This is a genomic window from Streptomyces sp. NPDC058198, from assembly GCF_042882605.1.
Taxonomy (GTDB): domain Bacteria; phylum Actinomycetota; class Actinomycetes; order Streptomycetales; family Streptomycetaceae; genus Streptomyces.
Genome location: NZ_JBHVVP010000001.1, coordinates 1,749,889 through 1,954,246, shown reverse-complemented (window position 1 = coordinate 1,954,246; position 204,358 = coordinate 1,749,889). Strand labels below are relative to the sequence as shown.

Annotated in this window: 162 protein-coding genes, 1 tRNA gene, 2 rRNA genes, 4 pseudogenes and 1 riboswitch (1 of these 170 cut by a window edge); of the genes and pseudogenes, 113 read left to right on the top strand and 56 right to left on the bottom strand. The window is 69.6% G+C overall.

The features are described from left to right. The 3 genes from ACFVWW_RS08535 to ACFVWW_RS08525 all read left to right on the top strand — a co-directional run. Positions 1-74: ribosomal RNA gene (locus ACFVWW_RS08535) — 23S ribosomal RNA — on the top strand; the annotation flags it as partial. An 81-nt stretch (positions 75-155) separates the two neighbouring features. After that, a 5S ribosomal RNA gene (gene rrf / locus ACFVWW_RS08530) occupies positions 156-272 on the top strand. A 164-nt stretch (positions 273-436) separates the two neighbouring features. Further along, positions 437-509, top strand: a tRNA-Thr gene (locus ACFVWW_RS08525). Between the two features lie 70 nt (positions 510-579). On the opposite strand, the gene ACFVWW_RS08520 is transcribed toward ACFVWW_RS08525, so the two are convergent. Next, positions 580-3,231, bottom strand: a complete 2,652-nt coding sequence (locus ACFVWW_RS08520; RefSeq protein ID WP_384179858.1) for a SpoIIE family protein phosphatase — start codon at positions 3,229-3,231, stop codon at positions 580-582. A gap of 281 nt (positions 3,232-3,512) precedes the next feature. Here ACFVWW_RS08520 and ACFVWW_RS08515 point away from each other — a divergent pair, with 281 nt between their 5' ends. From ACFVWW_RS08515 to ACFVWW_RS08470, 10 genes are all read left to right on the top strand, one after another. Further along, positions 3,513-9,026, top strand: coding sequence for a HAMP domain-containing protein (locus ACFVWW_RS08515; protein ID WP_386876691.1), 5,514 nt, complete (start codon positions 3,513-3,515; stop codon positions 9,024-9,026). Positions 9,027-9,303: 277 nt separating this feature from the next. Beyond that, entirely contained in the window at positions 9,304-9,972 is a 669-nt protein-coding gene (locus ACFVWW_RS08510; RefSeq protein WP_384179862.1) for a two-component system response regulator, read from the top strand. Between the two features lie 104 nt (positions 9,973-10,076). Beyond that, complete coding sequence (locus ACFVWW_RS08505; RefSeq protein WP_384337667.1) at positions 10,077-12,893, top strand: DNA translocase FtsK; 2,817 nt, start codon at positions 10,077-10,079, stop codon at positions 12,891-12,893. 417 nt (positions 12,894-13,310) lie between these two features. Continuing rightward, positions 13,311-14,078 (top strand): helix-turn-helix domain-containing protein, encoded by a 768-nt coding sequence (locus ACFVWW_RS08500; protein ID WP_384180193.1) that lies wholly within the window; start codon positions 13,311-13,313, stop codon positions 14,076-14,078. A 50-nt stretch (positions 14,079-14,128) separates the two neighbouring features. After that, positions 14,129-15,664 (top strand): 30S ribosomal protein S12 methylthiotransferase RimO, encoded by a 1,536-nt coding sequence (gene rimO, locus ACFVWW_RS08495; RefSeq protein WP_386876688.1) that lies wholly within the window; start codon positions 14,129-14,131, stop codon positions 15,662-15,664. Beyond that, positions 15,661-16,332 (top strand): CDP-diacylglycerol--glycerol-3-phosphate 3-phosphatidyltransferase, encoded by a 672-nt coding sequence (gene pgsA, locus ACFVWW_RS08490; protein WP_386876686.1) that lies wholly within the window; start codon positions 15,661-15,663, stop codon positions 16,330-16,332. Before rimO ends, pgsA begins: the two co-directional genes overlap by 4 nt. A gap of 38 nt (positions 16,333-16,370) precedes the next feature. Continuing rightward, complete coding sequence (locus tag ACFVWW_RS08485; RefSeq protein WP_386876803.1) at positions 16,371-16,901, top strand: CinA family protein; 531 nt, start codon at positions 16,371-16,373, stop codon at positions 16,899-16,901. A 109-nt stretch (positions 16,902-17,010) separates the two neighbouring features. Then, positions 17,011-17,394: a helix-turn-helix transcriptional regulator gene (locus ACFVWW_RS08480; RefSeq protein ID WP_363081294.1), complete on the top strand. Its 384-nt coding sequence runs from the start codon at positions 17,011-17,013 to the stop codon at positions 17,392-17,394. Between the two features lie 144 nt (positions 17,395-17,538). Further along, positions 17,539-18,009, top strand: coding sequence for a Dps family protein (locus ACFVWW_RS08475; protein WP_384179872.1), 471 nt, complete (start codon positions 17,539-17,541; stop codon positions 18,007-18,009). 245 nt (positions 18,010-18,254) lie between these two features. After that, positions 18,255-18,653 (top strand): hypothetical protein, encoded by a 399-nt coding sequence (locus ACFVWW_RS08470; RefSeq protein WP_384336895.1) that lies wholly within the window; start codon positions 18,255-18,257, stop codon positions 18,651-18,653. On the opposite strand, the gene ACFVWW_RS08465 is transcribed toward ACFVWW_RS08470, so the two are convergent. Continuing rightward, on the bottom strand, positions 18,606-23,225 hold the full coding sequence (locus ACFVWW_RS08465; protein WP_386876682.1) for an ATP-dependent helicase: 4,620 nt from the start codon (positions 23,223-23,225) through the stop codon (positions 18,606-18,608). The two genes, ACFVWW_RS08470 and ACFVWW_RS08465, sit on opposite strands and share 48 nt — an antisense overlap. 80 nt (positions 23,226-23,305) lie before the next feature. Between ACFVWW_RS08465 and ACFVWW_RS08460 the strand changes: the two genes are divergently transcribed. The 8 genes and pseudogenes from ACFVWW_RS08460 to ACFVWW_RS08425 all read left to right on the top strand — a co-directional run bounded on the left by ACFVWW_RS08460 (position 23,306) and on the right by ACFVWW_RS08425 (position 28,958). Then, the gene (locus ACFVWW_RS08460) at positions 23,306-24,136 is read left to right on the top strand and encodes an AraC family transcriptional regulator (protein WP_386876680.1); all 831 of its coding nucleotides are present in this window, start codon (positions 23,306-23,308) and stop codon (positions 24,134-24,136) included. 134 nt (positions 24,137-24,270) lie between these two features. Beyond that, entirely contained in the window at positions 24,271-25,011 is a 741-nt protein-coding gene (locus tag ACFVWW_RS08455) for an AzlC family ABC transporter permease (protein WP_384180197.1), read from the top strand. Next, positions 25,008-25,316 (top strand): AzlD domain-containing protein, encoded by a 309-nt coding sequence (locus tag ACFVWW_RS08450; protein WP_384336901.1) that lies wholly within the window; start codon positions 25,008-25,010, stop codon positions 25,314-25,316. Before ACFVWW_RS08455 ends, ACFVWW_RS08450 begins: the two co-directional genes overlap by 4 nt. Before the next feature lie 57 nt (positions 25,317-25,373). Then, positions 25,374-25,568: a DUF3046 domain-containing protein gene (locus ACFVWW_RS08445; RefSeq protein ID WP_384179880.1), complete on the top strand. Its 195-nt coding sequence runs from the start codon at positions 25,374-25,376 to the stop codon at positions 25,566-25,568. 182 nt (positions 25,569-25,750) lie between these two features. Next, positions 25,751-26,869 (top strand): AI-2E family transporter, encoded by a 1,119-nt coding sequence (locus ACFVWW_RS08440; protein WP_384180199.1) that lies wholly within the window; start codon positions 25,751-25,753, stop codon positions 26,867-26,869. A 222-nt stretch (positions 26,870-27,091) separates the two neighbouring features. Next, complete coding sequence (gene recA / locus ACFVWW_RS08435; RefSeq protein ID WP_384336903.1) at positions 27,092-28,219, top strand: recombinase RecA; 1,128 nt, start codon at positions 27,092-27,094, stop codon at positions 28,217-28,219. Continuing rightward, positions 28,150-28,809: pseudogene (gene recX, locus ACFVWW_RS08430) on the top strand (recombination regulator RecX); the annotation flags it as partial. The gene recA and the pseudogene recX, both read left to right, overlap by 70 nt. An 11-nt stretch (positions 28,810-28,820) precedes the next feature. Then, positions 28,821-28,958, top strand: a complete 138-nt coding sequence (locus tag ACFVWW_RS08425) for a hypothetical protein (RefSeq protein WP_386876678.1) — start codon at positions 28,821-28,823, stop codon at positions 28,956-28,958. A gap of 31 nt (positions 28,959-28,989) precedes the next feature. Here the strand turns inward: ACFVWW_RS08425 and ACFVWW_RS08420 are convergent, their stop codons facing one another. The 8 genes from ACFVWW_RS08420 to ACFVWW_RS08385 all read right to left on the bottom strand — a co-directional run bounded on the left by ACFVWW_RS08420 (position 28,990) and on the right by ACFVWW_RS08385 (position 35,329). Then, complete coding sequence (locus tag ACFVWW_RS08420) at positions 28,990-29,424, bottom strand: rhodanese-like domain-containing protein (RefSeq protein ID WP_386876676.1); 435 nt, start codon at positions 29,422-29,424, stop codon at positions 28,990-28,992. Continuing rightward, positions 29,415-29,987 carry a cysteine dioxygenase gene (locus ACFVWW_RS08415; RefSeq protein WP_384179886.1) on the bottom strand — a complete coding sequence of 191 codons (573 nt, stop codon included), beginning with the start codon at positions 29,985-29,987 and terminating at the stop codon, positions 29,415-29,417. The genes ACFVWW_RS08420 and ACFVWW_RS08415 overlap by 10 nt, the downstream gene beginning before the upstream one ends. A gap of 70 nt (positions 29,988-30,057) precedes the next feature. Further along, the gene (locus ACFVWW_RS08410; protein ID WP_310851512.1) at positions 30,058-30,129 is read right to left on the bottom strand and encodes a putative leader peptide; all 72 of its coding nucleotides are present in this window, start codon (positions 30,127-30,129) and stop codon (positions 30,058-30,060) included. A 47-nt stretch (positions 30,130-30,176) separates the two neighbouring features. Continuing rightward, on the bottom strand, positions 30,177-31,784 hold the full coding sequence (locus ACFVWW_RS08405; RefSeq protein WP_386876674.1) for an FAD-dependent monooxygenase: 1,608 nt from the start codon (positions 31,782-31,784) through the stop codon (positions 30,177-30,179). 161 nt (positions 31,785-31,945) lie between these two features. Further along, positions 31,946-32,833 (bottom strand): amino acid ABC transporter permease, encoded by an 888-nt coding sequence (locus ACFVWW_RS08400; protein ID WP_384336911.1) that lies wholly within the window; start codon positions 32,831-32,833, stop codon positions 31,946-31,948. Continuing rightward, complete coding sequence (locus ACFVWW_RS08395; protein ID WP_386876672.1) at positions 32,830-33,504, bottom strand: amino acid ABC transporter permease; 675 nt, start codon at positions 33,502-33,504, stop codon at positions 32,830-32,832. Before ACFVWW_RS08395 ends, ACFVWW_RS08400 begins: the two co-directional genes overlap by 4 nt. Positions 33,505-33,578: 74 nt before the next feature. Further along, on the bottom strand, positions 33,579-34,421 hold the full coding sequence (locus ACFVWW_RS08390; protein ID WP_384336915.1) for a glutamate ABC transporter substrate-binding protein: 843 nt from the start codon (positions 34,419-34,421) through the stop codon (positions 33,579-33,581). 122 nt (positions 34,422-34,543) lie between these two features. Next, complete coding sequence (locus ACFVWW_RS08385) at positions 34,544-35,329, bottom strand: amino acid ABC transporter ATP-binding protein (RefSeq protein WP_384179896.1); 786 nt, start codon at positions 35,327-35,329, stop codon at positions 34,544-34,546. Positions 35,330-35,579: 250 nt separating this feature from the next. On the opposite strand from ACFVWW_RS08385, the gene ACFVWW_RS08380 reads away from it, so the two are divergent. Further along, entirely contained in the window at positions 35,580-36,293 is a 714-nt protein-coding gene (locus ACFVWW_RS08380) for a response regulator transcription factor (protein WP_384179898.1), read from the top strand. A 6-nt stretch (positions 36,294-36,299) separates the two neighbouring features. Then, entirely contained in the window at positions 36,300-37,691 is a 1,392-nt protein-coding gene (locus ACFVWW_RS08375; protein WP_384179900.1) for a sensor histidine kinase, read from the top strand. 49 nt (positions 37,692-37,740) lie between these two features. Here the strand turns inward: ACFVWW_RS08375 and ACFVWW_RS08370 are convergent, their stop codons facing one another. Beyond that, positions 37,741-38,742 carry a TAXI family TRAP transporter solute-binding subunit gene (locus tag ACFVWW_RS08370; RefSeq protein ID WP_384179902.1) on the bottom strand — a complete coding sequence of 334 codons (1,002 nt, stop codon included), beginning with the start codon at positions 38,740-38,742 and terminating at the stop codon, positions 37,741-37,743. A 98-nt stretch (positions 38,743-38,840) separates the two neighbouring features. Here ACFVWW_RS08370 and miaB point away from each other — a divergent pair, with 98 nt between their 5' ends. Both miaB and ACFVWW_RS08360 read left to right on the top strand, forming a co-directional pair. Beyond that, positions 38,841-40,328, top strand: a complete 1,488-nt coding sequence (gene miaB / locus ACFVWW_RS08365) for a tRNA (N6-isopentenyl adenosine(37)-C2)-methylthiotransferase MiaB (RefSeq protein ID WP_384179904.1) — start codon at positions 38,841-38,843, stop codon at positions 40,326-40,328. A gap of 68 nt (positions 40,329-40,396) precedes the next feature. Further along, the gene (locus ACFVWW_RS08360; RefSeq protein WP_386876668.1) at positions 40,397-41,125 is read left to right on the top strand and encodes a class III extradiol dioxygenase subunit B-like domain-containing protein; all 729 of its coding nucleotides are present in this window, start codon (positions 40,397-40,399) and stop codon (positions 41,123-41,125) included. A 120-nt stretch (positions 41,126-41,245) separates the two neighbouring features. Here the strand turns inward: ACFVWW_RS08360 and ACFVWW_RS08355 are convergent, their stop codons facing one another. Together ACFVWW_RS08355 and ACFVWW_RS08350 are read right to left on the bottom strand one after the other, a co-directional pair. Then, positions 41,246-41,497 (bottom strand): antitoxin, encoded by a 252-nt coding sequence (locus ACFVWW_RS08355; RefSeq protein ID WP_386876666.1) that lies wholly within the window; start codon positions 41,495-41,497, stop codon positions 41,246-41,248. A gap of 30 nt (positions 41,498-41,527) precedes the next feature. After that, positions 41,528-41,767, bottom strand: a complete 240-nt coding sequence (locus ACFVWW_RS08350) for a hypothetical protein (RefSeq protein ID WP_386876665.1) — start codon at positions 41,765-41,767, stop codon at positions 41,528-41,530. Positions 41,768-41,949: 182 nt separating this feature from the next. Here ACFVWW_RS08350 and miaA point away from each other — a divergent pair, with 182 nt between their 5' ends. From miaA to hflX, 6 genes are all read left to right on the top strand, one after another. After that, positions 41,950-42,888 (top strand): tRNA (adenosine(37)-N6)-dimethylallyltransferase MiaA, encoded by a 939-nt coding sequence (miaA, locus tag ACFVWW_RS08345; protein WP_384179912.1) that lies wholly within the window; start codon positions 41,950-41,952, stop codon positions 42,886-42,888. Between the two features lie 125 nt (positions 42,889-43,013). Further along, entirely contained in the window at positions 43,014-43,451 is a 438-nt protein-coding gene (locus tag ACFVWW_RS08340; protein ID WP_384179914.1) for a hypothetical protein, read from the top strand. A gap of 63 nt (positions 43,452-43,514) precedes the next feature. After that, a complete protein-coding gene (dapF, locus tag ACFVWW_RS08335; protein ID WP_384336925.1) occupies positions 43,515-44,423 on the top strand; it encodes a diaminopimelate epimerase in 909 nt (302 codons plus the stop codon). Between the two features lie 138 nt (positions 44,424-44,561). Next, a complete protein-coding gene (locus ACFVWW_RS08330) occupies positions 44,562-46,637 on the top strand; it encodes a RelA/SpoT family protein (protein ID WP_384179918.1) in 2,076 nt (691 codons plus the stop codon). Between the two features lie 165 nt (positions 46,638-46,802). Beyond that, complete coding sequence (locus tag ACFVWW_RS08325; protein WP_386876662.1) at positions 46,803-48,341, top strand: M1 family metallopeptidase; 1,539 nt, start codon at positions 46,803-46,805, stop codon at positions 48,339-48,341. A gap of 114 nt (positions 48,342-48,455) precedes the next feature. Next, positions 48,456-49,946, top strand: a complete 1,491-nt coding sequence (hflX, locus tag ACFVWW_RS08320) for a GTPase HflX (RefSeq protein ID WP_384179922.1) — start codon at positions 48,456-48,458, stop codon at positions 49,944-49,946. Between the two features lie 126 nt (positions 49,947-50,072). On the opposite strand, the gene ACFVWW_RS08315 is transcribed toward hflX, so the two are convergent. Further along, complete coding sequence (locus tag ACFVWW_RS08315; protein WP_386876660.1) at positions 50,073-51,296, bottom strand: trypsin-like serine peptidase; 1,224 nt, start codon at positions 51,294-51,296, stop codon at positions 50,073-50,075. A gap of 282 nt (positions 51,297-51,578) precedes the next feature. Between ACFVWW_RS08315 and ACFVWW_RS08310 the strand changes: the two genes are divergently transcribed. The 5 genes from ACFVWW_RS08310 to ACFVWW_RS08290 are packed head-to-tail and all read left to right on the top strand — an operon-like array spanning position 51,579 to position 59,574. Next, entirely contained in the window at positions 51,579-52,943 is a 1,365-nt protein-coding gene (locus ACFVWW_RS08310) for a diaminobutyrate--2-oxoglutarate transaminase family protein (RefSeq protein WP_386876658.1), read from the top strand. Between the two features lie 29 nt (positions 52,944-52,972). After that, entirely contained in the window at positions 52,973-54,886 is a 1,914-nt protein-coding gene (locus tag ACFVWW_RS08305; protein WP_384179928.1) for an IucA/IucC family protein, read from the top strand. 42 nt (positions 54,887-54,928) lie between these two features. Then, complete coding sequence (locus ACFVWW_RS08300; RefSeq protein ID WP_386876656.1) at positions 54,929-55,666, top strand: GNAT family N-acetyltransferase; 738 nt, start codon at positions 54,929-54,931, stop codon at positions 55,664-55,666. 60 nt (positions 55,667-55,726) lie between these two features. Beyond that, the gene (locus ACFVWW_RS08295) at positions 55,727-57,565 is read left to right on the top strand and encodes an IucA/IucC family protein (RefSeq protein ID WP_386876654.1); all 1,839 of its coding nucleotides are present in this window, start codon (positions 55,727-55,729) and stop codon (positions 57,563-57,565) included. Between the two features lie 38 nt (positions 57,566-57,603). Continuing rightward, positions 57,604-59,574 carry an ATP-dependent DNA helicase gene (locus ACFVWW_RS08290; protein ID WP_384336937.1) on the top strand — a complete coding sequence of 657 codons (1,971 nt, stop codon included), beginning with the start codon at positions 57,604-57,606 and terminating at the stop codon, positions 59,572-59,574. 102 nt (positions 59,575-59,676) lie between these two features. Here the strand turns inward: ACFVWW_RS08290 and lexA are convergent, their stop codons facing one another. Beyond that, positions 59,677-60,462 carry a transcriptional repressor LexA gene (lexA, locus tag ACFVWW_RS08285; protein WP_384179936.1) on the bottom strand — a complete coding sequence of 262 codons (786 nt, stop codon included), beginning with the start codon at positions 60,460-60,462 and terminating at the stop codon, positions 59,677-59,679. A gap of 489 nt (positions 60,463-60,951) precedes the next feature. On the opposite strand from lexA, the gene nrdR reads away from it, so the two are divergent. Both nrdR and ACFVWW_RS08275 read left to right on the top strand, forming a co-directional pair. Next, entirely contained in the window at positions 60,952-61,464 is a 513-nt protein-coding gene (gene nrdR, locus ACFVWW_RS08280) for a transcriptional regulator NrdR (RefSeq protein WP_384179938.1), read from the top strand. A 173-nt stretch (positions 61,465-61,637) separates the two neighbouring features. Continuing rightward, positions 61,638-64,532: a vitamin B12-dependent ribonucleotide reductase gene (locus tag ACFVWW_RS08275; RefSeq protein WP_384179940.1), complete on the top strand. Its 2,895-nt coding sequence runs from the start codon at positions 61,638-61,640 to the stop codon at positions 64,530-64,532. An 82-nt stretch (positions 64,533-64,614) separates the two neighbouring features. Here ACFVWW_RS08275 and ACFVWW_RS08270 read toward each other — a convergent pair whose 3' ends face one another. After that, positions 64,615-65,139 carry a TerD family protein gene (locus ACFVWW_RS08270; protein WP_384179942.1) on the bottom strand — a complete coding sequence of 175 codons (525 nt, stop codon included), beginning with the start codon at positions 65,137-65,139 and terminating at the stop codon, positions 64,615-64,617. A 203-nt stretch (positions 65,140-65,342) separates the two neighbouring features. Between ACFVWW_RS08270 and ACFVWW_RS08265 the strand changes: the two genes are divergently transcribed. The 6 genes from ACFVWW_RS08265 to ACFVWW_RS08240 all read left to right on the top strand — a co-directional run bounded on the left by ACFVWW_RS08265 (position 65,343) and on the right by ACFVWW_RS08240 (position 71,561). Continuing rightward, complete coding sequence (locus tag ACFVWW_RS08265; RefSeq protein WP_384179944.1) at positions 65,343-65,948, top strand: YdbC family protein; 606 nt, start codon at positions 65,343-65,345, stop codon at positions 65,946-65,948. 112 nt (positions 65,949-66,060) lie between these two features. After that, the gene (locus tag ACFVWW_RS08260; protein WP_384179946.1) at positions 66,061-66,720 is read left to right on the top strand and encodes a histidine phosphatase family protein; all 660 of its coding nucleotides are present in this window, start codon (positions 66,061-66,063) and stop codon (positions 66,718-66,720) included. Between the two features lie 12 nt (positions 66,721-66,732). Beyond that, positions 66,733-67,644, top strand: a complete 912-nt coding sequence (locus ACFVWW_RS08255; RefSeq protein ID WP_386876650.1) for an ADP-ribosylglycohydrolase family protein — start codon at positions 66,733-66,735, stop codon at positions 67,642-67,644. 203 nt (positions 67,645-67,847) lie between these two features. Next, entirely contained in the window at positions 67,848-69,638 is a 1,791-nt protein-coding gene (locus ACFVWW_RS08250; RefSeq protein WP_386876649.1) for a DUF4153 domain-containing protein, read from the top strand. A gap of 466 nt (positions 69,639-70,104) precedes the next feature. After that, positions 70,105-70,815, top strand: a complete 711-nt coding sequence (locus tag ACFVWW_RS08245) for a ribonuclease HII (protein WP_384179952.1) — start codon at positions 70,105-70,107, stop codon at positions 70,813-70,815. Positions 70,816-70,922: 107 nt separating this feature from the next. Then, positions 70,923-71,561: a hypothetical protein gene (locus ACFVWW_RS08240; RefSeq protein WP_384336949.1), complete on the top strand. Its 639-nt coding sequence runs from the start codon at positions 70,923-70,925 to the stop codon at positions 71,559-71,561. 155 nt (positions 71,562-71,716) lie between these two features. Here ACFVWW_RS08240 and ACFVWW_RS08235 read toward each other — a convergent pair whose 3' ends face one another. Then, complete coding sequence (locus tag ACFVWW_RS08235) at positions 71,717-72,346, bottom strand: hypothetical protein (RefSeq protein WP_384179955.1); 630 nt, start codon at positions 72,344-72,346, stop codon at positions 71,717-71,719. Between the two features lie 217 nt (positions 72,347-72,563). Further along, positions 72,564-74,735 carry a RecQ family ATP-dependent DNA helicase gene (locus ACFVWW_RS08230; RefSeq protein WP_384336951.1) on the bottom strand — a complete coding sequence of 724 codons (2,172 nt, stop codon included), beginning with the start codon at positions 74,733-74,735 and terminating at the stop codon, positions 72,564-72,566. A gap of 110 nt (positions 74,736-74,845) precedes the next feature. On the opposite strand from ACFVWW_RS08230, the gene ACFVWW_RS08225 reads away from it, so the two are divergent. From ACFVWW_RS08225 to ACFVWW_RS08200, 6 genes are all read left to right on the top strand, one after another. Then, a complete protein-coding gene (locus ACFVWW_RS08225) occupies positions 74,846-76,117 on the top strand; it encodes a DUF4192 domain-containing protein (RefSeq protein WP_386876646.1) in 1,272 nt (423 codons plus the stop codon). Between the two features lie 81 nt (positions 76,118-76,198). Continuing rightward, entirely contained in the window at positions 76,199-76,963 is a 765-nt protein-coding gene (locus ACFVWW_RS08220) for an NUDIX domain-containing protein (RefSeq protein WP_384188406.1), read from the top strand. A 215-nt stretch (positions 76,964-77,178) separates the two neighbouring features. After that, positions 77,179-78,975, top strand: coding sequence for an ATP-binding cassette domain-containing protein (locus ACFVWW_RS08215; protein ID WP_386876644.1), 1,797 nt, complete (start codon positions 77,179-77,181; stop codon positions 78,973-78,975). A gap of 106 nt (positions 78,976-79,081) precedes the next feature. Next, positions 79,082-80,023: a FadR/GntR family transcriptional regulator gene (locus ACFVWW_RS08210; protein ID WP_384188402.1), complete on the top strand. Its 942-nt coding sequence runs from the start codon at positions 79,082-79,084 to the stop codon at positions 80,021-80,023. 343 nt (positions 80,024-80,366) lie between these two features. Then, entirely contained in the window at positions 80,367-81,917 is a 1,551-nt protein-coding gene (locus ACFVWW_RS08205; protein ID WP_384188401.1) for an RNA polymerase sigma factor, read from the top strand. Positions 81,918-82,055: 138 nt separating this feature from the next. After that, entirely contained in the window at positions 82,056-82,904 is an 849-nt protein-coding gene (locus ACFVWW_RS08200) for a S1 family peptidase (protein ID WP_389679347.1), read from the top strand. Between the two features lie 87 nt (positions 82,905-82,991). Here the strand turns inward: ACFVWW_RS08200 and ACFVWW_RS08195 are convergent, their stop codons facing one another. Further along, on the bottom strand, positions 82,992-83,222 hold the full coding sequence (locus tag ACFVWW_RS08195) for a hypothetical protein (RefSeq protein ID WP_040025353.1): 231 nt from the start codon (positions 83,220-83,222) through the stop codon (positions 82,992-82,994). A 455-nt stretch (positions 83,223-83,677) separates the two neighbouring features. Here ACFVWW_RS08195 and ACFVWW_RS08190 point away from each other — a divergent pair, with 455 nt between their 5' ends. The 3 genes from ACFVWW_RS08190 (at position 83,678) to ACFVWW_RS08180 (ending at position 88,113) form a co-directional block, all read left to right on the top strand. Next, on the top strand, positions 83,678-85,804 hold the full coding sequence (locus tag ACFVWW_RS08190) for a type IIA DNA topoisomerase subunit B (RefSeq protein ID WP_384188398.1): 2,127 nt from the start codon (positions 83,678-83,680) through the stop codon (positions 85,802-85,804). A 222-nt stretch (positions 85,805-86,026) separates the two neighbouring features. Further along, entirely contained in the window at positions 86,027-86,524 is a 498-nt protein-coding gene (locus tag ACFVWW_RS08185) for a DUF485 domain-containing protein (RefSeq protein ID WP_384188396.1), read from the top strand. Continuing rightward, complete coding sequence (locus tag ACFVWW_RS08180) at positions 86,521-88,113, top strand: cation acetate symporter (protein WP_384188395.1); 1,593 nt, start codon at positions 86,521-86,523, stop codon at positions 88,111-88,113. Before ACFVWW_RS08185 ends, ACFVWW_RS08180 begins: the two co-directional genes overlap by 4 nt. 21 nt (positions 88,114-88,134) lie before the next feature. Here the strand turns inward: ACFVWW_RS08180 and ACFVWW_RS08175 are convergent, their stop codons facing one another. Both ACFVWW_RS08175 and ACFVWW_RS08170 read right to left on the bottom strand, forming a co-directional pair. After that, positions 88,135-88,812, bottom strand: a complete 678-nt coding sequence (locus ACFVWW_RS08175; RefSeq protein ID WP_384188393.1) for a response regulator — start codon at positions 88,810-88,812, stop codon at positions 88,135-88,137. Continuing rightward, the gene (locus tag ACFVWW_RS08170; RefSeq protein WP_384329527.1) at positions 88,809-90,512 is read right to left on the bottom strand and encodes an ATP-binding protein; all 1,704 of its coding nucleotides are present in this window, start codon (positions 90,510-90,512) and stop codon (positions 88,809-88,811) included. The genes ACFVWW_RS08175 and ACFVWW_RS08170 overlap by 4 nt, the downstream gene beginning before the upstream one ends. 321 nt (positions 90,513-90,833) lie before the next feature. Between ACFVWW_RS08170 and ACFVWW_RS08165 the strand changes: the two genes are divergently transcribed. From ACFVWW_RS08165 to ACFVWW_RS08135, 7 genes and pseudogenes are all read left to right on the top strand, one after another. Next, on the top strand, positions 90,834-95,123 hold the full coding sequence (locus ACFVWW_RS08165) for a discoidin domain-containing protein (protein ID WP_386876637.1): 4,290 nt from the start codon (positions 90,834-90,836) through the stop codon (positions 95,121-95,123). Between the two features lie 117 nt (positions 95,124-95,240). Beyond that, on the top strand, positions 95,241-96,281 hold the full coding sequence (locus ACFVWW_RS08160; RefSeq protein WP_386876635.1) for a LacI family DNA-binding transcriptional regulator: 1,041 nt from the start codon (positions 95,241-95,243) through the stop codon (positions 96,279-96,281). Between the two features lie 535 nt (positions 96,282-96,816). Next, positions 96,817-98,166 (top strand): ABC transporter substrate-binding protein, encoded by a 1,350-nt coding sequence (locus tag ACFVWW_RS08155; protein ID WP_386876633.1) that lies wholly within the window; start codon positions 96,817-96,819, stop codon positions 98,164-98,166. Between the two features lie 7 nt (positions 98,167-98,173). Then, entirely contained in the window at positions 98,174-99,130 is a 957-nt protein-coding gene (locus tag ACFVWW_RS08150; RefSeq protein WP_384188383.1) for a carbohydrate ABC transporter permease, read from the top strand. A 15-nt stretch (positions 99,131-99,145) separates the two neighbouring features. Beyond that, complete coding sequence (locus ACFVWW_RS08145; protein WP_384188381.1) at positions 99,146-100,096, top strand: carbohydrate ABC transporter permease; 951 nt, start codon at positions 99,146-99,148, stop codon at positions 100,094-100,096. Between the two features lie 168 nt (positions 100,097-100,264). Further along, positions 100,265-101,881: a glycoside hydrolase family 13 protein gene (locus tag ACFVWW_RS08140; RefSeq protein ID WP_384188380.1), complete on the top strand. Its 1,617-nt coding sequence runs from the start codon at positions 100,265-100,267 to the stop codon at positions 101,879-101,881. A gap of 194 nt (positions 101,882-102,075) precedes the next feature. Continuing rightward, positions 102,076-103,797: pseudogene (locus ACFVWW_RS08135) on the top strand (glycosyl hydrolase family 28-related protein); the annotation flags it as partial. A 190-nt stretch (positions 103,798-103,987) separates the two neighbouring features. Here the strand turns inward: ACFVWW_RS08135 and ACFVWW_RS08130 are convergent. Continuing rightward, positions 103,988-106,438: a DNA topoisomerase (ATP-hydrolyzing) subunit A gene (locus tag ACFVWW_RS08130; protein ID WP_384188378.1), complete on the bottom strand. Its 2,451-nt coding sequence runs from the start codon at positions 106,436-106,438 to the stop codon at positions 103,988-103,990. 196 nt (positions 106,439-106,634) lie between these two features. Between ACFVWW_RS08130 and ACFVWW_RS08125 the strand changes: the two genes are divergently transcribed. The 4 genes from ACFVWW_RS08125 (at position 106,635) to ACFVWW_RS08110 (ending at position 111,416) form a co-directional block, all read left to right on the top strand. Beyond that, positions 106,635-107,984, top strand: coding sequence for a M16 family metallopeptidase (locus tag ACFVWW_RS08125; protein WP_384188437.1), 1,350 nt, complete (start codon positions 106,635-106,637; stop codon positions 107,982-107,984). Between the two features lie 17 nt (positions 107,985-108,001). Then, complete coding sequence (locus ACFVWW_RS08120; RefSeq protein WP_386876800.1) at positions 108,002-109,384, top strand: M16 family metallopeptidase; 1,383 nt, start codon at positions 108,002-108,004, stop codon at positions 109,382-109,384. Between the two features lie 183 nt (positions 109,385-109,567). Continuing rightward, a riboswitch (cyclic di-AMP (ydaO/yuaA leader) is annotated at positions 109,568-109,738 on the top strand. A 12-nt stretch (positions 109,739-109,750) separates the two neighbouring features. Next, entirely contained in the window at positions 109,751-110,524 is a 774-nt protein-coding gene (locus tag ACFVWW_RS08115; RefSeq protein ID WP_384188376.1) for a M23 family metallopeptidase, read from the top strand. Positions 110,525-110,726: 202 nt separating this feature from the next. Then, positions 110,727-111,416 (top strand): GntR family transcriptional regulator, encoded by a 690-nt coding sequence (locus ACFVWW_RS08110; RefSeq protein ID WP_384188374.1) that lies wholly within the window; start codon positions 110,727-110,729, stop codon positions 111,414-111,416. Positions 111,417-111,568: 152 nt separating this feature from the next. Here ACFVWW_RS08110 and ACFVWW_RS08105 read toward each other — a convergent pair whose 3' ends face one another. Next, a complete protein-coding gene (locus ACFVWW_RS08105; protein ID WP_384188372.1) occupies positions 111,569-111,850 on the bottom strand; it encodes an HPr family phosphocarrier protein in 282 nt (93 codons plus the stop codon). 187 nt (positions 111,851-112,037) lie between these two features. Between ACFVWW_RS08105 and ACFVWW_RS08100 the strand changes: the two genes are divergently transcribed. From ACFVWW_RS08100 to ACFVWW_RS08085, 4 genes are all read left to right on the top strand, one after another. Further along, positions 112,038-115,193 carry a GNAT family N-acetyltransferase gene (locus tag ACFVWW_RS08100; protein ID WP_386876629.1) on the top strand — a complete coding sequence of 1,052 codons (3,156 nt, stop codon included), beginning with the start codon at positions 112,038-112,040 and terminating at the stop codon, positions 115,191-115,193. A gap of 76 nt (positions 115,194-115,269) precedes the next feature. Beyond that, positions 115,270-115,866, top strand: coding sequence for a DUF5998 family protein (locus ACFVWW_RS08095; protein WP_384188369.1), 597 nt, complete (start codon positions 115,270-115,272; stop codon positions 115,864-115,866). After that, entirely contained in the window at positions 115,866-117,062 is a 1,197-nt protein-coding gene (locus ACFVWW_RS08090) for an alkaline phosphatase family protein (protein WP_384188368.1), read from the top strand. The genes ACFVWW_RS08095 and ACFVWW_RS08090 overlap by 1 nt, the downstream gene beginning before the upstream one ends. Positions 117,063-117,171: 109 nt before the next feature. Beyond that, the gene (locus ACFVWW_RS08085) at positions 117,172-117,843 is read left to right on the top strand and encodes a thymidine kinase (RefSeq protein ID WP_384188367.1); all 672 of its coding nucleotides are present in this window, start codon (positions 117,172-117,174) and stop codon (positions 117,841-117,843) included. On the opposite strand, the gene ACFVWW_RS08080 is transcribed toward ACFVWW_RS08085, so the two are convergent. Beyond that, the gene (locus tag ACFVWW_RS08080) at positions 117,815-118,591 is read right to left on the bottom strand and encodes a VOC family protein (RefSeq protein ID WP_384188365.1); all 777 of its coding nucleotides are present in this window, start codon (positions 118,589-118,591) and stop codon (positions 117,815-117,817) included. The two genes, ACFVWW_RS08085 and ACFVWW_RS08080, sit on opposite strands and share 29 nt — an antisense overlap. Positions 118,592-118,802: 211 nt before the next feature. Between ACFVWW_RS08080 and ACFVWW_RS08075 the strand changes: the two genes are divergently transcribed. Continuing rightward, positions 118,803-119,633: a sulfurtransferase gene (locus tag ACFVWW_RS08075; RefSeq protein WP_386876626.1), complete on the top strand. Its 831-nt coding sequence runs from the start codon at positions 118,803-118,805 to the stop codon at positions 119,631-119,633. An 84-nt stretch (positions 119,634-119,717) separates the two neighbouring features. Here ACFVWW_RS08075 and sepH read toward each other — a convergent pair whose 3' ends face one another. The 3 genes from sepH to ACFVWW_RS08060 all read right to left on the bottom strand — a co-directional run bounded on the left by sepH (position 119,718) and on the right by ACFVWW_RS08060 (position 124,764). Then, positions 119,718-120,755 carry a septation protein SepH gene (sepH, locus tag ACFVWW_RS08070; RefSeq protein ID WP_384188362.1) on the bottom strand — a complete coding sequence of 346 codons (1,038 nt, stop codon included), beginning with the start codon at positions 120,753-120,755 and terminating at the stop codon, positions 119,718-119,720. A 1,476-nt stretch (positions 120,756-122,231) separates the two neighbouring features. Then, the gene (locus tag ACFVWW_RS08065) at positions 122,232-123,557 is read right to left on the bottom strand and encodes a D-arabinono-1,4-lactone oxidase (RefSeq protein ID WP_386876624.1); all 1,326 of its coding nucleotides are present in this window, start codon (positions 123,555-123,557) and stop codon (positions 122,232-122,234) included. Next, positions 123,499-124,764 carry an MFS transporter gene (locus ACFVWW_RS08060; RefSeq protein WP_386876622.1) on the bottom strand — a complete coding sequence of 422 codons (1,266 nt, stop codon included), beginning with the start codon at positions 124,762-124,764 and terminating at the stop codon, positions 123,499-123,501. The genes ACFVWW_RS08065 and ACFVWW_RS08060 overlap by 59 nt, the downstream gene beginning before the upstream one ends. A gap of 134 nt (positions 124,765-124,898) precedes the next feature. Here ACFVWW_RS08060 and ACFVWW_RS08055 point away from each other — a divergent pair, with 134 nt between their 5' ends. Next, a complete protein-coding gene (locus ACFVWW_RS08055; RefSeq protein WP_386876620.1) occupies positions 124,899-126,026 on the top strand; it encodes a ferrochelatase in 1,128 nt (375 codons plus the stop codon). A gap of 12 nt (positions 126,027-126,038) precedes the next feature. Next, positions 126,039-126,863, top strand: coding sequence for an inositol monophosphatase family protein (locus ACFVWW_RS08050; RefSeq protein ID WP_384329548.1), 825 nt, complete (start codon positions 126,039-126,041; stop codon positions 126,861-126,863). A gap of 160 nt (positions 126,864-127,023) precedes the next feature. On the opposite strand, the gene ACFVWW_RS08045 is transcribed toward ACFVWW_RS08050, so the two are convergent. Then, on the bottom strand, positions 127,024-127,197 hold the full coding sequence (locus ACFVWW_RS08045) for a hypothetical protein (RefSeq protein ID WP_384188351.1): 174 nt from the start codon (positions 127,195-127,197) through the stop codon (positions 127,024-127,026). A 348-nt stretch (positions 127,198-127,545) separates the two neighbouring features. Between ACFVWW_RS08045 and ACFVWW_RS08040 the strand changes: the two genes are divergently transcribed. The 4 genes from ACFVWW_RS08040 to ACFVWW_RS08025 all read left to right on the top strand — a co-directional run bounded on the left by ACFVWW_RS08040 (position 127,546) and on the right by ACFVWW_RS08025 (position 131,067). Next, positions 127,546-128,199, top strand: a complete 654-nt coding sequence (locus tag ACFVWW_RS08040) for a response regulator transcription factor (protein WP_386876617.1) — start codon at positions 127,546-127,548, stop codon at positions 128,197-128,199. A gap of 5 nt (positions 128,200-128,204) precedes the next feature. Beyond that, on the top strand, positions 128,205-129,440 hold the full coding sequence (locus ACFVWW_RS08035) for a sensor histidine kinase (protein WP_386876615.1): 1,236 nt from the start codon (positions 128,205-128,207) through the stop codon (positions 129,438-129,440). Between the two features lie 403 nt (positions 129,441-129,843). After that, positions 129,844-130,140 carry a DUF4193 domain-containing protein gene (locus ACFVWW_RS08030; protein ID WP_030902691.1) on the top strand — a complete coding sequence of 99 codons (297 nt, stop codon included), beginning with the start codon at positions 129,844-129,846 and terminating at the stop codon, positions 130,138-130,140. A 12-nt stretch (positions 130,141-130,152) separates the two neighbouring features. Further along, positions 130,153-131,067: a hypothetical protein gene (locus tag ACFVWW_RS08025; RefSeq protein WP_386876613.1), complete on the top strand. Its 915-nt coding sequence runs from the start codon at positions 130,153-130,155 to the stop codon at positions 131,065-131,067. 82 nt (positions 131,068-131,149) lie between these two features. On the opposite strand, the gene ACFVWW_RS08020 is transcribed toward ACFVWW_RS08025, so the two are convergent. Continuing rightward, positions 131,150-131,608 (bottom strand): DUF3093 domain-containing protein, encoded by a 459-nt coding sequence (locus ACFVWW_RS08020; RefSeq protein WP_384329554.1) that lies wholly within the window; start codon positions 131,606-131,608, stop codon positions 131,150-131,152. 58 nt (positions 131,609-131,666) lie between these two features. Between ACFVWW_RS08020 and ACFVWW_RS08015 the strand changes: the two genes are divergently transcribed. The 11 genes from ACFVWW_RS08015 to ACFVWW_RS07965 all read left to right on the top strand — a co-directional run bounded on the left by ACFVWW_RS08015 (position 131,667) and on the right by ACFVWW_RS07965 (position 143,216). After that, positions 131,667-132,287 carry a PaaI family thioesterase gene (locus ACFVWW_RS08015; protein WP_386876611.1) on the top strand — a complete coding sequence of 207 codons (621 nt, stop codon included), beginning with the start codon at positions 131,667-131,669 and terminating at the stop codon, positions 132,285-132,287. Next, positions 132,284-132,799, top strand: coding sequence for a dUTP diphosphatase (gene dut / locus ACFVWW_RS08010; RefSeq protein WP_384188343.1), 516 nt, complete (start codon positions 132,284-132,286; stop codon positions 132,797-132,799). Before ACFVWW_RS08015 ends, dut begins: the two co-directional genes overlap by 4 nt. A gap of 1 nt (position 132,800) precedes the next feature. Continuing rightward, positions 132,801-133,589 (top strand): DUF3710 domain-containing protein, encoded by a 789-nt coding sequence (locus ACFVWW_RS08005; RefSeq protein ID WP_386876609.1) that lies wholly within the window; start codon positions 132,801-132,803, stop codon positions 133,587-133,589. 293 nt (positions 133,590-133,882) lie between these two features. After that, complete coding sequence (kdpF, locus tag ACFVWW_RS08000) at positions 133,883-133,972, top strand: K(+)-transporting ATPase subunit F (RefSeq protein ID WP_033264828.1); 90 nt, start codon at positions 133,883-133,885, stop codon at positions 133,970-133,972. Between the two features lie 3 nt (positions 133,973-133,975). Beyond that, a complete protein-coding gene (gene kdpA, locus ACFVWW_RS07995) occupies positions 133,976-135,640 on the top strand; it encodes a potassium-transporting ATPase subunit KdpA (protein WP_386876607.1) in 1,665 nt (554 codons plus the stop codon). A 26-nt stretch (positions 135,641-135,666) separates the two neighbouring features. Then, positions 135,667-137,766, top strand: a complete 2,100-nt coding sequence (gene kdpB, locus ACFVWW_RS07990) for a potassium-transporting ATPase subunit KdpB (protein WP_384329747.1) — start codon at positions 135,667-135,669, stop codon at positions 137,764-137,766. A gap of 14 nt (positions 137,767-137,780) precedes the next feature. Then, positions 137,781-138,443, top strand: coding sequence for a potassium-transporting ATPase subunit C (locus ACFVWW_RS07985; RefSeq protein WP_386876797.1), 663 nt, complete (start codon positions 137,781-137,783; stop codon positions 138,441-138,443). A 228-nt stretch (positions 138,444-138,671) separates the two neighbouring features. After that, entirely contained in the window at positions 138,672-141,215 is a 2,544-nt protein-coding gene (locus ACFVWW_RS07980) for an ATP-binding protein (protein ID WP_384183365.1), read from the top strand. A 26-nt stretch (positions 141,216-141,241) separates the two neighbouring features. Further along, positions 141,242-141,964 (top strand): response regulator, encoded by a 723-nt coding sequence (locus tag ACFVWW_RS07975; RefSeq protein WP_384183362.1) that lies wholly within the window; start codon positions 141,242-141,244, stop codon positions 141,962-141,964. Between the two features lie 34 nt (positions 141,965-141,998). Continuing rightward, entirely contained in the window at positions 141,999-142,385 is a 387-nt protein-coding gene (locus ACFVWW_RS07970) for an OB-fold nucleic acid binding domain-containing protein (protein WP_382883779.1), read from the top strand. Positions 142,386-142,388: 3 nt separating this feature from the next. Continuing rightward, a complete protein-coding gene (locus ACFVWW_RS07965) occupies positions 142,389-143,216 on the top strand; it encodes a DUF3159 domain-containing protein (protein WP_386876604.1) in 828 nt (275 codons plus the stop codon). A 101-nt stretch (positions 143,217-143,317) separates the two neighbouring features. Here ACFVWW_RS07965 and ACFVWW_RS07960 read toward each other — a convergent pair whose 3' ends face one another. Together ACFVWW_RS07960 and ACFVWW_RS07955 are read right to left on the bottom strand one after the other, a co-directional pair. Beyond that, complete coding sequence (locus ACFVWW_RS07960) at positions 143,318-143,995, bottom strand: potassium channel family protein (protein ID WP_384183357.1); 678 nt, start codon at positions 143,993-143,995, stop codon at positions 143,318-143,320. Then, the gene (locus ACFVWW_RS07955; protein ID WP_384183354.1) at positions 143,995-144,663 is read right to left on the bottom strand and encodes a potassium channel family protein; all 669 of its coding nucleotides are present in this window, start codon (positions 144,661-144,663) and stop codon (positions 143,995-143,997) included. Before ACFVWW_RS07955 ends, ACFVWW_RS07960 begins: the two co-directional genes overlap by 1 nt. Positions 144,664-144,887: 224 nt before the next feature. Between ACFVWW_RS07955 and ACFVWW_RS07950 the strand changes: the two genes are divergently transcribed. The 4 genes from ACFVWW_RS07950 (at position 144,888) to ACFVWW_RS07935 (ending at position 149,056) form a co-directional block, all read left to right on the top strand. Continuing rightward, positions 144,888-146,936 carry an APC family permease gene (locus ACFVWW_RS07950; RefSeq protein ID WP_384183351.1) on the top strand — a complete coding sequence of 683 codons (2,049 nt, stop codon included), beginning with the start codon at positions 144,888-144,890 and terminating at the stop codon, positions 146,934-146,936. A 118-nt stretch (positions 146,937-147,054) separates the two neighbouring features. After that, positions 147,055-148,383, top strand: coding sequence for a class I SAM-dependent RNA methyltransferase (locus tag ACFVWW_RS07945; protein ID WP_386876601.1), 1,329 nt, complete (start codon positions 147,055-147,057; stop codon positions 148,381-148,383). Between the two features lie 163 nt (positions 148,384-148,546). Further along, positions 148,547-148,711, top strand: coding sequence for a hypothetical protein (locus ACFVWW_RS07940; RefSeq protein ID WP_386876599.1), 165 nt, complete (start codon positions 148,547-148,549; stop codon positions 148,709-148,711). Positions 148,712-148,723: 12 nt separating this feature from the next. Next, a complete protein-coding gene (locus tag ACFVWW_RS07935) occupies positions 148,724-149,056 on the top strand; it encodes an ankyrin repeat domain-containing protein (protein ID WP_386876597.1) in 333 nt (110 codons plus the stop codon). 274 nt (positions 149,057-149,330) lie between these two features. On the opposite strand, the gene ACFVWW_RS07930 is transcribed toward ACFVWW_RS07935, so the two are convergent. Then, the gene (locus tag ACFVWW_RS07930; protein ID WP_386876595.1) at positions 149,331-150,200 is read right to left on the bottom strand and encodes an SDR family NAD(P)-dependent oxidoreductase; all 870 of its coding nucleotides are present in this window, start codon (positions 150,198-150,200) and stop codon (positions 149,331-149,333) included. A gap of 57 nt (positions 150,201-150,257) precedes the next feature. Here ACFVWW_RS07930 and ACFVWW_RS07925 point away from each other — a divergent pair, with 57 nt between their 5' ends. The 7 genes and pseudogenes from ACFVWW_RS07925 (at position 150,258) to ACFVWW_RS07895 (ending at position 158,712) form a co-directional block, all read left to right on the top strand. Continuing rightward, positions 150,258-150,713 carry a MarR family winged helix-turn-helix transcriptional regulator gene (locus ACFVWW_RS07925; protein ID WP_386876593.1) on the top strand — a complete coding sequence of 152 codons (456 nt, stop codon included), beginning with the start codon at positions 150,258-150,260 and terminating at the stop codon, positions 150,711-150,713. A gap of 198 nt (positions 150,714-150,911) precedes the next feature. Then, positions 150,912-151,421, top strand: a complete 510-nt coding sequence (locus ACFVWW_RS07920; RefSeq protein WP_386876591.1) for an SseB family protein — start codon at positions 150,912-150,914, stop codon at positions 151,419-151,421. Then, a complete protein-coding gene (locus tag ACFVWW_RS07915; RefSeq protein WP_384329568.1) occupies positions 151,418-152,065 on the top strand; it encodes a hypothetical protein in 648 nt (215 codons plus the stop codon). Before ACFVWW_RS07920 ends, ACFVWW_RS07915 begins: the two co-directional genes overlap by 4 nt. Continuing rightward, a pseudogene (locus tag ACFVWW_RS07910) lies at positions 152,065-155,332 on the top strand (putative T7SS-secreted protein). The gene ACFVWW_RS07915 and the pseudogene ACFVWW_RS07910 overlap by 1 nt, the downstream one beginning before the upstream one ends. 993 nt (positions 155,333-156,325) lie before the next feature. Further along, on the top strand, positions 156,326-156,808 hold the full coding sequence (locus ACFVWW_RS07905; RefSeq protein WP_386876589.1) for a hypothetical protein: 483 nt from the start codon (positions 156,326-156,328) through the stop codon (positions 156,806-156,808). A gap of 125 nt (positions 156,809-156,933) precedes the next feature. Then, positions 156,934-157,377, top strand: coding sequence for a barstar family protein (locus tag ACFVWW_RS07900; protein ID WP_386876587.1), 444 nt, complete (start codon positions 156,934-156,936; stop codon positions 157,375-157,377). A gap of 582 nt (positions 157,378-157,959) precedes the next feature. Beyond that, entirely contained in the window at positions 157,960-158,712 is a 753-nt protein-coding gene (locus tag ACFVWW_RS07895; protein ID WP_386876796.1) for a hypothetical protein, read from the top strand. Here ACFVWW_RS07895 and ACFVWW_RS07890 read toward each other — a convergent pair. Further along, positions 158,671-158,902 (bottom strand): annotated as a pseudogene (locus ACFVWW_RS07890) (hypothetical protein); the annotation flags it as partial. The gene ACFVWW_RS07895 and the pseudogene ACFVWW_RS07890 overlap by 42 nt on opposite strands. A gap of 372 nt (positions 158,903-159,274) precedes the next feature. On the opposite strand from ACFVWW_RS07890, the gene ACFVWW_RS07885 reads away from it, so the two are divergent. After that, complete coding sequence (locus tag ACFVWW_RS07885; protein WP_386876585.1) at positions 159,275-160,492, top strand: FAD-dependent monooxygenase; 1,218 nt, start codon at positions 159,275-159,277, stop codon at positions 160,490-160,492. A 91-nt stretch (positions 160,493-160,583) separates the two neighbouring features. On the opposite strand, the gene ACFVWW_RS07880 is transcribed toward ACFVWW_RS07885, so the two are convergent. The 6 genes from ACFVWW_RS07880 to ACFVWW_RS07855 all read right to left on the bottom strand — a co-directional run bounded on the left by ACFVWW_RS07880 (position 160,584) and on the right by ACFVWW_RS07855 (position 168,797). Beyond that, on the bottom strand, positions 160,584-161,312 hold the full coding sequence (locus ACFVWW_RS07880; protein WP_386876583.1) for an ABC transporter ATP-binding protein: 729 nt from the start codon (positions 161,310-161,312) through the stop codon (positions 160,584-160,586). Positions 161,313-161,322: 10 nt separating this feature from the next. Next, positions 161,323-162,234 (bottom strand): ABC transporter ATP-binding protein, encoded by a 912-nt coding sequence (locus tag ACFVWW_RS07875; protein ID WP_386876581.1) that lies wholly within the window; start codon positions 162,232-162,234, stop codon positions 161,323-161,325. Continuing rightward, complete coding sequence (locus tag ACFVWW_RS07870) at positions 162,231-164,405, bottom strand: branched-chain amino acid ABC transporter permease (protein ID WP_386876579.1); 2,175 nt, start codon at positions 164,403-164,405, stop codon at positions 162,231-162,233. Before ACFVWW_RS07870 ends, ACFVWW_RS07875 begins: the two co-directional genes overlap by 4 nt. Before the next feature lies 1 nt (position 164,406). Then, the gene (locus ACFVWW_RS07865) at positions 164,407-165,609 is read right to left on the bottom strand and encodes an ABC transporter substrate-binding protein (RefSeq protein ID WP_384329585.1); all 1,203 of its coding nucleotides are present in this window, start codon (positions 165,607-165,609) and stop codon (positions 164,407-164,409) included. Between the two features lie 207 nt (positions 165,610-165,816). Continuing rightward, a complete protein-coding gene (locus ACFVWW_RS07860; protein ID WP_384183313.1) occupies positions 165,817-166,221 on the bottom strand; it encodes a roadblock/LC7 domain-containing protein in 405 nt (134 codons plus the stop codon). Next, the gene (locus tag ACFVWW_RS07855) at positions 166,218-168,797 is read right to left on the bottom strand and encodes a nitrate- and nitrite sensing domain-containing protein (protein ID WP_386876576.1); all 2,580 of its coding nucleotides are present in this window, start codon (positions 168,795-168,797) and stop codon (positions 166,218-166,220) included. The genes ACFVWW_RS07860 and ACFVWW_RS07855 overlap by 4 nt, the downstream gene beginning before the upstream one ends. A gap of 1,033 nt (positions 168,798-169,830) precedes the next feature. On the opposite strand from ACFVWW_RS07855, the gene ACFVWW_RS07850 reads away from it, so the two are divergent. The 4 genes from ACFVWW_RS07850 (at position 169,831) to ACFVWW_RS07835 (ending at position 175,966) form a co-directional block, all read left to right on the top strand. After that, entirely contained in the window at positions 169,831-170,235 is a 405-nt protein-coding gene (locus ACFVWW_RS07850; RefSeq protein WP_386876794.1) for an SseB family protein, read from the top strand. After that, on the top strand, positions 170,225-170,872 hold the full coding sequence (locus ACFVWW_RS07845) for a hypothetical protein (RefSeq protein WP_386876575.1): 648 nt from the start codon (positions 170,225-170,227) through the stop codon (positions 170,870-170,872). Before ACFVWW_RS07850 ends, ACFVWW_RS07845 begins: the two co-directional genes overlap by 11 nt. Continuing rightward, positions 170,872-175,467, top strand: a complete 4,596-nt coding sequence (locus tag ACFVWW_RS07840; protein ID WP_386876573.1) for a putative T7SS-secreted protein — start codon at positions 170,872-170,874, stop codon at positions 175,465-175,467. The genes ACFVWW_RS07845 and ACFVWW_RS07840 overlap by 1 nt, the downstream gene beginning before the upstream one ends. 229 nt (positions 175,468-175,696) lie before the next feature. Then, complete coding sequence (locus tag ACFVWW_RS07835; protein WP_386876571.1) at positions 175,697-175,966, top strand: hypothetical protein; 270 nt, start codon at positions 175,697-175,699, stop codon at positions 175,964-175,966. Between the two features lie 76 nt (positions 175,967-176,042). Here ACFVWW_RS07835 and ACFVWW_RS07830 read toward each other — a convergent pair whose 3' ends face one another. The 12 genes from ACFVWW_RS07830 to ACFVWW_RS07775 all read right to left on the bottom strand — a co-directional run bounded on the left by ACFVWW_RS07830 (position 176,043) and on the right by ACFVWW_RS07775 (position 188,381). Next, positions 176,043-177,146, bottom strand: coding sequence for a hypothetical protein (locus ACFVWW_RS07830; RefSeq protein ID WP_386876569.1), 1,104 nt, complete (start codon positions 177,144-177,146; stop codon positions 176,043-176,045). A 200-nt stretch (positions 177,147-177,346) separates the two neighbouring features. After that, positions 177,347-177,904 (bottom strand): NADPH-dependent FMN reductase, encoded by a 558-nt coding sequence (gene ssuE / locus ACFVWW_RS07825; protein WP_386876567.1) that lies wholly within the window; start codon positions 177,902-177,904, stop codon positions 177,347-177,349. Positions 177,905-178,038: 134 nt separating this feature from the next. Next, entirely contained in the window at positions 178,039-178,806 is a 768-nt protein-coding gene (locus ACFVWW_RS07820; protein ID WP_386876565.1) for an alpha/beta hydrolase, read from the bottom strand. 1 nt (position 178,807) lies between these two features. Beyond that, the gene (locus tag ACFVWW_RS07815) at positions 178,808-179,836 is read right to left on the bottom strand and encodes an LLM class flavin-dependent oxidoreductase (RefSeq protein ID WP_386876563.1); all 1,029 of its coding nucleotides are present in this window, start codon (positions 179,834-179,836) and stop codon (positions 178,808-178,810) included. Between the two features lie 74 nt (positions 179,837-179,910). After that, the gene (locus ACFVWW_RS07810; protein WP_386876561.1) at positions 179,911-181,248 is read right to left on the bottom strand and encodes an LLM class flavin-dependent oxidoreductase; all 1,338 of its coding nucleotides are present in this window, start codon (positions 181,246-181,248) and stop codon (positions 179,911-179,913) included. Positions 181,249-181,270: 22 nt separating this feature from the next. After that, complete coding sequence (locus tag ACFVWW_RS07805; RefSeq protein ID WP_386876559.1) at positions 181,271-182,140, bottom strand: ABC transporter ATP-binding protein; 870 nt, start codon at positions 182,138-182,140, stop codon at positions 181,271-181,273. After that, a complete protein-coding gene (locus ACFVWW_RS07800) occupies positions 182,137-183,027 on the bottom strand; it encodes an ABC transporter ATP-binding protein (protein ID WP_386876557.1) in 891 nt (296 codons plus the stop codon). The genes ACFVWW_RS07805 and ACFVWW_RS07800 overlap by 4 nt, the downstream gene beginning before the upstream one ends. Then, the gene (locus tag ACFVWW_RS07795) at positions 183,024-183,914 is read right to left on the bottom strand and encodes an ABC transporter permease (RefSeq protein ID WP_386876555.1); all 891 of its coding nucleotides are present in this window, start codon (positions 183,912-183,914) and stop codon (positions 183,024-183,026) included. The genes ACFVWW_RS07800 and ACFVWW_RS07795 overlap by 4 nt, the downstream gene beginning before the upstream one ends. 2 nt (positions 183,915-183,916) lie before the next feature. Continuing rightward, on the bottom strand, positions 183,917-184,945 hold the full coding sequence (locus ACFVWW_RS07790; protein WP_386876553.1) for an ABC transporter permease: 1,029 nt from the start codon (positions 184,943-184,945) through the stop codon (positions 183,917-183,919). A gap of 31 nt (positions 184,946-184,976) precedes the next feature. Next, entirely contained in the window at positions 184,977-186,548 is a 1,572-nt protein-coding gene (locus tag ACFVWW_RS07785) for an ABC transporter substrate-binding protein (RefSeq protein WP_386876551.1), read from the bottom strand. Positions 186,549-187,029: 481 nt separating this feature from the next. After that, positions 187,030-187,950 (bottom strand): DsbA family protein, encoded by a 921-nt coding sequence (locus ACFVWW_RS07780; protein WP_386876549.1) that lies wholly within the window; start codon positions 187,948-187,950, stop codon positions 187,030-187,032. Continuing rightward, entirely contained in the window at positions 187,947-188,381 is a 435-nt protein-coding gene (locus ACFVWW_RS07775; protein WP_386876547.1) for an RrF2 family transcriptional regulator, read from the bottom strand. The genes ACFVWW_RS07780 and ACFVWW_RS07775 overlap by 4 nt, the downstream gene beginning before the upstream one ends. Before the next feature lie 139 nt (positions 188,382-188,520). On the opposite strand from ACFVWW_RS07775, the gene ACFVWW_RS07770 reads away from it, so the two are divergent. Continuing rightward, on the top strand, positions 188,521-189,027 hold the full coding sequence (locus ACFVWW_RS07770; RefSeq protein WP_386876545.1) for a cupin domain-containing protein: 507 nt from the start codon (positions 188,521-188,523) through the stop codon (positions 189,025-189,027). 206 nt (positions 189,028-189,233) lie between these two features. Here the strand turns inward: ACFVWW_RS07770 and ACFVWW_RS07765 are convergent, their stop codons facing one another. Continuing rightward, positions 189,234-190,934, bottom strand: a complete 1,701-nt coding sequence (locus ACFVWW_RS07765; RefSeq protein WP_386876543.1) for an SWIM zinc finger domain-containing protein — start codon at positions 190,932-190,934, stop codon at positions 189,234-189,236. After that, on the bottom strand, positions 190,924-191,820 hold the full coding sequence (locus ACFVWW_RS07760) for a helix-turn-helix domain-containing protein (RefSeq protein WP_384183296.1): 897 nt from the start codon (positions 191,818-191,820) through the stop codon (positions 190,924-190,926). The genes ACFVWW_RS07765 and ACFVWW_RS07760 overlap by 11 nt, the downstream gene beginning before the upstream one ends. A 266-nt stretch (positions 191,821-192,086) precedes the next feature. Between ACFVWW_RS07760 and ACFVWW_RS07755 the strand changes: the two genes are divergently transcribed. The 5 genes from ACFVWW_RS07755 to ACFVWW_RS07735 all read left to right on the top strand — a co-directional run bounded on the left by ACFVWW_RS07755 (position 192,087) and on the right by ACFVWW_RS07735 (position 196,907). After that, a complete protein-coding gene (locus tag ACFVWW_RS07755) occupies positions 192,087-192,491 on the top strand; it encodes a cupin domain-containing protein (protein ID WP_386876541.1) in 405 nt (134 codons plus the stop codon). Positions 192,492-192,542: 51 nt separating this feature from the next. Further along, positions 192,543-193,577: a zinc-dependent alcohol dehydrogenase family protein gene (locus ACFVWW_RS07750; RefSeq protein ID WP_384183292.1), complete on the top strand. Its 1,035-nt coding sequence runs from the start codon at positions 192,543-192,545 to the stop codon at positions 193,575-193,577. A gap of 139 nt (positions 193,578-193,716) precedes the next feature. Beyond that, a complete protein-coding gene (locus tag ACFVWW_RS07745; protein ID WP_384329615.1) occupies positions 193,717-194,532 on the top strand; it encodes a hypothetical protein in 816 nt (271 codons plus the stop codon). Positions 194,533-194,744: 212 nt separating this feature from the next. Further along, on the top strand, positions 194,745-195,671 hold the full coding sequence (locus ACFVWW_RS07740) for an SRPBCC family protein (protein WP_386876538.1): 927 nt from the start codon (positions 194,745-194,747) through the stop codon (positions 195,669-195,671). 60 nt (positions 195,672-195,731) lie between these two features. After that, positions 195,732-196,907 carry a zinc-dependent alcohol dehydrogenase gene (locus ACFVWW_RS07735; RefSeq protein WP_386876536.1) on the top strand — a complete coding sequence of 392 codons (1,176 nt, stop codon included), beginning with the start codon at positions 195,732-195,734 and terminating at the stop codon, positions 196,905-196,907. Positions 196,908-196,974: 67 nt separating this feature from the next. On the opposite strand, the gene ACFVWW_RS07730 is transcribed toward ACFVWW_RS07735, so the two are convergent. Further along, a complete protein-coding gene (locus ACFVWW_RS07730; RefSeq protein WP_386876534.1) occupies positions 196,975-197,178 on the bottom strand; it encodes a DUF397 domain-containing protein in 204 nt (67 codons plus the stop codon). After that, a complete protein-coding gene (locus tag ACFVWW_RS07725; RefSeq protein ID WP_386876532.1) occupies positions 197,175-198,038 on the bottom strand; it encodes a Scr1 family TA system antitoxin-like transcriptional regulator in 864 nt (287 codons plus the stop codon). The genes ACFVWW_RS07730 and ACFVWW_RS07725 overlap by 4 nt, the downstream gene beginning before the upstream one ends. A gap of 159 nt (positions 198,039-198,197) precedes the next feature. Between ACFVWW_RS07725 and ACFVWW_RS07720 the strand changes: the two genes are divergently transcribed. Further along, a complete protein-coding gene (locus ACFVWW_RS07720; RefSeq protein ID WP_386876530.1) occupies positions 198,198-198,650 on the top strand; it encodes an ATP-binding protein in 453 nt (150 codons plus the stop codon). Between the two features lie 4 nt (positions 198,651-198,654). On the opposite strand, the gene ACFVWW_RS07715 is transcribed toward ACFVWW_RS07720, so the two are convergent. After that, positions 198,655-200,043, bottom strand: a complete 1,389-nt coding sequence (locus ACFVWW_RS07715; RefSeq protein ID WP_386876792.1) for a protein kinase — start codon at positions 200,041-200,043, stop codon at positions 198,655-198,657. Positions 200,044-200,359: 316 nt separating this feature from the next. Between ACFVWW_RS07715 and kdpF (ACFVWW_RS07710) the strand changes: the two genes are divergently transcribed. The 4 genes in view from kdpF (ACFVWW_RS07710) to kdpC are tightly spaced (at most 28 nt apart) and all read left to right on the top strand, a layout consistent with a single transcriptional unit that may run on beyond the window. Continuing rightward, complete coding sequence (gene kdpF, locus ACFVWW_RS07710; RefSeq protein WP_386876528.1) at positions 200,360-200,449, top strand: K(+)-transporting ATPase subunit F; 90 nt, start codon at positions 200,360-200,362, stop codon at positions 200,447-200,449. Between the two features lie 28 nt (positions 200,450-200,477). Further along, a complete protein-coding gene (gene kdpA, locus ACFVWW_RS07705) occupies positions 200,478-202,142 on the top strand; it encodes a potassium-transporting ATPase subunit KdpA (protein ID WP_386876526.1) in 1,665 nt (554 codons plus the stop codon). Next, the gene (gene kdpB / locus ACFVWW_RS07700; protein WP_386876524.1) at positions 202,142-204,292 is read left to right on the top strand and encodes a potassium-transporting ATPase subunit KdpB; all 2,151 of its coding nucleotides are present in this window, start codon (positions 202,142-202,144) and stop codon (positions 204,290-204,292) included. The genes kdpA (ACFVWW_RS07705) and kdpB (ACFVWW_RS07700) overlap by 1 nt, the downstream gene beginning before the upstream one ends. 23 nt (positions 204,293-204,315) lie before the next feature. Further along, positions 204,316-204,358, top strand: the beginning of a protein-coding gene (gene kdpC, locus ACFVWW_RS07695; protein WP_386876522.1) for a potassium-transporting ATPase subunit KdpC. The gene runs 587 nt beyond the window's last position; only the first 43 of its 630 coding nucleotides appear in the window; the start codon lies at positions 204,316-204,318; its stop codon lies beyond the right edge, outside the window.

Sequence of the window (204,358 nt, the reverse complement as noted above, 5' to 3'; positions counted from 1 at the left end):
GGTTGATAGGCCAGATGTGGAAGACCGGTAACGGTTGAAGCTGACTGGTACTAATAGGCCGAGGGCTTGTCCTCAGTTGCTCGCGTCCACTGTGTTAGTTCTGAAGTAACGAACAGTCGTGTGGTTATCCGTCTGGTTCGACATCTTCATAGTGTTTCGGTGGTCATTGCGTGAGGGAAACGCCCGGTTACATTCCGAACCCGGAAGCTAAGCCTCACAGCGCCGATGGTACTGCAGGGGGGACCCTGTGGGAGAGTAGGACGCCGCCGAACAATCTTTGTGGGAATGCCCCGCACCGTATGGTGCGGGGCATTTCTGCGTTCACCACCCATTTGCGCAGACCTGTGTCATTGATCCGGCCTGACCGGCCGACACTTCGCGGCCGGCGGAGGGTGCTGAGCAGGTCGAGCATCGGGTATGCTTTCTCTTGTTGCTCGCCCCAATAGCTCAGTCGGTAGAGCGTCTCCATGGTAAGGAGAAGGTCTACGGTTCGATTCCGTATTGGGGCTCAAGGAACAACGAAAGGCCCCCGCCAGTTGGCGGGGGCCTTTCGCATTCCGCGTTCTGTCCTGACAGGGCCTAGCTGGCGTGGGGCTCCGGGACACGCATTGCCAGGATGGCCATGTCGTCCGAGGCAGGCTCGGCCGCGAAGCGTTCCACCGCGCGCAGTACGCGGGAGGCGACCGCGCCGGCCGTGAGGCCCGTACAGGTCGTCAGAACATCGGCCAGGCCGTCGTCCCCGAGCATGCGCGTGCCCTCCCGGCGTTCCGTGACGCCGTCGGTGACGCACAGGAGGACGTCTCCCGGGTCCAGGGTGATCGTCTGCTCGTACAGCTCCAGGTCCTCCATGACACCGAGCAGCGGCTGCGGTTCGGCCGCCGGCTCGACCGTGCCGTTCTGACGCAGACGCAGGGGGAGCGGATGGCCGGCGCAGACCACCTTGAGAATCGCGCTGCCGTCCTCCTGCGGCCACAACTCCCCGTAGAGCAGGGTGAGAAAGCGGCTGCGGGCGCCCTCGTCGAGGATGGCCGCGTTCAGCCGCTCGAGCACCGCGGGTCCGCCGAAGCCCTCGCGGGCCAGCAGCCGCAGGGCGTGCCGGGCCAGGCCGGTGACGGCCGCGGCTTCCGGGCCCGTACCACAGACGTCGCCGATGGCGAAGCCGTAGGCACCGTCCCGGATCGGGAAGAGATCGTAGAAGTCGCCCCCGACCTCGTTGCCTTCGCCCGCCGCGCGGTAGATGACCTCGACCTCGACCCCGGGCACCTGGGGGAGCCCCGGCGGCAGCAGGCTGCGCTGCAGGGCCTGGCTGATGGCCGTGCGCTCGGAGTAGAGGCGGGCGTTGTCGAGGGCCAGCGCCGCTCGGCGCGAGAGGTCTTCCGCGAGCTCCAGGATCTCCTGGCGGAAGTGGTCGTCGGAGGGCTTGCCGAGGGTCAGCATGCCGATGACCCGGTTACGGGCCACCAGCGGCAGCACCACGGTCTCGCCGCCGACAGCGGCCGCTGTGGCCAGTGTTGTGCCGACGCTCGACGCGGTCGGGGCCGAACCGCCTCCCAGCTGGCGCATGGACGTGCGCAGGGCTGCCTGGTGGGCGGCGTCCGCGGGGGCGGTCCAGATGCGGGCGCCTGGGGTGGGAACCGGGTCCGGCGGGTTGATCTTGGAGAGCAGGGCCTTGAGGCCGTCGATGCGCTCCTCGTCCTCGTGCAGCACGTAGGAGAGGTACGGGTCCGACGACTGGTCAGCGATCGTGTAGACCGCGCACCAGGTGGCCAGGGTGGGCACGGTCATCTGAGCCATCAGGGCCAGTGTCTGGTCACGGTCCAGGGTGCCCGCGAGCAGGTCCGAGGCCTCCACGAGGAACGAGAGCGAGCCGCGGCGCAGACGCTCCAGTTCGCCCAGGCGGGCCGACTCGACGGCCAGGGCGATGCGGTCGGCGGCGAACTGGAGGCGCAGCGCCTCCTCGTTGGAGAAGCGGCTCGCTCCTTCGGCGGCGACGCCCAGGGAGCCGGTGAGCCGGCCCTCGACCTTCAGCGGGACGGTCACGACCGAGCGCATCCCGGTGCCGTTCAGCAGCGGGACCGCTCCCGGGACGGCCGTGAGGTCGTCGTGGACGGCCGGCATCCGCGCGGAGCCGTAGCGTCCGGTGCCGGCCTCCACGGGAACCCTGGCGAAGCGCTGGCGGGCGGAGGGGAGCCCGGTGGAGGCCCGTACTTCCAGTTCCGTCTCGTCGTCCGTGGCCAGCAGGAGGAAGGCGGAGTCGCCGTCGAGCATGTCGCGGGCGCGCTCGACCGTGCGCTGGAGGAGTCCGTCGAGGTCCTCCGGGGCGGGGGAGCCGATGAAGATCTCGAAGGGGTCCGCGGTGCGGCTCTCGGCGCCCGCCTCGGTGGCGGGGGCGCGCAGCGGGGTCTGGATGACGGCGCGTTCGTAATCACGTACGAGGAGGCAGACCGTGGACGGCTCGCCCTGGGTGTCACGCACCCGGAGGTGTGAGGCGTAGACGGGGATGACCCGGCCGTCGGCGCCCCGCATGCCGTAACTGCCTTCCCAGCGCGAGAGTTGAAGTGCCTCGACGATGCCTGTGCCGATGCCGGGGGTCTGCGGCCAGGCGGCGAGGTCGGTGAGGGGCTTGCCGACGACCTGCTCGGGGGCGTACCCGAAGATGTGCTCCGCGTCTTCGTTCCAGCGGACGACGGCGCCGGTCCCGTCGATCTGGACGACGGCGACCCGTACCCGTTCGTCGGCGACGGGGAGCAGACTGGTGGGCAGGACGGGGCCTGCGGAGCGGGTGCCGACCGGCCGCTGGGGGAGGTCGAGCTGGAACCACACCTGCTTGTACGTGGGCGTGTACTCGACGCCCCAGCGGGATGCCAGCGCGGCGCAGAGCAGCAGTCCCCGGCCGTTCTCGCGGTCCGGGCTGCCGAACGACTGTCCGGTGCCCTGAATAGGCACCTCGCGTTCGGGGTAGCGGTCGGCGACTTCGACCCGGACACCGTCCTCCGTACGGAGGCAGAGCACATCGGCGGAGGTGCCTGCATGGATGACGGCGTTGGTGACGAGCTCGCTGGTGAGGACGACGGCGTCGTCGACGACATCGGAGTAGCCCCATCCCTGGAGCGTGTCACGGACGAAGGCGCGGGCCGTCGCGACGGACCGCCCGACAGGGTCGAAGCTGGCAGCCGCCCGCGCGGTGATCACAGAACTCCTCGTACGCGTTTCGACGCCCGGCTCCGCCATGATCGGCCCCGCCCCTCCAGGTGCCCGGTGGTAGTACCTTCGCCACACCGCCCCTGCCGGGCGGACCGGGGCGGTTGGACAGCCGAATGCCAGGTTACTTACCTTCGCTGTCCGAGCGGATGCCGGTCACCACAGTTTCCGTCCTCCGTGTTCGGGGACGCTATGCGAAGCAGCCGAACTGTTATGGCCTGGTTCGGCCATGGTGAAACACTGGGCAGGCTTTCCGAAACAGCCCGGACAGTTCGGTCAACCCCTGCGGGAGGGACACGGTGGAGTCTGGCATGGCGGCGCGTGGCGCGAACACACGCGTGAAAGGCGGACGATCCCGGAGCAATGGGACAGTCGAGGTGGACGCGGCGGAGCTGAGCAGACTGCTGACGGCCTTGGTGTCGATGCGGGACGGCAACTTCCGTAAGCGCCTGACCGTCTCCGGTGACGATGTGATGGCGGAGATCGCCGCCGTCTTCAACGAGGTCGCCGACCGCAATATCCATCTCACGGGTGAGCTGGCCCGCGTGCGGCGCATGGTCGGGCGCGAGGGAAAGCTCACAGAGCGCCTGGAGACCGGGGCCTGCGAGGGGTCCTGGGCTGCGGCGATCGACGCGTCGAACGCGCTGGTCGACGATCTGGCGCGGCCCGTGTCCGAGGTCGGGCGGGTGCTCTCCGCGGTCGCCGAGGGCGACCTGGAACAGCGGATGGACCTGCGCTCGCACTCCACCGACGGGGCGGAGCGGCCGCTGCGCGGCGAGTTCCTGAAGGTGGCCCGTACGGTCAACAATCTGGTCGACCAGCTCTCCGCGTTCACCGACGAGGTGACCCGGGTGGCGCTGGAGGTCGGTACCGAGGGCAAGCTCGGCGGCCAGGCCAAGGTGCGCGGTATGTCCGGATCGTGGAAAGATCTCACGGATTCCGTCAACACGATGGCGTACCGGCTCACCGCTCAGGTACGTGACATTGCTCTCGTTACGACGGCGGTCGCCAAGGGTGATCTGTCGCGCAAGGTCACGGTCCATGTGGCCGGCGAGATGCTCCAGCTGAAGAACACCGTCAACACGATGGTGGACCAGCTGTCGTCCTTCTCCTCCGAGGTCACACGCGTGGCACGGGAGGTCGGCACCGAAGGCGAGCTGGGCGGTCAGGCGACCGTCCCGGGTGTGGCCGGGGTGTGGAAGGACCTCACCGATTCGGTGAACACGATGGCCGGCAACCTGACCAACCAGGTGCGGGGCATCGCCGAGGTCACCACGGCCGTCGCCAACGGTGATCTGTCGCAGAAGGTCACGGTGAGCGCGCGCGGCGAGGTGGCCCAGCTCGCCGAGACGATCAACCAGATGACCGAGACGCTCCGCACGTTCGCGGACGAAGTGACACGTGTCGCGAGCGAGGTCGGAGCCGAGGGTCTGCTCGGTGGTCAGGCACAGGTGCCCGGCGCCGCCGGGACCTGGAAGGACCTGACGGACTCGGTCAACACCGTCTTCCGCAATCTGACCACGCAGGTGCGGGACATCGCGCAGGTGACGACGGCGGTCGCGAACGGCGATCTGTCCCAGAAGGTCACCGTCGATGTCGCGGGCGAGATGCTGGAGCTGAAGAACACCGTCAATACGATGGTGGATCAGCTGCAGTCGTTCGGTTCCGAGGTCACGCGCGTCGCGCGGGAGGTCGGCGTCGAGGGCAGGCTCGGTGGCCAGGCGGAAGTTCCCGGTGCGGCGGGGACCTGGAAGGACCTCACCGATTCGGTGAACACGGCGTTCCGTAACCTCACCGGCCAGGTGCGGGACATCGCGCAGGTGACGACGGCGGTCGCCAATGGTGATCTGTCCCAGAAGGTCACGGTCGATGTCGCGGGCGAGATGCTGGAGCTCAAGAACACCGTCAATACGATGGTGGCGCAGCTCTCCTCGTTCGCCGACCAGGTGACGCGCATGGCGCGGGACGTGGGTACGGAAGGGCGGCTCGGCGGCCAGGCGCGAGTGGACGGCGTCAGTGGTACGTGGAAGGAACTCACCGACTCCGTCAACTTCATGGCGGGGAATCTGACCGATCAGGTGAGGCAGATCGCGCAGGTGACCACGGCCGTGGCGCGGGGTGATCTGTCGCAGAAGATCGATGTGGACGCCCGGGGCGAGATCCTGGAGCTGAAGAACACCATCAACACCATGGTCGACCAGTTGTCGGCCTTCGCCGAGCAGGTGACCAGGGTCGCCCGCGAGGTGGGTACGGACGGCCGGCTGGGCGGTCAGGCGCAGGTGCCGGGCGTCGCGGGCGTCTGGCGCGACCTGACCGACTCCGTGAACGGCATGGCGGGGAACCTCACCGCGCAGGTCCGGAACATCGCGGGCGTTGCCACGGCGGTCGCGCGCGGCGACCTGTCGCAGAAGATCGACGTGGACGCGCGCGGCGAGATCCTGGAGCTGAAGAACACCCTCAACACGATGGTGGACCAGCTGTCCAACTTCGCCGAGCAGGTGACCCGGGTGGCCCGCGAGGTGGGTACCGAGGGCATCCTCGGCGGCCAGGCCGAGGTGCAGGGTGTCTCGGGTACGTGGAAGGACCTCACCCAGTCCGTCAACTTCATGGCGAACAATCTGACCTCGCAGGTCCGCAATATCGCCGAGGTCACCACGGCGGTCGCCAAGGGCGATCTGTCGAAGAAGATCACCGTCGATGCCCGGGGCGAGATCCTCGACCTGGTCACGACCGTCAACACGATGGTCGACCAGCTGTCGAACTTCGCGGACGAGGTGACGCGAGTCGCCCGTGAGGTGGGTACGGAAGGCATCCTCGGCGGTCAGGCCCGGGTCCGGGGTGTCACCGGCATCTGGAAGGACCTCAGCGACAACGTCAACACGATGGCCAACAACCTGACCAGCCAGGTGCGCAACATTTCGCGGGTCTCGTCGGCGGTGGCCAACGGCGATCTGACGAAGAAGGTGACGGTGGAGGCGCGCGGCGAGGTCGCGGAGCTCGCCGACACCGTCAACACGATGGTGACGACGCTGTCCTCGTTCGCGGACGAGGTGACGCGAGTCGCCCGCGAGGTGGGCACCGAGGGCGAACTGGGCGGCCAGGCCAGGGTTCCCGGCGTGTCCGGTACGTGGAAGGACCTCACCGAGTCGGTGAACTCGATGGCGTCCAACCTGACCGGGCAGGTGCGCCAGATCGCCACGGTCACCACCGCCATCGCCAAGGGCGATCTCACCAAGAAGATCGACATCGATGCGCGCGGTGAGATCCTGAAGCTGAAGAACACCATCAACACGATGGTCGACCAGCTCTCCTCCTTCGCCGATCAGGTGACCCGGGTGGCCCGCGAGGTGGGCACGGACGGGCAGCTGGGCGGCCAGGCCCGGGTGAGGGACGTCGACGGCACGTGGCGCGACCTCACCGAATCGGTGAACGAGATGGCCGGCAACCTGACCCGTCAGGTGCGGGCCATCGCCGCCGTCGCCACCGCGGTGACCCGCGGCGATCTGAACCTCAAGATCGATGTCGACGCGGCGGGCGAGATCCAGGTCCTGCAGGACAACATCAACACGATGATCGCCAACCTGCGGGACACCACCCTCGCCAACGAGGAGCAGGACTGGCTGAAGGGCAACCTCGCCCGGATCTCCGGGTTGATGCAGGGCCGCCGCGATCTCGATGACGTCGCCTCGCTGATCATGAGCGAGCTGACCCCGGTGGTCTCGGCGCAGCACGGCGCGTTCTTCCTGGCGATGCAGACCGGCGCGGTGCCCCAGGTCGGTACGGATGTCGGCAAGGACGCCTCGTACGAGCTGTGCATGCGCGGCAGCTACGGCTACTCGGCCGGCGCGATGCCGACGGCCTTCCGGCCCGGCGAGACCCTCATCGGCACGGCCGCCGAGGAGAAACGAACCATCCAGGTCAATGTGCCGCCGGGGTATCTCAAGATCTCGTCCGGGCTCGGGGAGGCGTCGCCGGCGCATGTGATCGTGCTGCCGGTGCTCTTCGAGGGGAAGGTCCTCGGGGTGATCGAGCTGGCGTCGTTCCAGCCGTTCACCCATATCCAGCGGGACTTCCTCAACCAGATCGCCGAGATGATCGCGACGAGCGTCAACACCATCAGCGTCAACTCCAAGACCGAGGTGCTGCTGAAGCAGTCGCAGGAGCTGACCGAGCAGCTGCGGGAGCGCTCCGCGGAGCTGGAGAACCGGCAGAAGGCCCTTCAGGAGTCCAACGAGGAGCTGGAGGAGAAGGCCGAGCTGCTGGCGCAGCAGAACCGCGACATCGAGGTGAAGAACACCGAGATCGAAGAGGCCAGGCAGGTCCTGGAGGAGCGGGCCGAGCAGCTCGCCGTCTCGATGCGCTACAAGTCGGAGTTCCTGGCGAACATGTCGCACGAGCTGCGTACGCCGCTCAACTCGCTGCTCATCCTTGCCAAGCTGCTCGCGGACAACGCGGAGTCGAATCTCTCCCCGAAGCAGGTGGAGTTCGCGGAGACGATCCATGGCGCGGGTTCCGATCTGCTCCAGCTGATCAACGACATCCTCGATCTGTCGAAGGTCGAGGCGGGCAAGATGGACGTCAGCCCGACCCGTATCGCGCTGGTCCAGCTGGTCGACTATGTGGAGGCGACGTTCCGGCCGCTCACCGCGGAGAAGGGGCTCGATTTCTCCGTACGGGTGTCGCCGGAGCTGCCCGCCACCCTGCACACCGACGAGCAGCGTCTGCTGCAGGTGCTGCGCAACCTCCTGTCCAACGCCGTGAAGTTCACCGACAGCGGAGCGGTGGAGCTGGTGATCCGGCCGGCGGGTACGGATGTGCCGCATGCCATCAGGGAGCAGCTGCTGGAGGCGGGTTCGCTGCGTGACGCCGACGGTGACCTGATCGCGTTCTCGGTCACCGACACCGGGATCGGTATCGCGGCGAGCAAGATGCGTGTGATCTTCGAGGCGTTCAAGCAGGCGGACGGCACGACCAGCCGGAAGTACGGCGGTACGGGTCTGGGCCTGTCCATCAGCCGGGAGATCGCGCGGCTGCTCGGCGGTGAGATCCACGCGGCGAGTGAGCCGGGGCGTGGCTCGACCTTCACGCTCTACCTGCCGCTCCATCCGAGCGAACTGCCTCCGCAGGGCTATCCGCAGCTGACGCCCGCCGGCATGAAGCCGCTGGGGCGTGTGACGAGCGGTGTCACCGCGGAGACCGCGGGGCAGCCGCGGCCGGAGGAGCCCGCGCCCGCGGAGCTGCCGGGTCCTGCCGCGCTGTTCCGGCGCCGCCGCAGGAGCGTCGCCGCCGCGGAGCAGGGCTCCGATACGTCAGGACAGGGCGGCCAGGCGACGCCGGCAGGGGCGCCGGGCGCTTCGGGCGGGTCTTCCGCGGGACGGGAGTCCTGGACCGTCGGTACGGGCGGTATGGGCCGTCAGGAGGCGCCCCAGGAGCGCCGTACCTTCACCTTCGCCGGTGAGAAGGTGCTGATCGTCGACGACGACATCCGTAATGTCTTCGCGCTCACCAGCGTGCTGGAGCAGCACGGTCTGTCGGTGCTGTACGCGGAGAACGGCCGGGAAGGCATCGAAGTCCTGGAGCAGCACGATGATGTGACGGTCGTTCTGATGGACATCATGATGCCGGAGATGGACGGATACGCGACGACGACGGCGATCCGCAGGATGCCGCAGTTCGCCGGGCTGCCGATCATCGCGCTCACCGCGAAGGCGATGAAGGGCGACAGGGAGAAGGCGATCGACTCCGGTGCTTCCGACTATGTGACGAAGCCGGTCGATCCTGACCATCTGTTGTCGGTGATGGAGGGGTGGATGCGCGACAAATGATCAGTGGCTGCGCGAATCAGCCCGATGTCGTGATCGACTGTGCCCGGCGGCGTGTGAGGCGGCGATATTCGGGGAACCTTCTGGTCTCCCGCAACGTTTCTCGTTCGTGCACAGTGACATCACGGTGACAGGGTGTGGCGACAGGCGGGGTGCGGCTACGATGACCGGCACAAGGACGGACGGCGTAACGGAGTCGTCCCCTGGGGCGGCGCCCGGTGCTTCGCCGGGCCTTGCGAGCAGGGGACGCCCCATGCCGGGGCGAGGAGGGCGGGTGGCCATGGTGCAGAAGGCCAAGATCCTCCTGGTCGATGACCGGCCGGAGAATCTGCTGGCGCTGGAGGCCATCCTCTCTGCGCTCGATCAGACGCTGGTGCGGGCATCGTCAGGGGAGGAAGCGCTCAAAGCGCTGCTGACGGACGACTTCGCCGTCATTCTGCTGGATGTCCAGATGCCAGGGATGGACGGTTTCGAGACCGCCGCGCACATCAAGCGGCGGGAGCGGACACGCGACATCCCGATCATTTTTCTCACGGCCATCAACCACGGCCCGCACCACACCTTCCGGGGTTACGCGGCGGGCGCGGTGGACTACATCTCGAAGCCGTTCGACCCGTGGGTGCTGCGCGCCAAGGTCTCGGTCTTCGTCGAGCTGTACATGAAGAACTGCCAGTTGAAGGAGCAGGCCGAGCTGCTCAGGCTCCAGCTGGCGGGGGCGGGCGAGGCCAAGGAGCCGACCGGTCTGCTGGCTGAACTGTCCGCGCGGCTCGCGGCAGTTGAGGAGCAGGCAGAAGCGCTCTCCAAGCAGCTGGACGACGATTCGGCGGATGCTTCCGCCGTGGCCACCGCCGCCCACCTGGAGCGCAAACTCACCGGTCTGCGGCGGGCGCTGGACGCGCTGGAGCCGGGCACGGGAAGCGGTTCGCCCACACTTCCCTCGCAGAACTGAGCAGCTGAAGCAGCGTCAGTTACCCGACACCCCACGGACGACACGATCGGGTGAAGCCGTGGGCACACGTGTCCGCGGCTGCTCACACCGGTAACCTCACCACCATGGCCTCACGTACGTCCGGCAAGGGTTCCCAGGGCACGGCGGGCACCGCAAAGCCGCGGCCCGGCCGTACGACCGGCGCCGCGAAAGCGGCGCCCGCCAAAAAGGCGGCGCCGAAGAAGACCGTGCCTGTGAAGAAAGCACCGGCCAAGAAGGCCCCCGCGAAGAAAGCGGTCGCCAAGCCGGTACCCAAAGCCGCACCGTCCCCGACCGGGGGCGTGTACCGGCTCGTACGCGCCGTCTGGCTCGGGGCCGCGCACGGCATCGGGGCGATGTTCCGCGGCATAGGACGCGGCGCGAAGGGGCTCGACCCGGCTCATCGCAAGGACGGGGTGGCCCTGCTGCTGCTCGGCCTCGCCCTCGTCGTCGCGGCCGGCACCTGGTCGAACCTGCAAGGCCCGGTGGGCGACCTGGTCGAGATGCTCATCACCGGAGCCTTCGGCCGACTCGATCTGCTCGTGCCGATACTGCTGGGCGCCGTCGCCGTCCGGCTGATCCTCTATCCCGAGAAGCCCGAGGCCAACGGACGGATCGTCATCGGACTCTCCGCGCTCGTCATCGGCGTGCTCGGGCTGGTTCATATCGCCTGCGGCGCCCCGGGGCGCGGCGAGGGCACCGAAGCGATGCAGGACGCGGGCGGGCTCATCGGCTGGGCCGCCTCCACACCGCTGATCTTCACCACGGGCGAGGTCCTCGCCGTACCGCTGCTCCTGCTGCTCACCGTCTTCGGCCTGCTGGTCGTCACCGCCACCCCCGTCAACGCCATCCCGCAGCGGCTGCGGCTGCTCGGCTCCAAGCTGGGGATAGTCGAACCACCCTACGAGCCCGAAGAGTACGAACCGGAAGAGCCCGACAGCGACGACGAGCGGTACGACGAGCAGTGGCGCCAGACGCTGCCCCCCGGCGCGCGCCGTCCGTCCGCACGCCGGAGCGCGACACCGCAGGAGTACGACCCCGACCAGGCCGAGGGGGAGGCGCTCTCCGCGCGGCGCAGGCCACGCCGGTCCTCCGCCCAGCCGGACCTGGGCCGGCCCATGGACGCCGTGGATGTGGCGGCCGCCGCGGCGGCGGCGCTGGACGGCGCCGTCCTCAATGGGATGCCGCCCTCGCCGATCGTCGCGGACCTCACCCAGGGCGTGTCCGTGGACCGTACGCGCAAGCGGGGGGAGGCGCCCGGGGCGCGCACGGAGGACACCGCCGGGGAGCGCTCCGTACCCGTACCCAGCGCGCGTGAGGCGGAGAAGCCGGCTGCCACCACCGGGGTCGTCGCGGACCTGACCAAGCCCGTGCCCCGCGAGGACGAACCGCTGCCGCCGCGCGCCGAGCAGCTCCAGCTCCGCGGGGACATCACGTACGCGCTGCCCTCACTGGACCTGCTGGAGCGCGGCGGTCCCGGTAAGACGCGCAGCGCCGCCAATGACGTGATCGTCGCCTCGCTCAGCAATGTCTTCATGGAGTTCAAGGTCGACGCGGCCGTCACCGGCTTCACCCGCGGACCGACGGTCACGCGGTACGAGGTGGAGCTCGGGCCCGCCGTGAAGGTCGAGCGCATCACCGCGCTCACCAAGAACATCGCGTACGCCGTGGCCAGCCCGGACGTACGGATCATCTCCCCGATCCCCGGCAAGTCCGCGGTCGGTATCGAGATCCCGAACACCGACCGCGAAATGGTCAACCTGGGTGATGTGCTGCGCCTCGCGAACGCCGCCGAGGACGACCACCCGATGCTCGTCGCGCTCGGCAAGGACGTCGAGGGCGGCTATGTGATGGCCAACCTCGCGAAGATGCCGCACATGCTCGTCGCCGGCGCCACCGGCTCCGGGAAGTCCTCCTGCATCAACTGCCTGATCACGTCGGTGATGGTCCGGGCGACCCCGGAGGACGTCCGGATGGTGCTCGTGGACCCCAAGCGGGTCGAGCTGACCGCCTACGAGGGCATCCCGCATCTGATCACGCCGATCATCACCAACCCCAAGCGGGCCGCCGAGGCGCTCCAGTGGGTCGTACGGGAGATGGATCTGCGCTACGACGACCTCGCGGCCTACGGCTACCGCCATATCGACGACTTCAACCGGGCCGTGCGCAACGGGAAGGTCAAGCTGCCCGAGGGCAGCGAGCGTGAGCTCTCGCCGTATCCGTATCTGCTGGTCATCGTGGACGAGCTGGCCGACCTGATGATGGTCGCGCCGCGTGATGTCGAGGACGCCATCGTCCGTATCACCCAGTTGGCCCGTGCCGCCGGTATTCATCTGGTGCTCGCCACCCAGCGGCCCTCGGTCGATGTCGTCACCGGGCTGATCAAGGCGAATGTCCCCTCGCGGCTCGCCTTCGCGACGTCCTCGCTGGCCGACAGCCGGGTCATCCTCGATCAGCCGGGCGCGGAGAAGCTGATCGGCAAGGGAGACGGCCTGTTCCTGCCGATGGGCGCGAACAAGCCGACCCGTATGCAGGGTGCCTTTGTCACCGAGGACGAGGTCGCGGCGGTCGTCCAGCACTGCAAGGATCAGATGGCACCCGTCTTCCGTGAGGACGTCGTGGTCGGGACGGCCAAGAAGAAGGAGATCGACGAGGACATCGGCGACGATCTCGATCTGCTCTGCCAGGCCGCCGAACTGGTGGTCTCCACGCAGTTCGGCTCGACCTCGATGCTTCAGCGGAAGCTGCGTGTCGGCTTCGCCAAGGCCGGCCGGCTGATGGACCTCATGGAATCGAGGAACATCGTCGGACCGAGCGAGGGCTCCAAAGCCCGCGATGTCCTGGTGAAGGCGGATGAATTGGATGGAGTGCTCGCCGTGATACGCGGGGAGGCTCAATCCTAGGGAAAAGGAAGGCAACCGTTTCCCTAGGTCAGACGTCAAGTTGGAGAGAGGAAGTGCATCGTGTCCCTCTGCCACGTCGTCAGGCCCTTCTGATGGCGTACAAAGTGCATCCGCCCGGTTGCCCCACCCTTTCGTACCACCCATAGACTGAACGTCCAGCAGGTGGCTACACGCTCGAAAGGCGCCCCCGTGTCCATCGGCAACTCCCCCGACGGCAACGCCCCAGAACCTGACGACAACGCCCCCGACGTCAATCCTTCCGACGGCGCCGTTTCCGACGTCAGTCCTCCCGATGCCCCGGCTTCCGACAGCTCGGCTTCCGATGCCCCGGCTTCGGACAGCACTACTTCCGACGTCTCGGCTTCGGACAGCTCGGCTTCCGACGCCCCGGCCTTCGACACCGAGCCCGAAGACGACCTGCCTTCGATCGGTCAGATTCTTCAGCAGGCACGCGTCGCGGCGAACCTGACGGTCGATGAGGTCAGCAGCTCGACCCGCGTGCGCGTCCCCATCGTGCAGGCGATCGAGCAGGACGACTTCTCGCGCTGCGGCGGCGATGTCTACGCCCGCGGGCACATCCGTATGCTCGCCCGTACGGTCGGGATCGACCCTGATGATCTCGTCGAGCGATTCGACGACGCGCACGGCGGGCGTCCGATGCCCACGGGCGCGGCGCCCATGTTCGAGGCGGAGCGGATCCGGCCGGAACGGGCCCGCCCCAACTGGACCGCCGCCATGGTCGCCGCGATCGTCGCCGTGGTCGGCTTCGCCGGCTTCACCCTGTTCAGCGATGGGGACGAGGGAGGAAAGACCAAGTCCGTCGCCGAGGGAGCGAAGCCCGACAAGGGCGCCAAGCCCAGTGCGACGAAGTCGACCGCCCCCAAGCCCGACCCGTCGGAAAGCGCCATCGCCGCCGCGCCGCGCGACAAGGTCACGGTGAAGCTCTCCGCCATAGACGACAAGAGCTGGATCTCCGCCAAGGCGCACAACGGCAAGCTGCTGTTCGACGGCACGCTCCTCAAGGGCGCTTCCAAGACTTTCCAGGACGATGAGCAGATCGATCTGATCATCGGGAACGCCGGGGCGATCGAGCTGTTCGTCAACGGCAAGAAGGTCGAGGACGAGTTCGAGGCCGGGCAGGTCGAGCGGCTCTCGTACACGAAGGGCGACCCCGAGGTCGGCTGAGCAACCCCTGCACGGCGGGGGCAGGGCCAGGACAAAGTAGTCTTGCGCCCATGCCCGAACGCCGTACCGTCGCCCTTGTCACTCTTGGCTGCGCCCGTAACGAGGTGGACTCGGAGGAGCTTGCAGGCCGCTTGGCAGCGGACGGCTGGGAGCTCGTCCAGGACGCCGCCGCCGCGGACGTCGCTGTCGTCAACACCTGCGGATTCGTCGAGGCCGCGAAGAAGGACTCCGTCGACGCCCTGCTGGAAGCCAATGATCTCAAGGATCAGGGCAAGACCCAGGCGGTCGTCGCCGTCGGCTGCATGGCCGAGCGGTACGGCAAGGAGCTGGCGGAGGCCCTGCCCGAGGCGGACGGCGTGCTCGGCTTTGACGACTACGCCGATATCTCCGACCGCCTCCAGACCATCCTGAACGGCGGCATCCACGCCTCGCACACGCCCCGTGACCGGCGCAAGCTGCTGCCGCTCAGCCCGGTCGAGCGGCAGGCCGCCGCCGGGGTGGCCCTGCCGGGGCACGGAGACCTCTCCCCGGTGGCCGGACAGGCGGACATCCTGCCGGCCGCCGAGGACCTGCCGGAGGGGATCGCCCCGGCCTCCGGGCCGCGGGCGCCCCTGCGGCGGAGACTGGACCACAGCCCTGTCGCCTCCGTGAAGCTCGCGTCCGGCTGCGACCGGCGCTGCTCCTTCTGCGCCATCCCGTCGTTCCGCGGCTCCTTCATCTCCCGGCGCCCCTCGGACGTCCTGGGTGAGACGCGCTGGCTGGCCGAGCAGGGCGTCAAGGAGCTCATGCTCGTCTCCGAGAACAACACGTCGTACGGCAAGGACCTCGGCGACATCCGGCTGCTGGAGACCCTGCTGCCCGAGCTGGCGGCCGTCGACGGCATCGAGCGGGTACGGGTGAGCTACCTGCAGCCCGCCGAGATGCGCCCCGGACTGATCGACGTCCTGACGTCGACGCCCAAGGTCGCGCCGTACTTCGATCTGTCCTTCCAGCACTCGGCGCCCGGCGTGCTGCGCGCGATGCGGCGCTTCGGGGACACCGACCGCTTCCTGGAGCTGCTGGAGACCATCCGGGGCAAGGCGCCGCAGGCCGGTGTGCGTTCGAACTTCATCGTCGGCTTCCCCGGCGAGAGCGAGGCGGACTTCGCCGAGCTGGAGCGCTTCCTCACGGGTGCGCGGCTCGACGCCATCGGCGTCTTCGGCTACTCGGACGAGGACGGCACCGAGGCCGCCACGTACGCGGACAAGCTGGACGGTGACGTCGTCGCCGAGCGGCTGGCACATCTGTCGCGGCTGGCCGAGGAGCTGACCGCCCAGCGGGCCGAGGAGCGGCTCGGCGAGAGCCTCGAAGTGCTCGTCGAGTCGGTCGACCCGGAGGACGGCACCGGGGAGGCGGCGGTCGGCCGGGCGGCGCACCAGGCCCCCGAGACGGACGGCCAGGTGATCTTCACTTCGAGCGAGGGTCTGCTCCCCGGCCGTATGGTCGAGGCGAAGGTGGTCGGTACCGAGGGCGTGGACCTGGTGGCCGAGTACCGCGGCCTGCTGGGGGACGAATCCCGGATCCCGGGCGAGGAGGCGGCCAGATGACCGGAGTCCCGGCGTCCGCGGCGGGCGGCACCAGCGCGAAGTCGGTGCCCGGTGGTGGCAAGCTGGGGGCTGTGGCGGTCAATCAGGCCAGTCTGTGGAACATCGCCAATATCCTCACCATGCTGCGGCTGGTGCTGGTGCCCTGCTTCGTTGTGCTGATGCTCCAGGACGGCGGGTTCGACCCCGTCTGGCGTGCCTGGGCGTGGGCCGCCTTCGCCGTCGCCATGATCACGGACATCTTCGACGGCCATCTGGCCCGTACGTACAACCTGGTCACCGACTTCGGCAAGATCGCCGACCCGATCGCGGACAAGGCGATCATGGGCGCGGCGCTGATCTGTCTGTCCTCGCTCGGCGATCTGCCGTGGTGGGTGACGGGGGTCATCCTTTTCCGTGAACTCGGCATCACGCTGATGCGGTTCTGGGTCATCAGGCACGGGGTCATTCCGGCCAGCCGCGGCGGCAAGATCAAGACCCTGGCGCAGGGCACGGCCGTGGGCATGTACGTACTCGCGCTGACCGGGCCGCTGGCCACGCTGCGCTTCTGGGTGATGGCGGTGGCCGTCGTGCTGACGGTGCTGACCGCACTGGACTATGTGCGGCAGGCGGTCGTGCTGCGGCGTCAGGGGCTCGCGGCGGAGCGCGCGGCGGCGGAGTCCGCGCGGTGACCGACGCCGGGGCGGGTGCGGCGGCCGGGGCCGGTGCGGTGGCTGGGGTCGGCGCGGTCAACGACCGTGCGGCGCGGGTGCTGGCGGCTCTGCTGGAGCGCGGCGGGACGCTGGCCGTCGCGGAATCCCTCACCGGCGGTCTGCTGGCCGCGGAGCTGACGTCCGTCCCCGGGGCCTCCCGGACCTTCCGCGGGTCCGTCACGGCCTATGCGACGGATCTCAAACGGGATGTTCTGGGCGTCGACCCGGTCCTGCTGGAACAGCGCGGCGCGGTGGACCCCGAGGTGGCACGGCAGATGGCGGCCGGCGTGCGGCGGGTGCTGGGGGCCGGCTGGGGTGCGGCGACCACCGGGGTCGCGGGCCCCGATCCGCAGGACGGGCAGCCGGTCGGGACCGTGTACGTGGCGGTGGTGGGGCCGGAGGGCGCGGGGAAAGTGAGCGCTCTGCGGTTGAACGGCGACCGGGCGGACATCCGTAAAGAGAGTGTGCGGAGTGTACTCGCCCTGCTCCTCGGCGAACTCTCCGGGAACAGGCGGGCACAGGATACGGAACAGAACGGGGGGTATTGATGTTTGCAGCCCTGAGTGAACACGACATCGCTCCCCGCACGGCCGCAGCGCGAGGCGGTACGGTGGGGCGTGAAGGATGCGGCTACGCGGTCCGAGGAGGGAGCCACCGATGATTCTGCTCCGTCGCCTGCTGGGTGACGTGCTGCGTCGGCAGCGCCAGCGCCAGGGCCGTACTCTGCGCGAAGTCTCCTCCTCCGCCCGAGTCTCGCTCGGCTATCTTTCCGAGGTGGAACGGGGGCAGAAGGAGGCTTCCTCCGAGCTGCTCTCCGCGATCTGCGACGCGCTTGATGTACGGATGTCCGAGCTCATGCGAGAAGTGAGCGACGAACTGTCGTTGGCCGAGCTGGCAGCGTCGGCGGCGGCGAACGAGCCGGTGCCTGCGCCAGTACGCCCAATGCTCAATTCCGTCTCTGTGACGTCGGTGGCCGGAGTGCCGACGGAGCGGGTGACGATCAAGGCGCCTACGGAGGCGGTAGACGTCGTCGCCGCCTAGATTCCCCAGAGTTTGACCTGAACCCCGGTTGGTACGCGAGTACCGGCCGGGGTTTTCGCCATCTCCGAATGACCGCTTTGTCTCATTTATGCCATGGTGGATGGTGCGTGCCAATACAACGGTGAACGGAACTGGAGGACACGCATGTCTGTCGTGAAGAGTTCCCTGTCCGAGGAGCATCTGAAGCTGGTCGGTGAGGCGCTGCAAGGTGCGCTCGTGGACCTGGTCGATCTCTCACTGGTCGCCAAGCAGGTCCACTGGAATATCGTCGGGCCGCGCTTCCGCTCCGTACACCTGCAGCTCGACGAGGTCGTGTCGACGGCGCGGCAGCACTCGGACACGGTGGCGGAGCGGGCGTCCGCGATCGGAGTGACCCCGGACGGGCGGGCCGGAACGGTGGCGGCGACAAGCGCCATCGGTACGGTACCCAACGGCTGGATCAAGGACGGGGACGCCGTACGGATCATGGTGGAGGCACTCGGCGCGGTCGTCACACGGATGCGTGAGCGCGTCGAGGTGACGGATGAGCCGGACCCGGTGACCCAGGACGCGCTGATCCAGGTGGCCGGCGATCTGGAGAAGCACGCGTGGATGTTCCAGGCGGAGAGCGCCTGACCGAGTGAGAGCGTCGCGCCGGCGTCGACCGGGGCGACGCCGGCGCGGGCTTGGCCACGGCGTGTGGGGCCGGCAGAGAGGGGCATCCGTGACAACAGCGGGCGCCACGAACAGCACGGTGTTGATGACGAGTTGGTGTGCACGTCGGGCGGCGGGAGCCCGGCCTGCGCGCGCCGGGGCGTGCATTCGATGCGCCCTCCCGGCGGGCGATCGGGCAGGTCCAGCGTCGACCGGAGGAGGCGGCCATGGCAGGGCGATGGGTCCTTCTGCCGGCGCTCACTCTGGGCGGGCTGTGGTGGTGGGCCGTACTGCGGCTCGCGCTGGAGCCCGAGCACACCGGGATCGTGGAGGGAGCGGTGGTGGCGGGCGGCTGGGGGCTGAGCCTGCTGCCGGTGCATGTCGCGTCGTCACGGCGGGGGCGCCGGCGTTCCGGCGAGGCATCGGGCAAAACATCAGGCAAGGCATCAGGCCCGCGCGGCCACGCGGCCGCCGCGATATCTGACGAGTCGCCAACTCCCGCTCCTGACAGGCGAAACGAACACGGGCGAAACGAACACCCTTGCCGCCGGGGCGCGTCCCGTTGGCGGCGAACAACGTCAGGCCCGAAGGCGCAGCCCCCTGGGCGTGGCATGGAAGCCCGCTGATTCCAGGGCGCGGCCCAGCGGGGAGGTCAGGGCCGGCGTGCCATTGGCGCGCTCCACCGTGACCGTACCGAGCGCTCCCGCGCGGGCCGCTGCCGCCAGGGCCTCGACGGCGGCTCGCAGCGAAGGGGCCTCCGGGTCCGTCTCCCAGGCCAGCAGGGTTTTGCCGCCGCGCTCCATGTAGAGGGTCAGCTCGCCGTCGACGAGGACGACCAGCGAGCCCGCCTTGCGGCCCGGCTTGTGGCCGGCGTCGGTCGGGGGCTCCGGCCAGGGGAGCGCGGCTCCGTAGGCGTTGGCGGGGTCGGCCGCGGCCAGGACGACGGCGCGGGGCGAGGGCTGGGACTCGGCTCGGTCACGGGCCGTGGCCGCCGCGCGCAGCCGGTCGACCGCGCCGTCCATCGCGAACTGGGCCGCGCCCAGGCCCTCGACGACATAGCCGCGACGGGCCTGTCCGCTGTCCTCGAAGGCGGACAGCACGCGGTAGATCGCGGAGAAGCCGCCCTCCACACCTTCGGCGGCCACCGCGCCCCGGGTCACCACCCCGTGCCGGTCGAGCAGAGTGCGGGCCAGCGCGTGCGCCCGGTGCGTACGGTCCGGCTCCGGGGCCGGGAGCAGCGACCAGCGGCCGCTGACCGTCGGCGGGCCCGTACGGGACGCGGTCCTGGCGGCGGCCGTGAGGGTGCCGTACCGCCCGCGCGGCACCGGGCGCCGCGCCCGGTGGGCCGTGGAGCCCGCGGTGCGGCCGGAGCCGAGCAGTGCGCGCAGCGGGGCCAGGGTGTCGTTCGTGAGCCGGCCCGACCAGGCCAGATCCCAGACGGCGTCGGCCAGTTGAGGATCGGTCACCTCGGGGTGGGTGGTGGCGCGGATCTGGTCGGCGATCTGCCGGAAGAACAGCCCGTAGCCCCCGGAGAGGGTGGTGAGGAGCGATTCGTGGAGGGCGGTCAGCTCCAGCGGGTGCGGGGGAGGAAGCAACAGCGGTGCGGCGTCGGCGAGATAGAGGGAGATCCAGCCGTCCTTGCCGGGCAGCGCGCCCGCTCCGGCCCACAGGACCTCGCCCGTGGTGGTCAGTTCGTCCAGGAGCGCGGGCGTGTAGCCGGAGATCCTGGACGGGAGGATCAGCTTCTCCAGCGCTGACGCCGGGACAGGAGCGCCCTGCAACTGCTCGACGGCGCGGGCGAGTCCGTCGATGCCGCGCAGGCTGTTGCTGCCCAGATGCTGCCACTGCGGCAGGAACGTGGCGAGCGCGCCGGGGGCCACCGGCTCCAGCTCCTGGCGCAGCGCGGCCAGGGAGCGGCGGCGCAGCCGGCGGAGCACGGTGGCGTCGCACCACTCCTGACCGATGCCGGAAGGATGGAACTCGCCCTGGACGACCCGGCCGCTCGCGGCGAGGCGGTGCAGGGCGCCGTCCGTGACCGCCGTGCCGAGACCGAAGCGCTCGGCGGCCGTGGACGAGGTGAACGGGCCGTGCGTACGGGCATGGCGGGCGAGGAGATCGCCGAGGGGGTCCTTGACCGGTTCGGTGAACGCCTCGGGGACACCGACCGGCAGCGCCGTGCCCAGCGCGTCCCGCAGCCGGCCCGCGTCCTCGACCGCCGCCCAGTGCTCGGCTCCGCCGATCCGCACCTTGATGGCGCGGCGGGCCGCCGCGAGGTCCTGGGCCCATGGTGCCTGCGCGCCGCGCTCCGCCAGCTCTTCGTCGGTGAGCGGTCCGAGGACCCGGAGCAGGTCGGCGACGCCTTCGAGGTCCTTGACGCGCCGGTCCTCGGTGAGCCACTGGAGCTCCTGCTCCAGCTCGGTGAGGACCTCCGGGTCGAGCAGCTCGCGCAGCTCGGACTGGCCGAGCAGCTCGGCCAGCAGCCGGGAGTCCAGGGACAGCGCGGCGGCCCGCCGCTCCGCGAGGGGGGAGTCGCCCTCGTACAGGAACTGGGCGACATAGCCGAAGAGCAGGGACCTGGCGAAGGGCGAGGGCTCCGGGGTGGTGACCTCGACGAGCCGGACCCGCCGGGACTCGATGTCCCCCATGAGTTCGGTGAGGCCGGGGACGTCGAAGACATCCTGGAGGCACTCCCGCACCGCCTCCAGCACGATCGGGAACGAGCCGAACTCGCTCGCCACCTGAAGGAGCTGGGCGGCGCGCTGGCGCTGCTGCCACAGCGGGGTGCGCTTGCCGGGGCTCCTGCGCGGCAACAGCAGCGCCCGCGCGGCGCACTCCCGGAACCGGGAGGCGAAGAGCGCCGAGCCCCCCACCTGCTCGGTGACGATCCCGCTGATGTCGCCCCGGTCGAAGACCACGTCCGAGGCTCCGAGGGGAGCCTGCTCGCTGTCGAAGGCCGTGCTGAGGCGGTCCGGCTCGGCATCGAGGAGATCCAGCCCCATCAGGTCGGCGTCGGGGAGCCGCAGCACGATGCCGTCGTCGGCATGCATGACCTGCGCGTCCATGCCGTACCGCTCGGCGAGACGGGCGCCGAGGGCCAGTGCCCACGGCGCGTGCACCTGCGCTCCGAACGGTGAGTGGATCACCACCCGCCAGTCGCCCAGCTCGTCGCGGAACCGCTCGACGAGGATCGTCCGGTCGTCCGGAATGTGGCCGCAGGCCCGGCGCTGCTCGTCCAGATACGACAGCACATTGCCGGCGGCCCACGCGTCGAGGCCCGCGGTCAGCAGCCGCAGCCGGGCGTCCTCCTCGGAGAGGGAACCGACCTCGCGCAGGAACGCGCCCACCGCGCGGCCCAGCTCCAGCGGACGGCCCAGCTGGTCGCCCTTCCAGAAGGGCAGCCGGCCGGGGACGCCGGGGGCGGGGGTGACCAGGACGCGGTCGCGGGTGATGTCCTCGATCCGCCAGGAGGTCGTACCGAGCGTGAAGACATCGCCCACCCTGGACTCGTAGACCATCTCCTCGTCCAGCTCACCGACCCGGCCACCGCCCTTCTTGGGGTCGGCCCCGACGAGGAAGACACCGAAGAGGCCGCGGTCGGGGATGGTGCCGCCGGAGGTGACGGCCAGGCGCTGCGCGCCGGGGCGGCCCGTGACCGTACCGGCGACGCGGTCCCACACCACCCGTGGACGCAGCTCCGCGAAGGCATCGGAGGGATAGCGCCCGGCGAGCATGTCGAGCACGGCGGTGAACGCGGACTCGGGCAGCGCGGCGAAGGGCGCGGCGCGGCGGGCCAGGGCGAGCAGATCGTCGGCCTGCCTGGTGTCCAGAGCGACCATGGCGACCAGCTGCTGGGCCAGTACATCCAGCGGATTGGCGGGGACGCGCAGCGCCTCGATGGATCCGCTGCGCATCCGCTCGGTGACCACGGCCGCCTGGACCAGGTCGCCGCGGTACTTGGGGAAGACGACGCCCGTGGAGACCGCGCCCACCTGGTGACCCGCGCGGCCGACCCGCTGGAGACCCGAGGCGACCGAGGGCGGCGACTCGACCTGGACGACCAGATCCACCGCTCCCATGTCGATGCCCAGCTCCAGACTGGAGGTGGCCACGACGGCGGGCAGCCGGCCCGCCTTGAGGTCCTCCTCGACCTGGGCGCGCTGCTCCTTGGAGACCGAGCCGTGGTGCGCGCGGGCGAGCAGGGGAGGCGCCCCCTTGGCCGCGCCCGACTCGGCCATGATCTCGGCCGGGGAGTGCGCCTCGGGCAGGGGCTCCCCGGTGGCGCGTTCGTACGCGATCTCGTTCAGCCGGTTGCACAACCGCTCGGCCAGCCGGCGCGAGTTGGCGAAAACGATCGTGGAGCGGTGCGCCTGGACGAGATCGGCGATCCGCTCCTCCACATGAGGCCAGATCGACGGCTTCTCCGCGCTGTCCGTCTCCGATGCGGGAGAGCCGCCCAGCTCGCCCAGATCCTCAACCGGGACGACGACGGAGAGGTCGAACTCCTTGCCGGAGGGCGGCTGGACGATCTCCACCCTGCGCTGGGGCGACAGATAGCGGGCGACCTCCTCCACCGGACGCACCGTCGCCGACAGTCCGATCCGGCGGGCCGGGCGCGGCAGCAGCTCGTCGAGCCGCTCCAGGGACAGCGCGAGATGGGCGCCCCGCTTCGTCCCGGCGACGGCGTGCACCTCGTCCAGGATCACCGTCTCGATCCCCGCGAGCGCGTCCCGCGCCGAGGACGTGAGCATCAGGAACAGCGATTCGGGGGTGGTGATCAGGATGTCCGGCGGCTTCGTGGCCATGGAACGCCGCTCGGCGGGCGGGGTGTCGCCCGAGCGGATACCGACCCGCACCTCCGGCTCGGGCAGCCCCCGCCGCACGGACTCCTGCCGGATCCCCGTGAGCGGGCTGCGCAGATTGCGCTCCACATCGACGGCGAGCGCCTTGAGCGGCGAGACGTACAGCACGCGGCAGCGCTTCTTCGCTTCCGCGGGCGGGGGCGTCGACGCCAGCTGGTCCAGGGCGGCGAGGAAGGCGGCCAGCGTCTTGCCGGAGCCGGTGGGGGCCACCACCAGCACGTCCGAGCCCTCCCCGATGGCACGCCAGGCCCCCTCCTGCGCCGCGGTGGGCGCGGAGAAAGCCCCCGTGAACCAGCCGCGGGTCGCGGGGGAGAAGGAGTCGAGCGCAGTCCGTGCCATGCCCCCCATCGTGCACCCGGCCACTGACAAACGCCCCGACCTGGGCAAACGGCCCGCGGACGGCAGCGCAGAATGGGAGCATGGCATCCCGGGAGCAGGCACGGCACTGGCGCTACCCCGAGCTGCCCGGCGTCGATCTGCTGCGTGCGCGCTACATCGACAAGACGTTTCTGCGGCACACGCACGAGACCTTCGTCATCGCCGCGATCACGGAGGGCGTCGAGGTCTTCCACCATGGTGGCGGTGATCAGTACGCGGGCCCCGGCTCGCTCGCGCTGATCAACCCCGAGACCCCGCACACCGGCCACGCCCAGGGCCCGGAGGGCTGGCGGTACGGGGCCGTCTACCCCGCGGTCGATGTCGTCGCCTCCATCGCCGCGGAGACCACCGCGATCCGCGGCACCCCCGGCTTCACGGCCCCCGTGGTGGACGACCCGTACACCGCCCGGCTCGTCCACCGGGTGCTGCGCGCCGCCGACGAGGGCAACGCCCTCGCCGCCGACACCCTGCTGCGGATCGCGGTGACCCGGCTGCTGCGGTCGAACGGCGGCCCTCTCCCGCAGCGCCCGGTGCGGGGCGCCGGGGCGCGGATCGCGGCACGCGCGCGTGCCGTGCTGGAGGAGCGGATGACCGACCCGCCGTCCCTGGAGCAGCTCGCCGCCACTCTCGGCAGCAGCCCCTTCGCGCTGCTGCGGGCCTTCAAGGACACCTACGGCCTGCCCCCGCACACCTGGCTCACCGACGCGCGGGTCCGCCGTGCCCGCCACCTTCTGGACGCGGGTACGGCGCCGGCGGACGCGGCCGTGGCCGTCGGCTTCACGGACCAGCCTCATCTCCACCGGCACTTCACCCGGATCGTCGGCGTGCCGCCGGGCGCCTACCGCAGGGAGCGGACGGCCGCCAGGGTCTGACGGCCGCCAGGGTCCGACCCACGGCCACCCGCCGTGCGAAGACGCCACAGCGCGCAAGAACGTACAAGACCGGTCAGGCCCGGCCGCGTAGCGTCCAGGTCGTGCCAGAACAGACAGCATCAGCGTCCCCGGACATACCGGCGGACAGCCGCGCGGGGTCCGCCGCCCGGTCAGCGCCCGAACCCAAGCCCGACTCGGCCGTCGTACGCGACGCTCTGGGCGTCGGCATCGCCGTCGGGCTCTCGGGCTTCGCCTTCGGCGTCACCTCGGCGGGCGCGGGCCTCACCGTCCTCCAGACCTGCGCGCTCAGCCTGCTGGTCTTCACCGGCGCCTCGCAGTTCGCGCTCGTCGGCGCGCTCGCGGCAGGCGGCAATCCGCTCGCTGCCGCCGCGGGCGCGTTCTTCCTGGGCGTACGCAACGCCTTCTACGGGCTCAGGCTGTCCCAGCTGCTGCGGCTGCCGGGCCCCGTACGGCCTCTCGCGGCTCAGTGGGTCATCGACGAGACCACGGCCGTCGCCCTCGCCCAGCCCACCCGGCGCAGTGCCCGGATCGGCTTCACGGTCACGGGGCTCACGCTCTATGCGCTGTGGAACCTCACGACCTTCGCCGGGGCGCTGGGCGCGGAAGCCCTGGGAGACACCAACGCGTGGGGGCTCGACGCGGCGGGGCCCGCCGTCTTCCTCGCGCTGCTCGCGCCCATGCTCCGTACGACCACCGAGCGGACGGTCGCGGGCCTCGCGGTCGTGCTCGGCCTCGGATTCCTGCCGGTGCTCCCCGCCGGTGTCCCGGTGCTCGTCGCGGCGTTGGCCGCACCCGCCGTCCTCTGGCTCGAAGGCCGCAAGATCACCGGCCGCAGGAAGGGATCAGACCGTTGACCATCTGGATCGCGATCGGCGCGACCGCCGTCGGCTGCTATCTCGTCAAGCTCCTGGGACTGCTGGTGCCCGCGGGAACGCTGGAACGCCCGCTCGTCCAGCGGCTGTCGGCCCTGCTGCCCGTCGCCCTGCTCGCCGCGCTGACCGCGCAGCAGACCTTCAGCGCCGACAGCGCACTCGTCCTGGACGCCCGGGGCGCGGGTCTCGCGGCGGCCGCGCTCGCACTGGTCCTGCGCGCCCCGTTCCTGGTGGTCGTGGGGGCCGCCGTCCTCGTGACGGCAGGAGTGCGGGCGATGGGCGGCTGACACGGCAGGCCGATCGCCCGCTGCCGGCCGCACTCCCAAGGGCGGGATACTGAGTCCATGCGGTTGACGATGTTCTGGGAGCGGATGGCGGACCACTTCGGCGCGGCCTACGCCGAGTCCTTCGCCCGTGACCATGTGATGGCCGAGCTGGGTGGCCGTACGGTGCACGAGGCACTCGACGCCGGCTGGGAGGCGAAGGACGTCTGGCGCGGCGTCTGCGCCGCCGTGGGCGTCCCGGCCGACAAGCGATGACGCCCGGGCCGGCGGCCCGATGACGCGGGACCGCGCGACCGGCTGTCGTACCGGTAGGCGAGACTGGCTCCGTGGCACCGACTGACAAGACCGCACCGGACGTAGAACCGGACATCACCCCGCCGAACTCGGCTCCGATCACGACGCCGCCTCCGGCTTCCGGGGACGGCGGCCAGGTCCGTATGCCCCGCTGGCTGCCGCGCGCGATGATCCTGGCGCTGGCGCTCGTCGCCTGCTTCCAACTGGGCAATTGGGCGTTCCATCAGCTCATCGGGCTGCTGATCAATGTGCTGATCGCCTTCTTCCTCGCGCTGGCGGTCGAGCCGGCCGTGAGCAGGATGGCGGCCCGCGGGATGCGGCGTGGACTCGCCACCTTCCTGGTCTTCTTCGCGGTGCTGATCGCGAGCGTCGGCTTTGTGGTGATGCTCGGCTCGATACTGGCGAGCCAGATCGTCGACATGGTCGAGTCATTCCCCGCGTACCTCGACTCGGTGATTAACTGGATCAACCAGACGTTCCACACGGAGCTGTCCCGGGTCGCGGTCAGGGACAGCCTGCTGCACTCCGACTGGCTGCAGAGATATGTGCAGAACAGCGCGACCGGGGTGCTCGATGTCTCCGCCACCGTGCTGGGCGGACTGTTCCGGCTGCTGACGATCTTCCTGTTCTCGTTCTACTTCGCGGCCGACGGGCCGCGGCTGCGGCGCGCGCTCTGCTCCGTACTCCCGCCCGCCAAGCAGGCCGAGGTGTTGCGCGCCTGGGAGATCGCGGTCGACAAGACCGGCGGCTATCTCTACTCGCGCGGGCTGATGGCGCTCATCTCCGGTGTCTCGCACTACATCCTGCTGGAGATCCTGGGCGTGCCGTACGCGCCGGCGCTCGCGGTGTGGGTGGGGCTGGTCTCCCAGTTCATCCCGACCATCGGCACGTATCTGGCGGGCGCGCTGCCGATGCTGATCGCCTTCACCGTGAACCCCTGGTACGCGGTCTGGGTGCTCGGATTCGTCCTGATCTACCAGCAGTTCGAGAACTACGTGCTCCAGCCCAAGCTCACCGCCAAGTCCGTCGACATCCATCCCGCGGTGGCCTTCGGCTCGGTCATCGCCGGGACGGCGCTGCTGGGCGCGGTCGGCGCGCTGATCGCGATCCCCGCGGTCGCCACGCTGCAGGCCTTCCTCGGCGCGTATGTGAAGCGGTACGACGTGATGGACGACCCGAGAGTGCGCGGCGGCAGACCACGCCCCGGTGCCACGCTCCTGCGCCAGGTGCGGCGCACACGGCGCGCGGACGACGGCCGGTAGCCGGCCGCACAAAGACCGGCGCCCCCGCCGGGTGGTGCGCTTGACACCAAAATCGAACATCCATTCTTATGGGAGAGAGGCCGATGTCTCCCGGGGTCGGCCGCGGCGTTGTTTTCAGTGGAGTTGTCCACAGGCCCGGGAGGGCGTCGGGACGCATTGTCAGTGGCAGGGGATAGCGTCCTTGACGTGAAGCGATCGACTCAAGCAAATCGGGTGGAACCCATGGCAGGAACCGACCGCGAGAAGGCGCTCGACGCCGCTCTCGCACAAATTGAACGGCAATTCGGCAAGGGCGCGGTGATGCGCCTCGGTGAGCGGCCGAACGAGCCCATCGAGGTCATCCCCACCGGGTCGACCGCGCTCGACGTCGCGCTCGGCGTCGGCGGCCTGCCGCGCGGCCGCGTCGTGGAGGTGTACGGGCCGGAGTCCTCCGGCAAGACGACCCTGACGCTGCACGCCGTGGCGAACGCGCAGAAGGCCGGCGGCACGGTGGCCTTCGTGGACGCCGAGCACGCCCTCGACCCCGAGTACGCGAAGAAGCTCGGCGTCGACATCGACAACCTGCTCCTGTCCCAGCCGGACAACGGCGAGCAGGCCCTCGAAATCGTGGACATGCTGGTCCGCTCCGGGGCGCTCGACCTGATTGTCATCGACTCCGTCGCCGCCCTGGTGCCACGCGCGGAGATCGAGGGGGAGATGGGCGACTCGCACGTCGGTCTGCAGGCGCGGCTGATGAGCCAGGCGCTCCGGAAGATCACCAGCGCGCTCAACCAGTCCAAGACCACCGCGATCTTCATCAACCAGCTCCGCGAGAAGATCGGCGTGATGTTCGGCTCGCCGGAGACCACGACGGGTGGCCGCGCGCTCAAGTTCTACGCCTCGGTGCGCCTCGACATCCGCCGTATCGAGACCCTGAAGGACGGCACCGACGCCGTCGGCAACCGCACCCGCGTCAAGGTCGTCAAGAACAAGGTCGCGCCGCCCTTCAAGCAGGCCGAGTTCGACATCCTCTACGGCCACGGCATCAGCCGCGAGGGCGGCCTGATCGACATGGGCGTGGAGCACGGCTTCGTACGGAAGGCCGGCGCCTGGTACACGTACGAGGGCGACCAGCTCGGCCAGGGCAAGGAGAACGCCCGTAACTTCCTCAAGGACAACCCCGATCTCGCCAATGAGATCGAGAAGAAGATCCTGGAGAAGCTGGGTGTCGGCGTCAGGCCGGAAGCGCCGACGGCCGAGCCCGGCGTGGACGCGGCCGGAGCCCCGGTCCCGGCCGCGGACCCGGTGAAGTCGGCTGCCGCTCCTGCCTCCAAGGCCAAGGCGGCCAAGGCGGCAGTGGCCAAGAGCTAGTTCGTACCGTGCCTTATGCGAAGAGGCGGCGAACGGAATGGCCGGGCGACAGCTCCGGCTCGTCGAGGGCCGAGCAGGAGCTGCCGCCCCAGAATCCGGCGGAGCGGGCGCGGGCGATCTGTCTGCGCCTGCTCACCGGGACTCCACGCACCCGTAAACAGCTGGCGGACGCGCTGGAGAAGCGGGACATCCCCGAGGACGTCGCCGAGGAGGTGCTCTCCCGCTTCGAGGATGTGGGGCTGATCGACGACGCGGCGTTCGCGGACGCCTGGGTGGAGTCCCGGCACCACGGGCGGGGCCTGGCCCGGCGTGCCCTCGCGCGCGAGCTGCGGACGAAAGGGGTGGACTCCGCCCTGATCGACGAGGCGGTCGGGCAGCTCGACTCCGACCAGGAGGAGGCGACCGCCCGCGAGCTGGTCGCCCGTAAGCTCCGCGCCACTCGCGGTCTCGAGCGTGACAGGAGGCTGCGCCGGCTCGCGGGCATGCTGGCCCGCAAGGGCTACCCGGAGGGCATGGCGCTGCGGGTGGTCAAGCAGGCGCTGGAGGAGGAGGGCGAGGACACCGAGGGGCTGGACGAGAGCCCGTACTAGAGCGTGTTGGGGTGGCACGCGCGAAAGGCGTTGCCCCGTGGTGGGCCGGCTGGGAGGCTTCCGCCCATGTCTTCGTGGCCGGTCTGCTGGACCGGCCCAAGGACGGCAGCAGCTACCGGCGGGTCAGCCAGGCCCTGTCCGGGCGCTGAATTCCGGCGGCGGCGGACGGCGAGCACCCGCTCAGCGGGCGACCGGCAGTCCCTCGGCCTTCCATGCCTGGAAGCCCCCGACGAGGTCGGTCGCGCGGTGCAGTCCCAGTTGGCGCAGGGACACCGCCGCGAGGCTCGACGCGTACCCCTCGTTGCAAATCACCACCACCCGCAGATCGTGGCTCGTGGCCTCCGCGGCGCGGTGGCTGCCCTGTGGATCGAGCCGCCACTCCAGCTCATTGCGCTCGACGACCAGGGCTCCCGGTATCAGACCGTCCTGGTCCCGCAGCGCCGCGTACCGGATGTCCACCAGCAGCGCGCCGGCCTCGGCGGCCTCGAAGGCGTCCTGCGGTGATATCCGGTCCAGGTCTGCACGGACCCGCTCCAGCAGTTCGTCGATCCCCACCGGCTCGATCCCCACCCGCTCGCTGCCCGTCGGCTCGATTCCCGTCCGGCTCACTGCCATTCCTCGGGACGCTCCACCTGCTCGAGACGGAGCACCGGGCCCGTGCGGCTGTAGCGCCGCATCAGCGGCAGCGGCGGATAGTACGCGTGCACGGACACGGCGTGCTCGGCCCCGGACTCGTTGCGCACCTCGTGCACGTGGTGCCTGCCGAACGCCCGGCCCTCGCCCGCCGTCAGCTGCCGCTCGCGGTCGACCCCTTCGGAGAGCTCCAGGGTCTTCCACCCCTCGGTGGGCAGCCGCGCCGCCAGCGAGTCCTCCTTGAGCGTGCCCGCCGCCGTGGCGAACGCGCCGTGCGAGCCGCCGTGGTCGTGCCAGCCGGTGCCCGTGCCCGGCGGCCAGCCGATCAGCCATGCCTCGCTGCCCGCCGGCCCGTCGAGCCGGATCCAGGTACGGCCCTCGGGGTCGAGGGGGAGCGAGCTGATCAGCTCGGCGTCGGCCGCGGCCCGGCGCACGAAGTCGAGCAGTTCGGCGGGGGTGGGGCCGGGGGCCGCGGGGGCGGCAACGGCAGGCGCGGCAGCAGCGGTGGTGGTGGCGGCTGCGGAGGCACGTACCGGAGAAGACATGGTGTCCGTCCTGAGAAGTTCGCGAGGAAGCGCGGCCGGAACCCGGCGGGCGCGAGGGAAAAAGGGCGAATCAGCAGGACGGGCGACACACGCAGCCCGCATAGCGGAGCAAGTCCATATGGACTCTCCGCCACAGGCGCACATCGGTGTCAGTCACAATCCGGAGTACACCATGCGAGCCTGCGGCGGTCAATTGATGTTCGCAGTCCGGTCAGGCGCCACCGGAACGGTCGGCTCCGGCGGGGTGCCTCCCCGCGCCGCGTCCGCCGCCGCGTAGAGGTCCGCAGGACGTACCCCGCCGAAGGCGGTGACCAGATGTCCGTCCGGCCGCACCAGCAGCACACTGTGCGCCGGGGCGCCCGGATAGGCCTCGGTCACCAGCAGCTCGGCCCGCACCGGCAGTGCGGTCACCGCCGCGGCCAGTCGCGGCATCACCCCCGCGGTCTGCCAGTGCCGCCGGTCCCACACGCCGGTCCCCGGCGCGACCAGTACCACCAGCAGCCGCCCCCGCCCGAGCCGGTCCCGGAGCCGCGCGGTCGTGCCGTCGGGTGCCATCACCCGTACATCGGCGACAGGACCGCCGGGGGGCGTGCCGACGGCTGTCTGCGCCTCGGCGGGCGGAGGTGCGAGGGGGGAGTGCGGATAGGCGGGCGGTGCTCCCAGCGGCCCGTTCCCCAGATGCCCGTCGGCGAGCAGGGTGTCGTGACCGCGCGAGGACCCCGGCATGTACGTCCGCAGCGCGCCGCCGCCCCGCAGTATCGGCAGGGACTGGTCGGCCGCGCGCAGCCGTGCGGCGACGGCGGTGCGCCGCTCCGCCTGGTAGCTGTCCAGCAGTGTCTCCGACGCGCCGTGGTGCCAGTCCTCGGCCACCTTCCAGGCAAGGTTGCCGATGTCCCGCAGCCCTTCGTCGAGCCCCTGGGTGCCGACCGCGCCCAGCAGATGGGCGGCGTCCCCGGCGAGGAAGGCCCGCCCCACGCGCCAGCGCCTGGCGAGCCGGTGGTGCAGCGTGTAGACGCCCGTATCGAGCAGTTCGTACGGCGGTGTCTCACCGCACCAGCCGGCCAGGGTGTCCCGTAAACGCGCCACCAGCGCATCGGGCGTGACCACGTCACCCCGTGCCGGCAGCAGCCAGTCGAGCCGCCAAACGCCGTCGGCGAGCGGCCTGGCGGACACCTCCTCGCCGCCGGAGCGCCAGGGCGGCTGACGGTGCAGCATCGCCTCGCCGGGCCACGGCAGCTCGGCGCGGAGCGCGGCGACGGCATGCCGCTCCACCGCCGTACGCCCGGGAAAACGGATGGTGAGCAGCTTGCGGACCGTGGACCTGGCGCCGTCGCAGCCCACCAGATGGCTGCCGCGCCACCAGGTCGCCGCGGAGCCGCGCGTGTGCACGGTGACCCCGCGGGCGTCCTGCTCCAGCGAGTCGAGCCGGCTGCCGGTGACCACCCGCACCAGTTCCTGGCCCGCGATGGCCTCCCGCAGACCGCGGGACAGGGCGTGCTGCGGGATGTGCAGCGGCGCCGGGGCGTCGTCCTCGCCCAGCGGCAGCCGCCGCATCAGCTGCTTGCGCCGCATCGAGCGCCAGCCGACCCAGTGGGTTCCCTCATCACGGAGGGTGGTGCAGCCCAGGCGGGCCACCAGCGCGGCCGTGTCGGGCCGCAGTATGGCGGTGCGGGCCGGGCGAGGATCGTCCGTGCCCGGCCCTTCGTCCAGGACGACGGAGGGCACGCCCTGCGCGGCGAGGGCGAGGGAGAGCGCGAGCCCGACGGGGCCCGCGCCGACGACGATCACCGGGTCCACGGCGCGACCCCTCCGGCCCGTGCGGTCATGCGGTCAGTGGCAGTGGGAGCCCGGTGCGTGATCACAGAACGTATGCAACCTACTGGGGGTGCCCGCGTCAAGCGACGGCCTGAGCGGCGCGTACACCCCCCGTCCCGCCGGCCTCAGGAGCCGCTGCCGTCCTACATCGCCCCCGGACCGTTGAGCTGCTGTACGTCATCGGCGCCGAGAACCGCACCCGTGCTCTTCTTCGCGCGGCGCAGGCGTTGTTCCAGCCATCCGGCGAAGGTGGTGAGCAGGGAGTTCAGGGCGATGTAGATCAGGGCGACGACGGTGAGCGCGGCGATGGTGTTCGCGCCGAAGTTCGCGGTGATCGCGCGGACCTGCGAGAGCAGTTCGGGCAGACCGAGGATCGCGCCGCCCAGGGCGGTGTCCTTGACGATGACCACCAGCTGGCTGACCAGGGCCGGCAGCATCGCGGTCACCGCCTGCGGGAGCAGGACGTACGACATGGTCTGGCCCTTGCGCATCCCGATCGCCTTCGCGGCGTCGGTCTGGCCGTAGGGCAGCGAGAGAATACCCGCCCGGACGATCTCGGCGATGACCGAGGCGTTGTAGAGCACCAGACCCGTCACCACGGCGTACAGCGGCCGGATGTCGGACGAGACATCGGTGAACTGCGCGTACGCCTGCAAGGCGAACAACATCATCAGCAGGACCGGGATGGAGCGGAAGAACTCCACCACGACGCCGACCGGTACCCGCACCCAGGCGTGGTCGGAGAGCCGGCCGATACCGAGCAGCGCGCCGAACGGCAGGGCGATCACGATGGCCAGGGCCGCGGCCTTGAGGGTCTCCACCAGTCCCGGCAGCAGGAACGTCGTCCACACCTGGGAGTCCGTGACGAACGGGCTCCACTTCTCGGACGCCAGCTGGTTCTTCTCGGCCATCGCCGCCAGCATCCACCAGGCGGCGAGCACGAAGAGAACCAGGAACACGATCGTGTAGATGATGTTGCGCCGCTTGGCGCGTACACCGGGAGTGTCGTACAGAACGGACGTGGCACTCATCGCTTCACCGCCACTCGCTTGCTGACCCAGCCCAGAAGGAGACCGGTCGGGAGGGTGAGAACGATGAATCCGAAGGCGAACACCGCGAAGACCGCGAAGAGCGCGTCGCTTTCGTTCTCGATCATTGTCTTCATCAGCGCCGACGCCTCGAGGACGCCGATCGCCGAGGCCACCGTGGTGTTCTTGGTCAGCGCGATCAGCACGTTGGCCAGCGGTGCGACGACGGAACGGAACGCCTGCGGGAGCACTATCAGGGTCAGTACCTGAAAGAAGCTCAGGCCCAGGGCGCGGGCCGCTTCGGCCTGGCCGACCGGCACGGTGTTGATGCCGGAGCGCAGGGACTCGCAGACGAAGGTGCCGGTGTAGGCGACGAGACCCAGTACGGCCAGCCGGAAGCCGATCGACGTGAAGTCCCCGCCACCGAGCGTGATCTGAAGGGTCTGGCTGAGCCCCAGTGAACAGGCGACGATAAGCACGGTCAGTGGGGTGTTTCGTACCATATTGACGTACGCGGTACCGAAGGCGCGCATGATGGGCACGGGACTGACGCGCATCCCCGCGAGCAGCGTTCCCCATATGAGGGAACCAACTGCCGAGTAGAGGGTGAGCTGCACCGTCACCCAGAAGGCGCCGAGCAGGTCGTACTGCCCGGAATCAAGAAAGTCGAACACGATGCCCCGCGCTCTCCCCTGGTTGGCTGGTCGGTACGCGCCGCCGGCCCGGCCGGCGGCGCGTCACTGCTGTCTCAGCTGCCTTCGGCGATCTGCGGGGCAGGCTCGTTCTTGTAGCCGGCCGGACCGAAGTTCGCCGTCACGGCCTTCTCCCAGGAACCGTCCGACACCATCTTCTTCAGAGCGGCGTTGATCTTGGTCTGGAGCTCGGTGTCGCCCTTCTTGAGGCCGATGCCGTAGTTCTCGTCACTGAGCTTGAGGCCCGCGAGCTTGAACTTGCCCTGGTGCTCCTTCTGCGACGCGTAACCGGCGAGGATGGAGTCGTCCGTCGTCAGGGCGTCAACAGCCTTGTTCTCCAGGCTGGTCAGGCACTCCGAGTAGCCGCCGTTCTGCAGGAGGTCGGCCTTGGGGGCCAGCTTCTCCTTGACGTTCTGCGCCGAGGTCGAGCCCGTGACGGAACAGAGCTTCTTCGAGTTCAGGTCCGCGACCTTGGTGATGGAGCTGTCGTCCGCGCGGACCAGGAGGTCCTGGTGGGCGAGGAAGTACGGGCCGGCGAAGTCGACCTTCTGCTTGCGCTCGTCGGTGATCGAGTAGCTGGCGACGACGAACTTCACGTCACCGTTGGAGATCAGGTTCTCGCGCTGGGCGCTGGGGGACTCTTTCCACTCGATGCTCTTGGCGTCGTAGCCCAGTTCCTTGGCGACATAGGTGGCGACGTCGACGTCGAAGCCCGCGAAGGAGCCGTCGGTCTTCTTGAGGCCGAGACCCGGCTGGTCGAACTTGATGCCGATGGTGATCTTGCCACCGCCGTCACCGCTGTCCTTGCTGTCGTCACTGCTGTCGCCGCCGCAGGCGGTGGCGGTCAGGGCGAGGACGAGTGCCGCAGCGGCTGCCGCGCTTGCCTTGTGAAGCTTCATGCGTGAACTTCCCTCGGGTGAGACGTGGACGAACAGGTTCTGCCGACAGGTTCTGCCGAACTCGGTAGAGCCCTATGAAGAGCCGTGATCAGTTGAAGAGCCGCGATCAGTGATGGCTGTGATCAGTGATGAAGAATCTTCGACAGGAAGTCCTTGGCACGGTCGCTGCGCGGGTTGCTGAAGAACGCGTCGGGGGCGGCCTCTTCGACGATCCGGCCGTCCGCCATGAAGACGACCCGGTTCGCCGCGGAGCGCGCGAAACCCATCTCGTGGGTGACGACGACCATCGTCATCCCGTCACGTGCCAGCTGCTGCATGACCTCGAGGACCTCATTGATCATCTCGGGGTCGAGCGCGGAGGTCGGCTCGTCGAAGAGCATGACCTTGGGGCCCATCGCCAACGCCCGTGCGATGGCGACGCGTTGCTGCTGGCCGCCCGAGAGCTGGGCCGGGTACTTGTCGGCCTGGGAGCCGACGCCCACGCGGTCCAGAAGGGCGCGCGCCCGCTCCTCGGCGTCCTTCTTGTCCGTCTTGCGAACCTTGATCTGGCCCAGCGTGACGTTCTCCAGCACGGTCTTGTGTGCGAAGAGGTTGAACGACTGGAAGACCATGCCGACATCGGCGCGCAGCCGGGCGAGCTCCCTGCCCTCCTGCGGCAGCGGCTTACCGTCGATCGAGATGGCGCCCGAATCGATGGTCTCCAGGCGGTTGATGGTGCGGCACAGTGTGGACTTGCCGGACCCGGAAGGCCCGATGACGACCACGACCTCGCCGCGCGCGATGGTCAGGTCGATGTCCTGGAGCACATGCAGCGCGCCGAAGTGCTTGTTGACGTTGCTCAGTACGACCAGGTCGCCCGTCGCCGGTATGGCGTCCTCGGTGCCCTTGGTCACTGACACTCCGCTCATCGGCTTAATGCTCCGTCCTCCTCGGTTGGGAGGACCTTAGTCACGCACTGCGATCAGCGTCATTACATCTGAGCTGAAATTGAGCATAACGATCCGGCTGCAACCGGACACTCCGCGTGAAGAGGGCAGTGCGAGGAGTACCGGGTGGGTAACGGAAACGTGGGTGTAACGGGAACGCTCTTGACTGGCGCGACGCCATGGGCGTGGATGCCCAGGTACGTTTTATGCGACCGCTACCGCGGAGGGGGCCATGAGACTGCTGCTGGTGGAGGACGACGACCATGTCGCGGCCGCCCTGTCGGCCGTGCTCGCCAAACACGGCTTCGAGGTCGTGCACGCCAGGAGCGGTGAAGAGGCTTTGCAGGCCCTGCTGCCCGCCGCCAACGCCGGCAAGTCGCCGTTCGCGGTCATCCTGCTGGACCTCGGGCTGCCCGACCAGGACGGCTATCAGGTCTGCGGCAAGATCCGGAAGATCACCGCGACCCCAGTGATCATGGTCACCGCGCGGGCCGACGTCCGGTCCCGGATCCACGGCCTCAACCTGGGCGCCGACGACTATGTCGTCAAGCCGTACGACACCGGTGAACTGCTCGCCCGTATCCATGCCGTCAGCCGGCGCAACGCGAGCGGCGAGGAGCCGGGCCAGGTCACGGAGACCTCCCAGCGGCTCGGGCGCCTCACCCTCGAACTGCCCACCCGCCGGGTCAGCGTCGACGGCACGGCCGTCCAGCTGACCCGCAAGGAGTTCGACCTGCTGGCCCTGCTCGCGCAGCGTCCCGGTGTCGTCTTCGGCCGTGAGCAGATCATCAGCGAGGTGTGGCTCACCAGTTGGGAAGGGACGGGCCGCACGCTCGAAGTGCATGTGGCGTCCCTGCGCGGCAAGCTCGGGATGCCGGCGCTGATCGAGACCGTGCGCGGCGTCGGCTACCGCCTGGTCGTCCCGTCCGCGCACCAGGGTCCGTAACGGCCGGTGCGTACCCGACTTCTGCCGCTGCTCATCATCCTCATGGCGGGCGTGCTCCTCGCCCTCGGCTTTCCGCTCGCCGTCAGTCTCGCCGCCGCGCAGCAGCAGCGCGTCGTCGTCGACCGCATCGACGACACGGCGCGCGTCGCGGCCCGCGCCCAGTTCGTCGCCGAGAGCAGCTCAGCCACCGACGAGCGGCGCACCCTGCTGGAAGAGGAACTCACCCGGTACCACCAGGTGTACGGGATCAGGGTGGGCGTCTTCTACCGCGACGGCGACGCCATGGCCGGCGCCCCGGGGAACTGGACCGTGCCCAGGACCGGGGAGGGACGGCAAGCCTTCCAGGAGGCCCTGCTGGGCCGCCGGAGCGACGACCCCGAGCAGGTCTGGCCGTGGCAGAACGGCCGGCTCATCGTCGATTCGCCGGTCGTACGGGGCGGAGACGTCGTCGCGGTCGTGGTGACCGACTCGCCCACCGGCCAGATGCGTTCCCGCATCCTCGAGGGCTGGCTGCTCATCGCCGTGGGCGAGGCCGGGGCCATGCTGCTCGCCGTCGCGGCCGCCTTCCGGCTGACAGGCTGGGTGCTCCGCCCCGTACGGGTGCTGGACGCGGCCACCCATGACATTGCCACCGGCCGGATGAAATCCCGGGTCGCGGCGGCCGGCGGGCCCCCGGAACTGCGGCGCCTGGCCAGCGCGTTCAACGAGATGGCCGACAACGTCGAGGATGTGCTGGAGCAGCAGCGCGCCTTTGTCGCCGACGCCTCCCACCAGCTGCGCAATCCGCTCGCCGCCCTGCTGCTCCGTATCGAACTGCTCGCCCTCGAACTGCCCGACGGGAACGCGGAGATCGCTTCCGTACGCACGGAGGGCAGGCGGCTCGCCCAGGTCCTGGACGACCTGCTGGACCTGGCGCTGGCCGAGCACACCGCCGCCGACCTGCGGCTCACCGACATAGGCGAGCTGGCGGCCGAGCGGGTCGCCGCCTGGCGGGCCGTCGCCGAGGGGAAGGGCGTACGGCTGACCGAGCACCGCGCCGCGGTCACCGCCTGGGCCGACCCCATCGCGCTCTCCAGCGCCCTGGACGCCGTGATCGACAATGCCCTCAAGTTCACCCCGGCGGGCGAAGAGGTCGTGGTCACGGTCGGCCGCAACGGGTCGACCTCCATGGTCGTCATCAACGACGGCGGACCGGGGCTGACGGACGACGAGATCGCGCGGATCGGTGACCGGTTCTGGCGCAGCAACCGTCACCAGAACATCAAGGGGTCCGGCCTCGGCCTGTCCATCTCGCGAGCGCTCCTGGCGGCGAGCGGTGGCTCGATCACGTACGCGCACGGTGAGCCGCGCGGTCTGCGGGTCACGCTCACCGTCCCGAGGTCGTCCCCCACGGGATGACCGGGCGGCTCCGCCTGCTCCGTGGCTCTGCTTCCGCTTCGGCTCCGCCTTACGGCTTGACCGACCGGTAGTAGCGCTTGGCGCCCTCGTGCAGCCGCAGCGGGTCCGTGTAGATCGCGGTCCGCAGATCCACCAGCTGGGCCGGATGCACCTCGTTGCCGATCCGGTCCCGGCTGTCGATCACGGTACGGGTGAAGCCCTCGGTCAGCCCGGCGTCCATCCGGTCGGTGGTGACCAGCAGATTGGCCACCGCCACCGTCGGGACGGCTCTGCCGTTCTGTGCCTTGCGGTAGGCGTCGGCGGGTATGTCCGTGGCGCGGTAGTAGCGCGAGGCGGTCTCGTCCGCCGAGTGCAGCTTGCCGATCAGCCCGGCCTCCAGCGGCACCAGCCGGATGTCCAGACGCTCCGACAGGTCCTGCAGGGCGAGGGTGGGCAGCCCGCCCGACCAGAAGAAGGCGTCGAGGGCGCCCTGTTCGAGAAGGCCCGGCATGGTGTCTATCCCGGACGGGTCGGGGGTGATGTCGTGTTGTGGGTCGAGCCCCGCGGCCGTCAGAATCCGGTCGGCTATCAGCCGGACCCCGGATCCCTCCTGGCCCACTCCCACTGTCTTGTCCCGCAGGTCCCCGGCGGAGCGGACGTCCGATTCCTTGCGCACGACCAGCTGCACATAGTCGTCGTAAAGCCGCGCGCATCCGCGCAGCCGGTCCGCCCCCGGCTTCCCGTCCTTCCGGTACTTGGCGACGGCGTCGGCGGTGGCGATGGTGAAGTCGGCATCGCCGGTGGCCACCCGCGCGATGTTCTGCTGCGAGCCCTCGCTGGTCTTCAGGTCTATCGACACATTCGGCAGATCATGGGCGAGGTCCTCCTTGAGCAGCGCTCCGTACCGCTGATAGACCCCGCTCGTCACCCCCGTACTGAACGTGATCGAGCCGCTCGGCGACGACGTCCCGATCGGCAGCAGCCACCACATCAGCAGCCCGAGCACCACCAGCAGCGCGGCGGCGCCCTGGACGGCACGGCCGCGGCTCATACGGGACGGAGCGGTGAACATGCGGCGATCCTGTCAGCTCACTCCCCGTGATGGCCAGGCCTTGTCTTGGGGAAGCCACGGGCACCGGGCCCGGACGACCCCGTACCCTGGTGGGCGAGATGAGCGCGAAGACTTACGAGGTGCGCACCTACGGGTGCCAGATGAATGTCCACGACTCCGAGCGGCTGTCAGGCCTGCTGGAGGGAGCCGGATACGTCCGCGCGCCCGAAGGCGCCGACGGCGACGCCGACGTTGTCGTCTTCAACACCTGCGCGGTGCGGGAGAACGCCGACAACAAGCTGTACGGAAATCTCGGCCGGCTCGCGCCGATGAAGACCAAGCGGCCCGGCATGCAGATCGCCGTCGGCGGCTGTCTGGCCCAGAAGGACCGCGACACCATCGTGCGCCGCGCGCCCTGGGTCGATGTCGTCTTCGGGACGCACAACATCGGCAAGCTGCCGGTCCTCCTGGAGCGCGCGCGTGTCCAGGAAGAGGCGCAGGTCGAGATCGCCGAGTCGCTGGAGGCTTTCCCCTCCACGCTGCCGACCCGCCGTGAGTCCGCCTACGCCGCGTGGGTCTCCATCTCCGTCGGCTGCAACAACACCTGTACCTTCTGCATCGTCCCCGCCCTGCGCGGCAAGGAGAAGGACCGCCGCCCCGGCGACATCCTGGCCGAGATCGAGGCGCTGGTCGCCGAGGGTGTCTCCGAGATCACGCTGCTGGGCCAGAACGTCAACGCGTACGGCTCCGACATCGGCGACCGTGAGGCGTTCTCCAAACTGCTGCGGGCCTGTGGCGCGATCGAGGGCCTGGAGCGCGTCCGCTTCACCTCACCGCACCCGCGTGACTTCACGGACGATGTGATCGCCGCGATGGCCGAGACGCCGAATGTGATGCCGCAGCTCCACATGCCGCTCCAGTCCGGCTCGGACATCATCCTCAAGGCGATGCGCCGCTCGTACCGGCAGGACCGTTACCTCGGCATCATCGACAAGGTGCGCGCCGCCATCCCGCACGCCGCCATCTCCACCGACATCATCGTGGGCTTCCCCGGCGAGACCGAGGAGGACTTCGAGCAGACCATGCGGGTGGTGCGCGAGGCGCGCTTCGCGCAGGCCTTCACCTTCCAGTACTCGAAGCGCCCCGGGACACCCGCCGCCGAGATGGCGGACCAGATTCCCAAGGAGGTCGTCCAGGAGCGCTACATGCGCCTGTCCGCCCTTCAGGAGGAGATCTCCTGGGCGGAGAACAAGACGCAGGTCGGCCGGACGCTGGAGGTCATGGTCGCCGAGGGCGAGGGACGCAAGGACGGCGCCACCCACCGGCTGTCGGGACGTGCCCCGGACAACCGCCTCGTCCACTTCACCAAGCCGGATGACGAGGTGCGCCCGGGCGATGTGGTGACCGTCGAGATCACGTACGCGGCTCCGCACCATCTGCTCGCAGAGGGGCCGACGCGCACGGTGCGCAGGACCCGCGCCGGCGACGCCTGGGACAAGCGGAACGCGTCCGGGGCCGCGAAGCCCGCGGGTGTGCTGCTGGGCCTTCCCACGATCGGCGTACCCGCCCCGCTGCCGGCCGTGAGCGGCGGTTGCAGCGTCGAGTGAGCGGGGCCCGGTCAGGCCTGAACCGGGCGCGGGGCCGAGCGCTCCCGCCCCCGCGCTAGGGTGCGATCATGCTGGTCGCCGCTGCTGTCTGCCCCTGTCCGCCGCTGCTCGTGCCCGCCGTGGCAGCGGGGGCGGCCCCCGAGCTGGACGCGCTGCGCGCCGCGTGCGCCGATGCCCTCGGGGTGCTGTCCGCCGCCCGGCCCGACCGGCTGATCGTCGTCGGACCCGCCGAGGAGGAGGGCCGGGGGCCGCATCCTCAGGGTGCCACCGGGTCCTTCCGCGGCTTCGGGGTGGATCTCGACGTCGTGCTGGGCGGAGGCGGAGGCGGAGCCGTCGTCGGCGAGCACGACGAGCGCGAGCTGCCGGCCTCCCTGGCCGTCGCCGCCTGGCTGCTGGAGCGTGTCCGCTGGTCCGCCGCTCCGGTCACCGGGCTCGGTGTCGGGGAACCTCTTGCCGCCGAGCGGTGTATTCAGACCGGACAGGAGATAGCGGCGCGCTCCGGCCGGGTGGCACTGCTGGTGATGGGCGACGCCGGCGCGTGCCGCTCGCTGAAGGCGCCCGGCTATCTCGACGAGCGCGCGGCCGGGTTCGACGAGGGGGTCGCCCGGGCCCTGGAGACGGCGGACGTGGCAGCGCTGAAGGCGCTGGACGCGGAGCTGGCGTACGAACTGAAGGCGGCGGGCCGGGCGCCGTGGCAGGTGCTCGCGGGCGCGGCCGAGGGCGCGGGCCTGGGCGGTGAGCTGCTGTACGAGGACGCGCCCTACGGCGTCGGGTATCTCGTCGCGGCCTGGTCCTAGCCTCACGCGCCGACCGGGCCGGCCGGGACGCGGGCCGGGTCCGGGTACGGCAACGGCCGCGAGGCGCTGTGGTGCGCCCCGCGGCCGTGATGGCCGAGGTCGTCGGCCGGGAGCCGAGGGTCAGGTGGCGGGCGGCGGCGGGGGAGTACCGCCCTTACCGTCGTCCTTGTGGGCGAGCCGGTCCAGGGCGTCCTTCGCCTTGCCCGTACCGGAATCGATCTTGCTGCTGTACTTTCCCTTGGTCTTCTGATCGACCGCTCGGGCGGCCTTGTCCAGCCCGTGGCCGATTCTGTCCCCGTGATGTTGCGCGAGGTCAGAGACCTTGTCCTTGGCCGGAGACATCTTGGCCTTCAGTGAATCCAGGAAACCCATGGGCCACCTTCCCTCAGAGGAGTCAACAGCCTACTTGCGGGCGCTCTCCCCGGCCTCATTGTCCGCGGCGGCCTCCGCCGACTGCTGCTTCGGGATCTCCACACTCTCGGAGACCACGGCGCTCTCGGAGACCACGGCCCCGGCCTCGCCGCCCTCGGCCGGCCCGGCTTCCGCCGTGGCGTCTACCGTTGGAGGGACGGCCTGTGCCTCCGGGGTTGACGCCGCGGACGTGGCCGCAGACGTACGGCGGAACCACGCAAAAACACCCATATCTACTCCATAGCCTACTCGTGGGGGTGAAATTCCGCGCCGCCCGGAGCGTTCCATTGCGCCGCTCAGGGGCACCGGCCAGAAAACCGGCGGCCGGAACCTCGCAACAGGCAACGAACCCGGACGTGTGCCGTCACGTAACTCGTTCGGGTAGGGGCCCTCAAGTTTGCGAGACTGGGGACGTGAGAAGCGCAGCTCCCGCACCGCGGGTCATCGCCGTCGTCGGTCCCACCGCGGCCGGTAAGTCCGATCTGGGCGTCCACCTCGCCCGGCAACTCGACGGTGAGGTCATCAACGCCGACTCCATGCAGCTCTACCGTGGGATGGACATCGGAACCGCCAAGCTGACGACCGAGGAGCGGGCCGGCGTCCCGCACCATCTCCTGGACATCTGGGATGTCACCGAGGCCGCCAGCGTCGCCGAGTACCAGAAGCTCGCCAGGGCGGAGATCGAGCGGCTGCTCGCAGCGGGGCGCACCCCCGTCCTGGTGGGCGGCTCGGGGCTCTACGTACGGGGCGCCATCGACGCCCTCGACTTCCCCGGCACCGACCCCGAGGTGCGCGCCCGGCTCGAGGCGGAGCTCACCCTGCGCGGATCGGGCGCCCTGCACGCCCGGCTGTCCGCCGCGGACCCCCAGGCCGGCCGCGCGATCCTCCCCAGCAACGGCCGCCGTATCGTCCGGGCGCTGGAGGTGATCGAGATCACCGGCAAGCCCTTCACGGCCAATCTGCCGGGCCACGACGCGGTATACGACACCGTGCAGATCGGGGTCGATGTCGACCGCCCCGAGCTGGACACGCGGATCGCGCGGCGGGTCGACCGGATGTGGGAGGCGGGACTCGTGGACGAGGTGCGCGCCCTGGAGGCCCGGGGCCTGCGCGAAGGGCGTACCGCGTCGCGCGCGCTCGGCTACCAGCAGGTTCTCGCGGCGCTGGCGGGGGAGTGCACCGACGACGAGGCGCGTGCGGAGACCGTGCGCGCCACCAAACGCTTCGCCCGCCGCCAGGACTCGTGGTTCCGCCGCGACGCGCGCGTGCACTGGCTGAGCGGCGGAACGGAGCACCGGGAGGAACTCCCGCACCGGGCGCTGGCGTTGGTCGAACGGGCGGTTACAGCCTGATCACGTGATGGCATCGGGACGCTCCGCCCGTCATTCCGGTACCCATGAGCGTGCCATCATCGAGCATCGATCGACCATCGGGCATCGATCAGCCAGTGGAGTCGGACTTGGGAGGGCGCGTGGCGATGGAGGCCGGCCCTCGCAACGGACAACCCGCGGTACCGGACACGCAGGATGACGCCCCACGGCTGAGTCCTGACGGGCCGGAAGAAGAGACCGTGACCCCGGAGGTCGAGGTCGAACTGCGGCCGCAGCGCCGGCTGCGGATCTGGCAGCTGGCCCCGATCGTGATGCTCGCGGCGATCGGCTCCCTGATGTTCGCCTTCCCCCTCGCCTTCGGCACCGGTGACGGCGGAGCGGTCGTCGCCATGCTGGGACTGCTGATCAGCTGCTGCGCGGCGGGCTGGGGCATGATGGCCGCCCGCCGGGTGGGCCACACCTGGCCGGGGCTGCCCTCGCGCTCCTCCGGCGAGCGCCCGGACTGGCGGGTCATCGCCCTGTACGTGACCGTGGCCGCCGCCCTGGTCGCCCTCGCCGTCTGGCGCGTCGCCCGGCTGCGCTGACCTCGGCGCCCCGCCGGGACGCCGGACAGCGGATCTGTCGGTGCCGGCTCGTACGATGGTCCCGTGAGCACCTCGCAGAGCGCACCGATCGCCTTCCTCAAGGGCCACGGGACCGAGAACGACTTCGTGATCGTTCCCGACCCGGACAACGTCATCGACCTGCCCGCACGGGCCGTCGCCCGCCTCTGTGACCGCCGGGCCGGCATCGGCGGAGACGGGCTGCTGCATGTCGTGCGGTCCGCGGAGCACCCCGAGGCGCGTGCCATGGCCGGCGAGGCCGAGTGGTTCATGGACTACCGCAATGCCGACGGGTCCATCGCCGAGATGTGCGGTAACGGCGTGCGGGTCTTCGCCCGCTACCTGCAGCGTGCCGGCCATGTGGAGGCGGGCGACCTGGCCGTGGCCACGCGCGGCGGCGTGAAGAAGGTGCACCTCGCCAAGAACGCCGAGACCAAGAACGGCATCGAGGGCGGCGCCATCACGGTCCACATGGGACGCGCCGCGCTCCCCGAGGACGGTGTGACGGTCACCGTCGGCGACCGCGCCTGGCCCGCCCTCAACGTCAATATGGGCAATCCGCACGCGGTCGCGTTCGTGGACGACCTGGCGCACGCCGGGAATCTGTTCTCCGAGCCGCCCGTCAGCCCCGGGTCCGTCTACCCGGACGGGGTGAACGTCGAATTCGTGGTCGACCGCGGCCCCCGCCATGTCGCCATGCGCGTCCATGAGCGCGGCTCGGGAGAGACACGCTCCTGCGGCACGGGCGCCTGCGCCGTGGCCGTCGCCGCGGCACGCAGGGACGGCGACGACCCCGCGGTGACCGGCGTCCCCGTCACGTACACCGTGGATCTCCCCGGCGGACGACTGGTCATCACGGAGCGTCCTGACGGCGAGATCGAGATGACCGGGCCCGCCGTGATCGTCGCTGAGGGTCACATCGACCCGGTGTGGCTCGAAACGGCCTTCGCATAACGCTTCGCTCGAATGGGTGATCCGTTTCCCGCCGGGCAAGGGCGGGACTGCTCCACGTGGTGGGCTCGGTAGCATCAAGCACCGGCCCGGAGGGCGCTCCTGCTCTTCCACCGCCGGACGAAGCTGCCGGAGGTGCCCATGAGTGCAGAGGCCACCAACCCTGGTGCCCATAGCCGCAGACGCGGTATTCCCAGGATCGACCTCCGCAGGCTCGGCAGGGCCGCGTTACTCGGTCCCGCTTCCAGGGACCGGCTGCCCGACGCCATCGGCCATGTCGCGGACGCCCACCGCGCGCACCACCCGGACGCCGATCTCGCCGTGCTGCACAAGGCGTACGTCCTCGCCGAGACCTCGCACCGCGGGCAGTACCGCAAGAGCGGCGAGCCGTACATCACGCATCCGCTGGCGGTGACCCTGATCCTCGCCGAACTGGGCGCCGAGACCACGACACTGACGGCCTCTCTTCTCCACGACACCGTCGAGGACACCGAAGTGACGCTCGACCAGGTGCGCGCGGAGTTCGGTGACGAGGTCTGCTATCTGGTCGACGGAGTGACCAAACTGGAGAAGGTCGACTACGGCGCCGCCGCGGAGCCCGAGACCTTCCGCAAGATGCTCGTCGCCACCGGCAACGACGTCCGGGTGATGTCGATCAAGCTGGCGGACCGGCTGCACAACATGCGCACCCTCGGGGTGATGCGTCCCGAGAAGCAGGCCCGTATCGCCAAGGTCACCCAGGACGTGCTCATTCCGCTCGCCGAACGCCTCGGCGTCCAGGCGCTCAAGACCGAACTGGAGGATCTGGTCTTCGCGATCCTCCACCCCGAGGAGTACACGATCACCCGGGCCCTGATCGCGGACAACGCCACCGCGGGGGACGCGCTCGCGGTCATCTCCGAGGACGTCAGGCGGGTGCTGCGCGAGGCGGGCATCACCGCCGAGGTCCTCGTCAGACCACGGCACTTCGTCTCCGTGCACCGGTCCAGGCTCAAACGCGGCGAGCTGCGCGGCACGGACTTCGGCAGGCTGCTGGTGCTGGTCGGCGAGGACGCCGACTGCTACGCCGTCCTGGGCGAGCTGCACACCTGCTTCACCCCGGTGATCTCGGAGTTCAAGGACTTCATCGCCGCCCCCAAGTTCAACCTGTACCAGTCGCTGCACACGGCGGTCGCGGGGCCGGACGGCGCGGTCGCCGAAGTCCTCATCCGTACGCATCAGATGCACCAGGTCGCCGAGGCCGGAGTCGTCGCGCTCGGCAACCCCTACGCCTCGGTCGATGTGGTGGAGCCGCAGGACGGTGAGCGCGCCGATCCGACCAGGCCCGGCTGGCTCTCCCGGCTGCTGGTGTGGCAGCAGGCGGCCCCCGACCCCGACACCTTCTGGACGACGCTTCGCGCCGACCTCGCACAGGACCGGGAGATCACCGTCTTCCGCGCCGAGGGCGGCATGCTCGGGCTGCCGGTCGGGGCGACCTGTGTGGACGCGGCGTACGCCCAGTACGGCGAAGCGGCGCACGGCTGCCTCGGGGCGAGGGTCAACGGCCGGCTGGCGACGCTGAGCACGGTCCTGAGCGACGGTGACACGGTCCAGCTGCTGCTGGCCCAGGACGGGGGCTCGGGGCCCTCGCGCGAGTGGCTGGACCACGCCCGTACGGCCAGTGCCCGGATCGCGATCACCGGATGGCTCGCGGCGCACCCGGAGGCCGTGGGGCTTCCCGCCGTCGCGCCCCGTGCCCGCCTCGCCGTCACCGCCGACCGGCGCGGCGCCGCCAACGCCGTAGTGGACCTGCCGGGCGCGACCGTACGGCTGGCAGGCTGCTGTACGCCCGTACCGCCGGACGCGATCACCGGTTTCTCGGTCCGCGGCGGCGCCGTCACGGTCCACCGGGAGGAATGCCCGGCGGTGGCCCGGATGCGGGCCACCGACCGGGCCCCGGTGACGGTGAGCTGGGGAGACACGCCCGGGTGCCGGGTCACGCTGTACGCGGAGTCCTTCGGGCGTCCCCGGCTGCTCGCCGATCTCACGGAAGCCATCGCCACGGCGGGCGCCGCGATCGTCTCGGCCAACGTCGAGCCGCCCAGTGAGCAGCGCGTACGGCACACGTACACGCTGGAGCTGCCCGACGCGGCGGGGCTGACCCGGCTGATGCGCGCGATGCGCGACGTGCCCGGGGTGTACGACGTCAGCCGGGCCCAGCATCCGGCTACCGCCTGAGGACCGGCCTCCGGCGACCGCACTCAAGGCCGCGCCGGAGGCCCGTTCGTCAACCGGGCGTGAAGAACGGCATCCGGCCGCCGCCGGGGCCCGGACCTGCCCCTTTCGGGTGGGTGCGGCGCGCGCCGTCTGCGCGCGCGGGGCCCGCGCTGGTAGCGGTGGCTCATGCTGCTCACCTCCCGCCGTCTGCGCGCCGCTCTGCTGGCCGCCGCCTCGGTCACCCTCGTCGCCGCGACCCTGCCCGCGCCCGAGCCGCTCGGCATCGGCGATCCGCTCTTCCCGCAGCTGGGCAATCCCGGCTACGACGTCCTCACGTACGACCTCGACTTCACCTACAGCGGCAACAACAGCAAGCCGCTGGCCGCCCTCACCAAGATCGACGCGCTGGTGACCCAGCGACTGGAGCGGATCAACCTCGACTTCACGCACGGCGTGGTCCGCTCGGTCGCCGTCAACGGCGCACCCGCGCGGTTCGTGACGGCCGGTGAGGACCTCGTCGTCACCCCCGCCAAAGCGGTGGACGCGGGCTCCCGGATGCGGATCACCGTCAGCCACACCAGCGACCCGAGGGGCACGGCCGGCGGCTGGGTGCGGACCACCGACGGGCTGGCGATGGCCAACCAGGCCGATGCGGCGCACCGCGTCTTCCCCGGCAACGATCACCCCGCGGACAAGGCCTACTTCACCTTCCGCATCACCGCGCCCCAGCGGCTGACGGCGGTGGCCAACGGTCTGCCCGAGGGGAAGACCCGCCACGGCGCGAACACCACCTGGACCTATCGCACCCGCCACCCCATGGCCACCGAACTGGCCCAGGTCTCCATCGGCGACTCGGCCGTGATCCGCCGCGCGGGGCCGCACGCACTGCCCGTACGGGACGTGGTGCCGGCCGCCGACCGCGGGAAACTGGAGCGCTGGCTCAAGAAGACACCGGCGCAGGTGCGGTGGATGGAGCAGCAGGTGGGGCGGTACCCCTTCGAGACGTACGGCGTGCTGGTCGCCGGCGCCGACACGGGCTTCGAGCTGGAGACCCAGACCCTCTCGCTCTTCGAGCGCTCCCTGTTCACCCGCTCCGAGTACCCGGAGTGGTACGTCGACTCGGTCATGGTCCATGAGCTGTCCCACCAGTGGTTCGGCGACAGTGTCTCGCCGCGCACCTGGTCCGATCTCTGGCTCAACGAAGGACATGCCACCTGGTACGAGGCGCTGTACGCGCAGGAGCACGCCAAGAAGTCACTGGAGGCGCGGATGCGGGCCGCCTACCGCAAGTCCGACGGCTGGCGGGCGGCGGGCGGCCCCCCGGCGGCCCCCGAGCCCCCGACGGCGGGGCACCAGATCAGCCTGTTCCGGCCGGTGGTGTACGACGGCAGCGCCCTGGTGCTCTACGCGCTGCGGCACGAGATCGGCGCGACGGCCTTCCAGCGGCTGGAGCGGGACTGGGTGCGCGACCACCAGGACGGGACCGCGACCACGGCGGACTTCACCGCGCTGGCGTCGGACATCGCGGGGCGTGACCTGTCCGCCTTCTTCACGGCGTGGCTGTACGGGCGGAAGACCCCGCCGATGCCCGGTCACCCGGAGTGGCGGAGTGTCACCTCGACGAGGACGACCGGCACCGAGCAGGAAACCCGGCACCGCCCGGGAAGCGAGACAGCGCCCCTCAGCCGTGGCATCGTCCCGGAACAGAGCGTGAAACCCGAGTGACGGCCGACCCGAACCGTGCCACCATTCATGAGTCGGCGACGCGGCCGGGAATCAATCCTGGCCGTCACGCGTTGTGACTGGCATAACCGACTTCTCCATCGACGTAAGGATCCAATGACCTCCTCTTCATCCCCTTCCCAGGACGCGCAGAGCTTCGCGGACACTCGCACGGACAGCCTTCGGGCCGATGCCCTGATGGAAGAGGACGTCGCCTGGAGCCACGAGATCGACGGAGAGCGGGACGGCGACCAGTTCGACCGCTCCGAGCGCGCCGCGCTGCGGCGTGTGGCGGGCCTCTCCACCGAGCTGGAAGACGTCACCGAGGTCGAGTACCGCCAGCTGCGCCTGGAGCGCGTCGTGCTGGTGGGTGTGTGGACCTCGGGGACCGTGCGTGACGCGGAGAACTCCCTCGCGGAGCTGGCGGCGCTCGCCGAGACGGCGGGTGCGCTGGTGCTCGACGGGGTGATCCAGCGCCGTGACAAGCCCGATCCGGCCACCTATATCGGCTCGGGCAAGGCCCAGGAGCTCCGGGACATCGTCCTGGAGAGCGGCGCCGACACCGTCGTCTGCGACGGTGAGCTGAGCCCCGGCCAGCTGATCCATCTCGAAGATGTCGTCAAGGTCAAGGTCGTCGACCGTACGGCCCTGATCCTCGACATCTTCGCGCAGCACGCCAAGTCCCGCGAGGGCAAGGCACAGGTCGCGCTGGCCCAGATGCAGTACATGCTGCCGCGGCTGCGCGGCTGGGGTCAGTCGCTGTCCCGGCAGATGGGTGGCGGCGGCGGTGGCGGCATGGCCACCCGCGGCCCCGGTGAGACCAAGATCGAGACGGACCGTCGGCGGATCCGCGAGAAGATGGCGAAGATGCGCCGGGAGATCGCGGAGATGAAGACGGGCCGCGAGATCAAGCGGCAGGAGCGGCGGCGCAACAAGGTGCCGTCGGTCGCCATCGCCGGATACACCAACGCGGGCAAGTCCTCCCTGCTCAACCGGCTCACCGGCGCGGGCGTGCTGGTGGAGAACGCGCTGTTCGCCACCCTCGACCCGACCGTGCGCCGGGCCGAGACACCGAGCGGCCGTCTCTACACCCTGGCCGACACGGTCGGGTTCGTCCGGCATCTGCCGCACCACCTCGTCGAGGCGTTCCGCTCCACGATGGAGGAGGTCGGCAACTCCGATCTCATCCTGCATGTGGTCGACGGCTCGCATCCGGCGCCGGAGGAGCAGCTGGCCGCCGTGCGCGAGGTGATCCGCGAGGTGGGCGCCGTGGACGTACGCGAGATCGTGGTGATCAACAAGGCGGACGCGGCGGACCCGCTGGTCCTGCAGCGCCTGCTGCGCATGGAGCGGCACGCTATTGCCGTCTCGGCGCGCACCGGCATGGGCATGGGTGAGCTGCTCGCACTCATCGACGCCGAGCTGCCCCGTCCCGAGGTCGAGGTCGAGGTGCTCCTGCCGTACACGCAGGGCGGACTGGTCTCGCGGGTGCATGCCGACGGCGAGGTGCTGTCCGAGGAACACACCCCGGAGGGCACGGCGCTCAAGGCCCGCGTCCATGAGGAGCTGGCCGCCGCGCTCGCTCCCTATGTGCCGGTGGCCCGCTGAGCGCACCGGTAGCTGACTGACCGTACGACAAAGGCCCGCACCCTCGACGCGAGGGTGCGGGCCTTCGTCCTGTGCGTCTCCGCCGCAGCCGGCCATGGACGCGAACGCCCATGGCCGGCTCGCGCGTTACTGGCCTGCGAACTTCTCGCTGACGCCGTCGTAAAGGCCCTTGGCCACATCGCCGAGGCGCGGTCCGGCCAGCCAGCCGGCCGTCACCGGGCCTATGGAGGTGTTGGACACCAGGGCGGGCTTGCCGTCCCGGCCGTTCGCGACCCAGCCGCCGCCCGACGAACCGCCGGTCATGGTGCAGCCGATGCGGTACATCGTCGGGTCCTCGGCCGTCAGCGACAGCCGGCCCGGCTTGTCCTGGCACTGGAAGAGCTTCTGGCCCTCGTACGGCGGCGCCGCCGGATATCCGGTCGCCGTCATGGCGGCGATCTCCGCGGTGGCCGGAGCGTTGAAGTCCACCGGCAGAGCCGAACCGACCGTCTCCTCCAGCGACTTGCCGCCGCTGCCCTTCTCCGGGGTCACATGGATCACCGCGAAGTCGTACGGCGCCCCCTGACCGCCCGTCGAGGCGCCCTGGGAGATCCACTGCTCGGAGGTCTGGCCCCAGTCGGCCCACCACACGCCGTGCGGAGCGGCCTGCTCCTTGGTGGCGCTCTCCAACTCGGCCATCGAGAGGCCGCCGTTGTTGTACGAGGGCACGAAGGCGAGGTTGCGGTACCAGCCGCCGCTCTTGCCCGCGTGCACACAATGACCCGCGGTCCACACCATGTTGGACTTACCGGGGTGGGCCGGGTCCTTGATCACGGTCGCCGAGCAGACCATCGAGCCCTCGGGCCCGTCGAAGAACAGCTTGCCCGCCTCGGCCACGTTGTCGCCGTACGGCGTCTTCACGGCCTGCGCGTCGACCGGCTGCGGCGTCGGGTCGGTGACTCCCTCGTCGCCCGAGATGTCCTGCTCGTCGACCGGCTTGTCGGGCTCCTCCGCGTCCCGCATCCGGTCCTGGTCCCAGAGGCCCTCGATGATCGGATTGACGAAGTCCCTGGCCTCACGCAGCCAGGTGTCCTTGTCCCAGTTCTTCCACTCGCCGCCGCGCCACTTGTCCAGATCGATCCCGCGATCCTTGAGCCGGTCCTTGAGATCGTCGGGAATCGTGATCTTGCCGTCGGACGAACCGCCGGCGGTCTCGCTCGCCTGGGCCGACGCGTTGTCGTCGCCCGGCCCGCAGGCGGTGGCCGTCAGCGCGAGGGCCGCGGCGACCGAGACGGCGCCGAGTACAGGAGAGATTCTGCGCCGTGCGCTCCTCCCACGGCGTGCGGCGAGCGTCGGGCGAATGGGTCGCATGGCGTGATCCCCCTGGGACTTCGGAACAGTTCGGAACAGAGTGCGCACCCCGGTCACGGTGCCGGAGCCGGGACGCGGCCCCCCACTATGCCGGTGCCGATGGGGACGGCGTACGGCAGGGCCGCGGTTCCGCGACCCGAAGGATCTTCCGATCGGCCGTGATCCCCGGCACCCGCCGTCGTTGGTACATAGGGGGCGACGTCAGCGCTCACGGTCGAACACTCGGCAGGTGAGCGCCGTACTGACGTGAGACTGAACGTGACAGCGGAAGGACCGACAGCCGTGGCCGTGACCGAACCAGCTCCGGCGGCGCCGACCATCGCCCACGAGGGCATTCTCCGGCGTCAGTCCCTGCGCGAACCGGCCGCGCGTACCTACGCGAGATCGCTGCCCATCGTGCCGGTGCGCGCACGGGGGCTGACGATCGAAGGGGCGGACGGGCGGCGGTATCTGGACTGCCTCTCCGGCGCGGGGACCTTGGCGCTCGGACACAATCATCCGGTGGTCCTGGAGGCGATCAGGAAAGTCCTCGACTCGGGTGCGCCGTTGCAGGCACTCGACCTCGCCACGCCCGTCAAGGACGCCTTCCTCACTGAGCTGTTCGCCACCCTGCCACGGCAGTTCGCCAGCAACGCCCGCGTGCGGTTCTGCGGTCCCGCGGGCACGGACGCGGTCGAGGCCGCCTTCAAGCTCGTCCGCGCCGCCACCGGCCGCAGCGGCCTCCTCGCCTTCACCGGGGCGTACCACGGGATGACGGCCGGAGCCCTCGCCGCCTCCGGCGGTGCCCAGGACATCCGGGTGACCCGGCTGCCCTATCCGTACAGCTACCGGTGCCCCTTCGGTATCGGCGGGGAACGCGGCGCCGAACTCTCCGCCCGCTGGACCGAGAGCCTGCTCGACGACTCCAGGGGCGGACTGCCCGCCCCCGCGGGAATGATCCTCGAACCGGTGCAGGGCGAGGGCGGCATCATCCCCGCCCCCGACGCCTGGCTGCGCAGGATGCGGGAGATCACCGAGGCCCGGTCCATCCCGCTCATCGCAGACGAGGTGCAGACAGGAGTCGGGAGGACCGGTACCTTCTGGGCCGTGGAGCACAGCGGGATCACCCCTGACGTCATGGTGCTTTCCCAAGCGATCGGCGGCTCCCTTCCACTGGCCGTGATCGTGTACCACTCGGACCTCGACTGCTGGCCGCCCGGAGACCGTGCGGGCACCTTCCGTGGTAACCAGCTCGCGATGGCGGCGGGCGCGGCCACCCTCGCGTACGTACGGGAGAACAAGCTCGCCGATCGTGCCGCGACCCTCGGCGCGCGCCTGCTGGGACAGCTCCAGGGCCTCGCCGTGCACCACCCGTGCATCGGAGACGTACGCGGCCGCGGGCTCATGATCGGTGTTGAACTCGTCGCCACGGACGCCGGCGACCCCGCCCCGCCGGACCCCGCCCTCGCCGCGGCGGTTCAGCGAGAATGTCTCAGCCGCGGTCTCATCGTCGAACTCGGTGGACGCCGGTCCGCCGTCGTACGTCTGCTCCCTCCCCTCACCCTCACCGATGAACAGGCCGTGGCGGTCCTCGACCGCTTCGCCGACGCCCTGGCCGCCGCGGAGCGTGCCGCGCTCCGCCGGACAGAAACCGGCCCGTCGTACTGACTCTGGACACCCCCACAAGGAAGCCTTCCGTGAACTCCACTCCCGCACCTGATGTGCCCGAGGCCCACGGCCGTCCCACCGCCGAGGACCGGGGACACCGCCGAGGGCACGACCCGGCGCAAGCCCCCCGGACCGTCGAGTCACCGACCGTGCCCCGCCAACCGGCCGGTGGCTTCGACGAACACCTCGCCTCCACCGCCGACCTGTCAGCGGGGCTACCGGCCGCCGACTACCTCGACCATCCCGACCCCCACAAGGCCGCCGACTCCGCGGCGGTCGAGAATCTGCTGCGCTGCTGGGTCAGGGAGAACAACCTGCCCCGCCCCGACGGCAATGTGCTGCGGATCCCGCTCGACGTCAGTGGCATCGCCCTTCTGGTCCCCGTCCGGTACTGGTCGGCGACGGGCTGGCACCGCTTCGGCATGCCGTTCCTGGAGAGCGGCCCGCACAACGCCCCCGCCGCCGAGGCCGTCACGGTCGCCGCACTCCTCAGCCGTGAGTCCGGCCGCTACCAGGGCGCCGATCTGGTCGGCAGGGTCGCCAACTCCGTCAGCCACACAGCCGACTTCCTCACCGACCGGCGCCGCCGTCCCGAAGCCGCCGCGGACGCGGACCTGTTCCTCACCGCCGAACAGTCGCTGCTCCTCGGGCATCCCCTCCATCCCACACCGAAGAGCCGAGAAGGACTCTCCGAGGCCGAAGCCCGCCTCTACTCACCCGAGTTGCGCGGCTCCTTCCCGCTGCACTGGATGGCCGTCGACCGGTCCGTGCTCGCCGCCGACTCGGCCTGGACCGAGCAGGGCCGTATCGTGCCCGCCGGCCTGCTGACGGCCCGCCTGCTGGGAGACGTCCCCCTTCCCGATCACACCGTGCCCCTGCCTCTCCACCCCTGGCAGGCCCGCGAATTACGGCAGCGACCCGCCGTCGCCGGACTCCTCGACGCCGGCCTCCTCCACGACCTCGGGCCCCACGGAACCCCCTGGCATCCCACCTCCTCGATCCGGACCGTGCACCGGCCCGGCGCCCGGGCCATGCTCAAGCTCTCCCTCGGCGTGCGCATCACCAACTCCCGTCGCGAGAACCTCCGCAAGGAACTCCACCGGGGCGTCGAGGTCCACCGGCTGCTGCGCAGCGGCCTCGCCAAGGAATGGCACGCCGCCCACCCCGGCTTCGACATCGTCCGCGACCCCGCCTGGCTCGCCGTCGACACCCCGGACGGCGAAGCGGTGGGCGGACTCGACGTCATGCTGCGCCACAACCCGTTCGCCCCCGGCGACGACGCCGTCTGCATCGCCGGGCTGACCGCTCCGCGCCCCTATCCCGGCCGGACCGGCATGTATTCGCGCCTGGCCGAGACCATCGCCGGCCTCGCCGCCCGTACCGGCCGTTCCACCGGAGCCGTGTCCGCCGAGTGGTTCCTGCGCTACCTCGACCAGGTGGTACGCCCGGTGCTCTGGCTGGACGGCACAGCGGGCATCGCCCTGGAGGCTCACCAGCAGAACACCCTGGTGCTCCTCGACACCGACGGCTGGCCCGTCGGCGGCCGCTACCGCGACAACCAGGGCTACTACTTCCGTGAATCCCACCGCCCTTCGCTGGAAAGCCGTCTCCCCGGCATCGGCTCGGTGAGCGACACCTTTGTCTCCGACGAGGTCACCGACGAGCGCTTCGCCTACTACCTCGGCATCAACAACGTCTTTGGTCTGATCGGAGCGTTCGGAGCCCAGGGCCTCGCCGACGAACGCGTCCTCCTCGCCGCCTTCCGGCAGTTCCTCTCCCGCGCGGCGGAGCTCGGCTCAGCGCTGCCCGGCCAGCTCCTGGAGTCACCCACGCTGCGCTGCAAGGCGAATCTGCTCACCCGGCTGCACGGCCTCGACGAGCTCGTCGGCCCCGTCGACACCCAGTCCGTCTACGTCACCATCACCAACCCCCTTCGCCATTGAACGAACACGACTCTTCCGAACTGCTGAGAGGAGAGCGCCACTGTGCCTCCCACCGATGCGAGCACCGACACCGGAACCAGCCCCACCCCGCATATCGGCGGGGGCGCCGACGACACTCTTGATCTGCGGCTGCCCGAGGAGCTCATCGCACTGTTCGGAGAGGGCACCCCGACGTCCGTCGGGGTGCCGTCCGACGCGGCCTCGGCCGGTGGCCTGCTCGACGCCCCCGCCGGCTGGGGCCCGGTCACCACGTCCGTCGGTGTCTTCCGGCTCGTCCCCGTCCGCATCGAGCGTGATCTGGCACGGATCACCCGCTGGATGAACGACCCCGCCGTCGCCGCCTTCTGGGAACTTTCCGGTCCGGAAGCCGTCACCGCCGCCCATCTGCGCCCCCAGCTCGAAGGCGACGGCCGCAGCATCCCCTGTCTCGGCGTGCTGGACGGGATCCCCATGAGCTACTGGGAGATCTACCGCGCGGACCTCGACCCCCTCGCCCGCCACTACCCCTCCCGTCCGCACGACACCGGAATCCATCTGCTCGTCGCCGGCGTCGCCGACCGCGGCCGCGGAGTCGGCACCACCCTCCTCAGAGCGGTCTCCGGTCTTGTCCTCGACCACCGCCCGCGCTGCGGGCGCGTCATCGCCGAACCCGACCTGCGCAACACCCCCTCCGTGTCCGCCTTTCTCAGCGCCGGCTTCCGCTTCCAGGCGGAAGTCGATCTCCCCGACAAGCGAGCCGCCCTCATGGTCCGCGACCGCGCCCTTCGCGACCTGCTGTGAACGGTCCGCTGCCTTACATACACCGCTCGATCCCCATCGGTTCCGTCCCGAGGAGTCCATGTGCCGCAGTTCCCCGTCCCCGATGACTCCACCGGCCCCACCGGCTCCGCCGAGCCGACCGCGCTCTTCTCACCACCCGAGCTGAATCCAGGGGCCTGGGGGCGGGCGGCTGGTCGCCTCCTCGCCAAACTGCTCGGGGAATTCGCGTACGAGGAGATCATCGAGCCGGTCCCGGGGACCGCCGACGGCCAGTACGCGCTCACGGTCGACACCGGCGAGGCGCTCACCTTCCGGGCCGCACGCGGCGCCTACGGCAGCTGGCGCGTCGATCCGGAATCGATGGAATACGGGACCGAGCCCTTCACGGATCCCCTGCGGTTCCTGCTGCTGTCCCGCCGGCTGCTCGGACTCGACGGCGAAACGCTCGGGCATCTCGTCCGCGAACTCACCACCACACTCGCCGCCGACGCCCGGCTCGACCACACCGCCCTCACCGCCGCACACCTCGCCGACCTCGGCTACGCCGAACTTGAAGGGCACCAGACCGGCCATCCCTGGATCGTCCTGAACAAGGGCAGGATCGGCTTCTCCACCACCGATGCCGCCCGCTGGTCGCCCGAGGCGCGTACGCGGGCCCAGCTGCCCTGGATCGCGGTCAGCACCTCGCTCGCCACCTACCGGGGCGTCTCCGCCCTGGACACCCCCGACCGGCTCTACGGCCTCGAACTCGACGCCCCGGTCCGCGAGCGCTTCGACTCCGTACTCCGCGGCCGTGGCCTGGACCCCGCCGCCTATCTCTACCTCCCGGTGCACCCCTGGCAGTGGGACGAAGTGCTGGTGCAGCTCTACGCCCCCGCCATAGCCCAGGGAGCGATCGTCCCGCTCCCCACCGACGGTGATCTCCGACTGCCGCAGCAGTCCATCCGTACCTTCCTCAACGTCGCACGGCCCGACCGGCACACGGTCAAACTGCCGCTGTCCATCCTCAACACCCTCGTCTGGCGCGGACTGCCCACGGAGCGCACGCTCGCCGCCCCCGCTGTCACCGCCTGGGTGCACGGACTGCGCGACGCGGACCCCTTCCTGCGCGACGAATGCTCGGTGATCCTGCTCGGCGAAGTCGCCTCCGTGACCGTCGAGCACCCCCTCTACGATCACCTCCCCGATGTTCCGTACCAGTACAGGGAGCTGCTCGGCGCGATCTGGCGTGAGCCTCTCCTGACCCGGCTGGCCCCCGGCGAGCGCGCCCGTACGCTTGCCGCTCTGCTCCACACGGATCAGCAGGGACGTTCCTTCACCGCCGAACTCGTCGCCCGTTCGGGACTCGCCCCCGCCGTCTGGCTGCAGCGGCTGTTCTCGGCCCTGCTCCCGCCTCTGCTGCATTTCCTCTACCGCTACGGGACCGTCTTCTCCCCGCACGGCGAGAACGCCATCGTCGTCTTCGACGACCGGGACGTGCCGGTACGGCTCGCGATCAAGGATTTCGTCGACGACGTGAACATCAGCGCCCAGCCGCTGCCCGAGCACGACGCGATGCCCAGCGACGTGAAGGACGTCCTCCTCAAGGAGGAACCGGCCTTCCTCACCCAGTTCATCCACTCAGGGCTCTTCGTCGGTGTCTTCCGCTTCCTGGCGCCGCTGTGCCAGGAACAGCTGGGTGTGCCGGAGGAGGAGTTCTGGTCCCTCGTACGGGCGGAGATTCTGCGCTACCAGGTCCGCTTCCCGGAGTCCAAGGAGCGGTTCGAGACCTTCGACCTGCTCACGCCCCGTATCGAGCGCCTCTGCCTCAACCGTAACCGTCTCCATCTCGACGGGTACCGGGACCGCTCGGTCCGGCCGCACGCCGCCGTGCACGGCACGGTTCCCAATCCGCTGGCGTCTTGGCAGCCGAGCGAGTGATCGCCGATGTCAGTGGTGCCCCGTAGGGTGGTCGGGCTATGACGAAGCCATCACTTCCCGAGCTCCTCCATGCCGCCGTCACCTCTGTGGGCGGCGTGGAACGGCCAGGCCAGGTCACCATGGCCGAGGCCGTCGCCGAAGCCATCGACGCCCCGTCCCATCTGCTCGTCCAGGCCGGCACCGGCACCGGTAAGTCGCTCGGCTACCTGGTGCCCGCGCTGGCGCACGGAGAGCGGGTCGTGGTGGCCACCGCGACCCTGGCGCTGCAGCGCCAGCTCGTGGAGCGTGACCTTCCGCGTACGGTCGACGCACTGCACCCTCTCCTGCGCCGGCGCCCTGAGTTCGCCATGCTCAAGGGCCGTTCCAACTATCTCTGTCTGCACCGGCTGCACGAAGGCATGCCGCAGGACGAGGAGGAAGGGCTCTTCGACCAGTTCGAGGCGGCCGCTCCGACCAGCAAGCTGGGCCAGGACCTGCTGCGGATGCGGGACTGGGCGGACGACACCGAGACCGGTGACCGCGACGACCTGACGCCCGGTGTCTCCGACCGCGCCTGGTCCCAGATCTCCGTCTCGTCCCGGGAGTGCCTGGGGGCGACGAAATGTGCGTACGGCGCCGAGTGCTTCGCCGAGCTGGCGCGTGAGCGCGCCAAACTCGCCGAGGTCGTCGTCACCAACCACGCGCTCCTCGCGATCGACGCCATCGAGGGCGCCCCGGTGCTTCCGCAGCACGAGGTGCTGATTGTCGACGAGGCCCATGAGCTGGTCTCCCGCGTCACCGGAGTCGCCACCGGCGAGCTGACCCCGGGGCAGGTCAACCGCGCCGTGCGCCGCTCGGCGAAACTGGTGAACGAGAAGGCCGCGGACGCGCTGCAGACGGCGGCCGAGACCTTCGAACGGCTGATGGAGCTCGCTCTTCCCGGGCGGCTCGAAGAGATCCCCGAGGATCTCGGCTATGCCCTGATGGCACTGCGTGACGCGGCCCGCACGGTCATCTCGGCCCTGGGCTCGACCCGCGACAAGTCCGTGCAGGACGAGGACGTCGTACGCAAGCAGGCGCTCGCCTCGGTCGAGGCCATCCATGGCGTGGCCGAGCGCATCGCCAACGGCTCCGAGTACGACGTCGTCTGGTACGAACGGCACGAGCGGTTCGGCGCGTCCCTCCGGGTCGCACCGCTCTCCGTATCGGGGCTGTTGCGGGAGAAGCTCTTCGCCGACCGCTCCGTCGTCCTCACCTCCGCCACGCTCAAGCTCGGCGGTGACTTCAACGGAGTGGGTGCCTCGCTCGGTCTGGCGCCGGAAGGCACGGAGGGCGACGACATTCCCCAGTGGAAGGGCATCGACGTCGGCTCGCCCTTCGACTACCGCAAGCAGGGCATCCTCTATGTCGCCCGCCATCTTTCCCCTCCCGGCCGCGAGGGCTCGCGCGACGACATGATGGACGAGCTGGCCGAACTGGTGGAGGCGGCGGGCGGTCGTACGCTCGGGCTCTTCTCCTCGATGCGGGCCGCCCAGGCCGCCGCGGAGGAGCTGCGCGGCCGGCTGGACGCCCCGATTCTGCTGCAGGGCGAGGAGACTCTCGGCGAGTTGATCAAGGCTTTCGCCGCCGATCCGAAGACCTGCCTGTTCGGCACGCTTTCCCTGTGGCAGGGGGTCGATGTGCCCGGTCCGAGCTCTCAGCTCGTGGTGATGGACCGGATTCCCTTCCCGCGACCGGACGACCCGCTGATGAGCGCACGCCAGAAGGCGGTGGAGGAGGGCGGCGGCAATGGGTTCATGGCGGTGGCGGCGACGCACGCCGCCCTGCTGATGGCCCAGGGCGCCGGACGGCTCGTGCGGGCGAGCGGAGACCGTGGTGTCGTGGCCGTTCTCGACCCGAGGCTGGCCAACGCGCGGTACGGCAGTTTTCTGCGCAGCTCGCTGCCCGATTTCTGGTACACCACGGACCGCGACCAAGCGCGGCGGTCCCTCGCGTCGATCGATGCCGTGGCCAAGGCCGACGGACGGTAGCCGTGGCCGTGTACACGATCGGTTGTCGCGGTCCACGGCACACAGCAGGGCCCCGGGACCGGCGCAGCGGATCCCGGGGCCCGGTCGAAGCCGGTGGAGTCGTCACACCCGGCGCAGGACCGCCACCACCTTGCCGAGGATCGTCGCCTCGTCGCCGGGGATCGGTTGGTATGCCGCGTTGTGCGGGAGCAGCCAGACATGGCCGTCCTCGCGCCGGAAGCGCTTGACCGTCGCCTCGCCGTCCAGCATCGCGGCCACGATGTCGCCGTTCTCCGCGACGGGCTGACGGCGGACCGTCACCCAGTCACCGTCACAGATCGCTGCCTCGATCATCGAGTCACCGACGACCTTCAGGACGAACAGCTCTCCGTCACCCACCAGCTGGCGGGGGAGCGGGAAGACGTCCTCGACGGACTCCTCCGCGAGAATCGGCCCTCCGGCCGCGATCCGGCCGACCAGCGGGACGTACGAGGCGGCGGGCTTGCCGGTCGTGTCCGTCTGCTGGGTGCTCGGCTGGTCCGACCCCCGTACCTCGTACGCCCTGGGCCGGTGCGGATCCCGGCGCAGGAAGCCCTTACGCTCCAGAGCCATCAGCTGATGGGCGACCGACGAGGTGCTGGAGAGGCCCACGGCCTGGCCGATCTCCCGCATCGATGGCGGGTACCCACGCCGCTGTACGGAATCGCGGATGACTTCGATGACCCTGCGCTGCCGGTCCGTGAGTCCGGAGCTGTCCGCCCGGATTCCGGGAGGTCGGCCGGGCAGCGAACGGCTGGGCTTGGGCCCCTCCGGGTTCGTGACTGCGTCATTCATGGCATGCACCGGCTCGAGTCGGCTCTGGGAGCGGTCCTGGGCAGTGATGGTGGCACTGTCTGCGGTGGTGGTCACGTCGGCCCCTCTCGAAGTGTTCTCCCTAGCTGGACAACGGTAGTAGCTTTCGAAAGGTTGCGCCAAACACACGTTCGAGTGAAAAATCGAAGAGGGCCTTACGTGAGCATCTGGCTGGGTGTATGGGCCGGGCTCCGCAGGCACCGGGGCCCCGTCCTCACGGTACCGTTCGGCGCCGCGCCCCGTGATCCGGAGCGGTCCCCAGTCTTCCACCGGACGGCCCGGAATCCGGGCCGCCGCGCCCTTCTCGTACGCTCGTGGCCGGTCCGCGCGGCCCCGCCGTACCCGCCGCGACGCGCGACACGCGCCGGGGCATAGGATGCGGCCGAACCCCAGATCTAGTGGTTGGATTGTCTCGGCCGCCCAGAAGTTGTGGTCCCCCGTCTTTCACGGTCGAGGCCATCGCCTATGCTGGGGCTTGCTTCGAGGGGCTCTTCACGGGCCCTGACGGGGCTATTTCGTCGCGCTGTGTAAGGAGGGTTGGGAGCCATGCACTGTCCCTTCTGCAGGCACCCCGACAGCCGGGTCGTCGACAGTCGCACCACCGACGACGGGACGTCGATCCGCCGCCGCCGCCAGTGCCCCGACTGCTCCCGCCGTTTCACGACGGTGGAGACCGCCTCGCTGATGGTGATCAAGCGCAGCGGCGTGACGGAACCGTTCAGCCGCACCAAGGTCATCTCCGGCGTACGCAAGGCATGCCAGGGACGGCCCGTCACCGAGGACGCCCTCGCCAAGCTCGGCCAGCGGGTCGAGGAAGCGGTGCGCGCCACCGGGAGCGCCGAGCTGACCACCCACGACGTGGGGCTGGCCATACTCGGCCCACTGCAGGAGCTCGACCTCGTCGCGTACCTGCGCTTCGCATCCGTGTACCGGGCGTTCGACTCGCTCGAAGACTTCGAGGCCGCCATCGCGGAACTGCGCGAGCGGCCCCCCGCCGGGAAGAGTGGCGTCGGCGAGGGCCGTGAGGTCCCCGTGCCCGCCACCATCACCGCGGACTGACCGGCCGGCCCTCGCACGGCCGGCCGGAGCGGACGGCCTTCGCCCGGCCGCTCCGCGGTAACAAGACCTGTCGCGGGCGCTCTGTGGGGGCGCCCGAGGCATCAGGCACACACCCTGCGCCACGGGAAGAACATGGCATTTCAGGGCGTTTTTGTACGTATATGGGAGGCGGCATGACAGAGACGGCGAGCGGCCCGGCACGAGGTTCCCGAACCAAGGGACCGAAGGCCGCCAAGGGGCTGTGTATCGAGCGAATCCACACCACGCCCGGCGTGCATCCGTACGACGAGGTGGTCTGGGAGCGCCGTGACGTCGTCATGACCAATTGGCGCGACGGCTCGGTCAATTTCGAGCAGCGTGGCGTCGAGTTCCCCGACTTCTGGTCGCTGAACGCGGTCAACATCGTCACCAGCAAGTACTTCCGGGGGGCCGTCGGCACCCCGCAGCGCGAGACCGGGCTCAAGCAGCTCATCGACCGGATCGTGAAGACGTACCGCAAGGCCGGCGAGGACTACCAGTACTTCGCCTCACCCGCCGACGCCGAGATCTTTGAGCACGAGCTGGCCTACGCCCTCCTGCACCAGGTCTTCAGCTTCAACTCGCCGGTGTGGTTCAACGTCGGTACGCCCCAGCCGCAGCAGGTCTCGGCCTGCTTCATCCTGTCCGTCGACGACTCCATGGACTCGATCCTCGACTGGTACAAGGAAGAGGGGATGATCTTCAAGGGCGGCTCCGGCGCCGGCCTGAACCTCTCCCGGATCCGCTCCTCCAAGGAACTGCTCTCCTCCGGAGGCAATGCCTCGGGCCCTGTCTCCTTCATGCGCGGTGCCGACGCCTCCGCGGGGACGATCAAGTCCGGTGGCGCCACGCGCCGCGCGGCCAAGATGGTCATCCTCGACGTCGACCACCCCGACATCGAGAACTTCATCGAGACCAAGGTCAAGGAAGAGGAGAAGATCCGCGCCCTGCGCGACGCGGGCTTCGACATGGACCTGGGCGGCGACGACATCACGTCCGTCCAGTACCAGAACGCCAACAACTCGGTCCGGGTCAACGACGAGTTCATGAAGGCCGTCGAGGCCGGCGGCAAGTTCGGGCTGCGCGCCCGGATGACCGGCGACGTCATCGAAGAGGTCGAGGCCAAGTCCCTCTTCCGCAAGATGGCCGAGGCGGCGTGGGCGTGTGCCGACCCGGGCATCCAGTACGACGACACGATCAACCGCTGGCACACCTGCCCCGAGTCCGGCCGGATCAACGGCTCGAACCCGTGCAGTGAGTACATGCACCTGGACAACACCTCGTGCAACCTGGCCTCGCTGAACCTGATGAAGTTCCTCAAGGACGACAGCAAGGGCCACCAGTCCTTCGAGTCCGAGCGCTTCGCCAAGGTCGTCGAGCTGGTCATCACCGCGATGGACATCTCCATCTGCTTCGCGGACTTCCCGACGCAGAAGATCGGTGAGAACACCCGCGCCTTCCGCCAGCTCGGCATCGGCTACGCCAACCTCGGCGCCCTGCTGATGGCCACGGGTCACGCGTACGACTCCGACGGCGGCCGCGGCCTGGCCGGCGCCATCACCTCGCTGATGACGAGCACGTCGTACCGGCGCTCCGCCGAGCTGGCCGCGGTCGTCGGTCCGTACGACGGCTACGCCCGCAACGCCGAGCCGCACAAGAGCGTCATGAAGCAGCACTCCGACGCCAACGGCACCGCCGTCCGCATCGACGACCTGGACACCCCCATCTGGGCCGCCGCCACGGAGGCCTGGCAGGACGTGCTCCGCCTCGGCGAGAAGAACGGCTTCCGCAACGCCCAGGCCTCGGTCATCGCGCCCACCGGCACCATCGGTCTCGCGATGTCCTGCGACACCACCGGCCTGGAGCCCGACCTCGCGCTGGTCAAGTTCAAGAAGCTGGTCGGCGGCGGCTCGATGCAGATCGTCAACGGCACGGTGCCCCAGGCGCTGCGCCGGCTCGGCTACCAGTCGGAGCAGATCGAGGCGGTCGTCGCCCACATCGCCGAGAACGGCAATGTGATCGACGCGCCCGGCCTGAAGACCGAGCACTACGAGGTCTTCGACTGCGCGATGGGCGAGCGCTCCATCTCCGCCATGGGCCACGTCCGCATGATGGCGGCCATCCAGCCGTGGATCAGCGGTGCCCTGTCCAAGACGGTGAACCTCCCGGAGACCGCCACCGTCGAGGACGTCGAGGAGGTCTACTTCGAGGCGTGGAAGCTGGGCGTCAAGGCGCTCGCGATCTACCGCGACAACTGCAAGGTCGGTCAGCCGCTCTCCGCGAAGAAGAAGGAAGAAAAGGTCGCGGAGAAGGCCGAGGACACCATCCGCCAGGCGGTGGAGAAGGTCATCGAGTACCGCCCGGTCCGCAAGCGTCTCCCCAAGGGCCGTCCCGGTCTCACCACCTCCTTCACGGTGGGCGGCGCCGAGGGCTACATGACCGCCAACTCCTACCCCGACGACGGTCTCGGCGAGGTCTTCCTCAAGATGTCCAAGCAGGGCTCGACCCTCGCGGGCATGATGGACGCCTTCTCGATCGCCGTCTCGGTCGGTCTGCAGTACGGCGTTCCGCTGGAGACGTACGTCTCCAAGTTCACCAACATGCGCTTCGAGCCGGCCGGTATGACGGACGACCCGGACGTACGGATGGCGCAGTCGATCGTCGACTACATCTTCCGCCGTCTCGCGCTGGACTTCCTGCCCTTCGAGACCCGCTCGGCCCTCGGGATCCACTCGGCCGAGGAGCGCCAGCGTCACCTGGACACCGGTTCGTACGAGCCCTTCATGGACGATGACGACCTGGACATCGAGAGCCTGGTCCAGTCGGCCCCGCGCCGGCCGGAGCCGCTGAAGGCGGTGTCCCCGGCCGCTCCGCCCAAGGCGGCCGTGGTCCCGGCGCCCAAGGAGGCGCACACCTCGGCCGAGCTGGTCGAGATGCAGCTCGGCATCAGCGCCGACGCACCGCTGTGCTTCTCCTGCGGTACGAAGATGCAGCGGGCCGGGTCCTGCTACATCTGCGAGGGATGCGGTTCCACGAGCGGCTGCAGCTGAGCCGTCCGGAAGAGTTGAGCGTTCTGAGGGGCGGTGAGCCGGAGTGGCTCGCCGCCCCTCAGGGGCTTGTCGGGGGCCTGGGTCAGGCGCCGCCCATCAGGGCGCCGAAGGACTGCGGGTCGGTGTCGAACCCCCGGACGGACGTGCGGAACTGCCAGGCTCCCGATCCGTCCCGGGTGAACTCCGCGAACGTCGCCGCGGTGGAGCCGGGGACAGCGGCGAAGTCGTGCTCCGCCAGCTCGGTGTACCCCTCCAGGATGCGGACTCCGGGATTGACTATGTCGGCGAACGTCCGTCGCCCGTCGCGCTGCTGGATCGCCACCCCCACCACCACACGGCTGTAGCGGGCCGCCAGCCGGTCCAGCTCCAGCGTCATCTCCTCGTCCGAGCCGAAGCCCTGACCGGTGCGGCTCTCCCGGTCCAGGGTGATGGTGCCGTCCGGTGAGCGGCTGCCGAAATGGACCAGATAGGCGGGTTTGCCGCTCGGGTCGTCCGATGTGTAGGTTGCGGCGACAAGGTCGAGATCATGCGGGGGCCTGCCCAGGGGACTGGGATCCCATTTGAGCGTGACCTCGACCTTCGCCACCCCTCTGTTGAGACTGCTCACCAGTCGTTACCCCTCCTCGGAACCGGCCGGATCTCCGGCCTTCATGAGTAAGGCTAGACCGGGGCACCGACAACACGCGGCGCGATCTGTCCAGTTGACACCACCTTGGCCGATACTCGACTCGCGGCAGGCCCGCCCCGCGTCGTCCACCCCGTGTTGTCCGAGCGGAACCCCTGCCACGTTCCGCGCCGTACGATGGCGCGGTGCTGGTCAAGTGGATTCGCTGCACCGTGATCGACCGACGTGGTTTCGAACGCGGGCAGCGGAAATGGGCGGGGTTGCTCGGTGAGCCGGGATTTCGGGGGCAGAGCGGGGGATGGAGCAGAACGAGGCCGGGTGTGGCCCATGTCTTCGCGTTCTGGGAGAGCCGTGCGTTCTACGACTCGTTCATGGCGCGCTCGCACGACCGGCTGGCCGCCGCGCAGTCCGGCACGTTCAAGGATGTCCAGGCCAAGCTGTTCGACTACCGCTTCGATGTGAAGACCGGCTTCGAGCCGCGCTTCACCGACGCGGATGTGGTCCGGGTCGCGCACTGCAAGGTGCACGAGGACCGGGTCGAGCATTTCGCACTGATGCAGGAGAAGGTGTGGAATCCCGCGATGGCGGGGTCGCCCGGGATGCTGCGCGGACTGTTCGGGGAAGCGCCGGGGCACGAGTTCCTTGTGCTGTCCATGTGGCAGTCGGCGGCCGAGCACGGAAAGTACCGGGTCGAACGGGTGGAGCGGCTGACGCTGCGCGCGCAGACCGCCGCCGATGTGGCGGCGCTCGCGGGGGACGTCGTCGACCTCGAGTCGTCCTGGACGGTCTGACCCGGCTGCCTCCAGCGAGCCCGCCCCGGCGAGCCCGCCCTGCTACGCCGGATGGTTGCCCGGAGGACAGGGCGGCCGCACGGCCCGATCCGGGCCGCTCTAGGGTCGTGGCATGGCACGACCGCGGCGCATCGTCCTTGTCCGGCACGGAGAGTCGGAAGGCAATGCTGACGACACGGTGTACGAACGTCGGCCCGACCATGCCCTGAAGCTCACCGAGACCGGCCTGCGTCAGGCCGAGGAGACCGGGGTACGGCTGCGCGAGCTGTTCGACGGGGAGCCGGTCAGCGTCTATGTGTCCCCCTACCGCCGCACCCATGAGACCTTCCGGGCCTTCGGCCTCGACCCGGAGCTGGTGCGGGCGCGGGAGGAGCCGCGGCTGCGCGAGCAGGACTGGGGGAACTGGCAGGACAGGGAGGACGTACGGCTGCAGAAGACCTACCGCGACGCGTACGGACACTTCTTCTACCGCTTCGCCCAGGGCGAGTCCGGTGCCGATGTGTACGACCGGGTCGGAGCCTTCCTGGAGTCGCTCTACCGGAGCTTCGAGACGCCGGACTCACCGGAGAACGTGCTGCTGGTGACCCATGGACTGACCATGCGGCTGTTCTGCATGCGGTGGTTCCACTGGTCCGTGGCGGAGTTCGAATCACTGTCGAACCCCGGCAACGGGGAGACGCGCACTCTGGAGCTCGGCGCGGACGGTAAATACACCCTGGACAGGCCATTCGAGCGCTGGCGCGTCCCTGAGCCGTACGGCATCACCGGATAGAGTGACCGTGCGATGACCGCTGACTCCACACTCGACCGGCGCTTCGAACGCGCCCTGGCCAGCCTGCGCGGGCTGTCCGTGGGAGACGCCCTCGGCTCCCAGTTCTTCGTACCTTCGAACTATCCGCTGCTGAAGCGCCGCGAGCTGCCGCCGGGCCCCTGGCGGTGGACCGACGACACCGAGATGGGCGCGTCGGTCCTGGCCGTGCTGGCCGGGCACGGCCGTATCGATCAGGACGCGCTCGCGCGTTCCTTCGCCGAGCGACATGACTTCGACCGCGGCTACGGCCCCGCCGTGAACCGGATGCTCCGGCTGATCCGGGAAGGCGGCGACTGGCGTGAGCTGGCCGCCGGGCTCTTCAACGGCCAGGGCTCGTGGGGCAACGGGGCCGCGATGCGGATCGCTCCGCTCGGTGCCTGGTACGCCGAGGACCCGGAGCAGGCCACGCGGCAGGCCGAGGTCTCCGCGTACACGACACACCAGCACCGCGAGGCCGTGGTGGGCGCCATGGCGGTGGCGGCGGCGGCCTCCCTCGCGGCGGCCCCGGCGGGGCCGCCCACGCCTGAGGCCCTGCTCGACGGTGTGGTGGCTCTGGTACCGCGCAGCGCGGTGGGGGCCGGGCTGCGCCGGGCGCGGGACATGCTGGACTACGACGACGCGGGCACCGTCGCCGCCGTCCTCGGCTGCGGGCGACGCACCAGTGCGCATGACACCGTGCCGTTTGCCCTCTGGTCGGCGGCGCGTGCGCTCGGCGACTTCGAGCGGGGCTTCTGGACCACGGCCCAGGTGGGCGGTGATGTGGACACGACCTGCGCCATCGTCGGGGGAGTGGTGTCCGCCGCGCGGGCAGGGGCGCCGCCGGAGCGGTGGCTGGAGCAGACGGAGACGCTGCCGGGCTGGCTGTCGACCGGCGTGGCCGGCTGATCCGTTGACCCGTTCAGCCTTTGACCCTTTGAACCGTTCAGCAGTTCACGTACCGAGCTGCTGATCGGCTGATCGGTCGACACGGCGCGACGGCTCGGACTGTCACGGTCCTGCCACACCTGGCCTGCGGGAGAGGGTCGGTCCGGCCGCGCGCGGTTACTCTTTCGGCCACGTCGCCTTGTTGATCTTCGACGGCGGCGCCGATGAGACACCGGGCCGTGCGCGCCGCTCCGTCGCCGCGAAGGACCCGGTTGGGAGGGGGTCCCGTGACAGACACACCGTCCATACCCGAGCCGGCCGCCGAGCCGGATCCGGGCCGCAGACAGGAACCGCGGGACGCCGTCCTGCACGGTGCGACTCCGCGGCCGCGCGCCGCGGCCACGTCCGCCGCATCCACGACGACCAAGGAGCGCCAGGGCCCGCCGCCGGTTCCTGACTACCGGCAGTGGCAGCCGCAGCGGAGCGAGCCGCCCGTCTGGCTCACCGAGATCCAGCCCGCCACCCCGGCCGGGATCCGGGCCGCGACGCTCTGGTCGGCCCTGGCGACCGCCCTGCTCAGCGCCCTGGTCATGGGCGACGGGCTCGGTCTGAATCTGCTCATGGTGGCGGCCCCCGCCGCGCTCGCCGCCTACTTCGCCGCCCGGGGCGCCGGCCGCCGGCCGCGCCCCTGGACGCTGGTCTGGGCCCTCGGCGGCGTGGCTCTGCTCGCCGTCCCCGCCCTGCGGGACGCCGGCCTTCCGACGTTCCTCGCCGTCGTCTCGGCGCTGGCCCTCGGTTCGCTCGCCCTGCACGGCTGCCGCACCTGGCCCGGTGTCGTGCTGGGTCCGTTGGGTCTGTTCGGATCGATCGGGTCCGGGACGGTCTGGGGCTGGCGCGGAGTGCGCCGGCGCGCCGAGGGGTCGCGCAGCCGCTGGATGCCCGTGATCCGTACGGTCGCCGTCGCCGCGGTCCTGCTGATCGTGTTCGGCGCCCTCTTCGCCGGCGCCGACGCGGCGTTCGCCGATCTGCTCGGCGGGCTGACCCCCGATGTCTCGGTCGCCGACGGGCCCTGGCGCACCGGCCTGTTCGTGCTCGGTCTCGTCGGCGCCCTGGCCGCCGCGCACAGCGCGGCCGCACCCCTGCGCTGGGACCGCATCACCGTACGTCCTGGGCGGGCCCGCAGCCGGATGGAGTGGGCGCTGCCACTGATCGTCCTCAATCTGCTGTTCGCGGCCTTCATCGCCGTCCAGCTCGCGGTGCTCTTCGGCGGATACGACAGGGTCCTGAAGGAGACCGGACTGACCTATGCCGAATACGCGCGCCAAGGCTTCTGGCAGCTGCTCTGGGTCACCCTGCTCGTCCTGCTCGTGATCGGGCTCGCCCGGCGCTGGGCCCCGCGCGACGGCGCCGCCGACCGCACCCTGGTGCGGGCCGTGCTCGGTGTCCTGTGCGTGCTGACCCTGGTCGTGGTCGCTTCCGCGCTGCGCCGGATGGATCTGTACGTCGACGCCTACGGACTGACCCGGCTGCGGGTCACGGTCGCGGCGATGGAACTGTGGCTCGGTCTGGTGATCGTCCTGATCCTGGCGGCCGGGGCCTTCGGCGGGCGCTGGCTGCCGCGTGCCGTCGCCGCGAGCGCGGCGGCCGCGGTCCTCGCCTTCGGTCTGCTCTCGCCGGACGCGCTGGTCGCGGAGCGGAACGTGCAGCGGTTCGAGAGTTCGAAGAAGATCGACATCGCGTACTTCCAGGAGCTGTCCGCCGATGCCGTGCCCGCGCTGGACCGGCTGCCCGAGCCGCTGCGCTCGTGCGCCCTGGCGGGTATCAAACGGAATCTGCGGGACGAGGCCGAGCCCTGGTACGCCACCAGCTGGGCGGAGAGCAGGGCCCGCGACATCCTGAAGCGGGACTTCTCCGGCCCTGCCGACGGCTGTTACGGACCGGGGCAGAACGGGCGGGACGCGTACGACGGCGAGCGCGACGGCTACGACGGCGAGTCCGTTTTCGACGGGTCGTGACATCCGGTACGGGACGTTCCCCTCCGGAAGTCCCGTACGGAGGCCGGGATCACGGGTCCGGTGGCCCACGCCACCGGACCCGCCGCCTCCGCCCATGGCGACCGCCGCGACGAACGCGGTCGAGATCCCCTGCGGCAGCGCCTCACGGCCCGGTTTCGCACTCCGCTCGGTCCTTCACGAATGCGATTCTTCGACCGCCGATTGATTCTGCGGGCTGATCCTCAAGGGAGTCGTCGAGCCGTCCACCATGCGTCCCGAGGTCACCGGCGGGCTGGTCTTCGATGTGATTGCGTGAGCGAACGGGCGGATGAGGAGATCGTCGAAATGACCGTCCAGGTCATGGTGCCCCCGCTCCGGTCGCGCACCGCCTGAGGCGGTCGGAGGGAGCCGGCCGGACACCGTGGTGCGGGACGTGCGGTACCCGGTCTGTCGCGCGGAGTCCCGGCGGCGTAATCTGGCTGGCGCCATGCCGTACGAACCTCCCACGCACACCGTCGAGCGCTCGCTCCGCGCGACCACCGACGCCAGGATCATCGCCGGCGTCGACGAAGTCGGACGCGGAGCGTGGGCGGGGCCGGTCACGGTGTGCGCGGCCGTCACCGGACTGCGCAGACCCCCGGCCGGTCTCACCGACTCCAAGCTGATCAGCCCCAAGCGCCGCACGGAGCTGGCCGGTGAACTGTCGGGATGGGTCACCTCGTACGCCCTCGGGGACGCCTCCCCGGAGGAGATCGACACGCTCGGTATGACCGCGGCACTCAGGCTCGCCGCCGTACGCGCCCTTGAGGCGCTGCCGGTGCGGCCCGACGCGGTGATCCTCGACGGCAAGCACAACTATCTGGGAGGGGCCTGGCAGGTGCGTACGGTCATCAAGGGCGACCAGTCCTGTGTCTCGGTGGCGGCCGCCTCGGTCATCGCCAAGGTGCGCAGGGACGCGATGATGGCCGAACTGGGCGCGGGGTCGCAGGAATGCGTTCCGTTCGCCTTCGGCGCCAACGCCGGCTACCCCTCGCCGGTGCACAAGGCGGCGCTGGAGGAGTGGGGGCCGACATCCCACCACCGGCTCTCGTGGTCCTATCTCGACGCGCTGCCCCGGTGGCGGCACCTCAAGAAGGTCCGGCTCTCCCTGGAGGCCGCCGCCATGGAAAGCGGGGGCCAACTCGGCTTCGATTTCTGAAACATCCGGTGAACCCTCCGGCCCGCGCGCCTTCCGGCCGCAGGCACGGGTGCGAAAGCACCCACCCGCCGATGCTTTTCGCAGCGGTGTTTGATAGACAACCAGCCATGCCTCTCATCCCTCAGGAGCCTCAGATTCACGAGAGAGCCCAGGGTCCTAGCGCCACTCCGGCCACCGGCCACAGCGCAGCGACCCCCCGTCCTGTACCCGGTCCGCGTCCCGTACCCGGGCCGCGCTCCGCTGCCACACCGAGGCCCGGGCGTCCGGGCCCCGGTCCCGCGAGGCCCGCGCCGCCGGCGCAGCGCTCGCACAGCTCCGCCGGGCAGCCCCAGGCGTCCGGGCCGGTCACGTCTTCCGCTCCCCAGATCCAGCTGATCCCGGCTCCGGTGGACGGGGCGCTCGACGCCGCCGACGAGGCGGTCGACCTGCTGCTCGACTCCGGTCGGGCGCCGGGCGACATCCTGGTGCTCACCACCGGTGAGCAGCACCCCTGGGCGACCCACGAGCTGTCCTTCGGCGAAACCGCCTACTGGGCCCAGGACGACGCCCGCGAAGATGTGTTCTTCGCGGACGCCGCCGCTGTCGCCCGTGCGCAGTCCCGGCCCGTCGTGGTCGTCGCGTTCAACGGAGGCGGTGACGACGCCGCCGCTCAGGTACTGCCCCTGGCCCGGGAGCGGGCCGCCGCGCTGCTGGTCGTGTGCGGCGACTCCGAGCGGATCAACGCCGTGCTCGGCGCGGGCGTCTGAGCCGTACGACGCCCGCCGCGTCGCCCGTTCGCCCGTCGTACGCCCCGGTCGTGTCCCGGCTGCCCCTTTCAGGGGTGGCCGGGCCGCTGCGGCGCACCGGGCGTACGGCGGCCGGCCGCTCGCTCAACGGGCCGTTGTTCCCCGGGCAACCGGAGTCACCGCGCGGCCGTGCGGCGCAGTGCTTCCACCGAACCGCCGCCACTGCGCAGCGGTGACGGTCCGGGGTCGGCCGCCGTCTCCGCCAGACCGGCCGGCGGAGACTCGGAGGTGGGCCGGCGGCCACCGCGGCCTTCGCCCAGCACCTGCCAGCCGCCGCGCGTCAGCGTGATGTACGCACCGCAGCGCAGCCCGTGCAGGGTGCAGGCGTCCCGCAGCCCCCACATCCAGGCCCCGTCCTCCTCCGTCCAGCGCTCGTCGCCCTCGCGGCAGTAGAGCAGTACGGCGGTGCGGACGGGCGTACGGCGGCGCAGATCGTGCGGGATGACCCGACGCAGATGTGCCAGGAGCGCGTTGCGGAACTCCCAGCCGTCCACCGGCGCGGCGCGCGGGACGAACGAGGCGCTGGCGGCGAGCCGTTCCTCATGGTCGAGAACGGCCACCACCGCCGTCGCGGGCGCCGGCCGGTGCCGGCTGTGCAGACCGCTGACCACTTCGCGGGGATTGCGCAGCAGCGGTATCCCCGCCGCCGCCCATTCGGCGGGCTCCAGCATCCTGGCGAGGCGGCTGACGGAATCGGCCGGGGTGGTGATCGAAGTGGCTGCGGACGGAGCGAATCCGAAGGTCACGTTCCTCCCTTCGCATACGCGCCCACAGTGCGGGCAGGGTCGGGTGGGGACGCACCGCGGCACAGCCCTTGCGGACCGGGATCGGGGCCGTGCGGGGGGCAGTTCAATTCTCGCTGGCGTATCGGCGTGCGGCAACGAGCAATTGGCACTGCTGACTGGAATGCCTGATTATGACGGTGATATCCCTGCCCAGTTCGGCCACGGCTGATGCCTCGCGTCACGTCTGAACGGCAAGGACCAGCGGAAACACCCCCTCCGCTCCGGCCTTGCGCAGCAGCCGCGCGGCCACCGCGAGAGTCCAGCCGGTGTCCGAGAGATCGTCGACGAGCAGGACCGGGCCGCCCGCCGCCGCGAGAGCCTCCGCCAGCGCGGCCGGTACGGTCAGCGCCTCGTGCAGCGCGCGCACCCGCTGGGCGCTGTTCGTACGGGAGATACGGGCATCGGCGGTGCCCGGCGCGTACGCGACCGTGCCGAGCAGCGGCATCCGGCCGACCTCCGAGATACGGCTGCCGAGCGATCCGACGAGCTGGGGCCTGCTGCGCGAGGCGACGGTGACGACTCCGACGGGCCGGGGCGGCGCGTCGGACCCGCCGGACGCCCAACCGCCCGGTCCCTTCGCCCAGTCGGCGAGCACACTCACCACGGCATTCAGCACATCGTCGGACACCGGGCCGTCCGGGGCGTGCGCGGCGAGCATCGGGCGGAGCCGGTTGCCCCAGCCGATGTCGGACAGCCGCCCCAACGCCCTTCCCGAGAAGGTCTGCTCGCCCGGCGGGATACGTCCCTTGAGGTCGATGCCCACCGCGCTGAGGCCGGTCGGCCACATCTTGCGGGGCTCCACCTCCACCCCCGGCCTGCCCAGTTCACCCCGTGCGGCGTCCAGGGCGGCGGCGGTCACCTTGTCCTCGAACCGAGCGCCCGCGCAGTTGTCGCACCGACCGCAGGGCGCGGCCTCCTCGTCGTCCAGCTGCCGCCGCAGGAACTCCATCCGGCAGTTGGCCGTCGACGCGTAGTCGCGCATCGCCTGCTGCTCCGCCGCCCGCTGGCGCGCCACCCAGGCGTACCGCTCGGTGTCGTACACCCACGGCTGTCCCGTGGTGGTCCAGCCGCCCTTCACCCGGCGCACCGCCCCGTCCACATCGAGGACCTTGAGCATCGTCTCCAGGCGCGTACGCCGCAGCTCGACCAGCGGCTCCATGGCCGGCAGCGACAGCGGCCTGTCGGCCTGCCCCAGGACATCGAGGGTGCGGCGGACCAGCTCCTCGGGCGGGAAGGCCACCGAGGCGAAGTACTGCCAGATGGCCTCGTCCTCCCTGCCGGGCAGCAGCAGCACCTCGGCATGCTCCACCCCGCGGCCCGCGCGGCCCACCTGCTGGTAGTAGGCGATGGGGGAGGAGGGCGACCCGAGATGCACCACGAATCCGAGGTCGGGCTTGTCGAACCCCATGCCCAGCGCCGAGGTGGCGACCAGCGCCTTGACGCGGTTCGCCAGCAGATCGTCCTCGGCCTGCTGGCGGTCGGCGTTCTCCGTACGGCCGGTGTACGAGGCGACCGTGTGCCCGCACTGCCGCAGATACGCCGTGACCTCCTCGGCCGCCGCGACGGTCAGCGTGTAGATGATCCCGGAGCCGGGCAGCTCGTCCAGGTGGTCGGCCAGCCAGGCCAGCCGGTGTGCCGCGTCCGGCAGCCTGAGCACATGGAGGCTCAGGCTCTCCCGGTCGAGCGGCCCGCGCAGCACGAGCGCGTCCGTCCCGGCCCCCGTGCCCAGCTGCTCGGCCACATCGGCGGTCACCCGGGCATTCGCCGTAGCCGTGGTGGCGAGGACCGGAACGCCGGCGGGCAGATCCGCGAGCATCGTGCGCAGCCGGCGGTAGTCCGGCCGGAAGTCATGGCCCCAGTCGGAGATGCAGTGCGCCTCGTCGACCACCAGCAGGCCGGTGGCCGCGGCGAGCCGGGGCAGGACCTGGTCGCGGAAGTCCGGATTGTTGAGCCGCTCGGGGCTGACCAGCAGGACGTCGACCTCGCCGCCGGCCACCTCGTCCTGAATCGTGTCCCACTCCTCCGCATTGGACGAGTTGATCGTGCGGGCCCGGATCCCGGCCCGCGCCGCGGCCTCCACCTGATTGCGCATCAGGGCGAGCAGCGGCGAGACGATCACGGTCGGTCCGGCGCCGCGCTCCCGCAGCAGCGACGTCGCCACGAAATACACCGCGGACTTGCCCCAGCCGGTCCGCTGGACGACCAGCGCCCTGCGCTTCTCGGCGACCAGCGCCTCGATGGCCCGCCACTGGTCCTCGCGCAGCCGGGCGGCGCCGGTGGCGTCACCGACGAGGCGGGCGAGTACGGAGTCGGCCGAGGCCCGGAGAGCTGCGCGGTCTGCGTTGGTCATGCCCCCATGCAACCTGATGGCTCGGACAAAGCGCGAATGCGACCGGCAGCCTGTGGATAACGTTATCCACAGGGGTCGCGGGATCCGGCCTGCCACGAGACGGTCGTGCCATGAACAAGCACCACGAACCGACCGGATCCGCCGACGAGCAGCAGATCACCCTGCGCAGTCCCGCGGAGCTAGCCGACGCTCTCCCGTATCTGCTGGGCTTCCACCCCACCGACTCCGTCGTCATGGTCGCGCTCCACGGTGATCGCGGGCGCTTCGGCGGGCGGCTCAGGCTCGGTATTCCCCGCGCGCCGAGGGAGTGGCCGCCGGTGGCCGAGCAGTTGGCCGAATGCCTGATCGAAGGAAGCGAGCGACGCGGCTCCCGCCCCGCCGGCATTGTCGTCTTCCTCTGTCAGGATCCGGCGGCGGGGGAGACGGGCCGGCAGGTGATGGAGCGGCTGCGCCCCCTCGCCCAGCGGTTGCGTACCGCGTGCGGGAGCCGTGACGTGCCCGTGTACGAAGCTCTGTGCATCTCCGGCGGCCGCTTCTGGTCCTACTGCTGCCCCGATGTCCGCTGCTGCCCGCCCGAGGGGACCGGGCTGGCCATGCCGGGTACGTCGGTGATGGCGGCCGCCGCCACCTACGCCGGCGTCCAGGTGCGGGGATCGCTGAGGGAGATGGAGGCGCGCCTGGAGCCCTGGCGGACCCCGGCCGCAGCGGAGCAGGAACGGGCGCTGGACGACGCGGGCGCCGCCCTCGTACCCAGAATCCTGGTCGAGGGGAACCGGGAACAGGTCGCTGTGGAGACCCTGCGACTGGCGCGCGTGCTGATGAAGCGGCTCGGGGAATCGCCGAGCGCGGGTCCGGCCGGGCCGGACGCCGAGGACGACCGGCTGATCAGCCACGAGGAGGCAGCCACCGTCATTCTCGGTCTACAGGACAGGGAGACGCGGGACCGGGCCGCGGAGTGGATGGAGGGACCGGACGCGCGGCCCGCGCTACGGCTCTGGCGGGCGCTGTCACGTCGCTGCGTCGGTCCGTACGTCGAGCACGCGACCGCGCCGCTGACCCTGGCCGGCTGGGTCGCCTGGTCCACCGGCGATGAGCCGAGCGCCCGGGTCGCTCTCGGGCTCGCCCTGCGGCTCGACCCGCAGTACGTCTTCGCCCAACTGCTGCACCAGGCATGCAATGAGGGCTTGGACCCCGAGGCGCTGCGGCAGTGTCTGCGCGCGGAGCGCGGCGCGCGCGAGACGGGGCGCCGGCCCAAGACCCGTCCGGTGCGGCCGCCCGGGAGGCGGAAGGACCTGCCACCCGCGGCACGCCCCGGCGTGCCGGCGGCGCACAACCGTGGCATCCGGCGCGTCGGCCGGCGTGGGACGCGGAGCGGGCGATGACGGCCGTGACCCGCGCGAAGAAGTGGACGGCGGGATGGTGGAAGGAGTGTTTATCGTCAGGAAGACGACTATGATCGCGGCATGTCGCCCTACGACCCGTCGGCTTACCCGCCTTTCGCTGTCACCGTCGACCTGGTCGTGCTCACCGTGCGCCGCCATATGCTTTGCGCGCTGGTCGTACGGCGCGGAGAGGCACCGTTCCAGGGCCGGTGGGCGTTGCCCGGGGGGTTTGTCCGGGGCGACGAGGACCTCGCCGAGGCGGCGGCCCGGGAGCTCGTCGAGGAGACCGGGCTCTGCGCGCACGATCCGGTGTCACCGGCGCCCGGGAACGCGGCCCACCTCGAACAGCTCGCCACCTACGGAGACCCCGGGCGTGATCCCCGGATGCGGGTGGTCAGCGTGGCGCATCTGGCGCTCTCGCCCGACCTTCCCGCGCCGCGGGCCGGGGGCGACGCCAACAGTGCGCGCTGGGCCCCCGTCGAAGCCCTGCTCAACCAGGAGGGCGGATTCGCCCGCGAGGACGAGCAGCCCGCCCAGCTCGCCTTCGACCACGCGCGGATCCTCGCGGACGGCGTGGAGCGGGCCCGGTCCAAGATCGAGTACTCCTCGCTCGCCACGGCCTTCTGCCCGTCCGAGTTCACCGTGGGCGAGCTGCGCAGGGTGTACGAGGCGGTGTGGGGCGTGGCGCTCGATCCCCGTAACTTCCACCGCAAGGTGACGGGCACTCCGGGATTCCTGGTCCCGTCCGGGGGGACCACCACCCGGCAGGGCGGCCGGCCCGCCCAGCTGTTCCGGGCCGGCGGGGCGACCGTGCTCAATCCGCCGATGCTGCGTCCCGAGGTCTGAGCCGCGTCCCGAGGTCCGACGGGTCGAGGGACGGCCCGACGGATCCGGGATCCGGCCGGCCTCGCGCGCTCGCGGCGCCCGGGGCCCAGGGCCCGGCGCGTCTCAATGTCAGACACCCAGACACCGACCCTGCGCCACAAGTCCGACATGTCGCGTTATCTTGCTGCGGTACCCACTCTGCCGCCGAGCGGTCTCACCTCCCCGCGAGAGAAGCGATGCTCCAGGCCATCGGACTGACCAGCACCCCCCGCCGAGACCTCACGCGCGCCGTGGACGATCTCACCTTCGAGGCCAGGGCCGGCTCTGTCACGGCGCTTCTCGGCGCGCCGGGCGCGGGCAAGACCACCGCGCTGCGACTGATGCTCGAACTCGAACCCGGCCGCGGGGCCGCGTACTTCCGTGGCCGCCCGCTCCACCTCATCGCCCACCCCGCCCGCGAGATCGGGGTGCTCCTCGGTGATGTGCCAGGACATCCCGCGCGCACCGTCAGGGGCCAGCTCCGGCTGCTCTGCGCCGCCACCGGTGTCCCCGCCTCGCGCGCCGACGAACTCCTCGATGTCATCGGTCTCGGTGCTCTGCGCGACGAACGCCTCGGCACCCTCTCGCTCGGCATGGACCGCAGAGTCGGGCTCGCCTCGGCGCTCCTCGGCGACCCGCACACGCTCCTGCTCGACGGGCCCACCGAGGGCCTCTCGTCCCACGAGAGCGGCCGGCTGCACGCACTGCTGCGCGCCCACGCCGCCGAGGGCGGCACCGTCCTGTACACCACCAGCGACCCCAAGGAGGCGGCCCGCGCCGCCGATCACGTCGTCACCATCGACGAGGGGCGCCTCGTCGCCGACCAGGACGCCGTCTCCTTCGCCCGCACCAGGCTGCGTCCCCGCGTCGCCGTCAGGACACCGCACGCCGCCCGCCTCGCCGACGCGCTGAGCCGCGAGGCCCGCGCGGACCGGCGCTCCGTCGAGGTCGTCGCCGAGGCGGGCAGCCGGCTCACCGTCTACGGGAGCAGCTGCCCGGAGATCGGTGAGACCGCCTTCCGCCACGGAGTGCTGGTCCATCAGCTCGCCGACGAGGTCGGTGACATGGGCCCCGCACCGGGCCCCGCACCGGGCCCCGCACCGGACCCCGGCCCGGGCCCTGACGCCGGCCTCGCGCCCGGTCCCGACACGGAGCCGCGGCCGGCCGGCCCGGCGGCCCACGACCGGGAGTTGCTGCCGCCTCCGCTGTCGGAGCGCCCGGTCCGCAGCCCGCTCAGGCCGGTGCGTTACGAACTCCGCCGCATGCTCGGTGTCCGCACCGCGGCGCTGGTCGTGGCCGCCGTCCTCGCGGTGTCGGTGGCCCTCGCCGTGCCCCTCGCCCGCACCGGCGGAACCCCGTTGCCCGGCCTGCTCGTGGCCTGGCCCGCCATCCTGCCCCTGCCGCCCGCCGCGCTCGGCGCGGGACTGCTCGGAGCGTTCTCGTTCGGCGACGAGTTCCGCTATCCCGCCCTCGCCGGTGCGCGGGGCACCGTCCCGCGCCGGCTCGGTCTGCTCCTCGCCAAGCTCGCCGTGACAGCGGGCGCGGCCCTGCTGCTCGCGTTCCTGGTGGTGGCCGTGGACGCCCAGGCCCTGCGCCTCGTGTACGGCTCCGCCGCCGTGCCCGTCCCGGACAACTGGCCCGGTCTCAGCGCCGGTTGGGCCGGGCTGGCCGTCGGCTCCGCCTGGGCGGGGCTGCTGGGGGCCGGAGTCTTCCGGGTCGCCGCCGCCGGGGTGGCCGCGGTCGTCGCCGTACCGACCCTGGTCGTACCGCTGCTCCAGAAGACGCTTGCCGGCCCGTCCGCCCGTTCGATCGTCGGACTCCCGGTCAGACTGCGTGAGCTGGCGTGGCTGGAATGGCCGCAGCAGGCCGACCGGTGGCTGATGGCCATGGTCAGACTCGTCGCCCAACCGGTCGCCGCGGCGCTGGCGTTGTCGCTGTCGGCCCTGCTCTGCGCGTATCTGCTCACCGGCCTTCGCCGCAGGGCCCGTTGGTGACCGGAGAACGACCGGAGTGTGCCCTACTGCCCACAACTCCCCTGATAAAGCCCGCTTCTTTCCGATAAGGCGTCAATCGAAGGGCGGGCGCCGATCACCCTTTCGTGTGCTTTTCACCAAAGACCTCAAGGGTGGTGGAAGCAACGCCGACAAAGGATGCGTGAGTACCCTTGCGCACACCATGATGACCGCCGCCCGTTCCGTCGAGTCCGGCCTCGCCGGCCCGGGTGAACTCGACCGCTACCCCTTCCCGGAGGCGTCAGGAGCCGACCGTCCCGCCGCCCCCGTCTGGGACGGCGCCGACACCGATTTGGGCCGGGTGGGACGACGTACGGCAAGCAGTCGCGGCCGGGGGCTGCACGGCCAACTGGTTCAGCAGCTCGGTCAGATGATCGTCTCCGGCGACCTGGGCGCCGATCGGCCGCTCGTGCCCGAGGAGATCGGCCAGCGCTTCGAGGTCTCCCGCACGGTGGTGCGGGAGTCGCTGCGCGTTCTCGAGGCCAAGGGGCTCGTGAGTGCCCGTCCCAACGTCGGTACGCGTGTCCGTCCGGTGAGCGACTGGAATCTGCTGGATCCCGACATCATCGAGTGGCGCGCTTTCGGGCCGCAGCGTGACGACCAGCGCCGTGAGCTGAGCGAGCTGCGCTGGACGATCGAGCCCCTCGCCGCCCGGCTGGCGGCCGGCCACGGCCGGGCGGACGTCCAGCAGCGGCTCTCCGACATGGTGGAGATCATGGGCCACGCCCTCGCTCAGAGCGACTCGATCACCTTTGCCCGTGCGGACGCCGAATATCACTCCCTGCTGATCCAGCTCGCCGGCAACCGCATGCTGGAGCACCTTTCCGGCATCGTCTCCGCGGCCCTGCAGGTCTCCGGCGGCCCGATCGCCGGATGTGACCGGCCCACCGACGCCTCGCTCGCCCACCACGCGCGGATCGTCGAGGCCCTCGGCGCCGGTGACGCGTCCGCCGCGGAATCGGCCATGCGTCAACTGCTCACGGTTCACCCGGAAGTGGAGCGCGTCGTTCCCGCGCCGCGCGAGCACTGAACGCTGCCCCGGGCCAGGGCGTACAGGGGTGTACGTATCGTGTGTCGCCGGACCCTGAGGGTCCGGCGACGCGATTGTGGGGCCTTAAATCCTCCTTCTGGCCGCTTTGTCGCAAATGAGGTGTGACTCGGGCCACGTGGATTGGGCGTAACACTCCTCGGCACAGGGCGATGACCTAAGAGGTGACAGCCGAGGAGGGAATACGACCACCACGTGTGGCGCTGTATTCACCCTCTGAGGTCCAAGCCCGCGCCGTCGGCAACATCCCCAGTCGACGGTCGTCGGCTCCGGCCCGATCATGGGCGGGGCCGGAAGCCGTTTCCATCGTTCCGAGAGGTTGTTCGTGTCGGCCAGCACATCCCGTACGCTCCCGCCGGAGATCGCCGAGTCCGAGTCTGTGATGGCGCTCATCGAGCGGGGAAAGGCTGATGGGCAGATCGCCGGCGATGACGTGCGTCGGGCCTTCGAGGCTGACCAGATTCCGCCAACCCAGTGGAAGAATGTTCTGCGCAGCCTCAACCAGATCCTCGAGGAAGAGGGTGTGACGCTGATGGTCAGTGCCGCGGAGTCGCCGAAGCGCACCCGCAAGAGCGTCGCAGCGAAGAGCCCGGTCAAGCGCACCGCCACCAAGACCGTCACGGCCAAGACGACCACGACGAAGACCGTCGCGGCCGCCGGCGCCGCTGTGGCGGCAGAGACCGTGGACGCCTCGGCCGACGAGGCCGGCGCCCCCGCCAAGAAGGCGGCCGCGAAGAAGACCGTGGCCAAGAAGGCGACGGTCAAGAAGACCGCCGCCAAGAAGACAACAGCCAAGAAGACCGCGGGCAAGAAGGACTCCGACGAGGCCGCGGACGGCGAAGAGCTCGCCGACGAGGCTCAGGCCGGCAAGGGCGAGGAGGAGGAGACCGAAGGCGAGAACAAGGGCTTCGTCCTCTCCGACGACGACGAGGACGACGCGCCGGCCCAGCAGGTCGCCGTCGCCGGTGCCACCGCCGACCCGGTCAAGGACTACCTGAAGCAGATCGGCAAGGTCCCGCTCCTCAACGCCGAGCAGGAGGTCGAGCTCGCCAAGCGCATCGAGGCCGGCCTCTTCGCCGAGGACAAGCTCGCCAACTCCGACAAGCTCGCGCCCAAGCTCAAGCGCGAGCTGGAGATCATCGCCGAGGACGGGCGCCGCGCCAAGAACCACCTGCTGGAGGCCAACCTCCGGCTCGTGGTCTCCCTGGCCAAGCGCTACACCGGCCGCGGCATGCTGTTCCTGGACCTGATCCAGGAGGGCAACCTCGGTCTGATCCGCGCGGTCGAGAAGTTCGACTACACCAAGGGCTACAAGTTCTCCACGTATGCCACCTGGTGGATCCGTCAGGCGATCACCCGCGCCATGGCCGACCAGGCCCGCACCATCCGTATCCCGGTGCACATGGTCGAGGTCATCAACAAGCTCGCGCGGGTGCAGCGCCAGATGCTCCAGGACCTGGGCCGTGAGCCCACGCCGGAGGAGCTGGCCAAGGAGCTCGACATGACCCCTGAGAAGGTCATCGAGGTCCAGAAGTACGGCCGTGAGCCGATCTCGCTGCACACCCCCCTGGGCGAGGACGGCGACAGCGAGTTCGGAGACCTGATCGAGGACTCCGAAGCGGTCGTCCCGGCCGACGCCGTGAGCTTCACGCTCCTCCAGGAGCAGCTGCACTCGGTGCTCGACACCCTCTCCGAACGTGAGGCGGGCGTGGTCTCCATGCGCTTCGGTCTCACCGACGGCCAGCCCAAGACGCTGGACGAGATCGGCAAGGTCTACGGCGTGACGCGGGAGCGCATCCGTCAGATCGAATCGAAGACGATGTCGAAACTGCGTCACCCGTCGCGTTCCCAGGTGCTGCGCGACTACCTGGATTAGGGGCGCGCGAAGCACTTCGGCCCGAGGGCCCGGATTCCTTCGAGAATCCGGGCCCTCGCGCTGTGCGCGGGGTGCGAGACTCGACCGGTTGGATGACTCTGGGTAGATCGGAGTCCACCGGAGAGTCAGGAGCCTGAAGTGCGTCATTCTCTTGCCCGAGTCCTGACCGGAGGACTGGCCATGATCGCGACGGGGGCCGTGCTGCCGCTCGTCTCGCCCGTTCCGGTCGCCGCGGACAGTGTGGTCATCGGTGGCCGGCCGGTACGGTCCGCGGACCATCCCTGGGTCGTCGCCCTGTCCAGCCGTGACCGCTTCGGCGGTACGCGCGCGGGTCAGTTCTGCGGAGGCGTGGTGGTGGCCCCGACCAAGGTGCTGACGGCGGGCCACTGCATGGGCCGGGACATCCTCGGGGTGGCGCCGGACGACGTGGGGGACCTGCGGGTCATCGCGGGCCGCGAACGGCTGCGCGGCAGCGGCGGGCGGGAGGTCGCCGTGCAGTCCGTCCAGCTCGATCAGGCGTACGTCATGGGCGCGGGAGCGCCGGACCTGGCCGTGCTGACGCTGTCGGACCCGCTGCCTTCCGCGTACGCGATCCGGCCGGCGGATCCGGGCGATCCCGCCTCCGCGCCGGGCACCGCGGCCGCGGTCTACGGCTGGGGCGACACCACCGGCGACGGTACCTACGCGAACACGCTGCGCTCGGCGCCGGTGCGGGTCCTGCCGGACGCCAGCTGCGCGCGGGCGTACCCCGGCGGCTCAGGCAGCCGCTACAGGCCCTCCACGATGCTCTGTGCGGGCGATCCCCAGGGCGGGCATGACGCGTGCCAGGGAGACAGTGGAGGGCCGCTGGTGGCCCAGGGACGGCTTATCGGCCTGGTCTCCTGGGGGAGTGGTTGTGGCCGTGCGGGGAGCCCGGGGGTCTACACCCGGATCACCACGGCCGTGCAGCCGGTCGCCGAGGCGATCGGAGCACGCGTCTCACGATGATGAGAACGGGCGGCCACTCTGCTGTGCAGAGAAGCCGCCCGTCGGCCGGTCCAGGACCGCCCCTTGGCTCGTCGTGGATGCGAGGTGTCAGTGTTCCTCTTCACCGCCGCCGGCCGGTACGGCCGTCAGTCGGTCGGTCTCATCCTGTATTTCCGCGGCGATCTTCTTGAGTTCCGGCTCGAACTTACGTCCGTGGTGGGCGCAGAAGAGCAGTTCACCACCGCTGGACAGGACGACGCGCAGATAGGCCTGGGCGCCGCAGCGGTCGCAGCGGTCAGCCGCGGTCAGCGGGCTCGCGGGGGTCAGAACAGTAGTCACGTCGCCTCTTCTCTAGCTCGACGAGCTGTCGTACCAGGGTCAACATCCAACCAGGCCGAAAACGTTCCCGCTCGCGGCATTTCCTCGAAACTTCTTTCCGTGGTGGCTGGTGCTGGTGGTTGGCGGCGAATGAGCCGTATTGCTTCGCTTGGCTTCGCTCTACGGGTTTCGCGTTGCTTGACAGTGCTTGTCAGGGGGGTGCGCCCTCCCGGCCGGCTTGCCGGTTGTTGATGAGGACGTGCCCGGAGCCTAAATGGTTCATGCCTCGAAGGGAACGTGATGTGTGCTTCACTCCCGCGAGGGATCGAACACCTATGCGACCTTGGACTAGCATGAGAATTCACGAGGGTGGCGTGACAACCGCTCTACCAGGGCTCTGTACCCTCTGACCGGTGACAGACGCCGGGCCTTTACCCCACAGGGCCCCATCTCAAATTCAGCGAGGAGCGAACCGCGTGACCGCCGAGACGTCCGTGCCGTCCACTGCGCTGCTGACTGCAGACCGTGACGGCTCCAACTACACCGCGCGGCACCTGCTCGTCCTTGAGGGGCTCGAAGCGGTCCGTAAGCGCCCCGGCATGTATATCGGCTCGACCGACAGCCGTGGCCTGATGCACTGCCTCTGGGAAATCATCGACAACTCCGTCGACGAGGCCCTGGGCGGCTACTGCGACCACATCGATGTGATCCTCCACGAGGACGGCTCGGTCGAGGTGAAGGACAACGGCCGGGGCATCCCGGTCGATGTCGAGCCCAAAACCGGCCTTTCCGGTATCGAGGTCGTGATGACCAAACTGCATGCCGGCGGAAAGTTCGGCGGCGGCTCGTACGCCGCGTCGGGCGGTCTGCACGGCGTGGGTGCCTCCGTGGTCAACGCGCTCTCCGCCCGGCTGGACGTCGAGGTGGACCGCAACAGCGCCACCCACTCGATCAGCTTCCGGCGCGGTGTCCCCGGGATGTTCACCGAGCAGGGCCCCGATGCCCCCTTCGACCCGGCCAACGGCCTTCTCAAGGGCAAGCGGGTGCCGAAGGCCCGTACCGGCACGCGCGTGCGCTACTGGGCGGACCGGCAGATCTTCCTCAAGGACGCCAAGCTCTCCCTGGAGACGCTGCACCAGCGCGCCCGCCAGACCGCCTTCCTCGTCCCCGGACTGACCATCGTCGTCAGGGACGAGCGGAGCGCCGGCGAGAGCGAGGGCAACGGCACGATCGAGGAGACGTTCCGCTTCGACGGCGGCATCAGTGAGTTCTGTGAGTATCTGGCGCAGGACAGGGCCGTCTGTGACGTGCTGCGGCTGACCGGTCAGGGCACCTTCAAGGAGACCGTGCCGGTCCTGGACGACCGCGGACACATGACTCCTACCGAGGTCACCCGCGAACTGGGCGTCGATGTCGCCCTGCGCTGGGGCACCGGGTACGACACCACGGTCAAGTCGTTCGTGAACATCATCGCCACCCCCAAGGGCGGCACCCATGTGAGCGGATTCGAGCGGTCCCTGACCAAGACGGTGAATGAGGCGCTGCGCTCGGCCAAGATGCTGCGCGTCGCCGAGGACGACGTCGTCAAGGACGATGCCCTGGAGGGCCTCACCGCCGTGGTCACGGTGCGGCTCGCCGAGCCGCAGTTCGAGGGCCAGACCAAGGAGGTCCTCGGTACGTCCGCGGCCAACCGCATCGTCTCCAATGTCATCGCCAAGGAGCTCAAGGAGTTCCTGACGTCGACGAAGCGCGACGCCAAGGCGCAGGCCCGTTCCGTTCTGGAGAAGGCCGTCGCGGCCGCCCGTACGCGCATCGCGGCCCGCCAGCACAAGGAGGCACAGCGCAGGAAGACGGCGCTGGAGTCCTCCTCCCTGCCGGCCAAGCTCGCGGACTGCCGCAGCGACGACGTGGACCGCAGCGAGCTGTTCATCGTCGAGGGCGACTCCGCGCTCGGTACGGCCAAGCTCGCCCGGAACAGCGAATTCCAGGCGCTGCTGCCGATCCGCGGCAAGATCCTCAACGTTCAGAAGTCGTCCGTCTCGGACATGCTGAAGAACGCCGAGTGCGGAGCGATCATCCAGGTCATAGGGGCGGGCTCTGGCCGCACCTTCGACATCGACGCCGCCCGCTACGGCAAGATCGTGCTGCTGGTCGACGCCGATGTCGACGGCGCCCACATCCGCTGTCTGCTGCTCACGCTCTTCCAGCGCTACATGCGGCCGATGGTGGAGGCCGGCCGGGTCTTCGCCGCGGTGCCGCCACTGCACCGGATCGAGCTGGTGCAGCCCAAGAAGGGCCAGGACAAGTACGTCTACACGTACTCGGACAACGAGCTGCGGCAGACGCTGCTGGAGTACCAGCGCAAGAACGTCCGCTTCAAGGACTCCATCCAGCGCTACAAGGGCCTCGGCGAGATGGACGCCGACCAGCTGGCGGAGACCACGATGGACCCGCGCCACCGCACCCTGCGGCGGATCAACATCGGGGACCTCGAATCGTCCGAGCAGGTCTTCGACCTGCTGATGGGCAACGAGGTCGCGCCCCGCAAGGAGTTCATCACCAGCTCCGCGGCGACCCTGGACCGCTCGCGTATCGACGCCTGAAGCCGCCTGAAGCCTGAAGCCTGAGGCGTCTGAAGCGTCTGAAGGTTCTGAAGCCGGTCCGCGTAAGGCGGCCTCTACCCACGGGTGGAGGCCGCTTTCCGTCTCTGGCGACCAACATCACCTGATGGGGTGAAGTCGGGGGAGAGAAGAGTCCGGGATCTTCCTGTTCTGCCCATCCTTGAGGCGCGGCCGAAACGGTCCGCTGACAAGGAGAGCTGACCGGTGGAGAAGCACGAAGGGCGTGACGCCGCAGCGGTGCGGCTCGACGACCCGTGGTACGACGCGCTGGACGACGGCTGGGGCGAGCCGGACGGTACGGGCACACCTTCGGCACCTGCCCCGCAGGGCAACACCGCGGCGTCCGAGCGTGGCCACAGCGCCGCCGACATCTATCTGGAGGTGCAGCGCAGCGCTGCCTTCCAGGAGGTACGCCGCCGCTACCGGAGGTTCGTCGTCCCCGCTTCGCTGGCCTTCTTCGTCTGGTACTTCGCGTATGTGGTGGCGGCGACGGTGGCGCCGGAGCTGATGGCCAGACCGGTGGTGGGGGCGGTGAATGTCGCGATGGCCGCCGGGCTGGGCCAGTTCCTCTCCACCTTCCTGCTGACCTGGGCGTACGCACGTCATGCCCGGCTGCGCAGGGACCGCGCCGCCCTCGAACTGCGCTGGACCGTGTTCGACCAGAAGCGGATCCAGGAGAAGGCGCGGGGGAGCGAACGGTGAGCGGCGACCACCAGACCCTGGCGCTGCTGCTGTTCAGCGCGTTCGTCGCGGTCACCCTGGGGATCACCACCTGGGTGAGCCGTAACCGCCGTGGCTCCGCGGAGGAGTTCTACACGGGCGGCCGGCTCTTCTCTCCCATGGAGAACGGGTTCGCCATCGCCGGCGACTACATGTCCGCCGCCTCCTTCCTCGGGATCTCGGGCGTGATCGCCCTCTTCGGCTACGACGGCATGCTCTACTCCGTGGGCTTCCTGGTCGCCTGGCTGGTGGTCCTGTTCCTCGTCGCCGAACTGGTCCGCAACTGCGGCCGGTTCACCCTCGCCGACGTGGTCGCGGCCAGGATGAGTGAACGCCCGCTGCGGATCGCGGTGGGCAGTTCCTCGGTCGCCGTGTCCGTGCTGTATCTGGTGGCGCAGATGGTCGGGGCGGGAAGCCTCGTCGCGCTGCTGCTCGGCGGCACGAGCGAGGCGGCGCGCGCCTGGACCGTGATCGGTGTGGGTGCGCTGATGGTCATCTACGTCTCGCTCGGCGGGATGCGCGCCACCACCTGGATCCAGATCGTCAAGGCCGTCCTGCTGATGGCCGGTGCGATCACCCTGACCGTGCTCGTCCTGGTCCGCTTCCACGGCGATGTCGACGACCTGCTGAACAGCGCCGTCGCCCACAGCGGCCACGGCAAGGAGTTCCTCTCGCCAGGACTGAAGTACGGCGGGGACTGGACCGCGCGCGTCGACTTCATCAGCCTGGGCCTGGCCCTGGTGCTGGGCACGGCCGGACTGCCGCACATCCTGTCCCGGTTCTACACCGTGCCGACCGCGCGGGCCGCCCGCCGCTCGGTCGTCTGGTCCATCGGGCTCATCGGCGGCTTCTATCTGATGACGATCGTGCTCGGGTTCGGGGCGGCGGCGCTGGTCGGCTCCGACGCGGTACGTGCCTCGAACGCCGCGGGGAACACCGCGGTCCCGTTGCTCGCCCTCGACCTCGGCGGCGGAGCGGGATCGACCGGCGGAACGGTCCTCTTCGCGGTGGTCGCCGCTATCGCCTTCGCCACCATCCTCGCGGTCGTCGCGGGCATCACGCTCGCCTCGTCGGCGTCCGTCGCGCATGATCTGTACGCCTCGCTCAAACGCAAGCACGCCAAGCAGCGCAGTGAGGTCGCCGTGGCCCGGGTGGCCGCGGCCGGGATCGGCGCGGTGGCCATCGCGGTCAGCCTGCTGGCCCAGGACCTGAACGTCGCCTTCCTGGTCGGTCTCGCCTTCGCGGTCGCCGCCTCCGCCAATCTGCCCGTGCTGCTCTACTCGCTGTTCTGGCGGAACTTCACCACCCGGGGTGCGGTCTGGTCCGTGTACGGAGGGCTGATTCCGGCCGTGCTGCTGGTCGTGCTCTCGCCCGTGGTCTCCGGCAGCCCCGAAGCGATCTTCCCGGGGGCGGACTTCCATCTCTTCCCGCTCCAGAACCCCGGCGTGGTCTCCATCCCGCTGGGCTTCCTCGCGGGCTGGATCGGTACGGTCCTCTCGTCCGAGCCGCCGGACGAGGCCAGGCACGCGGAGACCGAGGTCCGCTCGCTGACCGGCGCGGGAGCGGTGTAGGGCGGGTTTTCCGGACACGCCTCAGGCGCTTGCCGCCCAGGTGTAGCGGTGTTCCGGGCGTCCCGTTTCGCCGTAGCGGAGGCTGAGCCGTACCCGGCCCGTCCGCTCCAGCAGCTTGAGATAGCGCTGCGCGGTCTGCCGGCTCATCCCCGAGCGCTCCCCGATCTCCTGCGCCGAGAGCGGTCCGTCCGCGCCCATCAGTACCTGGCGCACCAGCTCCGCGGTGGTGGGGGAGTGGCCCTTGGGGAGGGACGGGGCGGTCGCGGCGGACAGGGCACCGAACATCCGGTCCACCTCCGACTGCTCGGCCTCGCCGCCGCTCTCCAGGGTGCGGCGCAGTGTCGCGTACGCCTCCAGCTTGGTTCGCAGCCCGGCGAAGTTGAACGGTTTGACCAGGTATTGGAGTGCGCCGTGGCGCATCGCGGCCTGGACGGTGGCGACGTCGCGCGCCGCTGTCACCATGATCACGTCGGTCTGATGGCCGAGCCGGCGCAGCTCCCGGACCACCGCGAGCCCGTTCTCGTCGGGCAGATAGTGGTCGAGCAGGATGAGATCGACGGAGTGCTCGGAGATCCGCGTGAGCGCCTCGGCGGCCGAGTGGGCCTGGGCGACGACCCGGAAGCCGGCCACCTTGGCCACGTAGGCCGTATTGATCCGCGCGACCCGGACGTCGTCGTCCACGACCAGTACGTCGATCATCGTGTCTCCCCTGCCGTGGCCTGCTCGTGTGTCGTATCAGCCGCTGGACCGGGCCCCGTACCGGGACCGGCGGCCCCGTCCCGTCCCGCTTCGGTCAGCGCCTCCGGGAGTACGACCGTGAACTCGGCGCCGCCGTGGGCGGACTCGCCGACCCGGGCGCTGCCGCCCTGCCGCTCGGCGAGCCGGCGCACCAGGGCCAGACCGAGACCGCGTTTGCCGTGGGCCGGCAGCTTCTTGGTCGACCAGCCCTCCGAGAAGACCAGTTCCCGCTGTTCCACCGGGACACCGGGTCCGGTGTCGGATATCCGCAGGACGACCGTACGGCCTTCGGCGCGCAGTTCCACCTCGATCCGCGGGTCCTGCGAGCCGGCCGCCGCGTCCAGCGCGTTGTCGACGAGATTGCCCACGACCGTGACCAGCCCCTGCGGATCCACCAGCCGGTCAGGCAGCAGGGTGCCGGGCGACAGCCGCAGCGAGACGCCCCGCTCGGCGGCGACCGTGGCCTTGCCGACCAGCAGGGCCGCCGGCAGCGGATCGTGGATCTTCTCGGTGATCTGCTCGGCGGTGGCCCGGTGCACGCCGACGACCTCGGTCACGAAGTCCACCGCCTCCTCGTGCATCTCCAGCTCCAGCAGCCCGAGCAGCGTATGCATCCGGTTCGCGTGCTCGTGGTCCTGGGCGCGCAGGGCGTCGATCAGGCCACGGGTGGCGTCCAGCTCACGGCCCAGCTGCTCCAGCTCCGTACGGTCGCGCAGCGTCACGACGGCGCCCCCGTCGTCGGTCGGCATCCGGTTGGCGACCAGGACGCGGCTGCCCCGTACCGCCAGCAGATCCACGCCCAGCACCCGTCCCGTGAGTACCTCGGTGGTGCGCCCGTCGCCGAGCACCTCGTCCAGCGGCCGTCCGGTGGCATCGGGACCGAGCCCCAGCAGCCGCTGCGCCTCGTCGTTCATCAGCCGGATCCGGCCGGCCCCGTCCAGAGCGACGACACCCTCCCGCAGGCTGTGCAGCATGGCCTCGCGCTCGGTGAGCAGCGCCGAGATATCGGAGAAGGCCAGGTCATGGGTCTGCCGCTGGAGCCGTCTGGAGATCAGATAGGCGGCGAGCGCCCCGGCCGCCAGTGCCCCGCCCGCGTAGGCGAGCAGTCCCGGGATCGCGGCGAGCAGCCGGTCGCGGACGCTGTCGTACGCGATACCGACCGAGACGGCCCCGACGATCTTTCCCTGGTGGTCGCGCAGCGGGACCTTGCCACGGGCCGAGCGGCCGAGGGTGCCGCTGTCGATCTCCATCACGTGCCGGCCCGCGAGGGCTTCGCTGGGGTCGGTGGAGACGACCTTGCCGATCTGACTGAGGTCGGTGTGCGACCAGCGCACTCCGCGCCGGTCCATGACCACCACGTATTCGGCGCCGGTGGACTGTCTGATGCGTTCGGCCTCGGCCTGGACGGGCCCGTCGGTCACCGGTAGTGATCCCAGCATCTCGTCGGCGACGTGCGCGGAGGCGGTGGTCTCGGCGATGGCGAGGGCGCGGCTCATCGCCTGGTCGTCCAGCTCACGGCTGAAGGGCGCGAGAAAGAGCCCGGTGGCCAGCACGGTGACGCCCGCGGCGATGGCGAGCTGCATCAGCAGCACCTGCGAGAAGACCCGGCGCGGCCAGCCGAATCGCCGTCGTCTGCCCGCGGTGTTCGGTCCGGCGCTCATGTGTACGAACGGTAGAGGGCCGGGCGTCCTTTCTGAAATTTCCATCATGACGCAAATGGTTTGCATCTTTTGCAGATCACTTACGTTTGCCTGATGAGCGGCCAGAAACCCGCAGTTGTGCCCCTGTCGACGCCAACACGGGTGACGGATGACGCGATTTTGTTCTGTCGGAGCTGTGGACGGACTCGCATTTCTCTGCAACTCTCTGACCGCAAAACGCAAAAGACTCCGTTCATCAGTGCAGAAACGCTTGCCACGCAAGCACGCAGCCAGAGCCGCGCCCTCGCCGCCCCCCGCGCCGAGGCCGAAGATCGGGGATCCATGAGATCGCAACGCCGGAGATGGCGGGTCCTCTCCACCGCCATAGCCACCAGTCTGTTGATGATCGGCTGGCCGTCACTCACCGCCGCGGCGGCCGACGGCCCCAACATCGCCGCGGGGCGGACCGCGGCGGCGAGTTCCACCGTGGGCGACGCGACCGCCCGGAACGTCACGGACGGGAACCAGTCGACCTACTGGGAGGGCGGCGGCAAGAAGTTCCCCCAGTGGGTGCAGTCGGACCTCGGGTCGAGCAAGCGCGTCGACCAGGTGGTGCTGAAGCTCCCCGCAGGGTGGGAGTCCCGTCAGCAGACCCTGTCCCTCCAGGGCAGTGAGGACGGCACCAGCTTCGCGACGCTGAAGGCCTCCGCCAAATACACCTTCAGCAAGGGCGCGAGCAACAAGGTCACCGTCTCCTTCCCGGCCACCAAGGCGCGCTTCGTACGGGCCACCATCACGGCCAATACGGCGGGGAAGAAGGCGCAGCTCTCCGAACTGGAGGTGCACACCGCCGCCGCGGCGTCGGTGAACCTCGCCCTCGGCAAGACCCTCACCGCGAGCAGCTTCACCGAGGTCTACGGGCCCGGCAACGCCAACGACGGCAACAAGGCCAGCTACTGGGAGAGCAGGAACAACGCACTCCCGCAGTGGATCCAGGCCGACCTGGGCTCGTCGGTCCGCGTCAACCAGGTCGTGCTGCGCCTGCCGGACGGCTGGGGAGCCAGGGACCAGACGCTGAAGATCCAGGGCAGCACCAACAACTCGGCCTTCACGGATCTGACCGCTTCCAAGGCGTACACCTTCAACGCCGCGGGCGGTCAGGCGGCGACGATCTCCTTCGACGCCACCACCACGCGCTATGTGCGGGTGCTGATCACGGCCAACACCGGCCAGCCCGGCGGCCAGCTGTCCGAGCTGGAGATCTACGGCCCCGAGACCGGTGACACCCAGGCGCCCACCGCCCCGACCGAGCTGACCTACACGCAGCCGGTCACCGGTCAGATCAAGCTCAGCTGGAAGCCGTCGACCGACAACACGGGCGTGACGGGCTACGACATCTACGCCAACAACGAGCTGCGCACCAGCGTCGCGGGCAATGTCACGACCTTCACGGACACCCAGCCCACGGGCTCGACCATCTCGTACTACGTACGGGCCAAGGACGCGGCCGGCAATGTGTCGCCCAACAGCAACACCGTCACCCGTCAGGGAGACACCGGGGACACCCAGGCGCCGACCGTCCCCGCCAACCTCGCCTTCACCGAGCCGGCCTCCGGACAGATCAAGCTGACCTGGGGCGCCTCGACGGACAACACGGGCGTGACGGCCTACGACGTCTACGCCAACAACGTGCTGCGCGGCAGCGTGGCGGGCAACGTCACCACGTACACGGACACCCAGGCCGCGGGCACCACGGTCTCGTACTACGTACGGGCCAAGGACGCGGCGGGCAACCAGTCCGGCAACAGCAACACGGTGACCAGGAACGGCAGCACGGGCACGGCGTCGAACCTCGCCGTCGGCAAGCCGATCACCGCGTCCTCCTCGGTCTTCACCTTCGTCGCGGAGAACGCCAACGACAACAGCCTCACGACCTACTGGGAGGGTGCGGGCGGCAGCTACCCCAACACCCTCACCGTGAAGCTGGGCGCCAACGCCGACACCCAGAGCGTGGTCGTCAAGCTCAACCCGGACAGCAGCTGGGGCGCGCGGACCCAGAACATCCAGGTGCTGGGCCGTGAGCAGAGTGCCTCGGGCTTCACCAGCCTGGTGGCCGCCAAGGACTACAACTTCAGCCCGGCGAGCGGCAACTCGGTGACCATCCCGGTCAGCGCGCGCACCGCCGACGTCCAGCTGAAGTTCACCTCCAACACCGGCTCCGGCGCGGGGCAGGTGGCGGAGTTCCAGATCCTCGGCGACCCGGCGCCCAACCCCGACCTCCAGGTCACCGCGGTGACCGCGTCTCCCGCGGCGCCGGTCGAGTCCGACCCGATCACCCTGTCGGCGACCGTACGCAACGCCGGGGCCGTCGCGGCACCGGCCAGCACGGTCGAGCTCCGGCTCGGCGGCACGAAGGTGGGCACCGCGTCGGTCGGCGCCCTGGCGGCCGGAGCCTCTTCCACCGTCACGGCGGACATCGGTGCGCGTGACGCCGGTACGTACCAGCTCAGCGCTGTCGCGGACCCGGCCAACGCGGTCATCGAGCAGAACGAGACCAACAACACCTACGTCAACCCGGCCTCCCTGGTGGTGAAGCAGGTCGCCAGCTCGGACCTGATCGCCGCCACGGTCTCCACGTCCCCGTCCTCGCCGTCGGCCGGTGACACCGTCGCCTTCTCCGTGGCGATCAAGAACCAGGGCACGGTGGCCTCCGCGGCCGGCAGCCACGGCATCACGCTGTCCCTGCTGGACTCCAAGGGCGCCACGGTCAAGACCCTGACCGGTGCGTACAACGGCACCATCGCCCCGGGCGCGACCTCCGCTCCGGTGGGTCTCGGTACCTGGGCGGCCGCCAACGGTTCGTACACGGTCAAGGTGGTCCTCGCCGACGACACCAACGAACTGCCGGTCAAGCGCGCGAACAACACCAGCACGCAGGCGCTCTTCGTCGGTCGCGGCGCCAACATGCCGTACGACATGTACGAGGCGGAGGACGGCGTCGCAGGCGGTGGCGCGCAGGTCGTCGGTCCGAACCGGGACGTGGGCGACCCCGCGGGAGAGGCGTCCGGCCGTAAGGCCGTCACCCTCAACGACAACGGCAACTACGTCGAGTTCACCACGAGGGCCAGCACCAACACGCTGGTCACGCGGTTCTCCATCCCGGACTCCGCGGGCGGCGGTGGCATCGACTCGACTCTGAACGTCTACGTCGACGGCACCTTCCTCAAGGCGATCGACCTCACCTCGAAGTACGCCTGGCTGTACGGCTCGGAGACCGGCCCCGGCAACTCGCCCGGCGCCGGCGGACCCCGGCACATCTATGACGAGGCCAACGTCATGCTGGGCAGGACCGTCCCCGCGGGCAGCAAGATCCGGCTTCAGAAGGACGCGGCCAACTCGTCCAAGTACGCGATCGACTTCATCAACCTGGAGCAGGTCTCGCAGGTCGCCAACCCGGACCCGGCGACCTACACGGTGCCGACCGGATTCGCCCAGCAGGACGTGCAGAACGCGCTGGACAAGGTCCGGATGGACACCACCGGCAAGCTGGTCGGTGTCTACCTGCCGGCCGGTGACTACCAGACGTCCAGCAAGTTCCAGGTGTACGGCAAGCCGGTGCAGGTCGTCGGCGCGGGGCCCTGGTACACCAGGTTCCACGCCCCGTCGACGCAGGAGAACACCGATGTCGGCTTCCGGGTGGAGGCCGCGGCGAAGGGCTCGTCCTTCACCAACTTCGCCTACTTCGGCAACTACACCTCGCGCATCGACGGTCCCGGCAAGGTGTTCGACCTGTCGAACGTCACCGACATCACGATCGACAACATCTGGAACGAGCACACCGTGTGCCTCTACTGGGGCGCCAACGCGGACCGCATCACGATCAAGAACTCCCGGATCCGCAACACGTTCGCCGACGGCATCAACATGACCAACGGCAGCACGGACAACCACGTCGTCAACAATGACGCGCGGGCCACGGGAGACGACGCCTTCGCGCTGTTCTCGGCGATCGACGCCGGTGGCGCGGACATGTTCAACAACGTCTACGAGAACCTCTCCGCGACTCTCGTGTGGCGTGCCGCGGGTCTCGCCGTATACGGCGGCTACCGCAACACCTTCCGCAACATCCACATCGCGGACACGCTGGTCTACTCGGGCATCACGGTCAGCTCGCTGGACTTCGGCTACGCGATGAACGGCTTCGGGACCGAACCGACGACGATCGAGAATGTGTCGGTCGTCAGGTCCGGTGGGCACTTCTGGGGCAGCCAGACCTTCCCGGGTATCTGGTTGTTCTCGGCGTCCAAGGTGTTCCAGGGCATCCGGATCAACAATGTCGACATCGTCGATCCGACCTACAGCGGGATCATGTTCCAGACCAACTATGTGGGCGGTCAGCCGCAGTTCCCGATCAAGGACACCATCCTCACCGACATCTCGATCACCGGCGCCCGTAAGAGCGGTGACGCCTTCGACGCCAAGTCCGGCTTCGGACTGTGGGCGAACGAGATGCCCGAGGCGGGTCAGGGACCGGCGGTCGGTGAAGTCACCTTCAACGGTCTGACTCTCAACAACAACGCCGTGGACGTGAAGAACACCACCTCCACCATGAAGATCAACATCAACCCGTAGGAAGGCAGCGGGTCCGTAAGGTGGTGCCGGCCGGATTATTCCGGCCGGCACCGCGCTTGCCGGGCTCTTTACGCTCTGAAGCAAGTAGCTTGCATCTCTTGCGATAGTCTTGCGTGTATGACGCGACGACTTGCTCAGGTGGCGAAGAAGGTTGGGGTCAGCGAGGCCACGGTCAGCCGGGTACTCAACGGCAAGCCCGGTGTCTCGCAGGCCACGCGGCAGTCGGTGCTGACCGCGCTGGACGTCCTTGGCTACGAGCGGCCGACCCAGCTGCGCGGGGAGCGTGCGCGGCTGGTCGGTCTGGTGCTGCCGGAGCTGCAGAATCCTATCTTCCCGGCATTCGCCGAGGTCATCGGCGGAGCGCTGGCCCAGCAGGGGCTGACCCCCGTGCTGTGCACGCAGACCAAGGGCGGTGTCTCCGAGGCGGACTATGTCGAGCTGCTGCTCCAGCAGCAGGTGTCCGGGGTCGTCTTCGCGGGGGGACTGTTCGCCCAGGCGGACGCCCCGCACGACCACTACCGGCAGCTTGCCGAGCGCAAGATTCCGGTCGTCCTGATCAACGCCCCGATAGAGAATCTCGACTTTCCCTGCATCTCCTGCGACGACGCGGTCGCGGTTGAACAGGCCTGGCGTCATCTGGCCTCGCTCGGCCATGAGCGCATCGGCCTGGTGCTCGGCCCGTCCGACCATGTGCCGTCCCGGCGCAAGCTCGCCGCCGCGCTCGCGGCGGCGAAGGCGGCCAAAGCGAAGCTTCCCGACGAGCACATCGAGCGGACCATGTTCTCCCTGGAAGGCGGGCAGGCCGCGGCATCGCGCCTGCTCGACCGGGGTGTCACGGGCATTATCTGCGCCAGCGACCCGCTGGCGCTGGGGGCGGTACGGGCGGCCCGCCGGCGCGGTCTCGACGTACCGCGCGAGGTGTCGGTCGTCGGCTTCGACGACTCCGCGTTCATGAACTGCACCGAGCCCCCGCTGACCACGGTCCGCCAGCCCATCGAGGCCATGGGGCGGGCCGCTGTGGAGATGCTGAGCGCCCAGATCCAGGGCGGTTCCGTGCCGCCCGGTGAGCTGCTGTTCGAGCCGGAGCTGGTGGTACGCGGCTCCACGGCGCAGGCCCCCCGCCAGGCGCTTCGGGTGGAAGCGGCGGCGCGCGGCTGACGGCCCCGGGCCGTCCCCGACGCCCGGGCCGGGTCGAAACAGGAACGAAATAAAACAGGCACGAAGTAATACGGACACCTGCCGGAGGGCGGCCCGGCTGAGACCGGGCCGCCCTCCGTGCGTGCGGCACCTTCCGGGCGGCGCCAGGACTGCGCCAGGGCTACGCGCGGGCAAGCCGCTTGCGGTATTTGCGTAAGATTTGCGCTCGCGCAGCGCAAGATCCGCAAGAAAAGCGACACCCCGGCCTCGGTGCGGCGTCGTCGGAAACGCCCCGCGCCGGCCCGGCGCTGCCGCCATCGCAGGCGGAATCGCACCCTCCGAGCGCCGAGCGGACAGCGCTCCACCCTCTCACGGTACGGCCCGAAAGTAGCCGGTTCGGACCCTCCAACAGCATCAGTGCATGCAGTTAGCTGTCAAGTATTTGCGAAATCGGAGCGACATATTGCGGACATCCGTAGTTAGTGGTTGAGTGAGCGCCGCCACACAGCGAGCAGCTGTGGGTTTCCCACGCTCCTGCCCAAGAGGGGTCCCACCGATGAGAAGTCCCGGGTTCCGCCGTACCTGTACCGCCGCCATAGCCTCCGCGCTGGCCCTCACTGGACTGGCCGCGTGCGGCTCGGACAGTGAGGACACCTCGGGGGGCAAGACGCGTATCACCGTGAACTGCATGCCTCCGAAGAGTGCCAAGATCGACCGGCAGAGCTTCGAGGACGACATCAAGACGTTCGAGAAGGCGAACCCGGACATCGACGTCGTCGGTCACGACGCGTTCCCCTGCCAGGACCCCAAGACCTTCGACGCGAAGCTCGCCGGCGGCCAGATGGAAGACGTCTTCTACACGTACTTCACCGACGCCAAGCACGTCGTCGACATCAACCAGGCAGCGGACATCACGTCGTACGTGAAGGACATGCCGGGCTACAGCGACATCCAGCAGTCGCTGCGTGACGTCTACACCGTCGACGGCAAGATCTACGGCGTCCCGCGCACCAACTACTCGATGGGCCTGCTCTACAACAAGAAGCTCTTCCAGCAGGCCGGCCTCGACCCCGACAAGCCGCCGGCCACCTGGGAAGAGGTCCGGGCCGCCGCCAAGAAGATCGCGGGCCTGGGCAAGGGCTACGTCGGATACGCCGACTACAGCGCGCAGAACCAGGGCGGCTGGCACTTCACCGCCGAGATGTACTCGCAGGGCGGCGACATCGTCAGCCCGGACGGCAAGCAGTCCGCCGTCAACACCCCCGAGGGCAAGGCCGTCCTGCAGAACCTGAAGGACATGCGCTGGGGTGACAACTCCATGGGCACCAAGCAGCTGCTCATCCTCAACGACGTCCAGCAGATGATGGGCTCCGGCAAGCTCGGCATGTACATCTCCGCCCCGGACAATGTGCCGATCCTGGTCAAGGAGAAGGGCGGCAAGTACGAGGACCTGGCGCTCGCCCCGATGCCGGGCGGCAAGGGCACGCTCATCGGCGGCGACGGCTACATGTTCAGCAAGAAGGCCTCCCCGGAGCAGATCAAGGCCGGCCTGAAGTGGCTGGAGTACCAGACGAACGCCCCGGGCACCGGCCTCAACAACTGGAAGCGCGCCTCCGATCTGAAGGCCCCGGTCGGTCTCCCCGAGCCCCGGCTGTGGACCGGCGCCACCGACACCAAGGACCAGGCGCTGAGGAAGCAGTACGCCAACGTCCCGGTCGAGAACTACCAGGCCTTCCTCGACGGCAGCCAGCAGCTCACCGCGAAGCTGGAGCCGCCGAAGGCCCAGCAGATCTACTCGGTCCTCGACGGAGCGGTGTCCTCGGTCCTCACCAAGAAGGACGCCGACATCGACAAGCTCCTGAAGGACGCACAGACCAAGATCGACGGAATCCTGGCTCGAGGCTGACGTACCGATGAAAACTGCCCAGGCTCCCCAGCGGTCCGCCGCCGCGCCGCCCTCCACTCCAGGGCAGCGCCCGGCGGGCCGCGGGGGCCCCAGCCCCTTCCGCCGCAAGCTGTCCCATCAGGTGCGTGCCTACGGCTTCCTGATCGGCGGCCTGATCTGCTTCGCGCTGTTCTCCTGGTACCCGGCGATCCGCGCGGTGATCATCGCCTTCCAGAAGTACACCCCCGGATCAGCTCCGGAATGGGTGGGGACCGCCAACTTCACTCAGGTCTTCCAGGACCCGGAGTTCGGGGCGGCCTGGCGCAACACCCTCACCTTCACGCTGATCGCCCTGCTGATCGGCTTCGCGGTGCCGTTCGTGATGGCGCTCGTCCTCAACGAGCTGCGGCACGCGAAGTCGTTCTTCCGGGTGGTCGTCTACCTCCCGGTGATGATCCCGCCGGTGGTCAGCGCCCTGCTGTGGAAGTGGTTCTACGATCCGGGCGCCGGCCTCGCCAACGAAGGGCTGCGCTTCCTCCATCTGCCCACGTCGAACTGGACCAACGGCGCGGACACCGCCCTTCTCTCCCTCGTCATCGTCGCCACCTGGGCGAACATGGGCGGCACGGTCCTCATCTACCTCGCCGCGCTCCAGGGCATCCCCGGGGAGCTGTACGAGGCGGCGGAGCTGGACGGCGCCAACATCCTGCAGCGCGTGCGCCATGTGACGATCCCGCAGACCCGCTTCATCATCCTGATGCTGATGCTGCTGCAGATCATCGCCACGATGCAGGTCTTCACCGAACCCTTCGTGATCACCGGCGGCGGACCGGAGAACTCCACCGTCACGATCCTGTATCTCATCTACAAATACGCCTTCCTCTACAACGACTTCGGCGGGGCCTGCGCCCTGAGCGTGATGCTGCTGATCGTGCTCAGCCTCTTCTCCGCCCTCTATCTGCGGCTCACCCGCACCGACGACTGAGAGGAGCGCAGCGCCATGACCCAGATCGCGCCGCCTCCCCGGCAGGCACCGCCCGCGGCCGCCGAGGCCACCGGCAAGAAAGCGGACAGCCAGGCCGTACGCACGCTCGTGTCCCCGCTCACGCTCGCGAGCGCCCGGGGCAGGACGCTCTACTGGATCGTCTTCAGCGGTGTCGTCCTCGCCTTCGTGCTGGCCTTCCTGTTCCCCGTGTACTGGATGGCCTCAGGCGCCATGAAGTCCCCGGACGAACTGGTGCAGACGCCGCCGACGCTGATCCCCGAGACCTGGCACTTCAGCGCGTACACCGACGCGTGGGACCTGATGCAGCTCCCCACGCATCTGTGGAACACGGTGGTACAGGCCGCCGGTGCCTGGATCCTCCAGCTCGTCTTCTGTACGGCCGCGGCCTACGCCCTCTCCAAGCTGAAGCCCGCGTTCGGGAAGGTGATCCTGGGCGGCATCCTGGCCACCCTGATGGTCCCGGCCCAGGCGCTCCTCGTACCGAAGTACCTGACCATCGCCGATCTGCCGCTGATCCACGTCAGTCTGCTCAACGATCCGCTGGGCATCTGGCTGCCGGCCGTCGCCAACGCCTTCAACCTCTATCTGCTCAAACGGTTCTTCGACCAGATACCCCGCGATGTGCTGGAGGCCGCCGAGATCGACGGCGCCGGAAGGTTCCGTACCCTCTGGTCGATCCTGCTGCCCATGTCCCGGCCGGTCCTCGGCGTGGTGTCGATCTTCGCGCTGGTCGCCGTCTGGCAGGACTTCCTCTGGCCGCTGATGGTCTTCCCGGACACCGAGAAGCAGCCCATCAGCGTCGCGCTGGTCCAGCTGTCGCAGAACATCCCGCTGTCCGTACTGATCGCCGCCATGGTGATCGCCAGTATCCCGATGGTCGGGATGTTCCTGGTGTTCCAGCGGCACATCATCGCCGGCATCAGCGCCGGGAGCACCAAGGGCTGACCAGCTACCCGCCGGCCCTCCCGACGTCCGGCCGAACACCCTGCGCACCGCCGCCACCTGAATCAGTCCCCGCTGTGGGGCGGCGGTGCGCAGCTCTCGAACCACCCTCGCCTCGTCACGGAAGGCACCGCCGTGAGGGCCACCGCAGCAGCCCGAAAGGAACATCGCATGGAAGGCAGCCCTCTGGAGCCCGCCGACACGAATTGGTGGCGGGACGCCGCCATCTATCAGATCTACGTACGCAGCTTCGCCGACGGTGACGGAGACGGCACCGGAGATCTCGCGGGTGTACGGGCCAAGCTGCCGTATCTCGTGGAACTGGGCGTGGACGCCCTCTGGTTCACCCCGTGGTATCTCTCGCCCCTCGCCGACGGCGGCTACGACGTGGCGGACTACCGCACCATCGACCCGGCCTTCGGCACCCTGGCCGAGGCCGAGAAGCTCATCGCCGAGGCGCGCGAGCTGGGCATCCGTACGATCATCGACGTCGTGCCCAATCATGTCTCCGACCGGCACGCGTGGTTCAAGGCGGCGCTGGCCGCCGGCTCCGGCAGCGCCGAGCGCGAACTGTTCCACTTCAGGACCGGGCGCGGTGAGAACGGCGAGATCCCGCCGAACGACTGGATCTCCGAGTTCGGCGGTACGCCCTGGACCCGTCTCGACGACGGCGAGTGGTATCTGCATCTCTTCGCCCCGGAGCAGCCCGACCTCAACTGGGCCCATCCCGCGGTGCGCCAGGAGCACGAGGACGTGCTGCGCTTCTGGTTCGAGCGCGGTGTCGCCGGCGTACGGATCGACTCGGCCGCGCTGCTCGCCAAGGACCCGGCCCTGCCGGACTTCACCGCGGGCCGCGACCCTCATCCATATGTCGACCTGGACGAGCTGCACGACATCTACCGCTCCTGGCGTGCTATCGCCGATGAGTACGACGCCATCTACGTCGGCGAGGTGTGGCTGCCCGACACCGAGCGCTTTGTCCGCTATCTGCGGCCGGACGAGCTGCACACCGCGTTCAACTTCAACTTCCTCGCCTGTCCCTGGGACGCGGGTCTGCTGCGGACCGCGATCGACGAGACGGTCGCCGAGCACGCGCCGGTCGGCGCCCCCGCCACCTGGGTGCTCTGCAACCACGATGTGACGCGCACGGTCACCCGCTACGGGCGCGAGGCCACCGGCTTCGACTTCGCGGCCAAGGCATTCGGCACCCCGACGGATCCGGAGCTCGGCACCCGTCGCGCCCGCGCCGCCGCGCTGCTCTCGCTGGCGCTTCCGGGTGCCGTGTACCTCTACCAGGGCGAGGAGCTGGGCCTTCCGGAAGTAGAGATTCCGCTCGACCGGATCCAGGACCCGATGCACTTCCGCTCCGGTGGTACGGACCCGGGCCGCGACGGCTGCCGGGTGCCGCTGCCGTGGACGGCGGACGCGCCGTACGCCGGTTTCGGCTCCGGCACCGAACCCTGGCTTCCGCAGCCTGCGTCCTGGCCCTCGTACGCCGCCGACCTGCAGTCGGACGATCCGGCCTCGATGCTCACCCTCTACCGCGAGGCCCTGCGGCTGCGCCGTACCGAACCCGGCTTCGGGGACGGGCCCATGAACTGGCTGGAGGCCGCTCCCGGGGTACTGTCCTTCGCCCGCACCGGGGGCGCCGGCGGTCTGGTCTGTGTGGTCAATTTCGCCGGTGAACCGGCGGAGCTCCCCGGTCACGCCCATGTCCTGCTCACCAGTGGCCCGCTGGACGGTGACGGACGGCTCCCGCAGGACACGGCGGCCTGGTTGCGGACCTGATTGCCTTTTCCCTCTTCCTCTTTCTCTTCCATGCCCCGGGGGTGCGTGGCAGCGTCTCTGACAACGCTGTCGCGCACGGCCCCGGCCCCCCACGGCGGCCTTCTCGGCCCGCCGGCAGACCACTCGCCGTCCGCGCGAGTCGGAGGCACAGGCCTCCATACCCCTCCCCCCACAGGAAGGTGCAGGACCCGCACATGAATACGCATGTCAGGCGCATGACAATAGCTCTCTCCACCGCGGTAGCGGTCGCCTCGACGGGGCTCGTCCTCGTCGCCCCCACGGCGACCGCGGCGGCAGCGGCCGGCGCGAACCTCCCCTTCAGGTCCGTCGAAGCGGAGAGCGCCACCACGAACGGCTCCACGATCGGCCCCGACTACACGCAGGGCACGCTCGCCTCCGAGGCGTCGGGACGCCGGGCGGTCCAGCTGAACGCCGGCCAGAGCGTCGAGTTCACCCTCCCCGCGGCCGCCAACGCCGTGAACCTCGCGTACAGCGTCCCCGACGGTCAGTCGGGCACCCTCGCCGTGTACATCGACGGGCAGAAGATCGACAAGACGCTCGCCGTCACGTCCAAGTACTCCTACGTCGACACCCCCTGGATCGCCGGCGCCAAGACGCACCATCTCTTCGACAACACGCGTCTCCTGCTCGGCCGGGACCTGCCGGCCGGCGCCAAGGTGAAGTTCGAGGCGACCCTCCCGACCGCCATCGACGTGGCCGACTTCGAGCAGGTCGCGGGCGCCGCCCAGGCCCCGCCCGGCGCGGTCTCGGTGGTCGACAAGGGCGCGGACCCCAGCGGCGCGGGCGACTCCACCCAGGCGTTCCGCGACGCCATCAGCGCGGCCAGGGGCGGCGTGGTCTGGATCCCGCCGGGCGACTACAAGCTGACCCAGTCGCTGAGCAATGTGGACGACGTCGAGATCAGGGGCGCGGGCAACTGGCACTCAGTGGTGCACAGTTCGCGCTTCATCGACCAGTCGGGCGCACCGACCGGCAAGGTGGGGCTCCATGATTTCGCCGTCTTCGGCGAGGTCACCGAGCGCGTCGACAACAACCCCGACAACTTCGTCAACGGCTCGCTCGGTCCGAACTCGTCCGTGTCCGGGGTGTGGATCCAGCATCTCAAGGTCGGCTTCTGGCTGATGGGGAACAACGACAACCTCGTGGTGGAGAACAACCGCATTCTCGACACGACGGCCGACGGCCTCAACCTCAACGGCACCGCCAAGGGTGTCCAGGTGCGCAACAACTTCCTGCGCAACAACGGTGACGACGCCCTCGCCATGTGGTCGCTCAATACGACCAACAGCTCCAGCACCTTTGCCAACAACACCATCTCGCAGCCGAACCTGGCCAACGGGATCGCGATCTACGGTGGCCGGGACATCACGGTCAAGGACAACCTGGTGCAGGACACCAATGCCCTGGGCAGCGGTATCGCGATCTCCAACCAGAAGTTCGCCGATCCGTTCTTCCCGCTGGCCGGCACCATCACGGTCTCGGGCAACACCCTCGTCCGCACCGGCGCGATCAACCCCAACTGGGGTCATCCGATGGGGGCGCTGCGCGTCGACGCGTACGACAGCTCCATCGACGCGAACGTCAACATCACCGACACCACCTTCACCGACAGCCCCTACAGCGCCTTCGAGTTCGTCTCCGGCAGCGGTACGGGCAAGGCCGTTCAGAACGTGACCGTCGACCGTGCCACGATCGACGGAGCGGGCACGGTAGCGGTCCAGGCGGAGACCCCGGGGTCGGCGAAGTTCAGCAACGTCCAGGCCTCGGGCCTCGGCGCCGCCGGAATCTACAACTGCCCGTTCCCGGGAGGAAGCGGCACCTTCGCGGTCACCGACGGCGGCGGCAACTCCGGCTGGGACACCGTCTGGAACGACTGCAACAGCTGGCCGCAGCCCGCGGCCGCAGCGAGCGGAAAGCAGGCGGCGGACCGCCGCTGAGCGTCCGGCGTTACGGGGGCCTCGCCCGCTCAGCGCTCTGCCCGCCCAGGGCACGGCCCTGGGCGGGCGGGGCCCCTGCGGTACGTCCCCGACCTGTCCGGGTCCGGGCCGGAAGGACCGGACCCGGACAGGCCGTGGACAGGGCCCGTCAGTGCGCGGGCCCGGCCAGTACATCGACCGGCGAGGCGAACGGCGTACCGGAGCCGTCCCGGCGCGGGTCGGGCTCCGGCAGCTCCACCGGTGTGCCGTTCTTCTGCGCGGCGCGTGCCGGGCTCGCCCCCGCCCAGGCCAGGACCAGCATGTCCTCGCCCTTCAGGAACCGCTGACAGCGCACCCCGCCCGTCGCCCTGCCCTTGCGCGGGTACTGGTCGAACGGGGTGAGCTTCGCCGTACGCACCGAGTCGTCCAGCGTGCCGTGCGAGCCGGAGACCGTGAAGACCACTCCGTCCGCCGCCGGATCCACCGCCGTGAAGGAGATCACCGTGGCGTCGTCCGCCAGCTTGATCCCCGTCATACCGCCCGCCGGCCGGCCCTGCGGCCGTACCTGCGAGGCCTGGTAGCGCAGCAGTTGGGCGTCGGAGGTGATGAAGACGAGATCCTCCTCGCCCGTCCGCAGCTCCGCGCCACCGACGATCCGGTCGCCCTCCCTGAGGGAGATGACCTCCAGCTCGCCCTTGTTGGCCGGATAGTCGGGCACCACGCGCTTGACGACGCCCTGGAGCGTGCCCAGCGCGAGCCCCGGGGACGACTCGTCGAGCGTGGTGAGACAGACCAGCGACTCGTCTCCCTCCAGCGCGAGGAACTCGGAGACCGGCGCTCCGCCCGACAGATTCGGCGCCGAGGCCGTGTCCGGCAGCTGCGGCAGGTCGATCACCGCGATCCGCAGCAGCCGCCCGGTGGACGTCACCGCGCCGATGTCGCCCCGCGCCGTCGCCGGCACCGCCGAGACGATCACATCGTGCTTGACGCGCTTGCCGTCGCCGCCCTCCAGCGGGGAGCCGTTGACCGTACGGGCCAGCAGACCGGTCGAGGAGAGCAGCACCCGGCACGGATCGTCCGCGACCTCCAGCGGCACCGACGCCGCCACGGAACCCGAGGACTCCAGCAGCACCGTGCGCCGCGCGGTGCCGAACTTCTTCGCCACCGCGGCCAGTTCGGACGAGACCAGCTTGCGCAGCTCGGTGTCCGAGTCCAGGATCCCGGTCAGCTCGTCGATCTCGCCGTTGAGCCGGTCGCGCTCGCTCTCCAGCTCGATCCGGTCGAACCGGGTGAGCCGGCGCAGCGGCGTGTCCAGGATGTACTGGGTCTGGATGTCGCTCAGCGAGAAGCGCTCGATGAGCCGCTCCTTGGCCTGGGCGGAGTTGTCGCTCGACCGGATCAGCTGGATGACCTCGTCGATGTCGATGAGCGCGACGAGCAGCCCCTCGACCAGGTGCAGCCGGTCACGCCGCTTCGTCCGCCGGAACTCGCTGCGGCGGCGCACCACCGTGAACCGGTGGTCGAGATAGACCTCCAGCAGCTCCTTCAGCCCCAGCGTCAGCGGCTGCCCGTCCACCAGCGCCACATTGTTGATACCGAAGGTCTCCTCCATCGGCGTCAGCTTGTAGAGCTGCTCGAGCACGGCCTCGGGCACGAAGCCGTTCTTGACCTCGATGACCAGACGCAGGCCGTGCGCACGGTCCGTGAGGTCCTTGACATCCGCGATGCCCTGGAGCTTCTTGGCGGAGACCAGGTCCTTGATCTTCGCGATGACCTTCTCGGGGCCGACCGTGAAGGGCAGCTCCGTGATGACCAGGCCCTTGCGGCGCGCGGTGACATCCTCCACCGTCACGGTGGCACGGATCTTGAAGGTGCCCCGGCCCTTCTCGTAGGCGTCCTTGATGCCGGTCAGGCCGACGATCCGGCCGCCGGTCGGCAGATCGGGGCCCGGCACGAAACGCATCAGCGTCTCCAGGTCCGCGCCCGGGTGCTTGATCAGATGGCGTGCGGCCGCCACGACCTCACCGAGATTGTGCGGCGGCATGTTCGTCGCCATGCCGACCGCGATCCCGGAGGCGCCGTTGACCAGCAGATTCGGATACGCGGCGGGAAGTGTGACCGGTTCCCGCTCCTGGCCGTCGTAATTCGGCTCGAAATCGACGGTGTCCTCGTCGATCGACTCCGTCATCAGTGACGTGGCGTCCGCCATCCGGCACTCTGTGTACCGCATGGCGGCCGGCGGGTCGTCATTGCCGAGCGAGCCGAAGTTGCCATGTCCGTCGACGAGAGGCAGTCGCATCGAGAACGGCTGTGCCATCCGGACGAGGGCGTCGTAGATCGACGCGTCGCCGTGCGGATGCAGCTTTCCCATCACCTCGCCGACGACACGCGCGCACTTCACATAGCCGCGGTCGGGGCGCAGGCCCATCTCGTTCATCTGGTACACGATGCGGCGGTGCACCGGTTTCATACCGTCACGGGCGTCCGGCAGGGCCCGGGAATAGATCACCGAGTACGCGTACTCGAGGAAGGAGCCCTGCATTTCATCGACCACGTCGATGTCGAGGATCTTCTCCTCGAAGTCCTCCGGCGGCGGGGTCTTCGTGCTGCGGCGGGCCATCGCTGCTGCGGCTCCTTCACAGGTTCTGTACGGCAACTTCTGGAACTGACGCGGACCATTGTGGACCGAGCCGCTGACACCGCCGACCTCGACCCGTCGTTGAGCGTGTGCGGCACGGGAACTTCGCCAGGTGTCAGCACGCTTGCATACAGTGGCAGGACTTCTCCATATCGCGATCGAAGGGACGTACATGCCCATGGGTCACACGGCCACAGCGCAGGCCGGTTCCGGCGGCCTGACAGCGACAGAGCACCGGCTGGCCAACGGCCTGCGCGTGGTCCTCTCCGAGGATCACCTGACCCCGGTCGCCGCGGTCTGCCTCTGGTACGACGTCGGCTCACGCCATGAGGTCAAGGGCCGTACGGGCCTCGCCCACCTCTTCGAGCACCTGATGTTCCAGGGCTCGGCGCAGGTGCCGGGGAACGGCCACTTCGAACTGGTTCAGGGGGCCGGCGGCTCCCTGAACGGCACGACCAGCTTCGAGCGCACCAACTATTTCGAGACGATGCCCACCCACCAGCTGGAGCTGGCGCTCTGGCTGGAAGCCGACCGGATGGGCTCCCTGCTCGCCGCGCTCGACGACCAGTCCATGGAGAACCAGCGGGACGTCGTCAAGAACGAGCGCCGCCAGCGGTACGACAACGTGCCCTACGGTACGGCCTTCGAGCGGCTGACCGCACTGGCGTACCCCGAGGGCCACCCCTACCACCACACCCCCATCGGGTCGATGGCCGACCTGGACGCCGCGACGCTGGAGGACGCCCGCGCGTTCTTCCGTACGAACTACGCGCCGAACAACGCGGTGCTGTCGGTCGTCGGCGACATCGACCCCGAGCAGACGCTCGCCTGGGTCGAGAAGTACTTCGGCTCGATCCCGTCCCACGACGGCAAGAACCCGCCGCGTGACGGCACGCTCCCCGACGTCATCGGCGAGGAGCTGCGCGAGGAGATCCACGAGGAGGTCCCGGCGCGCGCGCTGATGGCCGCCTACCGGCTGCCGCAGGACGGCACCCGCGAGTGCGACGCCGCCGACCTGGCGCTCACCGTCCTCGGCGGCGGCGAGTCCTCCCGCCTGCACAACCGTCTGGTGCGCCGGGACCGGACCGCGGTCGCCGCGGGCTTCGGGCTGCTGCGGCTGGCCGGCGCACCCTCGCTCGGCTGGCTGGACGTGAAGACGTCCGGTGGCGTCGAGGTCCCGCAGATCGAGGCCGCGGTCGACGAGGAGCTGGCCCGCCTCGCCGCCGAGGGCCCGACCGCGGAGGAGATGGAGCGGGCGCAGGCCCAGTTGGAGCGCGAGTGGCTCGACCGGCTCGGCACCGTCGCGGGCCGCGCCGACGAACTGTGCAGGTTCGCCGTGCTGTTCGGTGACCCGCAGCTGGCGCTGAGCGCCGTGACGCGCGTGCTGGACATCACCGCGGACGAGGTGCGGGCGGTCGCCGCGGCGCGGCTGCGCCCGGACAACAGGGCGGTGCTGGTGTACGAACCGGTGACCGCCGAGGACACGGCCGCCGACGAGACCGACGAGCACGAGGGGGCGGACCAGTGACCGACGCTGCCGTGACCATGGACTTCCACCCGCAGCCGACCGCCGGCGAGGCCAGGCCCTGGGCCTTCCCGGCCCCCGAGCGCGGGGCGCTGCCCAACGGCCTGACGGTGCTGCGCTGCCACCGCCCCGGCCAGCAGGTGGTGGCCGTCGAGATCAATCTCGACGCCCCGCTGGACGCCGAGCCCGAGGGGCTCGACGGTATCGCCACGATCATGGCGCGCGCCTTCTCCGAAGGCACCGACAAGCGCAGCGCCGAGGAGTTCGCGGCCGAGCTGGAGCGCTGCGGCGCCACGCTCGACGCGCACGCCGACCACCCGGGCGTACGGATCTCCCTGGAGGTCCCCGTCTCCCGGCTGCCCAAGGCGCTCGGGCTGCTCGCCGAGGCGCTGCGCGCCCCCGCCTTCGCGGACAGCGAGGTCGAGCGGCTGGTACGCAACCGGCTCGACGAGATCCCGCACGAGACCGCCAACCCGGGCCGCCGCGCCGCCAAGCAGCTCTCCAAGGAGCTGTTCCCCGCCTCCTCGCGCATGTCCCGGCCGCGCCAGGGCACCGAGGAGACGGTGGAGCGGATCGACGCCGCGGGCGTGCGTTCCTTCTACGAGGCGCACGTACGCCCCGCCACGGCCACCGCGGTGGTCGTCGGTGACCTCACCGGGGTCGATCTGGACGCGGTGCTCGCCGACACCCTCGGCGACTGGGCCGGCAACACCGCCGCTCCCCGTCCGGTGCCGCCCATCACCGCCGACGACACGGGCCGTGTGGTGATCGTGGACCGGCCGGGCGCGGTACAGACCCAGCTGCTGATCGGCCGTATCGGCGCCGACCGGCACGACCGGGTCTGGCCGGCCCAGGTGCTGGGCACGTACTGCCTGGGCGGCACCCTCACCTCCCGGCTCGACCGGGTGCTGCGCGAGGAGAAGGGCTACACCTACGGCGTGCGGTCCTTCGGCCAGGTGCTGCGCTCCTCGGCGCCGTCCGCCCCGGGCGGGGCGACGGGCGCCGCGATGCTCGCCATCAGCGGCTCCGTGGACACCGCGTCCACGGGCCCGGCGCTGGAGGACCTCTGGAAGGTGCTGCGCACCCTCGCGGCGGAGGGCCTCACCGACGCCGAGCGCGACGTGGCCGTCCAGAATCTGGTGGGCGTCGCACCGCTGAAGTACGAGACGGCGGCGTCCGTCGCGGGCACGCTGGCCGACCAGGTCGAGCAGTTCCTCCCGGACGACTTCCAGGCGCAGTTGTACGCGCGGCTGGCCGAGACCGGCACCGTCGAGGCGACGGCGGCCGCGGTCAACGCCTTCCCGGTGGACCGGCTCGTCACGGTTCTTGTCGGGGACGCCGCGCAGATCAAGGAGCCGGTCGCGGCTCTGGGCATCGGTGACGTGACGGTGGTCACCGGCTGATCCCGCCGTGAGAGGAGCCCCGGCGACGCCGTCGCCGGGGCTCTCTTATGTCCCTTTTATTGGAGAGATTGCCTATCTGCCCTGTGGTGTGCGCTACAAAGGGGCCTGTCTGTTTGGTGATTGAAAGACGGCCCGCTTAGCGTCGGTCCGGCTGTTCGCCAGTTACGCCGTATTCGCGGCATCGGGCAGCCATCGCCGAGTCCCCGTCAGGCGCGAGCCTGGGGAGCCGGGGACCCACACGCAGTCCCTGGGGTGAATCGGACACCTTCGCGCTCACCCGTGCGGAGGAGTCCGTAGGAGACCTTCCTGCTCCGAACCCGTCAGCTAACCCGGTAGGCGAGAAGGAAGGAAAGGACCAGCCACTTCATGGCGTTCACCCGTGCCACCGGGAAGCATCGTGCCCGGAGCCGAACGACCCGCAGGGGCGCGCGTATCGCAGGGTTCGCGACCCTCACCGCCACCGGCGTCATCGGCACTCTGGCCGCCCCGGCGCACGCCGCCGGTACGGACGTCCCGTCAGGCCGCCAGGGCGGCCAGGACCGGGCCATCGTCATCGACGACTCCCTCGCCGGAGTGATCGAGGCCCAGGCCGAGGCGCAGCACCGGGCCGCCGCCCTGGCCAGGGCGGAAGCCGACGCCAGGGCCGCGGCGAAGGCCAAGGCGGAAGCCAGGGCCAAGGAGATCCGCGAGGCGGAGGAGCGCGCCGCCCGCGCCGCCGAGCGCAAGCGCCTCAACTCCTTCCGGCTCCCCCTCGCCGGCTCGTACGTCACCACCGGCTACCAGTCCGGCGGCTCCCTGTGGTCCTCCGGCAGCCACTCGGGCATCGACTTCCGCGCCGCGACCGGCAGTTCGGTCGTGGCCGTGGGCACGGGCACCGTCGTCGAGGCCGGCTGGGGCGGCTCGTACGGCAACAACATCGTCCTCCGGATGAACGACGGCACGTACACGCAGTACGGCCATCTCGCCTCGGTCGGCGTCTCGGTCGGCCAGTCCGTCACCCCCGGGCAGCGGATCGGCCGGTCCGGCGCGACCGGCAACGTCACCGGACCGCACCTCCACTTCGAGGCCCGGACGAGCCCGGACTACGGCTCCGACATCGACCCCGTCGCGTATCTGCGCGCGCACGGCGTGAGCCTCTGACCGTCCGGACCGCTCCGGTCCCGCTCCGTCCGCCCGAAGGCCCCGGCTCCCCGCCGGGGCCTTCCGCGTCCGCCCGGCTGCCGCGGCCAAGAGATATCCAACGATTCCGGGCACCCATCGGAAATTCGCGTGCATTGCAATAGAGTCACGGAACAGGTGTCGATCGGCAGCGTTTCGCGCGGATTAAAGCGGAGGTTTGAACATGCGCATTCCCGCGCACTCGGTATGCACAGCGATCCGTGACGACATCATCTCCGGCGTATTCGAGCGGGGCGGCCGGCTCACCGAGGAACAGCTCGCGCGGCGCTACGGGGTCTCCCGCGTCCCGGTGCGCGAAGCCCTGCGCACCCTGGAGTCGGAGGGCTTCGTGACGACCCGCCGCCATGTCGGCGCGTGTGTGGCCGAGCCCTCGGACCAGGAGGCGGCGGATCTCCTCGATGTGCGGCTGCTGCTGGAACCGCTGGGTGCGGCGCGCGCCGCCCAGCGTCGTACGGAAGCCCATCTCAAGGTGCTCCGCGGCCTGGTCAGGCTGGGCCAGGAGCGGGCCCGCCGGGGCCAGGGCGAGGATCTGCGCTCGCTCGGCGCCTGGTTCCACGAGACCCTCGCCCAGGCCTCGGGGAGCCCCGCGCTCACCGCTCCGCTCACCCAGCTGAGACACAAGATCGCCTGGATGTACACCGTCGAGCAGCCCGCCCATCCCGTGGAGTCCTGGGCGGAGCACGGCGCGATCGTGGACGCGGTGGCGCGCGGCGACGCGGAGCGCGCCCGGGCGCTGACGGCGCTGCACGCGGAGCGGACCGCGGGGGTGCACCGGCTGCGGCGCCCCGAGCGCGGCCGGGAAAAGATGAGGGCTTCGCAACATGATGTAAACACCGCGAGTGCCCGCACTTAACAATCGGGCCGTATACAAAGAAGAGAATTCCGCAGGACCTGTTTTCTGCTGCCCGCACGAAATAAACAGAGCCGCGGTGGGCTGAATTCAGCGCACCGCAGCTCTGTCATGGAAATGTTCCGTACGGGCCCGGCCGACCGGGGAAATCGGCGTCAGACGGTCTCGGGAAGCTCGTCCAGCCCTTCGGCGACCAGCCTCGCCAGCCGGTCCAGAGCGACATCGGCGCCGTCCGCCTCGGAAGCGAGCACGATCTCCTCGCCGCCCTGCGCGCCCAGGCCGAGCACCGCGAGCATGGACGCGGCGTTGACCGGGTTGCCGTCGGCCTTCGCGATCGTCACGGCGACGCCGGTGGCCGTGGCGGCACGGACGAAGATGGAGGCGGGGCGGGCGTGCAGGCCCTCGGCCCAGCCGACGTTGACGCGGCGCTCAGCCATGGTGTTGCCCTTCAAGTCTCATGATGTTGTCTAGACCAGTCTCTCATGTGCCGCGGAGTACGTTCCTGCTGACCCCGGACCCCTGTCCGGCCGCCGATCGGCTCCCCCAGAGTGCCTCAGAGTGGCCTGGCGCATCCACCGCCGCGACCCGCGCGTGCGCCAGGGGCCCGCGCCGTAGGCTTGGGTCATGGAGACCCCGCCGGACCACGCGTACCCCGGTCACTGGGAAGCAGACGTGGTGCTGCGTGACGGAGGCACCGCCCGGATCAGGCCCATCACCACCGGGGACGCCGAGCGGCTGGTCAGCTTCTACGAGCAGGTCTCGGACGAGTCGAAGTACTACCGGTTCTTCGCCCCCTACCCGCGGCTCTCCGACAAGGACGTCCACCGGTTCACCCACCACGACTACGTGGACCGGGTGGGGCTCGCGGTGACGGTGGGCGGGGAGTTCATCGCCACCGTGCGCTACGACCGGATCGACGGACGCGGCCGGCCGGCCTCCACGCCCGCCGACGAGGCCGAGGTCGCCTTCCTCGTCCAGGACGCCCACCAGGGGCGCGGTATCGCCTCCGCCCTCCTGGAACACATCGCGGCGGTCGCCCGGGAGCGGGGTATCCGGCGCTTCGCCGCCGAGGTGCTGCCCGCCAACAACAAGATGATCAAGGTGTTCCGGGACGCCGGCTTCACCCAGAAACGCAGCTTCGAGGACGGGTCCGTACACCTCACCCTCGACCTCGAACCCACCGTCGAGTCCCTCGCCGTGCAGCGCGGCCGCGAACAGCGCGCCGAGGCGCGCTCCGTGCAGCGGCTCCTCACGCCCGGGTCGGTCGCCGTGGTCGGTACCGGCCGCGCGCCCGGCGGCGTCGGCCGCACCGTCCTGCGCAATCTGCTCGACGCCGGCTTCACCGGCCGTACGTACGCGGTGAACCGCGCCTTCGCCCCGGACCTCCGCGAGATCGACGGCGTCCCCGCCGTGCGCTCCGTCGCGGAGATCGGCGAGCCCGTCGACCTCGCGGTCCTCGCCGTCCCCGCGCAGCGGGTGCCGGAAGCCGTCGCGGACTGCGGTGAACACGGCGTCCAGGGAGTGGTCGTCCTCTCCTCCGGCTACGCGGAGAGCGGCGCCGAAGGCCGGGAGCGCCAGCGCGAACTGGTGCGGCAGGCCCGCTCGTACGGGATGCGCATCGTCGGTCCCAACGCCTTCGGGATCATCAACACGGCAGGCGCCGTCCGGCTGAACGCGTCCCTGGCGCCCGAGCCGCCCGACCGGGGGCGCATCGGCCTCTTCACACAGTCGGGCGCGATCGGCATCGCCCTGCTCTCCGGCCTCTACCGGCGCGGCGCGGGCCTCTCGTCGTTCATCTCGGCGGGCAACCGCGCGGACGTCTCCGGCAACGACTTCCTCCAGTACTGCTACGAGGACCCGGACACCGACGTCGTCCTGCTCTACCTCGAATCGATCGGCAACCCACGGAAGTTCACCCGGCTCGCCCGGCGTACGGCGGCGGTGAAGCCCGTCGTGGTCGTCAAGGGCGCCCGCCACAGCGGCAGCGCGCCGCCGGGGCACGCGGTGCCCGTCACCCGCATCCCGGACGCCACCGTCTCCGCGCTGATGAGCCAGGCCGGCGTGATCCGCGTCGACACGGTCACCGAACTGGTCGACGCCGGCCTGCTGCTCGCCTCCCAGCCGCTACCGGCAGGACCGCGCGTCGCGATCCTCGGCAACTCCGAGTCCCTCGGCCTCCTCACCTACGACGCCTGCCTCGCGGAGGGCCTGCGCCCCCTCCCGCCCCTCGACCTCACGACCGCCGCGCACCCGGCGGACTTCAGCGCCGCCCTCACGACGGCCCTGTCCGACCCCGCCTGCGACGCGGTCGTCGTCACGGCGATCCCCCGCGTGGGGGAGACGGGCTCGATGGACCCCACCGACGGCGGTGCCCTGGGCACCGCCCTCCGCGAAGCGGCGGCGAGGGGTCCGGCCAAGCCGGTCGCGGTGGTCCACGTGGAGATCCGCGGTCTGGCGGAGGCGCTGGCGGCGGCGACGAACACCGCGGACAAGGCCCGTACGGAACCGCGATCCGGCGCCCTGCCCCGTGCGGAACCGGGATCCGGCGCCCTGCCCGGCACGTCCGCCCCGTCGGACGGTGACGGTGCGTGGCATGTCTCCGCCGCCACGAGCGTCGCGCCGCTGACCGACCTTTCCGGTGCTCCGGGTACGGAGCCCGTCCTCGGGGACGACCAGCAGGATCCCCGCCCCGCCCCGCCGGGCGACGGCCCGGGGCACACGTCCGAGGGCGCGGGAGCCGTCCCCGCCACCGGGGGCGCCCCGCGGGCGGTCGACGTCTCCGGCGCACCGGGCGAGGAGTCGGGCGCCGGGAGCGGATCCGGCGCGGCGCCCGCGGAGCCCGGGGCGCGAGCGGAGGCCCGGCCCGGTACCGACGAGACCCCCGCCCCCGGAACCCCCGCCCCCACCCCCGGGCGCGTTCCCGCGTATCCCGCCGCCGAGCGGGCCGTCCGGGCGCTCGCCGAAGCCGTCACCTACGCGCAGTGGCGGCGCCAGGCCGCCGAGCCGGGGAAGGTGCCCGAGTACGAGAACATCGACGAGAGCGGCGCCGCCGCGCTGATCGACAGGCTGCTCGGCGGGACGGCCGATCCCCACGGTGTGCCCCTCGCCGCCGACGACGCGCGGGAACTCCTCGCCCGGTACGGCATCTCCGTACGGCCGACCCTGCCCGCGCCAGGACCCGACGCCGCCGTCGGCGCGGCGGCCCGGCTCGGCTATCCCGTCGCGCTGAAGACGACCGCGCCCCATCTGCGGCACCGCGCCGACCTCGGAGGCGTACGGCTCGACCTCGCCGACGAGGCGCAACTGCGCCTCGCCTACCGCGAGCTGACCGAGCAGCTCGGCGCCCCCGCCGAGCTGCGGCCCGTCGTCCAGGCCATGGCCCCGCGCGGCGTGGACACCGTCGTACGGGCCGCCATCGACGCCGCCGCCGGAGCCGTCCTCTCCTTCGGGCTCGCGGGCGCCCCCTCCGAGCTGCTCGGTGACCTCGCCCACCGGCTCGTCCCCGCCACCGACCGGGACGCCGCCGAGCTGATCAGATCCATCCGGACGGCTCCGCTCCTGTTCGGCTGGCGCGGCTCCGCGCCCGTCGACACCCCTGCCCTGGAAGAGCTGCTCCTGCGGGTCTCCCGGCTGGTCCACGACCATCCCGAGGTCGTCTCCGTCACCCTGGAGCCCGTCGTCGTCGCCACGCACGGACTCTCCGTCCTCGGCGCCGGCGTCCGGCTGGCGCCGCCCCCCGCCCGCGACGACCTCGGCCCGCGCCGCCTCCCGAGCTACTGAGCGGCCGCACAAGACGGCCACCGAACGCCTGCGGGAGCGTCTCCGGCAGCCATCCGGCCACCGTAGGATGGAGCCCATGGCGAAGACCGGTACGACGACCCAGGGGCTGCGCACGGCGATCGAGCGCAGCGGCTACTACCCGGCTCTCGTGGCCGAGGCGGTGGAGGCCGCTGTCGGTGGCGAGCAGATCGGGTCGTACCTGGTGCACCAGGAGACCACGTTCGACGCCAACGAGGTGCGCCGGCATGTCACCGTCCTCGTGCTGACGGCCCACCGCTTCATCGTCAGCCACACCGACGAGCAGACCGCCGACTCCAGCTCCCCGACCCCGTACGCCACCACCTCCACCGAGTCGGTCAAGCTCGACCGGATCTCCTCGGTCGTGGTCAGCCGCGTCGTCGCCAACCCGGAGTCGTACACCCCCGGCACACTGCCGCGCGAGGTCGTCCTCACCATCGGCTGGGGCGCCGTCTCCCGGATCGATCTGGAGCCCGCCGCCTGCGGCGACACCAACTGCGAGGCGGACCACGGCTACACCGGCAGCTCCACCGCCGACGACCTGAGCCTGCGCGTCAGCGAGGCCGGCGACGGCCCGGACGCCGTCCGCCAGACGCTCGCGTTCGCCCAGGCCCTCTCAGAAGCCACCGCGGCCACCGCGGCGCCCGGCCGCTGATGGCAGCCGAGCCCCTCTGGCAGGACACCGTCCCGCTCGCCCTCGACACCGCGCCGCTGCCCGAGTACGGCAGCGGCTCGCTCGCCGACCTGCTGCCCACGCTCGCGGCTGGCCAGGGCGTACCGAACCTGACCGCGGCCATCACGGAACTGACCCCCGCCGACCGGAACTGCGTCTTTCTGATCGACGGCCTCGGCTGGGAGCAGATCAAGGCCCATCCGGACGAAGCGCCCTATCTCACCTCGCTGCTCGGCAGCTCGCGCGGCTTCACCGGCCGCCCCCTCACCACCGGCTTCCCCGCCACCACCGCGACCTCCCTCGCCTCCGTCGGTACGGGCCTGCCGCCCGCCAGGCACGGCCTGCCCGGCTACACCGTCCGCGACCCCGCGACCGGCGCGCTGATGAACCAGCTGCGCTGGAAGCCCTGGACCGCGCCGCACGTCTGGCAGCCGTACCCCACCGTCTTCCAGCTCGCCGACGCGGCGGGCGTCCACACCGCGCAGGTGTCCTCCCCGACCTTCGCGCACACCCCGCTCACCAAGGTCGCGCTCAGCGGCGGTTCCTTCCTCGGCCGGCTCTCCGGCGAGGACCGCATGGACCTGGCCGCCGAGCAACTCGCGGCGGGGGACAGGTCGCTGGTCTACACGTACTACAGCGAGGTCGACGGCAAGGGCCATCGCTTCGGTGTCGACTCAGACGCCTGGCGCGGCCAGCTCATGTACGTCGACCGGCTCGTCCAGCGCCTCGCCGAGCAACTGCCGCCCCGCGCCGTCCTCTACGTCACCGCCGACCACGGCATGATCGACATCCCCTTCGACGAGCAGTCGCGCATCGACTTCGACGAGGACTGGGAACTGCGCGCCGGGGTCGCCCTGCTGGGCGGCGAGGGCCGGGCCCGCCACGTCTACGCGGTGCCGGGCGCCGCCGCCGATGTCCTCACCGTCTGGCGTGAGGTGCTCGGCGAGCAGTTCTGGGTGGCGAGCAGGGACGAGGCGATCAGCGCGGGCTGGTTCGGCCCGCCCGGCACGATGGACGAGCGGGTGTACGGACGGATCGGCGACGTCGTCGCCGCGGCCCACGACGATGTGGTGATCACCGCCTCCGTCCAGGAGCCGCACGAGTCGGCGATGGTCGGGATGCACGGCTCGATGACCCCCGTCGAGCAGCTCGTCCCGCTGCTCGAAGTACGCTCCTAGCGGGTCGAGCAGCTCGTCCCGCTCCTCGAAGTACGCTCCTAGCCGCCTCGCGCCATCCCGATCGCGACTCCCTTCGCGCAGCCACGACCCGAAAGGCCGTCACCCCCCGATGCCAGAGCTGGTGTTCTTCTCCGGAACGATGGACTGCGGAAAGAGCACCCTCGCTCTTCAGATCGAGCACAACCGCTCCGCGCGCGGACTCCAGGGCATGATCTTCACGCGTGACGACCGGGCCGGCGAGGGCAAGCTCTCCTCCCGCCTCGGCCTGGTCACCGACGCCGTCGAGGCCCCCCAGGACTTCGACTTCTACGCGTATCTCGTCGACCGGCTCTCGAAGGGCGGCCGTTGCGACTACGTCATCGCCGACGAGGCGCAGTTCCTGGCCCCCGGCCAGGTCGACCAGCTCGCCCGCGTCGTGGACGACCTGGAGCTGGATGTCTTCACCTTCGGTATCACCACCGACTTCCGCTCGAAGCTCTTCCCCGGTTCGCAGCGGCTCGTGGAGCTGGCCGACCGGGTCGAGGTCCTGCAGGTGGAGGCGCTCTGCTGGTGCGGCGCCCGGGCCACGCACAACGCGCGGACGATAGGCGGCGCCATGGTGGTCGAGGGCGCCCAGGTCGTCGTCGGGGACGTCCATCAGTCCGGGGACGAGGTCGGGTACGAGGTGCTGTGCCGGCGCCATCACCGGCGCCGGATGACCGCCGCCTCCGCCCGGGCGGCCACGCTCTCCCCGGACGTGCTGCCGGTCGAGGTCAGTGACCGGCCGACCGTACGATCGTGAAGACCGCGCCCTCCGGGTCCGCGACCGTCGCGAGCCGCCCGTTCGCGCTCTCCCGCGGCGACTGGAGCACATGGCCGCCCAGCTCGGTCACCAGCTGCGCGGCGGCGTCGGTGTCGTCCACCTCGAAATAGGTCATCCAGTGCGCGCCCCGGTCGCGGGCGAGGGCCCGGCCCACCCCGTGCAGTGAGGCGACCGGGCGTCCCTCCAGGCGCAGCGTCAGAAAGTCGAAGTCGGCGGAGACGACCGGCTCCACGTCATAGTCGAAGAGCGCCTCGTAGAACTTGCCGACCGTGGACGTCTCGCGCGTGATCAGCTCGTTCCACACCGGTGTGCCATGGGCCCCGGCCACCGCCGTTCCGACGTGCGCCGCGGCCTGCCAGATCCCGAAGACCGCGCCCGTGGGGTCCGAGGCTATGGCCATCCGGCCCGCCTCGGCCGCGTCCAGCGGCCCGACGCCGACCGTACCGCCGCGGCTTCTGATCGTATCGGCGGTCGTATCGGCGTCGTCCGTCGCCAGATAGGTCGTCCAGGCGATCGGGAGATGGCGGTCGGGCGGCAGCTGACCGATGCCCGCGATCTCCTTGCCGTCGAGCGTGCCGCGGACATACGGTCCGAGCTGCTGCGGTCCCGGGTGGAAGTCCCAGCCGAACAGCGCTCCGTAGAACTCCTCGGTCGCGGCAAGGCCGTGCACCATCAGACTCACCCAGCAGGGTGTGCCGGGTGTGCGCCGGATCGCTGCCTCGGTCATCGTCACTCTCTCCTCCGACCATCGGGGCGGCCGTGCGGGGGGCCGGGCGCGCGACGCCGAGTGGAACGGCCGTGCGCCGGAGCAGATGCTCGCACCCGCCGGCGCGCGGCGCTGCCCGGCCGCGCCGCTCTTGGCGTGATCTCGATTCGGTGTTTACCACCCTTTTCTCGGCCGTTATGGGCAGGGCGGAGCGTACGGGAGGATGGCACCCATGACAGCCATCATCACCGCAGCCGAACTCGCCAGCGAGTCGGCCGGGCCGCGCCGGCTCGTGCTGCTCGACGTCCGCTGGCGGCTGGGCGGGCCTCCCGGCCGCCCGGAGTACGAGGCCGGGCATCTGCCGGACGCCGTCTATGTCGACCTCGACACGGAACTCGCCGGTCCGCCCGGCGCGGGCGGCCGGCACCCGCTGCCCGACGTGGCGGCCTTCGGCGCGGTGATGCGCCGCGCCGGTGTCTCCCAGGACACGCAGGTGGTGGTGTACGACGGCGGCCAGGGCTGGGCGGCGGCCCGTGCCTGGTGGCTGCTGCGCTGGACGGGCCACGCGGACGTCCGGGTCCTGGACGGCGGCCTCGCCGGCTGGCCCGGTCCGCTCTCCACACGGACCCCCACCCCGGCGGCGGGCGATTTCGATCCCGTCCCCGGCTCCCTCCCGCTGCTGGACGCGGACGGCGCGGCGGCGCTGGCCCGCGACGGTCTGCTGCTGGACGCGCGGGCGGCCGAGCGTTATCGCGGCGATGTCGAACCGATCGACCGGATCGGCGGCCATATCCCGGGCGCCGTCTCCGCCCCTACAACGGAAAATGTGGCTGAAAACGGCAGCTTCCTCGCGCCCGGGACGCTCGCCTCCCGCTTTGCCGGGCTCGGCGCCACGGACGACACCCAGGAGATCGGCGTCTACTGCGGCTCGGGTGTCTCCGGAGCCCACCAGGTCCTCGCCCTGGAGATCGCCGGCTACCGGGGAGCGCTGTACGCGGGCTCCTGGTCCGAGTGGTCCGCGGACGAGTCCCGCCCGGTCGCCAAGGGCCCCGACCCGCAGTAGAGCGCCCGGCGGGGCGACCCGCGCTCATGGCGGAGGGGCCCGTACGCGCACGGCGTACGGGCCCCTCCGTTCCGTCGTACGTAGCTACTCCTGCTTCTTGCGGCGCGTACCGAACACGATCTCGTCCCAGCTCGGCACCGCGGCGCGGCGGCCCGGGCGCACGCCGTCCGCCTCCGCCTGCCGGTCCGTCGTGCCCGTGAGCCGGTCCCGGTGACCGGTCACCGACCGGGGCATCAGCACATCCGCGTACGCGGACCCCGCGCCGGCCGAGGCGGCGGGCGCGATCGGCTCCTCGGCGTCGGGATCCTCCGCCGGATCGATACCAGGCGGCTCCGGCGGCGCGGGCCGCTCGGGCACCACCATGTCGCCCCGGAAGCTCGGCACCGCCTCCAGCAGGCTGGTCAGGGAGTCCCGCTCGCTGGTCTCGTCGGACTCGGGCAGCGCGGGCCGCTCCAGCTGACGGTCGAGGGAACGGTCCAGCGGACGGTCGCGCGGCAGCCGCGCGATCCGCGGAACGAACGGAAAGCTCGGCTCCTGGGTGGTGACCGTGTCGTCGGTGTCACCGATCAGCGCGCGCGCCTCGTCGTCGACGGCCTGGACGAGCCGCCGCGGCGGGTCGTACGTCCAGCTCGCCGAATGCGGCTCGCCCGCGACCCGGTAGACCAGCAGGACCTCCCACGTGCCGTCATCACGGCGCCAGGAGTCCCACTGCACGGTGTCCTTCTCGGCGCCGCGCAGCGTCAGCCGCTCCTGCACCGCCTCGCCGAGCTGGGGGCCCGCGTTCTCGCCGGGGCGGCGCACCGCGGTCTTCCTGGCCCGCTCGGCCATGAAGGCGCGCTCGGCGAGCACAGGACCCTCGAAGCGCCGGACCCGGTCGACGGGGATCCCGGCGAACTGGGCGACCTCCTCGGCGGAGGCACCGGCACGTATACGGGCCTGGATGTCGCGCGGCCTGAGGTGGCTCTCCACCTCGATCTCGATCTGACCGAGACGGGCACGGTCGTTGCGCACGGCGGCGCGCAGCCGCTCGTCGATCGGAAGCGTGTATTCCGTGCTGTCGGCAGCCTTGAGCACCAGTCGTGTGCCGTCGTTTGAGACGGCCACGACACGCAGTTCGGGCATGGGAACCTCCCGGGTGGTGCCTGCCGACGTCACGTGCGTCGCTGCTTCCGCTAGTCGAGTGTGGCGTGCCCGGGTGCAGCCTGCCACAACATTGCCGTGTTGCCCGGCGTGTCGGGCATGGGCCCTGGATCGCCGTTCTGGCACGGTTACCTGTTTGCGACACGGAGTGACAGACCTGGTCACTCCGTGCAGCAGGCGCCCGTGCGGTGCCGCGGCGCCGCCGGTTCGAGTGCCACGTTCGGCCCCCTTCCCGTTGGTTCCGGACGCCCATGAGGGAGTCCGGCCCCAGGGCTCGCCACAGTACTCCATTCGGGCCATGCGGGTGGACCGCCGCGCCGCCCAAGTTCTCCCTGGGCAGGGGAGTTGGGGTCCGGAAGCGGCCACGAACGAGTGGCATGCTTCACAGAATCTACAAAAACGGAACTATTCGCTCCGCTCAACTGTCCTTTCCTGGTGCACGGTGGGACAGATGGGCAAGCAGGGGCTGGAGATGCATCAGAGGCTGGACGGCAGTGCGAAAAGCGGCGAAAGCGGGGCAGAGAAGACGGGGCGGCGACTCGATCTGAGCGTGCCGCAGGTCGCGGGCAGCGCGCTCGCGGCGGTCACGGCAGCGGTGCTCGCCTCCCAGCTCGGCGTGTACGGCACGATGATCGGCGCGGGTGTGGTGAGTGTGGTGGCCACATGTGGCGGTTCGGTGTTCCAGTTCCTGTTCCGGCGCACCGGCGAGCAGATTCGCGTGGTCACGGTCCAGGCGAAGCCGGGAGGCCGTCAGGTTCCGGTACGGGGCCGACCGGGTGAGCCGGGCTCCCGGGACCACGCGCAGCCGAGTGATCCGCGCGATCCGGGTGACGCGACCTGGATGCTGCCTCAGCCGGAGGGCCTGGACGGGGAGTTCGGCGACTCCACGACGCACGGCACCCGGGTACGGGGCTGGAAGCGCCCGGTCCTCGCGGCCGTCGCCGTCTTCATGGTGGCGATGCTCGGTATCACCGGGTACGAACTGATCTCCGGTCAGGAGCTCAGCGGGGGCCGGGGGACGACCGTCGGCTCCGTCGTGGGCGGTGGCGGCGACAGGACCGTACCGTCGGACGATCCCGCCAACTCCCCGGATCCCGGGGGGGGGGGGAACAGGGGCAGACGCCGGGCGGCGCGACCCCGGGCGACGGCGGGAGCGCCGGCCCGAGCGGGTCGCCCGACGGCGGGCCGAGCACCGGCACGGGACCGGGCGACGGGAGCGGCGCCTCGCATTCTCCGGGGCCCAGCCCCTCGCCCTCCGGGGGTGACGGCGCGTCGCGGACCCCCAGCCCGACGCCGACCCCCTCCGAGAGCAAGGGCGACGGCGCGGGCGACAGCACCGGCACCGGCCCCGGCAACAGCGGTGCGGCGAGCCAGGACACAGGTTCGGGCTCCCGTTCCGGCTCCGGCACGGCGGGTCAGTAGGACAGGCATCGGGGTCAGTAAGGCAGGCATCGGCCGTCAGTCCCCCAGGACCCGCCGCAGATAGTCGTTGCCGAACAGCCGGTCCGGGTCCAGCCGGTCCCGTACCGCCGTGAACTCACCGAAGCGCGGATACACCCCGGACAGATACTCCGCGTCTCGAGTGTGGATTTTCCCCCAGTGCGGCCGGCCGCCGTGCGCGGTCAGGATCCGCTCCACCGCGGTGAAGTACGCGCGGTACGGCGTCCCCCGGTAGAGATGCACCGCGATGTACGTGGTCTCCCGGGCCGAGGCCGTCGAGAGCACGATGTCGTCCGCGGGCGCCGTCCGTATCTCCACCGGAAAACTCACCCGCAGTGGCGAACGCTCGATCATCGCCTTGACCTCGCGCAGCGCCCCGATCGCGGCCCCCCGCGGCAGCGCGTACTCCATCTCCACGAAGCGGACCCGGCGCGGCGAGGTGAAGACCTTGTAGGGAATGTCCGTGTACGTACGGGCGGACAGGGCGCGGCTGGAGAGCTTGGCGACGGCGGGGATGGTCGCCGGAACGGCCCGGCCGAGGGAACAGGCCACCTGGAAGACGCCGTTGGAGAGGAATTCGTCGTCGATCCAGCCGCCGACCCTGCCGGGCGGGGCCGCGGGGCCCGCGCTGCGGTTGTTGCGCTTGGTGGTGCAGTTGCCGGTGTGCGGGAACCAGTAGAACTCGAAGTGCTCGTTCTCGGTGACGTGCTGGTCGAACTCGGCCGTGACCCGGTCGAAGGTCATCGGCTCCTCACGGGCCGTCAGCAGGAAGACCGGCTCCACGGCGAGGGTGACAGCGGTGATCACGCCCAGCGCGCCGAGCCCGGTCCGGGCGGCGGCGAAGATGTCGGGATTCTCCTCGGCGGAGCAGCGCAGCAGCGAGCCGTCCGCCGTGACGAGCTCCAGCGCACGGATCTGGGCGGCGATCGAGGCCGAGTCACGGCCGGTGCCATGGGTGCCGGTGGAGATCGCGCCGGCGACGGTCTGCTCCATGATGTCGCCCATGTTCGTGAGCGACAGGCCCTCCCTGGCCAGCGCCGCGTTCAGCCGTCTGAGCGGGGTGCCGGCCTCTAAGGTGACGGTGCCCCCGGCCCGGTCGATGTCCCGGATGCCGGTGAGCAGATCGGGCCGTATCAGCACCCCGTCGGTGGCCGCGGCGGCGGTGAAGGAGTGTCCCGTGCCGACGGGCTTGACCTTGAGCCCGGCCTCGGCCGCCTCGCGTACGGTCTCGATGAGCTCCTCGACGGAGGCCGGGGAGACCACCCGGGCCGGGCGGGCGGTGACGTTACCCGCCCAGTTGCGCCACGCCCTCGTGGTCGTCGTGCCTGTCCGGTTCCTGGTCATCCGCCCCGCGCCCTCCCCGAATCGGTACCGGCTCGCGCAGCCGGCGATACCCCAGCAACGCCACCACGGCCGCGGCCGCGCCCGCCGCGACGGGCACCACGTACGCCGCCTCGGCCCCGGCCGCGTCGACCACCCAGCCGGCGGCCGACGAGCCGAGCGCCACACCGACCGCGAGCCCGGTACTGGTCCAGGTCATGCCCTCGGTCAGCTTGGTGCGCGGTACGTGCGCCTCGACGAGGGCCATGGTGGTCACCATCGTCGGTGCGACGGAGAGGCCCGCGACAAAGAGCGCCGCGGCCAGGAGCGGCAGATTCCCGGCCAGTTGGAGGGGGATCATACTCAGGGCCATCGCGCAGACTCCCACCAGCCACCTGCGGGGGGCCGGGCCCTGGAGATGCAGCAGCCCGAACACCACGCCGGCCAGGCACGATCCCAGCGCGTAGACCGCCAGCACCAGACTCGCCGCGGCCTTGTGGCCCTCCTCCTCGGCGAAGGCCACCGTCACCACGTCGACCGCGCCGAAGATCGCCCCGGTCGCCACAAAGGTCAGCACCAGCACCCGCAGACCGGGGGAGCGGAGCGCCGAACCGCCGGTGTGCTCGTCGCGCGGCCGCGGTACGGGTTCGGTGGCCCGCTGCGCCGTCAGCCAGAGGACACCGACCACCAGCAGGACGGCCGCGAGGAGCGGCCCCGCCGCCGGGAACCAGGCGGTCGACAGCCCGATGGAGATGATCGGGCCGAAGATGAAGCACACCTCGTCGACGATCGACTCCCAGGAGTACGCGGTGTGCAGCTCGCGGGGTGAGCCCCGGTAGATCGCCGCCCAGCGCGCCCGCACCATCGAGCCCACGCTCGGCACACAGCCCGCGCCCGCGGCGAAGACGAACAGGGTCCAGTCGGGGGCGCCCCGCTGGGCACAGATCAGCAGCCCCGCGACGGCCGCCACCGCGATCAGGGTCGCCGGGCGCAGGACACGTCCCTGGCCGTGCCGGTCGACGAGCCGGGAGATCTGCGGGCCCAGCACCGCGGCTGACATCGCCAGCGTCGCGGTGAGCGCTCCGGCCAGCCCGTAACGGCCGGTGAGCTGGGAGATCATCGTCACGATGCCGATGCCCATCATGGCCAGCGGCATCCTGCCGATCAGGCCGGCCGTGCTGAATCCCCTGGTACCGGGAGCGGCGAAGATCGCGTGGTAGGAACTGGGCAACGGAACGCTCCGGTAAGGAATGAATTGGGCCGGTACAGCTTACGGCCGCGTCCGCGCGGTGCGCGCCGGGATTTTCGGGTGCGGAACCGGGGCGCGGTGGTCCGGCGGACCGGGCCGGATGGCAGGATCGAAACATGCCCGAACAGCTTGCGACTTCTCCTTACGATGCCCTGCTCCTGCTGTCCTTCGGCGGCCCCGAGGGCCCGGACGACGTAGTGCCGTTCCTGGAGAACGTGACGCGTGGCCGTGGCATCCCCACGGAGCGGCTCAAGGAGGTGGGGCAGCACTACTTCCTGTTCGGCGGGGTCAGCCCGATCAATGAGCAGAACCGTGCCCTGCTGGACGCCCTGCGCAAGGACTTCGCCGGGCACGGCGTGGATCTGCCGGTCTACTGGGGCAACCGCAATTGGGCGCCCTATCTGACCGACACCCTGCGCGAGATGGCCGCGGACGGCCGACGCCGGATCGCCGTCCTCGCCACCAGCGCGTACGCCTCGTACTCGGGCTGCCGCCAGTACCGCGAGAACCTCGCCGACGCGCTCGCCACCCTGGCCGCCGAGGGGCTCGAACCGCCCCGGGTGGACAAGCTGCGCCACTACTTCAACCACCCCGGTTTTGTGCGTCCCATGGTCGACAGCGTGCTCGCCTCGCTCGCCGACCTGCCGCAGGACGTACGCTCCGGGGCGCACCTCGCCTTCACGACCCACTCCATCCCGGTTGCCGCGGCCGGCACCTCGGGGCCCCCGGAGGCACACGGCGACGGCGGCGCCTATGTGGCAGAGCATCTCGACGTCGCCCGGCTGATCGTGGACAGCGTGCGCGAGCAGACCGGCGTGGACCACCCCTGGCGGCTCGTCTACCAGTCGCGCAGCGGCTCCCCGCACATCCCGTGGCTGGAGCCGGACATCTGCGACCACCTGGAGACGCTGCACGGCGAGGGCGCCCCGGCCGTCGTGATGGCCCCCATCGGCTTCGTCTCGGACCATATGGAAGTCCTGTACGACCTCGACACCGAGGCCACCGCCAAGGCCGCCGAGCTGGGGCTGCCCGTCCGCCGCTCGGCGACGGTGGGGGCGGACCCGCGCTTCGCCGCCGCCGTACGCGATCTCGTCCTGGAACGCGCCGCCACCGAGCGGGGGCGCGCGGTGGAACGCTGCGCGCTGGGCGCGCTCGGCCCGAGCCATGACCTCTGCCCGGTCGGCTGCTGCCCGGCCCGTGCCCCCAGGCCCGCGGCCGCGGGCGCCGACAGCCCGTACGCCTGAAGGAGCCCAGCTGTGACCGACGTACCGACCGACGCACCGACCGACGCCCTGGCCGGCGAACTGCTCTCCCTCGCCCTGGAGGCGGCGCGCCGGGCGGGCGCGCTGCTGCGGGACGGCCGCCCCGACGATCTGGCCGTCGCCGCCACGAAGTCCAGCCCCATCGATGTCGTCACCGAGATGGACATCGCGGCCGAGAAGCTGATCACCGGCTATCTCGCCGAGCACCGCCCCGACGACGGCTTCCTCGGCGAGGAGGGCGCCAGCTCGGCCGGCAGCAGCGGTATCCGCTGGGTCATCGACCCGCTGGACGGCACCGTCAACTATCTCTACGGGCTGCCGACCTGGGCCGTCTCCATCGCCGCGGAACGCGACGGCGAGACGCTCGTCGGGGTCGTCGAGATCCCGATGCGCCGCGAGACCTTCCGGGCCGTGCGCGGCGGCGGCGCCTTCGTCAACGACCGGCCGGTCACCTGCCGCCCGGCCCCGCCCCTGGAACGGGCCCTGGTGTCGACCGGCTTCAACTACGTCACCTCCGTCCGCAGCCACCAGGCGGAGATCGCCGCCCGGCTGATCCCGCAGTTGCGCGACATCCGGCGCGGTGGCTCGGCGGCCGTGGACCTCAGCGATGTCGCGGCCGGCCGGCTGGACGGCTACTTCGAGCGCGGACTGCACCCCTGGGACCTCGCGGCCGGCGATCTCATCGCCCGCGAGGCGGGCGCGCTCACCGGTGGCCGCCCCGGCACCCGGCCCGGCTGGGACCTGACGGTGGCCGCCGCGCCGGGCGTCTTCGAGCCCTTGACGGCGCTGCTGGAGGAGTACGGCGCCTGGCACGACTGAGGGGTGGTCCCCGCCGGGCGGGGCACATGGAAGGGCCCCGGCGCCATCCCCTGGCACCGGGGCCCTTCTCGGTAGATGTGCGGCTCGACAGGTGTACGGCTCTGTGCGGCTCTAGCCATCGTTAGGGCTGTTCAGGACCTGTACGGCTGGGGTGTGCGGGTCAGACGCTGGCGGCGCCGACCTCCACACCGTGTTCGGCGGCGAGCCGGCGAAGATCGTCCAGCTCTTCCTGATCGACATCCACAAGGAAGTCGTCGCCCGTTTCACGGGCATGGTTGAGATCTGTTTCCGTGGCCTTTATGCGCTGCAGAAGCCCGGCGGTGAACGCGTCCATTGCGCCCCCTCGTCGTGGGTCAGTGGCACGGGGGTGTGCCGACGTCTTGGTCAGTGGCACGGGGGTGTGCCGACGGCGGATGGATCACGCACCCTCTGCCTCTGGATGACAGATAAGGGTGTGGCATGCCACAAACAGGGCGTGATCTCGGGTGTGAAGTCGTCTTGCCCAGGCACCGTCATCGAGAAACCTCAACCTGCAAAGAATCCGGTCCATTCCCGGATGCGCCTGGTCACCGGGAACGTCTTACCGCCGGTTTATGGGCGTAACGGGCAGGATGGAGCCGCACAACCAGTGATACAAGCTGCCCTGATCAGCGATGACGGGCCCAGAGGAAGGACCAGCGACGTGCGCGTACTCGTCGTCGAGGACGAGCAACTGCTCGCCGATGCGGTGGCCACCGGACTGCGCCGGGAGGCCATGGCCGTCGACGTCGTGTACGACGGGGCGGCCGCCCTGGAGCGTATCGAGGTCAACGACTACGACGTGGTGGTGCTGGACCGGGACCTTCCGCTGGTCCACGGCGACGACGTCTGCCGCAAGATCGTCGAGCTGGGGATGCCCACCCGGGTCCTCATGCTCACGGCCTCGGGCGATGTCAGCGACCGGGTCGAGGGCCTTGAGCTGGGCGCGGACGACTATCTGCCCAAGCCCTTCGCCTTCACCGAGCTCACCGCCCGGGTGCGGGCGCTCGGCCGCCGTACGACCGTGCCGCTGCCCCCCGTCCTGGAGCGCTCGGGGATCAAGCTCGACCCCAACCGCCGTGAGGTCTTCCGCGAGAGCAGGGAGATCCAGCTGGCACCCAAGGAATTCGCGGTGCTCGAGGTCCTGATGCGCAGCGAGGGCGCGGTCGTCTCGGCCGAGCAGCTGCTGGAGAAGGCCTGGGACGAGAACACCGACCCGTTCACCAATGTCGTCCGGGTGACGGTCATGACCCTGCGCCGCAAGCTCGGGGTGCCGCCCGTGATCGTCACGGTGCCCGGCTCCGGTTACCGGATCTGATGCCCGTGGCAACGACCCCGGTGCCTCCCACGGCACCTCCGAAACCCACCTGGGATCCGAGGCGGCCGGAACCGGCCGCCCTCCCCTGGGTACGGCCGACCATCCGGATACGTCTGACGCTGCTGTACGGCGGGATGTTCCTGATCGCCGGCATCCTGCTGCTCTCGATCATCTATCTGCTGGCCGCACAGGCCCTGCATGTGGGCAGCGAGCTGCCCTTCAAGATCGTGACGGGCAAGGTGAGCAGCGACGTCTGCAACTTCCCCGACCAGGCACCGCCCGAGCAGTTCAACGCGGCGATGAACAGCTGCGTCAACCACCAGCGCAAGCAGGCGCTCGACGATCTGCTCACCCGCTCGCTCTTCGCCCTGGTCGGCCTCAGCATCATCGCCTTCGCGTTCGGCTACGCGATGGCCGGAAGGGTCCTGTCGCCGCTGGGCCGGATCACCCGCACCGCGCGCCGCGTGGTCGGCTCCGACCTGTCCCGCCGGATCGAGCTGGACGGCCCCGACGACGAGCTCAAGGAGCTGGCCGACACCTTCGACGAGATGCTGGAGCGGCTGGAGAGGGCCTTCACCGCGCAGCAGCGCTTCGTCGCCAACGCCTCGCACGAGCTGCGGACACCGCTCGCGATCAACCGCACCCTGCTGGAGGTCCATCTCTCGGATCCGGGGGCGCCCACGGAGCTCCAGCAGCTCGGCAGGACCCTGCTGGCGACCAATGAGCGCAGCGAGCAACTCGTGGAGGGGCTGCTGCTGCTCGCCCGCAGCGACAACCAGATCGTGGAGCGAAAACCGGTCGATCTCGCGGAGGTCGCCAGCCACGCGGTGGACCAGTGTCTGGCCGAGGCGGAGACGAAGGGGGTGGAGATCCGCGGTGAGCGGGTGCCCGCCGTCGTCCAGGGCAATGGCGTCCTGCTGGAGCGGATCGCCCTGAACCTGGTGCAGAACGCCGTCCGGTACAACGTTCCTGAAGGAGGCTGGGTCGAGGTGACCACCGAGATCCAGCAGGGCCAGGCGGTCCTGCTGGTGTCGAACACCGGGCCGGTCGTTCCCGCGTACGAGATCGACAACCTCTTCGAGCCGTTCCGGCGGCTGCGCACGGAGCGGACGGGCAGTGACAAGGGCGTGGGCCTCGGCCTGTCGATCGCCAGGTCCGTCGCCCGCGCCCATGGCGGACGTATCTTCGCGGAGCCCCGCGAGGGCGGTGGCCTCGTGATGCGCGTCACTCTTCCGGTCTGAGATGAAGCGCTCGGCGATCGGCGACAGATTACTTTGTTCGCTTTGCGCGGAATTTACAGGACGGATTTCCGGCGGGGCCATGTGTGATCGATCACAGGGTCGAATTCCCGCCTATCCACTCTCCGTGATCAGGACTCCAGTGGAAAGCCGGTAAAGTCCGGGTTTCCAGGGGCCGGGATCACGGGAAGTACACGGGGTGGCGCCCGTGGAGTGCGACCTCAGGACCGTGTACGGTCCCCTTCGCCACCTGAAGCCGATCACTCATCAAGAGTGCGGTTGGGTGTCGATTGAGTAACAGACCTTGATGTGAGGCAAAATCTCCGCCTCAGGTCGGGCACAAGTCCGGCCTCTCACGCGTTACGTGCGCTGAAGACACCACAGACACCCAGAGGGGGAGAGCGACATGGCAACGGATTACGACACCCCACGCAAGACCGATGACGACGTCGATCAGGACAGCCTTGAAGAGCTGAAGGCCCGTCGGAACGACAAGTCGACTTCCGCGGTAGACGTCGACGAGTTCGAACAGGCCGAAGGCCTCGAGCTGCCCGGCGCGGATCTCTCCAACGAGGAGCTGTCCGTCCGGGTCCTGCCCCGGCAGGCCGACGAGTTCACCTGCATGAGCTGCTTCCTTGTGCACCACCGCAGCCAGCTGTCCAGGGAGAAGAACGGTCAGCCCATCTGCCGCGACTGCGACTGAGGTCAGGTCGGCGTGACAGACGATTCACCGTCCCGGAAACGGCGCTTCCGGCGCAAGGGTTCACCGGAGGTGCATGAGGGCGGCACAGGCCCGGCAGATGGCACTCAGCCACCTGCCGAGCACTCCGCCCTCCTGCCCCACCCCGGCGCGCACGACGACGAGCGGGGCCTCAGGGCCTCGCTCGAAGCGGCTCAGGACGACCACGGCGGCTCCACGACCCGGGGCCGGCGCCTGGACGCCGTCAAGCGCGGAGTACGCAAGGGAAGCGACAGCGCCAAGACGGCGCTGGCCCATATCGCCGACCGGATCATCGAGAACGCTCCTCGGGTTCCGGTCCGCGATCTCGCGACCCTGCGCAAACAGTTCCCGGGCCTCGGCCCCGAGGAGCTGGCCGACAAGCTGGTCGCGGGCGCCGCGAACAGCAGCTCCACGGTCGGCGCGGGCATCGGCGCGGCCGCGATGCTGCCCGTACCGCCCGCGATGCCGGCCGAGCTGGCAGCCGAGATCACGGCCATCGCCGCGATCGAGATGAAGCTCATCGCCGAGCTGTACGAGGTCTACGGACAGCGTCCGCCCGGCAGCCTCAAGGAGCGGAGCACCGCCTATCTGACGTCCTGGACGGAGGAGCGCGGGGTCGACATCAGCAAACCGTCGACGTTCAACGGCGCGCTGAGCGGCCGGATGAAGCGCGAGCTGCGCCAGCAGATCATGAAGCGCACGATACGCAGCCTGCCGAACCTGGTTCCCTTCATGATCGGCGCGGCGGTCGGCGCGATGATGAACCGGCGGGACACCATGAAGGTCGCCGAGCGCATCCGGAAGGATCTGCGCGCCCGCCAGATTCCCTGGGACGCGCTGCCGGCGCTGCCCCCGCTGGAGGGGCCCAAGGAGCTTCCGCCCGAGCTGCCCGGGGAGTTGGACCGCTAGCGCCCGTCCGGCGCCCTGGGGGTGTCTTATCGATCTTGTCGGGCCCGCGGAGAAGCGGGCCCGCACTTCTTCCGGCCCGGCGTCAGCCGGTCCGTACGGCGTCCAGCGCCGCCGCGAGCGCCTTCGGGTTCCGGGTCGACAGATATACGTACGGTGTCGGGTCGTCCGGGTCCGTGATCTCCACGCGCAGCGCCGTCGGCACATAGCTGCGCAGCAGCATGAAGGCACGGGGGTCGGCCTTGTGCAGCCGCCAGGCGCGCGCCTCCTCGCTGCCGAGTACCTCGGCCGCACCGAGCGCCGAGACCGGGATCCTGGCGTCGCCCGCGACCAGCGAGTCCGCCACCACCCGGATCCGGGCGGAGCCGTAGGAACTCACCCCCGCCGCGGCCAGCGCGCCCGCTCCGATCAGCCCTCCGAGCAGCGGCAGCGTCCCCAGCGGCAGCAGGATCAGGCCACCCGCGACGGCGATCAGGGCGGCGATGCCCCACCAGGAACGGGGTGCGGTCAGGCGTTCGTCGTAGTGCGCGGCGGATGGCTCCATGAAGCCAAGCTTGGCACGGTGCTGTTCACGGGCGACCGCGCGGGTAAGGTCTGCGCCTGTGAGTAACGCGCCATCCCCGGGGACGCCCCCCGGACCCCCCGCGGGAGCGGGGTATCTGACGCCGCCGGCCTACGCGAAGCCGCCGGTACGGCACCCCGATGCCCCGGCCCCCGGTGAGCTGCTCGGTGCGCACTACGAGCACTGTTTCGGCTGCGGCGAGGCACAGCCGCACGGGCTGCGGCTGCGGGCCCGCGCCGGTGAGGGCGTGCGGATCACCGCCGAGTTCACGGTGCAGCCGGCCCACCAGGGCGCCCCCGGCCTCGCGCACGGCGGCGTACTGGCCACCGCGCTGGACGAGACGCTCGGCTCGCTGAACTGGCTGCTGCGGGTGATCGCGGTGACCGGGCGGCTGCAGACCGACTTCGTACGGCCCGTACCGGTGGGCACGCTGCTGTATCTGGAGGCCGAGACCACCGGCGTCCACGGGCGCAAGATCTACTGCACGGCGACCGGCAGGCTCGGTGGCCCCGAAGGCCCCGTCGCCGTCCGTGCCGACGCCCTTTTCATCGAGGTCAAGGTCGACCACTTCACCGACCACGGCCGCCCGGAGGAGATCCGGGCGGCGATGGCCGATCCCGACCAGATCAAGCGTATCCGCGCGTTCGAGGTGAACCCATGAGCCGAGCCCCTGTCGACGTACTGATCCGCCGTACCGACCCGGACGTACCGCTTCCGTCGTACGGGCACCCGGGCGACGCCGGAGCCGATCTGGTCACCACGGAAGCCGCCGAACTCGCCCCGGGGGAGCGGGCCGTGCTGCCGACGGGGGTGTCCATCGCGCTGCCCGACGGGTACGCCGCCTTCGTGCACCCGCGCTCCGGGCTGGCCGCCCGCTGCGGTGTCGCCCTGGTGAATGCCCCGGGGACGGTGGATGCCGGGTACCGTGGAGAGATCAAGGTGATCGTGGTCAATCTGGACCCGCGCGAGAGCGTGCGGTTCGAGCGGTTCGACCGGATTGCCCAGCTGGTCGTCCAGCAGGTCGAGAAGGTGCGCTTCCACGAGGTGGCGGAACTTCCCGGCTCCGCGCGGGCCGAGGGGGGCTTCGGGTCCACCGGCGGTCATGCCGCTGTGGGCGGGATTCAGGGTGGGAATCGATACGCTTCGGTCGTATCCGACCGGGAAGGACAGTGACGTGTTCGGACGTCGCAAGAAAAGTGGTTCCGCAGAGGACGCGGCGGACGCAGCGGGCGAGGCCGAGCAGTCCGTAGACGGGGCCGGTGCCGACGCTGATGGTGTCGGCAACGACGCGAAGCCGGCGCCCCGCAGGGCGAACCTTCCGCCGGCGCCCCGGCCCGACGGGCCGTGGGACATCTCCGAGGTCTCCAGGCCCGACGAGGGCCGGGTCGACCTGGGCGGCGTCTTCGTCCCCGGAGTCGAGGGGATGGAGCTGCGTGTCGAGGTCGCCGGTGACGCGATCGTCGCGGCCACGGTCGTCGTGCGCGACAGCGCCGTACAGCTGCAGGCCTTCGCGGCACCCAAGAAGGAAGGCATCTGGGGCGAGGTGCGCGAGGAGATCGCCTCGGGCATCACCCAGCAGGGCGGCATCATCGACGAGGTCGAGGGTCCGCTGGGCTGGGAGCTGCGCGCCCAGGTCCCCGTACAGCTGGCGGACGGCACCGGAGGCGTACAGCTGGTGCGCTTCATCGGTGTCGACGGACCGCGCTGGTTCCTGCGCGGGGTGATCTCCGGGCAGGGCGCGGTGCAGCCCGAGGCCGCCGGTCTGCTGGAGCAGATCTTCCGGGACACCGTCGTCGTACGCGGCGAGGGACCGATGGCGCCCCGCGACCCGATCGTCCTCAAGCTGCCGGACGACGCGCAGATGGTGGCCGAGGGCGTCCAGCAGGACGAGCAGGAGGGCTCCCGCTTCTCCGGTGGCATGGGACAGCTGCAGCGCGGTCCCGAGATCACCGAGGTGCGCTGACACCCCGACTCGACACAGCCGTGGCCGGTGGGCCGCATCCCTTTTCCAGGGGTGCGGCCCACCGGCGTTTTCGCTGGTCATGCGTGTTGCCATATGGAGTACGTCAAGCCGGGGGCCCGCGCCGTACAGGACCCGTCAACAAACGGCTGGACCGCCGGATCAGAGGGTTTCCTCAGGGAGTCAGAATTCCCGGAACTCATCTAGGAGCACACGATGGCCGATGTGGCCTTCGTCGTCACCACGATCGCGGTTTTCGCGCTGGTGGCCCTCATCGCCAAGGGGGTGGCAAAGCTGTGACCGCCGAGAACATCGTCGGCCTTGTCGTGGCCGTCGCCCTGCTGGGCTATCTCGTCCTCGCCCTCGTCTTCCCGGAGAGGTTCTGAGCGATGAGCCCCGTCCTCGCCGGTGTGCTCCAGCTGCTCGCGCTCATGGTGGCGCTCGGTCTGGCGTACCGCCCGCTCGGCGACTACATGGCCGGTGTCTACAGCTCGCCCAAGCACCTCAGGGCCGAGAAGTGGATCTACCGGGCCATCGGCGCCGATCCCACCACCGAGATGCGCTGGCCCGCCTATCTGCGCGGTGTCCTCGCCTTCTCCGCGGTGAGCGTCCTCTTCCTGTATCTGCTCCAACGGGTCCAGGGCAGCCTGCCCGGGTCGCTCGGCTTCTCCTCGATCGACCCGGACCAGGCCTTCAACACCGCCGCGTCCTTCGTGTCCAACACCAACTGGCAGTCCTACTACGGCGAACAGGCCATGGGCCATGTCGTACAGACCGGCGGGCTCGCCGTCCAGAACTTCGTCTCCGCCGCCGTCGGTATGGCCGTCGCGGTGGCGCTGGTACGGGGCTTCGCCCGCTCCCGCACCGGTGAACTGGGCAACTTCTGGTCGGACCTGGTGCGCGGCATCGTCCGTATCCTGCTGCCGATCGCCGTCATCGGCGCGCTCGTGCTCGTCGCCTGCGGCGCGATCCAGAACTTCGCCGGGATCCACGAGGTGGGTCAGTTCACGGGCGGTTCGCAGCAGTGGAACGGCGGCGCCGTCGCCTCCCAGGAGGCCATCAAGGAGCTGGGCACCAACGGCGGCGGCTACTTCAACGCCAACTCCGCCCACCCCTTCGAGAACCCCAACGGGATATCGAACCTCTTCCAGATCTTCCTGATCCTGGTCATCCCCTTCGCGATCACCCGCACCTTCGGCAGGATGGTCGGCAGCGTCCGGCAGGGGTACGCGATCCTCGCCACGATGGTGACGATCTGGATCGGCTTCACCGCGCTGATGATGTGGACCGAATTCGCGCACCACGGACCGGCGTTCGACATCGCCGGCGGCGCCATGGAGGGCAAGGAGACCCGCTTCGGGATCGCCGGCTCGTCGATCTTCGCGGTGGCCACCACGCTCACCTCGACCGGCGCGGTCAACTCCTTCCACTCCTCCTACACCGGCTTCGGCGGCGCCATCACGATGCTGGGCATGCAGCTCGGTGAGATCGCACCCGGCGGTGTCGGCTCCGGCCTCTACGGCATTCTGATCATGGCCGTCATCGCGGTGTTCATCGCCGGCCTGATGGTGGGCCGTACGCCCGAATACCTGGGCAAGAAGATCGGTACCCGCGAGATCAAGTTCGCCGCGCTGTACATCCTGATCACCCCGGCGCTGGTGCTCTGCTTCACCGCCGCGGCCATGGCGCTGCCCACTCCGGCCGACTCCATGACCAACTCCGGTGCGCACGGCTTCTCCGAGATCCTGTACGCGTACTCCTCGGGCGCCAACAACAACGGCTCGGCCTTCGCCGGACTCAACGCGGACACCCAGTGGTTCAACACCACCATCGGCCTCGCCATGCTGCTCGGCCGCTTCCTTCCCATGGTGTTCGTCCTCGCGCTGGCCGGCTCGCTCGCCGAGCAGAAACCCGTACCCGAGACCGCGGGCACGCTCCGTACGCAGCAGCCGCTCTTCGCCGGGCTGCTCGTCGGCACGATCCTGATCGTCACCGGTCTGACCTATTTCCCGGCGCTGGCGCTGGGGCCGCTGGCCGAGGGGCTGGCGTCATGACCACTCGTCTGAAGCAAGAGGACTCGATGTCCACAGTCACTCCGACCCGTGCGCCGCACCAGGACGTGCCCACCGGTCACAGCTCCGTGAGCGGACGTGTCGGCGGGGGTCTGTTCGACCCCGGGCAGCTGCTCACCTCCTTCCCGGAAGCGATACGCAAGCTCGACCCGCGGGTGATGGTGAAGTCACCCGTCATGTTCGTGGTCCTCATCGGATCCGTACTGACCACGGTCTTCGCCGCCCTGGACCCGGGCGACTGGTTCGGCTGGGCCATCGCCGGCTGGCTGTGGCTGACCACGCTCTTCGCCAATCTGGCCGAGGCGGTCGCCGAAGGACGCGGCAAGGCGCAGGCGGACACGCTGCGCAAGGCCAAGACCGACACGGTCGCGCGGCGGCTGCGCGGCGCCACCGAGGAGCGAATACCGGGCACGGAGCTGCGCGTCGGGGATCTGGTCGTCTGCGAGGCGGGCGACATCATCCCCGGCGACGGCGATGTGGCCGAAGGGGTCGCGTCCGTCGACGAATCCGCCATCACCGGTGAATCGGCGCCGGTCATCCGTGAGTCGGGCGGCGACCGCTCGGCCGTCACCGGCGGTACGAAAGTCCTCTCCGACCGCATCGTCATCAAGATCACGACAAAGCCCGGTGAGACCTTCATCGACCGGATGATCGCCCTGGTCGAGGGCGCGGCCCGGCAGAAGACACCGAACGAGATCGCGCTCAACATCCTGCTCGCGTCCCTCACCGTCGTCTTCCTGCTCGCGGTGGTCACCCTCCAGCCGTTCGCCGTCTACGCGGGTCAGCGGCAGTCGATGATCGTGCTGGTCGCGCTGCTGGTCTGTCTGATCCCGACCACCATCGGCGCGCTGCTCTCCGCGATCGGTATCGCGGGCATGGACCGGCTCGTACAGCGGAATGTGCTCGCCATGTCGGGGCGCGCGGTCGAGGCCGCGGGCGATGTGTCGACGCTGCTGCTCGACAAGACCGGCACGATCACCCTCGGCAACCGCCAGGCCGCCGAGTTCGTCCCGGTCGCAGGGGTGACGCAGGCCGAACTGGCCGATGCCGCCCAGCTCTCCTCGCTGGCCGACGAGACGCCCGAGGGCCGCTCCATCGTCGTACTCGCCAAGGAGCGGTACGGGCTGCGCGAGCGGCACCAGGGCGAGCTGGCCGGCGCCGACTGGGTCGCCTTCACCGCCCAGACCCGTATGTCGGGGGTGGACACCGAGCGGCACACGGTCCGTAAGGGAGCGACCGGCTCGGTCATCGCCTGGGTCAGGGAACGCGGGGGCACCGTTTCCGACGAGGCGCGGGCGCTCGCCGACACGATTTCCACGGCCGGCGGTACCCCTCTGATGGTCGCCTCGGACGACGACAACGGAGCCCGTGTCCTCGGGGTCATCCATCTCAAGGATGTGGTGAAGGAGGGGATGCGGGAGCGGTTCGACGAGTTGCGTCGGATGGGGATCAGGACGGTGATGATCACCGGTGACAATCCGCTGACCGCGCGGGCGATTGCGGAGGAGGCGGGGGTGGACGATTTTCTGGCGGAGGCGACGCCTGAGGACAAGATGGCGTTGATCCGGCGTGAGCAGGCGGGGGGCAAGCTGGTCGCGATGACGGGGGACGGGACGAATGACGCCCCGGCGTTGGCTCAGGCGGATGTGGGTGTGGCGATGAACACCGGTACCTCGGCCGCGAAGGAGGCCGGGAACATGGTGGATCTGGACTCCAATCCGACGAAGCTGATCGAGATCGTCGAGATCGGCAAGCAGCTGCTCATCACGCGGGGCGCGCTGACGACGTTCTCGATCGCCAACGACGTCGCGAAGTACTTCGCGATCATCCCCGCCATGTTCGCCGTGCTCTACCCGGGCCTCGACAAGCTCAACGTCATGGAGCTGTCCTCACCGCAATCCGCGATCCTCTCCGCGGTCATCTTCAACGCGCTGGTCATCGTCGCGCTCGTGCCACTCGCCCTCAAGGGGGTGCGGTACCGGCCGATGAGCGCCGACAGGATGCTCCGCAGAAATCTGGGGATCTACGGTCTCGGCGGGCTGATCGCCCCGTTCATCGGCATCAAGATCATCGACCTGGTCCTCTCCCTCATCCCCGGCATCGGGTGAACGGCATGTCTTCTATGAACACCTCCGCAGGGACTACCGCACGGCTGCTCTGGGCCGGGCTGCGCGCCCTCCTCGTCCTCACCGTCCTGTGCGGTGTGATCTACCCGCTGGCCGTCACCGGCGTCGCCCAGGGGCTCTTCAGCCACCAGGCGAACGGCTCCGAGGTCAGGCAGGCGGGCAAGGTCGTCGGCTCCTCACTCATCGGCCAGCGCTACGACCTGCCCCTGAAGAAGGGGCAGGAGACGCCCTCACCCGACCTCAAGTGGTTCCAGCCGCGCCCGTCCAACGGCCTCGGCAGCAACAGCGTCAATACGCGGTACACACTGATCCTGTCCGGGGCGACCAACCGGTCCGGCGACAACGAAGAGCTGATCCAGTGGGTCAAGGACGCCAAGGCCGCCGTCGTGAAGGACAACTCCACGCCCGATTACCAGGTCGCCGCGTCCGCCGTGCCGCCCGACGCGGTGACCTCCTCCGGCTCGGGTCTCGACCCGGACATCTCACCGGCGTACGCCCAGCTCCAGGTGCACCGGGTGGCGGAGCGGAACAACCTCTCCGTCCAGCGGGTGGAGAAGCTGGTCGAGGACCACACCGACGAGCGCGTCCTCGGCTTCGTGGGGGAGCCCCGGGTGAATGTCCTCGCGCTCAACCTCGCCCTCAAGGAGCTGGCCGGCTGACGCCGTCCCGCTCGCCCGCGGCCCGCGGTGGTCCCCTTCCGTACCGACCACCGCGGGCCGTCTCCGGCTGCCGGGCCGGCCGGAGCCCGAGGCCCCGGGCCGCGCATCAGAATCGCGTCAAGACCCACTCCGGGGCCCTGATCTGCCCTATTTGCCGTAATCGCTGGTTGTAAATTCGACTCAGCCGGCGCGTCCGACGCGGCGGCGCTTCTGGAAGACAATGGGGCCATGGGACGCGGCAAGCTTCGGATCTATCTGGGTGCGGCACCTGGCGTGGGCAAGACCTACGCGATGCTCTCCGAGGCACACCGCCGGGTGGAGCGCGGCACCGACTGTGTGGTGGCCTTCGTCGAGCACCATGACCGGCCGCGTACGGAGGTCATGCTGCGCGGCCTCGAAGAGGTCCGCCGCCGTGACCTGGAATACCGCGAGACCGTCTTCACCGAGATGGATGTCGACGCCGTCCTGGAACGCCGGCCCGCCGTCGCCCTGGTCGACGAACTCGCCCACACCAATGTCCCCGGCTCCCGCAACGCCAAGCGCTGGCAGGACGTCGAGGAGCTGCTCCAGGCCGGTATCGACGTCGTCTGCACCGTCAATATCCAGCACCTGGAATCACTCGGCGATGTCGTCGAATCGATAACGGGCGTACGGCAGCGCGAGACGGTCCCCGACGAGGTCGTCCGGCGGGCGGACCAGATCGAGCTGGTCGACATGTCCCCGCAGGCGCTGCGCCGGCGGATGGCGCACGGCAACATCTACAAGCCCGACAAGGTCGACGCGGCGCTCTCCCACTACTTCCGGCCCGGGAACCTCACCGCGCTGCGGGAGCTGGCCCTGCTCTGGGTCGCCGACCGGGTGGACGAATACCTCCAGCAGTACCGCGGCGAGCACAACATCCGCACCACCTGGCAGGCCCGCGAACGCATCGTCGTCGGCCTCACCGGCGGACCCGAGGGACGTACGCTCATCCGCCGCGCCGTGCGACTGGCCGAGAAGGGCGCCGGCGGAGAGGTACTCGCGGTCTACATAGCCAGGAGCGACGGCCTGACCTCGGCCTCGCCCAAGGAACTCACGGTCCAGCGGACCCTGGTCGAGAGCCTCGGCGGCACCTTCCACCATGTCATCGGGGACGATGTCCCCTCCGCGCTGCTCGAATTCGCACGCGGGGTGAACGCCACCCAGATCGTGCTGGGCTCCAGCCGCCGCAAGACCTGGCAGTACATCTTCGGACCCGGCGTCGGCGCCACCGTCGCCCGGGAGTCGGGGCCCGACCTGGACGTGCACATCGTCACGCACGAAGAGGCCGCCAAGGGCCGCGGACTGCCCGTGGCGCGCGGGGTCAGGCTCGGCCGCTCCCGGATCATCTGGGGCTGGCTGGCCGGGGTCGCCGCGCCCGTCCTGCTATCGATGCTGCTGACCGCCCTCAGCGACAGCCTCGGGCTCGCCAACGATGTCCTGCTGTTCCTCTTCCTGACCGTGCTGGCCGCGCTGCTGGGCGGGCTGCGGCCCGCGCTCGCCTCCGCCGCCGTGGGCTCGCTGCTGCTGAACTTCTACTTCACCCCGCCCACCCACACCCTGACCGTGCAGGACCCGAAGAACCTGGTCGCCATCGTGATCTTCTTCGCGGTCGCGGTCTCGGTGGCCTCCGTGGTGGACCTGGCGGCGCGCCGTACCCATCAGGCCGCCCGGCTGCGCGCTGAATCCGAGGTCCTCTCCTTCCTCGCGGGCAGCGTGCTGCGCGGCGAGACCACCCTGGACGCGCTGCTGGAACGGGTCCGCGAGACCTTCTCCATGGAGTCCGTGGCGCTCCTCGAACGTACGAGCGATGTCGACCCCTGGACCCGCGCGGGCAGCGTAGGACCGCAGCCGGTGGACCGCCCCGAGTCCGCCGATGTGGACATGCCCGTCGGCGACCATCTGGCGCTGGCGCTCACGGGCCGTGTGCTGCCCGCCGAGGACCGCCGGGTGCTCTCGGCCTTCGCCGCCCAGGCCGCCGTCGTACTCGACCGCCAGCGCCTGGTCGGAGAGGCTGAGCAGGCCCGCGAACTGGCCGAGGGCAACCGCATCCGTACGGCCCTGCTCGCAGCCGTCAGCCACGACCTGCGGACCCCGCTGGCCGGCATCAAGGCCGCGGTGACGTCCCTGCGCTCCGACGATGTCGAATGGTCCGAGGAGGACCAGGCCGAGCTGCTCGAAGGCATCGAGCACGGCGCCGACCGGCTCGACCACCTGGTGGGCAATCTCCTCGACATGTCCCGGCTGCAGACCGGCACCGTCACCCCGCTGATCCGCGAGATCGACCTCGATGAGGTGGTCCCGATGGCGCTCGGCGGCGTACCGGAGGACAGCGTGGACCTGGACATTCCCGAATCGCTGCCCATGGTGGCCGTCGACCCGGGACTGCTGGAGCGCGCCGTCGCCAATATCGTCGAGAACGCCGTCAAGTACAGCCCCGACGCCCGGCGCGTCCACATCGCCGGCAGCGCGCTCGGCGAGCGGGTCGAGCTGCGGGTCGTCGACCGCGGCCCCGGCGTCCCCGACGAGGCCAAGGACCGGATCTTCGAACCCTTCCAGCGCCACGGCGACGCGCCGCGCGGGGCCGGGGTCGGCCTCGGCCTCGCGGTCGCCCGCGGCTTCGTGGACGCGATGGGCGGCACCCTCGCCGCCGAGGACACGCCCGGCGGCGGCCTCACCATGGTTCTCACCCTCAGGGCGGCACCCGGACCCGCGCCGGTACGCCCCGAACAACCCGCCCGGGTCGTCTCATGACCGGGACAGCAGAAAGGCAGACCGGTATGCAGCATCCCTCCGGGGGGGATCCCCGGACCCCCGTGCGGGTGCTCGTCGTCGACGACGAGCCGCAGATCGTACGTGCCCTGGTGATCAATCTGAAGGCGCGCAAGTACGAGGTGGACGCGGCCGCCGACGGCGCGAGCGCGCTGGAACTCGCGGCCGCCCGCCACCCCGATGTCGTCGTGCTCGACCTCGGGCTGCCGGACATGGACGGTGTCGAGGTGATCAAGGGTCTGCGCGGCTGGACCCGCGTCCCGATCCTGGTGCTCTCCGCCCGCCACACCTCGGACGAGAAGGTCGAGGCGCTGGACGCCGGCGCCGACGACTACGTCACCAAGCCCTTCGGCATGGACGAGCTGCTGGCCCGGCTGCGCGCCGCGGTCCGGCGGGCCGAGCCCGTCGGCGGGGAGGGTGACGACGGCGTCGCCGTCGTCGAGACCGAGGGGTTCACCGTCGACCTGGCCGCCAAGAAGGTCAACCGGGAGGGCAGGGACGTACGGCTCACCCCGACCGAGTGGCATCTGCTGGAGGTGCTCGTACGCAACACCGGCCGGCTCGTCAGCCAGAAACAGCTCCTCCAGGAGGTCTGGGGGCCCTCCTACGGCACCGAGACCAACTATCTGCGGGTCTACATGGCCCAGCTGCGGCGCAAGCTGGAGGCGGATCCCTCGCACCCCAGGCACTTCGTCACCGAGCCCGGCATGGGCTACAGGTTCGAGCGTTGATCCGGCACCCGCGTACCCCGGTACGCTCTAACGCATGAGTGCTGAGAAGCCGACCGGCCGCTTCCGCCGGATGCTCGACCGGCTGTCCAGCTCCCAGGAGGATCTGGAGTCCGAGGAGCTGCGGGAGGACGCGCAGGCATCGGGGTGCACGCGGATCTCCGACTGCAACGACCGGCAGATCGTCCGGGTGACTGGTACGTTGCGGACGGTCACCCTGCGTCCGCGGGCCGGTGTGCCCGCACTGGAGGCGGAGCTGTTCGACGGCACCGCGCCGCTGGACGTGGTGTGGCTGGGCCGGCGCTCCATCGTGGGCATAGAGCCGGGCCGTAAGCTGATCGCCTCCGGCCGGATCTCCCTGAGCCACGGCCGGCGGGTGCTGTTCAATCCCAAATACGAACTCCGACCGCTCGGACAGGAGTAGCCGGTGACGTCACTCGACAAGCCCGCCGCCTCGAACGCTTCCCCCGCCTCGAACGCTTCCCCCGCCTCGAACGACGCCCCTGCCTCGAACGACGCCCCCGCCTCACCCGATCAGGACGGTGACGCGAAAGCCGTCACCGAGGCGGCCCTTTTCGAGGCATTCGGTGGCCTGCGCGGCATGGTGGAGACCGTTCTCCCCGGCCTGCTGTTCGTCACGATCTTCACCATCAACAAGGACCTGCACACCTCGGCCATCGCGGCCCTGGTCGTCTCGCTGCTGCTCGTCGCGGTCCGGCTGGTCCGCAAGGACACCGTCAAGCACGCCTTCAGCGGTGTCTTCGGAGTCGCCTTCGGCGTCGTCTTCGCGATGATGACGGGCAATGCCAAGGACTTCTATCTGCCGGGCATGCTCTACACGCTGGGGCTCGCGGTCGCGTACATCGCCACCGCTCTCGCGGGCGTGCCGCTGATCGGACTGATCCTCGGTCCGATCTTCAAGGAGAACCTCTCCTGGCGTACCCGTAACCCCGGCCGCAAGAAGGCGTACGCCAAGGCCAGCTGGGCCTGGGGACTGATCCTGCTCGCCAAGTGCGCGATCCTCTTCCCGCTCTACTGGTGGGCCGACACCGCGCAGCTCGGCTGGGTGCTGATCGCGCTCAAGATCCCGCCGTTCCTGCTGGCGGTCTATCTGACCTGGGTCTTCCTGGCGAAGGCGCCGCCGCCGATCGACGTGTTCGCGGAGATGGAGGCGGAGGAGCAGGCCGAGAAGGAGCGCAAGGCGGCAGCCGCCACCGCGCCCACCGCAGACGGCCAGGCCCGCCACCGCCGCTAGGCCCTGTCCGACCGGACAGGACCTGGGCCCTGTCCGGCTTTGATCTTCACGACGTAGAAGGGCCCGGCACCGAGTGGTGCCGGGCCCTTCTACGTCGCTGATCAGCCCGCCGCGTCCTCGCGGCGTACCGACAGGAGATCCTCCAACTGCTCCTCGCGCGCCTGGGCCGCCACGAACAGCAGCTCGTCGCCCGCCTCAAGCGTCTCCTCGGGGTTCGGCGTGAGCACGCGCGTACCCCGGATGATCGTGACCAGGGAGGTGTCCTCCGGCCAGGCCACATCGCCGACCTGGGTGCCGGTCACGGCCGACTCCGGGGGCAGCGTCAGCTCGACCAGGTTGGCGTCGCCGTGGCTGAAGCGCAGCAGTCGTACGAGATCGCCGACGCTCACCGCCTCCTCGACCAGCGCCGACATCAGCCGCGGCGTGGAGACCGCGACATCGACGCCCCAGGCCTCGTTGAACAGCCACTCGTTCTTCGGGTTGTTGACCCGGGCCACCACCCGCGGCACGCCGTACTCCGTCTTGGCGAGCAGCGAGACGACCAGATTGACCTTGTCGTCGCCGGTCGCGGCGATCACGACGTTGCACCGCTGCAGCGCCGCCTCGTCCAGCGAGGTGATCTCACAGGCGTCGGCCAGCAGCCATTCGGCCAGCGGCACCCGCTCCACCGAGATGGCGGTCGGCGCCTTGTCGACCAGCAGGACCTCGTGTCCGTTCTCCAGCAGCTCGCCCGCGATGGAACGGCCCACCGCACCTGCCCCGGCAATCGCGACGCGCATCAGTTCCCGCCTCCGTCCGGACCCTCGGCGAATGACGCCTCGACCTTCTCGATCTCGTCGGTCCGCATCATCACGTGGACGAGATCGCCCTCCTGCAGCACCGTCTGGGACGTCGGCAGCATCGCCTCACCCAGACGGGTGAGGAACGCGACGCGGACGCCCGTCTCCTCCTGCAGCGTGCTGATCTTGTGGCCGATCCAGCTCCCCGAGGTGTGCACCTCGGCGAGCTGCACCCCACCGCTCGGGTCGCGCCACAGCGGCTCCGCGCCGGACGGCAGCAGCCGGCGCATCATCTGGTCGGCGGTCCAGCGGACCGTGGCCACGGTCGGGATGCCCAGACGCTGGTAGACCTCGGCGCGGCGCGGGTCGTAGATACGGGCCGCGACATTCTCTATGCCGAACATCTCGCGGGCCACCCGGGCCGCGATGATGTTGGAGTTGTCGCCGCTGCTCACCGCCGCGAACGCGCCGGCGTCCTCGATCCCCGCCTCACGCAGGGTGTCCTGGTCGAACCCGACCCCGTTCACGCGACGGCCACCGAAACCGGAACCGAGCCGGCGGAACGCGGTGGGGTCCTGGTCGATGACGGCGACCGTGTGCCCCTGCTGCTCCAGGTTCTGGGCGAGTGCGGCTCCCACTCGGCCGCAGCCCATGATGACGATGTGCACGTCGCCTTACCCCGCAGTCCTGATCTCGCTGACCTGCGAAAACACCCTGTTCACTCTTCCTTCTCGACGTGCCGGGTACCCAGCGGGACACCGTGTACGGCCGTTCCCTGGGTCGAGCTTATGCGGCAAGGGTCACGAACCCGTCATCCCCGTAGGCGTATGACTCCGAGCCAGAAGGGGTGGTGGCCTCACGGCTCGCTGTTCGAACGCATACGATCCTCTGCGTGTCCAAACTGACCGACGTGCCCAAACGAATTCTTATCGGGCGGGCGCTGCGTAGCGACAGGCTGGGAGAGACCCTCCTCCCCAAGCGCGTCGCGCTGCCCGTCTTCGCCTCCGACCCGCTTTCCTCGGTGGCGTACGCGCCGGGAGAAGTCCTTCTGGTCCTGTCCATCGCGGGTGTGTCGGCCTATCACTTCAGCCCGTGGATCGCACTGGCCGTCGTGGTCCTGATGTTCACGGTCGTCGCGTCCTACCGGCAGAACGTGCACGCCTACCCGAGCGGCGGCGGCGACTACGAGGTGGCCACCACCAACCTCGGTCCCAGGGCCGGTCTCACCGTCGCCAGCGCGCTGCTGGTCGACTACGTCCTGACCGTGGCCGTGTCGATCTCCTCCGGAGTCGAGAACCTCGGCTCCGCGATCCCCTTCGTCGTGGAGAACAAGGTTCTCTGCGCCATCGCGATAATCGTGCTGCTGACGTTGATGAACCTGCGCGGCGTACGGGAGTCCGGGAAGCTCTTCGCGATTCCGACGTATGTCTTCGTCGGCGGTGTGTTCATCATGATCGCCTGGGGCGCGTTCCGCGGGCTCGTCCTCGGCGAATCCATGCAGGCCCCGACGGCCGACTTCGAGATCAAGGCGGAGCACCAGGGCCTGGCCGGCTTCGCGCTGGTCTTCCTGCTGCTGCGGGCGTTCTCCTCCGGCTGCGCCGCGCTGACCGGTGTCGAGGCGATCAGCAACGGTGTCCCCGCCTTCCGCAAGCCCAAGAGCAAGAACGCGGCGACGACACTCGCCCTGATGGGCGGCCTCGCCGTCACCATGTTCTGCGGCATCATCGGCCTGGCGATGGCCACCAAGGTCAAGATGGCCGAGTTCCCCGCCACGGACCTGATCCACGACGGCGCCCCGGTCGGCTCGGGCTATGTCCAGAACCCGGTCATCTCCCAGGTCGCGGCCGCCGTCTTCGGCGACGGCACCTTCTTCTTCATCCTGCTCGCCGCGGCCACCGCGCTCGTCCTCTTCCTGGCCGCCAACACGGCGTACAACGGCTTCCCGCTGCTCGGCTCGATCCTCGCCCAGGACCGCTATCTGCCGCGCCAGTTGCACACCCGCGGCGACCGGCTGGCCTTCTCCAACGGCATCGTGCTGCTGGCCGGGGCCGCCGCGCTGCTCGTCGCCGTGTACGGGGCCGACTCCACCCGGCTGATCCAGCTCTACATCGTCGGTGTCTTCGTCTCCTTCACGCTCAGCCAGACCGGCATGGTCCGGCACTGGAACCGCCATCTGAGGACCGAGCGGAACGTGGCCAAGCGCCGCCACATGATCCGCTCGCGGGCGATCAACACCTTCGGTGCCTTCTTCACGGGCCTGGTGCTGGTCGTCGTCCTGGCCACCAAGTTCACCCACGGCGCCTGGGTCGCGCTGCTCGGCATGGTGATCTTCTACGGGACGATGACCGCGATCCGTAAGCACTACGACCGGGTCGCCGAGGAGATCGCCGCTGCCGAAGGGCCGTCCGACGACAGCGTCCGGCCGTCCCGGGTGCACTCCATCGTGCTGGTCTCCAAGGTCCACAAGCCCACACTGCGCGCGCTCGCGTACGCCAAGCTGATGCGTTCCGACACCCTGGAGGCGCTCAGCATCAGCGTCGACCCGGTCGAGACGAAGGCGCTCAAGGACGAATGGGAGCGGCGCGGCATCAATGTGCCGCTGAAGATCCTCGATTCCCCCTACCGCGAGATCACCCGGCCGATCATCGAGTACGTGAAGGGCCTGCGCAGCGAGAACCCGCGCGACGCGATCAGCATCTACATTCCCGAGTACGTGGTCGGCCGCTGGTACGAGCACCTCCTGCACAACCAGAGCGCCCTGCGGCTCAAGGGCCGGCTGCTCTTCACCCCCGGGGTCATGGTGACCTCGGTGCCGTACCAGCTGGAGTCCTCCGAGCTGGCGAAGCAGCGGGCGAAGAGGCGGGCCGCGTACCAGGCACCGGGCTCGGTCCGGCGCGGACCTGTCGACTCGCGGCCGAAGGATCCCGGCCCCAAGGAGTGAGCGGCCACCTGCCGTCGCCCCGAGCGTCCTTCGGGGTGGCGGCCGGACGGGTGACGCGCACGTAGACTGGTGGGCTGTCGTCCGGCCGTACCCTTTGATCTTTTGGAGCCACCCCCTCATGCAAACAGAACCGCAGGCTTCGCTGATCGGGGAGGTGTACGAGGTCGAGGTCGGTCCCGTGGCACACGGCGGCCACTGCATCGCCCGTACCGACGAGGGCCGGGTGCTGTTCGTACGGCACACCCTCCCCGGCGAGAAGATCCTCGCCCGGGTGACGGAGGGCGAGGCGGACTCCCGCTATCTCCGCGCCGACGCGGTGGAGATCATCGAGGCGTCCAAGGACCGTGTCGAGGCGCCCTGCCGGTACGCGGGCCCCGGCCGGTGCGGCGGCTGCGACTGGCAGCACGCCAAGCCCGGCGCGCAGCGGCGCTTCAAGGGCGAGGTCATCGCCGAGCAGCTCCAGCGGCTCGCGGGACTCACCCCCGAGGAGGCCGGCTGGGACGGGACCGTTATGCCCGCGCCCGGCGACAAGCTGCCGGCGGGCGAGGTGCCCGCCTGGCGCTCGCGCCTGCAGTACGCGGTCGACGAGGACGGGCGCGCGGGACTGCGCCGGCACCGCTCGCACGACGTCGAGCCGGTCGAGCACTGCATGATCGCCGCGGAAGGCGTCAGTGAGCTGGGCATCGAGCGGCGCGAGTGGCCGCAGATGGCCACGGTCGAGGCCATCGCCGCGTCGGGCTCCGGCGACCGGCAGGTGGTCCTCACCCCGCGGGCCGGCGGCCGGCTCCCGCTGGTCGAGCTGGACAAGCCGGTCTCGGTGCTGCGGGTGGAGGAGCACGACGGGGGAGTGCACCGGGTCCACGGCCGCGCCTTCGTCCGCGAGCGCGCCGACGGCCGCACGTACCGCGTCGGCATGGGCGGCTTCTGGCAGGTCCACCCGCAGGCCCCCCAACTGCTGATCGAGGCCGTGATGCAGGGCCTGATGCCGCGCAAGGGCGAGACCGCGCTCGATCTGTACTGCGGCGTGGGTTTGTTCGCCGGGGCAATCGCGGAGCGCGTCGGCGAGACCGGCGCGGTGCTGGGCATCGAGTCCGGCAAGCGCGCCGTGGAGGACGCCCGGCACAACCTCCAGGACCTGCCCCGGGTCCGTATCGAACAGGGCAAGGTCGACCAGGTGCTGCCGCGCACGCACATCACCGAGACGGACCTGATCGTCCTGGACCCGCCACGCGCGGGCGCCGGCAAGCAGACGGTCAAGCACCTCGCGGGCCTCGGCGCCCGCCGCATCGCCTACGTCGCCTGCGACCCGGCCGCCCTCGCCCGCGACCTGGCCTACTTCCACGAGGGCGGCTACCGCCCCCGCACCCTGCGCGCCTTCGACCTCTTCCCGATGACGCACCACGTGGAGTGCGTAGCGATCCTGGAACCGACAAAGAAGGACGCCTGACTGCGGATTTGCCGGTGCACGTTATGTGCACTGCAGGCGTTACGGGCGATATCTTGACGCCGAAGTGACGCTCTCTGAGGCATCGTGACGCTCATTTGACGCTCGTCCTGATGAATCGTCAGGCAATCTGCGCCACTGGTCAGACGGCCTACTGGCTGCGCGGGTGTGGCAGGTTGCCGGGAAGCGAGCCGAGAAGGGCAAGTCGGCCGACGTGGATGAGGAGATCACCCGGCTGCGACGAGAGAACGCGGCGCTGAAGAAGGACACCAAGGAGCCGGCCATGGAGCGTGCTGTCCTCAAACGCTGCATGGTCCGGTGGGTGAAGTAGAGAGAGTCCTAGATGGTGAATCATCCATGGACGCCGGCCCATCAGGCGGTCGAGTCCCGTGACTATGAAGAATTGACTCGACTGCTCGATCGCGGAGTGGATCCCGGAGAGGTCTGCTGTGGTCAGACTTTGCTGATTCATGCCATTGAGCTTGAGGGTGATTCGGCGCTGCAATCCGGAGGTGAGTTGAATTCTGTACTCACGGCAATTCTCCTGGCCTATGGGGCAAATCCATTCGAAACAATCGATGGCGGTGGGACGCCTCTTGAGATGGCGGCGAGCTACGATCATGTGCTTGCTGAGAGGCTGATTATGCGATGGTCGCGAAATGTTGTCCAAGATTGAATGGATCAAACAGCTGGGTGCGATCTCTCGGTTTAAGGGCGGTGGTTGTGAGAGACGGTCGCTCGGCACATCCACAAGAACCGCTCGCGCCATCAGGAGGGTTTCCGTGCCCATGTGGCGCTCGAGCCCGAGCAAGGTTTCTTCACCGAGGTCGCGCCGACCGCCGGAAGCGGGCCGGGAAACCATGAGGATGCCGTCGCCCAGGACCTCCTGTAGGTACGGCAGTGCCGGTGGCCCTTATCCCACGGGCTGACAAGCACGCACCTGACCGTCCTTATGGAGCACCGAGGCCGGCGAGCAACGCCACCGTCTCCGCCCACAGCTCCCGCTGCACATGCTCGCTGCGGCCCGGCTCGGGGCACTGCAGCTGCTTGGCATCCCGCACGGAGAAATAGACCCCGCTTGTGTGTGCGAAAGCTGGATCGGTCGCCAGGCGCAGGATGATCCCGGCGCCCTTGCGGGGGTCGCCCACCCCCAGGATGTTCAGCACGCGCTGCAGCAGCTCGGACCCGGGCAGGTCCCGGCCGAGCCCGGTGGCGTTGAAGCCGGGATCGCAGCAGTTGACCGTGACCTTCGTGGCATCCAGACGCCGGGCCAGCTCCAGGGTCCACATAATGGTCATCAGCTTCGTCCGGCCGTACAGCGCCATCGACTCCCGCCGCGTATAGGGATCGGTGCGGCGCAGGTCCAGGCTCGGCGAAACGGTCTTGGCCTGCTGCGCCGCCTCCGATGCAACGTTGACGATGCGCGCCGGGCCGGACGCCAGGAGCGTGTTCGTCAGCGCTTCGGTCAGCACGAACGGGCCCAGGTAATTGACCGCGGTCATCTCCGCGAAACCCTCGGCTGTGGTGCGCTGGGAGAACGCGTGCAAGCCCGCGTTGTTGACCAGTAGGTCCAGCCGGGGATAGTGCGCGGCGATCTCTTCACCCACCCGGCGCGCTTGGGCAATGAGCCCCAGGTCCGCGTAGAAGATGTCGGCCCGCACGTCGGCGGAGACTGACCGCAGCTGACCAAGGAGCGCTTCAGCCTTGGACCGGGAGCGCGCCACTGCCCCGATGCGGTAGCCGCGGCGTGCCAGTTCCAGAGCGGTGATCCGGCCCAACCCGGAGGTGGCACCGGTGATCACAGCGACGGGACGGTCCATCACTCACTCCATTCATGAGGTACCTCATTAAATCTGTGTGGGACGATACCCGACACCATGAGTGAGTACGAAGCGACGGCCGCAGCCGACGGCCGCGAGCGGGTGGGGTTGCATTTTCTGTCTGTCGCCTACCGGGTACGGGAGAAGGTCGACCAGCACATGTCAGCCGCGGGTCTCTCCCTGTCCCGTACCAAAGTCCTGCAGCTACTCGCCCAGCGCGGCACACTGCACCAGGCGGAACTCGCCGAAGCCCTCGGTCAGGCGCCACGTTCCGTCACACAGACCGTGGAAGCCCTCGAACGAGCCGGCTTGATCACCCGGACCAACGACCCCGACGACCGCCGCCGCAAGACCGTCTCGCTGACCGCCACCGGACATACCGCGCTGGCAGCGGCGGAACAGGCCGGCAAGCAGATACTGCAGCAACTCTTCGGCTCGCTCGACACACGCCAGCTGGCCCACGTGGGAACATTGCTCACCATCGTCGATACCGCCGCGACACGTACAGACTGACACTGTAAGAAGACGGTCAGGCCGCACCCACGACCTGACCACCGCCCGCACCCACCGGATCATCCGGATCTGCGAACTTCCGAGGGGTGTTTACAGGCCCACCCGTGAGTGCGTGAAGCTGGGCCGGGTCCGGACCATGACTGGCTGGCAATTTTTGTTCGTTGCTCTCGGAAAGCGTGCCGTGACAGCATTCGACGCGTGTCCGACAACGGGGATGACGTAGCAGAGCCGCCTGCCCGGCGTTCGAAGATTGCCGACTTGGCCGACTGCCCTGCTGACGAGGCGCCTTCCGCGCTGCGTGAGGCACCGGATCCGGCCCGTGCCATGACGTCGGACGATGATCCGGCGGCCGTGGCTCGGACTGAGTTTGCTGTGTTGCTGGGTGAGTTCCGGCGTACGGCGGTGCTGGTGCCGCTGGATGCCGATGGGGATCTGTGGTCGGCGGAGCAGAACGGGGTTCGCTGGATCTGTGCGTTCTCGGACGAGGAGGCGTTGGCCCGGTTCGCACAAGCCCGGGGCGATGCCGGGCGGGAGTGGGCGTACCAGACGGTGTTGGGTGCGCGGTTGCTGGATGTGATGGTGCCATTGCTGCCGGGACCTGCGGGGGTGGCGCTGGAGGATGCGGGCAGTGCGGACGGCATGGTGTTTCCGCCGGTGGCGGGCATTGTGCCGGACGCGGTTGCGGTGGATCTCGGGGGGATGCGGTGAGCGGGGAGAGTTCTGATCTTCAGGTGCCGCCGGAGGCTTTGGCTGCGATCGCGAAGGGGATCGATCTGGCGCATGCCGAGTTGAAGGAGCTCGGCATGATCGGTGAGGCGTCGACGGGCCGGGGGTTCTCGGATCTCGCCTTGTCGGGGCTGGAGTTGGGGCACGGCGGGCTGACGTCGGAGTTCGAGACGTTCTGCAACCGCTGGGAGTGGGGTGTGCGGGCGCTGACGCAGAAGGGGAACGGCTTCGCGCTCGGGGTCGGGTTGTCGGCGGGTTCCTTTGCGGAGCAGGAGCAGTACATCAAGGACTCGTTCAAGGTCGGCGCGAATTCCCTCAACGGGAATCCGCACCTGTCCGAGGACGAGGTCAAGGCCATGAGCTGGGACACGATCAGCAGTCAGTCCGCGTACGACAACCCGGACTGGAGCACGGAGTCGATGGTCGAGGCCCACGACGAGGTGAAGCAGAACTGGCAGAACACCGCCTACGACGTGGAAGACGCCGCGCTCGACTCGATGCAACGCTCCGGGCTGGTGGACCCGGCGGTGCGGGCAGCGGCGGATGAACGTCTGAAGGAGCAGCTTGATCCGTCGCAGGAGACGATCGATCAGGCCGAGCAGCCGCGGTGGGGGGAGAGCCGCTGATGGTGGACTGGGGGAAGCTCGGCGGAGACGTTTACGACGGTGCCGGCAAGCTGGTCGACAAGGGCAAGGAGATCGTCGGCGAGGGGATCGACAAGGGCACCGATGTGCTCGGCTCCGGTCTGGAGAAGGTCGGTGCCGATGAGTGGGCGGACTCGGTCGAGGACTGGGGCGATGAGACCGCGTCCTCGCTCGGTGCGGAGGTCGGTGAGCAGCAGCTCGGACAGACCGAGGAAGCCAATGAGCTGATCCACGGCAGGCCGGACAAGATCAGCGCCGCGGTGAAGAACCTCCGGGACTTCCAACACGCGTTCGATCTCGTCGGCGGCGGGATGAAGAAGCTCGACTCCGGTCACTGGAAGGGTAGGCCGCAGACGCCTTCCGGGCGAAGTTCGAGACCCTGCCGACCGACTGGCTGCGTGCGGCGGATGCGTTCGAGGACGCGGCCAAGGCGCTGGAGACGTACGCCGGGACGGTCACGAGCGCGCAGGGCAAGGCCGGTGAAGCGATCGCCCTCTACAAGGAGGCCAAGCGGGACTACGAAACCGCAGCCGCCGCGTTTGAGGAGAAGGCCAAGGCGTACAACGCGGTCCGCAACACCGATCACCCGCTCCCGCATCCGGGAACGTTCTCCGATCCGGGCGCGGCCAAGCGCCAGCACGCCCAGGAGATCCTGGAGCGTGCCCGGCGTGCGCGTAACGAAGCCGCCGAAGCGGCCAAGGGCGCGGTTACCGCGGCGATGGCGCACGCCCCGAAGGAGCCCACCGGCCTGGACCGGGCGAAGCAGGAGTTCCTCGACTACCAGGTCGGCCAGGGCATCGAGCTCGCCCACCTCGGTGGCGGTGTCCTCAAGGGCACCGCGGGGCTGGTCAACTTCGTCCGCTCGGTCAACCCGGTCGACCCGTACAACCTGACGCACCCGGCCGAGTACTACAAGGGCGTCAACATGACGCTCGCCGGCCTCGTCTCCACCGCCGCCAATCCCGACCGGGCGCTCAAGAACGCCTGGGACGCGGCCAAGGGCGACCCCTCCGAATTCATCGGTCGACTGATACCCGAGCTGGTCGGCACCAAGGGCGGTGGTCTGATCAAGGGCGGCCTGCGGGCTGGGATGAAGGATCTCCTCGAACGTCCGACGGGCAAGAACCGGCACGGCCACGAGAAGAACCCCGACTCCAACGCGAAGAAGTGCAGCGAGGTCAAGTGCGCCGGAGACCCTGTCGATGTCGCGACCGGGCGCATGCTGCTCCCGCAGACGGACATCGTGCTACCGGGCTCGCTGCCCCTTGTCTTCGAGCGCGTCTTCGACTCCTCGTACCGAGCCGGCCGCTGGTTCGGATCCGGCTGGTCGAGCACAGTTGATCAGCGGCTGGAGATCGACGCGGAGGGCGTGGTGTTCAGCTGCGACGAAGGCAGCCTGCTCGCATACCCGCACCCCGCCCCTGGCGTCCCCGTCATGCCCACGCACGGGCGGCGCTGGCCCCTCGACCGGAAGGACGGCGGCTACACCGTTACCGATCCGGAAACCGGCCGAGTCCGGCACTTCGTCGACCACCCCAACGGGGAGCTGGCGCTCCTGGCTCGGATCGACGACCGTAACGGCCGTTGGATCACCTTCGAGTACGACGAGACGGCTGATCCGACGTCGATCGTGCACCACGGCGGCTACCACCTGAAGCTCACCACGAGCGAAGGGAGGGTCACCGCCCTGCACCTGGCGGGCGCCGCACCGGACGGCACCGATCAGGAGATCCTCCGCTACGGCTACACCGACGGCCACCTCACCGAGGTCACCAATTCCTCAGGCCGCCCTTTGCGCTTCGGCTGCGACGAGTTGGGCCGCATCACGTCGTGGACGGACACCAACGGCAGCCGGTACGAGTACGTATACGACGAGTACGACCGCTGCGTGTACCAGTCGGGCACGAACGGCCACCTCGAAGCCCACTTCACATGGGACGACACCGACCCCGACACCGGCCTGCGCATGACGTCCATGACCGACGGCCTCGGCCACACAAAGCGTTACGCGGTCAACGACCGCTCCCAGGTCGTCGCCGAGATCGATGCCTTGGGCGCGGTCACCCGCTTCGAGTACGACCGCCACCACCGACTGCTGTCCCGCACCAATCCGCTGGGGCACACCAGCCTCTACACATACGACGAAGCCGGTCGGTTGATCGCCGCAGTCCGCCCGGACGGCCGACGGTCCACCGCCGAATACAACGATCTCGGGTTGCCTGTGAAAGTCACGGGTACGGATGGATCCGTCGTGCGTCAGACCTACGATGATCACGGCAATCGCACGTCGGTCGTCGATGGATCACACGCCGCCACCCGATTCGTGTACGACGAATCCGGCCACCTCGCCGCAGTGACCGACGCCCTCGGTCACACCACACACCTACGTAACGACGAGGCAGGACTGCCTGTCGAAATCACCAACCCACTAGGGGCGACCACCGCTTGCGGGCGTGATGCGTTCGGTCGCCCTGTCGTGGTCACCGATGCGCTGGGGGCAATGACCCGTTTATCACCGATCTCATCGGTACTCCGACACAACTCATCGACGAAGCGGGCACCCTTGCCTGGCACACCCGCAGCACGCTGTGGGGCACCACCACTTGGGCCACTGCCAGCACCACGTACACCCCGCTCCGCTTCCCCGGTCAGTACTTCGACCCCGAGACCGGCCTGCACTACAACTACTTCCGCCACTACGACCCAGTAACGGCTAGATACCTCACTACCGACCCGCTGGGGCTCGCGCCCGCTCCCAACCCAGCCGCGTATGTCTCTGATCCGCGCACTTCGACAGACCCTCTCGGGCTGACCCCTTGCCCGCCGAAGGGAGAGAGGAACAACCCGTTCAAGAACAGGGAGGACGCCGAGAAGGCGGCATTCGAAGCCGCAGGCGTACCGTACGGCGAGACACCGATTGCCGAGTGGACAGTGGCAGGGGACAAGAACCTGAAGCACGCCCCCGGGTACACGTATTCGAAGGATGAGAGCCACTGGGGTAATTTCCGACAATTCGAAACACCGCAGGGATCCCGCGTCGTCGTGGAACATATTTTCGATCCGGCAGGTACGCATTTTCACGCTGGAAAACCTAAGATCGATGACACCCGCAGCTTGGTGAACTTCGGCTGGGACAACAGCAGGGTCCAGCGTGCTGATGGAACATTCTGATATCCCGAAGATATGGAGCGGTACGGAAAAATAAATAAACCCGGCGGGGATCGCCACTTCTTTTACGAAGGAAACTAGTTACACTTTTTATTTTGGAAAGAAGGTTCAAGGATGTCCGACGGTGTGGCCCGGGATTGGCGAAACATTCTACAAGCTTGCGGCTTGACAATAGTCGAGGGGGCGGTGCCCGTTTCGGCGCCCTCTCCCGTGAAGGCTATTCATTTCGTAACAGGAGTAGATGTAGATCCCACAAAAACCATCGCGCGAGCACAGCCCTCCGCTGCCGAGGAAGTCGACCGCCAGTGGCGAATGCAGACTTCCGGTCGACTGGATCCTTCGGGAGCCAATGAATTCTTTATCCTGCCACCTGGGGGCGGGGGTGTCGCTGTCGGCTGGGTCCGTGTGAGAGAGGCTGTCGGAGTGAACCTCCCCTCCCGCATCGCCGCAGTGACGGGTTCGCTCGAGTTCCTGAGCTTGTCAGTAGACGGAAGTTACCTGTTCGCGGTTTCCGAGGAGGATGACGAGTACTGGATCGTCGTCCGTCGGCTCACATCGTGATCGCACGCGTCTAATGAGGCTGTGGCTCGAAAAGAATTGATTTTTCGCGGTCGGCTGCTTTCTCTGACTGAAGTACCGTTTCCTCTTCGCGGACTGATTCGACCACATGTGGCAAGCGTCAGCCCCAGGGTGATGAGCTCCCGCAGCAGGTATGCCGGGTTGTCGACCCTCTGGGGGCACTGTCCCCGCTCTCGCTCTCCTCTTCCAGCTCTTTGAGGCGGGGGTGCTACAGCGGCGGTGTTGGAAGACATGCCCACGCGCGCCGGTGGGCACGGGCGCCCACGTTCCGGCTCACGTAGAGGTGGGCACCGCCGAAATGCTTCAGGCCGGCGACCGTCGAGGTTGATCGGCTTGGCGTACAGGTTCGTAAGCCGGAGCTGGCCGCAAGCTTCGCGCCGATCTGCTCACCAAGGCCAGATCCGCCCAGGAGCATATGCTTGACCACAACTGGGGAAATAAAAAGAACCGGGCGGACGAAATGAAAGCACTCATCGAAAAATTGGAGGGGTGACCGTGAGTGCCGCTGAACTCATCGCCTCATTTATCGCATCGGGGCGACTGTACGGGGTTGGCATCGGCTCCACCCTCATGGAGCTTCAACAGGCAATTGACTGCGATTTCGTGGATGTTGTGGACGAGGACGGTGATTCGATGCGACGCGACTACGGATTTATCGAATTCTATCTGAATTCCGGCGAAAGCTGGAGCGTGTCCGGGGGCGCCATCGAGCTGCACAGGCTGGCCGCTCGCGGTGATATGGCCGATCGGTGGCGTACCGCCATGCATGAGGACTTTCCCCAGTGCCTCGCATGGGATGAGTTGTATGGCGAGTTTTCCAAGCTGCCGAATCCTCCCGCCCTTCAAAATATCGATCAAGGTGACTTTCAAGAGTACCGTGCATCGGCAACGAAGGTATCCGTCCTAGTCAACAATGACCATGAGGAACACGACGAATGGCTGGGGCATGGAGACGTATGGAGCGTCAGCCTCGGCTGACGGCACCGCCGTCGTCCGGCCTGATGGAGAAGCAACTTGCCGTGCTTCTGAGGGAAGCGTGGCGGGCATGAAACGGAAAGGTCCCCTTCTGCGCTATGTCGCGGGCAATCCACATCGCCCCATGGATGCACATCATCACGAAAGGCGGTGGTCTACATCTCGATGAACTCCTGCCTGCCTCGGGTAGCGTTTGCGTGGCGCGTCTAAATGGCCAAGATATGCCCGACGAGACGTCAGCGTTTCAGCAGTTTTGGGAATTGCTGAAGTTTCCTGAATATTTTGGATGGAACTGGAACGCCTTCTATGATTGCCTACGCGACCTCCAATGGCTTTCGTCGGATTATCACATCCTGATCATCGAATCCGCCGATAGTGTCCTTTCCGAGGATGGCGTTGCTCGCGAGGAGTTTTTCAGATCCCTATGGCGCGCTGGTCGGCGGTGGTCCTACACCAAGCGGCCCGAGGGTGTGACGCTCAGCAAATTCTCCGTTGTCCTGTCGTGCGACAAGGAGTCCGCACCCAGCCTCGCGAGACGCCTCAGAGAATTTCAGGACCAACCCAATGCCTAGCCCAGATGCCGCATTAGCGATGGTCAGAAGCCATCGAGATGAGAAGTAGATGTCGTACGATGCGATGCTCGACAGCAGCTGCAATTTCGGCAGCAGAGCAGTCGGGTCGCCCGGAGGAATCTCGCCCCGGGCGACCCGACTACTGGCCTGGTTATACCTGCAGCTCCCGATCGGGCAACGCCACCTGGGATGACGTACAGCGCGCCGTACCGAGCTCAGTGTGAAACCCGGCCAATGCCCAATAGCGCTCGCTGATTGAGACGGGCTCAGCATCAGCACCCGCTACCGGTACCAAGGTGGGAATGACCGCAGCATGCGTGTCGGTAGCCAACCCCGCGCGTCGGGGAACCAGTCACGACACTCACCCAATGCAGCCAAAGGGGCCCGGCTCCGAAGCCGGCCAGGCCGTCACGGCGTACGGATCGTCGGGGATAAAGGGCGACTCAGGGGCCACGGCGCTCGGCGGCAAGCCCACGGACCCCGGTCGACCGGTTACCCACGAGGACATTGTGGAGGGCAAGATTCCGAGCAAGGACGGATTCATGCCCCCCGCGGTACAGATCAGATGAGGCAGCATTGAGCATGAAAGTGACCTTCGACAACGACTGGCGCGCGTCAGTGACGGATGATCCGCTGCACCTCGCCCCAGGCTTCGCAGGCACCTCTGTGCGCATTGCGGAGTACGCGGACGTGGAGGAGTGGCAGCGGTTCCTCGTGGAGACTTTCGGCAGCCAGGAGTGGCTGTGGGACGCTCCCGACGAGCTCCGGTTCGACCAGGCCAGCCGGGAACTGGTCGGCGCCGCGTTCCGGTTACCCTATGAGACCGCCGATGTCGAGGACTCTGCCCGCGTTCCCGCCATGCCCCCCGTACGCCCGGGCGGGCTTCGCGCGGACGAGGCCAGGGACTTCCGGCAGGAGATCACCACGGTGCTGTGTCGCGCCCCCGGGGATGCCGTGCTGACCTGTCTGCGCGACCTCGACGTCCTCGACGAGCCGCTGGAGGCCCGTATCGGCATCGCCTCCGACGTGGCGCTCCTCGTCCAGCACGGTACCGTCGTCGGCTGGAGCCTCACCAATCCCGCGCAGTACCTGACCACCGGCTTCGCCGCCCCTGACCCCGACCCGCCGTCCCCTGCCACCCGTCGGCTGCTCACCGAGTGCCTGGATCTGATCACCCAGCCGATGATCTATGAGGTGGAAGATCGCGAACCGGCCGCCCTGGCCCGGCTCCAGGCAGTCGATGATGCCCTGCGGAACCAGCGCGAGGACCGGCGCCGGGCCGATGCCCTGCTCTCACTCATCGCCAACCTGGTCGAGGACTACGGCAACTGGTGACGGCCCGCCGAGGAAGCTGATGCGCACCCGTCGCTCCGGGGCGTCCATGGCCGTGTCGATGAGGCAGATCGGCTGTCAGGTCCAGGCGCCGCGTTCCAGCTGGCCGCCGCTGACCGGCGCCGTCGCGTGCGGGGACGAGGGCTGGCAGGGACGTGTCGCGGCCGTGGCCCGGGGAGCCGTGGCGGTGCTCTCAGCGGTCGCCGGCAGGGAACATCTGAAACCGTCAACGACCGCACCATGACCTACAAGTACGGCGAGCTCGAACGCCGCACCACGATGGCGGGATCCTCTCGGTCTCATTCCGGCACCCAATTCCGACGCTACGTCCGAAACCCCCGCACGCGCGCGTTCGACGGCTGCTCCGTCGGCGACGGCCAGCCGCAGTAGGGGTATGTGCGGTGCTCAACTGGCGTGCGGGCGCTGCTCGATAGGATTCTGTTTGGGGCCTGACCGCGGGTAAGCGGGGCAACGAGCGCCCATTCAAGCGGACTTCCGGCCGGTCACGTCGGTGCGACAGCGCCTGGAGCGGTGGCCGGGACATCAAGTGAGGGGACAGTCAGTCATGCGTGGAGGCAGCATCGCCGTGGTCGGCGGCAGCATAGCGGGGTGTGCCACGGCGTTGGCCGTGTCGCGCGGCGGAGCCGAGAAGATCACTGTCTTCGAGCGAGCCGACGCCCAACTCCGCGACAGGGGAGTGGGAATCGCCCTTCACAACGACCGGTACGACGAGTTGAGGGACGCCGGTTACGTGGCCCCCGAGATGCCCTGGGCGCCGCTGACCCGGCGGGTGTGGAGCATGCGGGACGGCGAGGCGCACCACGGCCGGGCCGTCGGCGAGCAGCCGTTCCCCTTCCGCGCCTACAACTGGGGTTCCCTGTGGAGTGAGTTGCGCCGCCGGGTGCCCGAGGAGGTCTCCTACCGGTCCGGCGCGATGGTCACCGGCGTGGAGCCGGACGCCGACGGCGTGACGCTGCGGCTCGCGGACGGGTACCAGGAGCACTTCGACGTCGTGATCGGGGCAGACGGGTACCGCTCGGTCGTCCGCGAGGCCATGTTCCCCGGTGCCGACGCGACGTACGCCGGTTACATCGGCTGGCGCGGTACGTCGTCGGACGTCGCAGACCTCCCCTCGGACGGCTATGACGCGCACAACATCGTCTTCCCCGGCGGCCATTGCATGACCTACCGCATCCCGGACGGCGTCGGCGGGCACCGGCTCAACTGGGTGCTCTACACGACGCCCCCGCAGACCGACGGCCTCCACCCCGACCTGCGGACCCCGACCTCCCTGCCGCCGGGCCGGCTGCACGCGGAGCTCACCGCGCACCTGCGCGCCCTGGTGGCCGACAACTTCCCGCCGTACTGGGCGGCGAGGGTGCTCCGTACGCCCCCTGAGACCACCTTCATCCAGCCCATCTACGACCTGGAGGTGCCGCATTACGCCTCGGGACGGATGGTGCTCGTCGGCGACGCCGCCAGCGTCGCCCGGCCGCACATCGGCGGCGGCAGCGTGAAGGCGCTCCAGGACGCCACCGCCCTGGAGGCTGCCTGGGTGACCGGGGGCAGTTGGCAGGAGATCCTGGAGAGGTACGACGCCAATCGCCGCCCCGTCGGGGCGGCCATGGTCGCGCTGGCCCGCAGGATGGGCCGTGCGCAGGTCGAGAACACGCCGGACTGGTCCGCCATGGGTCAGCCGGAGTTCGACGTGTGGTGGCAGGACCAGAACAAGGGCTCCGACCGGCGCAGCGGCTTCGGCGGCCACAGCATGAAGGCCGAGTAGGCCCCGAGCGCGCACAGGGCCGAGGGCGGTGACCGGGTGCTGGTCACCGCCTCGTGGCTCGTACCGCTCGCGTCATCAGACCGCGCGCGTCTCAGACCGCCGTCGGCGTGAGTTCGAGTGCGGCGTGCAGTGCGGTGGCGTCGGCACGGGCGTCCGCGCCGTCCAGTCGCAGCGTCGTCCGCCCCGAGGTGAGGACCGTGAGCGTACGGGCGCACTCGGCCGCCTGGGCCGGGCTCGGGGACACCAGCAGTACGGCGATGCCCTCGTCCGCCAGCGTGGTCACCAACTCGTAGACCTGCCGGACGAGTACGGGCGCGAGGCCCTCGGTCGGCTCGTCGAGCAGCAGCACGTTCGGCGAGCCGAGCAGCGCGCGGGCCAGTGCCAGCATCTGCTGTTCGCCGCCGGACAGGTCCGCCCCCCGGTTGCCCCGGCGCTCGCCCAGCCGGGGCAGCAGTTCCAGGACGCGCGCGGGGGTCCACACGCTGGGGCGCGTGGTGTCGCCACGGCGCGGCGGACGGTAGGACAGCCGCAGGTGTTCGGCGACGGTGAGCCCGGCGAACACGCGGCGGCCCTGCGGTACGAGGCCGATCCCGGCGCGGGCGATCCGGTGTGCGGGCTGCCCCGTCACGTCCCGGCCGGCGAGCCGTACGACGCCGGCGCTGGGGCGCATCAGTCCGGCGACGGTGTGGACGAGGGTGGTCTTGCCGGCGCCGTTGTGGCCGACGATGGCGTGGACCGTGCCGGCGGGCACCGACAGGTCGAGATCGTGGAGGACGGTGCCGCCGTGGTAGCCCGCGGTCAGGCCGGTGAGTTCGAGCATCGGGGGTCGGTCATCCTCTCGCGTCGGCGGACGGGGCGATGGACGGGTCGCCGGACGCGTCGCCGGACGGGTCAACGGACGGGTCGGCGGCGGACGCGCCGATGTTCTCCATGTCGGGGTTCGGGACGTCGGCCGTGCCCTTGTCCGCCGTCGTGCCGGTGTTGTGGTACGCGTCGCGGACCTCGGGGTGTGCGAGCGCCTCCTGCGTCGGGCCGGTGACGATCACCCGTCCTGCCGCCAAGACGGTTACTGTCGTCGCGAGTTGGGCGACGACCTCGACATGGTGCTCGACCAGGATGATCGCGACGCTCTCCGGCAGCCCCCCGAGGACGCCGAGCAGCCGGCCGATGTCGCCGTCGGTCAGCCCGGCCGCCGGCTCGTCCAGGAGCAGCAGGCGTGGGTCGCCCGCCAACGCGGCGGCGAGGTCGAGCATGCGGCGCTGTCCGTGGGAGAGCGTGGAGGCCGGCCGGTGGGCGATGTCCGCGAGGCCGACGGCCTCCAGATGGCGGCCCGCGGACTCGGTGTGCAGCCGGTAGCGGGACGGGCTGCGCCAGGCGCCGCGGCGCTTCGGGTGGTGCGGCCAGCCGGCCAGTACGACGTTGTCCAGCACCGTCAACTCGGATATCACCGAAGGTTGTTGGAAGCTGCGGGCGATACCGAGGCGGCTGCGCTTGGCGGTGGCCGTACGGGTGATGTCCGTGCCGCCCAGGACGATGGTGCCGTGGTCGGGCCGGTCGGTACCCGCGATGAGGTTGAGGAGGGTGGTCTTGCCGGCGCCGTTGGGGCCGATGACGGCGTGCCGGGCGCCCGCGGGCAGCCGCAGGCTGACGTCGTCGACGGCGGTGAGACTGCCGTACCTCCGGGTGAGACGGGTGAGGTCCAGCACCGGGGATGCCGATGCGGCCGTCGGTGTGGGCGTCATGGGGAGACCTTCCCGGCGGGGGTCGGGGTGTGCCCGGACGTGGACGCGGCCGGGGGCTGCTCGTCGGGCCGGGGCCCGTCGGGCGTCGGCCCGCTCCGACCGGATCCGCCGCGCAGGCCGGCCAGACCGCGGGGCAGCAGGTACACGGCGGCGACGAACAGCGCGCCGAGCAGCAGCGGCCCGTGGCCGGGCCACGAACTGGCCACCCAGTCCCGGGTGATGACGATGAGCCCCGCGCCCATCAGAGCGCCGATCACGGACGTCGTACCGCCGATGACGGCCGCCAGCAGCGCGAACGCGGCGATCTCGAAGCCGACGTCAGCGGGGGAGAGGTACTGCTGGACGGTGACCATCAGCGAGCCGCCGACGCCAGCCAGCGCGCCGGCGCAGATGTGCGCCACCAGCAGGTAGCGCCCCACTGGGTGCCCCGACGCGCGCATCCGCGCCTCGGCGCCCCGGGTGCCGGTCAGCAGCTTCCCGGCCGGGGAGCGCAGCACCAGCAGGGTGACGGCGACGGCGATGACGGCGACGACGAGCGCGTAGTTGTAGACCTCGCTCTCCTCGAACATCCCCTCCCCGCCCCACAGCGCCTGCGTGGCCGGGAAGCCGACGAGACCGTCGGCGCCGCCGGTGACGGACTTGAACTGGTTGATGACCGCGCTGGTCAGCTCACCGACGGCGAGCGTGATCATCAGCACGGTCGTGCCACGGGCCCGGATCACGGCGGGCCCCGTCACCGCGGAGAAGACCGCGGCCGCGAGCGCCGAGAGGACGATCTGGACCGGGCCCATGGTCCACCCGGCCTGCGCGAGATTCGCGGTGGCGTAGGCACCGACGGCGAACGGCGCGGTCTGCCCGAGGGTGGGCAGTCCGGCGTAGCCGGTGAGGATGGTGACACTGACCGCGAGCAGCCCCAGAGCCAGGGCGGAACCGGCCAGCGAGATGCTGTACGCGTCGAGCATCCCCGGCAGCGCGATCAGCACCACGAGCAGCACGAGCAACGGAGCGGCCTGCCGCCACGCGGCCCCGCGCGGGAGCCACGTCGCCCCGCGCGGAAGCCCCCCGATCTTCGTGAGCGCGCCCCCGCCCTTGTCGGGCGATGCCACCGCGCCGGCCGAACGGCCTGATTCTGCAACGGACTTCTCGTCGTCCGTCCGACTCGCCGGTCCGGCGTCCGGCTCAGGTCCGGACGCCGTAGCGACCCCGCCCGCCCCCGCCGCCCCGCGCGGCCGCGGTCGCAGCCGCGCGGCGAGATGGCGGCGGAGCCGGGCCACCGGGTCCGAGGACGGCCCCTCCGGGCCGTGCGCGGTCGCCGGTTCCGCGAACCGGGAGCGGAGCACCAGCACCGCCGCCATCGCGGCGAAGAGCAGGTACGGCGCCAGGTCCGGCGCCACCGAGATACCCAGCGTCTGGACCTCGCCCACGGCGATTGCCGCGAAGAACGTCGCCCATAGCGAGCGCAGCCCGCCGAGCACGACCACCACGAGGGACAGCATCAGCACGTTCTCGGACGTGCCGGGCCCGGGACCGATGATCGGCGCCCCGAGCACGCCCGCCGCACCGGCCAGCGCACCCGCCGCCGCGAGGACGCCGGTGTGCACCGCCCGGGGGTTGTGGCCGGTGGCCGCGAGCATCTGCGGATCGTCGGCCGCGGCCCGTACCGCCGCGCCCACGCGGGTCCGGGTCAGCACCCACGTACCGAACGCGGCGAGCAGCACGGCCATCACGATGAAGCAGAGCCGGTACGCGGGGTACCGGTGGCCCAGCAGCATCACCGAGGAGTCGAGCGCCTCGGGGACGCGTACCGGAAGCTCGTCCGCCCCGAAGAACTGGATGAGCAGATCACCGCCGACCAGGGCGAGCCCGAATGTCAGCAGTGCTTGTGCGAGATGCCCACGCCGGGCGAGCGGAAGCGTCGCGGCGGACAGCCCCGCTCCGGCGACGCTCGCCGCCGCGGTTCCGGCGGCCAGCCCGAGGGCGAGGCCACCCCAGGTCCCGTCGCTCAACTCGGCGCCCGTGTAGGCGCCGATCGCGTACAGCGTGCCGTGCGACAGGTTCAGTACGCCCGCGGTGCCGAAGGCGAGACTCAGGCCGGCGGCGACCACGAACAGCAGCAGCCCGTAGGCCACTCCGTCCACCGCCGGCATGAGGTGGGCATCAAGGAGTTCCATGTCAGCCGCCGAGCGTCGCCAGGTCCTGGACCATGACGTTGGCCAGCTGGTTACCGTCCGGCCGGACCTGACGCAGGTACCAGCTCTGCACCGGCGAGTGCGCCTTGTCGCCGAACTCCCAGGCGCCGCGCGGGCTGTCGATCTGGCCCAGGCCCGCGATGGCCTTGTTGATGGTCTGCGGCGTCACGTCGCCGTCCTTCGCGGCGTCGGCAATCGCCTTGTCCAGCACGGCAGCCGCGTCGTACGACGCCATCGCGTACGTGGTGGGCTGCGTGTCGTGCTTGGCCGTCCAGTCGGCGGCGAACTTACGGTTGGCCGCGTTGTCGAGGTCGGCCGCGTAGTTCAGGACCGAGTAGATGTCCTTCGCCGCGTCGCCCTGCGCCTGGAGCACACTGCCCTCGGTGACGAAGGCCGTGTACAGCGGCAGATCGGCCACATCGGACTGCGCGTACTGCTTGGCGAAGTCGATCGCGGCCTTGCCGGCGTAGAAGCAGTACACCGCCTTGGCGTCCGTCTTGGCGATCTCGGCGAAGTACGGCATGAAGTTGGTGGTCTTCGGGAACGGCGTCCAGGTGGTCTTGCCGTCGGGGTTGGCGAGTTCACCACCCACACGCTTGAACTCGTCGGTGAACCCGCGCAGTTCGTCGTAGCCGCCCTGGTAGTCGGGGCCGATCGCGTAGACCGGTCCGTCGACCTTCTCCTTGACGTACGGGGCGATGGCCTTACCCGGCTCGTCGGACAGGAAGCTCGTCGTCCACACGTACTCGAGGTCCTTGATGGGCGGTCGGCCGTTCGACCCCAAGAAGGGGATCTTGGCCTGGTTGACCAGCGGCAGCACCGCGTTGACCGAACCGCCGCCGACGAGGCCCGTCAGCGCGTCGACCTTGTCCTTCTTGACCAGCTTGGTGGCCGCGGGAACGGCGGTCGGCGGACCGTCGCCCTCGTCCGCCACGATGAGCTCGACCTTGCGACCGCCCAGCTTGTTGCCGTGGGTGTTCAGGTACAGCTCGAAGCCGGCTCGCAGATCGGTGCCGACCGGCTTGTAGGTGCCGGACAGGGAGGCCACCAGGCCGACCTTCACGGTGTCGTCGCCGGCGCCGCTGTCACTGCTGCACCCGGTGACGGCTGCCAGACCGAGGGCGAGGGCGGCAGCGCCGGCCGGCCGGAATCTGCTGCGGCGCGATATGGACACGTCGAAGAACATAAGGGCTCTCATCGTTAGGAACGGGCAAAACGGGCCGAGTGGCTGTGGAGCGGGCTCGACCCGGGCGACGACCGGGGGGTGGTGCGGTGGTGCGGGTCGTACGGACAGAGCGGGCGGAGCAGGTGGTACGGGCAGAGCGGGCGGTGCGGGCGGAGCAGGTGGTACGGACGGACCGGGCGGTACGGTCGTACGGGAACGGCCCGGCGATCAGTGCGAAAGCTCGCTGGTCGCCTCGCGGACCTGGGGAGACAGTGAGTCGCCGACCTGGTTGATCAGTTCGGACATCATGTAGCTGACCTCACCGATGTCCGCGTCCCTGGTGGTGGTCACCAGCAGCGAGGCGCCGCTGGAGACGGCCATCGAGAACATGTAGCCGCCCTCCATCGCCGTGAGGCTGTGCTCGACGGGATCGGTGTTCGTCAACTGGGCTGCGGCAGAAAGCAGGTTGACGACGCCGGAGGCGATGGCGGCCAGCCGGTCGGCGTCGTCGCGATCCACACCGGTGTAAGCCAGCGCGAGTCCGTCCACGGACACGGCTATCACCTGAGTGACTTCCGGGATACGTCCGGCGAAACCGCTCAGGATCCAGCTCAGGTCGGCGGGTGAGGTCATTTCTTGCTCCGTTCGGAGTCGTCGGTGGTGGAACGCCCGCGCTGGTTGGTGCTCCTGCTGATCCCCTGGGCGTAAGCCGCCAGGACGTCAGAGACCTGCCGGGAGTCCCGGCGGCGGGGCGACGGCCTGGGTACGGCGGCGCCGGAGCGCTGTTCGGTGCCGTCCCGTTTGCCCAAGGTGGCTCGCTGCTGCGGGGCGTTGCGCTGTCGCACGGGCAGTCCTGAGGAGCTGACTCCGGCGATGCGCGAAACCGGCTCGTCGCGCACGGCACGCCGGGCAGGCGCGCTGCCGCGCTCTCGCTCGCGCGTGTCGGCGCCGGATCCGCCATCGCGGAACCCGTTGCCTCCGGCGGTGCCGCCGGGCGGCGTGACCCGGTTGCCTCCGCCCTGGTTCGCGCCCTGCGCCCAGCCGGGCCGGCCCGGCGTGTAGTCGCCGCCGGCGGGAGCGCTGCCCGTGGCGGCTCCGGCACCCGCGCCGACGGGGGCGCCGCGGTCGGGCCACCCGCCGGCTTCGGCCGGCTGCCTGCGCCCGGGCCGTCCGGGCTGTGCGGGCCGTGCGGTCTGTCCGGTCTGTGCGGGCTGTCCTGGCTGGGTGATCGGACGAGGCGCCTCGTAGCGCACACCGATGCCATGGCTGTCGTTGCCGCGGTCCCCGCCGAGCGTGCCCTGCGGCGGCGGTGCGCCCTTCCGAGGGGTCGTGGCCAGCACGTTCACCGGCAGGGCGACCTCGGCGATGGTGCCGGGGCCGGACGAGTCGCACAGTTCGACGACGATGCCGTGACGCGCGGCGAGCCGCGCCACCACGTGCAGACCCATGGACCGTACGTCTCCGATGCCGGACTGCGGCTCGCGCAGCGCGGCGTTGTAGACGGCGCGGCGTTCCGCGGTGATGCCCACTCCCTCGTCGACGATCTGCACGACGGCCCGGTCCCACAGCCGCCATACGGCGACCCCGACCTGCTTGTCGGGAGGGGAGAACCGGGTCGCGTTGTCGAGGAGTTCCGCCAGGATGTGCGCCACGTCGTGCACGGCGCGGGCGGCGATGCCGATTTGCGATTCGATGACGCCGAGCGACACGCGGTCGAAGCGCTCGATCTGCTGGGCCGCGGCCATGATGACGGTGGAGCAGTCGATGTCCTGCGAGCGCACCCGGGCCTGTCCGTAACCACCCAGCACCAGAAGGCTGTTGGTGTTGCGCTCCATGCGGATGGCGAGGTGGTCGAGAGCGAAGAGGGTCTTCATCCGCGCGGGGTCGGCCTCGTCGCGCTGCACCATGTCCAGCTCGGACACCATGACGGTGGTCAACTGCGCGCCCCTGCGGGCGACACCGACCAGCGTTTCCGCGAACTGCTCGTGGATGTGGGCCTGTTGAGCGGCCAGACGGACGGCTTCGTGGTGGACGGCGTTGAATGCCTCACCGACCTCGCCGATCTCGTCCTCGCCCGTGGTCCTGATCGGGTTGCCGGTCCGCTGGGCGACCTGCTCGGGTGTCGCGCCGCTCAGCGCGCCGGGCTGGGACAGTTCGCTCATCACGGCGGGCAGCCCGGTGTGGGCGACCTCGTGCGCGGCGTTGCGCAGATCGTGCAGCCGGCGGATCATGACGCGACCGAGGCGGATGGCCACGACGACGGCGCCGATCAGGGTCAGCACCACCAGGGCAATCTCGGCCCCGGCGGTCCAGACGAGCGTGGTGCGCGCGTCGGAGACCGTCGAGAAGACGGACTCGTCGATCCGCTTCTCCACCGAACGCAGCAGCGCCAGGCGGTCGCTGGAAGCCTTCTGCCACTCCTTCGGAGTGACCTCGATGTCCTTGCCCGCTCCCGTACGCCCGATCTCGTCCTCGAGTCGTCGGGCCTCCAGCGCCTTCGCGCCGGAGAGGGTGCGCTCCAGCCAGGTCCGCCATTGGCCGGGGCCGAGGTCGAACAGCACGCTGATCGACTCGGTGTAGCCCAGCCGGCTGGCGTCGAACGTCCGCTGCGAGGCGATCGTGAAGCCGCCCGCGGCCTGCGCCCTCATCACCGTGACCTGCTGCTGGGCCGTGTACTCGGCCGCCTCGGACAGGGCGGCGGCAGCGCGGATCCGGTCCGCGATGTCGGCGTCGACTCCGTCGGCCTGCGCGATGCCGTCGCGGTAGCCGTTGAGGTCGGCGATCACGATCCTGTAGCCGAAGGCGAGCGCGGAGATGGTGCTGCCGCCCGAGCGCACCTGGGCGCGCAGGGAGGGCATCTCTTCGATGAAGCGCTCGATACGGTCCAGCGCGCCCTGTGCGTTGCCGGGCACCTCGGACAACTGTTCGGTCTGGCTGCGGAATTTGGCGACACTTATATCGGTCGCGTTGGAACTTTCCTGGAACGTCTCCGTATCTCCCTGTGCGGAGACCAGTGCGGTGGCTGCCGCCCGCTCACGCTGCAACTGGTGGGTCAACTCTCCTGCGGTGGCCGCGACTTCGACCATCGAGGTCAGCCGGTTGGCCTGGAGCGCCTGGTTGGTCGCCGGCGCGAGGGCCAGACCCGAGAAGGCGACGGCCACGGCGAGAGGCGCGGTGACGAGCAGGGCGAGGCGACGATTGATTTTCACTGAGCGGCTCCATCGCCGGAACCGGTGCTGAGTATCGGTAACACGCAGATACCTATTAACGGGTTGTGGCGGGGTGTCGGTGGGGACGCTGCTATGTCGGTGGGGACGCTGGTGCGCCGGTGGGAACTGTGGTGCATCGTGTGCGTCGTTGCGGATGGGGCGGAGGGGGCCCCAGCGGGGCGGCCTGATCTTAAGCGGTCGCGCGTGGCAACGGACGTGCATCGCCGAAAATCGTGCGCACCTAACCGCGCAGGAACGATCCAACTCGGTCACGAATGCCCGGAGAGTAGTCCCCACCGAGGCCAATCGGAATGACCGAATCGGCCCACCGAAACCCTGCTTGACCAGCGCACCGGCCCTGCGCGACGGGACGGCTGACGGCTTACGGAATGTCCACGAAGCGTTCTGACATGCGGACTTGACGAACCATCAGATGCCCGGGTTTCGTTGTGGAAAGGTTAGATGCGTTGATCGATGACGGGTCGCGGCGAGTCTCCTTGGAGGCGAGCACCTCGGCGCGGGCGGCAGCCCGGCCGGGTCGGACGCGGGTGCCCGATCTCTCCTTCGAGCAGGCACGAGGACCGCTGTCCGACCGCCGATCCGGACGCCGCCCTGAACCGTCGCGACGACCGCGACGGCGGTGAGCTCCACACAGTGGCCGCGTTAGGCGCTTCTCCGAACGGGGGGATTCGACCGCGTACCCGTCGGCACGACCGTCCGCGCCGAACTGGACCTGGCGTGCCGGCGGTGACATTGATCGGGGCGACATAACGGCTCGGACGGCTCGGACGGCTGGGCTGCTGTCGGGCGGCCGAGCAGCCGTCGATGAAACGAGCGGTCAATGGGACGTGGTTCCTGGTAGACGAAGGGCTCTGGTGCTCCACCGGATCGACCTTGCTCGCGGGAATGGGCGCATGACAGCATTTCGCACGTGCGTGGAAACGAGGACGACGAATCGCGGTCTGACCGCCCGTCAAGGCTCGCCGAGTTGGCTGACTGGCCTGCGGCGCAGGAGTCGGATGGGCGACGGGAAGTGCCCGAGTCGACGCCTGGTGACGCGCCGGTGGATGAACTGGCGTTCGCGAGGCGTCGATTTGCGATGTTGCTGGGTGAATTCCGGCGTACGGCTGTGTTGGTGCCGTTCGATGCGCAGGGGAGTTTGTGGACCGCCGATCAGAACGGTGTGCGGTGGATCTGTGCGTTCTCGGACGAGGAGGCGTTGGCCCAGTTCGCGCGGGCTCAGGGTGACGCTGAACGGGAGTGGACGTACCGAACGGTTCTCGGCGCGCGGTTGCTGGATGTAATGGTGCCTGTGCTGCCAGGTCCGGCTGGTGTGGCGCTCGACGCGGGCAGTGAAGAGGGCATGTTGTTCCCGCCGGTAAAGGGCATCGTGCCGGACTCGGCGGCGGTTGATCTCGGGGGACGGAATGACCGGTGACCATGCTGATCTGCAGGCTTCGGAGTCGGCGCTCGCCGACATCGCGAAGGGTATCGACTTGGCGCATGCCGAGTTGAAGGAACTCGGCATGATCGGTGAAGCGTCGGCCGGGCGGGGGTTCTCGGACCTGTCACTCACGGGAATGGAGTTGGGTCACGGCGGGCTGACGTCCGAGTTCGAGACGTTCTGTGATCGCTGGGAGTGGGGGGTTCGGGCACTGACGCTGCGCGGGAACGGTTTCGCGCAGGGCGTGGGTCTGTCGGCCGGCTCGTTCGCCGAGCACGAGCAGTACGTCAAGGACTCGTTCAAGATCGGCGTGAACTCGCTGAACGGGAACCCGCACCTGAGCGAGGACGAGGTCAAGGAGCTGAGCTGGGACAAGATCAGCACCCAGTCGGCATTTGACAACCCGGACTGGAGCGCCGAGTCGTTCTCCGAGGCGCACGCGGAAGTCAAGCAGACGTGGAAGAACACGGCGTACGACGTGGAGGACGCGATGCTCGACTCGATGGAACGTTCGGGGGCGGTGGACCCGAAGTTGCGTGACGCTATGGACGAGCAGCTCAAGGAGACTCTCGATCCCTCCCAGGAGACGGTCGCGCAGGCCGAGGAGCCGCGGTGGGGGGAACGCGGCTGATGGTGGACTGGGGAGGGCTGGCCGACAAGGTCGTCGACGGTGTCGGCAAGGGGATCGACAAGGGCAAGGAGATCGTCGGCGAGGGTGTCGACTGGAGCACGGACCGGGTCGGTGAGGGCCTGGACAAGGCCGGCGCGCACGACTGGGCGGATGCTGTCGAGGACTGGGGCGACGAGACCGCGTCCTCGCTCGGTGCCGAGGTCGGTGAGCAGCAGCTCGGTCAGAGCGAGCAAGCCGACGAGCTGATCCATGGCAAGCCGGAGAAGATCGCCGCGACGGTGAAGAATCTGCGGGACTTCCAGAAGGCGTTCGATCTCGTCGGCGGCGGGATGAAGAAGCTCGACTCCGGTCACTGGAAGGGCGAGGCCGCCGACGCCTTCCGGGAGAAGTTCCAGACACTGCCCACGGACTGGCTGCGCGCGGCTGACGCCTTCGAGGACGCGGCCAAGGCACTGGAGACGTACTCCGAGTCGGTCACCAGTGCGCAGGGCAAGGCCCGTGAGGCGATCGCCCTCTACAAGGAGGGCAACGAGACTTCCAAGACGGCCGTGGCCGCGTTCAACAAGAAGGCGGACGCGTACAACGCCGCCCGCGACAGCGACACCCCTCTTCCCCATCCCGGCAAGTTCACCGACCCGGGCACAGCCAAGCGTCAGCGTGCGAAGGAAGTCCTGAACGACGCGCGGCAGGCCCGCAACGAGGCTGCCGACATTGCGAAGGGGGCCGTCACCGCGGCCTTGGCGCACGCCCCCAAGGAACCCACCGGTCGCGAGCGGGCCAAGCTGGAGCTCATGGACTGGGGCGTGGGCCAGGGCATCGAGCTGGCTCACTTCGGTGGCGGTGTCGTCAAGGGCACCGCAGGGCTGGTCAACTTCGTCCGCTCGGTCAACCCCATCGACGCGTACAACCTGACCCACCCTGCCGAGTACTACAAGGGCGTCAACATGACGCTCGCCGGCCTGGCCTCCACGGTCGCCAACCCGGACCGCGCGCTGAAGAGCGCCTGGGACGCGGCGAAGGGCGACCCGTCCGAATTCCTCGGCCGTCTCGTCCCGGAACTTATCGGCACCAAGGGAACGGGCGTTCTGAGGGGTGGTCTGCGGGCGGGGATGAAAGACCTTGTCGACAGCCCGAAGGGCAAGAATCGACACGGACACGACAAGGACCCTGATAGCAACGGTAAGAAGTGCAGCGAGACGAAGTGCGACGGAGACCCCGTCGACGTCGCGACCGGACGCATGCTCCTGCCGCAGACGGACGTAGCACTGCCGGGCTCGCTGCCCCTGGTGTTCCAGCGCACCTTCGACTCCTCGTATCGAGGCGGCCGTTGGTTCGGCCCGACCTGGTCGAGCACGGTCGACCAGCGGCTGGAGATCGACTCGGAAGGCGTGGTGTTCAGCTGCGACGAGGGCAGCCTGTTGGCGTATCCGCATCCCGCTCCCGGCGTCGCCGTCATGCCCACTCACGGTCGACGCTGGCCCCTTGACCGGGTGGAGGACGGCTACACGATCTCCGACCCCGAAACCGGTCGGGTCTGGCATTTCGTCGACCACAGAGACGGGTTGGCCCTCCTTACTCAGGCCGACGACCGTAACGGCCGTTGGATCACCTTCGAGTACGACGAGACCGGCGCCCCGACGTCGATCGCGCATCACGGCGGCTACCACCTGAAGCTCACCACGAGCGAAGGGAGGGTCACGGCCCTGCACCTGGCGGGCGCTGCACCGGACGGCACCGACCAGGAGATCCTCCGCTACGGCTACACCGACGGCCACCTCACCGAGATCACAAACTCCTGTGGCCGCCCCCTGCGCTTCGGCTGCGATGAGCACGGCCGCATCACCTCCTGGACCGACACCAACGACAGCCACTACGACTACGTCTACGACGACCTCGACCGTTGCGTGTACCAGTCGGGCACGAACGGACACCTCGAATCCCGTTTCACATGGGACGACACAGACCCCGACACCGGCCTGCGCATGACTTCCATCACGAACGGCCTCGGCCACACCAAACGCTTCGTCATCAATGACCGGGCACAGGTTGTCGCCGAGATCGACGCGCTGGGCGCGGTCACCCGCTTCGAGTACGACCGCTTCAACCACCTGCTGTCCCGCACGGATCCACTGGGCCACGTCAGCCGCTTCACATATGACGAGAGTGGTCGGCTGACCGTGGTGGAGCGACCGGACGGACGCCAGTCGAGGGCGCAGTACAACGAGCTCGGGCTGCCGGTGCGGATCACCGACGCGGCCGGGATGGTAACGCGCCAGACGTTCGATGAGCAGGGCAACCGCACGTCCGTCACCGATCCATCGGGTGCTACAACATGTTTCTCGTACGATGAGCGGGGTCGCCTTGCGTCAGTGACTGACGCCATGGGGCAAACCTCGGTCATGGCCTGCGACAGAGCAGGACTCTCCATCGAAATCACCGACTCTCTGGGCGCTTGCAACCGGTTCCAACGAGATGCGTTCGGCCGCAAGATGAGCACCACCGACGCAGCGGGGGCGACCACCCATCTCGAATGGACAGTTGAGGGTCAGCTGGCGCGCCAGGTCATGCCGGACGGAAGCGAGCAGAGCTGGACGTTCGACGGGGAAGGCAAGTGCATTGCGCACACGGATACGATGGGGAGAATTACCACCTCCGAGTACGGCGACTTCGACCTCCTCGTAGCGCGAACCGGGCCTGACGGGGCTCGCTTCGAGTTCAGTCACGATGTCAACTTGCGTTTGACGGGCGTCACCAACCCCCAGGGCTTGGAGTGGCACTACGAGTACGACCCGGCCGGACGTCTTATATCCGAGTCCGACTTCGATAGTCGCACCGTCACGTACACCTACGACGCGGCCAACCGGATGACCTCAAGGACGAACAGCCTCGACCAGACCATCCGGTTCGAGCACAACAGCCTCGGCAAGGTAGTTCTCAAAGACAGCGACGGCGAAGTAACTACCCTCGAGTACGACATCTTTGACGAACTCGCTGCCGCAACAGGCCCACAGGCGACGCTCACCCGGTTGCGGGACCGTCATGGCCGTCTGCGCTCCGAGACGGTGAACGGACGAACCGTTACTTACCGGTACGACAGGCTTGGGCGGCGTGTCGGGCGGACGTCTGCCGGCGGTGCCGTCAGCGAGTGGGCCTTCGATGCGGCAGGGCACCGGAATCACCTCACGACATCCGGTAGGGAGGTGTTGTTCGAACGTGACTCTGTGGGAAGGGAATTGATCCGCCACATCGGTGAAGTGATCACGCTGACGCATGTCCGGGACTCGGCCGGTCGCCTTGCCCGCCAGGACGTCACTGCTCGCGGCCAGAGTGTCCAGCGCCGCGAATATACCTATCGGGCTGACGGTAGCCTCGTGGGAATCGATGACCAACTCGCCGGCGCGAGCGCCTATGGCATGGATTCCGTCGGTCGTGTTACAGATGTGCATGCTGCCAACTGGGCAGAGCGATATGCATACGACGTGGCGGGTAACCAGACGTCGGCAACGTGGCCGTCGGGTCACTCGGGCCACGAAGCAACTGGGGAACGTACCTACCGAGGTACCAGCATCGAGCGCGCCGGTCGTATTCGCTACGTGCATGACAATCAGGGGCGAATGGTGCTCCGCCAAAAGGCTCGTCTCTCGCGCAAACCCGACACCTGGCGCTACGGGTGGGACGCTGAGGATCGTCTGAGCTCGGTCACCACCCCTGACGGCCAAAAGTGGCGATACACCTACGATGTGCTCGGGCGACGCATTGCGAAGCTCCGTGTGGCGGACGACGGGCGCACCATTCTGGAGCAGATTCTGTTCACCTGGGACGGTGCCGTCCTCTGCGAACAGCTCAGCGAGGGCGAGGGATTGCCTCACCCCGTCAGTCTCACCTGGGATCATGACGGCCTACGTCCGATCGCCCAGACAGAGCGCGTTCTTACCGCGGATGCATCGCAAGAAGTGATTGATGAACGATTCTTCGCCATAGTCACCGACCTGGTGGGAACTCCCAGTGAGCTCATAGACGAGTCGGGTGCACTCGCCTGGCGAACTCGCCGCACACTCTGGGGCGCGACGGCGTGGGCAGCCAACAGTACGACGTATACACCGCTGCGATTCCCGGGCCAGTACTTCGACCCCGAAACCGGGCTTCATTATAATTTTCATCGTTACTACGATCCGGAAACGGCACGTTATGTATCCCCGGATCCCCTCGGTCTCATTCCGTCGCCCAATCCCGTCACGTACGTCCGAAACCCCCACCTGTGGATTGATCCGCTCGGGCTCAAGGCGTGCATCGGGCAAGCCGACCCTGCAAGTCAGGCGGGCGACCTCGGCATGCTTGCCGACAAGATTGCTGCGCATGGTGACATCAACAGGCGAGGCATTCCGGGGGTCCAGGATATGGATGTCCCGGAGTATCTCGAAGACATGATGACTGCAAGGCCTGGGATTAAAATGCGGGACACCCCATCAGGAACCCCTCGTTGGGCATGGTGGGATGATCCGACCGGCACGATGCTGATCCGTGAGGGATCCAACGGCACCTTCATGCAGCCAGGTGACGGCCACAGCTACTACATGCGCCAACTCCAGGAGTAATGCGGTGAACGAAAGTTCGAGATCTCGGCAGGGATCGACGGAGACGCCGAATACGGACGAGACATGGTCCGGGCTTACTCCGTCGGCGATGAACAGCGTCTCTCGGTATGATGCCGGCCGATTGGAAATCGAGCGAGCTCGGGTTGCACCCAGAATTCGCGAGGCAATCACAGACCCGGTGTATTCTGTCAGGAACCTATTCTCGTCCTGGGAGCTCCTTGTCCGCAGAATGGAAGCTGACTGGAAACTGCCGGGTCAGTATCCGATCAGCGCTTACATCAATGATCTGGATGCGAGAGATCAGTTGCAGATTGCCATGGGCACACTGACCGAGGAGGCCCAAGGGGAACTGGCTGACCTGCTGGCCGGGTTGGATGCACGCTTCGTACGTGAGTCGGTGCCGGACGAGGCGGGCGAGCTCCGCCCGTGGCTGAAGCCGTCCTCGGGTGAAGAGCCGCACGGGTTCTGGCTGCGCAAGCCTCGTAATCACCCCTGGTAGGCCGCAGGCCCGGTTCCGGGAGGGATTCGTCTGAGGGCCGTCCTGAGATCCTCTCGAACGCGCAAGCCGCCGCCGCTCACGACCGGGTGGCGGTTCCGCACCCCGCTTCGCCGGTCTCCCGCATGCGCGCGTCCATCGACGTGCTCCGGTCGTACGGGTCGACCTCGGGGCCGTCTCCCGAGCCCGTGGCCGCGCGTTCGGCGCTGAACTCGGGGGTGAGGTAGCCGGTGAAGGTGTCGCAGCCGCCGTTGGTGGTGTCCACTTTGTAGGAGACGAGGGAGAACGTCCCCGGCTCGATGACCACCTTCGCCGGGTTGTCCCAGCTCATCACGACCTCGCGGCGCGTGATGGTGCGCGCGACTTCGGCGCTGCCCGTTGCGGCGCGTACGACCGGATAGACGTAGGTGACATCCGTGGTCACCTCGACCGCACCGCGCTTGCCTTCCCGGTACGTGATCCGTCCTCGCGTCTTGACCACGTTCCCGACAGGCCGCACCTCCGTTTTCACGAAACGGCTGAACAGCAGCAGCGGATCGTTCTCCCGGCTGGGCGCGCGGAACGCGGTCGCCAGGTAGTCCTGGACATCCTGCTGATGCGGATTGATCAACGCGATTGCCTTCTTCGGCCGCTCCCCGCGCAGTACGCCAGGATCCAGACTGGACGCGACAAGGAAGTCCCGGGTCCGATCGAGCGCCTGCGCGACCTGCTCCTTGCTCATCCAGCCGGTCGCCCGTGCCGCAGGCAGACGGATCCCTGCCGTCCCGTCGCCCCACCGCGCCGCGGGCGATCCCCTGAACGGTTCATCCACTGTGGGCAGTTGGGCTGCCGCCTCCGTCGCGGGCGGCTGATCCGGACGTTCCGACTCCGCGGCGAGCGGCGCACTCTCGCCGCCCCCGCCTCCGCCTCCGAACCATCCAGTCACCCGCCCCGGATCCAGCGCCACGACCAGCAAGCCGACCGCGACGAACAGACCGACCGCGTACCAGCCCTTGCCCCGTCGACGCCGGGCCGGTTGGTAGGTCCGCCACCCCTCCGGCCGGCCGGTCTCCTCCCGCAGCCGCCGCGCCACCATCCGGGCCCGCGCCGACGGCTCCTCGGGCGCGCCCTGAGTCCCGGCCTCGGCCTCCCGCAGGAAGCGCTCCCACTCCTCGTCCGGTATGGACGCCCCACCCTTGCCCACGCTGCGCTCCCGCCCCTCTTACGCGCCCAGTCTCTCCCCAGGACCGGTCGATATCCGTGCATCATCACACAGCTCAGCCGCACCAAAACGAACCCAAGTCCCGCATGACCAGCCCTGAAACGGCGCCGGCTCAGTCAGAACCATTCGTCATCCCTCACTGCTGTGGGCTTGGGAGCCGTATGAGCTCCCGGCCGCGTTGCTCATGGGGTGGCGGCCAGAACCGGCGTACGGCCCCCCAGCGCGGCGGAGAACCGGTCCGTCACCTGTTCCAGGGCCTCGGCAGAGCCCGGCGCGACGGTCAGCGTGCCGTCGTCGCCGACGGTGATGTCCTTGTCGAGCGTGAACCAGCCCTGGACGATGTGCGCGGCGCCCATGGAACTCAGCACGGGGCGCAGCGCGTAGTCGATTGCCAGGACGTGGGCGGTGCTGCCGCCGGTCGCCAGCGGCAGCACGGTCTTGCCGGTCAGCGCGTACTGCGGGAGCAGGTCGAGCAGAGACTTGAGCAGACCCGAGTAGGCGGCCTTATAGACGGGGGTGCCGATCACCACACCGTCCGCCTGCTCGAACAGCGCCGTGGCCTCGACGACCGCCGGGTGCCGGAAGTCGGCACCGAGCAGCGCGCCGGCGGGCAGGGTACGGACCTCGAGCGAGGTGACGTCGTGGCCCTGGAGCCTGAGCCGGTCGTCAAGGTGACGCAGGAGCCGGGCGGTACGGGAGGTTGCGGAGGGGCTTCCGGAGACGGACAGTATGGCGGCCATGTGGCGACCTTCCAGGGTCGGGGTTCAGGAGTATCGGGTGGGCTCGGACAGTGCGCTTGTGAGGATGTGGGGCAGCCCCCGATGACGCCGTCGACGTCTCTGCCGTTGACGGGGCGCCGGCAGGACGGCAGCGCTCACCACGCGCTCGATTCCACCGCGATCACCGGCACCAGTTCATTGCGCAGTGTCTCCAGGAATGTGACGATCTCAGCCGCCACCGAGCGGTGCTGCACGTCGTTCAGGACGTCGTGGTGGGCATCGTTGACCACCGAAAGGCGGGCGCGGGGCAGTGACTTCGCCGTGCGGACGAGCGCCTCGCGGTCCGCGAGCGGATCGGCGTCGCCGATGAGGATCAGCGCGGGGACGGCGATGTCGCTGGCGTATGCCGCCGCGAGCAGTGCGTCCGGCACCGCGTCGTTGAGCGAGCCTCGCCGGACCTGGGCGTCGTCGGTGAGCGTGTGGCGATGGGCAGGACAGAAGGTGCGTACGTCGAGCTCGTGGTCCCAGGGACCGGCGGCGGTGGCTGTGTGGCCAGGAAACCCCGCGAGAACCACGGCGTCCGGCAGCCGGGCGGCAGGGATCTCTTCCCGTCCGAGGAGCGCAGCGGTGGCGACGGCGCCGGTGTCCGCCCCGACCAGCACGATGGGGTGGACGACACCGTCCCCGGCCGAGGTGTCCTCGACGGCGCTGGCGAGCCGGGCGCCGAAGCGGGTCAGCGAGCCGGTCAGGTCGTCGGCGTCGATGTCCGGGGCGTCGACGACGCGGACGCGGTAGGCGTCGGCTGCGAGGCGCTTGCCCAACCGGGCGTAGGTCGCCCGGGTCTCTCCCCGGCCGGGGACCACCACGATCGTGCCGCGCGTGCGGAGGCCCTCGGGGCCGTAGTGGTCGGTGTACTCGGTCATCTCACACTCCTGCGGGTTCGGTCGCGGTCGCGGGCTTCCAGCCCAAGGCGGGTGCCACCTCGGTCGCGATGAGCTCAAGGGCACGGATCGCAGCGTCGTGGTCAGGGACAGCGGGGTTGAACTGGGTGATCAGGTCGGTCGCGACGGGCAGGACCTTCTCTTGCAGGAGCTCTGCGGCGATCTCGTCGGGAGAGCCGTAGAAAGAGTGGAAGCGGCGCAGCGCCTCGTCCCTGTCCAGGCCCTTCGGAAAGGCACCGCTCTCCGCCATGCGGAGCGCCGCCCGGTGGACGTCGTCGCCGATCTGCTGGAGCGCCGTGCGCTTGTCCTTCGCGGGGAACACGAACCGGGACACCCCGATCCGCGGGCGGCGCGGCTGGTTCCACGCGGCGAGATACGTCTCCGCCCACGGGCGCTGCACTTCGTCGGTGGGGGCCTCGAACCCGTACGCCGCGCGGTTGAGCAGCAGGTTCGAGCCGCCGGCCGCGGCGTACGCCGCACCGTCGCCGCTGAAGACGCCCTGCCAGATGCGGTCGGTGAAGTCGGCGGCCGGCGGCTGGATGCGGAAGCCCGGCGTGCGCACTTCCTCGTTGGCCAGGGCCCGGCGGAGAACCTTGAGGTTCTCGCTGGTCAGCTCGCGCTTGCGGGCGACGTCCTTGCCGAACGCGGCGTACTCCAGCGCGCTGGAGCCGCTTCCTACGCCGATCTCGACGCGACCGCCGCTGAGCAGGTCGACGGCGGCCACGTCCTCGGCGAGGCGGACCGGGTCTTCCAGCGGAAGGACCGTGATGGCCGTACCCAGCCGTATCCGGGTGGTTCTCGCCGCGGCGTGGGCGAGGAAGGTCCACGGTGAGGACAGGCCGCCGCCTCCGGGAGCGACGTGGTGCTGGGCGACCCAGCCGACGTCGAAGCCGAGTTCATCGGCGGCGACGAAGAGTTCTTGGGCGTTGCGGTACGTCCGGGCCAGGTCGTCGTCGCGGCCCTGGACATGGGTGAGGAAGCCGAGCCTGAAGCGCGGCGTCTCGGTGGTCATGAGGTGATTCCCTTTCAGGGGTCAGCCGGCGGAAAGTCAGGTCGGGGACTGCGGCGGGGAGTCGCCGCGCGCCGTCATGTCGCGGCCGCGCCCTCGCGGGTGTGGCGGTTGGCGGGAAGCGGCAGCCCGAGGTTGCCGCGCAGGGTGTCGGCCGCGTACTCGGTGCGGAACAGCCCGCGCTTCTGCAGGATCGGAACGACGCCGTCGACGAAGAGGCTGAGGTCGTCGGAGGTTCGGAAGGCGAGGTTGATGCCGTCGAAGGTGCCCGCGTCGAACCACTGCTCGATGCTGTCCGCGACGGTCTCCGGCGCCCCGACGAACGGCGACCGGCGGAACTCGTTGATCGACTCGGCGACCTGGCGCAGCGTGAGGTTCTCCTCCCGGGCACGCCCGATGATCTTGGAGGCGCCCGTCCTGCCCCCGTTCTCGGCAAGGTGGGCGACGTCCGGGAACGGCGCGTCCAGGTCATGCCGGCTGAAGTCGTACGCGCCGAACGAGCGTCCCAGGAGCGCGAGGTTCCGGTCGAAGTCGTTGTCCTCCGCGAAGATCTCCCGCTCGCGCTGCTTTGCCTTCTCGTCGGTCGCGGCGACGACCGGGCCGCCGTGGATGAAGATCTTGATGTGCTCGGGGTCGCGGCCGTAGGACGCGGTGCGCTTCTTGATGTCGGCGTAGTACTCCTGCGCCTGCCGCAGGGAGCCGCCCGGCGCGTAGATTCCCTCGGCGACCTGTGCGGCGAGGTCGCGGCCCTCGTCGGAGACCCCGGCCTGGAATATGACCGGCTGGCCCTGGGGCGAGCGGGAGATGTTGAGCGGTCCCGCGACCTTGAAGTGCTCCCCGACGTGGTCGAGTGCGTGCAGCTTGGCCGGGTCGAGGAAGACGTTGCGCTCCACGTCGGCCGGGAAGGCGTCGTCCTGGTAGGAGTCCCACAGGCCGCGGGCGACCTGGACGAACTCCAGGGCGCGGCCGTAGCGGGTGGTGTAGTCGAGGTGCTCGTCGAGCCCGAAGTTCTTGGACGTGCCGGTGTCGAAGCTGGTCACCACGTTCCAGCCGGCGCGGCCGCCGCTGATGTGGTCGAGGGAGGCGAACCGGCGGGCGAGGTTGAACGGCGAGTTGTACGTCGAGCTCGCCGTGCCGACCAAGCCGATGTGCTTGGTGTGGGTGGCGACCGCCGACAGCAGTGTGAGCGGCTCCAGCCGGTTGAGGTAGTGCGCCGGATAGGTGGCATTGATGAACTGGCTGTCGACGACGAAGAGGGCGTCGAAGAGCGCGTGTTCGGCGGCCCGGGCCTGCTGGATGTAGTAGTTGATGTCGATGCTGGAGTTCTTCGCGACGCGCGGGTCCTTCCAGAGACCGTGCTGGCCGGGGCCTCCGACGCCGTACGGGTGCAGTGCGAGGTGGATCTTGCGGGACATGGCTGTTCCTTCCGTGGTGCGTTCAGGCGCTCAGCAGCGCGCGCAGGGCTTCGCGCTCGGTCCGGTCGGCAGGAGTCGTACGCAAGGTGGGCGCCGAGCCGACGAGCAGGCGGGTGTAGGCGTGCTGCGGGTGATTGATGACGTCACGGGCGGCGCCGGCCTCGACGAGCTCGCCCTGGTAGAGCACGGCGATACGGTCGGCGGTCCCGGCGACGGACCCGAGGTCGTGGGAGATGAAGACGAGGGCCACCCCGGCGGCGCGGAGTTCCTTGAGAATCTCCAGGACCTGGACGCGGTTCGCGGAGTCCAGGGCGCTGACCGGCTCGTCGAGGATGACCAGCTTGGGCTCGGTGACCAGTGCCCGGGCCACGGCGACACGCTGGCGCTGTCCGCCGGAGAGTTCTCCCGGCAGCCGGCCGAGCAGGTCCTCGGAGAGGCGGACGCGGTCGAGGAACGAGCGGGCCCGCTCGGCCGCCTCCTTGCGCGGGACGCCCCGGACGAGCAGCGGTTCGATCAGGGAATCCTCGATGATGAGGTCCGGGTCGAGGCTGCGCAGCGGGTCCTGGAAGACGTACTGGATCACGCCGCGGCGGCGCAGGCCGCGCCACTGACGGTTGCTGTACCTGGTCACGTCCTCGCCACCGACGACGATCGAGCCGGCCGAGGCGGGCACCAGGCCGAGAACGGCACGGGCGAGGGTGGACTTGCCCGACCCCGTCTCGCCGATGACGCCGACTGTTTCGCCGGGCGCGACGCTCAGCGAGACCCCGTGCAGGGCGCCGCGGCGTCGGCGGCCCCGGCCGTAGTGCACCTTGAGGCCGGTGACCTCCAGGGCCGCGCTCGGGGTCTCCTCGCGGCCCTCCGCCGTCACTGCTGGGGGCTCGGTGGTCACGACTCCTCCTTCGGTGCGAGAAACTTCTCCAGGCCGTACTGGTCGTGCTCGGCAATGAGCAGCTGGGTGTACTCGTGCTGCGGGTCGTACAGCACCGCCCGCGTCGGGCCGTGCTCCACCACGTCGCCCTGCCGCATCACGAGGACCTCGTCGCACCGCTGGGCGACGACGGCCAGATCGTGGGAGACGACCACGAGCGCCAGGCCGGCCCGCTCGCGCAGTTCGGCGAGCAGGTCGAGGATCTCGGCCTGGACGGTGACATCGAGCGCCGTCGTGGCCTCGTCGGCGATGAGGGCCCGCGGTTCGGCGGCGATGGCCGCCGCGATCAGGACGCGCTGGAGCATGCCTCCCGAGAGCTCGTAGGTGTACTGGCCGTAGACCAGCTCCGGGTCACGCAGGCGCACCGCCCGCAGCAGTTCGACGGCGCGGTGCCGTGCCTCGCGCCGCTTCAGCCCCTTCTTGACCCGGATGACCTCGGCGATCTGAGCGCCCACGCGGATCGAGGGGTTGAGGTACGACGCCGGGTCCTGGAAGACCGCGCTGATCGTGGCGCCACGCAGTGCCGTCCACTGAGGGGGCGTCAGGGTGGCGATGTCGGTGCCGGTGATCTCGACGCGGCCGGCGGTGACCTCGAAGTGAGGGGGCAGGATGCCGAGCGCGGCACGGCAGGTGAGGGTCTTGCCGCTGCCGGACTCGCCGACGATGCCGACCGCCTTGCCGGGCGTGAGCTCGAAGCTGACCCCGTGGACGATCTCCTCGTCCGTGACCCGGTCGCTGATGCGTACGTCACGGACAGCGAGCACCGGCGGAGCCGTCGGGCCGGTCGCATCGGCGCTCACGCCGTGCTGTGTCTGCTCGGGAGCGGTGTTCTGGGACAGCATCGTCATCGGGCACCTCCGGCGGAGACGGGACGGCCCTTGCCGAGGCGGTTGGCTCGGGCCTTGCGGTTGTTGACCAATGCCCGGCCCGCCTCGCCGGAGACGTCGCGAATCGCGTCGGCCAGGAGATTGCTGGCCCAGACGGTGACCATGATCAGCAGAGCGGGTGCCAGTGGTGCCCACGGCTGGTGGCTGAGGTAGCCCAGGTCAGAGGCGAGCAGGCCGCCCCACGTCGGTGCGGGGGGCTGGATGCCGATGCCGAGGAACGTCAGGCTCGAGACGATGACGAACCCGACGCCGATGGTCTGGGCGAGTGCGACCGCGATCGGCGGGAGCACCTTGCCCCAGACGTGGCGGCGTACGACCCAGCCGATGGAGGCGCCGGAGATGAGCGCGGCTTCCACGTACTGGGAGCGGGCGACGGAGAGTGTGGCGGCGCGGGCCACCCGGTAGAAGAGGGGGGAGACCAGCGCCCCCGTGACGAGCATGGCCTGAGTCATGCCGTTGCCGAGCAGTGCGATCACGGCGACGGCGAACAACAGGAACGGCAGGGCGACCAGCGTGTCTGCCAGGCGCAGGGTGAGCCACTCGAAGACCCGGCCGAAGTAGACCGACAGGATGCCGGGGATCGCGCCGACTACCAGGGCCATCAACGCGACTTCGAGCGAGCCGAGCACGCTGACGCGCGAGCCGTCCAGGAGGCGGCTGAACACGTCACGGCCGAGGTAGTCCGTACCCAGCCAATGGGCACCTGAGGCGGCCGCGAGCGTGTTGTCGCTGGTGGCCAGAGGATTCTGCGGAGCGAGCCACGGGCCGAAGAGCGCGAGCAGCGCGATGACGGCCAGGATGGCGACGGCGATCCTGCCGGACGTGAGTGCGAGTACGCGGCGCACCATGTTCACACCCCTCGCTGAGAGGCCGGCGTCACGCGTGCCAGCACCAGGTTGACGATCAGGTTGAAGGCGACGACCAGCACGATCGACACCACGAGGACGCCCTGCACCGCCGGTACGTCACCGGCCTGGGCGGAGTCGTTGGCGAACCTGCCGAAGCCCTGCAGGCCGAAGATCCACTCCGTGACGACGGAGGCACCGACCAGTGAGGGGAACTTCAGACCGAGCGTGGCGAGCGTCGGCCCGAGGCCGTTGCGCAGGATGTGACCGAAGAAGACCCTTCGTGGACTCAGCCCCCGCACCACCGCGCCCGTCACGTAGTTCTCGCTGTAGGCGGAGACGAGAGCGGTACGCAGCTGGCGAGCGACGTCGGCGACGACATCGCAGCTCAGTGCGAGCGCGGGGAGAGTAATGTGCGCGAGCCACGGGCCGATTCCCTGCTGCGCCGGTATGTAGCCGGCCGAGGGGAACAGGTCGAGTCCGACCGCGAAGACCGCGACCAGCACGATGCCGACGACGAAGGGCGGCATCACCGAGATGACGGTGACCAGTCCCGTGATCGCGCGGTCGATCACCGTCGTGCGCCGGAGCGCCGCCACCGTGCCGAGAACGAAGCCGGCGAGGATCCCGATGACGAGTGCGAACGTCGCGACGGAGAGACTCACGCCCAGGCCGAGGCCGATGAGCGTGGATATGTCGGCCCCGTTGACCCAGCTGACGCCGAGTTCTCCGTGCAGGACGCCGGTGAACCAGTCCCAGTACTGGGTCAGGAAGGGCTTGTCGAGACCCCACTGGGCCTCGATCCTCTGGACCGCCTCGGGAGTCGCCTCCTCGCCCAGCTGGATCCGCGCCGGGCTGAGCCCGCTCAGCGACCGCAGTGCGAAGGTCACGAAGGTCGCCACCAGGAACACGGGCACGAAGATGGCGATCGACCGGGCGAGGACGGCCAGGATGCGGCCCAGCGCGTGCCGCATCCTGGTTACGGCGACCCCGCGACGGCGGGCAGGCATGATCTGGAGCGCGTTCGTCGTCATGGGGCTGCCTCCTCTCTGGAGTGGGTGAAGGTCAGTTGCCGGAGATGGTCACGCCGGTCCAGTCGATGTGAGCCGGGTTCTTCGGCAGACTCGAGATCGACTTGCTCTTGGCGAAGAGGTTCGGCGAGGAGTACGTGAAGATCAGCGCCTTGCTCTGGAGCCCCGACCGGGTCGCCGCCCGCAGGACCTCCGTGTAGTCCGGCGCGTCCAGTGGGGTCTGACGGACCTTCGCGGCTGCCGCCTCGAAACCGCCCGGCTCGTACGGCGTGCTGAGGTTGAGCGGGCCGTTGGGGCCGAAGTGAGCGGTGAGGGTCTGCAACGCGGAGTCCCGGCCCGTGGTGCCGTACAGCGAGAAGGCCAGTTGCTTGGCGAAGAACGGGGTGGCCCAGTTCTTGTCGATTTTGATGTCGACGTCGATGCCGACCGCTGCCAACTGCGACTGGACGATCTCGGCTTGGGGGTCCTCGGCGGGGATGACCAGGTTGAGCTTGATGTCTCCGGCCTTGTGACCGGCTTCGGTGAGAAGCTTCTTCGACTTCGCCGGGTCGTACGGGTAGGAGTTCTCCGACGTCGGGTCGTAGGCCGTGTACTCCTTCGGGAACGGCTGGTCGGTCGCCTCGCCGTAGCCGAAGGTCAGCTTGTCCACGAACTCCTTGCGGTTGATGGCGTAACGGACGGCGTCGACGACCTTGTCGTCCTTGAACGGCGCCTTGTTGATGTTGAGGCTGATGTTCGAGGCGTTGAAGCCGGGCTGGACGAAGACATCCAGGTCGGCCTTCTTGGCGGCATCCGCCTGGCTCGGGTCGAGGTCGGCGAAGTTGTAGACACCGGTCTGCAGCCCAGAGACGACTGTTGAGGCGTCGGGGGCCGAAACCAGCTCGACGTTGTCGATGTGAATGTTCTTCGCGTCCCAGTAGTCCGGATTCTTCTTCAGGACGACCTTGGTGCCCGGTATCAGCTGCTTGACGATGAACGGCCCGGCGCCGACCGGGTTCTGGTCCAGCTTCTCGGGGGCCTCGGCCGCCCGGGGGCTGGCGATCTGCAGGACGCGCTGACCGAGCAGCTGCGGTATCTGGTAGTCGACCTGGCTGAGGTGCAGAACCGCGTTCAGTCCGTTGGCGTCCACCGACTTGATCGAGGTCAAGTCACCGAAGAGTGCGGAATTCTTCTGCTTTTTGGCCCGCTCGATCGCGGACTTGACCGCGGCGGCGTCGACCGGCTCGCCGTCGCTGAACTTCAGGCCGGGGCGCAGGTGAAAGGTGATCCGGTCACCCTTGTCGTTGTACTCCCAGCTCTCGGCGAGGTCCGGGACGGCCTTGCCGCTCTCGTCGGTACGTGTCAACGAGGCGTACACCAGGGCGAGTTCGCGGAACTGGGCGCCGCTGCCCGAGACCACCGGATCCCAGTGGGCCGGGAAGTACGAGGAGGCCCACTTCAACGTGGCGTTGCCGGCCGAGGCGGAGACATCGCCCCCGCAGGCGCTCAGGGCCGGGGTGAGCAGGCCGACCAGGGCGGTTCCGAGGGCTGCGGCGCGCAGGCCGCCTGCCCGTCGGACGGAGGGGACGTCCAGTCTGGGGCGGCGGATCGTGATGCGTGCGGACATTTCATTCTCTCTGTGAGGGATCCCGGACCGGGGCAGGGCATGAGGGATCAGGGAACGGCGATGACTCGGTACGAACCCGCGCGGAATCGTCGGCTCGTACCCGGGACGGGCAGGCCGGCAAAGGCTTCGGTGCACCCTGGGGCGGACACCGCGCGAGGCAGCCGGGATCGGCGGTCTCGCGGGGCGGGCCGGGGATACGGAGAACGCGCGACGGAACGCGGAGGCGGAGGCGCGGAGGGCAGGCGCGGCCGGAGGAACGGCGGGCAGTCGATGCTGCCGGCAGGGGTCAGGCGGCGCCTGTGGGCCGGGGGCGGCGGGTGGTCAGCGACAGAGAGCGCTGGAGGTGCGCCGCAGGTCCACGTAGCGGCACATCACACCGGGGTGCGTCGTGAGCATGCTGCACATCCTGGGGGCAGCCGTCAGATGCTGTCAATGGACACCAATTGGTGTCTCATTCCGTGGAACGGGCTCTGACCGCAGCTCAGAGCCCTCTCGGAACGGGAGGGGTGGCGGCCGGGTGCACTGCGGCCTCGTCGGGATGCAGCCACAACGGACCGTTCCCGGTATCCACACGGACCCCGTGCCGCGGCGGCCAGGCTCCCTCCGTCAGCAGCGGCCGCTCCGGCTCGGTCAGGCTCCGGTAGCGCTCCAGCGCCACGGCCGGAGAGAGCGGCACTGAGGCATTCAGCAGCCCGGGGCAGAGCTCGTCGACGGCCGCCGCGTACGCCTCGAAGGGCCGCCAGCCGGGCACCGCGCGGTATCCCGCCGGGGCGCGGACCAGCAGTGTCGGGAGTGCGTAGCGGTATCCGCCGTCGACGGTCTGCTTGGCCGCGCCGGGATGGGGCGATCCGCCCCGCACGGACAGCACTTCGGGGACCGGGCGGCGTGCCTCCGCACGGTCGGCGCGCACCCGTTCCAGCGTGTCGGCGGACGCGGCATCGGCCGCCAGCCGCTCCGGGTCCAGGCCCGGCACACCCCGCACCGCGGACAGTGCCAGTGCGGTGGTGTCCGCCGGCTCACCGAGCACGAAGACGGTCTCCCGTAGCCGTCGCAGCACCCGCTCGGCCACGTCGGCGCCCTGGAGTTCCGCGGCCTTGGCGACGAGTGAGGAGGGCCAGGAACTGGCCGCCACCCGGCTCAGCCGGGCCGCGCGGGGGGCCAGGGTGTGCGTGCTGATCTCCGCCACGTGGCGTGAGTACCAGGCCGTCTCGGCTGCCGGGTCGGGCGGCGGGTCGTCGTCGTGATCGAAGAGGATGGCGTACGCCCGTCGCCAGCGGACCCGGCCGGCCAGCGCCTCCCGCAGCCTGCGGAAGACGGGTTCCGATCCCCAGGCCCAGGGGCAGAGCGGGTCGGTGTACTCCACCACCTCCACCACCGGCGGCGGGTCCGGTGCGCCCGTCATACGGCGCCGGTCCCGGGCTGATGGCTGGTCGCGCCCACGGGCAGCAGCGAGGTCAGCGGAAGCCCGCCCAGGACCGCCGCCGCACCCGCCTCGATCTGTCGCCACACCCCGGGCAGGCCCCCTGCGGGACCGGGGTAGTCGAGTCCGGCCAGCGGCTCGCCGCGCAGGGTGATCACTTCACCGTCGACGGCGCGCACGATGTCCAGAAGGGTGATCTCGTCGGCGGGCCTGCCGAGCCAGTAACCGCCCTCGCAGCCGCGCTGACTACGCACCAGGCCGGCTTTTCGCAACTCACCCACCACGGACTTCAGGAACCGGAACGGAATCTCCTGCGAGGACGCGATGGCCTCGCAGGTGAGCGGACGGCCAGGCTCGGAGGCGAGCTCCATGAGAGCCCGCGTGGCGTAGTCCGCCTTCGCGGAGATATGCATGCGCACATCATGCCCGGACGGCCGGCCCGGGGCGAAGGCTTCCATCGGTTCCCCCCATACATTTCAGGAACAGTGCCGCAGGTGAAGGGGATAGGACACCTCTTGACATCCTTTCTGGCGCCGCTTTAGCGTCTCGGCCATGAGCGAGCCGTTGACGACCCCCGGTGAAGGCTTCCACCCTCATCTCCACGACGCCCCGGGCCGCCCCGCGGCACCGCTGCACACCCGTCTGCACCACATCCGCGCGGACTCCCTGGACGGAGACACGGCGCAGACCGGCGGCATGCGCAGGTTCGCCGCCATCAGCGGGAAGACCGTCGGTTCCGAGAAGCTGTGGATGGGCCAGACCCACGTGGCCCCCGCGACCTCCTCCTCCGATCACCACCACGGCGAATCCGAGACCGCCATCCATGTGGTCGGCGGACACCCCGAGTTCGTCTTCCTGGACGACTCGGGCGAAGAGCCGGAAGAGGTGCGACTGCGTACGTCACCTGGCGACTACATCTTCGTCCCGCCGTTCGTGCCGCACCGGGAGGAGAACCCCGACCCGACCGAAGAAGCCGTGGTCGTCATTGCCCGCAGCACCCAGGAGGCGATCGTGGTCAACCTTCCCCGGCTGTATGCCCTTCCGGCGGAGGAAGCCTGACGGGCAGTCTGCTCGGCTGCTTGGATTACTGGCGGCCCCGGCCGTGCGCCACATCGTGGCCGGCCCGGAAAGACCCACGCGGCCCCCGAGCCGGAGAAGTCCGCCGTCGAGGCGTGAACGGCGCGAAAGCAGCGGGCCGCCGTTCAACGAGGCTCAACCGCGGTGGGCGGAGCAGGGGCAGTTGCGACGAAGCGGGCAGCGGCGGGCTATAGGCCGTGCGCTTCGAGCATGGACATCAGCTTCCGCTTGCGTTTCTGGTCGACACGCAGGGCCGCCAGGTAGGCGGCGAACTCGCCCTCCGTCCCCAGCGTGCGGTGGCATGCGCGAGCGCTGAGCAGCAGCGCGGTCAGCTGCTCGTAGGTGCTGTCGCCGGTCCTCGCGCGCAGCGGTTCGATGTGGCGCAGGTATACGGCCAAGGCGTCGGCCGGCCGTCGGTGCCGGAGCCGGTCGGCCAGCGCACGCCACTGGCGTTGGTCGGCGTATCCGTCGGCGGCGGCCTGCCAGGCGGCGTCGTGGTCGCCGTCGTCCATGAGGGCGTCGACCAGGGCGGCGCCCCGGTGCCCATAGCCGTCTCCGTGCCCATGCCTCCCGTGGGGCGGGCCGTCGGCGCGGAGTACGTCCAGCGCGGCCGCGCGCTCGGTGTCGCCCCAGCCTCCGGCCGCGCGGGCCGCTGTCCGCAGGTCCTGGTACGCGGCCAGCGAGCGGCGATTCAGCAGGACGTCCCGGCGGACCGCCACCACATCGGCCGGACGGCCCGCGCGGCTGTACCGCTCGCAGACGAAGTCCACCAGATCGCTGTCCGGGCCATGGCCGGGGTCCACCTCCCGCAGGCCGCGTTCGGCCCACTCCAGGGACTCGGCCGCACGGCCCGCCTGCTCCAGCTCCCGCGCGATCACCAGGTGTGTGGCGCCCGTCGGGGACAGATCCGCGGCGTGGACGGCGACGAGCGCGTCCACGCTGCCCTCCGCCTTCAGCAGGCGCTCCATGAGATATTTCTCCGCCCAGCCCTTCGGGTTGCTCCGCCAGGCCGCGACCACCAGCTCCCGTGCGCGTGTCAGGCCCGGCTCGCCCAGTACTTCCTGGTAGTCGGCCAGGTCGATGTCGGTGGCGTCGTTGAGATCGCCGAGGAGGTGGTCCACCAGCCAGTCGGCGGTCCGCTCCGGGTCGGGCCGGGCAGCCAGGCAGGCATCCAGATGCGCCTGGGCCAGCCCGGCCGCCACCTCGCCGATCACGCCGTCCGAGTCGTCGATCTCTCCGTACGTCCGGCCGAGCGACCGCATCGCCTCCCGGGCCACCTCCACCGCGTCCGCTGCCCGCCCGCTCCCGGTCAGAGTGCGCAGCGCGGTCACCGCCTCGGCTGCCTGCTGCCCGTAGGCGTGGGAGTCGGCGTACTCGATGTAGCCGTAGCGGGCGAAGGGACCGGTGTCGAGCAGGCTGAGGATGCGCTCGCGTACGGCGCCGAGATCGTCCCCGGCGGTTGCCGCGCGCAGCTCCATCCGGCGACGCAGGTCACGGTCGCCCGCCAGGTGTTCCCGTACCAGCGACAGCAGTTCGTCCCTGGTGCGGGACTCCAGCCACGTATCGAGCTGCCGGGCACGGGACATGGCGGCGGCGCGCTGCCGGGGGACCGACTCCGCCTGTCCCAGTACGGTCAGACCCACTGCGACGCAGTGCTTGCAGAAGTTGCCCTCCTGCCCGTACGGGCAGTCGCACCCGCCGGTGAGGCCGTCCTCGCCCTCGCTCAGCTCGACCTCGTAGGCATCGGTGCCGTCGACGGTCGCCGCGACCGTACCGTCCCCGATCTCCAGCGGGGACACAGCGGTCAGGTAGCCGAGGCCCCGCTGGAAGGAACGTGCCCCGGCCAGCCGGCGCAGGTCCCCTTCGGTGAAACCCAGTTCATGTGTCACACCGTTCATTCAACGGTACGGGGGCCTTGTGCGAGGCGGCTGTGGGGTGATTGGCGGCCCAGGAGGCAAGGATGCGCAGTCCGTCGTGCGTGGGGGTGCCCACTTCCGCGGTCCAGACGACGAGTTGCTGGTCGGGGTCGGTGCTGGCGGTGAGGGTGTCCCAGTCGAGGGTGAGGTCGCCGGCGACGGGGTGATGCAGCTTCTTGGTGCCCACGCTCAGGGTGGCGACATTGTGGGCGGCCCACCACTGGCGGAAGTGTGCGTCCTGGACGGACAGTTCGCCCACCAGGGCTGTCAGGCGGGGGTCTGCGGGGTACTTGGCGGCTTCCATGCGCAGTTGGGCGACGCAGGTGCGGGCGACGGTCTCCCAGTCGCTGTACAGCGTCCTCATGGCAGGGTCGGTGAAGACCAGCCGGATGTAATTGCGCTGCTTTTCCGGGATCCGGCCGAAATCTGCGACCAACGCGACGGCGAGCGCATTCCACGCGAGAATATCCATGCGACGGCCCATGACAATGGCCGGAGTGGCGGTCAGGTCGTCGAGGAGCCGCTGCAATTGTGGCTGGACTTTTTGCCGGGTGCGCCGCTGGGGCCGCGTCGGAATTTTCCCGGCCAGGCCGAAGAGATAGTCGTGCTGGTCGTCGTCGAGGTGCAGGACACGGGCGAGGGCGGTCAGTACGGGCGCCGACGCCTGGATGCGTCCTTGCTCAAGGCGGGTGTAGTAGTCGGTGCTGATCGCGGCCAGCTGAGCCACTTCCTCCCGGCGCAGGCCCGGCACCCGGCGCGGTGTTCCGATGTCCGGCAGCCCCACGGTGCGCGGGCTGAGCTCGGCACGCCGGGCCTTGAGGAACTCCCCCAGCTCGTTGAGGTGTGCGTCGCGGGTCATGGGTTCCAGTCTCGCATCGGGCGTCCGCGGTGTGAGGGGGAGAGTTTACTCCCAGGATGTTTTGATCCCAGGAAGGAACTCTCCTCTTTGCGGACGCGCGTATGCCTGCGAGTCTTGATGATGTGGCCGATGGAAAGCCACCTATGGGATCCGGCACACACATCACCGGATTCGCGAGATGCCGAATGCGCGGCCACGCAGGAAATCCATTCCGCGTTCGACGCTCGTGCGTCGCCTGCGCATCGGCCCTTTTGGAGAACCCCACCATGAACAAGCTGCCGAAGAAGCCCTCGACCAAGGGCCCCGAAGAGATGTTCACCGGGCACGTGTGGTTCGACGTCATCTACGCCGGCCGGATGCCGTCCCGTATGCGGGCGAACACGGTGCGCTTCGCGCCCTGTGCCCGTACCGCCTGGCACACGCACGCCATGGGACAGACGCTGCATGTCACCGAGGGCATCGGGCTGGTGCAGGCCCGCGGCGGCGAGGCCGTCGTGATGCGCCCGGGCGACACCGTGTACACCCCGCCCGGCGAGTGGCACTGGCACGGCGCCGCCCCCGAGCACTTCATGACCCACATCGCCCTCTGGGAGGGCCTGGGTGACGACACTCCGGAGACCACCTGGGGCGAGCACGTCACCGACGCGGAATACCCCGGCACCCAGGTCTGACCGCCCGGGCCCTGAACCAGAACCGAACGACAAGAACCAGAAAGGTACGAGATGCGCGCGACTCTGATTTACGGTGCCGGTGATGTACGGGTGGAGAACGTCCCCGACCCGGTGCTGCGAGAGCCCACCGATGCCGTCGTGCGGGTGCTCCGCTCGTGCATCTGCGGCAGCGATCTGTGGCCGTACGGCTCGAAGCCGGCCTCCGAGCACGGCGACCGCATCGGCCACGAGTTCCTCGGCGTCGTCGAGGAGACCGGATCCGAGGTCTCCGGGCTGAAGCGGGGCGATGTGGTGGTGGCACCGTTCGTCTGGGCGGACAACACCTGCGACTTCTGTACGGAGGGCCTCCAGACGTCCTGCCGGCACGGCGGCCTGTGGGGCGCCGACGGCGTGGACGGCGGGCAGGGTGAGGCGGTCCGCGTGCCGCAGGCCCAGGGCACGCTGGTCAAGCTGCCCGTCGGCGAGGACTCCGCCCTGCTGCCCTCGCTGCTCACCCTCTCGGACGTCTTCTCCACCGGCCACCACTGCGCGGTCAGCGCCGGTGTCGACCCGCGCACCACGGTCACCGTCATAGGTGACGGCGCGGTCGGCCTCTCCGCGGTACTGGCCGCCAAGCGGCTGGGCGCCGAGCGGATCATCCTGATGGGCCGGCACAAGGCCCGTACCGACCTGGGCGTCGAGTTCGGCGCCACGGATGTCGTCGCCGAGCGCGGCGAGGAAGGCGTCGAGAAGGTCCGTGAGCTGACCGGCGGCGACGGCACCCACACGGTGCTGGAGTGCGTGGGGCTGGAGCCGGCCATGGACACCGCGTTCGGTGTCGTCCGCGACGGCGGCACGGTCAGCCGGGTGGGGGCTCCGCAGTACGAGCAGGTCTCGATGGGCTTCCCCCTCTTCATGCGCAACGTCACCCTCACCGGCGGCGTCGCCCCGGCCCGTGCCTACATCGACGAGCTCCTGCCCGACGTCCTGGACGGGAAGATCCAGCCGGGCCGGGTCTTCGACCGCGCCGTCAGCCTGGATGAGGTGCCCGAGGGCTACCAGGCGATGGCCGACCGCCAGGCGCTCAAGATCCTTGTACGTCCCTGACCCGGCGAAGGCGACGAGGAACGAACGACGGTCCCGCTCGTAAGCCCTGGTCAGGACGGTGATAACCTGCCGCCCCGCCTGTCGGCGCCACACGCCCCGGCAGGCGGTTCCGCATCCCGTACGCAGTAATGAGGTGTGCATGAAAGCAGGCAGCAGAACCGGCACCGTGGCCACGCTCGTGGGGGCTCTGGCCCTCTCGGCGTTCACCGCCCCGACGGCGGAGGCCGCGGACACCGGCATCACCGTGTCATCGGTGGTCATCAACGGAGGCAAGCCCGTCGTGGTGGGCACGTCGGACGAGAAACTGCCGTCCGTCACCTTCCGCATCGCCCTGCCCTCCGGCTACAGCACCGCCAATCCGTCCTCCTACTCGGCGGAGCCCTTCCTCTACCACGACACCACCGCCAGTAAGGGGGCCAACAGCGGCGGCCTCTACATGGCGGGATACACCTGCTACGAGGACAGCTCCCGGGCGGCCCACTGCGCGGGTGAACTCACCATCGACCCGCGCTACGACCTCGATTCGAGCGGCGACGCCACGACCTGGAAGATCGGCGTGGCGGCGCGTCTCTTCAAGTCCAACGGGCAGCTCAAGGCCGAGGAGTACACGACGGCCGGCGGCGGCGTCCAGGTCAAGCGATGGGCGAAGGCCACGGTCAACGCCTCGCCGGAGCCGGTGACGAAGGGCAAGACGCTCACCGTGACCGGCAGCCTCACCCGTGCGGACTGGGTGAAGCACTCATACGCCGGTTACGGCAGCCAGTCGGTCAAGCTTCAGTTCCGCAAGGCGGGCAGCTCGGCCTACTCCACCGTCAAGACGGTGAAGTCCGGCTCCACGGGCGCTCTGAAGACCACCGTCACCGCATCGGTCGACGGTTACTGGCGCTGGACCTTCGACGGTACGTCCACCACGGGCACCGCCACCTCCGGCGCCGACTTCGTCGACGTGCGCTGACCACGCACTGACCACTGACGGCACCGGCACCGTGCCGACGATTCCTTGAGAGCCGTCGGCGCGGCGCCGGTGTCGGCTGTGTACCCCATCCACAGTTCGAATCGCCGGATATATTCCGTATATCCCTTTCTGTGTGTGGGTATTGGGGGAGGAGAACGGCTCGGGTCGCTTGCCACGCGGCCGCATCACACGACAGCCGAGGTGAGGACGTCGTGACCCACCACACCAAGGATTCGGCGGATCGTCTGGCCCGTGGGCTGGGATGGTTCAGCACCGCCCTCGGCCTGGCGCAGACCACGGCGCCACGTGCCGCCTGCCGGTTGACCGGGCTCGACGACTCTCTGCCGGCCCGGGCCCTGATGCCCGCGATCGGAGCGCGGGAGCTCGGCCACGGCGCTCTGCTGCTGGGCAGCCGCAGGCCCGCGCCCTGGGTGTGGACCAGGGTTGCCGGGGACGCACTCGACCTGACGCTCCTGACGCGCGCCCTGCGCAACCGCACCGGTGGAAGGCTGCGCCGGGCCACGGTCGCCACGGCCGCCGTCTCCGGGCTCGCCGCCGTCGACCTCTACACGGCGCTCCGGTCGGTCGGACGGAGCCGTACGAGGAGGGGTGACAGCATGCACACGAACGCGGCCATCACGGTCAACCGGCCACGGAACGAGGTGTACCGGTACTGGCACGCCTTCGAAAACCTGCCCGTTTTTATGCGGCACCTGGAAGCAGTACGTACAGAAGGTGACGGGCAGTCGCACTGGGTCGCCAGGGCCCCCGTGAAAAAGACGGTCGAGTGGGACGCGGAGCTGGCCGTGGACCGTCCGGGAGAGCTGATCGCCTGGCGCTCGCTCAAGGGCGCGGGGGTGGAGAACACGGGCTCGGTGAGTTTCCACGACGCTCCTGGCGGCCGGGGCACCGAGGTACGGGTGGAGCTCGGCTTCACCCCGCCCGGCGGCAAGGCCGGGGCGGCGGTCGCCCGGCTGTTCGGCGAGCACCCCGAACAGCAGATACGGGACGATCTGCGGCGCTTCAAGCAGGTCATGGAGGTCGGCGAGGTGGTCCGCTCGGAGGGCAGCCCCGAGGGCACCCACACATGGCGCCTGGCCAGGCAGCACCCGGCGCGGCCCCACAACGAGAAGCTCTGAAGCGGCCCGTCACGTCCCTCCGGCACGCGCGGGCGGGACGACGGCCGGAAAGGAAGCACCGTGAAAGGCAACTGCTGGATGGGCCGGAACTCCGTCGAGGTGCTGACCGTCCCCGATCCCCAGATTCTCAACGCTCAGGATGCCGTCGTCAGGATCACGTCGACCGCCATCTGCGGCTCCGACCTGCATCTGTACGACGGTTACATGCCGACCATGGAGAAGGGGGATGTCCTCGGCCACGAGTTCATGGGCGAGGTCGTGGAAACCGGGCCCGGCGTCAAGCGCCTGAGGACCGGCGACCGGGTGGTGGTCCCCTTCCCGATCGCCTGCGGGCACTGCACCGCCTGCGAACACGAGATGTACTCGGTGTGCGAGAACTCCAATCCCAACGCGGGTCTCGCGGAGAAGTTCATGGGGTACTCCCCGGCGGGCCTCTTCGGGTTCTCCCACATGCTCGGCGGCTTTCCCGGCGGCCAGGCGGAGTACGCGCGGGTGCCGTTCGCCGACGTCGGTCCCATCAAGATCGAGGACGACCTGCCGGACGATCAGGTGCTCTTCCTCTCCGATATCTTCCCCACCGGCTACATGGGAGCGGAGATGTGCGACATCAAGCCCGGCGACACCGTGGCCGTATGGGGCGCGGGGCCGGTGGGCCAGTTCGCGGTCGCCAGCGCGTATCTGCTGGGGGCGGACCGGGTGATCGCGATCGACCGCTTTCCCTACCGGCTAACGATAGCGCGGGAGAAGGCCGGGGCCGAGACCATCAACTACGAGGAGGTGGACGTACTGGACACCCTGAAGGAGATGACCGCGGGGCGCGGCCCGGACGCGTGCATCGACGCGGTCGGTCTCGAAGCCCACCATCCCACCACGGCCGTTCATGCCTACGACCGTGCCAAGCAGGCGAGCCGCCTGGAGACCGAGCGGCCGCACGCCCTGCGGGAAGCGATCCTGGCCTGCCGCAACGGCGGCACCGTATCTGTCATTGGCGTCTACGGCGGACTGCTCGACAAGTTCCCCATGGGTTCCCTCATGAACCGGTCGCTGACGCTGAAGGCCGGCCAGTGCCACGTTCAGCGGTACCTCCAGCCTCTCCTGGAACGGATCAGGAACAAGGAGATCGACCCCAGCTTTGTCATCTCGCACCACATGCCCCTCGAAGAGGCACCGAACGGCTACGAGATTTTCAAGAACAAGCAGGACGAATGCAACAAGGTGGTTCTGTCGGCCGCCTAGCCAAGGACAGGGCGAGCGCCCCGCACCGGATCGGTCTCGCTGCGGGGCACTGGTGCGTATCGAGGGGTCAGATCTGGGTCGCGTACAAAAGGAAGCTGTTCCACGTCCCCGGCGTGAGGGCGAGTCGCGGGCCCTGCCGCACCTTGGAGTCCCGGACGTGAACGGTCTCGGCCTGTCCGGAGTGCCGCAAGGACAGGGCGACCTCTATGCAGTCATCGCCGGAACCACCGCTGTAGCTGCTCTTGAACCAGGACAGTTCTGTGGTACTCATGTCGCTCCTCGCATCCGCTGCAACAGGCCCAGTGAGTCTTCCAGAGAGAGGGCCTGTGAGCGCATCCTGGCATACCGCATCTGAAGCGTGCTGACTACCTTCGAGTTGGAGATGAACTGCCCGCTCTCCTGTCCTTCACAGTAGCCGAACCACTTGTTCTCCGGGGTCTCCAAGAGCCGCATCGGACCGTCCAGCCCAGCGTGATGCTCACGCACTTGCGGCATCACCTGAACCTCCACATTCCGCAGCTCTGCGATCTCCAGCACGCGATCGATGAGCCCCCGTGTCACCTCCGCCCCTCCCGTCCGCCGCAGAAACAAGTGCTCCTCCAGGATGAAGCTGAACGCCGTGTTCGGCCGCTCCCGCAACAGTCGTTGCCGTTCGGCTCGCGCGACCCACTGTGCCTCGATCTGATCGTCGCCCAGGGGCGGCAACTGGTTAACGAACAGCGTGCGCGCGTACGCCTCCGTCTGCAACAGGCCCGGCACCAAGCGGCATTCGTATGTGTACAGATTCACCGCATCCGTCTCCAGCAGTGCCCACTGCCGGAACCAGCTCGCCAGTCCCGGCTGCCGTGACAGATGACGTGCCGCGCCCCGCAACGCCCCGAACGCGTCCAGGACTTCTTCCGCCCGTTCGACGAACTCCCGCTGCGGGAAGCGTCGGCCCTGCTCGATCGAGGCGACCGTAGGCACTGAGTACCGCACCCTCGGGGCGAACTCCTCCTGCGTCAGGCCCGCCCGTTTACGGAACGCCTTGACGACCTCGCCGAACGCCTTGAGGCTGTCCGATGTCTCCGGTTCACCGCCGCCGCCCGCACAAAGGCCCGCTCCGCCGATCCCGCTCGTACCGTCCGCCATGCCAGGACACCTCCCGCACACCCGCCTCGCCGCACACTTACAACCCGGGCATTGTCACGCCCAGTTACCCCCACTGTCTACTCTGTGTACCCGTACGCCGACGCAGCGTACGAGTCGCTGACCTGGTGGACCGGTGGCGATCGGGGCCAGGTTGGGGCCATGACGTCATCTCCCACCCGCCCCTCGCCGGTGACCGTACGCACTTTCACTCAGCGGTTCAGCTCCACCCCGCGCGGCGCCCGTCTCGCCCGGCATCTCGCCCTTCACCGGCTGCACGGCTGGGATATTCCGTACGGCTCCGAGGCATCCGACACCGCCGCCCTGCTCGTCGCCGAACTCGCCGCGAACGCCGTCACGCACGGCCGTGTCGCGGGGCGCGACTTCGAGTTGCTGCTCAGCCTCACCCTGTACACGCTCCGCATCGACGTATCGGACACGCGTGGGGAACGACGGCCACCGGAACCGGGAGAGCTGACGGCGCCGCCGCCCGTGGCCGACGGCGGGCGGGGGCTGCTCCTCGTGGAGGCACTCGCCGACCGGTGGGCCGTGCTCGACCGCGTACCGCTCGGCAAGACCGTCCGCGCCGAAGTGGATCTGTCGCGCCTACATTGACCGCTCAGCCGGTCGTCTGCTCGCCGGGGGAAGGCGGGGGAGTGAGCGGGGGTTCTTCCGAGGGCGAAGGATCGTCGGTGGGCGCAGGGGATTCCGTCGGGGTGGGCGTCGGTGTGGGGGTGGGTGTGTGCACCGGCGTGGACTTCTGCGGGGACGTGGGCTTGGTGGGTGCCGCCGAGTCGTTCCCGGGCTTCTGATCCGAGGGCGCGGTGGTCGCCGCGCCGGAAGCGGCCGCTGACGGCCGGTGGGAGAGCGGAACCCCCGCGGGCGTCGCCACCGCTGTCGGCGCAGACGTGGGCGCCCGCGTCGAGCCCCGCTTCTCGTGGGCCGACGACGGTTGCGTGGTGCCCGGATGGTCGGCGTCGCTGCTGGGGGACGCGGCGTACAGGCTGACAGATGCCGCCGCGATGGCTGTGACGACGGCGCCGAGCACCAGCCGGGGCCGGCGGGAGCGTGGCGCGGCGGGGCGCGACTGCTGCTCCGGGCTCCCCTCGCGCGCGGGCGCGGGCGGGCGGAAACGATGCTGGGCGGTGGCGGCGGTAGCGGTCGTGGTCCGAAGGCCGGCCGCGACGCGCGGCGACGGCCGTGTTTCCCAGCCGTCGGGGGCGGCCAGGAAGTCGGAAGCGTGCTGAGCGGTGGGCCGTTCCTCGGGGTCCTTCGCCAGTAGCCGCAGGACGAACGCGTCGAGGGCCTCGGGCAGGTCATGGCGGTAGCGGCGTGGCGGCTCGGGCGGGGAATCCACGTGCTGGTACAGCATGGCCGCGGCGGAATCCGCTCTGAACGGTGGACGGCCGGCGAGGAGTTCGTACAGCACGCAGCCCAGCGCGTACATGTCCGCGGCGGGCCCGGCCGGGCGTTCCAAGGCCCGTTCGGGTGCCAGGTAGGAGCTGGTCCCGATGATCTCGCCGGCCTTGGTCGGTCCGTCGGCGGGCTCGTCCATGAAGCGGGCGATCCCGAAGTCGCTCACCTTCACCGTGTCGTCGCGGTCCAGCAGCAGATTCCCCGGCTTGACGTCCCGGTGTACGACGCCCTGACGGTGGGCCGCGGCCAGACCGGCGGCCGCCTGAGCGCCGATCGTGGCGACCCGCCGCGGTGACCACGGCGCGTGTACGGACAGCTCGTCCGCCAGGCTCCGCCCGTCGACGAGTTCCGTCACCAGGTAGAGGCGGTCCCGGTCGGTACCGGTGTCGTACACGGCCACCACGTGCGGGTGGCTCAGCCGCGCCGCCGTCCGGGCCTCCAGGTGAAATCGGGCGACCGCGGCGTCGTCGGCTCTCGGATTCAGGAGCATCTTGACCGCCACCGGGCGGCCGAGTACCTCGTCCACTGCCCGCCAGACTTCGCCCATCGCGCCACGGCCGAGCCTGTCGCCCGTCCTGTACCGACCAGCCACCAACACCGACGCACGCCCCTTCCCGCTCCTCCCCCCACTCACCGTCTGCCCCCTGCGGGCCTCCTCATCCTGCGGAAAGTCCGGCGGACCCCCTGCCGACCCGGCCACCACTCGATCGGCCCCGGCGTGGCAAGAGGGCGCGGAAGCCGTGGGCGATAGCGTCAAAGTCCCGCTGTCAGCAGGCGCCGTGCGGGGCTTTTGGCGCTTCGCCGAACAACTCCCCGGGGTGCGCTCCTATGTCCGACCTCAGCTATGTCGTGGTCCTCATCGCCGTGTTCGGTCTCATCGGCCTGATCGCGAAGGGGGTGAGCCGGCTGTGAGCGTCGAGAACATCGTCGGACTGACCGTCGCGGTGATCCTCGTGGTCTATCTCGTGGTCTGCCTGATCTTCCCCGAGCGGTTCTAGTGCGGCGACATTTCCGGGAGGGACGCTGGTGAACGACACTCTCGCGGGGTGGCTTCAGATCCTCGCCCTGGTGGCGGCGCTCGCCCTGTCCTTCCGGCCACTGGGCGACTATCTGGCGCACGTCCTCACCTCTCCCCGGCACTGGAGGGTGGAGCGGGTGGTGTACCGCGCCGGCGGGGTCGACCCGGACACCGACCAGAAATGGTCCGTGTTTCTGCGCGGGGTCCTCGCCTTCTCGCTGGTCTCGGTGCTGTTCCTCTACGGATTCCTTCGGCTGCAGAACCATCTGCTGCTCTCGCTGGGCACGCCGGCCATGGACGCCGACCAGTCGTTCAACACGGCGGCGTCCTTCGTCACGAACACGAACTGGCAGTCGTACGCGGGAGAGTCGGCGCTCGGCCATCTGGTGCAGATGTCCGGACTGGCGGTCCAGAACTTCGTCTCCGCCGCGGTCGGCATCTCCGTGGTGGCCGCGCTCATCCGCGGATTCACCCGTAAGGAGACCGACCGCGTCGGCAATTTCTGGGTCGACCTCACCCGGATCGTGCTCCGCGTCCTGCTGCCCGTCTGCGTCGTCTTCGCGATCGTGCTGGTGGCGGCGGGAACGGTGCAGAACTTCCACGGCTTCCAGTCGGTCAGCACCCTCGCGGGCGGACATCAGAGCATCCCCGGCGGCCCGGTCGCCTCGCAGGAAGCCATCAAGGAGCTGGGCACCAACGGCGGCGGCTTCTACAACGCCAACTCCGCCCACCCCTTCGAGAACCCGAACGGCTTCACCAACTGGCTGGAGACCTACCTGCTGTTGGTGATCGCCTTCTCGCTGCCGCGCACCTTCGGCACCATGGTCGGCGACCGGCGCCAGGGGTACGCGATCGTCGCCGTCATGGCCCTGATCTGGGCCTCTTCCGTCGCCATCGTCACCGCCAACGAACTGCACAGCGTGAGCAGCGCGGCGGGCCACGCGGCCGGCGGAATGATGGAGGGCAAGGAACAGCGCTTCGGTGTCTGGGCCTCCGCGCTCTTCGCGGTGTCCACCACGCTGACGTCCTGTGGAGCCGTGAACTCCTCCCACGATTCGTACTCGCCCGGGGGCGGCGGTATGACGATCTTCAACATGATGCTGGGTGAGATCGCCCCCGGCGGCACGGGATCCGGTCTCTACGGCATCCTCATCGTGGCCGTCATCGCCGTCTTCGTCGCGGGGCTGATGGTCGGCCGTACGCCCGAGTACCTCGGCAAGAAGCTGCGCGGCCGGCAGATGAAGTTCGCCTCCCTGTACATCCTCACCACGCCCGCGGTGGTGCTGACCGGCGCCGGAATCGCGATGGCTCTTCCGGGCGAACGGGCGGCGATGCTCAACCCGGGGCCGCACGGCTTCTCGGAAGTGCTGTACGCCTTCACGTCGGCCGCCAACAACAACGGCTCGGCCTTCGCCGGTCTGTCCGCCAACACGGTCTGGTACAACACCGCCCTCGGTCTGGCGATGATCATCGGCCGTTTTCTGCCGATCGTGTTCGTGCTGGCCCTCGCCGGATCCCTCGCCGAGCAGCGGCCCGTCCCCGTCAACGCGGGCACGCTGCCCACGCACCGGCCCCAGTTCGTCGGTCTGCTGACCGGCGTGATCCTGATCGTCGTCGGCCTGACCTACTTCCCCGCACTCGCGCTGGGGCCGCTCGCCGAAGGGCTGCACTGATGCCCACCACGCCCGCTCAGCCCCCGCCCTCGAAGGAACCGTTCGCGCCGAACAGCCGCCGGATCTCCGGCGGACTGCTGGACCCGGGGCAGCTGGTCAGGTCCTTCCCCGACGCGCTGCGCAAGCTCGATCCGCGGGTGATGTTCCGCAACCCGGTGATGTTCGTCGTCGAGGCCGGCGCGGTGCTGACGACACTGGCGGCGATCAAGGACCCCAGTGTCTTCGCCTGGGTGATCACCGCCTGGCTCTGGCTGACCGGCGTCTTCGCCAATCTCTCCGAGGCGGTGGCCGAGGGCCGCGGCAAGGCTCAGGCCGAGACACTGCGCCGTACGAAGACCGACACCGTGGCGCGTCGGCTCCTGGGCGGATGGGGGCCGGGAACGCGAGACGCGGGGGAGGAGGAGGTCCCGGCGGCGCGGCTGCGGCTCGGCGATGTCGTGGTGGTCGAGGCCGGCCAGATCATCCCGGGTGACGGTGATGTCGTCGAAGGGGTCGCGAGCGTGGACGAGTCCGCGATCACGGGTGAGTCGGCGCCGGTCATCCGTGAGTCGGGCGGCGACCGTTCGGCGGTGACCGGCGGTACGAAGGTGCTGTCGGACCGCATCGTCGTACGGATCACCTCGAAGCCGGGCGAGACCTTCATCGACCGGATGATCGCCCTGGTCGAGGGCGCGGCCCGGCAGAAGACACCCAACGAGATCGCGCTCAACATCCTGCTCGCCTCGCTGACCATCGTCTTCCTGATCGCCGTGGTGACACTTCAGCCGTTCGCGATCTTCGCGCACGCCGAGCAGTCCATCGTCATCCTGGTGGCTCTGGTGGTGGCGCTGATCCCCACCACGATCGGGGCCCTGCTGTCTGCCATCGGTATCGCGGGCATGGACCGGCTCGTACAGCGGAATGTGCTGGCCATGTCGGGCCGAGCGGTCGAGGCGGCTGGTGACGTCAACACCCTGCTGCTGGACAAGACCGGCACGATCACCCTCGGCAACCGGCAGGCCGTCGAGTTCCTGCCGGTGGGCGAGGTCGGCATCGATGAACTGGCCGACGCCGCCCAGCTGTCGTCGCTCGTGGACGAGACGCCGGAGGGCCGCTCGATCGTGGTGCTCGCCAAGGAGCGCTACGCGTTGCGCGGCCGCGGCGACGGAGAGCTGACGGACGCCGACTTCGTACCGTTCACCGCGCAGAGCCGGATGAGCGGCGTCGACCTGCACGGTCCCGACGAGACCCGCTCGCTGCGCAAGGGCGCCGCGGCGGCGGTGATGCGCTGGGTGCGCGAGAGCGGTGGCCGCACCACCGCGGATGTCGGCGGGATCGTGGACGGGATCTCGGCGAGCGGCGGCACCCCGCTGGTCGTCGCCGAGATGACCCGGCGGGGCTCCACACAGAGCGCCCGGGTGCTCGGTGTGATCCGTCTCAAGGATGTGGTGAAGGAGGGGATGCGGGAGCGGTTCGACGAGTTGCGTCGGATGGGGATCAGGACGGTGATGATCACCGGTGACAATCCGCTGACGGCGCGGGCCATCGCGGAGGAGGCGGGGGTCGACGACTTCCTCGCGGAGGCGACGCCTGAGGACAAGATGGCGTTGATCCGGCGTGAGCAGGCGGGGGGCAAGCTGGTCGCGATGACGGGGGACGGGACGAATGACGCCCCGGCGCTGGCTCAGGCGGATGTGGGTGTGGCGATGAACACGGGTACCTCGGCCGCGAAGGAGGCCGGGAACATGGTGGATCTGGACTCCAATCCGACGAAGCTGATCGAGATCGTCGAGATCGGCAAGCAGCTGCTCATCACGCGGGGCGCGCTGACGACGTTCTCGATCGCCAACGACGTCGCGAAGTACTTCGCGATCATCCCCGCCATGTTCGCCGCCGTCACGTCGTCCAACTCCCTCGGGGGCCTGGACAAGCTCAACATCATGCGGCTGCACAGTCCGACCTCGGCGATCTCCTCCGCGATCATCTTCAACGCGCTGATCATCGTGGCGCTGATCCCGCTCGCCCTGCGCGGCGTCCGGTACCGGCCGTCGTCGGCGGCCGCGCTCCTGAACCGCAACATCTGGCTGTACGGACTCGGCGGCCTGGTCCTTCCCTTCATCGGGATCAAGCTGATCGACCTGGTCATCCAGTTCATCCCCGGTCTGCGCTGACCCACCAGAAGAAGGCAACTGCCGTGCCCCTCGTTCTTCGCTCCGTCATCCGGCACCATCTGGCGG

Bases quoted from the DNA above. Each gene is read 5' to 3' on its own strand.
- ACFVWW_RS07960 (WP_384183357.1), bottom strand. From the start codon at position 143,995: ATGCGCGTCGCGATTGCCGGGGCAGGTGCGGTGGGCCGTTCCATCGCG.
- ACFVWW_RS08115 (WP_384188376.1), top strand. From the start codon at position 109,751: ATGGCGTTCACCCGTGCCACCGGGAAGCATCGTGCCCGGAGCCGAACG.
- ACFVWW_RS07775 (WP_386876547.1), bottom strand. From the start codon at position 188,381: ATGCATATCTCCGCGAAGGCGGACTACGCCACGCGGGCTCTCATGGAG.
- kdpB (WP_384329747.1), top strand. From the start codon at position 135,667: ATGTCCACAGTCACTCCGACCCGTGCGCCGCACCAGGACGTGCCCACC.
- ACFVWW_RS07870 (WP_386876579.1), bottom strand. From the start codon at position 164,405: ATGGAACTCCTTGATGCCCACCTCATGCCGGCGGTGGACGGAGTGGCC.
- ACFVWW_RS08440 (WP_384180199.1), top strand. From the start codon at position 25,751: ATGCCCCGCTGGCTGCCGCGCGCGATGATCCTGGCGCTGGCGCTCGTC.
- ACFVWW_RS07860 (WP_384183313.1), bottom strand. From the start codon at position 166,221: ATGACCTCACCCGCCGACCTGAGCTGGATCCTGAGCGGTTTCGCCGGA.
- ACFVWW_RS08520 (WP_384179858.1), bottom strand. From the start codon at position 3,231: ATGGCGGAGCCGGGCGTCGAAACGCGTACGAGGAGTTCTGTGATCACC.
- ACFVWW_RS08165 (WP_386876637.1), top strand. From the start codon at position 90,834: ATGAGATCGCAACGCCGGAGATGGCGGGTCCTCTCCACCGCCATAGCC.
- ACFVWW_RS08145 (WP_384188381.1), top strand. From the start codon at position 99,146: ATGACCCAGATCGCGCCGCCTCCCCGGCAGGCACCGCCCGCGGCCGCC.
- ACFVWW_RS08100 (WP_386876629.1), top strand. From the start codon at position 112,038: ATGGAGACCCCGCCGGACCACGCGTACCCCGGTCACTGGGAAGCAGAC.
- ACFVWW_RS07925 (WP_386876593.1), top strand. From the start codon at position 150,258: ATGAGTGAGTACGAAGCGACGGCCGCAGCCGACGGCCGCGAGCGGGTG.
- ACFVWW_RS07810 (WP_386876561.1), bottom strand. From the start codon at position 181,248: ATGTCCCGCAAGATCCACCTCGCACTGCACCCGTACGGCGTCGGAGGC.
- kdpA (WP_386876607.1), top strand. From the start codon at position 133,976: ATGAGCCCCGTCCTCGCCGGTGTGCTCCAGCTGCTCGCGCTCATGGTG.
- ACFVWW_RS08260 (WP_384179946.1), top strand. From the start codon at position 66,061: ATGGCACGACCGCGGCGCATCGTCCTTGTCCGGCACGGAGAGTCGGAA.
- ACFVWW_RS08460 (WP_386876680.1), top strand. From the start codon at position 23,306: ATGGCATCCCGGGAGCAGGCACGGCACTGGCGCTACCCCGAGCTGCCC.
- ACFVWW_RS08240 (WP_384336949.1), top strand. From the start codon at position 70,923: ATGCCTCTCATCCCTCAGGAGCCTCAGATTCACGAGAGAGCCCAGGGT.
- ACFVWW_RS07875 (WP_386876581.1), bottom strand. From the start codon at position 162,234: ATGACGCCCACACCGACGGCCGCATCGGCATCCCCGGTGCTGGACCTC.
- ACFVWW_RS08515 (WP_386876691.1), top strand. From the start codon at position 3,513: ATGGCGGCGCGTGGCGCGAACACACGCGTGAAAGGCGGACGATCCCGG.
- ACFVWW_RS08325 (WP_386876662.1), top strand. From the start codon at position 46,803: ATGCTGCTCACCTCCCGCCGTCTGCGCGCCGCTCTGCTGGCCGCCGCC.
- ACFVWW_RS07885 (WP_386876585.1), top strand. From the start codon at position 159,275: ATGCGTGGAGGCAGCATCGCCGTGGTCGGCGGCAGCATAGCGGGGTGT.
- ACFVWW_RS07795 (WP_386876555.1), bottom strand. From the start codon at position 183,914: ATGGTGCGCCGCGTACTCGCACTCACGTCCGGCAGGATCGCCGTCGCC.
- ACFVWW_RS07790 (WP_386876553.1), bottom strand. From the start codon at position 184,945: ATGACGACGAACGCGCTCCAGATCATGCCTGCCCGCCGTCGCGGGGTC.
- ACFVWW_RS08330 (WP_384179918.1), top strand. From the start codon at position 44,562: ATGAGTGCAGAGGCCACCAACCCTGGTGCCCATAGCCGCAGACGCGGT.
- ACFVWW_RS07835 (WP_386876571.1), top strand. From the start codon at position 175,697: ATGGAAGCTGACTGGAAACTGCCGGGTCAGTATCCGATCAGCGCTTAC.
- ACFVWW_RS08075 (WP_386876626.1), top strand. From the start codon at position 118,803: ATGACAGCCATCATCACCGCAGCCGAACTCGCCAGCGAGTCGGCCGGG.
- ACFVWW_RS07800 (WP_386876557.1), bottom strand. From the start codon at position 183,027: ATGACGATGCTGTCCCAGAACACCGCTCCCGAGCAGACACAGCACGGC.
- ACFVWW_RS08390 (WP_384336915.1), bottom strand. From the start codon at position 34,421: ATGAAGCTTCACAAGGCAAGCGCGGCAGCCGCTGCGGCACTCGTCCTC.
- ACFVWW_RS08340 (WP_384179914.1), top strand. From the start codon at position 43,014: ATGGAGGCCGGCCCTCGCAACGGACAACCCGCGGTACCGGACACGCAG.
- ACFVWW_RS08110 (WP_384188374.1), top strand. From the start codon at position 110,727: ATGCGCATTCCCGCGCACTCGGTATGCACAGCGATCCGTGACGACATC.
- ACFVWW_RS08470 (WP_384336895.1), top strand. From the start codon at position 18,255: ATGGCAGGGCGATGGGTCCTTCTGCCGGCGCTCACTCTGGGCGGGCTG.
- ACFVWW_RS08505 (WP_384337667.1), top strand. From the start codon at position 10,077: ATGGCCTCACGTACGTCCGGCAAGGGTTCCCAGGGCACGGCGGGCACC.
- ACFVWW_RS08360 (WP_386876668.1), top strand. From the start codon at position 40,397: ATGCTGGTCGCCGCTGCTGTCTGCCCCTGTCCGCCGCTGCTCGTGCCC.
- ACFVWW_RS08055 (WP_386876620.1), top strand. From the start codon at position 124,899: ATGCCCGAACAGCTTGCGACTTCTCCTTACGATGCCCTGCTCCTGCTG.
- ssuE (WP_386876567.1), bottom strand. From the start codon at position 177,904: ATGGCCGCCATACTGTCCGTCTCCGGAAGCCCCTCCGCAACCTCCCGT.
- ACFVWW_RS07720 (WP_386876530.1), top strand. From the start codon at position 198,198: ATGACGTCATCTCCCACCCGCCCCTCGCCGGTGACCGTACGCACTTTC.
- ACFVWW_RS07780 (WP_386876549.1), bottom strand. From the start codon at position 187,950: ATGACGGGCGCACCGGACCCGCCGCCGGTGGTGGAGGTGGTGGAGTAC.
- ACFVWW_RS08415 (WP_384179886.1), bottom strand. From the start codon at position 29,987: ATGTCTTCTCCGGTACGTGCCTCCGCAGCCGCCACCACCACCGCTGCT.
- sepH (WP_384188362.1), bottom strand. From the start codon at position 120,755: ATGCCCGAACTGCGTGTCGTGGCCGTCTCAAACGACGGCACACGACTG.
- ACFVWW_RS08420 (WP_386876676.1), bottom strand. From the start codon at position 29,424: ATGGCAGTGAGCCGGACGGGAATCGAGCCGACGGGCAGCGAGCGGGTG.
- ACFVWW_RS07975 (WP_384183362.1), top strand. From the start codon at position 141,242: ATGCAGCATCCCTCCGGGGGGGATCCCCGGACCCCCGTGCGGGTGCTC.
- ACFVWW_RS08095 (WP_384188369.1), top strand. From the start codon at position 115,270: ATGGCGAAGACCGGTACGACGACCCAGGGGCTGCGCACGGCGATCGAG.
- recA (WP_384336903.1), top strand. From the start codon at position 27,092: ATGGCAGGAACCGACCGCGAGAAGGCGCTCGACGCCGCTCTCGCACAA.
- ACFVWW_RS08275 (WP_384179940.1), top strand. From the start codon at position 61,638: ATGACAGAGACGGCGAGCGGCCCGGCACGAGGTTCCCGAACCAAGGGA.
- ACFVWW_RS07785 (WP_386876551.1), bottom strand. From the start codon at position 186,548: ATGTCCGCACGCATCACGATCCGCCGCCCCAGACTGGACGTCCCCTCC.
- ACFVWW_RS08355 (WP_386876666.1), bottom strand. From the start codon at position 41,497: ATGGGTTTCCTGGATTCACTGAAGGCCAAGATGTCTCCGGCCAAGGAC.
- ACFVWW_RS07895 (WP_386876796.1), top strand. From the start codon at position 157,960: ATGAAAGTGACCTTCGACAACGACTGGCGCGCGTCAGTGACGGATGAT.
- ACFVWW_RS07840 (WP_386876573.1), top strand. From the start codon at position 170,872: ATGGTGGACTGGGGAGGGCTGGCCGACAAGGTCGTCGACGGTGTCGGC.
- ACFVWW_RS08255 (WP_386876650.1), top strand. From the start codon at position 66,733: ATGACCGCTGACTCCACACTCGACCGGCGCTTCGAACGCGCCCTGGCC.
- ACFVWW_RS07845 (WP_386876575.1), top strand. From the start codon at position 170,225: ATGACCGGTGACCATGCTGATCTGCAGGCTTCGGAGTCGGCGCTCGCC.
- ACFVWW_RS08400 (WP_384336911.1), bottom strand. From the start codon at position 32,833: ATGAGTGCCACGTCCGTTCTGTACGACACTCCCGGTGTACGCGCCAAG.
- ACFVWW_RS07985 (WP_386876797.1), top strand. From the start codon at position 137,781: ATGAACACCTCCGCAGGGACTACCGCACGGCTGCTCTGGGCCGGGCTG.
- rimO (WP_386876688.1), top strand. From the start codon at position 14,129: ATGCCCGAACGCCGTACCGTCGCCCTTGTCACTCTTGGCTGCGCCCGT.
- ACFVWW_RS08315 (WP_386876660.1), bottom strand. From the start codon at position 51,296: ATGCGACCCATTCGCCCGACGCTCGCCGCACGCCGTGGGAGGAGCGCA.
- ACFVWW_RS08120 (WP_386876800.1), top strand. From the start codon at position 108,002: ATGGACTTCCACCCGCAGCCGACCGCCGGCGAGGCCAGGCCCTGGGCC.
- ACFVWW_RS08220 (WP_384188406.1), top strand. From the start codon at position 76,199: ATGTCGCCCTACGACCCGTCGGCTTACCCGCCTTTCGCTGTCACCGTC.
- ACFVWW_RS08215 (WP_386876644.1), top strand. From the start codon at position 77,179: ATGCTCCAGGCCATCGGACTGACCAGCACCCCCCGCCGAGACCTCACG.
- ACFVWW_RS08045 (WP_384188351.1), bottom strand. From the start codon at position 127,197: ATGGACGCGTTCACCGCCGGGCTTCTGCAGCGCATAAAGGCCACGGAA.
- ACFVWW_RS08245 (WP_384179952.1), top strand. From the start codon at position 70,105: ATGCCGTACGAACCTCCCACGCACACCGTCGAGCGCTCGCTCCGCGCG.
- ACFVWW_RS07945 (WP_386876601.1), top strand. From the start codon at position 147,055: ATGCAAACAGAACCGCAGGCTTCGCTGATCGGGGAGGTGTACGAGGTC.
- ACFVWW_RS08085 (WP_384188367.1), top strand. From the start codon at position 117,172: ATGCCAGAGCTGGTGTTCTTCTCCGGAACGATGGACTGCGGAAAGAGC.
- ACFVWW_RS08150 (WP_384188383.1), top strand. From the start codon at position 98,174: ATGAAAACTGCCCAGGCTCCCCAGCGGTCCGCCGCCGCGCCGCCCTCC.
- ACFVWW_RS08290 (WP_384336937.1), top strand. From the start codon at position 57,604: ATGACGAAGCCATCACTTCCCGAGCTCCTCCATGCCGCCGTCACCTCT.
- ACFVWW_RS08160 (WP_386876635.1), top strand. From the start codon at position 95,241: ATGACGCGACGACTTGCTCAGGTGGCGAAGAAGGTTGGGGTCAGCGAG.
- hflX (WP_384179922.1), top strand. From the start codon at position 48,456: ATGACCTCCTCTTCATCCCCTTCCCAGGACGCGCAGAGCTTCGCGGAC.
- ACFVWW_RS08350 (WP_386876665.1), bottom strand. From the start codon at position 41,767: ATGGGTGTTTTTGCGTGGTTCCGCCGTACGTCTGCGGCCACGTCCGCG.
- pgsA (WP_386876686.1), top strand. From the start codon at position 15,661: ATGACCGGAGTCCCGGCGTCCGCGGCGGGCGGCACCAGCGCGAAGTCG.
- ACFVWW_RS08230 (WP_384336951.1), bottom strand. From the start codon at position 74,735: ATGACCAACGCAGACCGCGCAGCTCTCCGGGCCTCGGCCGACTCCGTA.
- ACFVWW_RS07750 (WP_384183292.1), top strand. From the start codon at position 192,543: ATGCGCGCGACTCTGATTTACGGTGCCGGTGATGTACGGGTGGAGAAC.
- dut (WP_384188343.1), top strand. From the start codon at position 132,284: ATGAGCCGAGCCCCTGTCGACGTACTGATCCGCCGTACCGACCCGGAC.
- ACFVWW_RS07755 (WP_386876541.1), top strand. From the start codon at position 192,087: ATGAACAAGCTGCCGAAGAAGCCCTCGACCAAGGGCCCCGAAGAGATG.
- ACFVWW_RS08475 (WP_384179872.1), top strand. From the start codon at position 17,539: ATGTCTGTCGTGAAGAGTTCCCTGTCCGAGGAGCATCTGAAGCTGGTC.
- ACFVWW_RS07725 (WP_386876532.1), bottom strand. From the start codon at position 198,038: ATGGCGGACGGTACGAGCGGGATCGGCGGAGCGGGCCTTTGTGCGGGC.
- ACFVWW_RS08065 (WP_386876624.1), bottom strand. From the start codon at position 123,557: ATGACCAGGAACCGGACAGGCACGACGACCACGAGGGCGTGGCGCAAC.
- ACFVWW_RS08510 (WP_384179862.1), top strand. From the start codon at position 9,304: ATGGTGCAGAAGGCCAAGATCCTCCTGGTCGATGACCGGCCGGAGAAT.
- ACFVWW_RS08155 (WP_386876633.1), top strand. From the start codon at position 96,817: ATGAGAAGTCCCGGGTTCCGCCGTACCTGTACCGCCGCCATAGCCTCC.
- ACFVWW_RS07880 (WP_386876583.1), bottom strand. From the start codon at position 161,312: ATGCTCGAACTCACCGGCCTGACCGCGGGCTACCACGGCGGCACCGTC.
- ACFVWW_RS07745 (WP_384329615.1), top strand. From the start codon at position 193,717: ATGAAAGCAGGCAGCAGAACCGGCACCGTGGCCACGCTCGTGGGGGCT.
- ACFVWW_RS08105 (WP_384188372.1), bottom strand. From the start codon at position 111,850: ATGGCTGAGCGCCGCGTCAACGTCGGCTGGGCCGAGGGCCTGCACGCC.
- ACFVWW_RS08385 (WP_384179896.1), bottom strand. From the start codon at position 35,329: ATGAGCGGAGTGTCAGTGACCAAGGGCACCGAGGACGCCATACCGGCG.
- ACFVWW_RS08020 (WP_384329554.1), bottom strand. From the start codon at position 131,608: ATGGAGCCATCCGCCGCGCACTACGACGAACGCCTGACCGCACCCCGT.
- ACFVWW_RS07970 (WP_382883779.1), top strand. From the start codon at position 141,999: ATGAGTGCTGAGAAGCCGACCGGCCGCTTCCGCCGGATGCTCGACCGG.
- miaB (WP_384179904.1), top strand. From the start codon at position 38,841: ATGAGCGCGAAGACTTACGAGGTGCGCACCTACGGGTGCCAGATGAAT.
- ACFVWW_RS07980 (WP_384183365.1), top strand. From the start codon at position 138,672: ATGGGACGCGGCAAGCTTCGGATCTATCTGGGTGCGGCACCTGGCGTG.
- ACFVWW_RS08125 (WP_384188437.1), top strand. From the start codon at position 106,635: ATGGGTCACACGGCCACAGCGCAGGCCGGTTCCGGCGGCCTGACAGCG.
- ACFVWW_RS07865 (WP_384329585.1), bottom strand. From the start codon at position 165,609: ATGTTCTTCGACGTGTCCATATCGCGCCGCAGCAGATTCCGGCCGGCC.
- ACFVWW_RS07930 (WP_386876595.1), bottom strand. From the start codon at position 150,200: ATGGACCGTCCCGTCGCTGTGATCACCGGTGCCACCTCCGGGTTGGGC.
- ACFVWW_RS07820 (WP_386876565.1), bottom strand. From the start codon at position 178,806: ATGACCGAGTACACCGACCACTACGGCCCCGAGGGCCTCCGCACGCGC.
- ACFVWW_RS08170 (WP_384329527.1), bottom strand. From the start codon at position 90,512: ATGAGCGCCGGACCGAACACCGCGGGCAGACGACGGCGATTCGGCTGG.
- ACFVWW_RS08175 (WP_384188393.1), bottom strand. From the start codon at position 88,812: ATGATCGACGTACTGGTCGTGGACGACGACGTCCGGGTCGCGCGGATC.
- ACFVWW_RS08445 (WP_384179880.1), top strand. From the start codon at position 25,374: ATGCGGTTGACGATGTTCTGGGAGCGGATGGCGGACCACTTCGGCGCG.
- ACFVWW_RS07900 (WP_386876587.1), top strand. From the start codon at position 156,934: ATGCACATCATCACGAAAGGCGGTGGTCTACATCTCGATGAACTCCTG.
- ACFVWW_RS08380 (WP_384179898.1), top strand. From the start codon at position 35,580: ATGAGACTGCTGCTGGTGGAGGACGACGACCATGTCGCGGCCGCCCTG.
- ACFVWW_RS08030 (WP_030902691.1), top strand. From the start codon at position 129,844: ATGGCAACGGATTACGACACCCCACGCAAGACCGATGACGACGTCGAT.
- ACFVWW_RS07935 (WP_386876597.1), top strand. From the start codon at position 148,724: ATGGTGAATCATCCATGGACGCCGGCCCATCAGGCGGTCGAGTCCCGT.
- ACFVWW_RS07730 (WP_386876534.1), bottom strand. From the start codon at position 197,178: ATGAGTACCACAGAACTGTCCTGGTTCAAGAGCAGCTACAGCGGTGGT.
- ACFVWW_RS08080 (WP_384188365.1), bottom strand. From the start codon at position 118,591: ATGACCGAGGCAGCGATCCGGCGCACACCCGGCACACCCTGCTGGGTG.
- ACFVWW_RS07760 (WP_384183296.1), bottom strand. From the start codon at position 191,820: ATGACCCGCGACGCACACCTCAACGAGCTGGGGGAGTTCCTCAAGGCC.
- ACFVWW_RS08130 (WP_384188378.1), bottom strand. From the start codon at position 106,438: ATGGCCCGCCGCAGCACGAAGACCCCGCCGCCGGAGGACTTCGAGGAG.
- ACFVWW_RS08250 (WP_386876649.1), top strand. From the start codon at position 67,848: ATGAGACACCGGGCCGTGCGCGCCGCTCCGTCGCCGCGAAGGACCCGG.
- ACFVWW_RS07815 (WP_386876563.1), bottom strand. From the start codon at position 179,836: ATGACCACCGAGACGCCGCGCTTCAGGCTCGGCTTCCTCACCCATGTC.
- ACFVWW_RS08090 (WP_384188368.1), top strand. From the start codon at position 115,866: ATGGCAGCCGAGCCCCTCTGGCAGGACACCGTCCCGCTCGCCCTCGAC.
- ACFVWW_RS08370 (WP_384179902.1), bottom strand. From the start codon at position 38,742: ATGTTCACCGCTCCGTCCCGTATGAGCCGCGGCCGTGCCGTCCAGGGC.
- nrdR (WP_384179938.1), top strand. From the start codon at position 60,952: ATGCACTGTCCCTTCTGCAGGCACCCCGACAGCCGGGTCGTCGACAGT.
- ACFVWW_RS08465 (WP_386876682.1), bottom strand. From the start codon at position 23,225: ATGGCACGGACTGCGCTCGACTCCTTCTCCCCCGCGACCCGCGGCTGG.
- ACFVWW_RS08225 (WP_386876646.1), top strand. From the start codon at position 74,846: ATGAACAAGCACCACGAACCGACCGGATCCGCCGACGAGCAGCAGATC.
- ACFVWW_RS08140 (WP_384188380.1), top strand. From the start codon at position 100,265: ATGGAAGGCAGCCCTCTGGAGCCCGCCGACACGAATTGGTGGCGGGAC.
- ACFVWW_RS07770 (WP_386876545.1), top strand. From the start codon at position 188,521: ATGAGCGAGCCGTTGACGACCCCCGGTGAAGGCTTCCACCCTCATCTC.
- kdpB (WP_386876524.1), top strand. From the start codon at position 202,142: ATGCCCACCACGCCCGCTCAGCCCCCGCCCTCGAAGGAACCGTTCGCG.
- ACFVWW_RS08480 (WP_363081294.1), top strand. From the start codon at position 17,011: ATGATTCTGCTCCGTCGCCTGCTGGGTGACGTGCTGCGTCGGCAGCGC.